This is a genomic window from Achromobacter xylosoxidans (assembly GCF_002192695.1).
Taxonomy (GTDB): domain Bacteria; phylum Pseudomonadota; class Gammaproteobacteria; order Burkholderiales; family Burkholderiaceae_B; genus Achromobacter; species Achromobacter xylosoxidans_C.
This window is the reverse complement of sequence record NZ_MTLG01000067.1, coordinates 1-212,602: the sequence shown is the minus strand read 5'-3', so window position 1 is coordinate 212,602 and position 212,602 is coordinate 1. Positions and strand designations below refer to the sequence as shown.

At 66.8% G+C, this 212,602-nt stretch carries 186 protein-coding genes, 2 tRNA genes, 3 pseudogenes and 1 riboswitch; of the genes and pseudogenes, 87 read left to right on the top strand and 104 right to left on the bottom strand.

The genetic code is table 11. The features are described 5' to 3' along the window. The 8 genes and pseudogenes from BRO63_RS12475 to flhD all read right to left on the bottom strand — a co-directional run. Positions 1-1,191 (bottom strand): Tar ligand binding domain-containing protein (locus BRO63_RS12475; RefSeq protein WP_088140094.1); only part of this gene is annotated, 1,191 nt, incomplete at its 3' end. A gap of 91 nt (positions 1,192-1,282) precedes the next feature. Beyond that, a complete protein-coding gene (gene cheW, locus BRO63_RS12470; protein ID WP_013393375.1) occupies positions 1,283-1,783 on the bottom strand; it encodes a chemotaxis protein CheW in 501 nt (166 codons plus the stop codon). A 16-nt stretch (positions 1,784-1,799) separates the two neighbouring features. Continuing rightward, a pseudogene (gene cheA / locus BRO63_RS12465) lies at positions 1,800-3,911 on the bottom strand (chemotaxis protein CheA). A gap of 29 nt (positions 3,912-3,940) precedes the next feature. Continuing rightward, positions 3,941-4,321, bottom strand: a complete 381-nt coding sequence (locus BRO63_RS12460; RefSeq protein ID WP_088140093.1) for a response regulator — start codon at positions 4,319-4,321, stop codon at positions 3,941-3,943. Between the two features lie 2 nt (positions 4,322-4,323). Beyond that, positions 4,324-5,316, bottom strand: coding sequence for a flagellar motor protein MotB (gene motB / locus BRO63_RS12455; protein WP_088140092.1), 993 nt, complete (start codon positions 5,314-5,316; stop codon positions 4,324-4,326). 11 nt (positions 5,317-5,327) lie between these two features. After that, a complete protein-coding gene (gene motA, locus BRO63_RS12450; RefSeq protein WP_088140091.1) occupies positions 5,328-6,203 on the bottom strand; it encodes a flagellar motor stator protein MotA in 876 nt (291 codons plus the stop codon). Between the two features lie 118 nt (positions 6,204-6,321). Further along, positions 6,322-6,903, bottom strand: a complete 582-nt coding sequence (flhC, locus tag BRO63_RS12445; RefSeq protein ID WP_088140090.1) for a flagellar transcriptional regulator FlhC — start codon at positions 6,901-6,903, stop codon at positions 6,322-6,324. A gap of 32 nt (positions 6,904-6,935) precedes the next feature. Further along, positions 6,936-7,259, bottom strand: a complete 324-nt coding sequence (gene flhD, locus BRO63_RS12440; RefSeq protein WP_013393369.1) for a flagellar transcriptional regulator FlhD — start codon at positions 7,257-7,259, stop codon at positions 6,936-6,938. 431 nt (positions 7,260-7,690) lie between these two features. On the opposite strand from flhD, the gene BRO63_RS12435 reads away from it, so the two are divergent. Then, positions 7,691-8,446 (top strand): RNA polymerase sigma factor FliA, encoded by a 756-nt coding sequence (locus BRO63_RS12435; protein ID WP_088140089.1) that lies wholly within the window; start codon positions 7,691-7,693, stop codon positions 8,444-8,446. A 423-nt stretch (positions 8,447-8,869) separates the two neighbouring features. Further along, entirely contained in the window at positions 8,870-10,084 is a 1,215-nt protein-coding gene (locus BRO63_RS12430; RefSeq protein ID WP_088140088.1) for a FliC/FljB family flagellin, read from the top strand. Between the two features lie 153 nt (positions 10,085-10,237). Here the strand turns inward: BRO63_RS12430 and BRO63_RS12425 are convergent, their stop codons facing one another. Further along, positions 10,238-11,848 (bottom strand): methyltransferase regulatory domain-containing protein, encoded by a 1,611-nt coding sequence (locus BRO63_RS12425; RefSeq protein WP_179215084.1) that lies wholly within the window; start codon positions 11,846-11,848, stop codon positions 10,238-10,240. A 373-nt stretch (positions 11,849-12,221) separates the two neighbouring features. On the opposite strand from BRO63_RS12425, the gene BRO63_RS12420 reads away from it, so the two are divergent. The 4 genes and pseudogenes from BRO63_RS12420 (at position 12,222) to BRO63_RS12405 (ending at position 14,356) form a co-directional block, all read left to right on the top strand. Continuing rightward, complete coding sequence (locus tag BRO63_RS12420; protein ID WP_256943291.1) at positions 12,222-13,013, top strand: hypothetical protein; 792 nt, start codon at positions 12,222-12,224, stop codon at positions 13,011-13,013. Positions 13,014-13,395: 382 nt separating this feature from the next. Further along, positions 13,396-13,743 (top strand): annotated as a pseudogene (locus BRO63_RS12415) (type II toxin-antitoxin system RelE/ParE family toxin). Further along, a complete protein-coding gene (locus tag BRO63_RS12410) occupies positions 13,740-14,060 on the top strand; it encodes a helix-turn-helix domain-containing protein (protein ID WP_088140085.1) in 321 nt (106 codons plus the stop codon). Before BRO63_RS12415 ends, BRO63_RS12410 begins: the two are co-directional and overlap by 4 nt. Before the next feature lie 101 nt (positions 14,061-14,161). Beyond that, positions 14,162-14,356 carry a YjfB family protein gene (locus BRO63_RS12405; protein ID WP_088140084.1) on the top strand — a complete coding sequence of 65 codons (195 nt, stop codon included), beginning with the start codon at positions 14,162-14,164 and terminating at the stop codon, positions 14,354-14,356. 200 nt (positions 14,357-14,556) lie between these two features. Here BRO63_RS12405 and lpdA (BRO63_RS12400) read toward each other — a convergent pair whose 3' ends face one another. From lpdA (BRO63_RS12400) to aceE, 3 genes are read right to left on the bottom strand one after another with little or no spacing between them, the layout of a single operon-like run. After that, positions 14,557-16,332: a dihydrolipoyl dehydrogenase gene (gene lpdA, locus BRO63_RS12400; RefSeq protein WP_088140083.1), complete on the bottom strand. Its 1,776-nt coding sequence runs from the start codon at positions 16,330-16,332 to the stop codon at positions 14,557-14,559. 12 nt (positions 16,333-16,344) lie between these two features. Further along, on the bottom strand, positions 16,345-18,012 hold the full coding sequence (gene aceF / locus BRO63_RS12395) for a dihydrolipoyllysine-residue acetyltransferase (RefSeq protein WP_088140082.1): 1,668 nt from the start codon (positions 18,010-18,012) through the stop codon (positions 16,345-16,347). A 12-nt stretch (positions 18,013-18,024) separates the two neighbouring features. Next, positions 18,025-20,733: a pyruvate dehydrogenase (acetyl-transferring), homodimeric type gene (gene aceE / locus BRO63_RS12390; RefSeq protein WP_088140081.1), complete on the bottom strand. Its 2,709-nt coding sequence runs from the start codon at positions 20,731-20,733 to the stop codon at positions 18,025-18,027. A 350-nt stretch (positions 20,734-21,083) separates the two neighbouring features. Here aceE and BRO63_RS12385 point away from each other — a divergent pair, with 350 nt between their 5' ends. From BRO63_RS12385 to BRO63_RS12370, 4 genes are all read left to right on the top strand, one after another. After that, positions 21,084-22,838, top strand: a complete 1,755-nt coding sequence (locus BRO63_RS12385; RefSeq protein WP_013393358.1) for a PAS domain-containing sensor histidine kinase — start codon at positions 21,084-21,086, stop codon at positions 22,836-22,838. Beyond that, on the top strand, positions 22,835-23,461 hold the full coding sequence (locus tag BRO63_RS12380) for a response regulator transcription factor (protein ID WP_088140080.1): 627 nt from the start codon (positions 22,835-22,837) through the stop codon (positions 23,459-23,461). The genes BRO63_RS12385 and BRO63_RS12380 overlap by 4 nt, the downstream gene beginning before the upstream one ends. Then, the gene (folD, locus tag BRO63_RS12375) at positions 23,458-24,309 is read left to right on the top strand and encodes a bifunctional methylenetetrahydrofolate dehydrogenase/methenyltetrahydrofolate cyclohydrolase FolD (RefSeq protein WP_088140079.1); all 852 of its coding nucleotides are present in this window, start codon (positions 23,458-23,460) and stop codon (positions 24,307-24,309) included. Before BRO63_RS12380 ends, folD begins: the two co-directional genes overlap by 4 nt. 140 nt (positions 24,310-24,449) lie before the next feature. Beyond that, a complete protein-coding gene (locus BRO63_RS12370; protein WP_088140078.1) occupies positions 24,450-26,516 on the top strand; it encodes a M3 family metallopeptidase in 2,067 nt (688 codons plus the stop codon). A gap of 50 nt (positions 26,517-26,566) precedes the next feature. On the opposite strand, the gene BRO63_RS12365 is transcribed toward BRO63_RS12370, so the two are convergent. Next, entirely contained in the window at positions 26,567-27,313 is a 747-nt protein-coding gene (locus BRO63_RS12365) for a class I SAM-dependent methyltransferase (RefSeq protein WP_179215083.1), read from the bottom strand. Positions 27,314-27,560: 247 nt separating this feature from the next. Here BRO63_RS12365 and BRO63_RS12360 point away from each other — a divergent pair, with 247 nt between their 5' ends. Beyond that, positions 27,561-28,175, top strand: a complete 615-nt coding sequence (locus tag BRO63_RS12360) for an SCO family protein (RefSeq protein WP_088140077.1) — start codon at positions 27,561-27,563, stop codon at positions 28,173-28,175. A gap of 129 nt (positions 28,176-28,304) precedes the next feature. Beyond that, positions 28,305-28,556, top strand: coding sequence for a GlsB/YeaQ/YmgE family stress response membrane protein (locus BRO63_RS12355; protein ID WP_088140076.1), 252 nt, complete (start codon positions 28,305-28,307; stop codon positions 28,554-28,556). A gap of 63 nt (positions 28,557-28,619) precedes the next feature. Here BRO63_RS12355 and adeC read toward each other — a convergent pair whose 3' ends face one another. Genes adeC through BRO63_RS12340 form a run of 3 tightly spaced genes read right to left on the bottom strand, consistent with a single transcriptional unit; the run spans position 28,620 to position 34,481 of the window. Then, positions 28,620-30,089: an AdeC/AdeK/OprM family multidrug efflux complex outer membrane factor gene (gene adeC / locus BRO63_RS12350; RefSeq protein WP_088140075.1), complete on the bottom strand. Its 1,470-nt coding sequence runs from the start codon at positions 30,087-30,089 to the stop codon at positions 28,620-28,622. Next, positions 30,086-33,268 (bottom strand): efflux RND transporter permease subunit, encoded by a 3,183-nt coding sequence (locus tag BRO63_RS12345; RefSeq protein ID WP_088140074.1) that lies wholly within the window; start codon positions 33,266-33,268, stop codon positions 30,086-30,088. Before BRO63_RS12345 ends, adeC begins: the two co-directional genes overlap by 4 nt. 16 nt (positions 33,269-33,284) lie before the next feature. Then, on the bottom strand, positions 33,285-34,481 hold the full coding sequence (locus BRO63_RS12340) for an efflux RND transporter periplasmic adaptor subunit (protein ID WP_373557774.1): 1,197 nt from the start codon (positions 34,479-34,481) through the stop codon (positions 33,285-33,287). 254 nt (positions 34,482-34,735) lie between these two features. On the opposite strand from BRO63_RS12340, the gene BRO63_RS12335 reads away from it, so the two are divergent. Then, entirely contained in the window at positions 34,736-35,641 is a 906-nt protein-coding gene (locus tag BRO63_RS12335) for a LysR family transcriptional regulator (protein ID WP_088140108.1), read from the top strand. 67 nt (positions 35,642-35,708) lie between these two features. Here BRO63_RS12335 and BRO63_RS12330 read toward each other — a convergent pair whose 3' ends face one another. The 9 genes from BRO63_RS12330 to BRO63_RS12290 form a co-directional block, all read right to left on the bottom strand. Then, complete coding sequence (locus tag BRO63_RS12330) at positions 35,709-36,440, bottom strand: pseudouridine synthase (protein WP_088140072.1); 732 nt, start codon at positions 36,438-36,440, stop codon at positions 35,709-35,711. Positions 36,441-36,477: 37 nt separating this feature from the next. Then, positions 36,478-37,977, bottom strand: a complete 1,500-nt coding sequence (locus tag BRO63_RS12325; RefSeq protein ID WP_088140071.1) for a M81 family metallopeptidase — start codon at positions 37,975-37,977, stop codon at positions 36,478-36,480. Between the two features lie 33 nt (positions 37,978-38,010). Then, entirely contained in the window at positions 38,011-38,646 is a 636-nt protein-coding gene (locus BRO63_RS12320) for an ANTAR domain-containing response regulator (protein WP_088140070.1), read from the bottom strand. Positions 38,647-38,648: 2 nt separating this feature from the next. Next, entirely contained in the window at positions 38,649-39,812 is a 1,164-nt protein-coding gene (locus BRO63_RS12315) for a transporter substrate-binding domain-containing protein (RefSeq protein ID WP_088140069.1), read from the bottom strand. A 61-nt stretch (positions 39,813-39,873) separates the two neighbouring features. Beyond that, positions 39,874-40,590: an ABC transporter ATP-binding protein gene (locus tag BRO63_RS12310; protein WP_088140068.1), complete on the bottom strand. Its 717-nt coding sequence runs from the start codon at positions 40,588-40,590 to the stop codon at positions 39,874-39,876. After that, a complete protein-coding gene (locus tag BRO63_RS12305) occupies positions 40,587-42,413 on the bottom strand; it encodes a branched-chain amino acid ABC transporter ATP-binding protein/permease (protein WP_088140067.1) in 1,827 nt (608 codons plus the stop codon). The genes BRO63_RS12310 and BRO63_RS12305 overlap by 4 nt, the downstream gene beginning before the upstream one ends. Further along, positions 42,406-43,239, bottom strand: a complete 834-nt coding sequence (locus BRO63_RS12300; RefSeq protein WP_059374371.1) for a branched-chain amino acid ABC transporter permease — start codon at positions 43,237-43,239, stop codon at positions 42,406-42,408. Before BRO63_RS12300 ends, BRO63_RS12305 begins: the two co-directional genes overlap by 8 nt. Before the next feature lie 53 nt (positions 43,240-43,292). Further along, positions 43,293-44,459: a substrate-binding protein gene (locus BRO63_RS12295; RefSeq protein WP_088140066.1), complete on the bottom strand. Its 1,167-nt coding sequence runs from the start codon at positions 44,457-44,459 to the stop codon at positions 43,293-43,295. Positions 44,460-44,490: 31 nt separating this feature from the next. Beyond that, positions 44,491-45,378, bottom strand: a complete 888-nt coding sequence (locus tag BRO63_RS12290; protein ID WP_088140065.1) for a nitrilase family protein — start codon at positions 45,376-45,378, stop codon at positions 44,491-44,493. Positions 45,379-45,666: 288 nt separating this feature from the next. On the opposite strand from BRO63_RS12290, the gene BRO63_RS12285 reads away from it, so the two are divergent. Next, positions 45,667-46,287 carry a chorismate--pyruvate lyase family protein gene (locus tag BRO63_RS12285; protein ID WP_088140064.1) on the top strand — a complete coding sequence of 207 codons (621 nt, stop codon included), beginning with the start codon at positions 45,667-45,669 and terminating at the stop codon, positions 46,285-46,287. 10 nt (positions 46,288-46,297) lie between these two features. On the opposite strand, the gene BRO63_RS12280 is transcribed toward BRO63_RS12285, so the two are convergent. The 14 genes from BRO63_RS12280 to BRO63_RS12215 all read right to left on the bottom strand — a co-directional run bounded on the left by BRO63_RS12280 (position 46,298) and on the right by BRO63_RS12215 (position 61,774). After that, positions 46,298-47,161 carry an isocitrate lyase/PEP mutase family protein gene (locus BRO63_RS12280; RefSeq protein ID WP_088140063.1) on the bottom strand — a complete coding sequence of 288 codons (864 nt, stop codon included), beginning with the start codon at positions 47,159-47,161 and terminating at the stop codon, positions 46,298-46,300. 13 nt (positions 47,162-47,174) lie between these two features. Next, positions 47,175-48,572, bottom strand: coding sequence for an FAD-dependent oxidoreductase (locus BRO63_RS12275; protein WP_088140062.1), 1,398 nt, complete (start codon positions 48,570-48,572; stop codon positions 47,175-47,177). Further along, positions 48,569-49,177, bottom strand: a complete 609-nt coding sequence (locus BRO63_RS12270) for a cysteine hydrolase family protein (RefSeq protein ID WP_088140061.1) — start codon at positions 49,175-49,177, stop codon at positions 48,569-48,571. The genes BRO63_RS12275 and BRO63_RS12270 overlap by 4 nt, the downstream gene beginning before the upstream one ends. Before the next feature lie 9 nt (positions 49,178-49,186). Next, entirely contained in the window at positions 49,187-51,235 is a 2,049-nt protein-coding gene (locus tag BRO63_RS12265) for a hydantoinase/oxoprolinase family protein (protein WP_088140060.1), read from the bottom strand. Further along, positions 51,232-52,902, bottom strand: a complete 1,671-nt coding sequence (locus tag BRO63_RS12260) for a hydantoinase B/oxoprolinase family protein (RefSeq protein WP_088140059.1) — start codon at positions 52,900-52,902, stop codon at positions 51,232-51,234. The genes BRO63_RS12265 and BRO63_RS12260 overlap by 4 nt, the downstream gene beginning before the upstream one ends. Positions 52,903-52,912: 10 nt before the next feature. Further along, positions 52,913-53,413, bottom strand: coding sequence for a LeuD/DmdB family oxidoreductase small subunit (locus BRO63_RS12255; RefSeq protein WP_088140058.1), 501 nt, complete (start codon positions 53,411-53,413; stop codon positions 52,913-52,915). Next, positions 53,410-54,678, bottom strand: a complete 1,269-nt coding sequence (locus BRO63_RS12250; RefSeq protein WP_088140057.1) for a 3-isopropylmalate dehydratase large subunit — start codon at positions 54,676-54,678, stop codon at positions 53,410-53,412. The genes BRO63_RS12255 and BRO63_RS12250 overlap by 4 nt, the downstream gene beginning before the upstream one ends. 2 nt (positions 54,679-54,680) lie before the next feature. Continuing rightward, positions 54,681-55,391, bottom strand: a complete 711-nt coding sequence (locus tag BRO63_RS12245; RefSeq protein ID WP_088140056.1) for an ABC transporter ATP-binding protein — start codon at positions 55,389-55,391, stop codon at positions 54,681-54,683. Beyond that, a complete protein-coding gene (locus BRO63_RS12240; protein ID WP_088140055.1) occupies positions 55,388-56,143 on the bottom strand; it encodes an ABC transporter ATP-binding protein in 756 nt (251 codons plus the stop codon). Before BRO63_RS12240 ends, BRO63_RS12245 begins: the two co-directional genes overlap by 4 nt. Beyond that, entirely contained in the window at positions 56,136-57,107 is a 972-nt protein-coding gene (locus tag BRO63_RS12235) for a branched-chain amino acid ABC transporter permease (protein ID WP_088140054.1), read from the bottom strand. The genes BRO63_RS12240 and BRO63_RS12235 overlap by 8 nt, the downstream gene beginning before the upstream one ends. 2 nt (positions 57,108-57,109) lie before the next feature. Continuing rightward, a complete protein-coding gene (locus BRO63_RS12230; RefSeq protein ID WP_088140053.1) occupies positions 57,110-57,982 on the bottom strand; it encodes a branched-chain amino acid ABC transporter permease in 873 nt (290 codons plus the stop codon). Between the two features lie 2 nt (positions 57,983-57,984). After that, entirely contained in the window at positions 57,985-59,190 is a 1,206-nt protein-coding gene (locus BRO63_RS12225; protein ID WP_088140052.1) for an ABC transporter substrate-binding protein, read from the bottom strand. 17 nt (positions 59,191-59,207) lie between these two features. Continuing rightward, positions 59,208-60,005 carry a GntR family transcriptional regulator gene (locus tag BRO63_RS12220; RefSeq protein ID WP_088140051.1) on the bottom strand — a complete coding sequence of 266 codons (798 nt, stop codon included), beginning with the start codon at positions 60,003-60,005 and terminating at the stop codon, positions 59,208-59,210. Between the two features lie 62 nt (positions 60,006-60,067). Next, the gene (locus tag BRO63_RS12215) at positions 60,068-61,774 is read right to left on the bottom strand and encodes a diguanylate cyclase (RefSeq protein ID WP_088140050.1); all 1,707 of its coding nucleotides are present in this window, start codon (positions 61,772-61,774) and stop codon (positions 60,068-60,070) included. A 117-nt stretch (positions 61,775-61,891) separates the two neighbouring features. Here BRO63_RS12215 and BRO63_RS12210 point away from each other — a divergent pair, with 117 nt between their 5' ends. Further along, entirely contained in the window at positions 61,892-62,533 is a 642-nt protein-coding gene (locus BRO63_RS12210; protein WP_088140049.1) for a hypothetical protein, read from the top strand. Further along, positions 62,526-63,629, top strand: a complete 1,104-nt coding sequence (locus BRO63_RS12205) for a hypothetical protein (protein ID WP_088140048.1) — start codon at positions 62,526-62,528, stop codon at positions 63,627-63,629. The genes BRO63_RS12210 and BRO63_RS12205 overlap by 8 nt, the downstream gene beginning before the upstream one ends. Before the next feature lie 13 nt (positions 63,630-63,642). Here the strand turns inward: BRO63_RS12205 and BRO63_RS12200 are convergent, their stop codons facing one another. Beyond that, complete coding sequence (locus BRO63_RS12200; RefSeq protein WP_088140047.1) at positions 63,643-64,179, bottom strand: YaeQ family protein; 537 nt, start codon at positions 64,177-64,179, stop codon at positions 63,643-63,645. A gap of 143 nt (positions 64,180-64,322) precedes the next feature. Between BRO63_RS12200 and BRO63_RS12195 the strand changes: the two genes are divergently transcribed. Further along, the gene (locus tag BRO63_RS12195) at positions 64,323-64,964 is read left to right on the top strand and encodes a LysE family translocator (RefSeq protein ID WP_088140046.1); all 642 of its coding nucleotides are present in this window, start codon (positions 64,323-64,325) and stop codon (positions 64,962-64,964) included. A gap of 69 nt (positions 64,965-65,033) precedes the next feature. Here the strand turns inward: BRO63_RS12195 and BRO63_RS12190 are convergent, their stop codons facing one another. The 5 genes from BRO63_RS12190 to ggt form a co-directional block, all read right to left on the bottom strand. Further along, entirely contained in the window at positions 65,034-66,893 is a 1,860-nt protein-coding gene (locus tag BRO63_RS12190; protein WP_088140045.1) for a dipeptide ABC transporter ATP-binding protein, read from the bottom strand. Positions 66,894-66,909: 16 nt separating this feature from the next. After that, complete coding sequence (locus BRO63_RS12185) at positions 66,910-67,788, bottom strand: ABC transporter permease (protein ID WP_088140044.1); 879 nt, start codon at positions 67,786-67,788, stop codon at positions 66,910-66,912. Continuing rightward, positions 67,785-68,729: an ABC transporter permease gene (locus BRO63_RS12180; protein ID WP_088140043.1), complete on the bottom strand. Its 945-nt coding sequence runs from the start codon at positions 68,727-68,729 to the stop codon at positions 67,785-67,787. The genes BRO63_RS12185 and BRO63_RS12180 overlap by 4 nt, the downstream gene beginning before the upstream one ends. A gap of 129 nt (positions 68,730-68,858) precedes the next feature. Then, positions 68,859-70,370 (bottom strand): ABC transporter substrate-binding protein, encoded by a 1,512-nt coding sequence (locus tag BRO63_RS12175; protein WP_088140042.1) that lies wholly within the window; start codon positions 70,368-70,370, stop codon positions 68,859-68,861. A 35-nt stretch (positions 70,371-70,405) separates the two neighbouring features. Continuing rightward, positions 70,406-72,034: a gamma-glutamyltransferase gene (gene ggt, locus BRO63_RS12170; protein ID WP_054456605.1), complete on the bottom strand. Its 1,629-nt coding sequence runs from the start codon at positions 72,032-72,034 to the stop codon at positions 70,406-70,408. A 93-nt stretch (positions 72,035-72,127) separates the two neighbouring features. Here ggt and BRO63_RS12165 point away from each other — a divergent pair, with 93 nt between their 5' ends. Beyond that, positions 72,128-73,030 (top strand): LysR family transcriptional regulator, encoded by a 903-nt coding sequence (locus BRO63_RS12165; protein WP_088140041.1) that lies wholly within the window; start codon positions 72,128-72,130, stop codon positions 73,028-73,030. Positions 73,031-73,033: 3 nt separating this feature from the next. On the opposite strand, the gene BRO63_RS12160 is transcribed toward BRO63_RS12165, so the two are convergent. From BRO63_RS12160 to BRO63_RS12145, 4 genes are all read right to left on the bottom strand, one after another. Then, on the bottom strand, positions 73,034-75,205 hold the full coding sequence (locus tag BRO63_RS12160) for a phosphocholine-specific phospholipase C (RefSeq protein ID WP_088140040.1): 2,172 nt from the start codon (positions 75,203-75,205) through the stop codon (positions 73,034-73,036). Between the two features lie 35 nt (positions 75,206-75,240). Continuing rightward, positions 75,241-75,423: a hypothetical protein gene (locus BRO63_RS12155; RefSeq protein WP_088140039.1), complete on the bottom strand. Its 183-nt coding sequence runs from the start codon at positions 75,421-75,423 to the stop codon at positions 75,241-75,243. A gap of 18 nt (positions 75,424-75,441) precedes the next feature. Then, positions 75,442-77,448, bottom strand: a complete 2,007-nt coding sequence (locus tag BRO63_RS12150; RefSeq protein WP_088140038.1) for an alkaline phosphatase family protein — start codon at positions 77,446-77,448, stop codon at positions 75,442-75,444. 186 nt (positions 77,449-77,634) lie between these two features. After that, positions 77,635-79,581, bottom strand: coding sequence for a PhoX family protein (locus tag BRO63_RS12145; protein ID WP_088140037.1), 1,947 nt, complete (start codon positions 79,579-79,581; stop codon positions 77,635-77,637). Between the two features lie 199 nt (positions 79,582-79,780). Between BRO63_RS12145 and BRO63_RS12140 the strand changes: the two genes are divergently transcribed. The 11 genes from BRO63_RS12140 to BRO63_RS12090 all read left to right on the top strand — a co-directional run bounded on the left by BRO63_RS12140 (position 79,781) and on the right by BRO63_RS12090 (position 86,266). Continuing rightward, the gene (locus BRO63_RS12140; protein WP_088140107.1) at positions 79,781-80,215 is read left to right on the top strand and encodes a general secretion pathway protein GspC; all 435 of its coding nucleotides are present in this window, start codon (positions 79,781-79,783) and stop codon (positions 80,213-80,215) included. A 130-nt stretch (positions 80,216-80,345) separates the two neighbouring features. Beyond that, the gene (gene gspG / locus BRO63_RS12135) at positions 80,346-80,774 is read left to right on the top strand and encodes a type II secretion system major pseudopilin GspG (protein ID WP_054456600.1); all 429 of its coding nucleotides are present in this window, start codon (positions 80,346-80,348) and stop codon (positions 80,772-80,774) included. Continuing rightward, positions 80,746-81,234, top strand: a complete 489-nt coding sequence (gene gspH, locus BRO63_RS12130; protein WP_088140036.1) for a type II secretion system minor pseudopilin GspH — start codon at positions 80,746-80,748, stop codon at positions 81,232-81,234. Before gspG ends, gspH begins: the two co-directional genes overlap by 29 nt. Beyond that, positions 81,221-81,622 (top strand): type II secretion system minor pseudopilin GspI, encoded by a 402-nt coding sequence (gene gspI, locus BRO63_RS12125; RefSeq protein WP_088140035.1) that lies wholly within the window; start codon positions 81,221-81,223, stop codon positions 81,620-81,622. Before gspH ends, gspI begins: the two co-directional genes overlap by 14 nt. Before the next feature lie 2 nt (positions 81,623-81,624). Further along, positions 81,625-82,230, top strand: a complete 606-nt coding sequence (locus BRO63_RS12120) for a prepilin-type N-terminal cleavage/methylation domain-containing protein (protein WP_088140034.1) — start codon at positions 81,625-81,627, stop codon at positions 82,228-82,230. After that, on the top strand, positions 82,227-83,171 hold the full coding sequence (gene gspK, locus BRO63_RS12115; protein ID WP_088140033.1) for a type II secretion system minor pseudopilin GspK: 945 nt from the start codon (positions 82,227-82,229) through the stop codon (positions 83,169-83,171). Before BRO63_RS12120 ends, gspK begins: the two co-directional genes overlap by 4 nt. Beyond that, complete coding sequence (gspL, locus tag BRO63_RS12110; protein ID WP_088140032.1) at positions 83,168-84,160, top strand: type II secretion system protein GspL; 993 nt, start codon at positions 83,168-83,170, stop codon at positions 84,158-84,160. Before gspK ends, gspL begins: the two co-directional genes overlap by 4 nt. Next, a complete protein-coding gene (gene gspM, locus BRO63_RS12105) occupies positions 84,157-84,744 on the top strand; it encodes a type II secretion system protein GspM (protein ID WP_088140031.1) in 588 nt (195 codons plus the stop codon). The genes gspL and gspM overlap by 4 nt, the downstream gene beginning before the upstream one ends. Before the next feature lies 1 nt (position 84,745). After that, positions 84,746-85,498, top strand: a complete 753-nt coding sequence (gene gspN / locus BRO63_RS12100) for a type II secretion system protein N (protein WP_088140030.1) — start codon at positions 84,746-84,748, stop codon at positions 85,496-85,498. Positions 85,499-85,568: 70 nt separating this feature from the next. Further along, a complete protein-coding gene (locus tag BRO63_RS12095) occupies positions 85,569-85,871 on the top strand; it encodes a type II toxin-antitoxin system Phd/YefM family antitoxin (RefSeq protein ID WP_088140029.1) in 303 nt (100 codons plus the stop codon). Positions 85,872-85,879: 8 nt separating this feature from the next. Beyond that, positions 85,880-86,266: a type II toxin-antitoxin system RelE/ParE family toxin gene (locus tag BRO63_RS12090; protein ID WP_088140028.1), complete on the top strand. Its 387-nt coding sequence runs from the start codon at positions 85,880-85,882 to the stop codon at positions 86,264-86,266. A gap of 3 nt (positions 86,267-86,269) precedes the next feature. Here BRO63_RS12090 and gspE read toward each other — a convergent pair whose 3' ends face one another. Both gspE and gspD read right to left on the bottom strand, forming a co-directional pair. After that, positions 86,270-87,697 carry a type II secretion system ATPase GspE gene (gene gspE / locus BRO63_RS12085; protein ID WP_088140027.1) on the bottom strand — a complete coding sequence of 476 codons (1,428 nt, stop codon included), beginning with the start codon at positions 87,695-87,697 and terminating at the stop codon, positions 86,270-86,272. Beyond that, positions 87,694-90,066, bottom strand: coding sequence for a type II secretion system secretin GspD (gene gspD, locus BRO63_RS12080; RefSeq protein WP_088140026.1), 2,373 nt, complete (start codon positions 90,064-90,066; stop codon positions 87,694-87,696). Before gspD ends, gspE begins: the two co-directional genes overlap by 4 nt. A 176-nt stretch (positions 90,067-90,242) precedes the next feature. Here gspD and gspF point away from each other — a divergent pair, with 176 nt between their 5' ends. After that, positions 90,243-91,448, top strand: a complete 1,206-nt coding sequence (gene gspF, locus BRO63_RS12075; protein ID WP_088140106.1) for a type II secretion system inner membrane protein GspF — start codon at positions 90,243-90,245, stop codon at positions 91,446-91,448. A 114-nt stretch (positions 91,449-91,562) separates the two neighbouring features. Here gspF and BRO63_RS12070 read toward each other — a convergent pair whose 3' ends face one another. The 3 genes from BRO63_RS12070 to BRO63_RS12060 all read right to left on the bottom strand — a co-directional run bounded on the left by BRO63_RS12070 (position 91,563) and on the right by BRO63_RS12060 (position 95,528). Continuing rightward, entirely contained in the window at positions 91,563-91,901 is a 339-nt protein-coding gene (locus tag BRO63_RS12070; protein WP_013393295.1) for a P-II family nitrogen regulator, read from the bottom strand. A 129-nt stretch (positions 91,902-92,030) separates the two neighbouring features. Continuing rightward, positions 92,031-94,088 (bottom strand): NAD(+) synthase, encoded by a 2,058-nt coding sequence (locus BRO63_RS12065; protein WP_088140025.1) that lies wholly within the window; start codon positions 94,086-94,088, stop codon positions 92,031-92,033. Between the two features lie 90 nt (positions 94,089-94,178). Then, positions 94,179-95,528, bottom strand: a complete 1,350-nt coding sequence (locus BRO63_RS12060) for a mechanosensitive ion channel family protein (protein WP_088140024.1) — start codon at positions 95,526-95,528, stop codon at positions 94,179-94,181. 137 nt (positions 95,529-95,665) lie between these two features. Between BRO63_RS12060 and argH the strand changes: the two genes are divergently transcribed. Next, positions 95,666-97,084 (top strand): argininosuccinate lyase, encoded by a 1,419-nt coding sequence (gene argH, locus BRO63_RS12055; RefSeq protein WP_088140023.1) that lies wholly within the window; start codon positions 95,666-95,668, stop codon positions 97,082-97,084. A gap of 95 nt (positions 97,085-97,179) precedes the next feature. On the opposite strand, the gene BRO63_RS12050 is transcribed toward argH, so the two are convergent. Further along, positions 97,180-98,088: a LysR family transcriptional regulator gene (locus BRO63_RS12050; RefSeq protein ID WP_088140022.1), complete on the bottom strand. Its 909-nt coding sequence runs from the start codon at positions 98,086-98,088 to the stop codon at positions 97,180-97,182. A gap of 108 nt (positions 98,089-98,196) precedes the next feature. Between BRO63_RS12050 and BRO63_RS12045 the strand changes: the two genes are divergently transcribed. Then, entirely contained in the window at positions 98,197-99,390 is a 1,194-nt protein-coding gene (locus BRO63_RS12045) for an MFS transporter (protein ID WP_088140021.1), read from the top strand. 98 nt (positions 99,391-99,488) lie between these two features. Here BRO63_RS12045 and BRO63_RS12040 read toward each other — a convergent pair whose 3' ends face one another. Next, positions 99,489-100,298: a helix-turn-helix transcriptional regulator gene (locus BRO63_RS12040; RefSeq protein WP_088140020.1), complete on the bottom strand. Its 810-nt coding sequence runs from the start codon at positions 100,296-100,298 to the stop codon at positions 99,489-99,491. Between the two features lie 148 nt (positions 100,299-100,446). Between BRO63_RS12040 and BRO63_RS12035 the strand changes: the two genes are divergently transcribed. Genes BRO63_RS12035 through BRO63_RS12000 form a run of 8 tightly spaced genes read left to right on the top strand, consistent with a single transcriptional unit; the run spans position 100,447 to position 108,723 of the window. Further along, positions 100,447-102,162: an FAD-dependent oxidoreductase gene (locus BRO63_RS12035; RefSeq protein ID WP_088140019.1), complete on the top strand. Its 1,716-nt coding sequence runs from the start codon at positions 100,447-100,449 to the stop codon at positions 102,160-102,162. Then, positions 102,137-102,343, top strand: a complete 207-nt coding sequence (locus BRO63_RS12030; RefSeq protein ID WP_088140018.1) for a DUF2783 domain-containing protein — start codon at positions 102,137-102,139, stop codon at positions 102,341-102,343. Before BRO63_RS12035 ends, BRO63_RS12030 begins: the two co-directional genes overlap by 26 nt. A 17-nt stretch (positions 102,344-102,360) precedes the next feature. Then, positions 102,361-102,957 carry a VOC family protein gene (locus tag BRO63_RS12025; RefSeq protein ID WP_088140105.1) on the top strand — a complete coding sequence of 199 codons (597 nt, stop codon included), beginning with the start codon at positions 102,361-102,363 and terminating at the stop codon, positions 102,955-102,957. Positions 102,958-102,990: 33 nt separating this feature from the next. Next, entirely contained in the window at positions 102,991-103,950 is a 960-nt protein-coding gene (locus BRO63_RS12020) for an MBL fold metallo-hydrolase (protein ID WP_088140017.1), read from the top strand. A gap of 59 nt (positions 103,951-104,009) precedes the next feature. Next, on the top strand, positions 104,010-105,044 hold the full coding sequence (locus BRO63_RS12015) for a fumarylacetoacetate hydrolase family protein (protein ID WP_088140016.1): 1,035 nt from the start codon (positions 104,010-104,012) through the stop codon (positions 105,042-105,044). A 12-nt stretch (positions 105,045-105,056) separates the two neighbouring features. After that, positions 105,057-105,725, top strand: a complete 669-nt coding sequence (gene maiA / locus BRO63_RS12010; RefSeq protein WP_088140015.1) for a maleylacetoacetate isomerase — start codon at positions 105,057-105,059, stop codon at positions 105,723-105,725. 53 nt (positions 105,726-105,778) lie between these two features. Beyond that, positions 105,779-107,131, top strand: coding sequence for an MFS transporter (locus tag BRO63_RS12005; protein ID WP_179215081.1), 1,353 nt, complete (start codon positions 105,779-105,781; stop codon positions 107,129-107,131). Between the two features lie 38 nt (positions 107,132-107,169). After that, positions 107,170-108,723, top strand: coding sequence for a fumarate hydratase (locus tag BRO63_RS12000; RefSeq protein ID WP_088140014.1), 1,554 nt, complete (start codon positions 107,170-107,172; stop codon positions 108,721-108,723). 64 nt (positions 108,724-108,787) lie between these two features. On the opposite strand, the gene BRO63_RS11995 is transcribed toward BRO63_RS12000, so the two are convergent. The 4 genes from BRO63_RS11995 to BRO63_RS11980 form a co-directional block, all read right to left on the bottom strand. Continuing rightward, positions 108,788-109,606, bottom strand: a complete 819-nt coding sequence (locus BRO63_RS11995) for a tRNA U-34 5-methylaminomethyl-2-thiouridine biosynthesis protein (protein ID WP_088140013.1) — start codon at positions 109,604-109,606, stop codon at positions 108,788-108,790. A gap of 16 nt (positions 109,607-109,622) precedes the next feature. Then, positions 109,623-110,549, bottom strand: coding sequence for a tRNA U-34 5-methylaminomethyl-2-thiouridine biosynthesis protein (locus BRO63_RS11990; protein WP_088140012.1), 927 nt, complete (start codon positions 110,547-110,549; stop codon positions 109,623-109,625). Positions 110,550-110,738: 189 nt separating this feature from the next. Continuing rightward, positions 110,739-111,203: a MaoC family dehydratase gene (locus tag BRO63_RS11985; RefSeq protein ID WP_088140011.1), complete on the bottom strand. Its 465-nt coding sequence runs from the start codon at positions 111,201-111,203 to the stop codon at positions 110,739-110,741. A gap of 27 nt (positions 111,204-111,230) precedes the next feature. Then, a complete protein-coding gene (locus BRO63_RS11980) occupies positions 111,231-112,214 on the bottom strand; it encodes a tripartite tricarboxylate transporter substrate binding protein (RefSeq protein ID WP_088140010.1) in 984 nt (327 codons plus the stop codon). 144 nt (positions 112,215-112,358) lie between these two features. Here BRO63_RS11980 and BRO63_RS11975 point away from each other — a divergent pair, with 144 nt between their 5' ends. The 3 genes from BRO63_RS11975 to BRO63_RS11965 all read left to right on the top strand — a co-directional run bounded on the left by BRO63_RS11975 (position 112,359) and on the right by BRO63_RS11965 (position 116,837). Continuing rightward, on the top strand, positions 112,359-113,261 hold the full coding sequence (locus BRO63_RS11975; protein ID WP_088140009.1) for a LysR family transcriptional regulator: 903 nt from the start codon (positions 112,359-112,361) through the stop codon (positions 113,259-113,261). A gap of 120 nt (positions 113,262-113,381) precedes the next feature. Beyond that, positions 113,382-114,545, top strand: coding sequence for a CaiB/BaiF CoA transferase family protein (locus BRO63_RS11970; RefSeq protein WP_088140008.1), 1,164 nt, complete (start codon positions 113,382-113,384; stop codon positions 114,543-114,545). A gap of 297 nt (positions 114,546-114,842) precedes the next feature. Then, positions 114,843-116,837, top strand: coding sequence for a PEP/pyruvate-binding domain-containing protein (locus BRO63_RS11965; protein WP_088140007.1), 1,995 nt, complete (start codon positions 114,843-114,845; stop codon positions 116,835-116,837). A 60-nt stretch (positions 116,838-116,897) separates the two neighbouring features. Here BRO63_RS11965 and lpdA (BRO63_RS11960) read toward each other — a convergent pair whose 3' ends face one another. The 4 genes from lpdA (BRO63_RS11960) to BRO63_RS11945 are packed head-to-tail and all read right to left on the bottom strand — an operon-like array spanning position 116,898 to position 121,911. Then, complete coding sequence (lpdA, locus tag BRO63_RS11960; protein ID WP_088140006.1) at positions 116,898-118,301, bottom strand: dihydrolipoyl dehydrogenase; 1,404 nt, start codon at positions 118,299-118,301, stop codon at positions 116,898-116,900. 2 nt (positions 118,302-118,303) lie between these two features. Then, positions 118,304-119,629: a dihydrolipoamide acetyltransferase family protein gene (locus BRO63_RS11955; RefSeq protein WP_088140005.1), complete on the bottom strand. Its 1,326-nt coding sequence runs from the start codon at positions 119,627-119,629 to the stop codon at positions 118,304-118,306. 3 nt (positions 119,630-119,632) lie between these two features. Continuing rightward, positions 119,633-120,676 carry an alpha-ketoacid dehydrogenase subunit beta gene (locus BRO63_RS11950; RefSeq protein ID WP_088140004.1) on the bottom strand — a complete coding sequence of 348 codons (1,044 nt, stop codon included), beginning with the start codon at positions 120,674-120,676 and terminating at the stop codon, positions 119,633-119,635. 2 nt (positions 120,677-120,678) lie between these two features. Continuing rightward, on the bottom strand, positions 120,679-121,911 hold the full coding sequence (locus tag BRO63_RS11945) for a 3-methyl-2-oxobutanoate dehydrogenase (2-methylpropanoyl-transferring) subunit alpha (RefSeq protein WP_088140003.1): 1,233 nt from the start codon (positions 121,909-121,911) through the stop codon (positions 120,679-120,681). 273 nt (positions 121,912-122,184) lie between these two features. Between BRO63_RS11945 and BRO63_RS11940 the strand changes: the two genes are divergently transcribed. Next, positions 122,185-122,511 (top strand): hypothetical protein, encoded by a 327-nt coding sequence (locus BRO63_RS11940; RefSeq protein WP_088140002.1) that lies wholly within the window; start codon positions 122,185-122,187, stop codon positions 122,509-122,511. Between the two features lie 60 nt (positions 122,512-122,571). On the opposite strand, the gene BRO63_RS11935 is transcribed toward BRO63_RS11940, so the two are convergent. The 6 genes from BRO63_RS11935 to cadR all read right to left on the bottom strand — a co-directional run bounded on the left by BRO63_RS11935 (position 122,572) and on the right by cadR (position 127,857). Beyond that, positions 122,572-123,165, bottom strand: a complete 594-nt coding sequence (locus tag BRO63_RS11935) for a nitroreductase family protein (RefSeq protein WP_088140001.1) — start codon at positions 123,163-123,165, stop codon at positions 122,572-122,574. Positions 123,166-123,251: 86 nt separating this feature from the next. Next, positions 123,252-124,235 carry a Bug family tripartite tricarboxylate transporter substrate binding protein gene (locus BRO63_RS11930; protein WP_088140000.1) on the bottom strand — a complete coding sequence of 328 codons (984 nt, stop codon included), beginning with the start codon at positions 124,233-124,235 and terminating at the stop codon, positions 123,252-123,254. Between the two features lie 176 nt (positions 124,236-124,411). Beyond that, positions 124,412-125,227, bottom strand: coding sequence for an enoyl-CoA hydratase (locus BRO63_RS11925; RefSeq protein ID WP_088139999.1), 816 nt, complete (start codon positions 125,225-125,227; stop codon positions 124,412-124,414). After that, positions 125,224-125,970: a FadR/GntR family transcriptional regulator gene (locus BRO63_RS11920; RefSeq protein WP_088139998.1), complete on the bottom strand. Its 747-nt coding sequence runs from the start codon at positions 125,968-125,970 to the stop codon at positions 125,224-125,226. The genes BRO63_RS11925 and BRO63_RS11920 overlap by 4 nt, the downstream gene beginning before the upstream one ends. Before the next feature lie 82 nt (positions 125,971-126,052). After that, positions 126,053-127,234: a CaiB/BaiF CoA transferase family protein gene (locus BRO63_RS11915; protein WP_088139997.1), complete on the bottom strand. Its 1,182-nt coding sequence runs from the start codon at positions 127,232-127,234 to the stop codon at positions 126,053-126,055. Between the two features lie 188 nt (positions 127,235-127,422). Next, positions 127,423-127,857 carry a Cd(II)/Pb(II)-responsive transcriptional regulator gene (gene cadR / locus BRO63_RS11910; protein WP_054456564.1) on the bottom strand — a complete coding sequence of 145 codons (435 nt, stop codon included), beginning with the start codon at positions 127,855-127,857 and terminating at the stop codon, positions 127,423-127,425. Between the two features lie 133 nt (positions 127,858-127,990). On the opposite strand from cadR, the gene BRO63_RS11905 reads away from it, so the two are divergent. Further along, complete coding sequence (locus BRO63_RS11905; RefSeq protein ID WP_256943289.1) at positions 127,991-130,399, top strand: heavy metal translocating P-type ATPase; 2,409 nt, start codon at positions 127,991-127,993, stop codon at positions 130,397-130,399. Positions 130,400-130,460: 61 nt separating this feature from the next. Here the strand turns inward: BRO63_RS11905 and speG are convergent, their stop codons facing one another. Continuing rightward, the gene (gene speG / locus BRO63_RS11900) at positions 130,461-131,045 is read right to left on the bottom strand and encodes a spermidine N1-acetyltransferase (protein ID WP_013393257.1); all 585 of its coding nucleotides are present in this window, start codon (positions 131,043-131,045) and stop codon (positions 130,461-130,463) included. 57 nt (positions 131,046-131,102) lie between these two features. Further along, positions 131,103-132,017, bottom strand: a complete 915-nt coding sequence (locus BRO63_RS11895) for a LysR family transcriptional regulator (RefSeq protein ID WP_088139995.1) — start codon at positions 132,015-132,017, stop codon at positions 131,103-131,105. A gap of 195 nt (positions 132,018-132,212) precedes the next feature. On the opposite strand from BRO63_RS11895, the gene BRO63_RS11890 reads away from it, so the two are divergent. The 3 genes from BRO63_RS11890 to BRO63_RS11880 all read left to right on the top strand — a co-directional run bounded on the left by BRO63_RS11890 (position 132,213) and on the right by BRO63_RS11880 (position 135,615). After that, positions 132,213-133,514, top strand: coding sequence for an MFS transporter (locus BRO63_RS11890; RefSeq protein ID WP_088139994.1), 1,302 nt, complete (start codon positions 132,213-132,215; stop codon positions 133,512-133,514). 23 nt (positions 133,515-133,537) lie between these two features. Continuing rightward, positions 133,538-135,031, top strand: coding sequence for a M81 family metallopeptidase (locus BRO63_RS11885; protein ID WP_088139993.1), 1,494 nt, complete (start codon positions 133,538-133,540; stop codon positions 135,029-135,031). Between the two features lie 62 nt (positions 135,032-135,093). Further along, the gene (locus tag BRO63_RS11880) at positions 135,094-135,615 is read left to right on the top strand and encodes a 2'-5' RNA ligase family protein (protein WP_088139992.1); all 522 of its coding nucleotides are present in this window, start codon (positions 135,094-135,096) and stop codon (positions 135,613-135,615) included. A gap of 18 nt (positions 135,616-135,633) precedes the next feature. Here BRO63_RS11880 and BRO63_RS11875 read toward each other — a convergent pair whose 3' ends face one another. The 3 genes from BRO63_RS11875 to BRO63_RS34175 form a co-directional block, all read right to left on the bottom strand. Then, the gene (locus BRO63_RS11875; RefSeq protein ID WP_088139991.1) at positions 135,634-136,338 is read right to left on the bottom strand and encodes a riboflavin synthase subunit alpha; all 705 of its coding nucleotides are present in this window, start codon (positions 136,336-136,338) and stop codon (positions 135,634-135,636) included. 90 nt (positions 136,339-136,428) lie between these two features. Beyond that, positions 136,429-137,271, bottom strand: coding sequence for an aldehyde dehydrogenase family protein (locus BRO63_RS34180; protein WP_179215080.1), 843 nt, complete (start codon positions 137,269-137,271; stop codon positions 136,429-136,431). Positions 137,272-137,277: 6 nt separating this feature from the next. Next, positions 137,278-137,361: transfer RNA gene (locus BRO63_RS34175), tRNA-OTHER, on the bottom strand. A gap of 141 nt (positions 137,362-137,502) precedes the next feature. Between BRO63_RS34175 and BRO63_RS34170 the strand changes: the two genes are divergently transcribed. The 3 genes from BRO63_RS34170 to BRO63_RS11860 all read left to right on the top strand — a co-directional run bounded on the left by BRO63_RS34170 (position 137,503) and on the right by BRO63_RS11860 (position 139,765). After that, complete coding sequence (locus BRO63_RS34170; RefSeq protein ID WP_179215079.1) at positions 137,503-138,075, top strand: hypothetical protein; 573 nt, start codon at positions 137,503-137,505, stop codon at positions 138,073-138,075. 82 nt (positions 138,076-138,157) lie between these two features. Beyond that, complete coding sequence (locus tag BRO63_RS11865) at positions 138,158-138,961, top strand: FadR/GntR family transcriptional regulator (RefSeq protein ID WP_088139990.1); 804 nt, start codon at positions 138,158-138,160, stop codon at positions 138,959-138,961. 18 nt (positions 138,962-138,979) lie between these two features. Continuing rightward, positions 138,980-139,765 (top strand): 3-oxoacyl-ACP reductase, encoded by a 786-nt coding sequence (locus BRO63_RS11860; RefSeq protein ID WP_088139989.1) that lies wholly within the window; start codon positions 138,980-138,982, stop codon positions 139,763-139,765. A gap of 41 nt (positions 139,766-139,806) precedes the next feature. On the opposite strand, the gene BRO63_RS11855 is transcribed toward BRO63_RS11860, so the two are convergent. Both BRO63_RS11855 and BRO63_RS11850 read right to left on the bottom strand, forming a co-directional pair. Continuing rightward, positions 139,807-140,025, bottom strand: coding sequence for a hypothetical protein (locus tag BRO63_RS11855; protein WP_143219467.1), 219 nt, complete (start codon positions 140,023-140,025; stop codon positions 139,807-139,809). A gap of 17 nt (positions 140,026-140,042) precedes the next feature. Further along, on the bottom strand, positions 140,043-140,291 hold the full coding sequence (locus BRO63_RS11850; protein ID WP_088139987.1) for a hypothetical protein: 249 nt from the start codon (positions 140,289-140,291) through the stop codon (positions 140,043-140,045). Between the two features lie 350 nt (positions 140,292-140,641). On the opposite strand from BRO63_RS11850, the gene xth reads away from it, so the two are divergent. Then, complete coding sequence (xth, locus tag BRO63_RS11845; RefSeq protein ID WP_088139986.1) at positions 140,642-141,424, top strand: exodeoxyribonuclease III; 783 nt, start codon at positions 140,642-140,644, stop codon at positions 141,422-141,424. 66 nt (positions 141,425-141,490) lie between these two features. Then, positions 141,491-141,566 (top strand) — tRNA-Ala (locus BRO63_RS11840). 69 nt (positions 141,567-141,635) lie between these two features. On the opposite strand, the gene BRO63_RS11835 is transcribed toward BRO63_RS11840, so the two are convergent. Next, positions 141,636-142,349 carry an autoinducer binding domain-containing protein gene (locus BRO63_RS11835; protein WP_088140102.1) on the bottom strand — a complete coding sequence of 238 codons (714 nt, stop codon included), beginning with the start codon at positions 142,347-142,349 and terminating at the stop codon, positions 141,636-141,638. Positions 142,350-142,709: 360 nt separating this feature from the next. Next, positions 142,710-143,666 (bottom strand): LysR substrate-binding domain-containing protein, encoded by a 957-nt coding sequence (locus tag BRO63_RS11830; RefSeq protein ID WP_088139985.1) that lies wholly within the window; start codon positions 143,664-143,666, stop codon positions 142,710-142,712. A 122-nt stretch (positions 143,667-143,788) separates the two neighbouring features. On the opposite strand from BRO63_RS11830, the gene BRO63_RS11825 reads away from it, so the two are divergent. From BRO63_RS11825 to BRO63_RS11815, 3 genes are read left to right on the top strand one after another with little or no spacing between them, the layout of a single operon-like run. Then, complete coding sequence (locus BRO63_RS11825; protein ID WP_088139984.1) at positions 143,789-144,922, top strand: ABC transporter substrate-binding protein; 1,134 nt, start codon at positions 143,789-143,791, stop codon at positions 144,920-144,922. Positions 144,923-144,950: 28 nt separating this feature from the next. Then, the gene (locus tag BRO63_RS11820; RefSeq protein WP_088139983.1) at positions 144,951-146,165 is read left to right on the top strand and encodes a thiolase family protein; all 1,215 of its coding nucleotides are present in this window, start codon (positions 144,951-144,953) and stop codon (positions 146,163-146,165) included. Then, positions 146,162-147,673: an AMP-binding protein gene (locus tag BRO63_RS11815; protein WP_088139982.1), complete on the top strand. Its 1,512-nt coding sequence runs from the start codon at positions 146,162-146,164 to the stop codon at positions 147,671-147,673. The genes BRO63_RS11820 and BRO63_RS11815 overlap by 4 nt, the downstream gene beginning before the upstream one ends. Positions 147,674-147,722: 49 nt before the next feature. Here the strand turns inward: BRO63_RS11815 and BRO63_RS11810 are convergent, their stop codons facing one another. Further along, positions 147,723-149,174 carry a sodium:solute symporter family protein gene (locus BRO63_RS11810; protein ID WP_088139981.1) on the bottom strand — a complete coding sequence of 484 codons (1,452 nt, stop codon included), beginning with the start codon at positions 149,172-149,174 and terminating at the stop codon, positions 147,723-147,725. A 107-nt stretch (positions 149,175-149,281) separates the two neighbouring features. Continuing rightward, positions 149,282-149,388: riboswitch (TPP riboswitch) on the bottom strand. 174 nt (positions 149,389-149,562) lie between these two features. Here BRO63_RS11810 and BRO63_RS11805 point away from each other — a divergent pair. After that, complete coding sequence (locus tag BRO63_RS11805) at positions 149,563-150,843, top strand: LLM class flavin-dependent oxidoreductase (RefSeq protein WP_179215078.1); 1,281 nt, start codon at positions 149,563-149,565, stop codon at positions 150,841-150,843. Between the two features lie 48 nt (positions 150,844-150,891). Here the strand turns inward: BRO63_RS11805 and BRO63_RS11800 are convergent, their stop codons facing one another. The 4 genes from BRO63_RS11800 to BRO63_RS11785 are packed head-to-tail and all read right to left on the bottom strand — an operon-like array spanning position 150,892 to position 154,712. After that, positions 150,892-151,107, bottom strand: a complete 216-nt coding sequence (locus BRO63_RS11800) for a hypothetical protein (protein WP_088139979.1) — start codon at positions 151,105-151,107, stop codon at positions 150,892-150,894. Next, entirely contained in the window at positions 151,107-153,011 is a 1,905-nt protein-coding gene (locus tag BRO63_RS11795) for an esterase/lipase family protein (RefSeq protein WP_088139978.1), read from the bottom strand. Before BRO63_RS11795 ends, BRO63_RS11800 begins: the two co-directional genes overlap by 1 nt. Continuing rightward, a complete protein-coding gene (locus BRO63_RS11790; protein ID WP_088139977.1) occupies positions 153,008-154,042 on the bottom strand; it encodes an Lnb N-terminal periplasmic domain-containing protein in 1,035 nt (344 codons plus the stop codon). Before BRO63_RS11790 ends, BRO63_RS11795 begins: the two co-directional genes overlap by 4 nt. Continuing rightward, a complete protein-coding gene (locus BRO63_RS11785) occupies positions 154,029-154,712 on the bottom strand; it encodes a MarC family NAAT transporter (protein ID WP_088140101.1) in 684 nt (227 codons plus the stop codon). The genes BRO63_RS11790 and BRO63_RS11785 overlap by 14 nt, the downstream gene beginning before the upstream one ends. A gap of 153 nt (positions 154,713-154,865) precedes the next feature. Here BRO63_RS11785 and BRO63_RS11780 point away from each other — a divergent pair, with 153 nt between their 5' ends. Beyond that, the gene (locus BRO63_RS11780; RefSeq protein ID WP_088140100.1) at positions 154,866-155,504 is read left to right on the top strand and encodes a TetR/AcrR family transcriptional regulator; all 639 of its coding nucleotides are present in this window, start codon (positions 154,866-154,868) and stop codon (positions 155,502-155,504) included. Here the strand turns inward: BRO63_RS11780 and BRO63_RS11775 are convergent. After that, entirely contained in the window at positions 155,465-156,730 is a 1,266-nt protein-coding gene (locus BRO63_RS11775) for an MFS transporter (RefSeq protein ID WP_088139976.1), read from the bottom strand. The genes BRO63_RS11780 and BRO63_RS11775 overlap by 40 nt on opposite strands. Before the next feature lie 105 nt (positions 156,731-156,835). Here BRO63_RS11775 and BRO63_RS11770 point away from each other — a divergent pair, with 105 nt between their 5' ends. From BRO63_RS11770 to BRO63_RS11725, 10 genes are all read left to right on the top strand, one after another. Next, a complete protein-coding gene (locus BRO63_RS11770) occupies positions 156,836-157,789 on the top strand; it encodes a LysR family transcriptional regulator (RefSeq protein ID WP_088139975.1) in 954 nt (317 codons plus the stop codon). 118 nt (positions 157,790-157,907) lie between these two features. Continuing rightward, a complete protein-coding gene (gene hutG / locus BRO63_RS11765) occupies positions 157,908-158,711 on the top strand; it encodes an N-formylglutamate deformylase (protein WP_088139974.1) in 804 nt (267 codons plus the stop codon). 176 nt (positions 158,712-158,887) lie between these two features. Then, positions 158,888-160,069, top strand: coding sequence for an ABC transporter substrate-binding protein (locus BRO63_RS11760; RefSeq protein ID WP_088139973.1), 1,182 nt, complete (start codon positions 158,888-158,890; stop codon positions 160,067-160,069). An 85-nt stretch (positions 160,070-160,154) separates the two neighbouring features. After that, positions 160,155-161,012 carry a branched-chain amino acid ABC transporter permease gene (locus tag BRO63_RS11755; protein WP_054456535.1) on the top strand — a complete coding sequence of 286 codons (858 nt, stop codon included), beginning with the start codon at positions 160,155-160,157 and terminating at the stop codon, positions 161,010-161,012. Beyond that, complete coding sequence (locus BRO63_RS11750; RefSeq protein ID WP_088139972.1) at positions 161,009-162,025, top strand: branched-chain amino acid ABC transporter permease; 1,017 nt, start codon at positions 161,009-161,011, stop codon at positions 162,023-162,025. Before BRO63_RS11755 ends, BRO63_RS11750 begins: the two co-directional genes overlap by 4 nt. Beyond that, a complete protein-coding gene (locus tag BRO63_RS11745) occupies positions 162,022-162,777 on the top strand; it encodes an ABC transporter ATP-binding protein (protein ID WP_088139971.1) in 756 nt (251 codons plus the stop codon). The genes BRO63_RS11750 and BRO63_RS11745 overlap by 4 nt, the downstream gene beginning before the upstream one ends. Continuing rightward, positions 162,774-163,481, top strand: coding sequence for an ABC transporter ATP-binding protein (locus BRO63_RS11740; protein ID WP_088139970.1), 708 nt, complete (start codon positions 162,774-162,776; stop codon positions 163,479-163,481). Before BRO63_RS11745 ends, BRO63_RS11740 begins: the two co-directional genes overlap by 4 nt. Then, on the top strand, positions 163,478-164,716 hold the full coding sequence (locus BRO63_RS11735; RefSeq protein ID WP_088139969.1) for a thiolase family protein: 1,239 nt from the start codon (positions 163,478-163,480) through the stop codon (positions 164,714-164,716). The genes BRO63_RS11740 and BRO63_RS11735 overlap by 4 nt, the downstream gene beginning before the upstream one ends. A gap of 30 nt (positions 164,717-164,746) precedes the next feature. Further along, a complete protein-coding gene (locus BRO63_RS11730) occupies positions 164,747-166,276 on the top strand; it encodes an AMP-binding protein (protein ID WP_088139968.1) in 1,530 nt (509 codons plus the stop codon). Then, entirely contained in the window at positions 166,273-167,001 is a 729-nt protein-coding gene (locus BRO63_RS11725) for a GntR family transcriptional regulator (protein WP_088139967.1), read from the top strand. Before BRO63_RS11730 ends, BRO63_RS11725 begins: the two co-directional genes overlap by 4 nt. Positions 167,002-167,016: 15 nt before the next feature. On the opposite strand, the gene BRO63_RS11720 is transcribed toward BRO63_RS11725, so the two are convergent. After that, positions 167,017-167,985 (bottom strand): LysR substrate-binding domain-containing protein, encoded by a 969-nt coding sequence (locus tag BRO63_RS11720; RefSeq protein WP_088139966.1) that lies wholly within the window; start codon positions 167,983-167,985, stop codon positions 167,017-167,019. A 92-nt stretch (positions 167,986-168,077) separates the two neighbouring features. On the opposite strand from BRO63_RS11720, the gene BRO63_RS11715 reads away from it, so the two are divergent. Then, positions 168,078-171,689 carry an ABC transporter ATP-binding protein/permease gene (locus tag BRO63_RS11715; protein ID WP_088139965.1) on the top strand — a complete coding sequence of 1,204 codons (3,612 nt, stop codon included), beginning with the start codon at positions 168,078-168,080 and terminating at the stop codon, positions 171,687-171,689. On the opposite strand, the gene BRO63_RS11710 is transcribed toward BRO63_RS11715, so the two are convergent. Beyond that, on the bottom strand, positions 171,661-174,243 hold the full coding sequence (locus tag BRO63_RS11710; RefSeq protein ID WP_088139964.1) for a penicillin G acylase: 2,583 nt from the start codon (positions 174,241-174,243) through the stop codon (positions 171,661-171,663). The two genes, BRO63_RS11715 and BRO63_RS11710, sit on opposite strands and share 29 nt — an antisense overlap. Positions 174,244-174,396: 153 nt before the next feature. Here BRO63_RS11710 and BRO63_RS11705 point away from each other — a divergent pair, with 153 nt between their 5' ends. Then, positions 174,397-175,326 (top strand): LysR family transcriptional regulator, encoded by a 930-nt coding sequence (locus BRO63_RS11705; RefSeq protein WP_088139963.1) that lies wholly within the window; start codon positions 174,397-174,399, stop codon positions 175,324-175,326. Here BRO63_RS11705 and BRO63_RS11700 read toward each other — a convergent pair. Then, a complete protein-coding gene (locus tag BRO63_RS11700) occupies positions 175,304-176,731 on the bottom strand; it encodes an MFS transporter (protein ID WP_088139962.1) in 1,428 nt (475 codons plus the stop codon). The two genes, BRO63_RS11705 and BRO63_RS11700, sit on opposite strands and share 23 nt — an antisense overlap. Positions 176,732-176,746: 15 nt before the next feature. Here BRO63_RS11700 and BRO63_RS11695 point away from each other — a divergent pair. Next, a pseudogene (locus BRO63_RS11695) lies at positions 176,747-177,438 on the top strand (TetR/AcrR family transcriptional regulator). 31 nt (positions 177,439-177,469) lie between these two features. Here the strand turns inward: BRO63_RS11695 and BRO63_RS11690 are convergent. Then, positions 177,470-178,378 (bottom strand): LysR substrate-binding domain-containing protein, encoded by a 909-nt coding sequence (locus BRO63_RS11690; RefSeq protein ID WP_088140099.1) that lies wholly within the window; start codon positions 178,376-178,378, stop codon positions 177,470-177,472. A 139-nt stretch (positions 178,379-178,517) separates the two neighbouring features. On the opposite strand from BRO63_RS11690, the gene BRO63_RS11685 reads away from it, so the two are divergent. The 16 genes from BRO63_RS11685 to BRO63_RS11610 all read left to right on the top strand — a co-directional run bounded on the left by BRO63_RS11685 (position 178,518) and on the right by BRO63_RS11610 (position 197,986). Then, entirely contained in the window at positions 178,518-178,913 is a 396-nt protein-coding gene (locus tag BRO63_RS11685) for a RidA family protein (protein ID WP_088139961.1), read from the top strand. A gap of 1 nt (position 178,914) precedes the next feature. Then, on the top strand, positions 178,915-180,063 hold the full coding sequence (locus tag BRO63_RS11680) for an NADH:flavin oxidoreductase (protein WP_088139960.1): 1,149 nt from the start codon (positions 178,915-178,917) through the stop codon (positions 180,061-180,063). A gap of 181 nt (positions 180,064-180,244) precedes the next feature. Beyond that, positions 180,245-182,260, top strand: coding sequence for a hypothetical protein (locus tag BRO63_RS11675; protein ID WP_088139959.1), 2,016 nt, complete (start codon positions 180,245-180,247; stop codon positions 182,258-182,260). 5 nt (positions 182,261-182,265) lie between these two features. Next, positions 182,266-183,489, top strand: a complete 1,224-nt coding sequence (locus BRO63_RS11670) for a hypothetical protein (RefSeq protein WP_143219466.1) — start codon at positions 182,266-182,268, stop codon at positions 183,487-183,489. A gap of 8 nt (positions 183,490-183,497) precedes the next feature. Then, a complete protein-coding gene (locus BRO63_RS11665) occupies positions 183,498-183,872 on the top strand; it encodes a hypothetical protein (protein WP_088139957.1) in 375 nt (124 codons plus the stop codon). Between the two features lies 1 nt (position 183,873). Further along, positions 183,874-185,634 carry an AAA domain-containing protein gene (locus BRO63_RS11660; RefSeq protein WP_088139956.1) on the top strand — a complete coding sequence of 587 codons (1,761 nt, stop codon included), beginning with the start codon at positions 183,874-183,876 and terminating at the stop codon, positions 185,632-185,634. Next, the gene (locus tag BRO63_RS11655) at positions 185,627-186,517 is read left to right on the top strand and encodes a LysR family transcriptional regulator (protein WP_088140098.1); all 891 of its coding nucleotides are present in this window, start codon (positions 185,627-185,629) and stop codon (positions 186,515-186,517) included. Before BRO63_RS11660 ends, BRO63_RS11655 begins: the two co-directional genes overlap by 8 nt. A gap of 241 nt (positions 186,518-186,758) precedes the next feature. Next, a complete protein-coding gene (locus BRO63_RS11650; protein ID WP_088139955.1) occupies positions 186,759-187,742 on the top strand; it encodes a DUF1852 domain-containing protein in 984 nt (327 codons plus the stop codon). Positions 187,743-187,769: 27 nt separating this feature from the next. Then, positions 187,770-188,798: a methionine synthase gene (locus BRO63_RS11645; RefSeq protein ID WP_179215077.1), complete on the top strand. Its 1,029-nt coding sequence runs from the start codon at positions 187,770-187,772 to the stop codon at positions 188,796-188,798. A gap of 13 nt (positions 188,799-188,811) precedes the next feature. Next, on the top strand, positions 188,812-189,381 hold the full coding sequence (locus BRO63_RS11640) for a flavin reductase family protein (protein WP_256943288.1): 570 nt from the start codon (positions 188,812-188,814) through the stop codon (positions 189,379-189,381). A gap of 248 nt (positions 189,382-189,629) precedes the next feature. Beyond that, positions 189,630-190,142: a sigma-70 family RNA polymerase sigma factor gene (locus tag BRO63_RS11635; RefSeq protein ID WP_088139953.1), complete on the top strand. Its 513-nt coding sequence runs from the start codon at positions 189,630-189,632 to the stop codon at positions 190,140-190,142. Beyond that, on the top strand, positions 190,139-191,107 hold the full coding sequence (locus BRO63_RS11630) for a FecR domain-containing protein (protein WP_088139952.1): 969 nt from the start codon (positions 190,139-190,141) through the stop codon (positions 191,105-191,107). Before BRO63_RS11635 ends, BRO63_RS11630 begins: the two co-directional genes overlap by 4 nt. A gap of 148 nt (positions 191,108-191,255) precedes the next feature. After that, complete coding sequence (locus BRO63_RS11625) at positions 191,256-193,733, top strand: TonB-dependent siderophore receptor (RefSeq protein ID WP_088139951.1); 2,478 nt, start codon at positions 191,256-191,258, stop codon at positions 193,731-193,733. Positions 193,734-193,896: 163 nt separating this feature from the next. Further along, entirely contained in the window at positions 193,897-194,403 is a 507-nt protein-coding gene (locus BRO63_RS11620; RefSeq protein ID WP_088139950.1) for a sigma-70 family RNA polymerase sigma factor, read from the top strand. A gap of 37 nt (positions 194,404-194,440) precedes the next feature. Further along, entirely contained in the window at positions 194,441-195,466 is a 1,026-nt protein-coding gene (locus BRO63_RS11615) for a FecR domain-containing protein (RefSeq protein WP_088139949.1), read from the top strand. A gap of 117 nt (positions 195,467-195,583) precedes the next feature. Then, a complete protein-coding gene (locus tag BRO63_RS11610; protein WP_088139948.1) occupies positions 195,584-197,986 on the top strand; it encodes a TonB-dependent siderophore receptor in 2,403 nt (800 codons plus the stop codon). A 48-nt stretch (positions 197,987-198,034) separates the two neighbouring features. Here the strand turns inward: BRO63_RS11610 and BRO63_RS11605 are convergent, their stop codons facing one another. The 15 genes from BRO63_RS11605 to BRO63_RS11535 form a co-directional block, all read right to left on the bottom strand. After that, positions 198,035-200,788, bottom strand: a complete 2,754-nt coding sequence (locus tag BRO63_RS11605) for a hypothetical protein (RefSeq protein WP_143219465.1) — start codon at positions 200,786-200,788, stop codon at positions 198,035-198,037. Positions 200,789-200,947: 159 nt separating this feature from the next. Continuing rightward, the gene (locus tag BRO63_RS11600; RefSeq protein WP_088139946.1) at positions 200,948-201,988 is read right to left on the bottom strand and encodes a zinc-dependent alcohol dehydrogenase family protein; all 1,041 of its coding nucleotides are present in this window, start codon (positions 201,986-201,988) and stop codon (positions 200,948-200,950) included. Positions 201,989-202,050: 62 nt separating this feature from the next. Continuing rightward, complete coding sequence (locus BRO63_RS11595; RefSeq protein ID WP_088139945.1) at positions 202,051-202,353, bottom strand: ArsR/SmtB family transcription factor; 303 nt, start codon at positions 202,351-202,353, stop codon at positions 202,051-202,053. Positions 202,354-202,404: 51 nt separating this feature from the next. After that, the gene (locus BRO63_RS11590; protein WP_256943287.1) at positions 202,405-203,073 is read right to left on the bottom strand and encodes a hypothetical protein; all 669 of its coding nucleotides are present in this window, start codon (positions 203,071-203,073) and stop codon (positions 202,405-202,407) included. 3 nt (positions 203,074-203,076) lie between these two features. After that, positions 203,077-203,328: a hypothetical protein gene (locus BRO63_RS11585; RefSeq protein ID WP_088139944.1), complete on the bottom strand. Its 252-nt coding sequence runs from the start codon at positions 203,326-203,328 to the stop codon at positions 203,077-203,079. A gap of 98 nt (positions 203,329-203,426) precedes the next feature. Then, positions 203,427-203,870 (bottom strand): aminoglycoside 6'-N-acetyltransferase, encoded by a 444-nt coding sequence (aac(6'), locus tag BRO63_RS11580; RefSeq protein ID WP_088139943.1) that lies wholly within the window; start codon positions 203,868-203,870, stop codon positions 203,427-203,429. A 90-nt stretch (positions 203,871-203,960) separates the two neighbouring features. Continuing rightward, a complete protein-coding gene (locus BRO63_RS11575) occupies positions 203,961-204,731 on the bottom strand; it encodes an SDR family NAD(P)-dependent oxidoreductase (protein WP_088139942.1) in 771 nt (256 codons plus the stop codon). Position 204,732: 1 nt separating this feature from the next. Continuing rightward, positions 204,733-205,431, bottom strand: coding sequence for an ABC transporter ATP-binding protein (locus BRO63_RS11570; RefSeq protein ID WP_088139941.1), 699 nt, complete (start codon positions 205,429-205,431; stop codon positions 204,733-204,735). Between the two features lie 9 nt (positions 205,432-205,440). Beyond that, complete coding sequence (locus tag BRO63_RS11565; protein WP_088139940.1) at positions 205,441-206,214, bottom strand: ABC transporter ATP-binding protein; 774 nt, start codon at positions 206,212-206,214, stop codon at positions 205,441-205,443. Then, the gene (locus BRO63_RS11560; protein ID WP_088139939.1) at positions 206,211-207,242 is read right to left on the bottom strand and encodes a branched-chain amino acid ABC transporter permease; all 1,032 of its coding nucleotides are present in this window, start codon (positions 207,240-207,242) and stop codon (positions 206,211-206,213) included. The genes BRO63_RS11565 and BRO63_RS11560 overlap by 4 nt, the downstream gene beginning before the upstream one ends. Before the next feature lie 28 nt (positions 207,243-207,270). Further along, positions 207,271-208,191 carry a branched-chain amino acid ABC transporter permease gene (locus BRO63_RS11555; RefSeq protein WP_042793142.1) on the bottom strand — a complete coding sequence of 307 codons (921 nt, stop codon included), beginning with the start codon at positions 208,189-208,191 and terminating at the stop codon, positions 207,271-207,273. Between the two features lie 19 nt (positions 208,192-208,210). Further along, positions 208,211-209,386 carry an ABC transporter substrate-binding protein gene (locus BRO63_RS11550; RefSeq protein ID WP_088139938.1) on the bottom strand — a complete coding sequence of 392 codons (1,176 nt, stop codon included), beginning with the start codon at positions 209,384-209,386 and terminating at the stop codon, positions 208,211-208,213. Positions 209,387-209,460: 74 nt separating this feature from the next. Next, on the bottom strand, positions 209,461-210,915 hold the full coding sequence (locus BRO63_RS11545) for a 2-hydroxymuconic semialdehyde dehydrogenase (RefSeq protein ID WP_088139937.1): 1,455 nt from the start codon (positions 210,913-210,915) through the stop codon (positions 209,461-209,463). After that, positions 210,912-211,637 (bottom strand): class II aldolase/adducin family protein, encoded by a 726-nt coding sequence (locus BRO63_RS11540; RefSeq protein WP_256943286.1) that lies wholly within the window; start codon positions 211,635-211,637, stop codon positions 210,912-210,914. Before BRO63_RS11540 ends, BRO63_RS11545 begins: the two co-directional genes overlap by 4 nt. Further along, positions 211,634-212,497: a VOC family protein gene (locus BRO63_RS11535; protein ID WP_088139936.1), complete on the bottom strand. Its 864-nt coding sequence runs from the start codon at positions 212,495-212,497 to the stop codon at positions 211,634-211,636. Before BRO63_RS11535 ends, BRO63_RS11540 begins: the two co-directional genes overlap by 4 nt. Positions 212,498-212,602: the final 105 nt, after the last annotated feature.

The window sequence follows — 212,602 nt, the reverse complement described above, 5'->3', positions numbered from 1 at the left end:
CGCGTTCAGCGCCAGGATGTTGGTCTGGAACGCGATGCCGTCGATCACCGAGACGATTTCAGAAATCTTGCGCGAGCTGGCGGAAATTTCCTGCATGGTATTGACCACTTCCGACACTGCCGAACCGCCACGCTCGGCCACGTCGGACGCGCTGGCCGCCAATTGGTTGGCCTGGCGCGCGTTGTCCGCGTTCTGCTTCACGGTCGAGGCCAGCTCTTCCATCGAGGCTGCGGTTTCCTCCAGCGAGGCCGCCTGCTGTTCCGTACGGCTGGACAGATCCGTGTTGCCCGCCGCGATCTCGTGCGAACCCACGTTGATCTCATCCACGCCGCGGCGCACCGACGCCACCGTGCGCGTCAAACTTTCCTGCATGCGCTTCAGGGCGGCAAACAGCTGGCCGATTTCGTTGGTGTTGCGCACGTCCACGCGCGCCGTAAGATCGCCGCCGGCGATGCGGTCGAAATGATGGCCTGCCTCCTTCAGCGGCAGCAGCACGCGGCGGCGCAGGAACACATAGGTTGCGAACACCAACAGCGCGGCGATCACCCCGCCGGCGGCGACCGCCATCAAGACGAACCGGTAACGCACCTGCGCCACCTCATGGGCGTCCAGCATCTTGCTGGCGCGCCAGAAATCAAAGCCTTCGATCGCGCGCGCGTAACGTCCCTCCAGGGCGTCCTGCACCGTCTGAACCTGCTTCTGGTAGGCCGGCATGTCCGCCTTTTCCAGAGCGGCGACCAGCGGCGCCAGCCCTTGCCGGACCAGCGCATCGTAGGACTCGTCGATTTCCTTGAGCGCGTCGGTCGCTTCGGCGGGCCGGGCCAGGCTCTTGTAATACTCGTACTCGGCCTGCCCCTTGTTCATGGAGGCCTTGGCGCGTTCCAGCAGGCCGGCCGCCTCGGACGACAAACCCTGGGTCAGCAAAGTGGGCTGCCCCACGTTCTTCACGATGTCCGCGTAGTTGGCCGCGGCCGCGCGACCCAGCCCGGTCATGCTGTCCTTGTAGCTGGAGACGACGCGGCCGACCGCATCGTCCAGCTCCTGCGATTGCTTGATCTCCGCCAGGGTGCCATTGCTGATGCGCAGGGACAGCACGCCCAGCGCGGCCCCGATCACCAACATGAATGAGAAAAACGCCAGCACCCACAACAGGCTGCTGCGTATCGTCATGTTCGCGAGAAACTTGCGCATCACAAGAACCACTCCCAGATTGAAGTCGTTAAAGGAAAGCGCCACATTGGGTTCAATATGGCGCTTCTACCTCCCAAGCAGGCCGTTCCGATCAGGAAGCGACCTTCTCCACCAGCGCCATTTCGTCGCTGGTCATCATTTTCTCGATATCCACCAGGATCAACATGCGCTCGTCCACCGTACCCAAGCCCGTCAGGTACTCCGTGGACAAGGTGGCGCCGAATTCCGGCGCCGGGCGGATCTGGCCCGAATTGAGCATCAGCACATCGGACACGCCATCCACCACGATGCCGACCACGCGGCGGTCGAGGTTCAGGATGATGACCACGGTCTGCTCGTTGTATTCGACGCGGCCCAGGTTGAACTTGATGCGCAGGTCGACGATGGGCACGATGATGCCGCGCAGATTCGTCACGCCCTTGATGAACGGCGGAACATTCGCGATGCGGGTGACCGTGTCGGCGTCATAGCCGCGGATCTCCTGCACCTTCAGGATGTCGATGCCGTACTCTTCGTCGCCCAGCGTGAAAACCAGGAACTCGCTGCCGACATCTTCGTTGCGCGCGGATTGCGCTTGCGGTTTGGCTGCCATGAGGTTTATTTCTCCATCAATTCAGAATGGCTTCGGGCTGCGACCAACGCTCGCGGTTGGCGCGCGCAAGCGCAAATACGTCGACGATCAGGGCCACGCTGCCATCGCCCAGGATGGTGGCGGCGGAAATGCCCGGCACCTTGCGGTAATTCGATTCCAGGTTCTTCACCACGACCTGGTGCTGTCCGATCAGGTGATCCACCAGCAGCGCGAAACGGCGGTCCTCGGCCTGCATGATGACCGCGATGGCCTGCGTGGGATCGGTCTGGGCGTCGCTCACCGAGAACACCCGGTGCATCTCGACCAGCGGCAGGTATTCGCCGCGCACCTGCATCACGCGCTCGTTGCCGGCAACGGAATAGATCTGGTCGTTGGTGGGTTGCAGCGATTCGGTGACGTGGTTCAGCGGCAGGATGAAGGTTTCCTCGCCGACGCGCACCGACATGCCGTCCAGGATCGCCAGCGTCAGCGGCAGCACGATGCGCGTCGTGGTGCCGTTGCCCGGCTCGCACGACAGCTGCACATGACCACCCATGTCCTGGATGTTCCGGCGCACCACGTCCATGCCCACGCCGCGGCCCGAAATATCGGTGACCTTTTCGGCGGTGGAAAAACCGGGCGCGAAGATCAGTTGCCAGATTTCGTCGTCCGGCGAATTCTCGTTTACCGGCAAGCCCTGCGCGATCGCCTTCTTCAGGATCTTTTCGCGGCTCAAGCCGCCGCCGTCGTCGCTGACCTCGATGACGATATTGCCACCGTTATGCTGCGCCGACAGCACCAGCTGGCCAACAGGATCCTTGCCGGCAGCGACGCGCTTTTCGGGCGTCTCGATGCCGTGGTCCAGGCTGTTGCGCACCAGGTGGGTCAGCGGATCGATGATGCGTTCGATCAGGCTCTTGTCCAGTTCCGTCGCGCGGCCATAGGTCTGCAGTTCTATCTGCTTGCCCATTTTGCCGGCGATGTCGCGCACCAGGCGCGGGAAGCGGCTGAACACGTAGTCCATCGGCATCATCCGGATGGACATGACCGCTTCCTGCAGGTCGCGGGCATTGCGTTCCAGCTGTTCCATGCCGTTGAGCAGGCGGTCGTGCAGCACCGGATCCAACGTGGAAGCCGTCTGCGCCAGCATGGCTTGCGTAATTACCAGTTCGCCCACCAGGTTGATCACCTGGTCGACCTTCTCGACGCCGACGCGGATCGAGGTGGATTCCTTGTCGGCATGCGCCGCGGCAGACGCGGCAGGCCGCGCCGCGCGGGTCGCCTGCGTGGCCGCCTCGGCGGAAGCTGTCGACTCGATTACCGCAGGCGCCTCGGGAGTCGGGGCCGCGGCCACTGCTGGCGCCGGTGCCGGCGCCGCGACAGCAGGCTGAGGGGTACCCGCAGGCGCCGCTTCACGGCTGATTTCCAGCTGATCGCCGTCGATGATGAAGCAACACACGGCCTCGATATCGTCGGGCGTGCAGGTGCTTTCCATCCATACGGTCAGCGTGCCGCCGGCGTGTTCGCTGGCCTTCACAGTGCCGAGATTGCCCATCTCTTCGAGCAGGGAGGCCGCATCCTTATCCGAGACCTTGGTAATCCGCACGCGTAGCGGCAGGCTGCCGGCTTCCGCGGCCAGGGCTTGCGGCGCAGGCGCCGCAGCCACCGGCGCGGGGACTGGCGCTGGCACCGGCGCCGGGGCCGGAACCGCCGCCGCTGCCGGGGCCTCAGCCGCTGCGGCGGGATCCTTATGCTCCAGCGCAAGCTGCCTCAAGACGGCGCAGATACGCTCAAACACGGCTTCATCGGGCTCTTCGGAGGCCCGATAGGCATCCAGTTGGCTTTTGAGCACGTCTTTCGTTTCCAAGAAAATATCGATCATGTCCGTGCGCAGCGCCATTTCGCCGCGACGGATCGCATCCAGGAGGTTTTCCAGCAAATGGGTCGTGCCCGCCAGCTGCGTGAAGCAGCCGAACGTCGCCGCTCCACCCTTGATCGAGTGGGCCGCGCGAAAAATCGCGTTGAGCTGTTCGATGTCGGGCGCGCCCACATCGAGCTCGAGCAGCAACTACTCCATCTGCGCGAGCAGCTCATCCGCCTCGTCGAAAAAGGTCTCGTAAAACTGACTGAGGTCCAAACCAGAACTCATGGCCCGTACGCCTTCAAAAATGAACCTGCTTACGCGCCGGCCTGCTCGTCGAGCAGTTCAGACGCCAATTCCACCAGCACATCGGGGTCAACCGGCTTGGAAAGCCAGCCACAGACCCCCAGATCCCGGGCGGCCATCTTGCTGTCCACATCGTCCTCGGTGGTCAAGACCAACACTGGGACGTCCAGGTACTCGTCTTCCTGGCGCAAGCCCTGAATCAGCTCCAGGCCGCCCATGACCGGCATGTTCCAGTCGCTGACCACCAGGTCCACCTGATGGCGCCTGGCCATTTCGAGCGCTTCCTGGCCGTTGCCGGCCGTCAGGACTTTCCATCCCGCGCCCGTCAACGTCGCCTGGACGATCATCCGCATCGTCGCCGAGTCGTCCGCCACCAGAATCGTTGCCGCCATTGCTATCGAACCCCTTCCGCGGGCGGGGTGTTCTCCGCCTCGCCTGGTTTGCTTGCCGTCGTGGCCTGGGCCGCGGCTTGCGCCGCTTCCACCGCCGTTCCCACCTCGCGGGCATCCTTGGCGCTCACGTCCGCAGCCGCGGCGTTCTCGTTCTCGATGCGCCGCTGGGTGCTCTGGTTGAGCACCACTAGGCTGATGCGTCTATTAACGGCCGCATACGGGTCATCTTTAACCAGGCTCATGCTGGACGACAGCCCCTGGATGCGCAGGACCTTGCTTTCGTTCATGCCGCCCGCCACCAGTTCCTGGCGCGATGCGTTGGCACGGTCGGCCGACAGCTCCCAGTTGCTGTAGGCGCGCTCCCCGCGGGCGTACTGCGACGCGTCGGTGTGGCCGGATATGCTGACCTTGTTGGGCAATTCGTTCAGGACCGGCCCCAGCTCCCGCAGAATGTCGCGCATGTAGGGCTGCACTTCCGCGCGGCCGGTGGCGAACATCGGACGGTTCTGGTTATCGATGATCTGGATGCGCAAGCCTTCGGTGGTCAGGTCGATCAGCAGTTGCGGCCTGAAGCTCTTCAGTACCGGGCTGGTCTCGATGACGTTCTCAAGCCGCTTTTTCAGGTTTTCCAAGCGATGCTGTTCGCGGCGCTCGGCGTCGCCCATGGGCTGCGCCTCGACGCGGTTGCCCTGCGCGCGGCGCACGTCGCCTTCGCTGCGCAAGGGGTCCTTGCCGCCCCCCGGCACCGCGCTGGTCTCGGCCGAACTGCTGGGGCCGCCCGTGATGGCGACGCGCAACGGCATGCGGAAGTACTCCGCGATGCCCTTGAGCTCTTCTCGGGGCACGATGCTGATCAGCCACATCACCAGGAAGAACGCCATCATGGCCGTGATGAAGTCGGCGTAGGCGATCTTCCAGCTGCCGCCGTGGTGGCCCCCGCCATGCCCGCCCTTCTTGCGGCGGATCACCACGCGGTGATTGTTTACCGTGCTCATGGCCCGCTCCGTCAGGCCTTGCCGGTGGCGGTGGACTTGGCTTGCCGGACGTGCTCTTCCAGCTCACCAAAAGTCGGACGCACGGCGGAGAACAGCACCTTGCGGCCAAATTCCACGGCCAACTGGGGCGGATAGCCATTCATGCTGGCCAACAGCGTGGTCTTGATGCATTCCAGCACCTTGGTGGCTTCGTCGCTGCGGCGATCGACTCGCGAAGCCAGCGGACCGACGAAGCCGTAGGCCAGCAGAATCCCCAGGAACGTGCCCACCATGGCCTTGGAAATCAAGTCGCCCAGGATCGCCGGGGGCTGATCCACGGCGGCCAGCGCCTTGATCACGCCCAGCACCGCGGCCACGATGCCAAAGGCCGGCAGGCCGTCGGCCATCTGCTGCAAGGCGCGCACGGGAACCTCGCGCTCATGGCGGTAGGTTTCGATTTCCTCGTCCATGAGCGTCTCGATTTCGAACGAGCTCATGTTGCCGCTGATCATGATGCGCAGGTAGTCCGTGATGAACTCCATGAGCTTGGCGTCTTTGGCGATGCGGGGATACTCGCTGAAGATCGGACTGGATTCCGGGTCTTCGATATGCGATTCGATGGCCATGAGGCCCTCGCGGCGCGCCTTGTTCAGCAGCACATACAGGAGCGCCATCAGCTCCATGTACACGTCCTTGCCGTAGCGTGAGCTTTTCAGCGCGTCGGGCAGCGCGGCCTTGACCAGCATCAGCGACTTCTTGCTGTTGCTGGCGATGAAAGCGCCAAAAGCCGCCCCGAAGATCAGCGTGAGTTCGAACGGCTGGTACAGCGCGCCCAAATGGCCGCCCAGCGCTATGAAGCTGCCGACGACCGACACGCCCACCACGAGAAAACCGATAACAATCAACACATCAGGCCCCTGCCAACGAAGTCTAAAACCGGCGTCAATGATCCCCTGTTCCCCTCGACCCAAAAAGGCGGGTTACGGGGGGTTTTCCAGGGCTTTTGATGTATTTGGATACCGCCGGTCAAAGCCGGGCGGTACTCGCAGCGGGCGCAGGGCGAGTTCCGGCGCGGGCCTTGGCCGCAGCGCGCGTCTTGCCGGCGCGGGGTGGCGGCCGGCAGATCGCGCACACGAAATCCGATTGGGGATCGTGGGCATGGGCGATGAAATGCCCTCCGCATTGGCGGCAAGCGGACATTTGCAGCATGCCGCTATCGAAAAAACGCACCAGCATCCAGGCGCGCGTGAAGCTCAGGACGGGCTCTGCGCCTTCAGCGGCATCGGTGCCGGCATTTTCGAGATAGAGGCGATAGGCGTCGATGGTGGCGCGTATGCCCTTGCTGCTGGTACGCGTATTCAGGAACGAATACACGTTATAGAAGAGCGAGGAATGGATGTTGGGCAGCCAGGTCATGAACCAGTCGACCGAGAAAGGCAGCATGCCCTTGGGTGGCGAGCAGCCGCGGATTTCGCGGTACAGGCGCGCCAGGCGGTCATGGCTGAGGCTGGTTTCAGCCTCCAGCACCTGCAGCCGAGCTCCCAAAGTGATCATGGAGCTGGCAAGCAGAATGTCATCCGCTTCCTGCGAAACGCTCTTGGTGGCCATTACACGTGCTTCCGGATGGAATGATCAGGCCGTCAGGCCAATTCTTCGACAGGCTGCTTGGCCAGCAGGATGGTTGCATGCGCTTGCTGCAGCGCACCACCCAGAACGTCGTGGGTCAGCGCGGACAGCAGGCTGTAGTCGTCGAAACGGAAACGGCACAGCAGCGAGCTGGAGCTTGCGAGCTTGACCAATTGCGCCGGCGATAGGCGCATGAGGATGTCAGCGACCTCATTGCTGAATCCCAAGCGGAACATCGACGCCGCATAGTCGTCGCGCAACATGCGTTGCGCCAGTAACAAATAGGACAGATTCACTTCACGAATGTCTGTCAGCAATGAATTTTCGACTTGTTGCACGCCCGACTCCCTATTCCCTATCCCGCCGATGGGGGCTTGTGTAAGCAAAAGCACCGGAATTCCGGCGCTTTTACGTTCGATACATTCTGCTTTAATGCGAAATGTATCATTTGTTCGCAATTTAAGTAAAATTTACCACAGCTGATGTCATTTTCTATGACTTATATGACAAAACTTTGTTGATGTTGCGCAACTTACCGCTTTCGATACACCTTGACATATAAATTTCAGACGAATTTACGTCAATTTGGCAAATAAGCATTCAAAACATTGCGTACTTTGAGGAATGAAACGGTGTTGTTTGCCGACAATGGCACCTTGCAGATCACTAAATCCACCCAGCTTTAGCGCAGCCGCGCGTTTGTCGACAATGTCGCAAATTGACAACAACAGACCACGCGCAACGATGGACACCGCCCGACATTCCCGCAATGCCTCACGCAGATGACAGCCTGGTCGAATATGCCCCGCTAGTGCGGAAGCTGGCCCTGCAATTGCTCGCCCGGCTTCCCGCCAGCGTAGAACTCGACGACCTGATACAGGCCGGCATGATCGGCCTGCTCGACGCCGTGCGCCGCTATCAGGAAACCGCCGACGCCCAGTTCGAGACCTACGCCACCACCCGCATCCGCGGCGCGATGCTGGACGAATTGCGCGGCCAGGATTGGCTGCCCCGGAGCGTGCGCGCCAAGGCGCGCAAGATCGAGCAGGCCATCCAGCAGCTGGAACAGCGTTTGATGCGCGCCCCGAGCGAAGCCGAAATCGCGCAGCAGCTCGACATGCCGCTGGGCGACTACCAATCACTGTTGCACGATGCCCAGGGCGTACAGATCGTGCACTACGAGGACTTCACCACCGAACCCGACTCGGCCAGCGGCCAATCCGACTGGGCCGCCACGCTGAACCATGGCGCCGCCGGCGGCAATCCGCTGGATTCGCTGCTGGCCGGCGATTTCCGCCAGGCGCTGATCCACGCCATTGACGCCCTCCCCGAGCGTGAAAAGCTGCTGTTGTCGCTTTGTTACGAACAGGGGCTGAACCTGAAGGAAATCGGCGCGATCCTGAATGTGACCGAGGCGCGGGTGTGCCAACTGAGGTCGCAGGCGACGGCGCGGATACGGGCGAAGCTGAAGGAACAGGCGTGGCAGGAATTGCCCCAGGACGGGCAGATTGCGCAGGTGATATAGATAGGCGCAAGCTCGGCACGCGCCGGAACGCCTTTGCCGCGACAGCCCTGGCCGCCAAGGCCCCTGAACATGACGGACGCGCCTCGCGTCCGTTTTACATTGCGCGCCGACCACACATGAAAGACCGCGGACACGCGCTCTCTACATCCGTCCGACTGTAGGAACGATGAAGACTTGCGTCCTTGCACTATATAAGCGCAGCGGCTTGAGCAGCCTGGCCTCAGGCCAGGCAACGGCCCCATCCCTTCGGACAGAAGAAAAATGTCGACTTTCGCGAAATAGCGCTAAAGATTGATTTTGGACTGCCGTAATCCTGGCAACGGAGAGATTCCTAGACACAAAGTCGACGAACTTTCCCGTTAACACCAGTGGGCGGCCTTGCTGCCCAGTTTGAAGAAGCCTTTCTCTCTTGGGAGCCTGAACATGGCTGCAGTCATCAATACCAACTATCTCTCGCTGGTTGCTCAAAACAACCTGAACAAGTCGCAATCGGCTCTGGGCAGCGCCATCGAGCGTCTGTCGTCGGGTCTGCGCATCAACAGCGCCAAGGACGACGCCGCCGGCCAGGCCATCGCCAACCGCTTCACCGCGAACGTCAAGGGCCTGACCCAAGCCGCCCGCAACGCCAACGACGGCATCTCGATCGCTCAGACGACCGAAGGCGCGCTGAACGAAATCAACAACAACCTGCAGCGCATCCGCCAACTGTCCGTGCAAGCCACCAACGGCACGAACTCCGGCACCGACCTGAACTCGATCCAGGACGAAATCAAGCAGCGCCTGGAAGAAATCGACCGCGTGTCGGCCCAGACCCAGTTCAACGGCGTGAAGGTCCTGGCCAAGGACAGCACCCTGAAGATTCAAGTCGGCGCCAACGACGGCGAAACCATCGACATCGATCTGAAGGAAATCACCGCTTCCACGCTGGGCCTGCAAGGCTTCAACGTCAACGGCGTGAAGGGCACCGCCACCAAGGTCGACGGTACGACCGCCGCGCAGAAGGCTCAAATCAAGGCCAACTACGGCGACAGCACCGCAGTCACCAAGCTCGGCGTCGCTGGCGGCACTTTTGCAGCCGACCTGAGCGCCCGCCTGGGCGTGGCGGCCGGTAGCGTCGCTCTGGAAGCGGACGCCTATCAGGACGATTCGGGCAACTGGTTCGCCAAGGTGAACATCACTGCAAACGGCGCTGCTGAATCGGCTGCATTGAAGGCCTCCGGCTTCAACATCGACGACACCAAGACGGGCTCGTACTACATCGCCCTGGATCCGGCCAAGGCTGATTTCACCGCAGTAGCGGGCACCGCCACGTTCACCCCCGACGGCAAGACGGTCAGTTTCGGTTCGCTGGTGCAAGGCTCGACCACCAACGCGCTGGCCACCATGGACAAGGCACTGGCGAGCGTTGATTCGCTGCGTAGCACGCTGGGCGCCCTGCAGAACCGCTTCGAATCGACCGTTGCCAACCTGAACAACACGATCACGAACCTGTCCGCAGCCCGTTCGCGCATCGAAGATTCGGACTACGCGACCGAAGTGTCGAACATGACCAAGAACCAGATCCTGCAACAGGCCGGCACCTCGGTCCTGGCCCAGGCCAACCAGGTTCCGCAGAACGTGCTGTCGCTGCTGCGCTAAGCACCAATAGCCAAATGCCGGATGGGCGCATGCCCTGCCGGCTCATGGCAACGAAACGCCCGCCGCCTCACCGCGCGGGCGTTTTTTTGTTTACATCATTCATAAAAAAAGGCGCCTCATAGAGGCGCCGGATTGATCTGGCGGTAGGCGCGCTCAGGAAAGCCGCAACGCGTGATGGCGCAAGATTTCCAATAGCGTCCTGATGAAACGCTGTGCCAAGGCGTCAAGATTGCGTTGGCCCTTCAAGCTTTCCCCATTGGGCCCCGACACAATCCCTTGTTGCCATGCATCGCGCAGCAGCTTGCTCAACGCGGCGTCGTTGCGCTGGCCGTCCATCTGACGCATGGTCCAGAATTGCACGGCATCGGGCGTCCAGTAGACGGGGCAATGCCAGAGGTTCGAAGGCGCCACTTGGTTATCATCCCCAGCCTTTGCATCAAGCAACGCCACGATACCGGGTATCAAGCTGGGCGCCATGTCTTGCGGCATGGCATCGTAGGGAGTCTGGTCCTGCGCAAGCAATACCCGCCCGACGGAGACCAGATGCAACCAAGCCCGTTCGATGTCGGCAGCGGGCAAGTCGATACGGTCAACAATCTCTGCCACCGTCAACGAACGAGGCCATGTCTGCGACAGCAGGTCCGTGACAGCCAACGTTGCCGCATTGTCGGCACACAGCATGACTCCATTCTGATCGCGCAACCATTGCTCACCAGGCTGGGAGGAAACATCGGCGGGTGCATCCACCTTGTCAAAGTGCGCAGCCAGGCGGAGCGCGCTGGCTCGAGCCGGGTCGGGCTGATGCAGCATTTCGGCTTGGCGCGAGAGCTGCACCAGCAGGCTCTTGCGGAAGTTCTGTCCGACGAGAAAATCCAGGTATTGCTGACGGACCAACCTGGGCTGACCAATTGCGGTGAGGCTCAGATTCAATTGCACGTTCTGCCCATAATTTGCCGAAATTTCCAGCTGGGGTTGGGCATCTCCCATGTGGTCCAACCCACTGCGCATGGCGAGGTCGGCAAATTCGACCAGGTAGCACGGTGAATTGAAGGTCTCAAGGTATTCGTGTTCGAGGTAATAGTCCGGCAAGCGATCCAGGGCATGAGTGATCTTGCCGAGCGCCGCACCCAGCGTATTGCTGCCTGCCGTCCCCTGCTTGAACATGTTGATCACCGCCCGGGCCGACTCCACACGCTCCTTGCCTGAGGTCAGTCCATGCGCATGCAAAGTCATGGCATCCCGAATGATGTCTCCCGCCTTCCAGCCTGGGTACGTGTTGTAGCTGATGTAGGCCACGCCTTCTTCAGTTAGGTTGGTATGGCTCAGCTTCATCAGCGCTTCGCGCACAGCTGGAGGGATCCAGCTGAAAACGCCGTGCGCAATGATGTAATCAAACTTGCCGAACTCCGGCCCGATATCGGTCAGGCTCATGGCATGCAGCGTCAGGTTCTTCACGCCTGTGCGCGCCAGTACCCGCCGGCCCGCCTCGATCTGCACCGGCGAGAGGTCGACCCCTACCACCTCCGCATCAGGATAGGCCAACGCGAATGGCAGGAGGTTCCCGCCTGCCGCGCAGCCGATTTCCAGCACTCTCGCGCGATGGGGCGCAGGCGCGGTCACGCCGTACAGGTGTGCAACTGCCTGGATATGTGCGGGGGAGGAATAGTAAAACGCCTCCGAGGCATACGGCCGCTCGTCGTACTGGCGAGCGATTTCCTGGTTGGCGCTGTCGTCGTCGGACGAAACGGGGATGGTGGCGTCCACGGGAACTCCTGAAAGCATGGGCGGAAAAATGGAGGAGCCACGTTAACAGCCCTATCGTCAAGAAAATCCCGCGAATAGCGGCCAAATCGACGGGTATTAGCGAGGACTCGCAGTAGCGCCGAACCGCTGGCCGTCCGCCCGAGCCGCAGCACGGCACGACGGAACACTCGGGGTGTGTTACAGCCCCAGGGGCGCCCGAGTCCCAATCTAGGCCCATTTTTTCAGACTATTCCCCTTTTTCACTTGCGCCGATTGCCTCATACTCGCGACTGCACGATTTTGTATCTATAGTTTTCACAACATGACCGCGACGCCCCCCGATCCACTCGCTACGCAGCACGGCAGCATCCCGGATCCAGATACCCAGGCGCCGATGGACGAGCAGACCCTGCGTCTGCGCGAAGAGAACCGCGCCTTGCGCGAATTGCTGGTTGCGCAGGCACAGGGCGCGCCCGCTCCACAGGAGCCCGGTCCGCTGCGACGGATGTTCTGGTGGTTGATTTCGGCGCCTGGCGCCGCGCTGGTTGGCTGGCGCGCCCTGGTGGGACGCGAAGACGCGCGGCCAATCACGGGTAAGCGGGTGGGTTATGCCACGTTGACCGTGCTGTATACGCTGGCGATCTACGGTGCGCTGGTGCTGTTGGTGGTGTCTTGGAGTTCGCCGAATACGGCGGTTTCCGGCGCCACGGCTGCCGGCCCGGTACGGGTGCCTTTGACGCCCGCACCAAGCTCGAACGCAGGGCCTGTATTCGGTCAGCCCGAACCGACATCGGTGGCGCCGGCAACACAAGCAGCCGGTTCGGATTCGGATTCGCGTTCGAATCCAGGTCCCGCAGAACTCCAACCTGAGTCCAGTCCCGCTTCTGAGCCGGCGCCTGCCGATCCACAGCCCGCCTCGCCTGCACAGCATGAGCATGCGGCAGCGCCGCGCGCGGCACCGGACACGACGAACACTGTCAGCGCCGCGCCCAGGTCCACCTTGCGCGTGACCGAAATCCCCGCCGAAGATCCTACGGCCTGGGTAGGCGAGCTGAGAAACGAGTTGGCGCGTTGCGCAACGCTGGGCTTTTTTGATCGCCCCGACTGCGCCTGGGCCGCCCGCAATCAGTTCTGTGAGCCTAATCGCGCGTGGGGCACCATCAAGGAATGCCCGAACCGGCCATGAAGCTGCGGGCCTTCCTTCAAGGCTGCCGCATGCGCCTGCGCCACCGCGCCGCAGCCATTGCCTGAATTGCACCGGGCCTGAGCCTGGCTCGGCCGGTGCCGGCCGGCCGGTATCCCAAGCACGCCGCAACGCACGACAGCCCCGCCGATCCCGCGGCCAGTGCTGAAACCGTCCCTGTCCGCCACAACGTTGAACTGCGTACGCCTATCCTGCCTGCTGCGCGGCTATCGCAGCCCGCAGCCATGGCAAGACTGGCCTACGCATCTGTCCTGCACGCATCCCCGCTCACCAGATCGTTCGGCCTGGCTTTTCAGTACTTGGCGGGCTGCGGTTGGAGGGGCTTGTTGTTTATATCTGAACGGATATAATCGTGGATAGAAAGATGCTGTACTAGGAGGGCGCCAGCAAGAAGGACTTCAAGAAGTTTCCCCTCGAAGTCCAGAAAGACCTGGGCGTGGCGCTGTTCGTCGTTCAGTTGGGCGGCATGCCAGTCACCGCCAAGCCTTGGAAAGGGTTGGGGCCGCGCGTGTACGAGCTGGTGGATGACTATCTCGGCGATACGTTTCGGGCTGTCTATACCGTGCGCGTGGCTGACGCGGTCCATGTGTTGCATGCTTTCCAGAAGAAGTCCAAGTCCGGCATCGCTACGCCGCAGCCGGATATCGCGCTCATCGAGAAGCGCGTGAAGGCGGTTTTGGCTCGGCATGAGTCCGGCAGGAGTTCGCAATGACACGTAAAGGACATTCCACGGGCACCGACAACGTCTTGTTGGATCTTGGTTTCGAAGATGCCGCGGAACTGTCGGCCAAGGCGGCGTTGGCGCTCAAGCTCAATGAGTTGATCGATCAGCGGGGGCTCAGCCAGATCGAAGCCGCAGCGCTTACGGGCATGACCCAGCCCAAGGTTTCGCAGATTCGACGCTACAAGCTGCAGAACATCTCGCTGGAGCGTTTGATGCGGGCCTTGGTGTCGCTGGATCAGCATGTGGAGATCGTGGTCGAACCCGCGCGGCGCACGCATGCGCCGGGGATTACCGTCGCTGCGTGAGCACCGGTGTTTTCGGTCACGAAACTCGTGCATTGCGGCGCAGTCCACGCGATAATCCGGTGTCGGTTTGAGCCTCCTTCCACACACTAGGACACCCGAGCATGGACGCATCGATCAGCAGTACCGTCAATACCGCCCTGGCTTTGCAGGACGCGAACCTCATGCAGGAAGTGCAGGCCCGCGTGCTGAAGAAGGCCCTCAATGCGCAAGCGGATACCGCCTTGACGCTGATGCAGTCGCTGCCGGTGCTGGCCGTGGATGCCACGCTGGGCTCGCGCATCAATACGCACGCCTGAAGCGCACGCGCGGCAAGACTGGCTTTTCCGCTCTAATTTTTCGCTCCCGCTTTTCCGCTTCCTTTACGCAATTTGCCATCCAGATAGCGACGGCTGTTGCGTAGTCCGCGAACCAGCAATAAAAAGCGCCGGCTCCCATACAGGGCCGGCGCTTTTTATTGCGTGGATGGAGAACCGCCCGCTTAGGGGCGGCCCATGCCTTACTTCTTCTTCATCGGCGGCAAGTCGGTGCAGACGCCTTCGGCGACTTCGGCAGCCATGCCCACCGATTCACCCAGGGTCGGGTGCGGGTGGATGGTCTTGGCGATGTCGACGACGTCGGCGCCCATCTCCACGGCCAGGGCCAGTTCGCTGATCAGGTCGCCGGCGTGGGTGCCGACGATGCTGCCGCCCAGGATGCGATGCGTTTCCGCGTCGAAGATGAGCTTGGTGAAGCCTTCGTCGCGGCCATTGGCGATGGCGCGGCCGGAGGCGGCCCAGGGGAACACGCCCTTCTCGATCTTGATGCCCTGCTTCTTGGCTTCGTCTTCCGTCAGACCCACCCAGGCCACTTCCGGATCGGTGTAGGCCACCGACGGAATGACGCGGGCGTCGAAGAAGGACTTCTGGCCTGCGGCGGCTTCGGCGGCGACGTGGCCTTCATGCACGGCCTTGTGCGCCAGCATGGGCTGGCCGACGATGTCGCCGATGGCGTAGATGTGCGGCACGTTGGTGCGCATCTGACGGTCGACCTCGATGAAACCGCGGTCGGTCACGGCGATGCCGGCGCGGTCGGCGCCGATCTTCTTGCCGTTGGGGCTGCGGCCCACGGCTTGCAGCACCAGGTCGTAGCGTTGCGGCTCCTTGGGAGCGCCCTCGCCTTCGAAGCTGACGTAAATGCCGTCCTTCTTGGCTTCCGCGCCCACGGTCTTGGTCTTCAACATGATGTTGTCGAAGCGGTAGGCGTTCTTCTTCTGCCATACCTTGACCAGGTCGCGGTCGGCGCCCTGCATCAGGCCGTCCAGCATTTCCACCACGTCCAGGCGCGCGCCCAGCGTGGAGTACACCGTGCCCATTTCCAGGCCGATGATGCCGCCGCCGATGATGAGCATCTTCTTGGGGACTTCACGCAGCAGCAAGGCGCCGGTGGAGTCGACGATGCGGTCGTCCTGGGGCAGGAACGGCAGCTTCACCGACTGGCTGCCGGCGGCGATGATGGCTTGCTTGAAGCGCAGGGTCTGGGTCTTGCCGTCGGCGGCCTTGACGGTCAGGTGGTTGGGGTCGGCGAATTCGCCCACGCCATGCACCACGGTGACCTTGCGCGCCTTTGCCATGCCGACCAGGCCGCCGGTCAGCTTGGCGACCACGCTGTCCTTGTAGCCGCGCAGCTTGTCCAGGTCGATCTTGGGCTCGCCGAAGCTGATGCCGTGGGCGGCCAGCTCGCGGGCTTCGTCGATGATGGCGGCGTTGTGCAGCAGCGCCTTGGACGGAATGCAGCCCACGTTCAGGCAGACGCCGCCCAGGGTGTCGTAGCGTTCCACCAGGACCACGGACAGGCCCAGGTCGGCGGCGCGGAAGGCGGCGGAGTAGCCGCCGGGGCCGGCGCCCAGCACCAGCATGTCGTACTCGCCGTCGGCCGAGCCCTTGAAGCTGGCCGCGGCGGGCGCGGCTGCCGCAGCCGGAACTGCCTGCTTGGGCGCCTCGGCGGCCTTGGGGGCTTCCTTGGCGGCGGGCGCGGCGGCTGCGGCGGCGCCCGCTGCAGCTTCCACTTCCAGCACGACCGTGCCTTCGGCGACCTTGTCGCCGACCTTCACGTTGATGGACTTCACCACGCCGCCCTGCGACGCGGGGATTTCCATCGAGGCCTTGTCGGACTCGACGGTGATCAGGCTCTGCTCGGGCTTGATCGTGTCGCCCACGGCGACCAGCACTTCGATGACTTCCACTTCCTTGAAGTCGCCGATGTCCGGCACTTTGATTTGAACGGTATTGCTCATGAGGCTCCCCGTTTACAGCGCGATGCGGCGGAAGTCGGCCAGCAAGGCGCCCAGATAGGCGTTGAAGCGCGCGGCGGAGGCGCCGTCGATGACGCGGTGGTCGTACGACAGCGACAGCGGCACGATCAGGCGCGGCACGAACTGCTTGCCGTCCCAGACGGGCTTGTGCGCGGAGCGCGACACGCCCAGGATGGCCACTTCAGGGGCGTTGATGATGGGGGTGAACGAGGTGCCGCCGATGCCGCCCAGGGACGAGATCGAGAAGCAGCCGCCCTGCATTTCAGCGGGCGAGATCTTGCCGTCGCGCGCCTTCTTGGACAGGTCGGTCATTTCCTGGGCGATCTGCAGAATGCCCTTCTTGTCGGCATCGCGGATCACCGGCACCACCAGCCCGTTGGGCGTATCGGCGGCGAAGCCGATGTGGTAGTACTGCTTGAGCACCAGGTTGTCGCCGTCCAGCGAGGCGTTGAACTCGGGGAACTTCTTCAGGGCCGCGACCACGGCCTTGATCAGGAAGGCCAGCATCGTGACCTTGATGCCCGACTTCTCGTTTTCCTTGTTCAGCGTGACGCGCAGCGCTTCCAGGTCGGTGATGTCCGCTTCGTCGTTGTTGGTGACGTGCGGGATCATGACCCAGTTGCGGTGCAGGTTCGCGCCGGAGATCTTCTTGATGCGCGACAGCGGCTTGGCTTCGATCGGACCGAACTTGGTGAAGTCGACCTTGGGCCACGGCAACAGGCCCAGCGCGGCGCCATCGGCCGAACCGCCCGAAGCCGAAGCTGCGGGGCCGGCGGCCAGCGCCTGCTTGACGAAACCGCGCACGTCGTCGGCGGTGATGCGGTCCTTGGGACCGGAGCCCTTGACCTTGCTCAGGTTGACGCCCAGTTCGCGCGCGAACTTGCGCACCGAGGGCGAAGCGTGCGGCAGCTGGCCCGGCTTGAGGTCGGCGTCTTCGAGCGCGGCGGCAGGAGCCGGACGCTGCGCGGCAGGCGCCGGCGCTTCGGCCTTGGCGGCGGGAGCGGCAGCGGCTTCAGCCTTCGCGGCCGGAGCCGGGGCTGCGGCGGCAGCGGCGGCGGGCGCGGCGCCCTCCACCACGACCACGACCGAACCCTTGGCGACCTTGTCGCCGACCTTGACCTTCACTTCCTTGACCACGCCGCCTTGCGAGGCGGGGATTTCCATCGAGGCCTTGTCGGACTCGACGGTGATCAGGCTTTGTTCGGCCTTGATCGTGTCGCCCACCGCGACCATGATTTCGATGACTTCGACTTCCTTGAAGTCGCCGATGTCGGGCACTTCGATGTTCACGGGGCCGCTGGCAGCAGCCGGCGCTGCCGGAGCAGCAGCCGCGGCGGCCGGTTGCGCGGCAGCCTTGGCTTCAGCCTTGGGAGCCTCAGCCTTGGCCGGCGCAGCCGCGGGGGCCGCAGCCTCGCCCGCGCCCGCCGCTTCCACTTCCAGCACGACCGTGCCTTCGGCAACCTTGTCGCCCACCTTCACGCTGATCGACTTCACCACGCCGCCTTGCGACGCGGGGATTTCCATCGAGGCCTTGTCGGATTCGACGGTGATCAGGCTTTGTTCAGCCTTGATCGTGTCGCCCACCGCCACCAGCACTTCGATGACTTCCACTTCCTTGAAGTCGCCGATGTCGGGAACCTTGATTTGCACGATGTTGCTCATGTCTCTTTACCCTCAGGCGTATTGCGGGTTGGCTTTGTTCGGATTGATGCCGTACTTCTTGATGGCTTCGGCCACCTTGACGACCGGCACCTTGCCTTCGTCGGCCAGCGCGCGCAGCGCGGCGACCACGACGAAGTGACGGTCCACTTCGAAGTGCTCGCGCAGCTTCGAGCGGAAATCCGAGCGGCCGAAGCCGTCGGTGCCCAGCACCTTGTATTCGCGGCCCTTGGGCACGAACGGACGGATCTGGTCGGCGAAGAGCTTCATGTAGTCGGTCGACGCGATGATCGGGCCGTCCGTCTTGGCCAGCTGTTCCGTGACGTAAGCCACCTGCGGCTTCTTCTCGTCGGGGTGCAGCATGTTGTGGCGCTCGGCGTCCAGGCCGTTGCGGCGCAGTTCCGTGAAGCTGGTGACGCTCCAGAGGTCCGAGGCCACGCCCCAGTCGGCTTCCAGCAGCTCTTGCGCGGCCATGACTTCGCGCAGGATGGTGCCCGAACCCATCAGCTGCACGCGGTTCTTGCCCTTGCCGTGCGACTTGAGCTTGTACATGCCCTTGATGATGCCTTCCTCGTCGCCCTGGGTCAGACCGGGCTGCGGGTAGTTTTCGTTCATCACCGTCAGGTAGTAGTAGACGTTTTCCTGGTCTTCCACCATGCGCTTCAAGCCATGCTGGATGATCACGGCCAGTTCATGGCCGAAGGTCGGGTCGTACGAGACGCAGTTCGGGATGGTGGAGGCCAGGATGTGGCTGTGGCCGTCCTCGTGCTGCAGGCCTTCGCCGTTGAGCGTGGTGCGCCCGGCGGTGCCGCCCAAGAGGAAGCCGCGCGCCTGCATGTCGCCGGCGGCCCAGGCCAGGTCGCCGATGCGCTGGAACCCGAACATCGAGTAGTAGATGAAGAACGGGATCATGATGCGGTTGTTCGAGGAGTACGACGTGGCCGCCGCAATCCAGGAGCTCATCGCGCCCGCTTCGTTGATGCCTTCCTGCAGGAGCTGGCCGTCGGCCGCTTCCTTGTAGTACATGACCTGGTCCTTGTCGACCGGGGTGTACTTCTGGCCTTCCGGCGCGTAGATGCCGATCTGGCGGAACAGGCCTTCCATGCCGAAGGTACGCGATTCGTCGGCCAGGATCGGCACGACGCGCGGACCCAGTTCCTTGTCGCGCAGCACCTGGTTCAGGATGCGCACGAAGGCTTGGGTGGTGGAGATTTCACGGCCTTCGGCGGTGGGTTCCAGCACGGCCTTGAAGGCGTCCAGCGCCGGGGCCTTGAGATGTTCGTCGGCCTTGGCGCGGCGGCGCGGCAGGTAGCCGCCCAGCGCGGCGCGGCGCTCGTGCAGGTACTTCATTTCGGGCGAGTCTTCGGCCGGCTTGAAGTACGGCAGGTCGGCCAGCTGGTCGTCCGGGATCGGGATGCCGAAACGGTCGCGGAATTCGCGGATCGAGTCCAGCTCCAGCTTCTTCTGCTGGTGGGTCGGGTTCTTGGCCTGGCCGACGTGGCCCATGCCGTAGCCCTTGATGGTCTTGGCCAGGATGACGGTGGGCTGGCCCTCGTGGGTGGCGGCGGCGTTGAACGCGGCGTACACCTTGTGCGGGTCATGGCCGCCGCGGTTCAGGCGCCAGATGTCTTCGTCGCTCATGCGCGACACGGCTTCCAGCAGCTTCGGGTGCTTGCCGAAGAAGTGTTCGCGCACGAACTTGCCGTCGTTGGCCTTGTACGCCTGGTACTCGCCGTCGACGGTGTCTTCCATGATCTTGCGCAGGATGCCTTCCTTGTCGTGCGCCAGCAGCGGATCCCAGTAGCCGCCCCAGATCAGCTTGATCACGTTCCAGCCCGAACCGCGGAAGTCGCCTTCGAGTTCCTGGATGATCTTGCCGTTGCCACGCACCGGGCCGTCCAGGCGCTGCAGGTTGCAGTTGATGACGAAGATCAGGTTGTCCAGCTTTTCGCGGGCGGCCAGGGCGATGGCGCCCAGCGATTCGGGTTCGTCCATTTCGCCGTCGCCGCAGAACACCCAGACCTTGCGCTTGCTGGTGTCGGCGATGCCGCGGGCGTGCAGGTACTTCAGGAAGCGGGCCTGGTAGATGGCCATCAGCGGGCCCAGGCCCATCGACACCGTCGGGAACTGCCAGAAGTCCGGCATCAGCTTCGGATGCGGGTAGGACGACAGGCCCTTGCCGTCCACTTCCTGGCGGAAGTGGTTCAGCTGGTCTTCGGTCAGGCGGCCTTCGAGGTAGGCGCGGCCATACATGCCGGGCGAGGTGTGGCCCTGGAAATAGACCAGGTCACCGCCGTGGTTTTCGTCTTCGGCGTGCCAGAAGTGGTTCTGGCCGCAGCCGATCATGGTGGCCAGCGAGGCGAAGGAGGCAATGTGGCCGCCCAGGTCGCCGCCGTCCGGCGGGTTGTGCTTGTTGGCCTTGACCACCATGGCCATGGCGTTCCAGCGCACGTACGAGCGGATGCGCGATTCCAGCTCCAGGTTGCCCGGGTGGGCCGGCTCCAGGCCGGGGGGAATCGTGTTGACGTAGGCGGTGTTGGGCGAGAACGGGATATGCGCGCCGGAACGGCGGGCTTCGTCGATCAGGCGTTCGAGCAGATAGTGGGCGCGCTGCGGTCCTTCACGATCAAGGACAGCCGCCAGGGCTTCGAGCCACTCCTGGGTTTCAAGGGTGTCTTCGTCGTTGGCAGCCTGTACGGCGCCAGCCTGGGCGTAAGAGGACATCGTGTGTCTCCTGTTGGATTGTTCGTGACCGCACCCGCTTACTTGTCTACTCGCGGACATTGCATGGTAGCCGGGATCATCCGGGCTACCATGCAATGCATGGGGTCGGGTTGTTCTAGAGACCTGCTACTGGGTCGGTTCCCTATCAGCGGGCATTCTAAGAAAGAAGGTTAACCGGTCGCAAGAAAAATTTCATGTTGCGGTACGGCATTTCATAATGCGAAAAATTTAAAGCCAGCTGAACGCTTTGGCGTCATACTTTTACTTAGGTACTCCAAAAGGACGAGTCGATTCCCGGCAAATCCCTGCCAACACGCACTAAAATGCGCGGTCTATCCGGCCCGAATTCCATGTCCAGCGCGCCCAAGTCCAATATTCCTACGCCGTTCCACGATCACGCCCGCACTCGCCGACGCGGGGTGTACTGGGTCACGCCAGCGATGGTGCTGATCCTCTATATCTGTGTGATGGCGGTGTTTTTCTGGCTGCAGCGCATCCATGACGACAGTGTCATGTTTGTCACCATCGACCAGGAAATGCGCCAGCAGCGTCTGATCTGGGTGGTGCTGGCCCTGTCCTGTGTGATCGTCATCAGCCTGCTGATGCTGTGGCGCTATACCCGTTTCCGTTCGGCGGCCGAAGCCGCCCTGATCGCCGAGACCGGCTTCCGGCGCGCCATGGAGAACTCCATGTCCACCGGCATGCGCGTGCTGGACATGGAGGGCCGCATCGCCTACGTGAACCCGGCCTTCTGCCGCATGATCGGCTGGAACGAGGCGGACCTGATCGGCCGCAGCCCGCCCTTCCCTTATTGGGTGCCGGGCCGCCATGAACAGCACCAGCACACCCTGGACGTGCTGATGTCCGGCAAGACGCCCAGCAGCGGCCTGGAGGTCGAGGCGCAGCGCCGCGACGGCTCGCGCTTCACGGCGCGCATGTATGTGTCCCCGCTGCTGGACCCCAACGGCAACCAGATCGGCTGGATGACCTCCATGACCGACATCACCGAACCTAAGCGCATCCGCGAGGCCCTGACGGCCGCGCACGAGCGCTTCATGACAGTGCTGGAAGGCCTGGACGACGCCATCTCGGTCACCGCTGACACCCACGACGGCCTGGAGCTGCTGTTCGCCAACCGCACCTACCGCCGCGTGTTCGGCGCCCAGACCGGCGGCCACGACGAGCTGCTGGCCGGCCGCCGCGGCCGCTTCACCGACGAGTCCGTGGAAGTGTTCGCGCCCTCGGTGCAGCGCTGGTTCGAAGTGCACCACCGCATGCTGGCCTGGACCGACGGCCGCCGCGTGCGCATGCAGGTGGCGCGCGACATCACCGAGCGCCGCGTGCACGAAGAGGCCTCGCGCGTGCAGCAGGAAAAGATCCAGCTCACCAGCCGCCTGACCACCATGGGCGAAATGGCTTCGTCGCTGGCGCACGAACTGAACCAGCCGCTGACCGCCATCGCCAACTACAGCATGGGCGCCGTCGCCCTGGTCAAGGCCGGCCACACCAGCCCCAACATGCTGCTGCCTGCCCTGGAAAAAGCCGCCTCGCAGGCCGAGCGCGCCGGCAAGATCATCAGCCGCATCCGCGAGTTCGTGAAGCGCAGCGAGCCCCGCCGCCAGCGCGTGGCCATCAGCCGGATCGTGGACAATGCCATCGGCTTCGCCGAGATCGACGCCCGCAAGCGCCGCATCCGCATCGACCGTTTCGTGCCGTCGAATGCGCCGGACGTGCTGGCCGACCCCATCCTGATCGAGCAGGTGCTGCTGAACCTGCTGAAGAACGGGCTGGAGGCCATGGAAAAGAGCGAATCCGACGAACTCAAGGTCGCCGTGATCCTGCATGAACAGCACATCGAGGTCGCGGTGGTCGATCGCGGCCACGGCCTGGCCGAACCCGAGCGCCTGTTCGAACCCTTCTTCAGCACCAAGACCCAGGGCCTGGGCATGGGGCTGAATATCTGCCGTACCATTATTGAATCGCACCATGGCCGCTTGTGGGCAGACCCCAACCCCGCCGGCGGCACCATTTTCCGCTTTACCCTGCCCTGCGCTGCACCCCAGTCGCAGGCCCAGAACGATCAGTCCGAGGAGTTGCACGCATGAACACGCCCCACCTGTCGAGCACGGTTTTCATTGTTGACGACGACGAAGCGGTCCGCGATTCGCTGCGCTGGCTGTTGGAGGCCAATGGCTATCGCGTCCGCGCCTACGCCAGCGGCGAATCCTTCCTGGAAGACTACGACGCCGGCCAGATCGGGGTGCTGATCGCCGACGTGCGCATGCCCGGCATGAGCGGCCTGGAGCTGCAGGAACAGTTGATCGCCCGCAATGCCCCGCTGCCCATCGTGTTCATCACCGGCCACGGCGACGTGCCGATGGCCGTGTCCACCATGAAGAAAGGCGCGGTCGACTTCCTGGAAAAGCCCTTCAATGAATCCGATTTGCGCGAGATCGTGGCGCGCATGCTGGAGCAGGCCACGCAGCGCGTGAGCAAGCACCAGGCCCAGAAAGACCACGAAGCCATGCTGGCGCGCCTGACCGCGCGCGAGCAGCAGGTGCTGGAGCGCATCGTCGCCGGCCGCTTGAACAAGCAGATCGCCGACGACCTGGGCATCAGCATCAAGACCGTAGAGGCGCACCGCGCCAACATCATGGAAAAACTTGAAGTGACCACCGTAGCTGATTTGATGAAAGTGGCCTTGGCCAAACCCGAGGCAACGGCATGACCGCTAGAATTATCGACGGCGCGGCCCTGTCGGCGCGCATTCGCGAAGAAGCTGCCCAACGCGTTGCAGCCCTGGCCGCCAAGGGCACCCGCCCCGGCCTGGCCGTGGTGCTGGTGGGTGAAGACCCCGCCTCCCAGGTGTATGTCCGCAACAAGGTTGCCGCCTGCGAAAAGGCCGGCCTGCACTCCGTCAAGGAACAGTACCCCGCGGACATGAGCGAGGCCGAACTGCTGGCCCGCATCGCCATCCTGAACCAGGACCCGACCATCCACGGCATCCTGGTGCAGTTGCCGCTGCCCAAGCACATGGACTCGCACAAGGTCATTGAAGCCATCGCGGCCGAGAAGGACGTGGACGGCTTCCATGTCAGCAACGCCGGCCTGCTCATGACCGGCCAGCCCCTGTTCCGCCCCTGCACGCCCTATGGCGTGATGAAGATGCTGGAATCGGAAGGCGTGACGCTGCGCGGCGCCGAAGCCGTGATCGTGGGCGCCAGCAACATCGTCGGCAAGCCCATGGCGATGCTGCTGCTGCAGGCCGGCGCCACCATCACCATCTGCAATTCCAAGACGCGCGACCTGGCGGCTCAGACCCGCCGCGCCGACGTGCTGGTGGTCGCCACCGGCAAGCCCGGCATGATCGACGGTTCGATGATCAAGCCTGGCGCCGTCGTCATCGACGTCGGCATCAACCGCGGCACCGACGGCAAGCTGTGCGGCGACGTGGACTTCGCCTCGGCCAAGGAAGTGGCCGGCGCCATCACGCCCGTTCCGGGCGGCGTGGGCCCCATGACCATCGCCATGCTGCTGGTCAACACCATCGAAGCGGCCGAACGCGCCGCAGCCTGACGGCCGATGCGCCCGCGGCCTGCCTGGCCGCGGGACGGGTAGCGCGATCCGCCCTTGCTTTCGGGCAGATCGCCCTCACCTGATTCCCATGCCCTTGCCGGCGCCGTGGCGCCGCCCACCTCTTCCCAGCCTGTAACACCATGACCCAGAATCCCCTGCTCGCCCCTGTTTCCGACCTCGTCGACTATGCGGCCGTCAAGCCCGGACACATCGTGCCCGCGGTCGAGGAATTGCTGGGCATCGCCCGCCAGGCGGTGGATCGCGCCGCCGATGCCGCGCTGGCGCCCACCTGGGAAGCCGTGGTCGAGCCGCTGGATACCGCCTCGGAGCGCCTGTGGCGCGCCTGGTCGGTGGCTGGCCACCTGAATGCCGTGGTCAACACGCCGGAGCTGCGCGAAGCCTATAACGCCGCCCTGCCCCTGGTGACGGAATTCTCCACCTGGGTCGGCTTGCACGAAGGCTTGTACAAGCAGTATCAGCGCCTGGCCGCCGCCCCCGATTTCGCGTCCTGGACGCCGGTGCGCCGCCGCATCGTGGAAATGGCGCTGCGCGACTTCCGCCTGAGCGGCGTGGAGCTGCAAGGCGCGGACCGCGAACGCTACGCCGCCATTTCCGATCGCGAAGCGCAGGCTTCACAGAAGTTCTCCGAAAACGTGCTGGATTCGATCGACGCCTGGTCGCTGCTGGTCGAGGACGAAGCCCGCCTGGCCGGCATTCCGGCCGACGTACAGGCCGCCGCCCGCGCCGCCGCCGAGGAAGACGGCAAGCCGGGCTGGAAGCTGACGCTGAAGATGCCGTGCTACCTGCCGGTGATGCAGTACGCCCAGGACCGCTCGCTGCGCGAGGCGCTGTACCGCGGCTATGGCACGGTGGCGTCGGAACACGGCGAAGGCAAGTTCGACAACTCTCCCCTCATCGAAGAGCTGCTGTCCCTGCGCGCCGAGGAAGCCGGCCTGCTCGGCCTGGGCACCTTCGCCGCGCTGCGCCTGCAGACCCGCATGGCGCGCGACGCCCAGGAAGTCACCGTGTTCCTGCGCGACCTGGCCGCGCGCGCCAAGCCCTACGCCCAGCGCGACCTGGCGGAATTGAAGGCCTACGCCACCGGCGAGCTGGGCCTGGACGACCTGCAGCCCTGGGACGTGGCCTACGCTTCCGAGCGTCTGCGCGAATCGCGCTACGCCTATTCCGAAGACGAGGTGAAGCAGTACTTCACCGAGCCGCGCGTGCTGTCGGGCCTGTTCGAGGTCATCGAAACCCTGTTCGACGTGCGCCTGGCGCAAACGCCGGTGTCGTCCTGGCACGGCGACGTGCGCGGCGTGCGCGTGGAAAGCCCCAAGGGCGAACTCATCGGCTACCTGTACCTGGACCTGTACGCCCGCGCCGGCAAGCAGAGCGGCGCCTGGGTCGACAGCGAGCGCACGCGCCGCGTCGTGGACGGCAAGCTGCAGACGCCCATCGCCTACCTGACCTGCAACTTCTCGCGCCCCAACGGCGACAAGCCCGCGGTCCTGACGCATGACGACGTCATCACGCTGTTCCATGAAACCGGCCATGCGCTGCACGCCCTGCTGTCCGAAGTGGACGAGCCCGGCGCGGCGGCCTTCGCCAGCGTGGAATGGGACGCCATCGAACTGCCCTCGCAGTTCATGGAGAACTTCTGCTGGGAATGGGCAGTGGTGCAGAAGCTGTCCGCCCACGTCGACACGGGCGAGCCCCTGCCGCGCGCGCTCTACGACCGCCTGGTCGCCGCCCGCAACTACCAGAGCGGCATGCAGACCGTGCGCCAGATCGAGTTTGCGCTGTTCGACATGCTGATGCATGACCGCGCCCAGGGCATCTCCATTGCCGAAGTGCTGGCCCTGCTGCAGGAAGTGCGCCAGGAAGTGGCCGTGCTGTTCCCGCCGGCCTGGCACCGCCTGCCGCATGCCTTCTCGCACCTGTTCGCGGGCGGCTACGGCGCGGGCTACTACAGCTACAAGTGGGCGGAAGTGCTGTCGGCCGACGCCTACGAAGCCTTCGAGGAAGCCGCGGCGCGCCAGGCCGGCAACGCGCTGGGCACGCTGGACCCGGAAACCGGCGCGCGCTTCCGGCGTGAAGTGCTGGCCGTGGGCGGCTCGCGCCCGGCGGCCGAGTCCTTCGCGGCCTTTCGCGGACGCGCGCCGCGCATCGATGCCCTGCTGCGCCATAGCGGCATGACACCCGCCTGAGCGTCCGCTGCCAAGTCGCGACCCGACGGCCCGCCCTGGCGGGCCGTTTTCTATGCGGCGTCGACTGGACGGCGCGCCGACATCACCAGCCAGCGCCCGTGCACGGACTGGTCTGAACCGGCCTGCTTCCAGTAGCGGCGGCTTTCCTCGTCCTGCGCCTGCCTGAGCCGGCGGCCGTAGTACAGCCGCGACGGCACGGCCAGCACATGCTCCATCATGCGTTTGGGCTTGTTCTCGTCCACGTCGTGCAAGCTGATGTCCGTGAAACCATAGTGCTTGAACAGCAGGTGCAGCTGCGGAAAGCTCCAGGGAAAGTACGTGACGTAATCCTCGCCGCGCTGCCGTCCCACCATGGGCCGGAAGCCCGAATGGAAGCCGCGCAGCAGGAACTGCAGGCGCGAACGGAAATACCAGGTGTTGGGCGTGGTGATGATCAGGGTGCCGCCCGGGCGCAGCGCGCGGTAAAGGCTCTGTACCAGCACGCCGGGGTTGGTCAGCAAATGGATCGCCTCGCAGCAGACCACGGCGTCATAGGGTTCGGCAACCGTCAACGGCGTTTCCAGGTCGTGCTCCGTCACGCGGCGGTAGCCGCCGTCCGCCGGGGGAAACTCCCACAGGCCCACGCCGTCGATATCGACCCGCCGGCCGCTGGCGGCGGGCAGCATGTCGCCCAGCCAGCCTAGTCCGCAAGGCGCGTCCAATACCGAATCCGCCAGGCGGCTGCGCAGGATGTCGAGCACGACGGGGTAATAGGGATAGTAGGGATAGCCCAAGGAATTCCTGACTGGCATGTCCATATGTGGCGCCTCTGGATTCTGAAATCTGACACGGTCCTGAATGTAGCGGCAGCCACGGCAACGGGTCAGGCGAATTCGCCACTTCCAAACAATAAACAGACAAAGCTTTACAAGTGGGCGAGCCAGTCCCGCCCCCCTTGGCTTGCGCCAGGACAAGCCGCCCCGAGTCGGCGCCCCTCCCCGCTCTGCCCTGCCCGCGCCTTGCGGGTAGAATCAAAAGGTTTACCCCCTACCGGCCCTTGGACTCATGCGACACCTCATTTCCGGCCGCGCCCTGCGCAGCCTGCTGCTGACCCTGTGCGTGTTTCTCGCTGCCTGCGGCGACAGGAACGTCGACTGGACCCTGTACAACGTGAAGGGGCACCTGCCCGACCTGAAGTTCTCGCTGCCCGGCGCGGGCGGCAAGATGGTCAGCAGCGACGACCTGAAGGGCAAGACGGTGCTGCTGTTCTTCGGCTATGCCAGTTGCCCCGACATCTGCCCGACCACCATGGCGCAGTTGACCGCCGTGCTGCAGAACCTGGGCGACAAGGCCCAGGATGTACGCATCCTGTTCGTCAGCGTGGACCCGCACCGCGATACGCCGGACATCCTGCAGGCCTACGTCAACGCCTTCAACAACAACGCCATCGGCGTGACCGGCGACGAGAAGCAGATCGCGGACCTGGCGCGCCGCTATCGCGTGGCCTACCAGATCGAGAAGCCGCGCCCGGGCGACGACGCCGACATGTACGAAGTCACGCACAGCCGCGGCGTGTATGTATTCGACAAGGACGGCAAGGCGCGCTTGCTGGCTTCCGACACCGACAGCATCGAAGCCATGACCAAGGACGTGCGCCAGTTGATCGACCTGACGTCCTGAGCGCCAGCCTGCGCGGGACGCATATGTTGCCTGCCCGCGCCATACACCAGTTGTTACAACCGCTGCGCGCGGCGCGTGGGTATCATCTAGCCACACTGCCCCCTTTTACTTCCAGCAAGGAGTACGCGCATGAGCATCATCATCATGATCATCGTCGGGTTCGTCGTGGGCCTGATCGCCCGCGCCATCATGCCCGGAGACCAGAACATGGGGATCATCATGACCACCATCCTGGGTATCGTCGGTTCGGTCGTCGCCGGCTTCCTGGGCCAATCGCTGGGCTGGTACGCACCGGGCGAACCCGCCGGCTGGATCGGATCGGTCGTAGGCGCGATCGTCGTGCTGTTCGTGGTGGGCCTGATCGCCAAGAAACGCACCTGAGGTCCTGCTGGATCTGAAATGAAAAAGGGCCGATCTTTCGATCGGCCCTTTTTTTGCCTGCCCTTATTGCTGCTGGGCCTGCGCGGTTACCGTGCGTTCGGTCCAGCCGCCGCCCAGCACCTTGTACAAGGTGACCAGGTTGGACAGCCTGGCCCGGCGCGTGTCCACCAGGGCCTGCTGCGCGGTGTACAGCGAACGCTGCGAGTCCAGCACGCTCAGGTAGTCGTCGATGCCTTGGCGGAAACGCTGGTCCGACGCGTCATAGGCGCGCTGGTTGGCAGCCACCAGGAGGCGCTGCGCCTGGATCTGCTCGTCCAGGGTGCCGCGCCCGGCCAGGGCGTCCGCCACTTCGCGGAAACCCGTCTGGATCGATTTCTCGTATTGCGCAACCTGGATGTTCTTCTGCACCTTGGCCAGGTCCAGGCCGGCAAGCAGCGAGCCGCCCGCGAAGATCGGCACGGTGATCTGGGGCACGAAGCTCCAGGCGCCCGAGCCGCCTTCGAACAGGCCGCCCAGGCTGGCGCTGGCGGTGCCGGCCGAGCCGGTCAGGCTGATGGTCGGGAAGAACGCCGCGCGCGCCGCGCCGATATTGGCGTTGGCGCCCTTCAACTGGTGCTCGGCCGAGCGGATGTCCGGACGGCGGGCCAGCAGGTCCGACGGCAGGCCGGCGGGCAAGGTGGTCGGCAACATGGAATCGTCGAGCTTGACCGCGTTGTCCAGCGCCGCCGTCATCTCGGGCGACAGCGGCTGGCCCACCAGCAGGACCAGCGCATTGCGGTCCTGCGCGGCCTGGCGCGTGTACTGCGACAGGTTGCGCTCGGCGGTGCGCAGCGACACTTCCGCCTGGCTCAGGTCCAGCGCCGTGGACAGGCCCTGGTCATAGCTCTGCTGCGTAAGCTTGAAGGAATCCTGCTGGCTCTTGAGCGTGTCGCGCGTCAGGCTCAGGAGTTCCTGGTCGGCGCGCAGGGTCAGGTAGGCGTTGGCCACTTCGGCGATCAGCGTCAGCTGGGTCGCCGTGCGGGTTTCGTCCAGCGCCAGATAGGATTCCAGCGCCTTGTCGCTCAGGCTGCGGATGCGTCCGAACAGGTCCAGTTCCCAGGCCGACATGGCGGCGCCGACCTGGTAGCTGTGGCTGGTGGTGGCGCGGCCGCTGGCCGACATGTCGGCCGGCGAACGCTGGGCCGTTTCCTGGCCGGCGATGCCGATGCTGGGCATCAGGTCGGCGCGCTGGATGCGGTACTGGGCGCGCGCCGCCTCGACGTTCAAGGCCGCCACGCGCAGGTCGCGGTTGTTCGCCAGCGACTGCTCGATCAGCTGTTGCAGCAGCGGATCCGTGCCGAAGAAATCGCGCCAGCCGATGTCGGCGGTCAAGAGGCCGCCCGCGTCGGCGGGCTGGGCCGCCTGGTAGGACGGACCCGTGGGATAGGCCGCATCGACCGGCGCGTCCGGCCGTTCGTAGGTGGGGGCCAGCGAGCAGCCCGCCAGGGCCGCCGCCAGGGAAACAGACAGCAAGGTTCTCATCGGAAATGTCATTGCGGTTGGCCCTCGGTCGAGACGCCCTGCGTACCGTTGACGCTGGTATCGTGCACGTCGACGTTTTCGCTCATGCGCTTGACCTTGAAGACGCGCAGCATGATCACGAAGAAGGCCGGAACGAAGAAGATGGCCAGGAAGGTACCGGTCAGCATGCCGCCGATCACGCCCGTGCCGATGGCGTTCTGGCTGCCCGAACCGGCGCCCGACGAGATCGCCAGCGGCGTCACGCCCAGGATGAACGCCAGCGACGTCATCAGGATGGGACGCAGGCGCTGGCGCGCGGCGTGGATGGCCGATTCCGTCAGGCTGGCGCCCTGCTCGTAGTGTTCCTTGGCGAACTCCACGATCAGGATGGCGTTCTTGGCCGCCAGGCCGATGGTTGTGAGCAGGCCCACCTGGAAGTACACGTCGTTGGACAGGCCCCGCAGCATGGTGGCGAGCAAGGCCCCGATGATGCCCAGCGGCACCACCAGCATCACCGCGGACGGGATCGTCCAGCTTTCGTACAAGGCCGCCAGGCACAGGAACACCACGATCAGCGAGATCGCGTACAGCGCGGGCGCCTGGGCGCCGGACAGGCGTTCTTCGAACGACAGGCCGGTCCATTCAAAGCCCACGCCCACCGGCAGCTTGCCTGCAATGCGCTCCATTTCTTCCATGGCCGCGCCCGAGCTGTAGCCCGGCGCCGCCTGGCCCTGGATGTTGTACGACGGCACGCCGTTGTAGCGGTTCAGCTTTTGCGGACCGTAGCTCCAGGTGGCCTTGGCGAACGCCGAGAACGGGACCATGTCGCCCTCTTTGTTGCGCACGTACCATTTGTCCAGGTCTTCCGGCAGCATGCGCGACGACGCCTCGCCCTGCGCGAACACCTTCTTCACGCGGCCGCGGTCGATGAAGTCGTTGACGTACGACGAACCCCAGGCCGTGGCCAGCGTGCTGTTGATGTCCGAGACGGCCACGCCCAGGGCTCGCGCCTTCTCGCGGTCGATGTCCAGCTGGTACTGCGGCGCGTCTTCGATGCCGTTGGGGCGCACGCCCTGCAGGACCGGACTCTTGGCGGCTTCGCCCAGCAGCTGGTTGCGCGCGGCAAGCAGCTTCTCGTGGCCCACGCCGGCGCGGTCCATCAGCTGGAAGTCGAAGCCGGTGACGTTGCCCAGCTCCATCACGGATGGCGGCGGCACCACGAACAATTGCCCGCGGCGCTCCGTCTTGCGGAAGTGCGCGTTGGCGCGCTGCGCCACGGCGCCGGCCTTGAGGCGGGCGTCGCCGCGTTCTTCCCAATCGCGCAGCTTGATGAACAGGATGGACGCGTTCTGGCCGCGGCCGCCGAAGTTGAAGCCGTTGACCGCGAACACCGAGGTGACGGCGTCCTTTTCCTCGGTCAGCAAGTACTTGGTGGCGTCGTCGATGACGGCCTTGGTGGCTTCCGCCGTGGCGCCGGCGGGCGTCTGGATCTGGGCGAACAGAATGCCCTGGTCCTCATCCGGCAGGAAGGCGGTCGGGATGCGGGTGAACATCCAGCCCATGGCAAGAACCAGCGCCAGGTAGATCACCATCAGGCGCTTGCTGCGGTTCAGGCCGCGCGCGACGGTATTGGCGTAGCCGTTGCTGCTGCGCTCGAAGCTCCGGTTGAACCAGCCGAAAAAGCCCTTCTTGGCGCCGTGATGGCCCTTGGGGATGGGCTTGAGCAGGGTCGCGCACAGGGCCGGCGTGAACACGATGGCCACGATCACGGACAGCACCATGGAGGACACGATGGTGATGGAGAACTGGCGGTAGATCACGCCCGTGGACCCGCCGAAGAAGGCCATGGGAATGAACACGGCCGCCAGCACCATGGCGATGCCGATCAGGGCGCCGGTGATCTGGGACATGGACTTGCGGGTGGCCTGCTTGGGCGACAGGCCCTCTTCAGCCATCACGCGCTCGACGTTTTCCACCACCACGATGGCGTCGTCGACCAAGAGGCCGATGGCCAGCACCATGCCGAACATGGTCAGGGTATTGATGGAATAGCCGAACGCCGCCAGCACGCCGAACGTGCCCAGCAGCACCACCGGCACCGCCAGCGTCGGGATGATGGTGGCGCGGAAGTTCTGCAGGAACAGGTACATCACCAGGAAGACCAGGATGATGGCCTCGATCAGCGTCTTGAACACCTCATGGATCGACAGGCTGACGAACGGCGTGGTGTCGTACGGATAGACGACGTCCATGCCCGGCGGGAAGTAAGGCTTCAGGTTGTTGATGGTGTCGCGCACCGCCTGGGCCGTATCCAGCGCGTTGGCGCCCGGCGCCAGCTTGACCGCCAGGCCCGAGGCCGGCTTGCCGTTGTAGAAGCTGTCGATAGCGTAGGTCTGGCCGCCCAGCTCGATGGTGGACACATCGCCCAGGCGCACTTGCGAACCGTCCGGGTTGACCTTGAGCAGGATGCGGCCGAAGTCTTCCGCCTTCTCCAGGCGCGACGGCCCGATGATGGTGGCGTTCAGTTGCTGGCCGCGCACGGACGGCAGGCCGCCGAGCTGGCCGGACGACACCTGCACGTTCTGTTCCTTGATCGCCGTCACGACGTCGACCGTGGTCAGGCCGTAGTTGACGAGCTTGGCCGGATCCAGCCAGATGCGCATCGCGTACTGCGAGCCGAACAGCTGGAAGTCGCCCACGCCCTGCGTGCGGCTGATGGGATCCTGGACGTAGGAGGCGACGTAGTCGGCCAGGTCGTCCTTGGTCATCGAGCCGTCGGTGGACACGAAGCCCGCCACGATCAGGAAGTTCTTGGTGGCCTTGGTGACGCGGATGCCCTGCTGCTGCACTTCCTGCGGCAGGAGCGGCTGCGCCAGCGACAGCTTGTTCTGCACCTGGACCTGCGCGGTGTCAGGGTTGGTGCCCTGCGTGAAGGTCAGGGTGATGGACATGCTGCCGTCGGAGTTGCTTTCCGAGGAGATGTACTGCAAGCCGTCCAGGCCGTTCATCTGCTGCTCGATGACCTGCACCACGGTGTCCTGCACGGTCTGCGCGGACGCGCCCGGGTAGGTCACCGCGATGCCGATGGCCGGCGGCGCGATGTTGGGGTATTGGGAGACCGGCAGCTTCAGGATGGACAGCGCGCCGGCCATCATCAGCACGATCGCGATCACCCATGCGAATACGGGTCTATCGATAAAAAACTTTGCCATGCAAGGCTCCTGACTACTACTGCTTGGCCGCCGCGGCGGCTGCTTGCGGCTGCTGCGCCGGCTGCGCGGCGCTGGCTTCGGTGGCAACCACTTCAGCCCCCGGGCGCACCATCTGCAAGCCTTCCACGATGACCTTGTCGCCAGCGGCCAGGCCGTCGGTGACCAGCCACTTGTCGCCGATGGCGCGGTCGGTCTTCAGTTCACGCAGTTCAACCTGGTTCTTGGCGTTGACCACCAGCGCCGTCGGGACGCCGCGCTGATTGCGCGTCACGCCGCGCTGCGGCACCAGCAGGCCGTCGGCGGCCACGCCGTCGGCCAGGCGGGCGCGCACGAACATGCCCGGCAGCAGGCGGCGGTCCGGATTGGGGAACACCGCGCGCAAGGTGACCGAGCCCGTGCCCTGGTCCACCGTGACTTCGGAGAACTGCAGCTTGCCCGGCTGGCTGTACTGCGAGCCGTCTTCCAGCGTCAGCGTCACCAGCGCGGCCTGCTCGCCGTCGGCCTTCTTCAGCAGGCCGCTGGCCAGCGCGTTCTGCAGGCGCAGCAGCTGGACGCTGGATTGGGTCACGTCGACATAGATGGGATCGATCTGCTGCACCGCGGCCAGGGCCGTGGTCTGGTTGGCCGTGACCAGCGCGCCTTCGGTCACCGCCGAACGGCCGATGATGCCGTCGATGGGCGACAGCACCTTGGTGTAGACCAGGTTGATGCGCGCCGTGTCCAGCGCCGCCTTGGCCGACAGCACGTCGGCCCCCGCCTGGTCGCGCGAGGCGACGGCGTTGTCATAGGTCTGCTGGCTGACCGCGCGGGTGGCGACCAGCGGCTTGTAGCGCTCGGCCAGCAGCGCGGCGGTCTTCTGCTGCGCCTGGGCCCGCGCCAAGGCGGCCTTCTGGCTGTCCAGGCTGGCCTGGTAGAGGGCGGGATCGATCTGGTAGAGCTGCTGGCCCGCCTTGACCTCGCCGCCTTCGGTAAAGAGGCGTTTCTGGACGATGCCATTGACCTGGGGCCGCACTTCGGCCACGCGGAATGGCGAGGTGCGGCCAGGCAGTTCGGTGGTCAGCGAAACGGGCTGCGTGGCGAGCGTCACGACCGTTACCTGGGGCTTGCCCGCCTGGGGAGCGTCTTGCTTCTTGCCGCAAGCGGCCAGCGTGAGAGCCGATGCCGTCAGCGTGACGACCGCCGCGCTGCGCCACATAGCGCTTTTCTTATCCATAGATTGCATTCCCGATTTCAACAAAAAAAAAGCCCGCCCCGGATCGCGTATGAGCGTTCCGTGCGCATCGATTGGGTGGATTTGCCTCGAACACGCAGGCTGGGCTTTGTCGCATTGCTGCATTGCAGAACTCGCATTCTGCGTTATCCCGCCCGAGAAACAAAGGGGCATGTTGAGAAAACATCATTCCATTTATGGGACAATGGCTGCACCATTGAATATGACAGAATTCCGCCATGAAACGCTTGCAAGGCATGGAACTCTTCGTCGAGGTCGCCAAGACACGCAGCTTCAGCCGCGCTGCCGCGATGCTCGGCGTGCCGAAATCGACACTGTCCCGCCAGGTCGCCGAACTGGAGCGCTCCGTCGGCTTGCGGCTGCTCAGCCGCACCACCCGCAAGGTCGAACTGACCGACGCCGGCCGGCTGTACTTCGACCGCTGCCAGCGCATCGTGGCCGAGGCGCAGATCGCCCATGAGGAACTGCAGAAGCTGGTCGATACGCCGGCCGGGCCGCTGCGGGTGAACATGCCCGCGGATTTTGGCACGGACTTCCTGGCTGAATCGTTCATGGAATTCTCGCGCCGCTACCCCGACGTAACGTTTTTCCTTGATCTGGCCAATCCGGACCACGCGCAGCGCGTGTTCCAGACCTGCGATATTTCGATCGAAATCGGCGAACTGCCCGACTCGTCACAGATTGCGAGGCTCTTGGGCATGCTGCCGGCCCATCTGTACGCCTCGCGCGAGTACGTGGAAAAGCACGGCGAACCGCGGCACCCCAGCGACTTGACCCGCCACGAGTGCATAGAGTTCCGCGCCAAGGGCGCCGGACAAGTGACCCGCTGGCCCCTGACCGACGGCCAGCAGCACATCGAATTCACACCCGGCAACCGCTTTTCGGTCAATGGCGTTGCCATGGCCCGGCGGCTGGCGCTGCTGGGCGCGGGCATCGTGGTGCTGCTGGGCGACCAGTCGGCCGAACAGCAAGCCGGCCAATTGCAGCGCGTGCTGCCAGATTGGCAGCTGGGTCCGTTCCCGGTCTACGCCGTGACGGAGACGCGGCTGCTGCCCGCCAAGACCCGGATCTTCATCGAATTCCTGATGGAGCGCCTGGGCGACGTCGGGCAGGCGAAGAATACTCCCGCTTTCATGAAATAAGCGGGAGTCGGAAACAGACTGAAAAATCTAGGACTGGCCGACAACACTTGTCGGCCAGTTCGGCCAATCAGAAGCGCTCGTCCTCGCGCAGATAGCGCCATTGGCCTAGCGGCAGGTCGCCCAGCGACACCCGGCCGATGCGCACGCGCTTCAGACCGATCACCTTCAGGCCGACCAGTTCGCACATGCGGCGGATCTGCCGCTTCTTGCCCTCGCGCAACACGAACCGCAACTGGTCGCTGTTCTGCCAGCGCACCTGCGCCGGCTTGAGCGCCTTGCCGTCCAGGGACAGGCCGTGGTTCAGCAACGCCAGGCCGTTCTCGGACAGGCTGCCCTGCACCCGCACCAGGTATTCCTTGTCCACGCTGGAATCTTCGCCGATCAGGTGCTTGGCGATGCGGCCGTCCTGGGTCAGCACCAGCAGGCCCTGCGAATCGATGTCCAGGCGGCCGGCCACGGCCAGCCCGTCCAGGTGCGAGCGTTCGAAACGCTGCGGCGCGCGGTCGCCGGCGTAGCGGGAACGGGAGTCGATCAGGGCCACGGCGGGCGTATAGCCTTTTTCGGCCTGGCCCGACACGTAGCCCACGGGCTTGTTGATCAGGATGGTGACGCGCGCGGTCTGGCGCGCCTGAGCGGCGCGCTCCAGGGTGATGACCTGGTCAGGGTAGGCCCGGGCGCCCAGTTCGGACACCACGGCGCCGTCCACGCGGACCCAGCCGCGCTCGATATAGGTGTCGGCCTCGCGGCGCGAACACAGGCCACGCTCGGACATGAGCTTGGAGATACGTACTTTTTCCATGGCCGGTATTGTATGCGGACGCCGTCCGGCCCTCGCCTCAGGCCGCGGGATCGTAGTCCGAAGGCGCCATGGGATCCAGCGGATGGAGCGGCCGGCTGCGCCGCTGATAGGGAAACAGCGCGAAATCCGAACTGGTGACGCCCTCGCTGGCGCATTCCACCAGCGCCCGGGAAACAGGCTCGAACACCGGGCGGCAATACATGCGGGACTTCACCAGCACGAAGCGGGCCCGGCGCGGATCCAGCCCCATGCTCTCGAACACGCCCAGGTCCCAGGGCTCGTGGGTTCTCTCGGTGATCACCAATTGCGCGGCGCCTGTGTCCAGCACCGCGCTGCGGCCCATGCACGCCGTCTGCCCGGTGTAGGTCGGGCCGGTGATGACATATTCGCCGTCGGTCACGGCCCGGACCACGCCGCGCAGCAGCACCGGCGCCGCCGGACGGCCGATGGCTGGAATCGGCCGCTTGTTGCCCACCGGCAGCTCGACCTGGGCGCCCTCTCCCGCCGCGGCCAGCGCCGCGACGGCCTCCGGGTCGCAGTACAGCCCCGCGATGATGCCGGTCAGGCCGGCGTCGACCGCCGCCATCAGCACCTCCATGGTGTCGCAGGTGCCGCCGGACATGCAGTTGTCGCCATGGTCGAGCAAGAGCACGGGCTGGTCCGCGCCGCGGGCCAGTTCCGCCGCGCGGGCCAGCGATTCGCCCAGGGGCTCGCTGTCGTAGAAGTAGCCGTCGCGCTCGGCCCAGATGGCCGATGCCAGCTCGCTCGCGACCCGTTCCGCCTGCTCCTGCGGACCCGAGCCCACCACGACCACGCTCAGGCACGGGTCGGGGATGTCAGCCAGCGCGAAGCCCGCCAGCACGGAAACGCCCTGGATGCCGTCCTTTTCCGCGCCGCGCGCCGCCTGCACGGCGCGGCGCATGGCGCCCTGGGCCGTGGCGCTGCGCAGCGTGTGCGTCATCAGCGGCAAGCGGCGCCAGGCCATGACCGGGCGCGGACCGCCGTTGAGCCAGTCGTACAGGATGCGCCCCGCGTGCTCGCCGGTCTCGTACATGTCCACGTGCGGATAGGTCTTGAAGCTGACGATCACGTCGGCATTGGCCACCATCTTGGGCGTGACGTTGCCGTGCAGGTCCAGCGCCACGGCGATGGGCACGTCCGGCGTGCGCCGCCGCAGGCGCTCCAGCAGGTCGCCCTCGCCATCGTCGGAGGTCTCGGCCACCATCGCGCCATGCAGATCGAGCAGGATGGCGCCGCAGCCCTGCGCGCCGGCCACGATCGCGTCGCACAGCCGGCTATAGGCGTCCGCCGACACCGGGCCGCTGGGGTAGGCCGTGGCGGAAACCGGCGTGACCACGGTCGCGCCGTTGGCCTCGGCAATATCGATGAAGGCCGACATGGCCGTGCGCTTGCCCTTGTTCTCGGCATAAGCCTGGGCGCCGAAGGCGGGGCCGTCATTGCCGAACGCGGACAGCGGCGTGGGCACCGGCGAGAACGTATTGGTCTCGTGGTTCAGGCGGGCGATCATGACCTTCATGGTCCGGCTCCTCGGCATGCGCATTCAGTGCGTTCAATTGTTATGGGACGGCCCCGGGCGCAAGGCGCCCAGGCCAAGTTTTTCCATGGCTTCGCTGGCTTCGATGATCATCGCGGCCACTTCCGCCACGCTCACGCGCAGGCCCGTGGCCCGGGTCCGCATGTGCTCATAGGCGGCGCGCTCGTCCAGGCGCTGGTGGTCCATCAGCACGCGGATGGCCTTTTCGATGACGCGCCGCGCCTTGATCGTGCTTTCCAGCTTGTTGATCTTGGACTGCTGGCGGCTCTGGAACTGCTTGGCCGAACGCGCCAGCACCAGCGTGCTGAGCACCCCCGCCGAGCGGAACGGCCGCGTCAGCACGCCGTGCGCGTTGGTCTTGAGCAGCTGTTTCAGCGTGGTCGGGGTTTCATACTCGGACAAGGCGATCAGGGTGGCCTCGACCTCGCTGGCCGACCAGGCGGCGCTGTTGCGGCCGCATTGCGACACCTGGAAGAAGATGACGTCCACGCCTGCGGGCGGGCCGTCCGGAAACGGCCAATGCAGATGGATGCGGCAACCGATGCGCTTGAGCTGTTCGACCAGCAGGTCGCGGTCCTCGCCGGGCGGATACACCACGGCGACGGCCACACTGCGCAGGTCCTCGTAGAGGCGGCGTAGGCTATGGTCCATGGCTATTTCAACCAGAACTCGTCCAGGCCGAACCCGGTGAGGTACGGATCCGGCTTCACGGGTTCATCGCTTTCCCAGACGATGTCGAAGCGCCCGTCCTCGCGGCAAACGCCGATGCGCGGCGTCAGCACGCTGTGGTTGTTTTCCGCCAGCACGGACATCTGCCCGTCCGGCGCGTCGAACTGCACCTGGTGCACCGCCTGCACCAGCTTGCGGGTGTCCATGCTGCCCACGCGCTGCAAGGCGCGCGCGAACAGGTGCATCTGGCTGTAGCAGGTCTCGGCATAGACGCTGGCGGGATGGTCGCCGAAGCGCGCCCGCCAGCGTTCCAGGAAGTGCGCATTGGCCGGCGTGTCCACCGTGTTGAAGTAGGTGGCCGCGGTGATATGCCCCACGCAGCGCCGCGGCCCGATCTCGGCCACCTCCGACTCCGCCATCGTCAGGCTGGCGATGGGAATATGCGCGGTGGCCGCGCCCTCGGCCTGGCAGGCCTCGTGGTAGCGCTGGTAGAAGCGCTGCGCATCGGAGCCGATCAGCGTGGAGAACACCACGTCGGGCTGGATGCGGCGGATGTCCGCAACCACGTCGTTGATCTCGCTGTCGTCGCAGCCCAGCGGCAGATAGGTTTCATCCAGGATCTCGCCGCCATGCTCCTCGACGGTCTCGCGCATGATGCGGTTGGTCTCGCGCGGGTAGATATAGTCCGCGCCCACCAGGAAGATGCGCGAGCCGCAGTTCTGGATCAGGTAGGCCGCCAGCTGCATGCTGCCCTGGTTGGGCGCCGCGCCGGTGTAGATGACATTGGGCGAATACTCGAAGCCTTCGTAGACCGATCCGTACCACAGCAGCGAATTGCTGCGCTCCACCACCGGCAGCATGGCCTTGCGGCAGTGCGAGGTGCAGCCGCCGAAGATGACGCTGACCTCGTCGTCCAGCAGCAGCCGGGCCGCCAGCCGGCGGTATTCCTCGGCATCGCTGCGCGGGTCGTACACCACGGGCGCCAGCGGCCGTCCCAGGACGCCGCCCAGTTCATTGATCTCTTCCACCGCCAGCACCGTGCCGAAGAAATGCTGCGACTCCGTCGTGCCGGTGACGCCGCTGCGCGAATAGAGCACGCCGATGCGCCAGCCGGGCCGCTGCGCCTCCTGGTCCTGAAGCGTGGTCATGATGGAATCCTCGAGCGGGTAGTGCGTGTGTGCGTCATGGCGAATTCGGGCCGGATGGCGTTCAGACTTTCAGATGAGCAATGATATTGCCCGCCGCCTCGGACGCGCCAGCCTCGCCTGCGTCGACGATGCTGCCCTGCTTGAGCACCAGATAGCGGTCGGCCACGTCCAGCGCGAACGCCACGTTCTGCTCGACGATGAACATCGTGGTGCCGTGCCGCTCGCGCTCCCAGTTCAGCGCCCGGCCCAGCCGCTCGATCACCGAGGGCTGCAGCCCTTCGGTGATCTCGTCCAGCAGCAAGAGCGCGGGCCGCTGCATCAGCCCGCGCGCCACCAGCAGCATTTTCTGTTCTCCGCCCGACAAGGTGCCCGCATGCTGCCGCAAGCGGCTCGTGAACACCGGGAACAGCTCGGCGATCTCGGCGAAGCGCTCGTCGAACAGCTGCTCGCGCGGCAGCCCCAGGCGCAGGTTGTCGCGGATGCTCAGGTCGGGAAACAGCGGTTGCTCCTGGGCCGCGTAGGCGACGCCGCAGCGCGCCACTTCGTGCGGCCGCAGCCGGGTCGCGTCCACCCCGCCCACGCTGACGCGGCCGCGCTGCTTGGGCAGATAGCCCATGACCGTCTTGAGCAAGGTGCTCTTGCCCATGCCGTTCTTGCCCAGCAAGGCCACGCACGACCCCCGCTCCACCGAGAGCGACACGTCGTGCAGCACCATGGCCCGCTTGTAGCCGCTGGACACTTCTTCCAAGCGCAACGCCGGCGCGGCGATACTCGTCATTGCCCTGCTCCTTGCGCGGCGGGCGCGCTACCCGCATAGATGGTGCGCACCAGTTCGGATTCCACTACTTCGCGGAATCCCCCGTCCATGACGATGCGGCCCTGGTGCAGGACCACGATGCGCGTCGCGATTTCCTTGACGAAATCCAGGTCGTGTTCCACCAGCAGGCAACACAGGCCGTAACGGTGCGCCAGCGACGACAGCACATGGCCGATCTGCTGGCGTTCGGCCTTGCTCAGCCCGGCCGTCGGCTCGTCCAGCAGCACGATGCCCGGCTCCAGCGCCAGCACCATCGCCAGTTCCAGCGCCTGCTGCTGTCCGTGCGAGAGGTCGCGCGCGACGCTGTCCAGGCACTGGTCCAGGCCCGTCACCCGCAGCGTCTCCAATGCATAGGGCGGCAGATCCAGCGTGGGCGACCGGCGCCACCACGACGGCCGCTCGCGCAGCGTGGTCGCGATGCGCAGGCTTTCGGCCACGGTCAGCGTGTCGAACACGTTGGCGTTCTGGAATTTACGGCCCAGTCCGTGGCGCACGCATTGTTCCGGACCGTCGCGCCGCACCTCGTGGCCATAGAGTTCCAGCCTGCCCTGGGAACGTTCGGCGCCGTCCGCGATGCAGCGCATCAGCGTAGTCTTGCCGGCGCCATTGGGGCCGATCAGCCCCAGCAGTTCGCCGCCGCGGGCCTGCAGGTCTATGCCTTCCAGCACCTTCAGGCTGCCAAAGTGCTTGGACACGCCCGCCAGGCTCAAGGCCTGGGCCGCGCCGCCGTCCTGGCGCGCAGGGACGGCGCGCTCGCCCAGCACGGGCGCGGCCGCCTTGCCGGCCCTTGCCCGCCAGGGCGCGGTCAGCAGGGGCAGGAGCCCGCGCGGCAGCAACAGGATCACCAGCACGAAGGTCACGCCCAGCAGCAGCTGCCAGACGAACGGCATGTTGCCGCTGAGATAGGAGCCCGCGACGTTGATGAGGATGGCTCCCAGCACCGGTCCCCAGATGGTGCCGCGTCCGCCCAGCGCCACCCAGATGATCAGTTCCGTGCCGAAGACGAAGCCCGTCAGCTCCGGCGCCACCACGCCGCTGAAGGCGCCATAGCCGAAGCCGGCCAGGCCCGCCACGGCGCCGCAGACCACCAGCAGCGCGATGCGCCAGTGGGCGGTGTTCAGGCCGAGGTAGCTGCAACGCGCCTCGTTGTCGCGCAGCGCCACCAGGATGCGGCCGCCGTCGCTGCGCACCGCCGCCCAGGCCATCAGCGCCACCACCGACAGGCCGCCGGCCGCGATCACGTACCAGGCCTCCAGCGACAGGTCGAAGGTCTCGTAGCCCGTCAGGCCGGAGGACGAACCCGTATAGGTGCCGCCGGACAGCATCAGCTGCATCAGGACGATGGGCAGCACCAGCGAGATCACGGTAGCGAAGAACGGCGAAGCGCCCCGGTAGAACGACAGCCATCCCGTCACCAGCGCCAGCAGCGCCGCGGCGCCCACCGCCGCCAGCGCGGCCAGGGCGGCGATGGCGGGCGAGAAGCCGTAGTGGGTGAAGGCCAGGCCGGCGGCATAGGCGCCCACGCCGAAAAACGCGGACTGGCCGAATGTCAGGTAGCCGGTGTAGCCCCACAGCACGTCCACGGTGACCGCCGCCACGGCGAAGAACAGCGCCTTGATCAGCACGTTCAGCAGATAGGTGTCGAACAGCCAGGGACCCGCCGCGGTCAGGACCAGGCAGAGCCCGGCCAGGCCCAGCAGGCTGCGGCTGCGCGCGGCCTTTTGCACCGAGGCGTCGTCAGCGGCGCCGGCCAGCGTTTGAGGGATCAATGCGCGGTCAGTCATGGGCGAATCCTTGAGGACGCAAGCGCAGCGTCAGCGCGGCCAGGACGGCGATGGTGACGCCGCCCAGGATCGGGCTGACGTAGACGCTTACCAGCACCTGGCAGGCGCCGTAGACCAGGCAGGTCAGCAGCAGCGCGGTAATCGAATGGCCCGACACCATGACCAGCATGAAGGCGCTGACCAGCCACGGCAGTCCCATGTTCGGATCGACGCTGGACAAGGGCGTGATCAGCGCGCCGGCCAGCGCGCCCAGTCCCGCGCCCAGGCCAAAGGTGGTGAAGCGGATGCGCTCGGCGTTGATGCCCAGGCCGCGCGCCAGGTCCTCGTTCATGATCACCGCCCGGGTCCGCACGCCAAAGCGCGTGCCGCTGAGCAGCAGCGTCATGGCGGCATACATCAGCAAGGCCGCCGGCACCAGGAACAGCCGGTACGCCGAATACTCCGTGCCCAGGAAGGACACGGCGCCATGAATGGGCGAATCCGCGAACTTCACCTCGCGCCCGAAGGCCATGGTGATGAGCTGGCCGATCACGATACCCAGCCCCCAGGTGGCCAGGATGGCGTCCAGCGGCCGCTTGTAGAGCGGCTGCACGATGAGCCGTTCCACGCCCATGCCCACCAGCACGCCGACCGCCAGCGCGAAGGGCAGCGCCAGCCAGGGGTTCAGCCCCAGCTGCGTCACCACCAGGCTGGCATAGCTGCCCAGCGTAAGAATCGCGCCGTGCGCGAAGTTGACGATCTTCATCACGCCAAAGATGATCATCAGCCCGGCCGTCACGATGAACAGCATGGCGGCCGTGCTCAGGATGTCCAGCAGCAAACCCATATCGCTCTCCGGCGCCGCCGGCAGGACCGGCGGCGCTTGTCATGGCATGGCCGTCACTTCAGGTCCGGACACTGGGCGCCCGGGTCGACTTTGTCGAAGGTCTGCAGGATCTTGATGGAACCGTCCTGCTGCACCTGCCCCAGGCGCATGGTCAGCGCCGCGTGCCGCTGGCGGTCCATGGTCACCGGGCCGCGCGGGCCGTCGAACGTGACCGCGCTCAACGCCTGCACCACCTTGGGCGCATCGGTGCCGCCGGCCTTTTCGACGGCTGCCTTGTACAGGTAGAAGGCTTCATACTGCGGCGCGGAGAATTCGTTGGCGGTCTTGGCGTCGTTGCCGAACTTCGCCTTCAGGCCGTCCAGGAATTTGCGGTTCTGCGGCGTGTCGATGCTGGTCAGGTAGGACGCCGACATGTACATGCCCACCGCCGTGTCGCCCATGGTCTTGGCGGTGCCCTCGTCGATCGCCAGATTGCCGTAGGGCATGGACAGGCCCGCCGCCTTGACCTGCTTGGCCAGACTGACATTGGGTCCGCCGCCCGCCGTCGAGCTGATCAGCGCGTCCGGGTTGGCCGAGCGTATCTTCGAGACCACCGGCGTCCAGTCGGATCCGTCGATCGGCAGGTATTCCTCGCCCACCACGCGTCCGCCCTGCTTTTCGATGTACTCCCGCGTGAACTTGAGCATGCCGCGGCCAAAGGCGTAGTCGCTGCCGACCAGGAAGAAGGTCTTGGCCTTGCGATCCTGCATGAAGTGGTCCACCACCGGCGCGACCTGCTGCTCCGGCACCCAGCCGTTCACGTGCAGCCAGCGGTTGCAGGAACGGCCTTCATAGAATGACGTGTAGATATAAGGCACCTTGCCGCGCGTCACGATGGGCAGCGCGGCATTGCGCGCCGCGCTGGTTTCCATGGCAATGATGGCGTCCACCTTTTTCTGGAACACCAGGGTGTCATACGCCTTCTGCGCCCCGACCGCGCCCGAGGCGTCATCGGCGATCTCCAGCACGATCTGGCGGCCCAGGATGCCGCCGGCCGCATTGATTTCATCGGCCGCCAGTTGCGAGGCCTGCACCACGCCCGGCGCGACCACGCTGTTGGCGCCGGACAGGCCGACCGGCACGCCGATGCGCAGCGGTTCGGCGGCATGCGCGCTGGCGGCGCCAGCCAGCAATGCGACAAACGACAGGCGGATCCGGCAGCTATTGAATAGGCTCTTCATGGGTTTTCTCCTTGGAGGGAACGACTGTCGTTCAGCGTTGCGGCAGGCCTGCCGCGCCCAACTGCTCGTCATAGATATCGCGGCGCCTGTCGCGCAGCACATGGTTGAAATCATTCAATTGGCGCGCGCGGCGCGAGGCCTTCAGGTCTATGGGCGCCAGCAGCACCTCCTCCTGGTCGATGCTGGCCGGCCCCGCGGCGGTCCAACCCTGGGAGCCCACGATCAGGCTGCGGCCCACGAAGGGCTGGCCGCGCTCGGTGCCGACGCGGTCGGCGCACACCACCGTCAGGCCGTTGCTATGGGCGCCGCCCATGGTCAGCGCGTGCGCCATGACCGGTCCGTCGCGCGTCTGTCCCGGCATCGGCACCCAGTTGGTGGGCACCGCCACGATGTCCGCGCCGCGCACCGCCAGCAGCCGGTAGACCTCGGGAAACCAGCCGTCGTAGCAGATCGCCACGCCGATGCGGCCCAGCTCGGTATCGAACACCGGCAGGCCCAGGTCGCCAGCCTCGAAGTACAGGTTCTCGTCGCCCCACAGGTGCAGCTTGCGATAAGTCCCCACATACCCCTCGGGGCCGGCGACCAGCGCGGAGTTGTAGAGGCGGCCGCCGGCGCGTTCGGCGATGCCCGCCACCAGGTAGATCCCAAGCCGCTGGGCCAATGCGATCCATGCCTGCGAGCTGGGGCCTTGCGGCACCGGCTCGGCCAGGGCATGGGCTTCCTCGCGGCTCTCGAACATGTAGCCGGTGTTGGCCAGTTCGGGCAGCACCACCAGCCGCGCCCCCTGGGCCGCGGCCTGCTCCACCAGTTCGATCGAACGAGCGATGTTGGCGGCGACTTCGCCGATGACGGGCTCCATCTGCACGCTGGCCACCCAGGTCACGGAGGCGGGAGAACGTTGCGGATCCGACGCTTGCATGCGAGCTCCATATTCAGAAATTGAAAACGAAAAAGCCCCCGACCACGCATTGCGTGCACGTCGGGGGCTTTCATAGCCAAACTGTATGTTCAAGCAGCAATCATTGCTGCGGGGTACTGCAAGCCGTTCAGGTCAATGTTGACCGTGTGCGAATAATAGGGAGGCACGGGTTCCTGGGACAATAAGTGCTTTCCCGGACGGTGGAGCGGCCCGCCCATGCGCGCCCGCGGCCGCTGCGTCATTGCGACGCATTGGGCCGTCCCGTCCGGCTTGGCATAATACGCAGCCATGAGCAAACCCGCAGCACATCACCCTCCTCTTGCCGCAGGCTGGCTGGCCAGCGCGCCGCCCATCCTGCCCCCCGCCCCGCGCCATTGGCTGTTCCGCCCCGGCGCGCTGACCGCCGGCCTGCGCCAGGTCGGCCAGGTGCGCCTGCGCGTGCTGGCCGAGTATGCCGATGGCGCGCCGCCGGACGAGGCCCGGGCGATGGGCATCGCGCCCGGCACGCCGGTGTGGATCCGCGAAGTGCTGATGTCGGTGAACGGCGTGGACAGCGTGCCCGCGCGCAGCCTGACGCCGCTGCGAGCGTCCCACGGCGCCTGGCAAGGCATGCGCCGCCTGCTGACCCGCCCTCTGGCCGACATGCTCTACCACGACAGCACGGTGGTGCGATCGCCGTTCGCCTGCCGCCGGCTGGCCTCGCCGGTGCCGTTCCATGCCACCGCCCTGGGCGTATTGCCCAGCGCGCAGCGCGACCGCGACGCGGACCGCATCTGGGCGCGCCGCTCCGTCTTCTGGCGCCAAGGCCAGCCGCTGCTGGTGGCCGAGTGTTTCCTGCCGGCATTCTGGGAACTGGTCGCCGACCAGCCCGTGCCGCCGCTGGTGCCGCACCAGCGCACGCCGCGCTGAAGCGCCGGCCTCAGCCTTCGTAGCGGCGACCGCGCTCCAGCAGCTCGGGCGTGCCGATCACGGCGTTCAGGCCGTCGAAGTCCAGCATGCCTTCGCGCCATGGCGCGGTCGTGCCGTGCTGGCGCAGGCTGGCGTAATAGCCCTGCAAGGTGTGGGCCACCGCGCGCGCCGTGCCGCCCGGAAAAATCACGATGCGAAAGCCCAGCGCGGTCAGGGCCTCGGCGCTTTGCACCGGCGTCTTGCCCCCTTCGACCATGTTCGCCAGCAGCGGCACGCGCCGCGCAAAGCGGCTGCAAGCCGCCTGCATCTGCTCGGGCGTGCGCAAGGCTTCGATGAACAGCCCATCCGCGCCCGCTTCCAGATACGACTCGGCGCGGTCCAGCGCGGCGTCCAGGCCTTCCACCGCCAGGGCATCGGTGCGCGCCAGGATCAAGGTCGAGGCATGAACGCGCGCATCCGCCGCGGCGCGCAGCTTGCCGCGCATTTCGGCGGCGGGGATCACGGTCTTGCCGTCCAGGTGGCCGCAGCGCTTGGGAAAGGTCTGGTCCTCCAGCTGGATCATGGCGGCGCCGGCCCGCTCCAGGCCGCGCACGGTGCGCTGCGTGTTCAAGGCATTGCCGAAGCCGGTGTCGGCGTCCACGATGACGGGCGTGGCCACCCGCTCGGTGATGCGGGCCAGCGTGTCCTCGACCTCGCTGTACGTGGTGAGGCCGATGTCCGAGCGGCCCAGCCGCGTGTACGCGATGGACGCGCCCGACAGGTACAAGGCGCCGAACCCCGCCTGTTCGGCGATCAGGGCGGACAAGGCGTCGTAGACGCCCGGAGCCAGCACGGCGCCGCCGGCCAGCTGTGCTTGCAGATTCTGTTTTTGCATGGTTTGGATAATCCTAGGAAAGCTCGCGGCCCAGCAAGGATGCGGCGGTCGCCGCGGCGATATGACCGCCCGCCACCGCGCTGAGCAGGCCGTTGCCGGACAGGTAGCCGGACACGTCGTTGCCCGACACGCCGCGCGCCGCACCGCCGGCGGCCAGCAGATTGGGCAAGGCACGGCCCGCCTGGTCCAGCACGCGGCAATGCGCGTCGATATCCAGGCCGCCTTGCGTATGGAACAGCGCGCCTGTCACCTTGATGGCGTGGTATGGCGCTTGCAGCACGCGCTCGAAGCGCCGGCCGTGCGCATCGGCGGCGTCGGGGGCCACGCCCGCCAGCGTCCCGCGCAGCGTCGCTTCGTCGCAACCGATCAGGGCCGCCAGCGCCGTGGCGTCCGCACAGGTCTTCAGCGCCTGGCCCGCTTCCGCCTGGACAAAGTCCGGGAAGCCGCGCGCCAGCGCCAGCGTGCGGCCGTCGAATACGTTCCAGGCCTCGCCGCCGGGTTGCGCCAGCACGTGGACCGCGGCCTCGGAATAGCCCTGGGTCTCGTCGTGGAAGCGCCGCCCCGCCGCGTTGATCTGCACGCCTCCGTCCATCATCACGGCCCAGGAAATCAGCGCGCCCTGGGGCGTGGCCCAGGAACCGTGGCCTTGGTAGCCGCCCAGGTCGGCCAGGCGCGCGCCCAGCTGGGCGCCCCATTCGATCGCGCTGCCGTCATTGCCGGCATGGCCGCCATAGACGGCCCCGCGCATGGCCGGCAAATACTCGCCCACCATCGCCGCATTGCCGCCAAAACCGTTGCAGGCCAGGATCAGCACGTCGCAGCCGATCACGTCGATGGAGCCGTCCGGCCGCTCGCAGCCCACCGCCGTGATGCGGCCGGCTTCGTCCGTCCAGATCTGCCGCGCCAGGGCGCGGGTCAGCAAGTAGGCGCCGGCGCCCGTGGCGGCGCGCTCCAGCGCGGCGACCAGGGCCGCGCCCGTGCGCTCCGGCAAGGTGTGCATGCGGCGGGCGGTGTGGCCCGGATACAGGAAGCCGTCCAGCACCTGGAAGTCCAGGCCATGGCGCGCCAGGTTGTCGATGGCGGCGGCCGCCGCGCCCGTGTAGGCGTCGACCAGGTGCGGCGCGGCCGTGCCGTGGGCCTTGGCCTGGATGTCGGCGGCAAAGCGCTGCGCGTCGTCGTCGATGCCTGCGGCCCGCTGCGCCGCCGAGCCCGCCGCCGGAATGAAACCGGACGACAAGGCGGTGGAGCCGCAGGGCGCGGCATCGCGCTCGATCAGCACGGTCTCGATGCCAGCCTCGGCCAGGCGCAGCGCGGCGGTCAGGCCGCAAGCGCCGGCGCCGATGATGGCCACCGGCACATGCATCGCGTCCGCGCCGGGCGCGGCGCCCCGCAGGACCCGCGGCGCGCTCACGAGGCCAGCCTGTCCAGGAAATCCTGGCAGGACAGCACATCCGCCACGGTGCGCAGGTCCGCCAGCGCGGCATCGTGCATGGCCGGCGTGGGCGCGGCGCAACCGTCGGCCAGCACCGCCACGTGATAGTCCCGCATATGGGCGTCGCGCGCCGTGCTGGCCACGCCGCCGTTGGTGACGATGCCGGCGATCACCACGTTGGATATGCCCGCGCGCCGCAGCACCCAGTCCAGCTGGGTATTGAAGAAGGCGGAGTACGCCACCTTCCAGACCGACACATCCACCAGTCCGTCCAGTTCGGCAACGTTGGCCTGCCCCCTGGAGCCAGCGACGAAATCGCCCTTGCGCAGGAACGGGCGCAACTGCCGCAGATGCGGCGAGATCATGGGTTCGCCGTGCGCGTCCGGCCACAGCGTGAACTGGCTGGCCGCCACGAAGCCGCCTCGCTCCTTGAGCTTGCGGGCCACGGGCGCCACGCGGGCGGGCAAGGCGCGCGCCTGCGGGCTGGCCGCGCCGCCGCGGTCATAGGCGCCGCCTGGCGCCAGGAAGTCGTTCTGCAAGTCGATGATGACCAGCGCGGTGCTGCGGGGATCGAAGGCAGACATGGGCTGCTCCTAGGAAGCTTGGCGGGCGATCAGCAGATTGCCCAGGGAATCGACCTGGCCGGCAAAGCCCGGTTCGATCCAGATTGTGGTGTCCGGCTGCTCCAGGATGGCGGGGCCCGCCACCTCCGCGCCCACCGGCAGGTCCAGGCGCGCGTAGCGCACGGCGTCATGCCATTGCCCGCCATGGAAGACCGCCTGCGTGCCCAGCGCATCCGGCATCTCGGTGCTGGTCGGCGCCAGCAGCGCCAGGTCGAACTTGGGCCGCTGGCCGATACGCGCATAGCGCAGGTTCAGGATGCGTACGGCGATGCCTTCCAGGCTGCGGCCGAAGGCGGCGCGGTAGGCGCGTTCGAAGGCGGCGCCTATGCCCGCGCGGTCCAGCTCGGCGCGGCTGATTTCGACCCGCACGGTATGGCTCTGCCCCACGTACAGCATGTCCAGCTCGATGCTTTCGCGTATGCCCTGAAAGCCCACGCCGGCGGAATCCAGCCGCTCCTGGCAGGCCTGCGCCAGGCCGTCGATGCGGGCCAGCAGGTCGTCGGCGTCCAGGGCGGCCAGCGCCACGTTCAGCGTCTGCACGCCGTCATGCCGCATGTCGGCCATGACGCAGCCCAGGGCCGAGGTCACGCCGGGGTAACGCGGCACGATGCCGCGAACGGCGTCGACTTCGTTCATCATGGCGCAGACGTGCAGCGCGCCGCCGCCGCCAAACGGCATGTAGGCGAATTTGCGCGGATCGTGGCCGCGCTCGATGGAGACGACGCGGATCGCGCCCGCCATCTTGGCATTGGCCACGGTCAGGATGGCCTCGGCCGCGGCGTGCACGTCCAGGCCCAGCGGCTTGGCCACGTGTTCTTCGATGGCGGCGCGCGCCAGCGCCACGTCCATGGTGGCGAGCAGGCCGCCGCCCAGCGGACGCTCGGCCGCGATGCGGCCCAGCAGCACGTTGGCGTCGGTCACGGTGGGGCGGGTATTGCCGCGGCCATAGCAGGCCGGCCCCGGCACGCTGCCGGCGGATTCGGGGCCCACCTGCAGCAGGCCGCCCGCGTCCACGCTGGCGATCGAGCCGCCGCCCGCGCCTATGGTTTCGATCTGGATCATGGGCGCGCGCACCACCATGCCGAAATCGATGGAGGTCTGCGCTGACAGCGAGGCCTCGCCGCCCGCCACCAGCGACACGTCGAAGGACGTGCCGCCCATATCGCCGCTGACCACGTTGGGAAAACCCGCGGCGCGCGCGATGGCGGCGCAGGCGATGACGCCCGCGGCCGGGCCGGACAGCGCGGTGCGCACCGGCACGTCGCAAGCCGTCTGGCGCGACATCACGCCGCCGTTGCTCTGCACTACCAGCAGTTCACCGCCGAAGCCATTGGCCTGCAGGTCCGATTCCAGCCGCGTCAGATAGCCGCCGACCACCGGCTGCAGCGCGGCGTTGAGCACGGCCGTGGAGCAGCGCTCGAATTCGCGGATCTCGGGCAACACCTCGGTGGCGGCGGTGACATTGCCGTTGGGCCACAGCGCGCGCACGCAGGCCGCGGCCTGCGCCTCGTTGGCTGGATTGGCATAGGCGTTGACGAAGAACAGGCAGACCGCCTCGCAGCCCTGCTCCAGCAGTTGCCGGGCGGCGGCTTCGACCTGGGCCAGGTTCACGGGCGTATGCACCGTGCCGTCCGCCAGCACACGCTCTTCCACTTCCAGGCGCAGGTCGCGCGGCACCACGGGCTCGTAATTGCCGCGCAGGCCCCAGGTCTGGGGCCGGTCGCGCCGGCGCATTTCCAGCACGTCGCGGAAACCCGCGGTGGTGATGATGCCGGTGCGCGCCACCTTGCGCTCCAGCAGCGCGTTGGTGCCCACCGTGGTGCCATGCACGATGGTGGCGATGGCGCCCGCACCGTCGGCCACGCGGGCGATGCCGTTCATGAAGCCGCGCGCTTCCTCGCCGCGGGTGGAAGGCACCTTGACCACGCGGGCGCTGCCGCCCGCCTCATCCAGCACGAATATGTCGGTGAACGTGCCGCCCACGTCCACGCCTACGACCAAACCTTGTGCCGCGCTCATGCCGACTGCTCCTTCAGATTTCCACTTACGTAACCCATCTTGCGGTCGTGCCCGCGCGCCGCCTCGGAACGCGCGGCGGGCTCGCCATAGCCGCCTCCACCGGGCGTTTCCAGGCGCACCCGGTCGCCGCGCTTGAGCTGGATGCCCAGCATCTTCGAACGCATGGGCGGGGTCTGCCAGTCGCCATCCTGCTGATAGCGGAAGACGTTCAGCGCCGCCTCCCCGCCGCCGGCGATGCCCTTGGGCGCGCTCTTGCCGCGCTCGCCGAAGATGAAGGCCTCGGCGCTATCCTCCAGCAATTCGATCTCATAGATGGCGCCCAGGCCGCCGCGGTGCGCGCCGTCGCCCGCCGAATCGGGACGCAGCGCCCATTGCGTGAAGCGCACGGGATAGGCCGCCTCCAGGATTTCCAGCGGCGGAATGGTGGCGGTGGAGATGGGCGCGTTGCCGTGGCTGAGCCCGTCGCCGTCCGAATGGCCGCCGTGGCCGCCGCCGAAGAAGCTGAACATCACCCAGCGCTGGCCGCGCCGGGCGGGATCGCTGCGGTAGCCGGCGATCGACAAGGCATTGATGGTCCCATAGGCCTGCGCCAGCGCGCGCGCCGGCTCGGCCTGGGCCATGGCGCAGAAGATCACGTCGATCATGCGCAGAATGGTTTCGGTATAGCCGCCGACCGGACGCGGGCGGTCCGCCGAGATCACCAGGCCGTCCGGCAGCACCACGTCCACCGCATCCAGCACGCCGGCGTTGGCCGGCACGTCCGGGAACAGGTGCTTCAGGGCCACGTAGCAGGCCGCGATCGCCGTGGCGCGGGATATGTTCACCGGACCGGCGCAGGCAGGCGAGGTGCCGGTGAAGTCCAGCGTCAGGCGCTCGCCCTGGACCTTGAGCTTGAGCGCAATGCGCAGCGGCTGGTCGCGCACGCCGTCGTTGTCCAGCATGTCCTCGAAGGCATATTCACCGTCGGGCAGGCGCGAGATATGGTCGCGCATCAAGCGCCGCGCCCGTTCGCGCAGCGTGTCCAGCGATTCCAGCACGGTGGCGTCGCCGTATTCGTCGAGCAGGCCGTCCAGCCGGCCCGCGCCCAGCTCCAGCGCCGCCAGCTGCCCGTTCAGGTCGCCCCACAGGCTGTCGGGCAAGCGGGTGTTGGCCTTCAGGATGGCCAGCACGTCCAGGTCCAGCACACCCGCGCGCACGATGCGCACCGGCGGAATCTGCACGGCTTCCTGCCAGCACTCGGTGGCGGCGGGGTTGTAGTTGCCCGGCACCGCCCCGCCCACGTCGTGCCAGTGGGCCGCCGACGCCAGGAAGCAGAACAGCTTGCCGCCGCGGAACACCGGACGCACCAGCTTGAAGTCGTTGGCGTGGGTGCCGCCTTCGTAGGGATCGTTGAACAGCCAGACGTCGCCGTCGACCATGCCGCCGCGCTCGGCGGCCGCCTTGGCCGCGGCCTTGACGGCAAAGGCCATCGCGCCCACGAACACCGGCAGGCCGGACTTGCCCTGCACCAGCGTGGCGCCGGTGGCCGCGTCGTACATGCCGTGGCAGGCGTCGTGGGCCTCGGCGATGATGGGATTGAACGCGCTGCGGTACAGCGTGGCGTCCATCTCGTCGGCGATCTGTTCCAGGCGGCCCTTCAGGACCGCGAGTGTGACGGGATCAAGCATGATGTGGTTCCTAATGAGTCTTGCGCTGTTTCAGCAGATTCAGCAGTCCGCCGGCCTGCACCATTTCCAGCAGGAAGGCGGGCACCGTGTCGCAATGCAGTTCCGCGGGTTCCCCCGCGGCGCGGCGGATGCGGCCGGCGGCCGGGTCCAGGGCGATGCGCTCGCCCTCTTGCAAGGTTTCGGCCCGCTCGCAGGTCAGCAGCAGCAGGCCCACGTTGAAGGCGTTGCGGAAATACAGGCCGTTGAAGGATGGCGCGACCACCGCGGCGATGCCCAGGCGCACCAGCGCCGCCGCGGCCTGTTCGCGCGAGGAACCGATGCCGAAGTTCGGACCCGCGACCAGCACGTCGCCCGGCCGCGCGTTGGCGGCGAAATCCGGCCGCACCCGTTGCAGGCAGTGGCGCGCGATCTCATCGATGCCGAATTTCATGTACGCGCCCGGCGCCAGCGCGTCGGTATCGATATCCGCGCCCACGCGCCAGACGCGGTGCCTCAGAGATGCTGCGGTCATGCCATGAACTCCCTGGGGTCGGCGATGCGGCCGGCGACGGCCGATGCCGCCACCGTATAGGGCGAGGCCAGATAGACCAGGGCCGTCTCCGAGCCCATGCGCCCCTTGAAATTGCGCGCCGTGGTGGCGATGACGCTGGCGCCGTCGGGGATGGACCCGCCGTAGCCCGCACAGGCGCCGCAGGACGTGGCCAGCACCTCCGCACCGGCATCGCGCAGCACCTGCATCACCCCTTCCTGTTCGGCCTGGCGCTGGTCCTGCTGGCTGGCCGGCGCCACCATCAAGCGCATGCCGGCGGCCAGCCTGCGGTCGCGCAACACGCTGGCGGCTGCGCGCAGGTCTTCCAGCTTGGCGCCCGTGCAGGCGCCGATATAGGCCACCTGCACCGGCACGCCAGCGTATTGATCCACGTCGCGCGTATTGGCGGGGCTGTGCGGCGCGGCAACCTGGGGCGCCAGCGCAGCCGCGTCGAAATCGTGCCACTCGGCCTGCGCGCCCGCGTCGCTGCGCCAGCGTGTCAGATCGATATCGTCCGTCACGCCCGCCTCCCGCAGATAGGCCACGGTGGTTTCATCGGGCGCGATCAGGCCGACCTGCGAGCCCAGCTCGGCGCTCATGTTGGACAGGGTCATGCGCTCCTGCATCGACAAGGCGCGCACCGCTTCGCCGCAGAATTCCACCGCCTGGTAGCGGCCGCCGTTCATGCCGTAGCGGCCTATCATGCGCAGCATCATGTCCTTGGCGGTCACGCCTGCCGACAGGCGCCCGCTCCAGCGCATCATCAGGGTCTGCGGCACCTTCACCCAGATCTGCCCGGTGACGGCCACGCCCAGCATCTCGGTGCTGCCGATGCCGAACATATAGGCGCCGAATGCGCCGCCCGTGGGCGAATGCGAGTCGCCGCCCACGCAGAACATGCCCGGCCGGATATGGCCGTGCTGCGGCACCACCACGTGGCAGATTCCGAGCGAGTCATAGACGTTGGGCAGTTGCTGTTCGGCCGCCCAATCGCGCGCGATGCGCACGATGCGGCGCGACTCGTCGTCGGATTCGGGCACGTAGTGGTCGATGACCAGCACCACTTTCGAAGGATCCCAGAGCGAGGCGCCCAGTTCCTGCAGCATCGGCTGCAGGCGGCGCGGGCCACTGGAGTCGTGAAACATGGCCAGGTCGACCGCACAGGTGACGATTTCGCCCTCGGCGACAGTCGAACGGCCACAGGCCGCCGCGATCAGCTTCTGGGCCAGCGTTTGAGGCTCGGCCATGGCTACATCCCGAGATAGGCCCGGCGCACGTCGTCGCTGGCCATCAGTTCCGGACAGGCGCCGCTATAGCGCACCGCCCCGTTTTCCAGCACGTAGGCGCGCTGCCCCATTTCCAGCGACTGGCCCACGTTCTGCTCCACCAGCAGGATCGCCAGCCCTTCGCCGTGCAGGCGCGCGATCAAGCCGAACAGTTCCTCGACCATCAGCGGCGACAGGCCCAGCGAGGGCTCGTCCAGGATCAGCAGGCGCGGCTCGGCCATCAGGCCGCGGCCAATGGCCAGCATCTGCTGCTCGCCGCCAGACATGGTGCCGGCCAGCTGCGCCAAGCGCTCGCGCAGGCGCGGGAAGATGTGCAGCACCTTCTCCAGGTTGGCGGCGCGGCGCTCGCGCGCCCGCGTGAACGATCCCAGCTCCAGGTTTTCGCGCACGCTCAGGTTGGGGAACACGCGCCGGCCTTCCGGCACCTGGATCAGCCCGGCCTTGACCACGTCGCGATAGTGGCGGCCGGTCAGGTCCTGCCCCTCGAAGCGCACCGTGCCGCCCCAAGGCCGGCACAGGCCGCAGACCGTGTTGTTCAGCGTGGACTTGCCGGCGCCGTTGCTGCCCAGCAGCACCACGATCTCGCCCTGGTCCACCCGCAGGTCGACCCCGCGCAGCACTTCCATGCGGCCGTAGCCGGCGCGCAGTCCCTGGACTTCCAACAGCGCGCTCATGCCGGCGCTCCCTGGGCGGCAAGGCGCGCCGCGGCGCCCTGGCCCAGATAGGCCTCGACCACGGCCGGATCGCGCGTGACCTCGCCCGGCGTACCCGAAGCGATCAGGCGGCCCTGCGCCAGCACCCAGACGTGCTCGGCCAGGCTCATCACGGCGCGCATCACGTGTTCGATCATCAGCACGGTCACGCCGTCTTCGGCCAGCTTCTTCACCACCGGTATCATCTCGTCGATCTCGCTGGGGTTGAGCCCCGCCAATACTTCGTCGAGCAGCAGCAGGCGCGGCCGCGTGGCCAGCGCGCGCGCCAGCTCCAGGCGCTTGCGTCCCGCCACCGTCAGGTCGGCCGCCGGCCGGTCCAGCAAGGCTTGCAGGTTCACGCGGGCAGCCACCTCTTCCGCCGCTTCCAGCGCTTCGCGGCGGTTGCCCAGGCGCAGGTGGGCGCCCACGGCGATGTTCTGGCGCACCGTCTGCGCGCCGAAGGGCTGCACGATCTGGAAGGTGCGCGTCAGTCCCAGCCGCGCCGATTCGTGCGGCGGACGGCCGGTGATGTCGGCGCCGCCAAAATGCACCGAACCGGAGCCGGGCTTGAGGAAGCCGGACAACAGGCCGAACAGCGTGGTCTTGCCCGCGCCGTTGGGACCGACCAGGGCCGTCAGCGAACCCTGGCGCACGTCCAGACTCACGTCCTGGACCGCTTTCAGGCCGCCGAAGGTGATGGAAAGATTGCGCGCTTGCAGCAGGATCTCAGACACGGGCGCGCTCCTTGGCACTGAACAGCCGGCCCAGCGCCTGGCCGCTGCCGGTGATGCCGCGGGGCAGGAACATCACGATCACGATGAGCACCACGCCGTAGATGACCATGCTGATGCCCGGCAATTCGCCGAACAGGTTGCGCGTCAGGTCGCTCAGGGCATGCAGGGTCACCGCCCCCAGCACCGGTCCCCACAAGGTGCCCAGGCCGCCGACGATGGCGCCGACCAGCGCCTCCACCGACACGGCCGAACCGAAGGCGATGCCTGGATCGATGTACTGGAACACCTGCACGTAGAAGGCGCCCGCCGCGCTCATGAAGGCGGCCGACAGCGCGATGCCGCCGAGCTTGACCCGCAGCGGATTCACGCCGATGGCGCGCGCCGCGTCCTCGTTGTCGCGCACGGCCTGCAGATAGGCGCCGAAGCGCGAATGGCGCAACCATGCGGTGACGACCAGCGCCAGCAGCACGAAACCCAGCAAAAGATAGATGTAGCCGCGGCGCGAACCGAACTGCATGTTGGCCGCGCCCTCCTGCAGCGGCACCATCAGCCCCACCCCGCCCCCGGTGAACGACACCGACAGCGCCAGGATGCGGAACACCTCCGCAAACGCCAGCGTCACCAGGGCGAAGTAGGAACCCTTCAGGCCATAGCGGAACGTCAGCCCGCCCACCGCCAGCCCGACCAGCGCGCCCAGCGCAATGGCCATGGGCAAGGCCAGCCAGGGATTGATGCCCAGGTTGAGCTGCCCCAGCGCCTGGGCATAGGCGCCCACGCCGAAGAACAGCGCGTGGCCGAACGACAGCTGGCCGCCGTAGCCGCCCAGGATGTTCCAGGCCTGCGACAGCAGGGCCGCGTACAGCGACATCATGACGAACGTCAGCGCCACGCCCGATTCGGTCAGCGTGGCGGCGGCCGCCAGCGCCGCGCCGAACAGCGCGATAGTCAGAAGATCCTTGCCCATGCTCAGCCCCTCGCCCCGAACAGCCCCTGCGGGCGAAACAGCAGCACCGCGATGAAGATCGCGAATATGCCCATCTGGCCCAGCGAGTCGCCCAGGAACAGGCCCCCGATGGACTCCACCACGCCGATCAGCAGGCCGCCCACCAGCGCGCCCACGAAGCTGCCCATGCCGCCCAGCACCACGATGGTGAAGGCCACCAGCACGAAACCGCCGCCGACCTGCGGATTGACGTAGTAGGCCGGCAGCAGGAAGCAGGCCGCCGCGCCCAGGCAGGCCATGCCGATGCCGAACGACAGCGCATAGACCTTTTCCACGTCGATGCCCATGAGCTTGGCGCCCTGCTTTTCCTTGGCCACGGCGCGGATCGCCCGGCCCAGGTCGGTGCTGCGGATGATCCAGAACAGCACCGCCGCCACCGCCAGCGCGCCGCAGAAGGCGATGACCTTGGGCAAGGCGATCATGGCCGGCCCGATCTCCACCGTGGACAGCGTGTAGGCGGTGTCGATGGTGCGCGTGTCCGACTTGAACCACACCAGCGCCAGGTTCTCCAGCACGATGGCCAGGCCCAGCGTCACCAGCAGGATGTTCTCGTCCTTGCCGTGGCTGGCGCGGTTGATCACGTAGCGCTGCAGGGCGTAGCCCAGCACGAACATGCCGGCCACGACCAGCGGCAAGGCGGCGTAGGGATCGATGCCCAGGCGGTCCTTCAGCAGGTACACGGCGTACAGCGCCACCATCAGCGCCGCGCCATGGGCGAAGTTGATGATGTGCAGCACGCCGTAGATCAAGGTCAGGCCCAGGGCGATCAACGCGTACACCGCGCCCGTGGTCAGGCCGTTGAGCACCGAGGAAAAAAGGATGGCGGGATCGAGCACGCTCAGGCCTTCAGCGGGAAGACGGCGTCGGCCTGGCGATAGTCGGCCGGGATGACGACCTTGATGTCGCCGCCGATCACCTGCGTCAGCAAGGGCTGCGCGCCGGTGTTCTGGCCGTCCACGAACTTGGTCGGACCGTAGGGCATGATGTGGTTGGAGAAGGTGCTGGAGGCCAGCGCGTCGATGATGGCGGCGCGCTCAGCCGACTTGGCGCGCTCCAGCGCATCGGCCAGCAGCAGCACCGAGGTGTAGGTCATGAAGACCTCGTAGCTGAAGTAAGCGCCCTTTTCCTCGACGCGCGCCTTCAGCGGCGCCACGCGCGCATCCTTGGGATTGAACCAGTGGTTGCAATCGAGGATGCCGTTGGCGATGTCGGGGAATTCCTTCAGGAACTTGTAGCTGGAGGCCGCGCCGCCCAGCACCGAGTAGATCGCCTTGGGCTGCACCTTCTGCTGCTTCATGGCGCGCAGCAGCAAGGCGTATTCGTTGTAGTAGTTGGCCGGGATCACGATGTCCGGATTGAGGGACTTCATGCGCAGCACGATGTTGTTGAAGTCGCGAGTCGGGTTCGGGTGCTTGACCACGTCCTTGACCTCGAAGCCATGCTGCGGCAGGGCCTTGGACAAAAGCGCCGCGGTGCCGGTGCCGAACAGCGAATCCTCGTGCACGATCATCACGGTCTTGGCGGGCTTGCCCGCCGCGTCGTTGAGCGCGGCCAGGTCGGTGATGGCGCGTTCGCTACAGGCGCGGTAGCCCGGGCCGAAGCGGAAGGTGTTCTTCAGGCCGCGTTCGACGATCTGGTCGGCCACGCCCACGTCCACCACGTGCGGCAGGTTGTACTTGGCGGCGGTCTGGGTCGTGGCCAGGCAGATCGCCGAGGCGTAGGCGCCGACGATGGCCGACACGCCCGCCTCGTTCATTTTCTCGACCTCGGCCGAACCCGCCTCGGGCCGCGACTGCGCATCGCCCAGCACGGCCTCAAGCGGCGCGCCGCCCAGCGACTTGATGCCGCCGGCCTTGTTGATGTCCTCGATCGCCAGCAAGGCGCCCAGGCGGCATTGCTGGCCCGAATAGGCCAGCGCCCCGGTCACCGGATGCAGGATCCCGACCTTCACGGGCTTGGCGCCCTGGGCGCGGGCCACCCACGGCGCCGATACCAGGGCGGCCGCGGCGGCGGATTGATAGAGGAAAGTGCGGCGCGAATTCATGGGCGATCTCCGGGGGTTCAATGGAATTGGGCGGACAGCTCTTCGCTGACCCAGACCTTGGCGTCGATGCTGCCGACGCGTGACAGCTGCAACTGGTACTGATAGCGATCGGGGCGGTACAGACCTTGCAGCAACTGCACCGGCCGCTCATTCACGTCGCGCACGATGCGCGTCACGGCCAGCAACGCCGAGCCCACGGCCACGTCCAGGTGGCGCGCCACCTGCGCATCGGCCAGCCGCGCCGAAATGGTCTGGGTGGCGCCGCCGAACTCCACGCCGGCCGCTTCCAGCAGCATCAGCAGGGGTTCGCGCTCCAGGTCTTCACGTGTGAAGTCGGCCACTGCCTGCGGCACGTAGGTGGTGATGTGGGACAGCGGCCCGGCCTCGGTGCTGCGCACCCGCAGGCTCTTGTGCACGGGCGCGCCGGGCGCGAGGTCCAGCGCTTCGGCCACCACGGGCGGCGCCGACACCAGGGCGCTGTCCAGCACCCGCACCGAGGTGCGCAGGCCCATGTTGACGATGTTTTCCAGCAGGCCGGTCAGATGCGCCTTCTGCGGCGGATTGGCCCTGGGCGCGCTGGCCGGATTCGCCGGCGCGCGCAGCGGCCAGGTGCCCAGGCCGGGCCGGCGCGACACCAGCCCGTCGGCCACCAGCATCTCCATGGCCTTGCGGATGGTGATGCGGGCCACGTCGAACTGGTCGGCCAGCGCGTGCTCCCCGGGTACGCCGTCCTGATCGAAACGCCCCTCCTGCACCTGCTCGCGCAGGACGAGGTAGATCTGGTGGTACTTCGGCAGCGGTAGTGAGGTTCCCATGAAGGGAACTCTATGGGTGTCCTAATGTACCGTCAATGGAACAAATGCCTATGCCGGTTGTTCTATCGGGAAAACACTGAGGGCGCTGACTCGATGCGGTTACGCCCGCGCTGCTTGGCGTGGTAGAGCGCGCGGTCGCTGCGGCTGAGCGCCAGCTCGGCGTCGGCGTCCAGCGTGTGCATGGTGGAGATGCCGATGCTGACCGTCAGCGGAATGTGCCGGTCGTCGCCCAGCGAAAACGGCGCGGCCGCGATGCGCTGCTGCACCCGCGTGGCGAAGGCGTGCGCGCGCTCGATGTCGGTGTCCGGCAGCACCACGGCGAATTCCTCGCCGCCGATGCGCCCCACCAGGTCGACCGCCCGCAGCTGCGCCCGCAGCGTATTGGCGAAATGCTGCAGCACGCCATCGCCAATCGCATGGCCCCAAGTGTCGTTGATGCGCTTGAAGTGGTCCAGGTCGCACATCAGCACGGCGGCGCAGTCGCTGCCCTGCCGCTTGATGCGGGCCAGCTCCGCCGCGATGCGCGACATGAAATGGCGGCGGTTCGGCAAGGTGGTCAGGGCGTCGGTGGCGGCAAGTTCGCGCAGTTCGAAGTCGGCGCGCTTGCGATCGGTGATGTCGGTCACGAAGCCATGCCAGACCACCGAGCCGTCCGGCCCCTTGCGCGGGCTGGCGTCGCCCTGGCGCCAGCGCAGGCCCTGCTGCGGCAGGCACACGCGGAACTCCAGGTGCCAGGGCGTCTGGGCCGCGGCCGCGGCCTGCAGCGAGGCGTGATAGGTGGCCAGGTCCTCGGGATGGACGCGCTGCTCGATCGCCGACGGACTCGTGCGGACGTCGTATGGAGTGAGTTCAAACATGTCCCAGATGCCGGCGCTGACGTACAGGAAGCGCGACCCGCCCTCGGGCCGCTGGCCGCACTGGAACACCATGCCGGGCACGGCGTCGGTCAGGTTGACCAGCAGGTCCGCCGTGCGCCGCAGGCGCTCGGACATGGCGCGCATGGCGCTGATGTCGGTGGTGGTGCCCATCATGCGCAAGGCCCGGCCCTGCGGGTCGCGGCTGACCACCTTGCCGCGGCTGCAGATCCACTTGTAGCTGCCGTCCTTGCAGAGGATGCGGTGCTCGACCTCGTAGCTTTCGGTCCTGCCTTCGAAATGCGCCTGCATGGCGGCGCGCACATAGTCGGCGTCGTCCGGATGCAGGCGTTTGTAGGAATCCTCGATGCGGTTGGTGACTTCGGCTTCGGTGTAGCCCAGCAAGGCCTTCCAGCCCGGGGAATACGTGATCTCGCCGGTCACGACATTGCGGTCCCAGATGCCCGTGCCGCTGCCGGCGATCGCCATGCCCAGATTGCGCGCCTCGGTGCGCCAGCCGTCTTCCGCCGCCCGTTCCGCCGCCAGGGCCTGGCGCTTTTCCACGGCCGCGACGGCCAGTTCGGCGAAATCATGCAGCGCGTCCAGGTCCTCGTCGCCGAAATCCCGGGGCTGGGCGTGCAGCAACCGGAACGCGCCCAGCCGCCGGCCATCGGAGGCGCGCAGCGGGCAATCCACGGAAAAAGGAAGCGTGCCGGCGCTGGCTGCGGGCAAGGCGCCCGCCTGGGCCTGCCAGACGCCGTCTGCGTCGCTGCAGGCCACCAGCGCCATGTCCACGCCGAAATGCCGCCTGGCCAAGCGGGCGAGCCGGTCCAGGGGACCGTCGAGCCCGGTTTGCACATTTTCCGCGCCGCCGGCGGGCGCGCATGCAGGGGGAACGTCACCTGTTGCTGGCATTTCTGGACCTGATTCAACACTGGGTTCATAGACATGGCCATGCCGGTGGCCATGTCTGACATTTTGTCACGCTCTGCACCAAAATAGCATCATTTTGAACGATATGATCACCGGCCTATGGAACACCCTATCCGCGTGCCCTCGGGCTGGCTGCAACGTGCCTGGCTCCTGCTGCTGGCCTTCCTGATCACCCTCCCTGGCGGCGTGGCCCAGGCCCAGGCATTCGACCGCCAGGCGGAGAACGCCCGCTACCGGCAATGGCTGGAGGACTTCCGCGCCGACCTGCAGCGCCTGCGGCAGTCGCCCGATCCGGCCAAGGCCGATATCGACAGCCTGTTCGCGAAGACCATCGTCCCGGGATCCCGCGCCACCCAGTTGGTCAAGACGCTGATCGAGGCGCCCGGCGACTCCACCAGCGGCGAGATCCACTACGCCGGCTTCCAGCGCATCTTCCTGGCCGCCCTGGCCGACGCCGTGGTGGCGGGCGACGGCGGCGATTACCCGGAAACGCAGGCCAAGTATCAGAAACAAGTACTACGCGTGCGTTACATGCATGTGGACGGCGGCGGCCGGTTGGAGCCTTTCTTCAACAACCCGGACGTCTTCAAGCCCTACCGCCTGCCCGCTCCCGGCACCCTGGAGCGCGACGCCTACCCCTTCCTGCTGTTCGAGGACAATGACGGCAAGCTGCGGCTGGGCGGCGTGTCCAAGGAGTTCTGGGATCTGCTGAAGTTCATGGACATGCTGCAATATGCATAAGCGACTGGTCTTGCTGCTGGCGGCCATCGCGCATGCCGGCCCCGCGCTGGCGGCCTGCGGGCCGGCTGCCGTTGATTTCACCGCGCCCGTGGCGCTGGCGGCGGTGCCCGTCTCGGTCGGCCTGGGCGGCGACCGCGTCCTGCTCGGCCGCCAGGGCGAGCGCATTGCCGCCCGCAACACGCCGGCATGGGTCGAGGAAACCGGCGATCCGCTGCCCCGCACCTGGATGGACAGGGTCGATTGGTCCGCTTATCGGCTGGACGACGCCTCACAGGCGCCCGCGAGGCTGTATTTCGACGGCGACGGCCGGCTGTGCCGCGCGGAACACTATGAGATCCCCCGCCGCGGCGGCACGCCCTTCCTGGCCGGCGGTTACACGCTGGAGTACGACGGCGCCGGCGCCCTGACGCGGGTGGTCGAGTACGAGCAGACCTCGGTCCGCCGGCCCGCCGCCTACGAGGCGACCCGCCAGACCTGCCTGAAACGCGACGCCCGCGGCGCGCTGACCGCCTTCATCAACGAGGCTTGCGACGACAAGCAGGAACCGGCCGGCGGCCGGTTCTACGCGCGCGACGCCGCGGGCCGCCTGCTGCGCGCCATCGATACCATCTCGCAGGGCGGCGCCTTCCAGGTCCAGACCTATGATGCCCAGGGCCAGCCGCAGCAGCGCTATCTGCGCCGCCACTCCCCCGGGGATGGCGCCAGGTCCTATGCCGATGTCGCGCACGCCTCCGCCGACTCCCGCCCTTATCCGGTGCGCCGGGAAGAATTGGGCACGCTGTCCACCGAGGTGCCGGGCAATGACTGGCGCATCGTGAGCATCGCCGACGAGGTGCCGCTGGACGATACGGACATGCAGTCCTGGAGTCCGGACACGCAAACCATCCTGGTCCAAGGCGTAACCGACGCGCAAGGCCGCGCGCGGCTCGCGACGGACGCGCAAGAGCGGGTCTGGCAGGCCATGCGCGACAAGCCTGGCAGGATCTTCTGGTATTCGGACTTGATGAGCCGGGTGCTGCTGCTGCCTGCGATGGACGAGGCCCGCTGGCGCGCCTGCGCCGATCCCGCGAATCAGGCCGCCGACGCCTGCGGTTGAGGCGGCCTCGGGCCTAGCGCCAGGCTTCCGGCTCGACGCTGACCTCGCCCTTGTCGGCCGAGAAATACACCACGCCATCGGAGATATTGGCGTTCAGCCGCATGGTGCGCTCGGCCAGCTGGGCCAGGGCCCGGGTCTGGTCCGAGGGCAGGTTCACGACCTTGAGGTTGCGCGTGCGCTCGAGCTTGTTCTTGACGCCGTCCCACCAGATCTTGCTGGCGGAACCGCCGTAGCAATAGACAATGACTTCGTCGGCGCGGCCGCAGGCGCGCAGGATGCGGCGTTCTTCCGGCTGGCCGACTTCGATCCAGAGCTTGACGGCGCCGGTCAGGTCCTTGACCCACAGGTCGGGCTCGTCGGTGTCGCTCAGGCCCTTGGTGAAGGCCAGTTCCTCCTGCGCATGCAGGGCGTAGGCGACCAGCCGCACCATCATGCGCTCGTCGGTTTCCGAGGGATGGCGGGCGACCGTCAGCGAGTGGCTGCCGTAGTAGTGGCGGTCGGTGTCGGCGACGTTGAGCTCGGCCTTGTAGATGGTGGCGCGCAGGGCCATGGCGTAAATCCGGTGAATGTAGCGAATTGCTGAAGGCCGCCATGATAACGCCTGCGGCACGGCGACAGGCGGCTGCGGGCGCCGGGCCGGCGGCGCTACACTGGCCGACTCCGCTTAGCCATGCCCGCCACCGGACCCCGCCCATGACCGCCACCGCCGCCCTGCTCGCCTTTACCCTGGCCGCCGCCATCCTGACCATCACGCCCGGCATGGACACCGCCCTGGTGCTGCGCACCGCCGCCGTCGAAGGTGGCCGCCGCGCGCTCATGGCTGGCCTGGGCATCGCCGCCGGATGCCTGGCCTGGGGTGTGGTGGCGGCATTCGGCCTGGGATCGCTGCTGCTGGTATCGACCCTGGCCTACGACGCGCTGCGCCTCTGCGCGGCGCTGTACCTGTTCTATCTGGGCGTGAAACTGCTGTGGGGCGCCCGGCCCGGCAGGCAGGCCGCGCCCGACGCGTCCCGACCTGCGCCGGCTGCGACGGCCAGCGCTGGCGGCTGGTTCATGCGCGGCTGCCTGACCAATGTCCTCAATCCCAAGATCGGGATCTTCTACATCACCTTCCTGCCGCAGTTCATTCCCGCGGGCGCCGACGTGCTGCGCTTCAGCCTGCTGCTGGCAGGTATCCACGCAGTGCTGGGGATACTGTGGTTTGGCGTGCTGGTGGCGGCGACCCGCCCGCTGGCGCGCTGGCTGTCGCGCCCGGCCGTGATGCGCGGCCTGGACCGCATGACGGGCGCGGTGTTCATCGCCTTCGGGCTGAAGCTGGCGCTGGAAAAGCGCTAGTTTCGGCTCCCCCCGCGCGCAGCGGGGGGATGCTACCGGCCACCGGCTGCCAGCCGGCGGCCTACTGCCTCAATAGACCCCGATCGAATGGCGGGCCACGAAATGGCCTTCGCCCACGGCGACCAGCGGCTCGACCAGCGGATCGTCGCCCAGCTTGCGCATCGGGCTGGGGATCTCGTCGACCAGCAGCGAGCGCTCGCGGTGGCGGCGCTGCGGATCGGCGATGGGCACCGCCGCCATCAGCTTCTTGGTGTAGGGATGCTGCGGGTTCTCGAAAATGGCCCGGCGCGGGCCGATTTCGACGATCTGGCCCAGGTACATCACCGCCACCCGGTGGCTGACGCGTTCGACCACGGCCATGTCGTGCGAGATGAACAGGAACGACACGCCCAGCTCGCGCTGCAGGTCCAGCAGCAGGTTGACGATCTGCGCCTGGATCGAGACGTCCAGCGCCGACACGGATTCGTCGGCGATCACCACCTTGGGATTCAGCGCCAGGGCGCGCGCAATGCAGATGCGCTGGCGCTGGCCGCCCGAGAACTCGTGCGGATAGCGGTCGATCATTTCCGGCAGCAGGCCACACTTGTCCATCAGCCAGCGCACCCGCTCCTCGGCCGCCTTGCCGCGCGCCACGCCGTGGATCAGCAGCGGCTCCATGATGGAATAGCCCACCGTCATGCGCGGATCCAGCGAGGCGAACGGATCCTGGAAGATGAACTGGATGTGCTGGCGCAGGGTCTGCATGGCGCTGCCGCGCAGCGCGCCGATGTTCTTGCCGTCGAATTCGATGCTGCCGGCCTTGCTCTTGACCAGCTGCAGCAGCGAACGGCCGGTGGTGGTCTTGCCGCAGCCGGACTCGCCCACCAGCGACAGCGTCTCGCCCGGATACAGGTCGAAGCTGACCTTCTCCACGGCGTGCACGCGCTTCTGCACCCGGCCCAGGATGCCGCCGGTGATGTCGAAGCTGGTGGTCAGGTCGCGCACCTTCAGCACCGGGCCGTTTTCGCGGCGCACGGTGGACGCGGCCGCGACCGGCGCGGCGGCGGCTTGCGGTCGCGCCGTGGCGTCGTCCACCCGCAGCAGCGGGAACGGCGCGGGCTCGTCCGTGCCCTGCATGGCGCCCAGGCGCGGCACCGCCGACAGCAGCGCGCGCGTGTAGGCGTGCTGCGGCCGGGCGAAGACCTCGTCCGAGCTGCCCTCTTCGACCTTGTCGCCGCGGTACATGACCAGCACGCGGTCGGCGACTTCGGCCACCACGCCCATGTCGTGCGTGATGAAGATCACGCCCATGTCCATTTCTTCCTGCAGCTGGCGGATCAGTTGCAGGATCTGGGCCTGGATGGTCACGTCCAGGGCCGTGGTCGGCTCGTCGGCGATCAGCAGCTGGGGCTTGCACGACAGCGCCATGGCGATCATGACGCGCTGGCGCATGCCACCCGACAGCTGGTGCGGATAACGGTCCAAGATGGCGCGGGCCTCGGGGATGCGCACGCGCTCCAGCATGCGCAGCGTCTCGGCGCGGGCCGCGGCCGCGTCCAGCCCCTGGTGCAGCTGCAGGGCTTCGGCAATCTGGTTGCCGGCCGTGAAGCTGGGGTTCAGGGACGTCATGGGCTCCTGGAAGATCATGGCCACGTCCGCGCCGCGCACGCGCTGCAGCGTGCTGTCGGGCGCGTTGAGCAGGTCCAGCACTTCGCCGCTGCGCCGGCGCAGCAGCATGCCGCCATTGACGATCCGGCCGCCGCCGTACTCGACCAGGCGCATCAGCGCCAGCGAGGTCACGGACTTGCCGGAGCCGGATTCGCCCACGATGGCCAGGGTTTCGCCGCGGTCGACGTGGAAGGAGACCTTGCGCACCGCTTCCACGGTGCGCTCGGGGGTCTTGAAGCGCACGGTCAGGTCGTTGACCTGGACGACGCGCTTGGGGTCCATTGTTGTTGCCATGTGATTACTTTTCCTGACGCGGATCGAGCGCGTCGCGCAGCCCGTCGCCCAGCAGATTGAAGCCCAGCACCACCAGGAAAATGGCCGATCCGGGGAAGATGGACATCCAGGGCGCCTGGGTCATGAAGTTCTTGGCGGTGTTCAGCATCGAGCCCCAGGACGGGTTCGGCGGCTGCAGCCCCAGGCCCAGGAACGACAGGCTGGCCTCGGCGATGATGGCGGTGGCGATGGTGATGGTGGCCTGCACGATCAAGGGCGGCATCACGTTGGGAAACACATGGCGGCCGATGATGCGCAGGTCGGACGCGCCCAGGGCGCGCGCGCTCTGCACGTAGTCCTCGTTCTTGACCGCCAGCACCTGCCCGCGCGTGAGGCGGATGAACTTGGGCGCGGCCGAGACGCCGATGGCGATCATGGCGTTCATCAGGCTGGGGCCGAGGAAGGCGGCCAGCGCGATGGCCAGGATCAGGAAGGGAATCGCCAGCAGCGCTTCGGTGGCGCGGGAGATGATGCTGTCGGTCCAGCCGCCGAAGTAGCCGGCGGCCAGGCCGAAGGGCACGCCCACCGCCAGCGCGATCAGGACCGACACCAGGCCCGCCATCAGCGAGGCGCGCGCGCCGTAGACCATGCGGCTGAAGATGTCGCGGCCCAGTTCGTCGGTGCCCAGCCAGTAGGACGCCGAAGGCGCCTTGCGGATGGTGGTGAAGCTGGTCTGGAAGGGATCGTGGCTGGCGATCAGCGGCGCCAGGATGGCCAGCAGCACGAAGAACAGCACGATGACCAGGCCCAGCATGGCGATGTGGTTGCGCTTGAATTTGCCCCAGGCGCGGTTGCGGCTGCGGGGCGGCGTGACGGCTGCGGCCGTTGCAGGAATTGCGCTCATGAGTGCCTCAGGCGGGGATTGACCAGGATGTACAGGATGTCGGCCAGCAGGTTCATGATGATGAAACCCACCGCCACGCAGAGCACCACGCCCTGCACCACCGCGTAGTCGCGCGTGAAGACCGCGTCGACCACCAGCTTGCCGAAGCCCGGAATCGTGAAGACCTGCTCGGTCAGCACGGCGCCGGCCAGCAGTTCGCCGAACAGCAGCGTCACCAGCGTGACGATGGGCATGAGCGCATTGCGCAAGGCGTGGCGCAGCACCACGCTGCGCGGCGACACGCCCTTGGCGCGCGCGGTGCGCACGTAGTCGGCCGACAAGGCCTCCAGCATGGCCGAGCGGGTATGGCGCATCAGATACGCGGCGATGGCCGTGGACAGCACCAGGGACGGCATCAGCATGGTCTTGATCGACAGCCAGAAGTCCTCGGACGGCGATACGTAGCCCGAGGCCGGCAGCAGCTTCCATTGCACCGACACCACCATGATGAGGATGATGCCGAGCCAGAAGTTGGGAATGGACATGCCGGACAGCGCGGCGATGTTGGCGCCCATTTCGATGGGCTTGCCCTTGCGCACCGCGGCGATGATGCCCATGGGGATACCTATCAGCAGCGCGAAGAACATGGCCATGGCGGCCAGCTGCAGCGTGACCGGCAGCTTCTGGCCGATCAGCGTGGTGACGGGGACGTCGGTGCGCAGCGATTTGCCCAGGTCGCCTTGCAGGACCTGTCCGGCCCAGGCGGCGTACTGCACGGGCAGCGGATCGTTCAAGCGGTACTTGTCCCGCAAGTAGTCCAGGACGGCCGGATCGCGTTCTTCACCGGCCAGTGTCAGCACCGGATCGCCGGGCAGGATTTTCTGCAGCATGAAGACGATCATCGACACCAGTATCAGTGTCGGTATCGCGACGAGCACGCGGCGCAAGATGAGTTTAAGCATATGAGAAACCGTAAGACAGGAACGGCGGACGGGGCGCGCAGGATGATCCGCTACGCCCTGCCGCCGCAAACGACAACCGGACGCGCAAGGCGCGTCCGGCTGGCGCGGCGCTTGACTGCCGCGCCGCGATCACTTCTGCGCGAACGTCACGCCTTTCAGGCGGATCATGCCGTCAGGATAGGGCGTGAAGCCCTTGACCTTCTTGGCCATGGCGAAGGGCCAGGGCTGGTAGTAGTTATACACCCCGGGCAATTCGTCCTGGATGATGGTCTGCGCCTGGTCGTAGATCGCCTTGCGCTTGGTTTCGTCCGGCACGGTGCGGGCTTCGTTCAGCAGCTTGTCCACTTCCGGGTTGCAATAGTGGCCGTCGTTCAGCGCGCCCTTGCAGGTGACGAAAGCGTGGATGTTGCCGTCCGGATCGACCCGGCCCGACCAGCCCAGCATCACGACCTGGAAATTGCCGCCGGCCGATTCCTTCTGCAGGGCCGCGTACTCGGTCGGGCGCAGCGACAGGTCGAAGCCCGCCTCGGACGCCATGGCCTGCACGATCTCGGCGATCGACGACGTCGTGGTGTTGTTGCCGAACATGACCTCGGCCTTCACGCGGTCGAAACCCGCCTGCTTGAGCAGCGCCTTCGCCTTGGCAACGTCGCGCTGGGTCGGCGGGAACTTGTCGCTGTGGTAGGGGCTGGCGGGCGGGAACGGCTGCTGCGCCGGATCGAAGATGCCGCCGCCGGCCACTTCGCTGATGGCGTTGCGGTCGATGGCGTACTGGAACGCCTGGCGCACCAGCTTGTTCTTGAACGGATTGTCCTCGGCGCGCTTGCCGTTGGCGACGTTGAACATGAACTGCTGGAAGCCCAGGCCGGCCACCGGCGCAAAGGTCAGGCTGGCGTCGCTCTTGACCTGCGGCACGTCGGAGGGATTCAGGCGCTCCAGCAGGTCCAGGTCGCCCGCGCGCAGGTTGGACAGGCGCACGGTGGTGTCCGGGATCGGCAGGAAGGTCACGCGCTTGAAGGCGAAGTCCTTGGCGTCGTAGTACTGGTCGAATTTCTCCAGCACGATGCGGTCATTCTGGATGCGTTCGACGAACTTGTAGGGACCGGAGCACACGGGCTTGCGGCCCACGGCGGCGACGTCGTCGCTGAAGGTCTTGGGCGACAGCATCATGCCGGCGCGGTCGGACAGCTGGGCCAGCAAGGTGGCGTCGGGCTTTTTCAGCGTCAGCACCAGCGTCGTGGCGTCAGGCGCGTCGACCTTTTCCACCGAGGCCAGTTCGCCCTTGCGCAGGCTGTCCGGCAAGGACATGGCGCGTTCCAGATTGGACTTGGCCGCGGCGGCGTCGAACTTGGAGCCGTCATGGAACAGCGCGTCCTCGCGCAGCTTGAAGGTCAGCACCTTGTTGTCGGGGCTGAACGACCACGAGGTGGCCAGTTGCGGCACGAAGTGCAGCTTGGGATCGATGTCGATCAGCTTGTCGCACAGCGAGGTGAAGACGATGCGGCCCACATACGTGCGCGCCCGGTGCGGGTCCAGCACGTCCGGATCCTCCTGCAGGCCGATCCGGATGTTCTGGGCGGAAGCCGCGCCCGCGGCCAGCGCCAGCAGGCTGGCGCCGAAGGTCAAGGTCAAGCGTTTCATTATTTAAATTCCCCTTGTGGCTGCGCTATTGCGTATTAGAAGCCGACCGCCTGACCATCGCGCCGGCTGTCGCTGGCGGCGACGTAGCCAAGCTCGTTGTCGTTTTCGGACATGCGCCAGATGAACTGGCCCGCGCCGAAATCCATGTACGGATCGTCGACCGACTTCAAAGCATGCCCGAGGTCTTTCAGGCCCGCAATGGTGGAAGCCTTCATATTGGTCTCGATGTCCAGCGTGAAATCGCGGTTGACCTTCCAGCGCGGCGCGCAGCAGGCGGCCTGCGGATTCTGGTGATAGTCCAGCATGCGCACCACGGTCTGCATGTGGCCTTGCGGCTGCATGTCGCCGCCCATCACGCCAAAGCTCATGACCGGCTTACCGCCGCGCGTCAGGAAGCCCGGGATGATGGTATGGAACGGACGCTTGCCGCCTTCGACCACGTTGGCCGACTTCGGATCCATCGAGAAGCCCACGCCGCGGTTCTGCATGCTGATGCCGGTGCCCGGCACCACCACGCCCGAACCGAAGCCCATATAGTTGGACTGGATGAACGAGATCATCATGCCGTTCTCATCGGCGGCGGTCAGGTAGATGGTGCCGCCGGCGTGCGGACGGCCCGCCTCGAAGTGGGTGGCGCGATCCAGGCGGATCAGCTTGGCGCGGCTGTCCAGGTAGGCGTCGGACAGCATCTGCTCCGGCGTCACCTGCATGGAACGCGGATCCGCCACGTACTTGTACAGGTCGGCGAAGGCCAGCTTCATGGCTTCGATCTGGATGTGCTGCGACTGCACCGAGTCCACCGGGATGTCGGCCATGTCGAAGCGTTCGACGATGCCCAGCGCGATCAGGGCGGCAATGCCCTGCCCGTTCGGCGGAATCTCGTGCAATTCGTAGCCGCGGTAGGACTTGGAGATGGGCTTGACCCATTCCGGGCGGTAGTTGCGCAGGTCTTCCAGGGTCATGGCGCCGCCGCATTCCTGGCTGAAGGCGGCGATGCGTTCGGCGAGTTCGCCTTCATAGAAGTCGCGGCCCTTGGAGGCGGCGATGCGGCGCAGGGTATTGGCGGCGTCGGGGAAGCGGAAGTGTTCGCCGACCTTGGGCGCGCGGCCTTCGGGCAGGAAGGCCTGGGCGTAGCCCGGCTGCGACTTCAGTTCCTCGGCGGCGGCGGCCCATTTGTGCGCCACCACCGGCGGCACGGCATAGCCGCGCTCGGCGATCTCGATGGCGGGCTCGAACAGTTGCTCGAACGGCAGCTTGCCCAGTTTTTCGTGCAGCGCGGCCCAGCCGGCCACCACGCCCGGCACCGTCACGGCGTCCCAGCCGCGCTTGGGCTGGATCGCCAGGCCGTCGGCGCCCACGCCGTGCTTGCGCTTGAAGTACTCGGTGCTCCAGGCCGCCGGGGCCACGCCCGAGGAGTTCAGGCCATGCAGTTCCTTGCCGTCCCAGACGATGGCGAAACAGTCGCCGCCCAGGCCGCAGGACACGGGTTCGACCAGGACGATGGTGGCTGCCGCGGCGATGGCGGCGTCCACGGCATTGCCGCCCTTGAGCAACATGCGCAACCCCGCCTGCGCCGCCAGCGGATGCGACGTGGACACCACATTGCGGGCGAACAGCGGAATGCGGACGGAAGGATACGGGTTGCCCCAGTCGAAGGATTTCATGTGGCTAGTCTCATAACGGGTAAGCGGCCGAAGTTACTCCCGTGGTCTAATTAAATCAATTTGAAATTTTGTTCCGTCATAAAAGAGATTTTTATGAGTACCATCCGTTTTCTGCGCACTTTCCTGGCGGTCGCGCACCACGGTTCCTTCTCCGAAGCGGCCGAACAGGTGGCGCTGACGCAGGCCGCGGTCAGCTTCCAGATGCGCTCCCTGGAAACGGAATTGGGACGCGAACTCTTCGACCGTAGCGGCCGCCTTGCCATCCTGAACGCCGCCGGCCGGGAATTGCTGCCGGAAATCAAGCACTTGCTGGATCTCTACGATCGCATGCGGCTGCCGCGCACCGTGCCCGGCGAACTGGCCGGGTCGGTCGCCGTGGGCAGCATCGTGTCCTGCATGGGCACCCTATCCAAGGTCGTGTCCGGCATGAAAAAACAGCACCCCAAGCTGGACGTGCGCATCCTGTCGGGCAAGGCCAGCGAACTGGCGGGCAAGGTCGAGGACGGCGAGCTGGACGCGGCCTTCCTGGTGGAGGCCGGGCGCAAGATGGCCAGCACGCGCTGGACCGCGCTATATGAAGAACAGCTGGTGGTGATCGCGCCGCGCTCGGCGCCCGGGGCGGACGCGCGCCAGGTGCTGGCGCAGAACCCCTTCCTGCGCTTTGACCGCACCCAGCGCACCGGCCTGCAGATAGACCGGCTGCTGCGGCGCCTGGGCGCGCCCCTGAACGAATTCCTGGAACTCAACGCGATCGAGACGCTGGTCGAACTGGTGCGCCAGGAGGTCGGCGTGACGCTGCTGCCGCTGATCAACGGCTCCAACTGGCAGCACAGCCCGGAACTGCGGATTCTCACCCTGCCGCAGGACCTGGGGCCGATGTCCCGCGCCATCGGCATGCTGGAGCGGCGCGAGCATGCGCGCCAGGGCATCACGGCGGCGATCTGCGAGGCCTGCGCCCAGGCTTTCCAGGCGCGCGAACCGCAGACCGCCGCCTGAGGCCTACAGCCCCATCGCCGGGTCCGTCACCGAGGCACGGCCGGTTTCGACGCGGCCGGCAAAGCGCCGCAGATAGGCCGGGTCTTCGGCCAGGCGCACGGTGAAGTCGTACCAGCCCTGGCTGCCTTCCAGCGCCCAGTGCTGTTCGACCTGGCCGCCCGCGGGCACCGTGAACTTCCAGCGCTCGTGGTTGGCGTAGTAGGCGTTGGGCGCGACTTCGAAGGTGCAGGGAGCCTTGCCGCCATTGATGAAGCTGACGTAGACGTCGCCCTTGGAGATTTCGTAGCAGACGCGGATCTCCGGCGCCAGCGCCGACGTGCGGGCCAGGGCCAGGTCGCCGGCGAAATGGCGGTGGTAGCCGTTGGGACCCAGCACCCACAGGTCGTACTTGCCGCCGTCGGCCGCGGTGTCCCAGCTGCCTTCGAGCTGCTTGTCCGGTTCCACCGTGTAGCGGCGCGGCAGGCGGTCCAGGTGCAGGCGGTCATACACATGGAATACCGCCGCCTGCTTGCCCGTATTGGAGAACACCAGGCGCATGGCGCCCGTATCGGGCTGGGCGCGGCCGCTGGTGTGCAGCTCGTAGGGCAAGGCGCGCGAATAGCGCACGCCCTGCTCCTGCACCGGCTTGGCCTGGGTGCTGGGATCGGGCAGCGGCACGGCCTTCAGGGCTTCCTGCGCGCTGCGCTCGCTGTCCGAACCCGCGCGGGTCAGCAGGTTCAGGTCGGGCAGCTTTTCATTGTTGGGCGTGGCGAAGTTGAAGGCCGAGGTCATGTCGCCCAGCACCGCGCGGCGCCAGGGACTGATGTTGTCCTCGGCCACGCCGAAGCGGGCTTCCAGGAAGCGCAGCACCGAGGTGTGGTCGAAGGCCTGGGAATTGACCCAGCCGCCGCGGCTCCACGGCGAGACCACGTACATGGGCACGCGCGGGCCGGGGCCGTAGACGCGGTCGTCGGCGGCGTCCTGGGCGGAGGCGTGGGTGTGGCGCTCCAGGTCGGTGTTGACGGTGGAGGCGCCGGCCATCGAGCCGTCCGGGTTCAGCGAGGGCGCGGCGGGCGGCGGCAGATGGTCGAAGTAGCCGTCGTTCTCATCGAAGTTGATGAGCAGCACGGTCTTGCTCCAGACCTCGGGGTTGGCCGTCAGCGCGTCCAGCGTTTCCTGGATGTACCAGGCGCCCTGGATCGGGCTGGACGGGCCGGGGTGCTCGGAATACGTGGCCGGCGCCACGATCCACGACACCTGCGGCAGCGTGCCGTTGACCGCGTCCTCGCGCAGCGCCTTCAGGAAGCCGCCGTCGGGCATGGTGTTGGCCGTGCCCTTGTAGAGCGGGTTGGCGGCGTCCATGGAGGGCGTCCAGGCCGGATACGGCGCGCCGTTGGCGCCGTTGCCGGCCAGTTCGTTGGCGCGGCGGTACTGCTTGAAGCCGGCCAGCGGGTTGTCGCCGAAGTTCTCGGGCAGGTTCTGATAGACCTTCCAGCTGACGCCGGCTTCCTGCAGGCGCTCGGGATAGGTCTTCCAGGTCCAGCCGGTGGACGAGGCGCCCAGGCTGTCCCACTGGTTGCGGGTCGAGGGGCCGTTGCCCAGGGCCAGCGGATCGTTGGTGCCGGTCCAGTGGAACAGGCGGTTGGTGTTGGTGCCGCCGTGCGTGGAACAGTGGTAGGCGTCGCACAGCGTGAAGGCTTCGGCCAGCGCGAACTGGAACTCCACCTCTTTCTTCTTGTAGTAGCCCATGGACTGGTTCTGCTTGTAGCGCGGCCAGTGGTCCATGCGGCCGCCGTCCCAGGCCATCTGCGCGTCCACGTAGTCGTGGGGCGTGCCTGCCACGCGCTGGGCGTTGCCCTGGGTGCTGTCCAGGTGATACGGCATCACCACGCGGGTGCCGTTGCTCTGCTCCCAGACCGAACGCTTTTCGGGCAGCGGGATGGTGATGCGGTCGCCGAAGCCGCGCACGCCCTTGAACGTGCCGAAGTACATGTCGAAGGAGCGGTTTTCCTGCATCAGGATGACCACGTGCTCGACGTCGTTGATGGTGCCGGTGCGGTTGTTGGCGGGGATGGCCAGCGCGCGGCGAATGGCCGGCGGGAACATCGACAGCGCGGTCAGGCCGGCGGTCGAGGCGGCTGCGTTGCGCAAGAAGCGGCGCTTGCCGGCGTGGACCTGGTCTTTATCGAACGTCACGGATTCTATTCCTATGGATCGGGTGGGCGCGCGGCTCAGGGCGCGCAACGCAATTCGGGTTTGGTCGGCTCGGGCTTCGGCGTTTCGGGCTGGCCGGTGCCGGGGTCTTTGCCGCCGTCGCTGTCGCCGTCATCGCCGCCGCAGGCGGCCAGCGTGGCGCTCAGCATCAGCACCGCGCCCAGGCGCAGGAAACCGCGCAGGATCATGGACATATTCATTTTTCTATCCTCGGTACATCAGGGAAACAGTTCGGAAACGGACTTGCCAGACAGGGCGAGCGACTTCACTTCAGCTTCGGTGAGCGCGCGCGACCAGTAGGCCAGGTCGTCGAAATACATCGTGTAGGGACCCTTGGTGCCGGCGCAGCAGACGCCATAGGTGCCGCGTCCGTCTTCATTCAGGCCGATGTGCGGCCCGTAGACGCCGGCGATCTTGGTCAGGTCGACCGAGCCGGTGCCGATGGTGCGTTGCGAGAAGCCCAGCTCGCTGTCGTAGACGGAAGCCGTCAGGGTCTTGGCCGTCTTGTTCACGGTCATCGCGACATACACGGGCTTGTTCGGCGTGAACTTGACGTTGTTAATGTCGACCCGCGAGCCGCCGCCGGCCAGGTTGAAGTACAGCACCGGGCCCGCCCATTGCGCGATGGTGATGCCGGGGTTGCCACCCGAGTTGTAGTCCTTGTTGCCCAGGATGGAACGGTCGTTGGCGGTGCCGTCGGACTGGTACCAGAAGCCGATGGTGAAGGCCTGGGCCGCGTCCAGCATGCCTGCCGGGTAGTCCAGCTTGAAGCCGCCCAGGGCTGCCGCGCTGCGGTCGTTCTTGAACATCTTGCCGAACACGCCCGCATCGGCGTAGGCCGGCGCCTGCGTGCCGTCGAACGGCGTGATGGCCCCGCCGCCCGCGGCAACGTCGGTCATATTGCCTTCGAACGGGAACAGCATCGTCAGGCCGGTGCGCAGCGAAGCCAGCAGCGGCAGCGGCTTGGTGTAGGCCACGGTGGTGCGCGCCGCGCTGACCGCGTTGCCGACGGCGACGCTGTAGTTCAGCGTGTGCACGCCTTCGGTCTCGAACTTGAAGCCCTTGTCGACGTACTCGGCGGCCGTGCCGGGCACGCGCGCAATCTCCGCGCCGTCGCGGCTGATCACGATGTCGCCGGCGGGTTCGCCCACGCGCACCCAGCTCAAGGTCACGCTCTTGTTATCGGTCGAGGTGCGAGCGGCGGTGTGGCGCAGCGCCAGCTTGCCGGCCAGCGAGGTGCCCGCCATGTCGTACTTGGCGGCGGCCGGCAGCGCTTTCAGATGATCCAGCACCGTCGGCGCCACGTCGGCCGCGCTGGGCAGCGCGTACCAGTTGTTGTCCCACAGACCGTCGAACGAAGCGTCGTCGGCGCTGCCGCCCAGCAGCGCGGGCTGGTTCGCGGCCAGCAGGATGGTCTTGTTCGAGGACATGGGACGACCGTCGCTGGCGCCGGTCTTGCCCAGGCCGTGGCTGGAAGCCACGATCACCAGCCACTTTTCGCCCGGGTGCTCCGCCTTGCGGTCGGCGATCTGCTTGGCCAGCGCGCCGATGGCCGTGTCGGCCTGGCGGATCGCGCCGTCATAGGCCGAGCCGAAGCCGTTCTCCGAGGCCACGCGTTCCGGCGCGCCGAACTGCGCCACCACCACGTCATAGCCTTCGGTAATGCGGTCGCGCGCCTGGGCGGCGACGCAATCGTCCGCGCCGGCACAGTCGGTCAGCGATTGCAGATAGCCTGCGTCGCGCTGGCCCGCGATGAGCCCGGCCAGCACCGTCGAATTGAAGGCGGCAGCGCTGCGCGCCTCGGGACGCGCCTGCTTGACGCGCTGGAACAGGGTCGGCGTTTGCAGCGTCTCGCCCTGCACGCTGTAGCGCACGCCGTGCTGGTCGGCCCATTGGCCGGTCAACAAGGTCGCCCAGCCCGGCGCCAGCAACGTCGGCTGCTGCGTGGGCGCGTCCGTCACGCCGCCGGTCCAGGCGCGCGTGGCGTTGAGTTGCGCCATGTTCGGCAGGGACTTGTCGGCAACACCCCGACGCATGGCGTCGTAGGTCAGGCCGTCGACGCCGATGAACAGCACCTTGTCGGCGGGCGTCGGATCCGGCTGGGTTACCGGCGGCTGGGTCGGCGGGGCTTCGGTGTCGTCGTCATCGTCGCTGCCGCCGCAGCCCGCGAGGGCGCTGGTCGCCAGCAAGGCCGCGCACCATCTTCTCCAATTCAATGCTTGCATGCTTCTCTTCTCTTGTCATGAACAGGGTTTTACGCTGGGGCACATGATGGCCAGCAAAGGTGAAAGCCCCGTGAAGCGAAGAGAAGAAAGCCTGATCGACGGATCAGGATTCTTTTGCGCGGAATGCGCAAAAAAATAGCGGCTGCCCGAAGGAAGCCGCCCCGCAGCCAGAGGCAGGCCGCGAACCTAGGCGCCGATCTTGACACCGGTCAGATAGCCCACCGACGCGCCGAAGCCGTCCTTGTAGTTGGCCTTGACCAAGGGCTCCAGCGTCGGCCGCACCACCGAGTGCACGCTTTGCCAGTCGGCCGCGTGCTGGAAGTTGCTGGTGATGTAGGTCCAGCCGTTGATCTCGTCCACCGCCTGCAGACCGGTCGATTCCGCAGCCACCGGGCAAGACAGCAGGCGCGACAACTGTTTGGTGTCGACGTTGTAGGCCCACAGGAAGTTGTTGACGTGGCCGCCACTGTCCTCGCCCACGAACAGCGTGCGCAGCTTCTCCGAGAACTTGAGGTTGTCGGGGTTGGAGATCTTGCCGGCGGCGTGGGTGTTGCCCAGCGCGTCGCGCGCGGCCAGCACTTCGCCCACCAGTTCCGGCACCGCCGCCATGTCCACCGGCACCCAGGCGCTGTCGATGGCCTTGCCGTCGGTATCGACCTGGCCTTCCTTCATGTGCAGCTGGTAGACCGCGCCGGCCGCCGGGCCTTCGACCTTGAAACCAGGCGACAGGCCGTCGGTCATCGAGCTGTCCACGCGCGACATCGCGCTGTAGGCGATCTTGTCCTTGGCATTGACGGTGGTGCCTTCCATCTTGGAGAAGGCCAGCGTGCCACCCGCCATGGCAGCGTAGCGGTGGGTTTCCAGGAAGGCCGCGGCCACGTTGCGGCCGGGCTGCAGCTTGACCCAGTTGTCCTTGCCGGAATAGCGGATCTTGGTGAAGGCGGCATCCAGCGGATCGGCGGTGCGCACGTCCATGATGTCGGCGGCGCTCAACTGGTCGGCCAGCGCCTGCACTTCGGCGCTGGTCGCGTGGCCCAGCTTGATCCAGCTCAGCGTGCCGGCGCCAGGGCCGGTGCCCGAAGTCTGGTTCCATTTGGCCACGTACAGCGTGCCGGCGGAAAGATCGGCCTTGCGGTCGGCCACGAACATGAACAGGCCGCCGTTGGTGGCATCGTCGCCCATCAGCGCGGTGCGCTGGTCCGGCATGACCTGGACCAGTTCATGCGAGATACGGCCCATGCAATAGTGCTTCTTGATGGTGCCGGTGCCATCCGGATTGACGGTGACTTCGGGCATGTGGCCGTAGTGGTAGGGATTGGCCTTGGCGGGATCGCCGTAGAGATTCTGGCTGTAGGCCTGGAACGAGGACGACGCCTTGGCCGTGGTGGCGTCGGGCTCGTACTCTTCGCTGGACAGGTGGGTGTTCCAGGGCGAGAGGCTCGCGCCGCAGGTGATCCACAGGCCATGCACCGACGAGGTATCCACGGTGTGGTACTTCACCAGGCTGAGCTTGCCCGTGTTGGGGTCCTGCGACAGCGTCAGCACCGCGATCTGCGACGGCAGCAGGCCATACATGTCCTTGCCGGCCTGGTCCATGGACTGGTACTCGAACTGCACCACCGCGTACAGCGCGTTGCCGGCCACGCCCGCCACCTTGGTCGGTTCCGACAAGGACAGCAGCGACATGCCGTCCGGACAGTTCGAGAAGAACTGCCGCGCCTTCGCGGGCACCGAGTTATCGACGATGGGCGCGCCGGCCAGGTTGTAGTAGCCGCCGGCGATCACGCTGCCGCCCTTGCCGTCCGGCACGGCGTCGCCTGTCATGAAGAAGGGCTCGTAGCCCAGTTCGACGCTGCGCTTGGAGCCGTCGCTGAAGGTCAGCTCCAGCGCCGAGGCCACGGTGGTGCGCGCCATCAGCTCAGGCTGGGACAGCGAGGGCGCAGCCATGGACGTGAAGGAAGCGGACTTGAAAGTGACCGGCGTGACGGGCGGCGCGCCATCGTCGTCATCGTCGTCGCTGGAATTACAGCCGGCCAGCAGCGCGGCCAGGCTGACGCCGCCCAGCGGCAGCATCGGCGCGCCTCCCAGCATTTTCAGGAGTCGGCGGCGATTGGCTTGGTTCAGGTCTTGCATGCGGGTGTTCCCTGTTGGAGAGGAGGTGCGCCCGGCTTAGTCATCCGGACTTGAGCGCATGCTAGACATGAGGCATGTACGAACGATGACAGCATGCCCCGCGCGATGAGCGCTGCGGAAAATGCCGCTGGCCATCGCAAGCCTGTCATGTGGCAACGCTATAGTCGGCCCGTCGCAACCCGCCCTGCCCGCCCGTTCCATGTTCTTGACCCTGCGCCCGAACCTGCCCGCCGCGTTCCGCGTTCTTGCCGTGCTGGCCCTGGCCGCAGGCCTGGGCGTATGGGGCTCGATCCTGCTTGCGCCCAAGGCAGGCGCCCTGCCTCCCGCGGTATCGGCAGCCGCGCCGCGCGCCGCCGACAACACGCCCGTGGCGCTGTGGTTCGGCAAGGACGAGGCCATGCGCACGCAGATCACCGTGCTGGGCGTGATCGCCGCCGGCGCCGACGGCGCCGCCGTGCTCAGCGTCGACGGCGGCCCGCCGCTGGCCTGGCGCGCGGGCGGCGAAGTGGCCCCCGGCATCGTGCTGCGCGAAGTCGCCGTGGACGCGGTGACGGTGGAACAGGCCGGGCGCGCCAGCCGCCTGCCGGCCCCGGCCGCCCTGCCCGCGCCCGCCGGCATATCGCGCGAAAAGTAGGCCGCGCCGCGGGCGCCACAATGCGCACGCTGCGCGCAGGTCCGGCCTGGACGCATGTGGCGGCGTCAGTATTGCTGTCATATTTCATGTCCACAATCTCCCGCTTCTACTGAAAGACCGGAGTCATCAAGTGCGTCAGTTACCGCGCGGGCTTGCCCGCCAGCAAGGTTTCACCCTCATCGAGATCATGGTGGTGATAGTGATCATGGGGATACTTGCGGCGCTGATCGTCCCCCGCGTGCTGGACCGTCCCGACCAGGCCCGCCAGGTCGCCGCGCGCCAGGACATCGCCGGCATCATGCAGGCGCTGAAGCTGTACCGCCTGGACAACGGCCGCTACCCCAGCACCGCGCAGGGCTTGCGCGCGCTGGTGCAGAAGCCCGAGGGCGTGAACAACTGGCGCGGCTACCTGGACAAGCTGCCCAATGATCCCTGGGGCCACCCCTACCAATACCTGAGCCCCGGCGTCAAAGGCGATATCGACGTGTTCTCGTTCGGCGCCGACAACAAGCCCGGCGGAGAAAGCGGCGATGCCGACATCGGCTCCTGGGAACTCTGAGCGCGGCTTCACGCTGGTCGAAGTCCTGGTGGTGCTGGTGATCGTGGCGATCGCGGCCAGCATGGTGAGTCTGTCCGTGGGCCGCGGCGAGAACCGCCTGCGCGGCGACGCCCAGCGCCTGGCCGACGCCTTCACCGTGGCCCAGAGCGAAGCCCGCAGCGACGGCCGTCCCATCCGCTGGCTCGCCAACGGCCAGGGCTGGTCGTTCGAACGCCAGGGGCGGCTGCCGGGCCCGAACGCCGAGGAAGACAGGCCGCTGCCGCCGGACCGGCTGGAGCGCGACGAAGTGCTGCGGCCGCAATCCTGGTCGGCCGCGCCGGTGGCGCTGCGGCTCGATCCGGACCGGCCGCTGGTGTTCAACACGGAATGGGTCGCCGCGCCGGTCACGCTGACGCTGAGCGCGGGCGATGCCCGCGTCACCCTGCTGCGCGACGCCGCGGGCCGCTATGAAATTCAATGAACCGCCCCGCCCGCCCGACCGGCAGCGCGGGTTCACGCTGATCGAGGTGCTGGTGGCCCTGGCCATCATCGCCGTCGCCATGGGCGCCGCCCTGCGCGCGACCGGCGTCATGGCCGAGAACAACCGCGCCCTGCAGGACAAGACGCTGGCGCTGCTGGCCGCGCAGAACGCGCTGGCGCAGCTGCGGCTGGAACAGGCCCTGCCGCGAGCCGGCACGCGCAGCGCGCCCTGTCCGCAAGGCGGCCGCGCCCTGCAATGCGAAATGGAGTTTACGAATTCGATGAACCGCAGCTTCCGCCAGGTATCGGTCAAGGTGCGCGACGCCGGCGCGGCGCAGCCCGGCACAGTCCTGCTGCAACTGGACGGCCTGCTGTCCAGCCTGCGATAGCCATGCGCCGCTCTCCCCGATCCCAAGCCGGCTTCACGCTGATCGAAGTGCTGGTGGCCCTGGCGCTGATGGCGCTGGTCAGCCTGATGGCCTGGCGCGGCCTGGCCAACGTGTCGAGCGCCCGCGAACGGATCGAGGAACAGGCCGAGGACATCGACGCCATCGTCCGCACGCTGGGCCAGATGGCGCGCGACGTCGAACTCTCGTACACCGGCCCCGGCTTCGAACCGGCGGGCCTGGACGCGCAAGCCTATACCAGCGGCCTGCGCCTGCTGCGCCGCGCAAGCGGCGGCCCCGTGTTCGAGGTCCTGCGCCCCGACCCCGACGGCAACGGCCTGTGGCAGCGCGTGCAATGGCAGGTGCGCAAGGACGGCCTGTGGCGCGCCAGCGGGCCGTCGGCGGCGCGCAGCCCCTTGCCGGCCGCCGGCGACGGCATCCTGCTGCTGCCCGGGACGCGCGCCCTGAAGCTGCGCGCCTGGGCGCCCGGGACCGGCTGGGTGGATGGCGACGCCAGCCTGGCCGCCGCCCCCGCCGGCCTGGAGATCGCGCTGGAACGCGGCTCCCCTGGCGCCCCCGAACGCTACACCCGCGTGCTGGAGCTGCCATGAAAGCGCCGCACAATGCCGCGGAGAGCGGCGCGGCCGTCATCAGCGCGCTCATCATCGTCGCCATCGTGGCGGCCTTGACCACCGGCCTGTTCCAGCGCCAGACCGCCAGCACGCGGCGCGTGGAAAACGAGATGGCGCGGGTGCAGGCGCGCGCCATGCTGGCGGGCGGCATAGACTGGGCCCGCCTGATCGTGCGCGACCACAGCCGGCGCGAGCCCACCACCCGCGGCGACCAGATCTGGGCCACGCCGGTGCTGGACACGCGCATCGAACGGCCCGGCGACGAACGCGTCGCCGTGTTCTCCGGCCGCGTGCAGGACGAGCAAGGCAAGTACAACCTGTACAACCTGGCGAACCATGGCGTGCCGCAGCCCGAGCAGGAGCTGGTGCTGCGCCGGCTGCTGAACGCGCTGCAGTTGCCGGACACGCTGGCCGCGCGCATGGTGGAAGTGATGTCGGCCGCGCAGCCCCCGGCGCTGCCTGCCGACGCGCCCTCCGCGCCGGGACGGCCCGCGCCTGAAGCCCGCGCGCCCCTGCCGCGCGGCGTGGACGAAGTGGCCGCCCTGCTCTCGCTGGATCCGGCAGCGCGCAATGAGCTGCGCCGAACCATGACGGTGCTGCCCGCGACCACCACCGTCAACGTCAATACCGCGCCGGCCGAGGTGCTTGCGGCCCTGGTGCCCGGCCTGTCGCTCAGCCAGGCCCGCTCCATGGCGGGCGAGCGCGACCGCGGCAATTGGTTCAACAACGCCGGCGACTTCGCCAACCGCCTGGCCGGCGCGGGCGTGAAGACGCCCGCGCCCGCCGTGGCCACCACCAGCGGCTGGTTCCTGGCCAGCGGCACCGTGGCCTATGAGCGGGCGCGCATCTCCATGCAGGCGCTGCTGCGCAGTTCGCCGCCCGCGGCCCCCGACACCTTGTGGACTAGAGAAATTCCTTGAAGAACATCTTGCGCATCGCGCTGCCGCCGCTGGACGAGTTCGGCGCCGGCTCTCTCCTGCCCTATGCCTGGTTCGACCGGCGCGGGCGCTGCGCCCGCCAGGGCGAGCTGACGCTTGAAGCCATGGGCCATGCCTTTCCCCACGCCGCTTGCGAAGCCGTGCTGCACCCCGCGGACGTGATCGCCGCCAACGTGCAGATCCCGGCGGTGGCGCGCGCCCGCTTTGCAGCCGCGGTGCACAGCGCCCTGGAGCCACTGGTGCTCAGCGACCTGGACGCGCTGGCCATCGGCCACGGCCCGCGCTCGGCCGACGGCACGGTCCCGCTGGCCTGGGCCGCACGCGAACCCGTGCGCCGCGCCTGGGGCCTGCTGAACGCGCAAGGATTGCGCGCGCACGCGCTCATCGCGCCGCAGACCCTGGGACCCGATACGGCAGCGCCGCTGCGCGATCCCGCCGACCCGCGCTGGCTGGCGCCCACGCCTTCGTGGTCGCTGGCCATGCCCCAGCTGGCCCCGGCCCGTGTCTCGGCCTGGCGCCCCGTCTGGCGCTGGGGCGCGGCCGCCGCGGTCGTCTGGATCGGCGGCCTGAATCTGTACGCATCGCAGCTGCAGGCCGAAGCCGACGCGCTGCGCAACGGCATGCGCGCGCAGGTGTTGGCCGCCTTTCCCGACCTGCCGGTGGTGCTGGACCCGCCGCGCCAGGCGCAGCAGGGCCTGGACGCGCTGCAAGCGAACCGAGGCGCGGCCAATGCCGCCGACTTCCTGCCGCTGGCGCGCGCCGCGGCCCAGGCCCTGCCCTTCGCCGCCGACAAAGTGGCCCGCCTGGGCTATGCCGAACAGGCGCTGACGCTGCAGCTGGCCGACGCCGGCGAGCAGTCGCAACGCGTCGCGGAAACCCCCGCGCTGATCCAGCAAGCCGCCGCGCTGGGCCTGAAGCTCGAACGCGGCGATAACGACAACACCTGGCGCATCGTGCGCGCGCAACCATGAAACTCCCGCAAGCCCTGCATGCGGCCAGGCAGTCGCTGGCCAAGACCCTCACGCCCGCGCTGACGCGCGCCGGGCAGCGCTACCGGGCGCTGGCGCCGCGCGAGCGCCGGTTGGTGAGCGCCGCCGGCCTGCTGCTGGGCGCGGCGCTGGTCTTCGTCACGCTGATCGAACCGCCCTTGAACACGCTGCGCAAGCTGCAAGCGGAATTGCCCGCGCTGCGCGGCCAGGCGGCCACGGTCGCCGACCTGACCGCGCAGGCCACGGCTTTGCGGCACAAGTCGGCCCCGCCTACCGGCGCCATGCCCAGCGCCGCGGAGCTGCGCGCCTCGCTGGAACGCGCCGGACTCGGCGCGGAGCTATGGACGCTAGGCGAGCCCGAGCAAGGATCCGGCGTGCTGCTGACGCTGAAGCAGGCGCCCTCTTCGGCCTTGCTGCGCTGGCTCGACGGCGCGGCGCGCGACTGGGGCCTGGCCGTCAAGGAGGTGCAGCTCACCCGTGCCGCCAATGTCAACGGGCGGCCGCTGCCCGGCCTGGTCAATGGCAAGGTGAGCTTGATGGCGCCGCAGCCATCGGAGCGTGGCTGAGATGTCTGGCTTCCGGCTTTCCAAACGCTCCGCCGCACTGCTCCTGGCCGGCAGCGTCTGTGCCGCCGCGGCCGCCGTCACGGTGCTGCCCGCGCGCTGGCTGCTGATCCTGCTGCCGGACAAAGCGCCGATCACGCTGGCCGACGCCAGCGGCACCTTGTGGCGCGGCAGCGCCTGGATCGCACTGGGTCCGCAAGGCGCACGCCGCATGTTGCCACAGCCGGTGCAGTGGCAATGGCGCTGGGACGCGTTGGCCCTGGAGATCTCGCATCCCTGGCTGCAAGGCCCCCTGCGCGCGACGCCCGGCTGGAACGGCGTTGCGGTGCCGGCCCAGTCGCTGCGTGCGCCCGCCTCCATCCTGTCCGCGCTGGGCGCGCCATGGAACACCATCGCGCCCCAGGGCACGCTGGAAATCCGCTGGCAGCCGCTGCGGCTGGGCGCCGCCCTGCCCGCCGGCCCCGTGGCCGAACTGCGCTGGCGCAACGCCAGCACCGCGCTGACGCCAGTGGCGCCCGTCGGTTCGTATCTGTTGCGGGTGCAAGGCGGCAAATCGGGCGCCACGCTGGCTCTGAGCACGGAAAGCGGCCTGCTCGACGTCAGCGGCCAGGGCAGCGCCGGCGGGCGCGGCGGCCTGAAATTCCAGGGCCAGGCGACCTACGCCGGCGCCGCGCGCGAGGCGGACCGGGCGGCGCTGGATGGGCTGTTGTCGGCGCTGGGGCGGCGGTCGGGGGATGTGGCGTCGTTCGGGACGTGAATCAGAGGCAGCATGCCCGGCATTAAAATGTACGTTATTATGTACAAATATTTAGCCCAGGGAGCCCGCCATGAGCATCTCGTCCGCCGATGTGATTCCGTTGTCCCAAGCTAGGGCCAATTTGTCCGAGCTGGCCGATCAGGTCAAGTCCGGGGCTGAGAAAATCATCACCAAGAATGGCGAAAGCTATGTCGCGCTGATCGATGCCGAGCGGCTGGACTATTACCATCGGCTGGAGCAGGAGCGCATCCACCTGCTGTTAATCGACGACGCGAGCCGGGGCTTGTCCGATGTCGCGGCCGGAAAAACCAAGGACGCGCTAGGCGCAGTGTCGGCCCTCAAGCGCTACCGCGCGGCCAAGCCCCCCCGCTGACCGACATCGTGGCCGCCAAACTTGCCGTCAAGCTCACCGCCCACTTCGAGCGGCAGCTTGAAGAAATCGACGCCTTCCTGACCGAGGCCGGGGTTCCCCGCGCTTTCGACGCTCTGCTCGACGAATTGGTCGAGGTAATCATCCCAAACCTGGCGGCCTTCCCCGACATGGGACGTCTGTTCCTGGAGCGGTCTGCGCGCTCCGTGGAGGTCGCCAACGGCGTCACTCGCCTGGCCAAACAACTCCGGGCGCTCGCCAAGGATGCGGAACTGCGCGAGTACGTCTCTGCGCACTATCTGATGCTGTACGCCCGGATCAAGGATCAGGTCTACCTGCTCTCGATCCGGCATCACCGCCAGCTTTCCTTCGACTTTCCGGACCGCTGGCGGGGATAGACACTAGGCGTCCCGCGTCACCCGCAGGATTTCCTCGGGCGAAGTCTGCCCGCTATCGACCCAGCGCTGCCCGTCCTCGCGCATGGTGCGCATGCCTGACGCGGCCGCCGCGCGCCGCAGTTCGCGTTCGTCCCGCCCTTCGTGGATCAGCCGGCGCGCCTCGTCGTCCACCGTGAAGAGTTCGTGGATGCCGGAACGCCCGCTGTAGCCGGTATGGTTGCAGGCGTCGCAGCCCACCGGATGGAACACGCGTGCACCGTCCTGCATGGCGGGCTGCTTGCAGGCCGGGCACAGCTTGCGCACCAGGCGCTGCGCAAGCACGCCCAACAGCGATGACGCCAGCAGGAAGGGTTCCACGCCCATGTCCGTGAGCCGGGTCACGGCGGACACCGAATCGTTGGTGTGCAGCGTGGCCAGCACCAGGTGACCGGTGAGCGAGGCCTGCACCGCGATCTGCGCGGTCTCCAGGTCGCGGATTTCGCCGATCATGATGACGTCGGGGTCCTGCCGCAGGATGGCGCGCAGGGCCAGCGCGAAGCTCATGTCGATCTTGGCGTTGACCTGCGTCTGGCTGATGCCGGCCAGGTCGTATTCGATCGGGTCCTCGACCGTGAGGATATTGCTGGTGGACGCGTCCAGGCGGCTCAGCGCCGCGTACAGCGTGGTGGTCTTGCCGCTGCCGGTGGGCCCCGTCACCAGCACGATGCCGTGCGGCTGGCGGATCAGGCGGTCCAGCTGGCCCAGCACGCCTGCGTCCATGCCCAACTTCTCCAGCTGCAGGCGCCCGGCCTCCTTGTCCAGCAAGCGCAGCACAGCCCGTTCGCCATGCCCGGTGGGCAAGGTGGACACGCGCACGTCGATGGGCCGTCCGCCTACGCGCAGCGCGATGCGGCCGTCCTGCGGCAAGCGCTTTTCGGCGATGTCGAGGTGCGCCATGATCTTGATGCGCGAGATCAGCGCGGCGTGCAGCGCCTTGCGCGGCGACACCACGTCGCGCAGGGTGCCGTCGACGCGGTAGCGCACCACGGAGTGGGTCTCGAAAGGTTCGATGTGGATGTCGCTGGCGCCGTCGCGCGCCGCCTGGGCGAACAGCGCGTTGATCATGCGGATCACGGGCGCGTCGTCCTGGGCCTCCAGCAGGTCCGCCACTTCGGGCATGTCCTGCATCAGGCGGTCCAGGTCGATCTCGTTCTCGGCCACGCCCATGACCGAGGCGGCGTCTTCCGAGTGGCTGTAGGCCGCGGTCAGCAGGGTTTCCAGCGCCTGGTCGTCGACCTGCGCCAGTTCGATGTCGCCGTGGCAGCGGCGTATCTCGCGCACCGCCCATTCCGGCGTGCGCGGGCTGACGGTCAGCCGGGCCTGGCCGCCGCGCAGCGACAGCACCGCGCGCTGCGCCCGCGCCCAGGCATAAGGCAAGGGGTGCGCGCTCATAGCAGCGTATCGGGATCCACGGCCACGCTGTGCATCAGCGTGCGCGACACGCGGATGGCCTCCGAAGCGTCGCGCGCCGCCTCCGTGCCGGGATACTGGCGCACCGCAAAGGACTGCGCCGTGACCGGCGCCGGCCGGCGCAGCGTTTCGGCCTGGTGTTCCGGGCGCAGGTCATAGGCGTTGTTGGACACCGAAGGCGCGGAGCCCGGCGGCGGCAGCATCGGCGCCTGCATGTCGGGCAGCGCCCAGTGCTGGCCAGGCTGCACCGCCGCCTGCGCGCGGCGCATGTAGTCGTAGCGGTCCATGGTGACGCCGGCCGTGCGGTTGGCATCGCGCACCACATAGGGGCGCAGGAACACCATCAGGTTGGTCTTGGTGCGCTTGCGCGAATCGTAGCGGAACAGCGAGCCGATCACGGGCAAGGATCCCAGGAGCGGCACGCTGTTGGTGGAGAGCGTGACGTTGTCTTCCAGCAGGCCGCCCAGCACGATGATCTGGCCGTCATCGATCAGCACGCTGGTGTCGATGGCGCGCTTGTTGGTCACGATGCCGGTGGTGGCGTTGGAGCGGCTTTCGTCGATGCTGCTAACTTCCTGGTAGATGTCCAGCTTGACCGCGCCGCCCTCGGAAATCTGCGGCCGGATGTTCAGCTTCAGGCCCACGTCCTCGCGTTCGATGGTCTGGAACGGATTGGTGCTGCCGTTGCTGCCCGAAGTCACGTACTGCCCGGTCACGAACGGCACGGTCTTGCCCACCAGGATGCTGGCCGACTGGTTGTCCAGCGTCAGCAGGTTCGGCGTGGACAGGATGTTGGCTTCGCCGCTGTTCTCCATCGCGCGCGCCAGCACGCCCAGGTTGATCACCTTGTTGCCCAGCACGTCGACGGTGCCCTTGACCACGCCCAGGCTCAAGCCGCTGCCGAGGCCGTCGATGGTGGTCGGGCCCTTGCCGGTAATGCCGCTGCCGCCCAGGTTGGTGCCGCCGATGAAGCTGGTGCCGTCGCTGTTGATGTTGCCGGCGCCCGTCATCCACTGGATGCCGAACTCCGCCGCCTTGGCCTCGCTGACTTCGACGATCAGGCTTTCCACCAGCACCTGCGCGCGGCGCTGGTCGAGCTGGTCGATGACTTCGCGCAGGCTGCGGTACAGCGGCTCGGGCGCGGAAATGATGAGCGAGTTGGTGGCCGGATCGGCCTGGATGGTGGCGCCGCCGGCAGAATACGACACGGCCTGCGTGCTGTTGTCTTCGCGCGAGATGCGTTCCTGCTCGCCCGACAATCCGCCCTTGTTCGAACCGGACATGCCGGCCATGCCCGCCGTTGCCTGGGCAGCCATGCCCGCCGCGGCGTTCTGCGTGCGCGCCCCGCCCTGCGCGCCCGCGCCGCCGCTGGCGCCGCCGGTGGCGCCGGGCGCGGAGTTCGCCTGTCCCGTCAGCAACCCGCCCAGGACCTCGGCGATGCGCGTGGCCTGCGCATTGCGCATGTAGACCACGTGCAGGTTGCCGGCGCGGTTCTGCTGCGCGTCCAGCTTCATGATGAGGTCGCGCGCCAGCCGCGTGCGCGCCGGGCTGCCGGAACGCACCAGCACGCTGTTGCTGCGCGGATCGGCCACCACGGCGATGCGCTGGGTCGGGTCGCTGCTTTGCGTATCCAGCAGCTGCGAAGCCAGGATGGCGAGGTCGGTGGCGACGGCCGAACGCACCGGCACCACGTCGGTGTCGATCGAGCTGGGCACGTCGATGCGCGCGATGACCTGCGCGATCCGTTCCAGGTTGTCGGCGTAGTCCGTGACCACCAGCGTGTTGTTGCCGGGATAGGCGTTGATCGGGTTGTTGGGCGGCACCATGGGGCGCAGCACGGGCACCAGGTTGGCCGCGTTCTCGTACTTCAGCGGGAACACGCGGGTCAGCATTTCGCCGCTGCTGCCCTTGGCGAACGCGGACACGGGCACCGGTCCGCGGCCCGCGCCGCTGGCCGGCGCGCCCCCCACGGCTTGGGCGGGGCGCGCGCTGCCCGCCACCACGCTGCCTTGCAGCTTGCCGTCGGCCTCGGGCACCACGCGCGTCACGCCGTCGACCTCGACGATGGCAAAGCCCTGCATGCGCAGCGCGCCCGTCAGCATCGACAGGGCCTGCGCGCTGTCCACGGGACGGTCCGACACCAGCGTGAGCTTGCCCTTGACGCGCGGATCCACCAGGAAGTTGCGCTGCGTGAACAGCGACAGCGCGCGCAGCACGGCGGGGATGTCGGTGTCGACGAAATTCAGACTGACGCGATTGTCGGTCTGTTGGGCATGGGCCTTGCTGGACGCGGGTCCGAGCTGGCTTGCGGCTAGCAGTACCGCAAGGCTGAATTGCGCGATATGACGCATGACGTGATAGGTGCCTGAAACGTGAAATCGTGTGAAAAAACGTGAAAGCGCGTCGGAGTATACGGGGTGACAGTGCAACACTACGGTCATAATCCGCAGGCATCGTAGCGGCCTTGAAACCCTTTAAATTCGGGGCTTTGCGCGTTTTTTGAATGCGCGTGGCCGATGCTTTCCAGATGCCTTCCTTCCGTTACGAAGCCACCGACGCGCTGGGCAAGATCGTGCGTGGCACGATCGACGCCGACAGCGAGCGCGGCGCCCGCAACCAGCTGCGCGGCCGCGGCCTGCTGCCGCTGTCCACGTCCCTGGCAGCGCGCACCGAAGGGCTCGGGGCCGCGCTGCGCACGCGCCTGTCGGATGCCGACCTGGCCTGGCTGACGCGCCAGCTCGCCAGCCTGCTGGCCGCGAGCCTGCCGCTGGACGCGGCCCTGAGCGCCACGCTGGAACAGGCCGAGAAAAAACACATCGCCGCCACCCTGGGCGGCGTGCGCGACGACGTGCGCGCGGGCCATAGGCTGTCCACGGCCCTGGCCGCGCGGCCGCGCGACTTCCCGGAGATCTACCGCGCGCTGATCGGCGCCGGCGAGGAATCGGGCGATCTCGCCCAAGTGATGGAGAAGCTGGCGGACTACATCGAAGAGCGCAACGCGCTACGCAGCAAGGTGCTGACCGCCTTCATCTATCCGGCGGTGGTGGCCTGCGTGTCGGTAATCATCGTGATCTTCCTGCTGGGCTATGTGGTGCCGCAGGTGGTGTCGGCGTTCAGCCAGGCCAAGCAGGAGCTGCCGCTGTTGACGCGCATCATGCTGGCGTTGTCGGACTATGTGCGCGAATGGGGCGTGGCGACCGGCGCGGCGCTGGCGGCCGCGGTCGCGCTGTGGCGCTACGCGTTGCGCGCGCCCGCTGCGCGGCGCGCCTGGCATGCGCGCGTGCTCAAGCTGCCCTTGGCGGGGCGTTTTGTGCTGGGCGTGAATGCCGCGCGCTTCGCCTCCACGCTGGCGATACTTTCGGGCAGCGGCGTCGCCTTGCTGACGGCGCTGGAGGCGGCGCGCCGCACCCTGGGCAACGACGTGCTGCGCCAGGCGGTGGACGAAGCCTCGGCGCGCGTGCGCGAAGGCGCCTCGCTATCGGCCTCGCTGGGCGCGCAGAAGGTGTTTCCGTCGCTGCTGGTGCATCTGATCGCCAGCGGCGAGAAGACCGGCCGCCTGCCCGAACTGCTGGACCGCGGCGCGCAGAACCTGTCGCGCGACCTGGAACGGCGCGCCATGGCCATGACCGCGCTGCTGGAGCCGGCGCTGATACTGCTGATGGGGGGATTCGTGCTGCTGATCGTGCTGGCGGTGATGAGCCCGATCCTGGAGATGAACCAGCTCATCCGCTAGGCCGGAAAATGCGTTGCGGGCTTGCTGCGGCAGGATCCCCGCCGCGCCAAGCCCGCAACATCCCGCCGCGGTCTTGCGGCTGCCGGATCCGGCCAGCCGCAAGTCACATGGAACTTATAGCGCCTCTTCGTCGCTCTCGCCGGTGCGGATGCGGATCGCCTGCTCGACCGGCGTCACGAAGATCTTGCCGTCGCCGATCTTGCCGGTGCGGGCGGCCTTGACGACGGCTTCGATGGCGGCTTCGACCTGGCTGTCGGGCAGCACCACTTCAACGCGGATCTTGGGCAGGAAGTCCACCACGTACTCGGCGCCGCGGTAGAGCTCGGTATGGCCTTTCTGGCGGCCGAAACCCTTCACTTCGGTGACGGTCAGGCCGCTGACGCCGACTTCGGCCAGCGCTTCGCGGACTTCGTCGAGCTTGAAGGGTTTGATGATGGCGGTGACTTGTTTCACGTTGGTCGTCCTGGGTTTTTGATCTGTTGCGGCGCCCTGACACGGCATGGCTGCAGGGCGCATCGAATAAGAGAATACCACCCGCCAGGGGGCCCGGGCGCCGGGCCTCCCTTGGGCGGGAAATCCCGGTCAGGCTTCGTCGGGAATGCGCTCGGCGTCGCGCATCCACACGGCCGACTCGGAATCGCTGGGCGCGCGCCAATCGCCGCGCGGCGACAGCGAACCGCCGGAACCGACCTTGGGCGCGTTGGGCACGCAGGTGCGCTTGAACTGGCTGAGGCGGAAGAAACGGTCCAGGAAGATCTTCAGGTTGCGCTTGATGGCCGCCAGGTCGTACTGGTTGCGGGCCACGTGGCCGCCCTCGGGCCAGGCGCCGGCCTCGCGGTCACGCCAGGCCGCCAGCGCCAGGAAGGCCACCTTGGTCGGCGCAAAGCCGTAGCGCAGCGTGTAGTACAGGTTGAAGTCCTGCAGCTCGTAGGGGCCGATGGAGTCTTCGCTTTTCTGCACCGGCTTGTCGTCCGCGCCACCCGGCACCAGTTCGGGGCTGACGTCGGTGCCCAGCACGTCCAGCAGCACCTGCGCGCCTTCGTCGCCCAGGCGGCCGGATTCGGCCACCCAGCGCACCAGGTGGGTGATGAGCGTCTTGGGCACGCTGGCATTGACGCTGTAGTGCGACATGTGGTCGCCCACGCCATAGGTGCACCAGCCCAGCGCCAGCTCGCTCAGGTCGCCGGTGCCGATGACGATGGCGTTGTTGAAGTTGGCGATGCGGAACAGGTGGTTGGTGCGTTCGCCGGCCTGCACGTTCTCGAAGGTGATGTCATAGACCGGCTTGCCGTCGGCATAGGGATGGCCCAGGTCCTTGAGCATCTGCAGGCAGCTGGGCCGGATGTCGATCTCGGAGGCCGTGCACCCCACCACCTCCATCAGCTTGCGCGCCTGCTGCAGCGTGCGCGAACTGGTGGCGAAGCCCGGCATGGTGACGGCCAGGATGTTGGAGCGCGGCAGGTCCAGCGCGTCCATGGCCTTGGCGCAGACCAGCAGCGCATGGGTGGAATCCAGCCCGCCGGAAATGCCGATGACGACCTTGGACATGCCGCTGGCCGACAGGCGTTGGACCAGCGCCTGCACCTGGATGCTGTAGACCTCCTTGCAGCGGGCATCGCGGCGCTGCGGGTCGGCCGGCACATAGGGAAAGCGCGCCACGCGCCGCTCCAGCGGCAGTTCGGCGTCTTCCAGCGGCGGATTCACCGGCACCGCCACGCTGCGGAACTTGCGGACTTCGTCCTGGTGGCGGCGCACGGACTGGCCGAAGGTGGTCTGGCGCATGCGCTCGCGCGACAGGCGCTCAAGGTCCACGTCGGAAAAAAGCAGGTGGGAATGGCCGAGGAAGCGTTCGGATTCGCCCAGCAGTTCACCGTTTTCGTAGATCAGCGCCTGCCCGTCCCAGGCCATGTCGGTGGAGGACTCGCCCCGGCCGGCGGAGGTGTACATATAGGCCGAGAGGCAGCGCGCCGACTGCTGCGCCACCAGCTGGTGGCGGTATTCGGACTTGCCGACCACGATATTGGAGGCCGACAGGTTCACCAGCACCGTGGCGCCCGCCAGCGCGGCGTAGGAAGACGGCGGGATCGGCACCCAGACGTCCTCGCAGATTTCGACGTGGAACTGGAACAGCGGCAGCTTTTCCATCTGGAAGATCAGCTCGGATCCGAACGGCACGGTCTGGCCCAGCAGGCGGATCTCGGAGGCGGTGGCGCAATCCCCGGCGCTGAACTGGCGCGCCTCGTAGAATTCGCCGTAATTGGGCAGGTAGCTCTTGGGCACCACGCCCAGCACGCGGCCGCCGGCGGCGACCACGGCGCAATTGAACAGCTGGTGGGACACGCGCAGCGGCGCGCCGACGATCACGGCGATGTCCATGTCGGCCGTCGCCGCCACCACCTGGGCCAGCGCCGCCTCGCACTCGTCCAGCAAGGCCTTCTGGTGGAACAGGTCGTCGCAGGTGTAGGCGGACAGGCCCAGCTCGGGAAACGCCGCCAGCACCGCGCCGCCCTGGGCGGCCTGCTGCGCCAGGGCTATGGTCTGGGCGGCGTTGAACGCGGGGTCCGCGACCTTGCATTCGGGCACGCCGACGGCCACCCGGGCAAAGCCGTGGGAATACAGGTTGAAGAACGGGTTCGACATCGGGTCTATCGCCTGGGATTTCAACGCCTGGATTATCTCACGGGGCCACCCGCCGGCCCCGCCCCGGCGCCCTGCCGCGCCCGCCGTCCGCTAGCGCGGCATCTTCGCGTCGGTCAGCCCGTGCTCAGACGGCGCGGCCAGGCCCGGCCGGGCACCCTCCGCGGCCAGCGCGGCCTGCAGCGCGCCTTCGCGCAGATGGATACCCATCGCGCCGATGTCGGCGCCGGACGGCTGCTGGTACAGGCGCAGGCCCAGTTCGGGCAGGATGGCCAGCAGATGGTCGAAGATGTCGCCCTGGATGCGCTCGTACTCGACCCAGGCGGTGACGGCGGTAAAGCAATAGACCTCGACCGGGATGCCTTCGGAGGTGGGCTCCATCATGCGCACCATCATCGCCATGTCCTGGCGGACCTCGGGATTCTGTTTCAGGTAGGCCAGCGCATAGGCCCGCAAGGTGCCGATATTGGTCAGGCGGCGGCGGTTGGCCGGCACGCTGGCCAGCTCGCCCATGGTCTGGTTGGCCTGGGCGATGTCGTGGGTCTTGGCCTGCAGGTAATCGTGCAGCAGACGAAAACGCATCAGCCGCTGCGCCTCGTCTTCGGTCAGGAAGCGCACGCTGGCCGAGTCGATGCGGATGGTGCGCTTGATGCGCCGTCCGCCCGACTCGAACATGTGGCGGTAGTTGCGGTAGCTTTCCGAGAACAGCTTGTAGGTGGGCACCGTGGTGACGGTGTTGTCCCAGTTCTGCACCTTGACCGTGTGCAGCGCGATGTCCTTGACGAAGCCGTCGGCGTTGGACTGCGGCATCTCGATCCAGTCGCCGATGCGCAGCATGTCGTTGCTGGTCAGCTGGGTGCTGGCCACCAGCGACAGCAGCGTGTCCTTGAACACCAGCAGCAGGACGGCGGACAGCGCCCCCAGGCCGGAGATCATCCAGAGCGGCGAACGGTCGATCAGGATAGAAAGCACCAAAACAGTGCATACCGCCATCAGGATCAGCTTGCCGATCTGGATATAGCCCTTGATCGAGCGGGTCTGCGCCCGGGTGGTGGCGGAATAGGTGTCCTGCCAGGCGCTCAGCACCCCGGAAAACGCCACGAACACGCAGATCCAGGCGCCGGCGTGCGCCAGCCGCCCGACGATGGTCACCGCCCGCTCGACGTGCGGCACCAGGTCTATGCCCAGCGACACCACCGCGAACGGCACGGCGTACCAGAGGTTCTGGTAGGCCCGGCGGCGTTGCAGGGCCTGGTCCCAGTCGCCGTGGCCGCTCAGCACCAGCACGCGGTGCGCCAGCAGCAGCACGACCCGGGCCACCACCCACTGCACGAACAGCGCGACCAGGATCAACGCGCCGATCCCGATCAAGGTCTGCGCCCAGGCTTCGCGCGGCAGATGGGTATCCAATTGGGTGACCAGCTCTTCCCATTCCAGGGGCATAGGCTCTCTTCCTGCTCTAAGGTCTTGAAACTAATCCAGGATTATCCGACAAAGGCCAGGCCGGAGGGTTCGTCCCCTCCGGAATCCGCGCCCGGCGCCGCCGGCCTTGCGCGCCAGGCCCTATAATTCCGCCCATCATGGCAAACACTCCCTCCCCCGATCAAAACCAGTTCGCCAACAAGGCGCAGGCCTGGTCCGCCCGGTTCTCGGAACCGGTTTCCGAACTCGTCAAGCGCTATACGGCGTCCGTGGATTTCGACAAGCGCCTGGCGCGCCACGACATCCAGGGCTCGCTCGCGCATGCGGACATGCTGGCCGCCCAGGGCATCATCGGCGCCCAGGACCTGGCCGACATCCAGCGCGGCATGACGCAGATCCTGTCCGAAATCGACGCCGGCAGCTTCCAATGGCTGCTCGACCTCGAAGACGTGCACCTGAACATCGAAAAGCGCCTGGTGGAACTGGTGGGCGACGCGGGCAAGCGCCTGCACACCGGCCGTTCGCGCAACGACCAGGTCGCCACCGACATCCGCCTGTGGCTGCGCGCCGAAATCGACAACCTGCTGGACCTGCTGCGCCAGCTGCGCCACGCCCTGGCCACGGTGGCCCTGGAAAACGCCGGCACCATCATGCCCGGCTTCACCCACCTGCAAGTCGCCCAGCCCGTCACCTTCGGCCATCACCTGCTGGCCTACGCCGAAATGTTCGGCCGCGACGCCGATCGCCTGGCCGACTGCCGCCGCCGCGTGAACCGCCTGCCGCTGGGCGCCGCCGCCCTGGCCGGCACGTCCTACCCGATCGACCGCGAGCGCGTCGCCAAGACCCTGGGCTTTGACGGCGTCTGCCGCAATTCGCTGGACGCCGTGTCCGACCGCGACTTCGCGATCGAATTCTGCGCCGCCGGCGCGCTGATCATGACGCACGTCTCGCGCCTGTCCGAAGAGCTGGTGCTCTGGATGAGCCCGCGCGTGGGCTTCATCGACCTGGCCGACCGCTTCTGCACCGGCAGCTCGATCATGCCGCAGAAAAAGAACCCCGACGTGCCCGAGCTGGCCCGCGGCAAGACCGGCCGCGTCAACGGCCACCTGGTCGCCCTGCTGACCCTGATGAAGGGCCAGCCCCTGGCCTACAACAAGGACAACCAGGAAGACAAGGAAGGCCTGTTCGACACCGTCGACACCGTGCGCGACACGCTGACGATCTTCGCGGACATGGCCGGCGGCATCAAGGTCAAGGCCGACAACATGCGTGCCGCCGCCCTGCAGGGCTTCGCCACCGCCACCGACCTGGCCGACTACCTGGTCAAGCGCGGCGTGCCCTTCCGCGACGCCCACGAAGTGGTGGCCCACGCCGTGCGCGACTGCGAACAGCGCGGCTGCGACCTGGCCGACCTATCGCTGGACGAGCTCAAGGCCTACCACGCCAGCATCGGCGACGACGTGCACCAGGTCCTGACCCTGGAAGGCTCCGTCGCGGCCCGCAAGCACGTGGGCGGCACCGCCCCCGAGCGCGTGGCCGAGGAAGCGAAGCGCGTGCTGCAGGAAACGGCGGAATAAGCCTGGTTTTCCGATGCAAGATGATCGGCCCCGTTAGCGGGGCCGATTTTCATTGGAGCGCCAGATACCTATGCGTGCGGTCTATCGGCCGCCCCCTACACGATGCTGAGCGACTCCCCCAGCATCTCCAGCACCGCGTCCACCTTGGGCAGCAACTGCTTGCCCAGCGGCCACGCCAGGTACAGCGGCAGGCCGTCAGTGGCCAATTGCGGCAGCACCTCGACCACCCGGCCGTCGCGCAAGGCGTCGGCCGCGAGCCAGGTTGCCAGTTGCGCGATGCCGAAGCCGGCCGCGACGGCGTCGACCTGGGCTTCGGCGCTGTCCAGCAACATCACGCCGTCGATCGGCCGCAAGCTGGCGGGCCCGGCGCCTTGCGCGATGCGCCACACCGGGGGCTCCCCGTCCGCGCGGCCGTAGGCCACCGCGTCATGCTGCGCCAGGTCGTCGGCGGTGAACGGCGTGCCGCGTTGCGCCAGGTATTGCGGCGAAGCGCAGAAAATCACGCGCTCCGAGCCCAGGTAGCGGTGGCCCAGGCCGGGCGCCCACTGCTGCGGCCCGCCGATGCGCACCGCCACGTCTATGCCTTCGGCAGCCAGATCGACGTGGCGATCGGTGAAGGACACTTGCGGGCGCAACAGCGGATGACGCCTGGCGAACTGCAACAGCAGCGGCAGCGCGACCCGGCGGCCGAAGGTGGCGGGCAGGTCCACGCGCAGACGGCCAGCCGGCTCCTGGCGCTGCGCCGCCAGCACCGCCTCGGCGTCCTGCAATTCGGCCAGCACGCGCACGCAGGTGCGGTAGTAGGCGCTGCCTGCGTCCGTCAGCGCCAGGCGCCGCGTGCTGCGTTCGAACAAGCGGGTGCGCAGGCGGGCTTCCAGCCGGGCGACGCTCTTGCCCACGGCCGAGGCGGTGAGGTTGAGCCGATCGGCGGCGGCGGTGAAGCTGCCTGCGTCGGCAGTGGCGACGAAGGCTTCGATGCCTTTCAGGCGTTCGGATGGGATCATGATCGCGGTTATTAATGAATTAAATTCCCTAATTGATGGAATAAATACCTGAGATAAGAAATTCTATCTCCAATATCGTTCAAGGCCGTATTGCTCTTGAACCCATCCATGCTCGAATCTTCCCTCGCCTCGCCATCCGTCCCCGCCCGCTCCGGCGCGCTTTCGATAGGCATTCTTGCCGTCGCGGCCTTTGTCATCGTTTCCACGGAATTCCTGATCGTGGGTCTGCTGCCCGAACTGGCCCGCGACCTGTCCATCTCCGTATCGGCCGCCGGCCAGTTGGTGACGCTGTTCGCGTTCACGGTGATGCTGTCCGGACCGCTGCTGACGGCGGCCGTGTCGCACCTGGAGCGCAAACGCCTGTTCGTGGCGATCCTGCTGGTCTTCGCCGCCTCCAATGCCCTGGCCGCGGCCGCGCCCAATATCTGGGTGCTGGCGCTGGCGCGTTTCATTCCGGCGCTGGCCTTGCCGGTGTTCTGGGGCACGGCCAGCGAAGCCGCGGCGCAACTGGCCGGCCCGCGCCGCGCCGGGCAGGCGGTGGCACGCGTCTACCTGGGCATCTCCGCCGCCCTGCTGTTCGGCATTCCGCTGGGCACGCTGGCGGCCACTTCCGTGGGCTGGCGCGGCAGCTTCTGGGCGCTTGCCGCGCTGTCCCTGGCGCTGGCCGCGCTGATGTGGACCTGCATGCCGGCCCTGCCGCGCCCGCCGCGCGCGGGCTTGCGCCAGCAGGCGCGGATTCTGCGGGATCCGCGCCTGCTGGCCCACATCGGGCTGTCCGTCGCGGTGTTCACAGCCATGTTCGCGGCCTACACCTATCTGGCCGACGTGCTGGAGCGCATCGCCGGCGTGCCGCCGGCGCAGGTGGGATGGTGGCTGATGGGCTTTGGCGCGGCGGGCCTGGCGGGCAACTGGCTGGGCGGATTGGCGGCCGACCGCCATCCGCTGGCCGCGACCCTGGCGTTCACCCTGCTGCTGGGCCTGGGCATGATGGCCGCCGTGCCGCTGGCGGCGACGCCAGCCGGGCTGCTGCCCGCGCTGGCCGCCTGGAGCGTCGCCAACACCGCGCTGTACCCGGTATGCCAGGTGCGCGTGATGCAGGTGGCGCCGCAAGCCCAGGCCATGGCCGGGACGTTGAACGTGTCGGCGGCCAATGCCGGCATCGGCGCGGGCGCCATGCTGGGCGGATGGGCGATCGCGCAATGGGGGCTGGGCAGCGTGGGCTATGTCGCCGGGGCCGTGGCGCTGCTGGCAGCGCTGGCGGTGCCAGCCGTTGCCCGCCTGCGGCCATCCGTCACGGCCTGATCCCGAATCTCACGAACGATACCCGGCGCCCGGGAACTGGCGACTCAGCAGCAGCAGCAGCAGCAGCAGCAGCAGCCCCCGGGGCGCAGGCGCGGTTCTCAGCGCCTGCCCGCCTCCTGAATACAGGCCGGCATGGCGCTCGCGGCCGGCGCCTTGATCAGGAACTCCTTCAGGCTGGCCACGTTGTTCTTCTTGAAAATGCGGTTCTTGTAGGTGACCACGGTGGTGGGCGACAGGCCCAGCTCGCGTCCCACCTCCTTGGCGGTATGGCCCTGGCGCAGCAGGTCCGCCACCTGGATCTCGCGCAAGGACAAGCCGCTGCACCAGGACGGCACGCGCGGCGCGTCCGCTTGCACGCGACACAACTGGTGATGGCGCCGCGCCAACGCGATCAGCAATGGCGCGCGCCCGCGCATCAGCTCGGCCACGTTCGGCGAATGAGCGTGCGAGAAATACAGGTTCAGGTAGCTGGTGCCCTCGTCGCGGCAGCCGATGAGCGAAATCTTGCTGGCGAAGCCCGGACGTTCGAACAGCACGCGGCGGTACTCGTCATCCGCGATGTGTTCAGGGGACGCGGTCTGCACGACCAGGTCGGGATGATGGCCGGGCCGGCAGGCCATGTCGCGCAGCAGGCCGTAATTGGGATCGCGCCGGTAGAACTCGTTATCCACGAATACGTTGGTGGTCCATTCGATCAGGGACTGGTTCAGCAGGCTGGCCGCGGACGAATACTGCACCGAGCCTTCCTGGCCGTAGAACACGTGCGACACGTGGTCGGCGGCCACGGTTTCGCGCAGCGCCAGCAACAGCGCGGCATGGAACATCGGACCGCCCAGGTCCATGACGGCGGACTCGGCCCAACGGTCCGGCCCCCCGCCCGCGGGCATAGGGTTGTTTGTCTCTTCCATGGTGTCGTTTTCCCCGCTTGCGCGTGTTTTCCCGATTCTAAGGTCATCCTCCGCCGCCGCGGTGTCCTCTTCCGTGAGGACATGACGGGCCGGCTTGGCGCTCCTAGAGTGGTGCCTGCATCGAAACCACATCGAACTAGGGAAAACGATGAAAGAGCTTCCCATCTATCCATACGTCAGGCCCGAGGAAATGGACCGCCCCCGCCGCGATCCGCATCCGGTGGCCGTCGTGGGGGCCGGATTGACCGGGCTGACGCTGGCCCTGGATCTGGTGCGCCGCGGCATCCCCGTGGTCGTGCTGGACGACGACAACACCGTCGGCGTGCGCGGCCTGGCCTCGCGCGGCATGGTCTGGGCGCAGCGCACGCTGGACATCTTCGACCGGCTCGGCATGGCCGGCGACGTGGTCGGCAAGGGCGTGCGCTGGAACGTGGGCCGGGTGCTGTGCCGCGACATGGCGGTGGCGTCCTTCACGTTGCAGGACCAGCCCGACATGCGGCACAACGGCTTCGTCAACCTGCAGCAGTACTACCTGGAAGCCTTCCTGGTGGATGCGCTGATGCGCGAGCCGCTGGCCGAGCTGCGCTGGCTGAACCGCGTCGCCGGCATCGCGCCGCGCGCGGACGGCCCGACGACGCTACGCGTGGAAACGCCCGACGGCGGCTATTCCTGCCGCGCGCAATGGGTGGTCGCCTGCGACGGCGCCAAGAGCGCGGTGCGCGGCATGCTGGGCCTGAGCCCGCGGGTCTACGACCAGACCGAGGACCGCTGGATCATCATCGACATCGTGCTGCGCGACACCGCCTGGCCGGAAGAACGCTGGACCTGGCTGGACGCGCGCAGCAACCACGGCCGCGCGGTCTGGCGCCACAAGATGGCCGACGACACCTGGCGCCTGGATTTCCAATTGCGGCCCGACGAGGACTGCGCCGAGGCGGCGACCGACGCCGCCATGCGCCAGCGCGTCTGGGACCTGCTGGGCGAACGCGTGGCGTTCGACATCGCCTGGCACGGCGTCTGGGCCTACCGCCATGAGTGCCTGGACAGCCTGCGCCACGGCCACGTGCTGTTCGCGGGCGACTCGGCCCACCTGGTCGCGCCCTTCGGCGCGCGCGGCGGCAACGGCGGCATCCAGGACGCCGACAACCTGGGCTGGAAGCTGGCCCTGCTGCTGCAAGGCCGCGCGGGAGATTCCCTGCTGGACAGCTACAGCGTGGAGCGCAAGCACGCGGCGATGGAGAACATCCGCCAGGCGCGCCGCTCCTCGCGCTTCGTCTACCCGGGCGCGGCCCGCTCGGCCGCGCTGTGGCGCGACGCCATCATCGACCTGGCGCCGCGCCACGCCACCGCCGCCCGCATGATCAATACCGGCCGCCTGTGCATGCCGGCCGTCTATCCCGCGTCGGCGCTGGCGCGGGGCGCGCACGCCCTGGCCGGGCGCGCGCTGCCGAACGTGGTGCTGCGGCAAAGCGACGGCCTGACCTTGCACGGGCTGCTCGGCCCCTGGTTCACCGTGCTGGTGTTCGGCAATGCCCTGCCCGCCGCCGCCGCAAAGGACGACGACGGCCTGCTGCGCTGGGTCGCCGTCGGCCCGCTGTGCGACGAACGCGGACGCGCCGCCCTGGCGCACCAGCTCGGCCAGACGCTGGATGGCCAGGCCTGGCTGCTGCGCCCCGACCAGCACGTCATGGCGGCCGCCCAGCCCGAGACCGGCGATCCCGAGTCCGTGCGGGCCTGGATCACCGAAGCGCTGGACCCGGCCTGCGCCTGTCCCGCACCCCTGCCCGCATCCCAACCCGAAACCCGCGGCATCTACCGCTCAACCGGAGGCGCCAGCCATGCCGCTATCCCAGCAACAACTTGACGACCTGCTGGAGCGCCTCATCGCGCTCACCAACGTGCCCGACCCCGCAGCCCAGCGCGACAGCCTGGCCCGGCTGTCGCTGCTGCTCATCGAAGCCGTGGACGACGCGGCCCGGGTGCAGGCGGCCGTGGACGAAATGCTGGCGGCCCAGCCCGGCTCGCCCGCCCTGAACATTCCATGAACCACGGAGACGGCGCCATGACGCTCACCCCATCCCATGCCTCCCCGGCGGACGCCCGCCCCGCCATCCAGGGCCTGCACCACTTTGCCTGGCGCTGCCGCGACGCGGAGGAAACCCGGCATTTCTACGAAGACATCCTGGGCCTGCCGCTGGTGCATGTGGTCAAGGAAGAACGCGTGCCCTCCACCGGCGAGCACTGCCCCTTCGTGCATCTGTTCTTCGAATTCGCCGACGGTTCGCACATCGCCTTCTTCGACCTGGGCGACAACGGCCAGAGCCAGCCCGACCCGGCCACGCCGCGCTGGGTCAACCACTTCGCCATGGAAATCCGCGGCGAGGCCGAACTGGAGCGGATGCGCCAGCGGCTGCTTTCCCACGGCGTCGAGGTGGTGGGGCCGACCGACCACCACTTCATCCGCTCGATCTATTTCTTCGATCCCAACGGCGTCCGGCTCGAACTGACCTTGCGCCTGCCGGTGGACGACTACGTTGCGCGCAAGCGCCGCAGCGCCCATGACGAACTGGCCGCCTGGACCCGCGACAAGGCCGCCGGCCTGATGCCCGGCGCCAGCGGCACCAGCAGCCAGCAGCGCCGCGCGGCGCACGCCAGCTGAGCCGCCCCACTTTCCCTCCATTAAAGGAACACCATGAGCAAACCCTTCGCCTCCCAGGCCGACCTGGCGGAAAAGAAGATCTCCTTCGAACGCCTGTCCGACAATGCCTACGCCTACGTGGCCGACGGCGACCCCAACTCGGGCGTGATCATCGGCGACGACAGCGTGATGGTGGTCGACGCGACCGCGACGCCGGCCATGGCCCAGGCGCTGATCCGCGCCATCCGCGGCGTCACCGACAAGCCCATCCGCCACGTGGCGCTGACCCACTACCACGCGGTGCGCGTGCTGGGCGCGTCCGCCTTCGCCGCCGAGGGCGCGGCCAACGTGTACGCCAGCCGCGGCACGCACGAGCTCATCGTCGAGCGCGGCCAGGCCGACATGGATTCGGAGATCGGCCGCTTCCCGCGGCTGTTCCAGTCCGCCGAGTCCATCCCGGGGCTGACCTGGCCCACCGTGGTGTTCGAGCACGAACTGACCGTGTTCCTGGGCAGCCTCGAAGTGCGCATGCTGCACCTGGGCGCCGGCCACACCCGGGGCGACTCCATCGTCTGGATTCCGTCGCAGGGCATCTGTTTCTCCGGCGACCTGGTCGAGTTCAACGCGGGCGTCTACACGGGCGACGCCTACCTGTCCGACTGGCCCGCCACGCTGGACGCGCTGCAGCAGTTGGAACCGCGCCAGATGGTGCCAGGGCGCGGCCCCGCGTTGACCACGCCCGCCGCCTGCCGCGAAGCCATCGGCTACACGCGCAGCTGGGTCGAAACGCTGTACGGCTGCGCCCGCCAGGGCGTGGAGCAAGGCAAGAGCCTGAAGCAGGTCTACGAAGACACGCGCCGCGTGATGGACCCCGAGTTCGGCCACGTCGTCATCTACGAACACGCCATTCCCTTCGACGTCTCGCGCGCCTATGACGAGGCCAGCGGCATCACCGATCCGCGCGTCTGGACCGCCCAGCGCGACCGCGACATGTGGGCCGAACTCACCGCCTGATCGCGGCACGCCATGAGGCCCCGCCGCGGGTCTCTCTTTCCGATACGGAGCACCTGAACATGAAACTCGCCACCCTTGCCAACGGCGCCCGCGACGGCGCCCTGGCCGTCGTCAACCGCGACCTGACCCGCACGCGCGCCGTGCCCCACATCGCCGCCACCTTGCAGCAGGCGCTGGACGACTGGGCCCGCGCCGCGCCGCTGCTACAGGCCGAATACGAGGCGCTGAACGCCGGCGACGGCGCCAGCCACCCCTTCGACCCCGCCCGCTGCGCCGCGCCCCTGCCGCGCGCCTACCAATGGCTGGACGCCTCGGCCTATCTCAACCACGTGGAGCTGACGCGCCGCGCCCGCGGCGGCGAGATGCCGCCTTCGTTCCTGACCGATCCGCTGATGTACCAGGGCGCCTCGGACGACTTCATGGGCCCCTGCGAAGACATCACCGCCGCCAGCGAGGAACTGGGCGTGGACCTGGAGGCGGAGATCGTGGTGGTGACCGACGACGTGCCGCTGGGGGTGGACGCGGACGCGGCGCTCGAACACGTCGTGCTGCTGGGCCTGGTCAACGACGTGACCCTGCGCAACGTGGTGCTGCCCGAACTGTCCAAGGGCTTCGGTTTCCTGCAGGGCAAGCCCGCCTCGGCGCTGTCGCCGGTACTGGTCACGCCCGATGAGCTGGCGCCCTACTGGCGCGGCGGCAAGCTGCATCGCGCCATGCAGGTGTGGCTCAACGGCCGGCAGATCGGCCAGCCCCAGGCGGGCGAGGAAATGCAGTTCCATTTCGGCGAACTGATCGCGCACGCGGCCCGCACCCGCCGCCTGGGCGCCGGCACCCTGGTGGGCAGCGGCACCATTTCGAACGCCAGCGACGCCGCCGGCGTGTGCTGCCTGGTCGAGGCGCGCGTGCGGGAAAAGCTGCGCGACGGCGCAATGCGCACGCCCTTCCTCAAGCACGGCGACCGCGTGCGCATCGGCATGCGCGACGACGCGGGCGCGAGCCTGTTCGGCGACATCGACCAGCAGGTGCGCATTCCCGGCACGCGCCCCATGCCCGGCGCCGTATCGGCCGGCGTTTCCGAGCCCGCCGCCGCCTGACCGGAGACCGCCATGGCCGACACGCCCGCCCTCACCCTGCACAGCTACTGGCGCAGTTCCGCGGCCTACCGGGTCCGCATCGCCCTGGCCTTGAAGGGACTGCCTTACCGCCAGGTCACCTGGCACATGGTCAAGGGCGAACACCAGCAACCCGCCTACCGCGCGCTGGCGCCCTTCGGCCTGGTGCCCATGCTGGAAATCGACGGCCTGCGCCTGCAGCAGTCGCTGGCCATCATCGAGTACCTGGACGAGCGCCATCCCGGCACGCCGCTGCTGCCAGCCGATCCGGCGCTGCGTGCGCAGGCCCGCGCATTGGCGCAGCTGATCGCCTGTGAAATGCATCCGCTCAACAACCTGCGTGCGCTCAAGCGCCTGCGCGCCCAGTTCGGCGCGGATGACGAACAGATCCAGGACTGGTACCGCCACTGGTGCGCGGAAGGCTTCCAGGCCTTCGAGGCGGCGTTGCCCGCGGCGCAGGACGGCGGCTACGCGCTGGGCGCCGCGCCCACGCTGGTCGAGTGCTATCTGATCCCGCAGGTCTACAACGCCTTGCGCTACGGCGCGGACCTGGCGCCCTTCGAGCGGGTCCGCGGCATCGTCCAGGCCTGCGCCGGCCAGCCGGCCTTCGAAGCGGCCCGTCCCGAAAACCAGCCCGACGCGCCGCAGAGCGCGGCGGCCTAGGCGACACCCCCCAATAAGAAGCTGAACCGCCGCATTCCCCCACGGAGACAACCATGCAGACAGAAATCCCCGCCGACGGCGCCGCCGTCGCATCCGCCCGCCGGGCCGCGTCCGGCCCGCTGGTCAGCGCCGACGACCGCAAGGTGCTGGCCGCCACGCTGGTAGGCTCGGCCATCGAGTGGTACGACTACTTCATCTACGTCCAGGCGGCCGGCCTGGTGCTGGGCTCGCTGTTCTTCGCGCCTTTCGCCAAGGAGAACCCGGAACTGTCGCTGATCCTGTCGTTTGCGACCGTGGGCGTGGCCTTCCTGTTCCGGCCGCTGGGCGCCATCGTCTGCGGCCACCTGGGCGACCGCTACGGCCGCAAGCGGGTGCTGGCGGCCACCCTGATCCTGATGGGCGTATCCACGGCGCTGATCGGCGTGCTGCCCACCTATGCGCAGATCGGCGTCTGGGCGCCGGTGATGCTGGTGACGCTGCGCGTGCTGCAAGGCTTTTCCGCCGGCGGCGAATGGGGCGGCGCGGCGCTCATGGCGGTCGAGCATGCGCCCCGCGAGCGGCGCTCGCTGTTCGGCGCCTTCCCGCAGATCGGCGTGCCGCTGGGCATGATCGTCGCCACCGGCGTGCTGTGGTGCATTACCTCCCTGGTCGGCCCCGACCACTTCATGGCCTGGGGCTGGCGCGTGTCCTTCCTGCTATCCATCGCGCTCATCGTGGTCGGCGTCTTCATCCGCCGCGCGGTCGAGGAATCGCCCGTGTTCCTGGAGATGCAGTCGCGCCGCAGCCATTCCTCGGCGCCGCTGGGCACGCTGCTGCGCAAGCATCCGCGCCAGATCCTGCTGACCACGCTGATATTCGTGGGCAACAGCACGGCGGGCTACCTGCTGGTCGGCTTCTTCATCAGCTACGGCAGCCGGGCGCTGCGCATGCCGCCGCAGCAGGTGCTGATGATCTGCACGCTGGCCGCGGCCTGCTGGCTGGGCACCACGCTGCTGGGCGGCTGGCTGGGCGACCGCATCGGCCGCGTGCGCACCTTCCAGCTCGGCTACGTGCTGCTGGCGCTGTGGGCCATACCGATGTGGTCCTTCGTCGACTCCGGCGACGTCATGCAGTTCGCCTTCGCCCTGGCCGTGCTGTCGGTGCCGCTGGGCCTGACCTACGGCCCGCAGGCCGCACTGTACGCCGAGATGTTCCCGGCCGACGTGCGCTACTCGGGCGTGTCGGCGGGCTACGCGCTGGGCTCCATCCTGGGCGGCGCCTTCGCCGCGATGATCGCGCAGTCCATCATCACGGCCACGGGCCAGTCCTGGCATGTGGGCGTCTACGTGATCGCCATGGCGGTGGTGTCCTTCGTCGCCGTCAGCCTGGTCAAGGACCGGCCCGGCGTCACGCTGCACGCCGATTGAACTTGAACCTCTGCCCAAGCCACCTACCCACGCACGCCATGAGCACCTTCATCCGCCAGGACCACCTGATCGAGTCCATCGCCAGCGCGCTGCAGTACATCAGCCACTACCATCCGGCCGACTACATCGCGCACCTGGCCCGCGCCTACGAACGCGAGGCTAGCGCGCCCGCGCGCGACGCCATGGCGCAGATCCTGGCCAGCTCGCGCATGGCGGCCATCGGCCGGCGGCCGATCTGCCAGGACACCGGCATCGTCAACGTGTTCCTGGAAGTCGGCATGGACGTGCGCTGGGAAGGCTTTACCGGCGGCCTGGAAGATGCCGTCAACGCCGGCGTGCGGCGCGCCTACCTGGACCCGGACAATCCGCTGCGGGCCTCGGTGGTGGCGGACCCGCTGTTCGGCCGCGGCAACACCCGCGACAACACGCCCGCCGTCATCAGCATGCGGATCGTGCCGGGCGCCAGCGTCGCGGTCACGGTGGCGGCCAAGGGCGGCGGCTCGGAAAACAAGGCGCGATTGGCCATGCTGAACCCGGCCGACAGCGTCGTCGACTGGGTGCTGGCGCAGATACCCGCCATGGGCGCCGGCTGGTGTCCGCCCGGCATGCTGGGCATAGGCGTGGGCGGCACCGCCGAGAAAGCGGTGCTGCTGGCCAAGGAAAGCCTGATGCAGCCCCTGGACATGCATGAACTGCAGGCGCGGGCGCAGCGCGGCGGAACACTGGAGCCCGAAGACGCGCTGCGGCTCGAACTGTACGACCGCGTCAACGCGCTGGGCGTGGGCGCGCAGGGCCTGGGCGGCCTTACCACCGTGCTGGACGTGAAGATCAAGACCTACCCCACGCACGCGGCCGCCAAGCCCATCGCGCTGATTCCCAATTGCGCGGCCACGCGCCATGCAAGCTTCGTGCTGGACGGATCCGGCCCCGTGCACCTGGCCCCGCCCTCGCTGGACCTCTGGCCCGACCTGGGGCCGGAACGCGGCTCCGCCACAGGCCGGCGCGTGAACCTGGACACCCTTACCCGCGAGGAAGTCGCGTCCTGGCGCGCCGGCGAAACCCTGCTGCTCAATGGCCGCATGCTGACCGGACGCGACGCCGCGCACCAGCGCATCCGCGAAATGCTGGCCCGCGGCGAGCCCCTGCCCGCCGACTTCCGCGGCCGCGCGATCTACTACGTGGGCCCGGTGGACGCCGTGCGCGACGAGGCCGTCGGCCCGGCCGGCCCCACCACCTCGACCCGCATGGACGGCTACACCGACATGATGCTGGAACGCACCGGCCTGCTGGCGATGATAGGCAAGGCCGAACGCGGCCCGCAGGCGGTCGACGCGATCCAGCGCCACCGGGCGGCCTACCTGATCGCGGTGGGCGGCGCGGCCTATTTGGTGTCCCGCGCCATCCGCGGCGCCCGTGTCATCGCCTTCGCGGACCTGGGCATGGAAGCGATCCACGAATTCGAAGTCACGGACATGCCCGTGACCGTGGCGGTGGATGCGCAGGGCGGCAACCTGCATGTGTCGGGGCCGGCGCAATGGCGCCGCGCCGTGGGAAGCAGGGAGATACCGGTGGCGCTGGCCGGGGCGGCTTGACTACGGAAATCAGCGCCGCCCTCGAAGGCGCTGCGCGGCATGCGTCACGGCTCGGCGCGTCTCTTCAATCCAGCTTGAATTCCACCACCGCCCCGCCGCTGCCATACAGCGGCGCATACTCCAGCACCTTGGCGCCGCGGAACCGTTCGCCCAGCGCGCCCAGCAGCCAGGACATGTGCTTGAAGCCCATTTCCGCCTTGGCCTGCCCGGCGTACTCAGGCATCGCCGCGCGCAACTGCGCGGCGTCGCCGCTTTCCAGCAGCGCCAGCATGCGGCGGTTCCAGTCGTCGTCGGCCTGGGAGATCAGGCGGTCCGATTCGGGCGCCACGGGCTCGCGAAACATGGTGTTGGACAACCCGCCTATGCCGATGACCGCCGCCCGCTTGCCCTGGGCCGCGGCCGCCTGCAAGGCGATGCGGCTGAGCTGCTCCGTCTGCGCGTTGTCGTGGTACAGGTTGTTGGCCGCCAGCGTCACGGGCAGCTGGTCCGTGCCGAAGCCCATCAGCGTGCTGACCGTAATGGTGCCGGTATCGATGGGGAACTGGTCGTAGTCCACGCCGCGCGCATGGATGCCGGCGTCGCGGCAACCCTGCACGCAGGCTTGCGCGAGGCCCGCATCGCTGGCGATGTCGAAGGGCAGCTCGCCGTACTCGTGCCAGTTCTCGTCCACGTGCACGCCGGTGCTGCGCGCGCGCGTGATCCACAGCTGGTCCAGCACCGCCATCCACTGCGTCGAATACACCAGCACCACATCGGGCCGGGAAGCCGCCAGCGTCTTGCCGGCCGCGCGCAGCGCCTGGTTCAACCGTCCCCAAGGCGCCACGTCGCTGCGCAGCTGCGGCAGCGGGCTGCCGGGAACGAGAAAAGCGGAAACGAGGGTCATGGCAGGTCTCCAGAGGCTAGGCCGCCGCGCCGGCGGGGGCTGCGAGGCGGGACAGCCCCGCCTCCTGCAGATTCCATTCCATCACCGCATTGCCGGTGCCGATCACGGTGCCATAGCCGTGGAACTTGCCGGCCAATTGCGGATAGCCCATGGCCGCGTGCATCCAGGTGAAGGCGCCCGATTTCACTTCGGCGAAGGCTTCGTCGATGAACTGGGGCAGCAGCTCGAACACCTCGCCCATCCTGCCCTTGCGCATCAGCTCAATCATGCGGATGTCCCACAGATAGCCGTCGTAGCGCGCCGGGTGCTCCTTGGACATGTCCTCCGGCACCTCGGGCTGCTCGTGGAAATGCCAGTGCGACAGCGTATTGCTGGCCAGCAGGACCGCCCGCCGCCCGCTCTTGCGTATGGCTTCGCGCGTGGCCCGGCCCAGCAGGTCCATTTCCTTCTGCCCTTCCTGGGTGTTGAGGTAGTACGGCGTGTTGTTCGCCGACAGCCCCACCACCGGGATGTCCCATTGCGGCCGCACCATGTGCAGCGTGGTGATGGTGCCGTAGTCCACCCTGAACTTGGGGTTGCGCATCATCTTGGTGACCAGGCCCAGCCTGCGGCCTTCCTCGCAGCAGGCCTCGGCCAGTTCCACGTCCACGTCCATGCCGAAGTCGTAGCGGAACAGGTCGGGAAAGATCGGATCGACCGAGCGGCCCGCCAGGCGCGGCACGCCCAGGAAATGGTGGCCGACCTGGGTGATCCAGTGCGGCGAATGCACCAGCAGCACGTCGGGCTGCAGGCGTTCGATGCTCTCGCGCACGTGGTCGTAGGCCCATCGCAGGCTTTCCCAGCCGCCGCGCGAACGCGGCTCGTTCTGCGGCGGGTTCTCGCCGTACACCAGGTGCGGCGGATGGGGAGCCAGGAATCCGGAAAGAATTTCACCGTCCTTCATTGCTTACTCCTTTGCGAGAGCATTAGGAACCGGGTTCGACCGATGCTGCTTGGGCGCGCCATTTTGTACGTATACGTACTGGATTCAAGTATCGATTCGCCGCAGTCCGCTGTCAACGGGCGGCACGCCTTTGGAAGATAGGGAGTTTCCCGAGCAGGCGTTGCGATCCGCCCTCCCGGGAGTTGCCGGCTATTGCGCCTGGCCCTTGCGCAACAAGTACTTCTGCACGCCGTCCATCACCACCTCGTCGCGCTGGTTGCGCACCAGGCTGTGCATGACCAGCACGCCCGTGGTACGCCCGGGCAGCAGTTCCGCCACCGTCAGCGACGAATAAAGCGTGTCACCCACGAACACGGGCTTCAGGAAACGGCTGCTCTGTTCCAGGAATCCCTTGAGCGAATCCTCCACCATGTGGGGGAACAGTCCGGCGCCCGCGGCCGTCTGGATGGCGACCTGGAAGCCGTGAGCCAGCATGTGGGGCATGCCGTGGGCGCGGCAGTATTCGACGTCGTAATGCACGGGATGATTGTCGCCACTGGCGAGCTGAAACGCGGCGAACAGGGCATCGGTCATGGTGCGGGACGGCAGCACGAAGACCTCGCCGACTTCGAAGTCCTCGAAGTAGCGCTGAACGCAGAGCTGGTGCTTGATCATGCAGGGTTCCTTTTGTCTCGACGGGATTCAGTTCGCGGTCATGTGCGCGGCGCGGGCGACCTCGCCCCACTTCTTCAGTTCGCCCTGCAGGAAAGCGCTCAGCGCGGCGGGCGTCGTGTCCGGTTGCAGCACCAGCCCCATGTCGTAGGCGCGGCGCCGCAGCTCGGGATCGGCCAGCGCGGCCCGCAACGTGGCGTTGAGCTTGTCGACGACCGGCGCCGGGGTGCCCGCCGGGGCCAGGACGGCGTTCCAGGTATAGGCCTCGTAGCCCGGCACCGCTTGCGCGATGGGCGGGGTGCCGGGCGTCTGCGGCAGGGGCTGCGCCATCGACGTCGCCAGCAGCCTGACCGTGCCGGCCTGGACCTGCGCCAAACCCGTGGGCGCGCTATCGATCATGAAGTCCAGGTGTCCGCCGATAACGTCCGCCATCGCCGGCGCGCTGCCGCGGTACGGCACGTGCATGGCGCGCACCCCGGCCAGATGGTTCAGCAGTTCGCCGGCCAGGTGCGGCGCGCTGCCGATGCCGGCCGAGCCGTAGTTGACCTTGCCTGGCCTGGCCTTGAGATAGGCCATGAATTCCGGCAGGGTCGCTGCGGGCACGTTCTTGTTGACCACCAGCACCAGCGGCGCCTTGGCCGCCAGGCCTACCGGGGCGAAGTCCTCCACCGTGCGGTACGGCAGGTTGGAATGGATGCTGGGATTGACCGCGTGCGCCACCGTGGTCAGCAGCAAGGTATAGCCGTCGGCCGTGGCGCGCGCCACGGTTTCCGTGCCGACCAGGGTGCCGGCGCCGGTCCGGTTCTCGACCACCAGCGCCGCGCCCAGCTTGCGGCTCCAGGTCTCCGCCAAGGCCCGCGCGAAGGTGTCGGTGGGCCCGCCCGCCGCATACGGCACCACCAGGCGTACCGGCTTGGCCGGATAGTCCTGCGCCGCTACTGCGCCCCCCGCCAGCGCGCCCGCGGCGATCACGGCGGCGCCCGCCAGGGCGCGCCAGGGAAATCCATGTCTCATGCTTGTCTCCGTTGGTCTTTTGTGTGCGGCACAATATAGAGACGAGGCCGGAGGCAGGAATAGTCGAAAGTTTCTTATCCGGCTTAGAGCCCTTCTAACAGCGGCCCGCCACGGCGCTGCGCCGCCCGAATCCAGGTGCCCTCCTTGCGCTACGAACTGACCGACCTGCGCGTCTTTGTCGCCATTGCCGAAGCCAAGAGCCTCACAGCTGGAGCGTCCGACCTGCACCTGACCGCGCCGTCGGCCAGCTACCGCCTGAAGAACCTGGAACAGGCCATGGGCGTGCCGCTGTTCGTGCGCACCCAGAAAGGCATGTCGCTCACCGCCGCCGGCATGACCGTGCTGCGCTATGCGCAGACCATACTGGGCAACGTCGAGCGCCTGCAGGCGGAAATGCGCCGCCACACCGACGGCGTCGAAGGCCATATCCGCGTCTACGCCAACAGCAGCACGCTGAGCAGCCTGCCCAGCGCACTGAGCCGGTTCCTGGCCGCCTACCCGAACGTCAACGTGGATCTCGAGGAGCATCTCAGCGAAGAAACCGTCAAGGCGGTGCTGGACGGCCGCGCCGACATCGGGCTGGTCGCGGGCGCCATTGAAATGCGAGGGTTGGAATTCATCAGCTACGGCCAGGACGAACTGATCTTCATCATCCCCCCGCGCCACCCGCTCAGCCTGCACCCGCGCGTTTCGCTCGAAACCGCGCTGTCGCACGATCTGGTCGCCATCGGCCGCAAGAGCAGCAACTTCCTGTACCTGCAGCAAATGGCCGAGCAGATGGGCCTCAAGCCGCGCGTACGCGTGCACGCGCCCAACTTCGACGCCGTGCTGCGTTGCGTCCAGGAAGGCGCCGGCATTTCGCTGGTGCCGCGTTCGGTGGCGGCCCCCGCGCTGGCGCAGGGCAAGGTCGAATGCGTGCAGATCGAGGAGTCCTGGGCCGTGCGCGAGCAGCGCGCGGTGATGCGCAAGCAGGACGCCCTGCCCGGGTATGCGCGCGCCTTCGTCAGCTTCGTCACCGAGCCGCGGCCGGCCCTGGGCGACGATTAGAAAACCTCGAATCCCGCTTAAAGAATATCGACTGGCCGCGCGCGGACCCCGCATTCCATAATGCTTCGCCGCCGCCGGGTCCGGCACGCGCCCCGGCCCACCTCCCGCTTCCAGGACGATATGACCGCAGCTACCCGCCCCCTAGACGGCATCACCGTCATCGCGCTCGAACACGCCGTCGCCGCCCCGTTCGCCAGCCGCCAATTGGCGGACCTGGGCGCGCGCGTCATCAAGATCGAACGGCCGGATGCCGGGGACTTCGCGCGGGGCTACGACGACACCGTGCGCGGCCTGTCGTCGTTCTTCGTATGGGCCAACCGGGGCAAGGAAAGCCTGGCGCTGGACACCAAGGCGCCGGGGGCCGCGCAAGTGCTGCGGCAACTGCTGGGCCAGGCCGATGTCTTCATCCAGAATCTGGCCCCCGGCGCCGCGCGCCGCATGGGCCTGGACTACGAGACCCTGCGCGCGGACTTCCCCAACCTGATCGTGTGCGACATTTCCGGCTACGGCGACGACGGCCCCTATCGCGACAAGAAGGCCTACGACCTGCTGATCCAGGCGGCTTCCGGCCTGATCTCCCTGACCGGCACGCCTGAATCCCCCGCGCGCACGGGCATCTCCATCGCCGATATCGCCGCCGGCATGTATGCGTACTCCGGCATCCTGTCGGCGCTCATACAGCGCGGACGTACCGGCGCCGGCTTGCGCGTCGAGGTGACCATGCTGGAGGCGCTGACGGAATGGACCTCTTATGCCTTGAACTTCGCGCATTACGGCGGCACCCCGCCCGCACGCAACGGCGTGGCGCATCCCGCGATCGCGCCCTATGGGCAATACCTCGCGGGCGACGGCAAGCCCGTGATATTCGGCCTGCAGAACGACCGCGAATGGCGCAGCTTCTGCACCCACGTGCTGGAGGACCCGGCGCTGGCCGACGACGAACGCTATGCCACCAACGTCCAGCGCGTGCGGCACCGCGAGGCGCTGGACGAGCGCATCGCGCAGTGTTTCGCTACCCTGTCGCGCGTACAAGTGCTGGCCAGGCTGGATCGGGGCAGTATCGCCAACTCCGCCTTGAACAACATGCACGAGGTCTGGGAGCACCCGCAGTTTGCCGCGCGCGGCCGCTGGCGCGACGTGGCGACGCCAGGCGGTCCCATCCAGGCGTTGCTGCCGCCCGCGACCCTGTCTGACGCAAGCGCGGCCATGGGCGCCGTGCCCGCCTTGGGGCAGCACACCGCCGCCATCCTGGCGGAATTGGGACTGGGCGCCAACATGGCCTGATGGCGCGCGGCGCATGGGCATGCCGAAAAAAAGGAGCAGCGATAGCTGCTCCTTCAAAAGGCCCTACAAAGAAACCGTCTCCATCACCGCGTGCAGAGATGGCCGGTTTCCCGCGGCGCCGGCGGGCGCGATTAAGCCTGGGCGGAATTAGACAACATCCCGGGCCGCAAGCACATCACTGAAATTGGGTATTTTGCGCCGCCATGGCAACTTCAACGCATAGTTGGACGCATCTGGAAACAAAGGCCGGCACGGCTCCGATATCATCGCCACTCCCTGCGCCCCGCCTGCCCGTTCATGAGTCCATTGCCTGTCCCCCGCCGCCCGACCCGCCTGATCGCCCTGGCTGCACTGACCGTGCTGGCCGCCAGCCTCGGCCCGTCCGCCCAGGCCCAGACCGCGCGCAAGCCTTCCCCGTACGAGAACGTCCGCCCGCTGACCCCCGACGAGCGCGCGGCGCAGCAGGCGGCGGACGCCAAAACAGCCGGCCCGGCCTTCCTGGGCCAGATCCGGACCCAGGCCGAATTCCAGCAGCTTGCCCGGGTCTACAACCCCGGCACGCCGCTGGAGATCCCGCACGTGCTGTTCGTGATCGACCGGAAACAGGGCGGCAAGATCTACTACGTCAACACGCCGCGCTACACGCTGCACGAGAACTTCGCGCGCGAGCGGCGCCTCTTGCCCGCCGACGACAAGGCCACGCTGATCGCGCAGTACAAGGACCCGCAGCGGCGCCTGCTGTTCGGCACCCTCAGTTGGCAACGCGGCCTGCCCGGCTACACCTATGAATTCTGGGAAGGCGACCGGATCAACCCCGAATTGTTGAAACTGACCGAGGAGAAACTGCAGGCCAGCTTCCACGAACCGGTGCGCTTCAAGGCCAATTCGACGCTGCATGAACAGGTCGCGCAAAACGCCGGCCTGAACGCCGTGACGCAGGAATCCCTGCTGCGCGAGCAGACCTTCCTGCCGCTGAACACCGGCGTCGCCCAGGGCCGGCTGCGCATCGTGGCCTCGGTGGACGACACGCCGGACCTGTCGCCGACCGATATCGTGGTGCTGGACGAGGTGCCCGTGGCGCTGCCGCCGGTGGCCGGCCTGGTGACGCAGCGGCCCTCCACCCTGCTGTCCCACGTCAATCTGCTGGCCAAGGGCTGGCGCATTCCCAACGCCTACGTGCGCGATGCCGTGGCGGCGCTGCGCGAGCATGACGGCCAGTGGGTCGAACTGACCGTCACCAGCAACGGCTATCAGCTGCAGCGCATCGCCAAGCCTGAAACCACGCCGCCGCCCAAGACCGCCCTGCCCCTGCCCAAGCCCGACCTGACAGTCAAGGCGATCAAGCCGCTCTCCGGCATGGCCACGCGCGACAGCCGCCATTGCGGCGTGAAGGCCGCCAACCTGGGCGCGCTGAAGTCCGCGCTGCCGCCCGCGGCCACCGTGCCGGACGGCTTTTGCATCCCCTTCGCGCAGTACGCCGCCTTCATGGCGCGGCTGGGCGTGCCGCAGCGCATTGCCGCGCTGGAGCAGCGGGCGGACTTCGCCAGCGACGCCAACGTGCGCCGCGCCGAACTGGCCGCGCTGCGCCGGGATATCGTCCAGGCGCAACCGGATGCGGCGCTGGCCGCTGCCTGGCGCGAACGCTGGCAGCAGCAATTGCAGGGCCGCGGCGTATTCGTGCGCAGCTCGTCCAATTCCGAGGACCTGCCGGGATTCAGCGGCGCGGGGCTCTACACCACCGTGCCCAACGTGACGCAGGCCGACGCGCTGGCGCAAGCCGTGCAGACGGTGTGGGCCTCGGTCTACAACTACGAAGCCTACGAAGCCCGGCGCGCGGCCGGCATCGGCCAGGACGGCGTGGTGATGGCGGTGCTGGTGCAACAGGCCGCGGCGTCGGAAAGTTCAGGCGTCATGATCACGCGCGATCCCTTCGACGCCTCGCGCCGCTACGTCACCTACCTCTCGGCCAAGCGCGGTCTGGGCATCAAGGTGGTGGAAGGCCAGCGGCAGGCCGAGCAGCTGATGTACTCCAGCTGGTCCAAGGCGGTGCAGGTGCTGAGCCGTTCCGCCGAGGACACCCAGCTGGTGCCGGATGCGGCGGGCGGCGTGCGCGAAGTGCCGATCGAAGGCGCGCGCCAGGTGTTGAACGATGCGCTGGTGGCGCGCCTGGCTGCCGTCGGCAGCCAGGTCAAGCAGCGCCTGGGCGGCGCGGACCAGGACATCGAATGGGCCGTGCAGGGTGAGAACATCCTGATCCTGCAGGCCAGGCCGTATATCGACGGCAGCCGGTAAAGGCCCGCCGCGGGGCAAAGCGGGCAAGGACGCCGCGCGCGGCGCCTTGCCCACAATCGCCTAGATATGCAGCGCGTGGCCCAGCGCCTTGAGCGCCGCTTCCTGCACGGCTTCGCCCAGGGTCGGATGCGCATGGATGGTGCCCGCCACGTCTTCCAGCGTGGCGCCCATTTCCAGCGACTGGCCGAAGGCCGTCGACAGTTCCGACACGCCCCGCCCCACCGCCTGCCAGCCCACGATCAGGTGGTTGTCGCGGCGCGCGACCACGCGCACGAAGCCGTCGGTGGATTCCAGCGTCATCGAGCGCCCGTTGGCCGCGAACGGGAAGACCGCCGTCAGGCAGTCCAGTCCCGCGCTTTCCGCCTCGGCGGGCGACAGGCCCGCCACCACGACCTCGGGATCGGTGAAGCAGACCGCCGGGATGGAGGCAGGCTGGAAATGGCGGCGCTTGCCCGCCACCAGTTCGGCCACCATCTCGCCCTGCGCCATGGCGCGATGCGCCAGCATGGGTTCGCCGGCGATATCGCCGATGGCCCAGACGTCGCGCATGGAAGTACGGCACTGGTCGTCGATGCGCAGCGCGTTGCCCTTGCGGTCCAGCTGCAGGCTTTCCAGCCCCCAGTCCTGCGTGCGCGGGCGCCGGCCCACCGCGATCAGCACGCGGTCCGCCGGCAGCAGGGTTTCGACGCCCGCCGCGTCCTGCACCCGCACCGCGTTGCCGGCGCCGTTCAGGCCCAGCACCTTGCGGCCCAGGTGCAGGTCCACGCCCATTTTTGCCAAGGCCGCAGCCACCGGCTTGGTGAGTTCGGCGTCGTAGGTCGGCAGGATGCGGTCCTGCGCTTCCACCACCGCCACTTCCGCGCCCAGCTTGCGGTACACGGTGCCGAGCTCCAGGCCGATGTAGCCGCCGCCCACCACCACCAGCTGCTTGGGGATGCTGGAAGGCGACAGCGCCTCGGTGGACGACACCACCATGCCGCCGAACGGCATGGATGCCAGCGGCGTGGGCTCGGAGCCCGCCGCCAGCAGCAGGTGCTCGCACTGGATGCGGATGGCGCCGGACTCGCCGCCGTCCACTTCGACGGTCTTGCCGTCCAGCAGCCGGGCCCAGCCGCGCACCACTTCCACGCCGTTCTTCTTCAGCAGCGCGGCCACGCCGCCAGTCAGCTTGCCGACGATGCCCTCCTTCCAGGCCACGGTCTGGGCCAGGTCGATGGCAGGCGCCGACACGGAAATGCCCAGCGCCGACTTGCCCGCATAGTGGCGCGCCTTGTCGAATTCCTCGGCCGCGTGGATCAGCGCCTTGGACGGGATGCAGCCGATGTTCAGGCAGGTGCCGCCCAGTTGGGCGCCTTCGACCAGGATGGTCGGCACGCCCAGCTGGCCGGCGCGGATGGCGGCGACGTAGCCGCCGGGGCCGCCGCCGATCACCAGCAAAGTCGTAGTCTTAGTGATCTGGCTCATGCTTACTCCACGAAAAGCAGCGCGGGTTGTTCCAGCAGCGCGCGCACCGCCTGGATGAAGCGCGCCGCGTCCATGCCGTCCACCACGCGGTGGTCGAAGGACGAAGACAGGTTCATCAGCTTGCGCGCCACCACGGCGCCATTGCGGATGGCGGGCCGCTCGACGATGCGGTTCACGCCCACGATGCCGACCTCGGGATGATTGATCACCGGCGTGGTGACGATGCCGCCCAAGGGCCCCAGGCTGGTGATGGTGATGGTCGACCCCGACAGTTCGTCGCGGCTGGCGCTGCCCGTGCGCACCGCCTCGGCCAGGCGGACGATCTCGGCCGCCATGGACCAGAGATCGCGCGCCTCGGCGTGGCGCATGACCGGCACCATCAGGCCGCCGTCGCTTTGCGTGGCGATGCCGATGTGGACCGCGCCGTAGCGCGTGACCACGCCGCCCTCGTCGTCGTAGCGCGCGTTGATCTGCGGGAAATCGCGCAGCGCCACCACCATCGCGCGCGCCAGCAGCGGCAGCAGCGTGAGCTTGCCGCGCGTCGCGCCCCACTTCTGGTTGAGGCTGGCGCGCAGCTCTTCCAGTTCGGTCACATCGATTTCCTCGACGTAGCTGAAGTGCGGGATGCGGCGCTTGGACTCGGCCATCTTCTGCGCGATCTTGCGGCGCAGGCCGATGACCGGCACGTTTTCCTCGTCGTTGCGCTCGGCGTAGGCCACGCCGCCGCGGGCCTGGCCTGCCGCGCCCTGCCCTTGCAGGTAGGCGTCCAGGTCCTCATGCAGGATCCGGCCGGCCGGGCCGCTGCCGTGCACGTAGCGCAGTTCGACGCCCAGGTCCCAGGCGCGCTTGCGCACGGCCGGCGAAGCCAGCGGCTTGTCGCTGGGCTGGCGCGCGACGGCGGCGGGCGCCAGGCGCGCGGGCTTGGCTGGCGCGGCAGCCGGCTTGGCGGGCGCGGCGACTTCGGCGGCAGCCTTCGGCGCGGGCGCGGCCTGCGGCGCAGGCGCCGAAGCCGCGGGCTGCGCGGCGGCAGGAGCCGCGGCCGCCTTGGCTGGCGGCGCATCCGCGCCCGGCTTGAGATTGCCCTCGCCTTCGACTTCCAGGCGGATCAGTTCGCCGCCCACGGCCATGACCTGGCCCACGTCCCCGCCCAGCGCGACCACGCGGCCGACCACCGGCGCGGGAATCTCGACCGTGGCCTTGTCCGTCATGACGTCGGCCAGCGGCTGGTCCTCGGCCACCATGTCGCCGATCTTCACGTGCCAGGCGACCAGTTCCACTTCCGCGATGCCTTCGCCGATGTCGGGCATCTTGATGACATGAATACCCATCTCTCAACCCTCCATCGCGCGCTTGAACGCTTCGCCGACCCGGCGCGGGCCGGGGAAGTACGCCCATTCCTGCGCGTGAGGATACGGCGTATCCCAGCCGGTCACGCGCTCCACGGGCGCCTCCAGGTGATGGAAGCAGTGTTCCTGTACCAGCGAAATCAGCTCGGCGCCGAAGCCGCAGGTGCGCGTGGCCTCGTGCACCACCACGCAGCGGCCGGTCTTCTTGACCGAATTGACGATGGCGTCCAGGTCCAGCGGCCACAGGCTGCGCAGGTCGATGACCTCCGCATCGATGCCGGTTTCCTCGGCCGCGGTCAGCGACACGTGCACGGTGGTGCCGTAGGTCAGGACGGTCAGCGCATTGCCCGGCCGCACGATCGCGGCCGTGTCCAGCGGCACGGTGTAGTAGCCGGTGGGCACCACGCTGCCCGGCCGCCCGGTCCAGGGCGTGACGGGCCGGTCGTGGTGGCCGTCGAACGGGCCGTTGTAGAGCCGCTTGGGCTCCAGGAAGATGACCGGGTCGTCGTTCTCGATGGCCGCGATCAGCAGGCCCTTGGCGTCATAGGGATTGGACGGCATCACCGTGCGCAGCCCGCAGACCTGGGTGAACATGGCCTCGGGGCTCTGGCTATGCGTCTGTCCGCCGTAGATGCCGCCGCCGCAAGGCATGCGGATGGTCATGGGCGCGACGAACTCGTTGACCGACCGGTAGCGCAGGCGCGCGGCCTCGGACACGATCTGGTCCGAAGCGGGATAGAAGTAGTCGGCGAACTGGATCTCGCAGACCGGACGCAGGCCGTAGGCGCCCATGCCCACCGCCACGCCGACGATGCCGCCTTCGGAGATGGGCGTGTCGAACACGCGCGAGCTGCCGTACTTGGTCTGCAGGCCTTCGGTGCAGCGGAACACGCCGCCGAAATAGCCGACGTCCTGCCCGAACACCACCACGTTGTTGTCGCGCTCCAGCATCACATCCATGGCCGAGCGCAAAGCCTGGATCATGGTCATCGGCGCGGAGGCCGGACCAGCGTTGTTATCGATAGCCATGATCAGACTCCGAGCTGCTGACGCTGCCGGCGCAGATGCTCCGGCATGTCCTTGTACACGTCTTCAAAGATGCTGGCGGCGCTGGGGACGTGGCCGTCCACCAGGGTGCCGTAGCTTTCCGCTTCCTTTTGCGCCGCCAGGATCTCGGCGTCGAGCTCGGCCTTGACGGCTTCGTGCTCTTCGTCGGACCAGATGCCCAGCAGGATCAGGTGCTTCTTGAAGCGCGCTATCGGGTCGCCCAGCGGGAAATGGCTCCAGTCGTCGCCGGGGCGGTACTTGGAGGGATCGTCGGACGTGGAGTGCGGACCGGCGCGGTAGGTCACCCATTCGATCAGGGTCGGGCCCAGATTGCTGCGGGCGCGTTCGGCGGCCCAGCGCGAGGCGGAATAGACCGCCAGGAAATCGTTGCCGTCCACCCGCAGCGACGCGATGCCGCAACCCACGCCGCGGCCCGCGAAGGTCGCGCCCTCGCCGCCGGCGATGGCCTGGAAGGTGGAGATGGCCCACTGGTTGTTGACCACGTTCAGGATGACCGGCGCACGGTAGACGTGGGCGAAGGTCAGCGCGGTGTGGAAATCGGCCTCGGCCGTGGCGCCGTCGCCGATCCAGCCGGAGGCGATGCGGGTATCCCCCTTGATGGCCGAGGCCATGCCCCAGCCCACCGCCTGGATGAACTGGGTCGCCAGGTTGCCCGAAATGCTGAAGAAGCCCCGTTCGCGGTCGGAATACATGACCGGCAACTGGCGGCCCTTGAGCGGATCGCGTTCGTTGGACATCAGCTGGCACATCATGGTGACCAGCGAGACGTCGCGCGCCAGCAGGATGCTCTGCTGGCGGTAGGTCGGGAAGCACATGTCGCCCTGCTCCAGCGCCATGGCGTGGGCCGTGCCGATGGCCTCTTCGCCCAGGCTCTGCATATAGAACGAGATCTTCTTCTTGCGCTGGGCGGTCAGCATGCGGGCATCGAACAGACGCGTCTTCAGCATGTTGCGCATGCCGGCGCGCAGTTGCTCATGGCTGAGTTCCGGCGCCCAGGGTCCGACGGCGCTGCCGTCGTCGGCGATCACCCGGACCAGGCTGTAGGCCAGTCCACCGGTATCGACCGCGGCAACATCAATGGGGGGCTTGGGCACATCGCCGGGCGGCGACAGGTGCAGGTAGGAAAAATCGGTCTTGCAACCCGGGCGCCCTGTAGGCTCCGGGACGTGCAACTTCAACGGCCCATATTGGCTCATGTATTGTCTCCACGCTTGATCGTGTCATGCGCATTCTTCTTACCAAGACACTGCCCAAGGGGGTGACCTCGGACATTGCCATCGTCGGCCGGTGCAAAGGGATGAACATGCACGGCCGGCAGCCAGAGTAGCACAGGGCGCAGCCCCGAGACAGGGGCCGCGCCAGGCCTCGCTCCCAGCGCCGGTCGCGGGTCGCGCGACGCTTGCGCGGATCGCGGCGGCGGCAGCCGGCGGCGTCATATACTGCCTGTCCCTGATACGCTGGAAGCCGATGTGCCTAGATTGACCGCCTCGAAATGGTTCAGCTGGACCGGCATCGTGTTCGCCGCGCTGTACCTCTCCATCGTCATCCTCTGCATTGCCGGCGCGCTCTCGGCCGACGGCGACGACAAGGGGCGCTTCGTGCTGCTGCAGTTGCCGCTGGCGCTGCAACTGGCGCTGCTGCATGAATTGAACGTGGACCGCCTGCTGGGAAACCTGTCCTGGATCGGCGGCTATCTGCTGATCGGGTTGCCCACGCTGGCCCTCTTCTACTTCGCGGGCTGGGGCCTGGAGAAGCTCGTGCGCGGCGCTTTCCGGCCGATCGCGGGCCGGCGCTAAGCCGGAGACTCCATAAAAAAACCGGCCATGGGCCGGTTTACTTCATCCTGGACGGCGGTCTCAGACGGGACCGGTCCACTCCGTGACGAATTCGCGGTAGTCCGGACGGTTGGCCGGCGGCACGGCGCAAGCCGGCGTGCCGATGGCCAGAAAGCCCAGGAAGCGGTAGTCCAGCGCGTCCAGGCCCAGCGCGTTCTGCACGTCTTCGACGTAGGTGCCGATGCCGGTGCTCCAGAACGCGCCATAGCCCAGCATGTGCACGGCGTTCAGCAGGTTCATGGTGGCGGCGCCGGTGGCCAGCAGCTGTTCCTGTTCCGGGATCTTGGTATTGTCGTGCGCGATCTTCTGCGCCACCGCGATGAAAAGCGGCACGCCGGCCATCCACTCGCGCACGGACTTTTCCTTTTCCGGCGTCATGCGCGGATCGCCGCTGCGCTTGACCGCGTCCAGCGCCAGATCGGCCAGCTTGCCGATGGCCTCGCCCTGGATCACCACGTAGCGCCACGGGCGCAAGGCGCCATGGTCGGGCGCCGACATCGCCGCCTGCAGGATCTGTTCGAGTTCGGCCGGCTTGGGCGCCGGGGCGCGGAGGAACTTGAAGGAACGGCGGGTATTCAGGGCGTGCAGCGGGGTGGCGGTCGGGGTCGTGGTCATCGGATCTGGCGTCAATGAGAAAGAAACACAATTCATATTACGCCACTCCGCCGCTGCGGGCCGTCATCCCCCCGGACCGCCAGAGGTCATTCGATCTGGATGCCGACCTCTTTGATGACGCCCGCCCAGCGCGCCAGCTCCGCGTTGACGAACTGGCCCAGCTCGGCCGGGCTGCTGGCGCCGGGCGTGGCGCCCTCGCCCTTGAAGCGGGTCTGCAGGGCCGGCACGGCCAGCGAGCGCGCCACCGCCTGGTTCAGCACCGCCACCACCGCGTCGGACGTGCCCTTGGGCGCCATCAGCGCATTCCAGGTGTTGATCTCGTAGCCCTTGAACATCGGGTCCTCGGCCACCGTGGGCACGTCGGGCAGTTCCGCCGACCGGTCGCGGGTGGTCACGGCCAGGGCGCGCAAGGCGCCCGCGCGAACCTGCGGCAAGGCCGCCGGCAAGGTGGCGAAGCTGAACTGGGTTTCGCCGCTCATGACCGAGGAATTGGCCAGCGACCCGCCGCGGTACGGCACGTGCTGGATCTGCACCTTGGCCTCCGAGGCGAACATGGCGCCGGCCACGTGCACCGGCGAGCCATTGCCGCTGGAGGAATAGTTCAGGTCGCCCGGCTTCTCACGCGCCAGCTTGACCAGGTCGGCCACCGACGCCACCGGCAGCTTGGGATTGGCCACCAGCACCAGCGGGATGGACGCGATCATGCTGACCGGCGTGAAGCCGCCCACCGGGTCGTAGCCCAGCGACTTCTTGTACACGACGGGATTGATGCCGTGGCTGGACACGGTGGCCATGAACAGCGTGTAGCCGTCGGGCGCGGCCTGCTGCACGGAGGCCGCGGCGATGTTGCCGGCGGCGCCGGCCTTGTTCTCGATGATGACGGGCTGCTTGAGCTCCTTGCTCAACTGCTCGCCCAACGCCCGCGCCAGGATGTCCGTGGTGCCGCCGGCGGCGTAGCCCACCACGATGCGCACCGGCTGGCTGGGATAGGCCCCCTGCGCGTGCAGCGGCGCCGCGCACAGCCATACCGCCAAGCCCGCCAGGCCTGCCCTCAGATGAACCGCTTTCATGTCTGTCTCCTCGTCGCCGCGCTTGTTGCACGGTCTGTGGCCTGGCCGTCCCCGGTGGGATCGGTGGCCGGGTTGATCCGTTCCGCGCGCGGATTCAGGACGCAAGCCTCCCCCGGCCGCGCCGGCGACGGCGCGGACCTGCAAGCCGCGTAGGGAATCCGGCCCGCGGCCGGAAATCAGGTGCCGGTGAACACCGGCGCTCTCTTTTCCGCGAACTCCTTGCGGCCCTCGCGGTAGTCATTGCTTTCGAAACACTCCAGCACCAGGCGGCGCATGCCTTCCACATCGACCTCCGGTCCCAGCTGCTGCAGTTGGCGGATCATCTTCTTGCCCGCGCGCAGCGTGAGCGGCGCGTTGGCCTGGATCTGCGCCAGCATGGCGTCCAGCACCTGCGGCAGTTCTTCCACCGGCGCCACCCTGCGGATCAGGCCCAGCTCCTTGGCCTGATGGGCGTCGTAACGCGCCGCCGTCAGGAAGATTTCCAGCGCGTTGGCCGAACCGACCGCGGTCACCAGGTTGCGGATCGCGGTCAGGCGGTAGCCCAGGCCCAGCTTGCCGGCGGGAATCGCGAAACTGCTGTTGTCCGAGGCGATGCGGATGTCGCAGCACAGGGCGATGTTCAAGCCTCCGCCGATGCAATAGCCCTGGATGTACGCGATCGTGGGCTTGTCGTAGTCATACAGCGCCAGCTGCGCGGTTTCGGCGACGCGCTCGTATTCGACCACCGCGTCTTCGCCGCTGCGCAGCGTGTCGAACTGCGAGATGTTCGCGCCGCTGACGAAGGCCTTGCCGCCCGCGCCCTGCAGCACCACCGCCCGGATCTCCGGATCCTGGCGGAAGGCTTCCAGCACCACCGGCACCGCCTCCCACATGGCGAACGACACGGCGTTGTGCCGCTGCGGATCGTTGAACGTCAGCCAGCCTATCGCGCCGCGCTTCTCGGCCACGATGTTGTCGGTGATGTCGCCCTGCAGGATGCGGTGGATGGTCACGGTTGCTTTCCTTGTATGACTGTCTGGTGGCGTTGGATGCCATTGGTCAGGTGGGCGCGCATGGCAAGGCGCGCGGCCTCGCTGTCGCCGGCCACGATGGCATCGAAGATGCGGTGGTGTTCACGCTCGATTTCCGGCACGCGCTCGGTGCCGGCGCTGGTGTAGCGCAGCGTGCGCACAGCGCCGCGGAACACGTGGCGCAGGTGCGCCAACAGGCGCACGAAATAAGGGTTGTTGGTGGCCTCGCCCACGGCCATGTGGAAGTCCAGCGCGTGGTCGGCGCCGGCCTGCCAGTCATTGCCCGCGGCGTCGACCCGTTGCAAGGCCTGGCGCAGGGTTTCGATCTGTTCGGGGGTGCGATGCAAGGCCGCCTGCGCCGCCGCGCCGGATTCCAGTTCGACGCGCAGCTGGAAGATGTGCGCCAGCGGTTCGGGCTGCAGCAGGTCTTCGGGCGCGATCTCGAAATTGCGCGTGCCCACGTCCAGCGCCACGAAGGAACCCACGCCGCGCCGCGTATCCACATATCCCGACAGCTTCAGCCGCGCGATCGCCTCGCGCACCACGTTGCGGCTGACGGCGAACATCTGCGCCAGCTCGAATTCCGTGGGCAGGCGCTGGCCCGGCTCGAATTCGCGCGCCACGATCTTCTGGCGGATCTGCGAGGCGATCTCGTCCGGCAGGTTGTCGGGGCGTCCCAGGCTGGAAAAGACCTGGTCGGCGGCGGCGGTGGATGGTGCGTTCATGTCTGGGCTGTCTCCGTCTGGACCGCCGGATACGCGGGCGGCCTTAGTCGGCGATTTTATGCGCGGTGCCTGGACGGAGCCCTTAAATGACGCCTTCGCGGGCCAGTTGCTGCAGGTCGGCGGGCGCCAAGCCCAGCATGCCTCCGTAGACGTCGCCGTTGTGCTGGCCGCGTTCGGGCGCGGGCGCCATTTCCCCGGCAGTAGAACGGCTCAGGATCATGGGCTGCCCCACCACCGAGATCGGCCCCAACGAGGGATGGCGGATTTCGCGGCTGAGTCCCAGGTGGCGCACCTGCGGATCCTCGAAAGTCTGGTCCATGCCCAGGATCGGGCCGCAGGGCACGCCTTCCTTGTTCATCAGCGCGATCCATTCGGCGGTGGTCCGGGTGGCGGTGCGCGCGCCGATCGCCGCGTTCAGCGCGGGACGGTTGCGCGCCCGCAGCGGCACGGTCAGGAAGCGCTCGTCTTCGATCAGTTGCGGCAGTTCCAGCACGCGGCACAGGCGCGCATAGATGTCGTTGCCCATGGCCGCGATGTTCATATAGCCGTCGCGGGTGGGGAACACGCCGGTCGGGCTGCTGGTGGGATGGTCGTTGCCGCTCTGGCCGGGCACCTCGCCGTTCATCAGCCAGCGCATCGCCTGGAAATCCATCATCCAGACCTGCGATTGCAGCAGCGAGGTCTGCACCCACTGCCCCTGCCCCGACACCTCGCGCTCCAGCAGCGCGATGAAGATGCCGATGGCGCAGAACAGGCCGGAGGTCAGGTCCGCCACCGGAATCCCCGCCCGCATGGGGCCGCGGCCGGGCTCGCCCGTCACCGACATCAATCCGCCTATGCCCTGGGCGATCTGGTCCAGCCCCGGACGTCCGGCGTAGGGGCCGTCCTGCCCGAAGCCGGACACGCTGGCGTAGACGATGCGCGGGTTCACCTGGCGCAGCGTCTCGTAGTCGATGCCCAGCTTGAACTTGACGTTGGGCCGGTAGTTTTCCACCACCACGTCGGCCTGGCGCACCAGGTCCAGGAACAGCGCCCGGCCCTGCGGATGCTTCAGGTTCAGCGTGACGCTGCGCTTGTTGCGGTGGGTATTCTGGTAGTCCGCGAACTGGGCGGAACCGCCCGGCTTGTCGTCCTGCTCGTCGCCCGGCTCTTCGATCTTGATGACGGTGGCGCCCCAGTCCGCGAACTGGCGCACGGCGGCGGGACCCGAGCGCACCCGCGTCAGGTCCAGGACGGTGAATCGGCCCAAGGGCTTGGAATCCATGCTTGTCTGCCTCTCTGTACGGCGCCGCTGGTCGTCGACCGTGGCTGCCTTGTCATTATTTGTTGGATGTTGGACATCTTACATGTTGATTTTGGACGCAACAAGACGCCGCCACGCTTTTTGCGCAGCGGGTTTTCCCTAGGCCATCAGGCCTGTACTCCGTGATGCCGCCCTTGCCAGAGCCGTAGTCAGCCCAGGTGCGTGTGGCGTTCCTGGCGCTCTTCGACCTGCATTTCGCTCAGGCCATGCAGGATGCCGCAGTCTTCCGTGTCGGGCCGGGCCGACAGGCAGCGCTGGCGCAGTTCGGTCAGCTGGGTCTTGAGCTGGGTCAGTTCGGCGATGCGCTCGTCCACATGGGAGATGTGCTCGTCGAACAGCTCGTTGATGGGGCCGCAACCGCTCTGATGGTTGTCCGCCAGCGACAGGATGGCGCGGATCTCGTCCTGCGTCATGTCCAGCGCCCGGCAATTGCGGATCAGGCGCAGCCGCTCCAGATGGGGCTGGCCGTAGCTGCGGTAATTGTTCAGTCCCCGCTCCGGGGCCGGCAACAGCCCTTCTTTCTCGTAATACCTGACGGTCTCGACCGTGGTTCCGGCCGCCGTGGCCAATTCGCCGATACGCATCGCTGCCTCCCGGATCGCATCCGATTGATATAGGGGGTTGACCCTATAGTAACTCCAAGGTGTGGAATAGCGTCACCAGCTTATTTCAAGGCAGAGGACGATGTCTTTACCTCCGGTCAAAAAACACGAACATATGCCCGCCGGGCAAGGCGGCGCCTGCTGCGCGCACGATGAGAGCGATGCCCCCGCCAACAACCGCCAGGCCCATGCCGGACACGGTCATGCAGCCCATGATCACGCGGGTCACAGCCACGCGGGCCACGATCACGGCCACGACCACGCCGGCCATGATCACGCCCACGATCACAAGCACGACCACAGCCACAAGCACGACCACGGCGGCGACGCCTGCTGCGGCCGCGGCGACGGCCAGCCCTTCAGCGTCTCGGGCGCCGGCGCGGCCGCGCTTACCGCCGGGCCGGGACAGTCGCTGGCGCGCCTGCGCATCGGCCAGATGGACTGCCCCACCGAGGAAACGCTGATCCGCAAGAAGCTCGACAACATGGCCGACGTGCATGCGCTGGACTTCAACCTGATGCAGCGCGTCCTGACGGTAGTGCACGCCGAAGGCGCGCTGGACCGCGTCATGGCCGCCATCAAATCGCTGGACATGACGCCCGAGCCCCTGGCCGACAACGCCCCCGGCACGCCCGCCCCCGCGGCCAAGCCGGTGAACTGGTGGCTGATCGGCGGCTCCGGCGTCCTGGCGGCGCTGTCGGAACTGTCGCATTTCGCCGGCTGGCCGCTGGGCGTCACCGCGGCCCTGGCCGTGGCCGCCATCCTGGCCTGCGGCGTCAGCACCTACCGCAAGGGCTGGATCGCCGTGCGCAACGGCAACCTCAACATCAACGCCCTGATGAGCATCGCCGTCACCGGCGCCGTGCTGATCGGCCAATGGCCCGAAGCGGCCATGGTGATGTTCCTGTTCAACGTGGCCGAACTGATCGAAGCCCGCTCACTGGACCGGGCGCGCAACGCCATCCGCGGCCTGCTCGACCTGGCGCCGGAAACCGCCACCGTGCGCCAGGCCAATGGCGACTGGCTGGAAGTGCCTGCCGCCCGACTGCAGGTGGGCGACATCGTGCGCGTGCGTCCGGGCGAACGCATCGCGGCCGACGGCATCATCGTCAGCGGCAACTCGGCCGTGGACCAGTCCCCCATCACCGGCGAAAGCCTGCCCGTGGAAAAGACGCAGGACGATCCGGTCTACGCCGCCACCGTCAACGCCGCCGGCTCCTTCGAATACCGCGTCACCGCGGCGGCCGGCAACACCACGCTGGCGCGCATCATCCACGCCGTCGAACAGGCGCAAGGCGCGCGCGCGCCGACCCAGCGCTTCATCGACCGCTTCTCGCGCATCTATACGCCGACGGTGGTAGGCATCGCGGTGCTGGTGGCGGTGCTGCCGCCGCTGTTTTGGAGCCAGCCCTGGTTCGACGCGATCTACCGCGCCCTGGCGCTGCTGATCATCGCCTGCCCCTGCGCGCTGGTCATCTCGACGCCTGTCAGCATCGTCAGCGGCCTGACCGCAGCCTCGCGCCGCGGCATCCTGGTCAAGGGCGGCGTGTACCTCGAAGAAGGCCGCAACCTGAAATGGCTGGCGCTGGACAAGACCGGCACGCTGACCCACGGCAAGCCGGTACAGACCGACATCCAGGATTGGGACGTGTCCGACCAGAGCCGCCAGCCGGCCACGCTGGTCGCCGCCAGCCTGGCTGCCCGCTCCGACCACCCGGTGTCGCTGGCCGTGGCCAATGCCGCGCGCGAAGCCGGCACGGCCTTGCTGGATGTGCAGGACTTCACCGCCCTGCCCGGCCGCGGTGTCAGCGCCACGCTGGACGGCGTGACCTTCCAGCTGGGCAACCGCCGCCTGATGCGCGAACTGGGCGTCTCCAGCCCCAAGCTGGAAGCGCGCCTGGATGAACTGGAACGCCAGGGCAAGAGCGCCATCGCGCTGACCGACGGCAGCCGCGTGCTGGCCGTGGCCGCCGTGGCCGACACGGTCAAGCCGACCAGCGCCGCCGCCATCGCGGACCTGCATGCCCTGGGCGTGCGCACCCTGATGCTGACAGGCGACAACACGCCCACGGCGCAAGCCATCGCGCAACAGGTCGGCATCGACGAAGCCCGCGGCGACCAATTGCCCGAAGACAAGCTGGGCGCCATCGAAAGCAAGCTGGCGTCGGGCGGCCGCGTGGGCATGGTGGGCGACGGCATCAACGACGCCCCCGCCCTGGCCCGCGCCGACATCGGCTTCGCCATGGGCGCGGCCGGCACCGGCACCGCCATCGAAACGGCCGACGTGGCCCTGATGGACGACGACCTGCGCAAGATCGGCACCTTCCTGCGCCTGTCGCACGCCACGCATCGCGTGCTGGTGCAGAACATTGCGCTGGCGCTGGGCATCAAGGCCGTGTTCCTGGCCCTGGCCATGACCGGCAACGCCACGCTGTGGATGGCGGTGTTCGCCGACGTGGGCGCCAGCCTGCTGGTGGTGGCCAATGGCCTGCGGCTGTTGCGGGCGGCGCCCGCCGCCCACTGACGCAGGGCAATCCAAGTCACCGGCGGCGCATGCAATGCATGGCCGCCGGTAAAAGCGGTTTTCAGCCCGCCTGCTCTTCCTGCGGCCAGTCGCGCAGCACCGGCGCATCCGGCGCCCCAGGCCCCACATCGCGCAGATGGTCGTGCTGCAGCAGCGCCATGCGGTAGGCGTCGCGGTAGCCGCCGTTGGAAAAGAACTCTTCCTTTAGCAGCCCTTCGATCTGGAAGCCGCAGCGCTCGTAGATGTGCACGGCCGCGGTGTTGTCCTTGTCCACCACCAGATAGACCTTGTGCAGGTTCAGCACGCGGAAGGCGTAGCCCACCGCGATGCGCGTCGCCGCCTTGGCGTAGCCCCGGCCCTGATAGCTGGGCGCGATGATGATCTGGAATTCGGCGCGGCGATGGATGTAGTCGATTTCCACCAGCTCGACCAGGCCGGCGGGCTGCCCGGTGTCGTGCTCGATGATGAAGCGCCGCTCGTTCTGGTCGTGCAAGTGGCGGTCATACAGGGCGACCAGTTCGTCGTAGGCCTCGTAGGGCTCTTCGAACCAATAACGCATGATGACGTCGTTATTGTTGATCTTGTGCACGAAGTGCAGGTCGCCACGCTCCAGGGGGCGTATTTTGATATCGGTTGTGACCGACATGGTGATACCTCCGAAAGTGCGCCCATTGTAAGCGGACGCAGCCCGACGCGCTGGCGCTCAACTGCCCGCGAACGCCGGCAGGCGTTGTTCTATGCGGCGCATGACCTCGTTGGCGGCGGACGACAGCGGCCGCCCCAGGCGCAGCAGCGCCTGGCATTCGGGCGCGCTCAGGATAGGATGGGCGATGGGTATCGCGACCAGTTCGCCGCTGGCCAGTTCATGGTGCACGCCCAGGTTGGGCATCAAGGTCACGCCCGCCCCCGTCATGGCGTACTGCTTCAGTACGCGCAGCGAATTGGTGGTGAGGCTGGGCGTCAGGTGGATGCGCTCGGTGAATTCCAGCAGGTCCACCGCCTGGCGCAGCCCGTAGGGCGCGGACATCAGCGCAAAGGGATACGGCAGGATGTCGGCGATGGTCAACGGTCCGCGCCTTGCGGCCAGCGCGTGGCCGCGGCCCGCCAGCAGGCAGACCGGATGCTTGCGGCTGGCGCGGCAGCGCAGCCGCGGATCCACGGGCGGGTTGTAGGCCAGCCCGATGTGGGCGGCATCGGAGGCCACGGCCTCGACCACTTCATTCACGGACCCCACGTTGACGCTGATGTTGATCTGCGGATACTCGATGCAGAACGGCCCGACCACATGCTCCATCAGTCCGTCGATGAAGCCTTCGCTGATCATCAGCTGCACGTTGCCGCGCTGCATGCCGCGCAATTCCTGCAGGCGCGCGTTCAGGTGTTCCTGCTGGGCGCGGCAGCCACGGTGGTACTCCAACAGCATGTCGGCGGCCTCGGTGGGCGTCAGCCCGCGCGAACGCCGCTCGAACAGCTGCACGCCCAGCTCCTTTTCCAGCAGCTGGATCTGGCGGCTGATGACGGAGGCCGCCGTATCCAGCTTGTCGGCCGCGCCTCGTATCGAGCCGCAGGCCATGACCTCGTTGAAGTACTTCAGGCGGACCTGGCTGATTTCCTGCATATCCCGCGTTCCTGGGGCGCCAGGCGGCGCCGGTTGAGGGTGATTCAAGTGTTGCCTACAGGGCAACGATAATTTATCACTCCGGTCATTGTTCGGAACACCGCAGTCTTCCAATAATGGCGGCCCCGGAAGCCACAGGGTTTCCGGCGCAACCCCAGCCACCGCGGGCGCCAGACCCGCGCGAGGAGACATGCAATGCCAAATCCGACCACGCCGGGCGCGGACCCGCGCCTGGCCCCGCTATACCGCAAGATCACGTGGCGCCTGCTGCCCTTCTTGCTGCTCTGTTACGTCTTTGCCTACCTGGACCGCATCAACATCGGCTTCGCCAAGCTGCAGATGCAGCAGGACATCGGCATCTCCGACGCCGTCTACGGCCTGGGCGCCGGCATCTTCTTTCTGGGCTATGTCATCTTCGAAGTGCCCAGCAATCTGCTGCTGACCCGTATCGGCGCGCGCCGCACGATCAGCCGCATCATGGTGCTGTGGGGCCTGACCTCGGCTTCGATGCTGTTCGTGCAGGGCGAATGGAGCTTCTACGTCCTGCGGTTCATGCTGGGCGTGTTCGAAGCCGGCTTCGCGCCCGGCATGATCTTCTACCTGACCTACTGGTACTCGCAGTCGCGCATGGCCGGCGTCATGGCGGTGGTGATGCTGGCCGGCCCCATCGGCGGCATCGTCGGCGGTCCGGTATCCGCCTGGATCATGACCGCGTTCTCGGGCGCGCACGGCCTGGACGGCTGGCAATGGATGTTCCTGCTGGAAGGCCTGCCCTGCGTGCTGCTGGGCGTGATCGCCTACCGCTACCTGGACGACAAGCCCGCCGAGGCCAAGTGGCTCAGCGCCGAGGAAAAAGCGCTGCTGGCCGCCGACCTGGAGACCCGCGGCGCGCAGCAGAAGCACGCCTTCAGGCAGGTGCTGCGCGACCCCGCCATCTACCGCATGGCGTTGACGTACTTCTGCCTGATCTGCGGCATCTATGCCGTCAGCTTCTGGCTGCCCACGCTGCTCAAGCTGGCCGGCGTGCAGGACACCATGGAAATCGGCCTGTATTCCGCCGTCCCGTACATCGCGGCGGCCGCCTTCATGCTGTGGTTCGCGCGCAGTTCGGACCGCATGCAGGAACGGCGCTGGCACACTCTGATTCCCGCGCTGCTGGCCGGCGTGTCGCTGTGCATCGCCACCGCCGCGCCGACGCAATTCGCGCTCTCCCTGAGCGCCATCACCCTGGCCACGGGCTTCATGTGGGCCTCCTACACGGTATTCTGGGCGATTCCGTCGCAGTACCTCAAAGGAGAGGCAGCGGCCGGCGGCATCGCCCTCATCAACAGCATCGGCCTGCTCGGCGGATTCCTCAGCCCGTCCATCATCGGCTGGTCCAAGGAAGCCACCGGCACGCTGGCTGGCGGACTGTACGTGATCTCCGCCTTGCTGGTGGCAGGTGCCCTGCTGCTGCTGGTGAACCGTCCGCCCCGCCCCGCGCCCGCCCGCGCCTGAAGTCCCACCCACAGGAAACGATCATGCATATTCTGGTTGCTGGCTTCCAGCACGAAACCAACACCTTCGCGCCGTCGCTCGCCGCCTACGACAACTTCGTGCGCGGCGAAGGATTCCCGGCCATGGTGCGCGGCAAGGACATGCTGGCGCTGCGCGAGGTCAACATCCCCGCCGGCGGCTTCATCAACGCGGCGCTGGCCCAGGGCCACACCGTCGAAACCGTGATCTGGGCGGGCGCCAGCCCCTCGGCCCACGTGACCCGCGACGCCTACGAACGGATCGCCGGCGAAATCCTGGACGCGGCCCGCAACGGCGGCTACGACGCCATCTACCTCGACCTGCACGGCGCCATGGTCGCCGAGCACCTGGACGACGGCGAAGGCGAACTGCTGGCGCGCATGCGCCAGATCGTCGGCCCCGGCGTGCCGGTGATCGCCAGCCTGGACCTGCATGCCAACGTCACCGCGCAGATGCTGCAGGAAGCCGACGGCCTGGCCGCGTTCCGCACCTACCCGCACGTGGACATGGCCGACACCGGCGAACACGCGGCGCGCCTGCTGCAAGCCCGCCTCGCGGCCGGCGACAACTGGAGCCGCAGCCAGCGCCGCCTGCCCTTCCTGATTCCGATCAATGGCATGTGCACCATGCTGCAGCCGTCCAAGGGCGTGTACGAACTGCTGGAAAGCCTGGAGCAGACTCCGGGCGTGGCCTCCATCTCGTTCGCGCCCGGCTTTCCGGCGGCGGACTTCCCCGAGTGCGGCCCGGTGGTCTGGGCCTACGGCACCGACGCGGCGGCAGTCGAACGCGTGACCGAAACCCTGTACCAGCGCGTGCTGGAACTGGAGCCGCAATGGTCGCCCGACTTCCTCGAACCGTCCGAGGCCGTGCGCCGCGCGCAGGCGCTGGCCGCGGGCGCGTCGCGCCCGGTGGTCATCGCCGACACGCAGGACAATCCGGGCGCGGGCGGCGACGCCAACACCACCGGCATGCTGCGCGCGCTGGTGCAGGCCGACGCCCAGAACGCCGCGCTGGGGCTGTTCTACGACCCCGAGGCGGTACGCCAGGCCACGGCGGCCGGCGTCGGCGGCAAGGTCCGGCTGAGTCTGGGCGGCCAATCCGGCGTGGCCGGCGATTCGGCCTTCGAAGGCGAATTCGTGGTCGAAACCCTGTCGCCCGGCAAGCTGCGCTTTGACGGGCCGATGATGAACGGCATGGACGTGGACCTGGAAGCCGTGGCCGGCCTGCGCATCGGCGGCGTGCGGGTGGTGGTCAGCGCCACCAAGACGCAGATGCTGGACCGCAACCTGTTCCGCGTCGGCGGCGTGCAGCCCGAGGAAATGGCGATACTGGTGGTGAAGAGTTCCGTGCATTTCCGCGCGGACTTCCAGCCCATCGCCCACGAAGTGCTGGTGGCCAAGGCGCCCGGCCCGATGCAGGCCGACCCGGCCGACCTGCCCTGGACCCGGCTGCAACCCGGCATCCGCGTGCGCCCGCAAGGCAAGGCGTTCTCTTACTGAGCGCCACCCCGCCGCGCGCCGGCGGGGTTTGCTTTCGCGCATGGCAGTGGCAGACTGGCGGCATGAAGAAACTCCACACGCTCGCTTACCCGCGCCTCGATGCGCAGGACGCCGGGTTCATCGACGAGTTCCGGCGCCAGCATGACGGCCAGCATCCGTTGGTGCAGGCGCACTTCACCATGGCATTCGGTTGCGCGGGCATCGACGAACAGGCCTACCAGCTGCACCTCGAAGCAGTCGCCCGCCAGCACGGCCCGATAGACTTCGTCTGCCGCTACGCCATGCTGGGGGCCGACCCCGCGCACGCTTATGCGTACCTGGTTCCCGATGAAGGCCACAGCCAGCTGTCGCACCTGCATGACGCCCTGTACCGCCAGGTACTGGCGCCGACCTTGCGCCTGGACATTCCTTATGTGCCGCACATCACCATGGGGTCGTCCACCAACCGCGCGCTGATGAAATCGCTATGCGATGAACTCAACCGCAACGGACTCGAAATCCGCGGCACGGTCGACAGGTTGACGATGGCCGTCCTGGAAAATGGCGCGCTGACGGACCTGACTTCCGCGCGGCTTTCCGGCTAAGGGGCCGGACGCCGCCCGCTACTTCAGCTTGCCCTGCGGACTGACGAAGTCCTCCAGCGTCAGGCCCTTTTCCTTCAGGATGGCTTCCAGCAGCGGCTGCAGCCTGCCCAGGCTTTCCTGCACGGTTTCGCGCACCGTATCGACCACCACCTGGGTGCTGCGTTCGATTTCGATATTGACGAAATCGCCCACCTGCTTATCCTCGAACACCGTCATGCGGCGGGTTTCCGGAATCAGCCAGACCTCGAACCAGCCCTCGGCGCGATTGACTTCCGATACGGTCAGGCTGGCGCCGTTGATGGCGATATAGCCCTTGGCGAAGACGTACTTGCGGAAGGCCTCGGGGATGCTGAAGCGCATCAGGCGGTTGGTGTCGGACGACTTCACCATCACCACTTCAGAGGTGAAATCCACGTGTCCGGACAAGGGATGGCCGCCGATCTCGGCGCCATCCTTGGCGGCCCGCTCGACGTTGGCGCGGCCGCCTTCCTGGTAGCTGCCCAGGGTGGTGATGGCCAGGCTTTGCAGCATGACGTCGAAGGTTGCCTGGTTCTCGGACAGGATTTCCGTGACGGTCAGGCAGACGCCATCGGTGGACACGCTGGCGCCGATGGCCAGGTCCACGCAAAAACCAGGGGGGAAATCCAGCGTGAAAGTGCGCAGGCCTTCGCGATCCGCGATCTTGGCGATCTTCGCGGTGCCTTGAACAATACCGGTGAACATACGGATCCTGAATGCGGGGCGGCGCCCCTGAAGCAAAACATCAACGTTAACCGATATTTTGCCAGGGGCCGGGCCGCCCGCAAGCCGGGATCAGTGGCGGATGGCGATCGTCTTCAGGGTGGTGAAGCCATACAGCGCTTCAAAGCCCTTCTCGCGGCCATAGCCCGATTGGCGCGAACCGCCGAAGGGCAGCTCCACGCCGCCGCCGGCGCCGTAGTTGTTGATGAAGACCTGACCTGCGCGCAGCTTGCGCGCCAGACGCAGCTGGCGGCCGCCGTCGCGGGTCCAGACGCCTGCCACCAGACCGTACAGCGTGCCGTTGGCGATGGCCAGCGCCTCTTCCTCGGTGTCGAACACCATGGCGGCCAGCACCGGGCCGAAGACTTCTTCCTGCGCCAGGCGGCTGTTGGGCGGCACGTCGCGGAACAGCACCGGCGGCTGGTAGAAGCCGGCCTCGGGCGTGCCTTCCTTCAACTTGCCGCGGGCCGCGACCTTCATGCCTTCGGCCTCGGCTTCAGCCAGGAAGCCGCGCACGCGGTCCTGCTGGCGCGCGTTGATCAGGGGCCCCACGTCCAGGTCGGCCGCGGCCGGACCGGTGACGGTGGCCGAAAACGCGTCCGACAGGCGCTTGAGCACGGTCTCGTACACGCCGCGCTGGATCAGCACGCGGCTGCCGGCCGAGCAGGTCTGGCCCGCGTTCTGGATGATGGCGGCCAGCAGCACCGGCATGGCGGCATCCAGGTCGGCGTCGTCGAACACGATCTGGGGCGACTTGCCGCCCAGTTCCAGCGTGACCGGTACGTGGTTCTCGGCGGCGGCATGCGCCACCATCTTGCCCGTCTGCGGCGAACCGGTGAACGAAATGTGGTCGATGCCCGGGTGGGCAGACAGCGCCGCGCCGGCTTCATGGCCATAACCCGTGCAGATGTTCAAGGCGCCTGCCGGCAGGCCGACTTCGGCGGCGATCTCCGCCAGCTTCAAGAGCGACAGGCAGGCGTCTTCCGCCGGCTTGACCACGCAGGCGTTGCCCGCGGCCAAGGCCGCGCCCACGCTGCGGCCGAAGATCTGCAGCGGATAGTTCCAGGGCACGATGTGGCCGGTAACGCCGTGCGCTTCGCGCACCGTCAGCACGGTGAAGCCCGGGGTGTAGGGAATGGTCTCGCCGTGCAGCTTGTCGACCGCGCCGGCATAGAACTCGAAGTAGCGGGCCACTGCGGCGGCATCGGCGCGCGCCTGCTTGATGGGTTTGCCGGTATCGGCCGACTCCAGCTGCGCCAGCTCTTCCTGGCGGTCCAGCAGCGCGAAGGCGATGCGCATCAAGAGGCGGCTGCGCGCGGCGGGCGCCATCTGGCCCCACTCGCCGTCATAAGCCTCGCGCGCAGCGGTCACGGCGCGGTCTACGTCCTCGGCGGTCGAACGCGCGATTGCCTCGAAAGGCGCGCCATCGGACGGGTTCAGGACGGGAATGGTTGCGCCGGTGGCGGCTTCCACCCATTGGTTGGCGATAAAGTTCTTCTGAGTCACGATGTGCGGAGTAAAGTAGCGGCCGGACGGCCGGTTGCAGGATGGTTTCGTCTCCAGGCGCGGACCGGCGGACACCGCAGCGCGCCGCTCGCGGCGTCGCGCGCGAGTTGCGTTTTGGTTTCGGGTCAAGGTACGGGAGCCGCCCGCAACTTGTCAATTGAATTGACAGCTTTTGTCCCAAGAGTCAGGATATTTTCTGACCACTCGGGGTAATCCCTAATAATTCAGCGGCTTAACGCCACCCTGGATTTGTCATGGCGACTGACAATCCCGGCAATACAGATTAGGAGCGCCGATGAGCAATGTGCGTGACCCGCAGCTTGAATCGCTGTTGGTGGCGATGGATCGCCCCCGTCCCGAACTGGACGTGCTGGCGGAAGTGGCCTCGGGCCTGGGCTACGTCCGCGCCGAACGCTTTGCCGAACGCGTCTACGAAAGCCTGTTCTATGCCATCGCCACCGGCAAGATCGCGCCTGGCAACAAGCTGCCCACGGAAATGGAACTGGCCACGTTGTTCGAGGTCTCGCGGCCGGTGGTGCGGCAGGCGCTGGACCGGCTGCGCGAAGACCAGTTGGTGGAGTCCATCCGCGGCTCGGGCACCTATGTGCGCGCCAAGCCAGACCTGATGGGCGGCATGCCCGCGGTCGACCCGGCGCGGCGCGTCGGCCACATCCTCGAAGGCCTGGAGTTGCGCATGGTGATCGAACCCGAATGCGCCTACCTGGCCGCCCTGCGCCGCACCGACGAAGACCTGCGCGAAATGGACCGCATGCTGACCGGCTACGAAGAAGCCGACGCCTCCGGCGCCATCGCCCATCACCACGACTACGGATTCCACCGCGCCATCGCCGCGGCCACCAGCAACCAGCGCTTCGTGCAGGTGCTGAAATCGCTGGAGTACGACGTCAGCCACGCCGTCAACGTCATGCGCCACCTGGTCCACAGCGAACCCTGGAAGCGCACCCGCGCCGCCATCGAGGAACACCGCCACATCTACCGGCTGATCCAGGAACAGGACGCCGAAGGCGCGCGTAACGTCATGCGCGCCCATATCGAAAAAGCCCGCAGCCGCATGCTGAACAGCGGCTCGGAACACTAAGCAGGAAGCCTTAACCACATGTCATCGCAGCAACGCCCCTCCCCGGACCTGAGCCAGCAGCTCGTCATCGTCACCGGCGCCAGCCGCGGCCTGGGCGCCGCCATCGCCCGCGCCTTCCTGCGTGAAGGCGCCAAGGTCGTCGTCAACTACCTGAACAGCGCCGAACGCGCGCAGGCCCTGGCCGCCAGCGCGCCGGACCGCGCCATCGCGCTGCAGGCCGACGTGCGCGACCCGGCCGCCGTCGCCGCCATGTTCGCGCAAGCCAGCGTACATTTCGGCCAGCCCGTGGGCACGGTCGTCAACAACGCCCTGCCCGCCTTCCAGTTCAACGGCGACGCCCGGCCGCAAGCCGGCGCGCTGGACTGGGCGCAGATGAACGCGCAGCTGGAAGGCAGCGTGCGCGCCGCGCTCAACACCACGCAAGCCGCCCTGCCCGGCATGCGGACTGCAGGCGGCGGGCGCATCATCAATGTGGGCACCAACCTGGTCCAGAACCCGGTGGTGCCGTACCACGACTACACCGCGGCCAAGGCCGCGCTGCTGGCCTTCACCCGCACCTTGTCGCATGAATTGGGCGCCGACGGCATCACCGTCAATATGGTGTCGGGCGGCTTGCTGCGCACCACCGACGCCTCCGCGGCCACGCCGGACGCGGTCTTCGACATGATTGCCGCGGGCACGCCGCTACGCGAGGTGACCACGCCCGAGCAATTCGCCGACGCCGTGCTGTTCTTCGCCAGCCCCTGGTCGCGCGCGGTGACCGGGCAGAACCTGATCGTCGACGGCGGACTGGTGAAGGGCTGATTGAAGGCGCGCCAACCTGGCGCGTCATGGGCTTGCGAGCCCTAGGCCTGCAGCCGTCTCGCGCTGATCTCGACAGCCGCGTACTTGATGCCCTTGAGCGCGGCATCCTCGCTCACGAAGGCGGAATCGCCCACGCCTATCCGCGTCCATTCGCGGCCTGGCGCGGTGCGCACCCAGGCCTCGTAGCCCTGCTGCGCCGCAAGCGGCCGGAGTTCGTATTCGAGCTGGTGGCCGTTGAGCCTGATCACACCGGTTCTCATGGCATTCTCCCCGCGCGTCAGCGCTGGCCCGCGATGGGGCAGGCGCGCATCATGTCGCATCCTAGCCCCAATCTGGGCGTTCCCCGATGGTAGTCCTGCACCCGCACCACTTCCGAAACGCGCTGCCCGTCCGCCATCCATTGACGGGCGACGCTGACGACATCGGTGAACTCGGGTTGCGGCCCGTCCAGCAGCCAACCGACGATGGGGACTCCGGGAACCCCGGCCACACCAGGAGAAACCTGATCCAAATCAAGGGGCTTCATACTCCTCTCCGTTCAGGGGACTGTAGGGAGCGTAGACGCCACGTCAATTCCCAGGCATTAGAAAACCGCAAGAAATAGAACATTTTGTATGCCGTGCGCTGTTGTCAGTCGGCCTGATATCTCCGGTGGGGGGGCCTGGGTGGCCAGACATAGACACTCACATATCAACGATTTTTTTTGCGGTGCTCGTCCAGGGCCTCCTCGCCCCAAAACCAACCGGTTGCAGCACGCGAAGAGCTCATGGCGACGCGGTATCATCCGATGTTCGAATGAGCGCGGCCTTGCCCGCCCGACTGCCGCCCCTCCGCTGATAGCCTGAGCGCCGCATAAATTAACGGTCTACGCGAAACATGAAATTAGCCACCTGGAACGTGAACTCCCTGAATGTGCGCCTGCCGCAAGTGCTGGACTGGCTGGCCGCCAATCCGGTCGACGTCCTGTGCATCCAGGAACTCAAGCTCACGGACGACAAGTTCCCCGAGGCCGCCTTCACCGAAGCCGGCTACCATGCCGTCTGGGCCGGTCAGAAAACCTATAACGGCGTTGCCATCGTGTCGCGCGTGCCCGGCACGTCCATGGTGCGCAACATTCCCGGCTATGAGGATCCGCAGCAGCGCGTGTTGGCGCTGACCTTTCCCAGCCCCGAAGGCGATGTGCGTGTCGTCTGCGCCTACTGTCCCAACGGCCAGTCGGTGGGCTCGGACAAGTACGCCTACAAGCTGGAATGGTTCGAAGCCATGCGCGCCTGGCTGGCCGACGAAATCAAGCAGTATCCGCGCTTGGCGGTGCTGGGCGACTACAACGTCGCGCCGGCCGACGAAGACGTGCACAACCCTGAAAAATGGGAAGGCCAGGTGCTGGTGTCCGAGCCGGAACGCAAGGCGCTCGGCGCCCTGCTCGACCTGGGGCTGGCGGATTCCTTCCGCCTTTTCGAGCAGCCGGAGAAGTCCTTCAGTTGGTGGGACTACCGCCAGTTCGCGTTCCGCCGCAACGCCGGACTGCGCATCGATCATGTCCTCTTGTCCGCCCCGTTGGTCAAGCGCTGCACGGCCTGCGTCATCGACAAGGAGCCGCGCCGCAACGAGCAGCCGTCCGATCACGCCCCGGTCGTCGCGACCTTGGAATTCGCTTGAATTTTTGTTCGGCGGCATGTTGCGCAGGCTAGGAATGTTCCTGTATAGTTTTGGTCTTGCTTCATTGGGGCGGTAGCTCAGCTGGGAGAGCGTCGCGTTCGCAATGCGAAGGTCGGGAGTTCGATCCTCCTCCGCTCCACCAAAATTCCCGCCAAGACAGGGCACTACATTTAGCGATGTAGCGCCCTGTTTTGCTTTATGCGCCGATCGCTTACCGCAGGAGTCCGAGCAATGCGGCGCGAGCGACGGCTGCGGTCCGATTTCGGGCGCCGAGCTTGGAAATGGCGTTTTTCGTATGAAATCTGACCGTCGACTCCGCGATCGCCAGTATTTCGGACACATCACTGCTGGTCTTTCCGTCCGCCGCCCATTTTAAAATTTCGGTCTCGCGACGCGTCAGCGGAATGTCCGGCGCCAATTTGAATCGCGGCAACACGAGCCTGCTCAATGCCAGGTGCGCGGCGGTCACCAGCCAGCGCATACGCAATTCCTTGCTGAGCAGCTCCGTATCGGAAAGTTGCCCATTCTGCCTGGCCAGCGTCAGCATCCCCCCGGTTCCGTACGCATCCAGGTTCGACTGAGCCCAGCCCACACAAAGCCCCACCGCCTGCGCCTCGTCCCAAAGCTCGGGGGTTTCGGCAAACACCCTGTCCGACCAGACGATAGGTATCGCGGACTGGCTGCAGTGCTTTACGGTGGGATCAACCTCGACATAACGCGCCTGTACGTAACGTTCCTGCCACACGGCCGGATAATTGTTGATCATTACGACCTGAGGGTTGGTAAACGGCAAGGCTGCCCGCAGAGCATACCCGCAATAAGAAAACCCAAGCTCTTGCGCGGCGGCCGCCACCTCCGTGAAAACGGCTTGCTCAGTGGTCGCGCTATTAGTCGCAAATAGAAGGTCTTGTACCCACGGCTTCATTCCGAATTCCATCCCGCGCATTTGCATCGCCATCACTTGAAAATCGCACGGCTGAAAATCAAAAATGCCGCTGTCACAATATAGTTAAACTCCTGAAATATTTCAAAATATAAAAAAATATGATTGCTTGTTTATTTTTTATTTATTGACTACCAGCAATCGAGAAAATAAAGACTATGCTCTTTTTGAGTATCTTTTCCGCCTGTCGCCTGCTTCTTGATAACCATATCGATTTGGCGACTGTCGCACCGACGAAGCGACGCGCGATGCCTGTCGCAGGACTCGGAGCGCGATCGCTCTCCCGTCAGAACCTGACCGGCCTGCGCTTTTTGCCTAGGCAGTTTTACGGCTTACCGGTATTCAACCGTTTGCGTCGGTGCGCACCGCCGTCGCGGCATTCCGCAGCGCATCCAGGAATAGCGACGCCGCAGCCGCGGCGCGCGCATCCCGCCGCGTCATGATGCCCACGGGGTGCAGCCGCGCCTGCAAGCCCAGCGGCAGGATGGCCAACTGCCCGTTTACGGCCAGGGCGCGCGCCACGCGCAGCGGAATGGCCGACAGCAGCGAGGTCCGCTGCAGCAGCGAGACGATGGTCAGGATGGCGCTGGATTCGATGGCAACCTGCGGAAAGCCCGCGCCGCGCGCCGAGACGGCGGCGGCGACCATGCTGTAGAGCGCCGCATTGCGCGACGGCAGCACCCAGCGGCACTTGTCCAGCGCCGCGCCGCTCAGGCGGCTGCGCGAAGCCAGCGGATGGGCCGGGCCGCAGACCACGGCGGTGGCCTCGTCGTAAAGGATCTCGCATTGAAGATCCGCGTCCGCGCTCTCCACCCCCAGCCGCCCCACGACACAGTCCAGTTCGCCTGCGCGCAAGGCCGGCAGCAGCTGCTTTTCCAGGCCTTCGGACAACTCGATGCGCAGGGCTGGATGCGTCTCTTGCAGGCGTTGCGCCGCCAGGGGCACCAGCAGATGCGCCACCACCGGGAAAATACCCGCCCGCACCGTGCCGCTCGCGCCGTTGGCGGCGGCCGCGAGTTCGGCGTGCGTCGCGTCCAGTTCATTGAGCAACAGGCGTGCGCGGTCGATCATCAGCAGGCCCAGCGCGGTCGGCGCGACGCCGTGATGCGAACGCTCGAACAAGGGCTGGCCGGCCAGCGCCTCGGCCTCGCCCAGGAGCTTGCTCAGCGCGGGCTGGCTGAGGTGCATCGCTTCGGCCGCCCGGTGCAGGTTGCCGACCCGCCCCAGCTCATCCAGCAAGACCAGATGGCGGATGCGCAGGCGCGACCGCAACTGCTGCAAAGTGGGGATGTCCGGCATGGAATGCGCCCGGAAAGTTGGTTATCGATCGATAAGGAATCGCAATTATCCAGTTATCGGCAATATGCTCATACTGGGGTCATCCCGCTAGCCGGGCCATATCCAGAAAAAGGGGAATAGCCATGTATCGTCGTCTTGCCGCGCTGGCGCTGGCCTGCGCCCTGGCGCCTGCCGCCGCGTCCGCCGACATCCGCATCGGCGTGATCGCCAGCAGTACCGGGCCCGGGGCTTCCATGGGTTCGCTGTACCGCAGCACCGTGCCGCTGCTGCCCAAGACATTGGGCGGCCAGCCCGTGGAGTACATCGCGCTGGACGACGCCACCGATCCCTCGTCGGCGGTCAAGACGGCGCGCAAGCTGGTCACCGAGAACAAGGTGGACGCCATCATCGGCCCGAGCAATGTGCCGACCTCGATGGCGGTCACGGAAGTCGCCCGCGAAGCCCGCACGCCGCAGTTGTCGCTGGCGCCCATCGTGGTCAGCCCCGACCGCGCCGAATGGATCTTCGTGGTGGCCCACGGCATAGACCTGATGGTGGACTCGCTGACCGCCGACATGGTCAAGCGCGGCGTGAAGTCCGTGGCGTACATCGGCTTCTCGGATGCATGGGGCGACGCCGTCTACCGCGCGTTGCAGGAATCGGCCGCCAAGCGCGGCATCAAGGTGCTCAGCAACGAACGCTATGCGCGCACCGACAACTCGGTCACGGCGCAGGTGTTGAAGATCGTCGCCCTCAATCCGGGCGCCGTGCTGGTCGGCGGTTCGGGCACGCCGGGCGCCCTGCCTCACCTGTCGCTGCGCGAGCGCGGCTACCAGGGCGTCCAATACAACACCCACGGCGTCATCAACAAGGATTTCCTGAAGCTGGGCGGCAAGGGCGTGGATGGCGTGATCGTGCCCAGCGGCCCGGTGCAAGTGGTGGAACAGCTGCCCGCGGACAGCCCGATCAAGCCGGTCGCCACGCGTTACGCCCAACAGTATGAATCGACCTACGGCGCCGACTCGCGCAACGCCTTCGCGCCTTATACCTACGACGCCTATCTGTTGCTGGACGCCGCCGTGGCCAAGATTCCCGCAGGCACCCAGCCCGGCACCCCGGCCTTTCGCCAGGCGCTGCGCGATGCCTTGGAAAGCCTGCAGGGCACCGTCGGCACCCAGGGCATCTACATGATGTCGCCAACCAACCACAACGGCCTGGACGAGCGCGGCGTCGTGCTGATGCAGGCCCGTTCTGGCGCCTGGCAGTTCCTGCCGTAGGCCGCCTTTTTTTGCAGCAGGAGTCCGCATGACCAGCGTACACATTCCTTATGGCGTGTATTGGAGCACCCCTTTCTCGCGCTGGCAGGGCAGCCTGTCGCGCCTGCACAGCCTGCGCTTCGCGGCCTGGACCGCGCGCCGCGAACTGGAGCGCCGCGGCATCGCGCCCGCGGCGCTGCAAAGCGCGGTGCTGGGCTGCTCGGTGCCGCAGCAAGGCTCGTTCTACGGCCTGCCCTGGGTGGCCGGCATGCTCGGCGCGCCCCATCTGGCCGGGCCGGTGGTCTCGCAGGCCTGCGCCACCTCGGTGCGCGGCCTGGCGACGGCCGCGGCCGAGCTGATGCTGGGCAACGCCGAGACCTCGCTGGTCCTCATGGCCGACCGCGTGTCCAACGGCCCGCAGCTCTACCACCCCGATCCCGCGGGGCCAGGGGGTTCCGGCGCGCACGAGAACTGGGTGCTGGACAATTTTTCGCATGATCCCTGGAGCGGCCTGTCCATGCTGCAAACCGGGGAGCGCGTGGCCGAGCGCCACGGCATCTCCACGGACGAACAGAATGCGGTCACGCTGCGCCGCTACGAGCAATACGCGCAGGCCTGCGCCGAGGGACATCGGTTCCAGCAGCGCTACATGACGCTGCCCTTCGAGGTGCCCGACGCGCGCTACGCCAAGATCGCATCGGTCCTGGAAGGCGACGAAGGCATCCACGCCACCACTGAAGCGGGTCTGGCGCGCCTTGCGCCCGTGCTGCCCGGCGGCACCATCACGTATGGCGGCCAGACGCATCCGGCCGATGGCAACGCAGGCATGATCCTGGCGACCGCCGAGCGTGCGCGTGAACTGTCGCGCAACCCCGAAATCGGCATCGAGATCCTGGCCTTTGGCCAGTCGCGCACGGAAAAGGGCTATATGCCGCAAGCGCCCATCGAAGCCGCGAGCCAGGCGCTGCAACGCGCCGGCGTGGCCGTGGCCGACCTGCATGCGGTGAAGACGCACAATCCCTTCGTGGTCTCCGACATCGCGCTGGCGCGCGCCACGGGATTCGACGTCATGGCCATGAACAACTACGGCTGTTCGCTGGTGTGGGGCCATCCCCAGAGCCCGACCGGGCTGCGGTCCGTCATAGAGCTCATCGAGGAGCTGGCCGGGCGCGGCGGCGGATTGGGCCTGTTCACGGGCTGCGCGGCCGGCGACAGCGCCATGGCGGTGGTCTTGCGCGTGGACGCTGGCGGAGCCGCCCGATGAGCCACGCCAGCCTTGAAGACGTGCTGCGCATCCCCGCCCTGCTGGCCCGCGCGGCGCGCGACTGGCCCGAACGCACGGCCCTGGTATGCGGCGCGCGCCGCGTCGACTACCGGCGCTACGCCGCCGAAATCTGGGCGACGGCCCGCCATCTGCGCGTCCACGCGCCGTCGGGCGCGCGCGTCGCCACCCTGCTGGGCAATTCGGACCTGGCCAGCGTCGCGACGCTGGCGCTGCAGTGTTCCGGCAACCAGCATGTGCCGCTCAATCCGCTCTATACGGCGCGCGAACTGGAATTCATCCTGCGCGACGCGCAGCCCGCGCTGCTGATCGCCGACACGGCATCGGCCGCCGTCGCGGCGCCGCTGGCTGCGGCGCTGGCCATCCGGCTGGTCGCGGAAAACGAGGCCCGCGCATGGATGGAGCCCGAGCCAGGCATGGACGACTCGCCGCTGGACGACGCCGATGCCCAGGCGCCGGCCCTGTTGCAGTACACCGGCGGCACGACTGGACAGCCCAAGGGCGTGATCCTTGGACGCGACGCCATTGCCACCAATGTGCTGCAGCGGGAACTGGCCTTGCCGACCCGCTACGGCGCCGACAGCGTGCTTTGCGCGATGCCGCTGTTCCATTCCTACGGCATGGCCATGGGTCTGTTCCTGGCCGCCAGCGCCGCGGCCACGCTGGTGGTGCTGCCGCGCTACCGGCCCGACGACGTCTGCGACGCCGTGGAGCGTGAGCGCATCACCTTGTTTCCCGGCAGCCCCACCATCTACACCGGCTTGCTGTCGCATCCGCGCTTCGCGATCACCGACTGGTCCAGCGTGCGCGCCTGCTATTCCGGATCCGCCCCGCTGGCCGAAGAAGTGCACCGGCGCTGGGAAGCCGCCGTAGGCGCGCCGATCTACGAAGGCTACGGTCAGACTGAAGCGGGCCCCATCCTCACCTATAACGGCCCGGCCGGTACCCGCCACGGCTCGGTCGGCACGCCCGTTGCCAAGACCGAGGTGCAGGTGGTCGACCTGGAATCAGGCACGGTCGTGCTGCCGCCCGGCCAGCGCGGCGAAATCCGCGCGCGCGGGCCGCAGATCATGCAAGGCTATCTGGCCAGGCCCGACGCCACCGCCGAAACCCTGCGCGACGGCTGGCTGTACACGGGCGACATCGGCGAGTTCGCGCAGGACGGCTTCCTGTACATCCGCGACCGCAAGAAGGATCTGGTGATTTCCGGCGGCTACAACGTCTACCCACGCGAAGTGGATGAAGTGCTGTACTTGCATCCGGACGTGGCCGAAGCCGCGGCGGTAGGCTGGCCGGACAGCTACCGCGGCGAGGTCATCCGCGCCTTCGTCGTCCTGCGGCCGGGCGCGGCCGTCGACGAGGCCGGGCTGATCGCGCACTGCCAGTCGAACCTGGCGCGCTACAAGGTGCCGGCGGTCATCCAGATCCTGGATGCCCTGCCCTATACCGGCGCCAACAAGGTCGACAAGAAGGCGCTGCGCGCGGCGTAGCGCCTTCCCCGGCGGGCGCCGTCCAGGCGCCGCGCCGCAGCCCCAGGTCTCAGGCCGGATCCTGGTCCAGTCTGCGCACCGCCGCGCTCAGGGTCGAGAAATCGAATTCCTTGCGGCCGCGCAGCAGGCAGCGCATCAGCACCGTCGTCACCACGGGCACCACCGCCGCCAGCAGGAAGGACTCCAGCAGGAATGAGGGCTTGTCGCCCGGCGCCGGGAAGTAGAACAGGCCGGCCGCGAGACCGGAGATGGTGGCGACGGTTGCGGTGAGGCCGTCGTGCTTGCGGCTGAACAGGCCGTAGAAGACCGGGAAGGCGGCAGCGGAGCACAACAGGTCGGCCAGCAGGAACAGGTACAGCACGCTGTAGCCCTGCGAGGCCACGATCATGACGGGGATGGCCATCAGCAGCACCAGCCAGCGCGCCAGGCGCTTCATGGTCATGGAACTGGCGTTGGGCATCAGGCGGCGCATATCGACCGCGATGATGCTGGAGACGGCGCTGATGGCCGTGTCGGCGGTGCTCATGACCAGCGACAGTCCCAACGGAATCAACGCGATCACGAACCACGCGGGCGCATGCGGCATGATGACGCTGAAGAGCGCGATGGAACTGTCGCCCTGGGGCGCCAGGCCGACGAAGGCCAGGCCGAACAGTCCCATCAGGAAAATGAACGGCGCAACCAGCAAGCCGCCCAGCAGGAAACCGTTGCGCATGGAGCGGACGTCGCGCGCGGCGTAGATGCGCTGCCAGTTGCCTTGGTGGAAGATACCGGTCAGCAGGATGGCGACGAAAAAGGTCAGCCCGGCCTTGACGCCCACCGGATCGGTCAGGTCCAGCAGCTGCGGCGCCTTGGCCTGCAGCGCTTCGATGGTGGGCATGGCGCCGCCCGCGGCCTGCCAGCCGACCAGGCACAGGATCACCAGCAGCGGCACGATCACCATCATCTGCACCTGGTCCGTGAAGATGGAGGAACGCAGCCCGCCGTAGGTGGTGTAGAGCAAGGTGGTTCCCATCACGATGGCGGCGGTGACCCAGAGCGGCACGGGCGCCAGCATGGTGACCAGCTTGGCGATCGCCGTGACTTCGGCCGACAGGGCAATGAAGAGATAGAACAGCATGATGAACAGCGCCAGGCCGTACATGGGCCTGCCGTAGCGGGCCATCAGGAATTCCGTCAGGGTGTGGCCGTGGGGGATGAGTTCGCGCATGCGCCGTCCCAGCGGAATCATGACCAGGCGCGGCGACATCGATCCCAGCGCGTAGCCGATGACTGCCGCCAAACCGCCCCAGGTCGCCGCCTGCGCGGGCGAGAACAGGATCCAGGCGCCCAGGGTCGAGGCCATCAGCGTCAGGATGGTGCCGAAGGCGCCCTGGCTGTTGCGGGCGACGATGTAGTCCTCCAGGGTGCCGCGCTTGCGCCGCGTGTACAGCACGCTGGCCAGGGCGAAGCCTCCTGAAAACAGCAGCAGCCACATCAGGGCGGTGGATTGGGTCAACATGGATATCGGTCCTCCCGCTGCCGGCTGGCCGCCGGACGCGCAACGCGGCGGCCCCGCCACGCGAGTGCGCAGGCCGCAAGATGAATGAAAGTCTAGGGAGGGCGCGCGGACTGCGCGATGTCCTTCCCTTCGCCGGCATTACCCGGATCAGGTTCAAAGGGTTACCGCGATGACGCGGAATCTCAGCCCTTGCAGGGCTCCCCCAGGAATTGCCGCAAGATTAGGAGAGCGGCACGGCAATGTCAACGCGCCTGGCGGGGAGGCCCGTCCGCGGCTTTTGTGCTAAGTTCGCCCGCGTGCGGCGGCCGTTTGCCTGTCCGCCGCTGCAATCGTAGAGCCTGACCATGCCTATCGCGCCTTTTACCGCCCCCGTCCGGGCCGGATCGCCATGCTGCATCTGAACCTGTTCATCTTCGGCTGCGGCCACCATCGCGCCGCCTGGCGCCACCCGGATTCCGCCGCCGAGCGGCTGGGCGACATCGCCTACTACGAGGAACTGGCGCGCACCGCCGAACGCGGCAAGCTGGACGCCATCTTCTTTGCCGACGGGCAATCGGTGGACAATATCGGCGACGGCCCGCGCTGGTACCTGGAGCCGCTGACCGCCATGGCCGCGATTGCGCGCGCCACCTCCCGCATCGGCCTGATCAGCACGGTTTCCAGCACCTTCTTCACGCCCTTTCACGCGGCCCGCATGGTGGCCTCGCTGGATCATATTTCGGGCGGGCGCATGGGCTGGAACGTGGTCACGTCCATGTTCGACGCGGAAGCGCGCAACCACGGCTACGAGTCCATGCCGGGGCACGACTGGCGCTATGCGCGCGCCGAGGAGTTCGTCGACGTCGCCTTGAAGCTGTTCGACTCCTGGGACCAGGACGCGCTGGCCATCGACCGCGCGGGCGATTACGGCGTGCCCGCAAGCGTGCGCAAGATCAACCACCACGGCGAGCATTTCCTGGTCGACGGCCCCCTGACGGTGCCGCGTCCGCCGCAAGGCCGCCCGGTGCTGTTTCAGGCCGGCGCCTCGGACCAGGGCCGCGACCTGGCCGCCAGGCGCGCCGAGGCGATCTACGCCGTCGCCTACGACCTGCCTGCGGCGCAGGCCTATTACCGCGACATCAAGCGGCGCGTGCTGGCCGCCGGCCGCCAGGATTTCGTGCCCATCATGCCGGGCCTGGTCACCTACGTGGGCTCGACCGAGGCCGAGGCTCGCGCCAAGCAGCGCGAGCTGGACGTGCTGTTGCCCAGCGACGCTTCGCTGCGCCAGCTGGGCACGTTCGTGCTGCAGGACTGCTCCGCCTGGGAGCTGGATGCGCCCGTGCCCGCCCTGCCGCCCCTGGCCGAATTCACCGGCCCCAAGGGCCGCTACGCGACCATCCTGCGCATCATCGAAACCGAAAAACCCACCGTGCGCCAATTGCTCGGCCGGCTGGCGGCCGGCGGCGGCCATTGCACCATGGTGGGCACGCCCGAGCAGATCGCCGACAAGATGGAGCATTGGTACCGCAATGAAGGCGCCGACGGCTTCAACCTGATGCCGCCGTCCCTGCCGGGAGGCATCGACGATTTCGTCGAACACGTGATTCCGGTGCTGCAGCGCCGGGGGCTGTTCCGCACGGAGTATCAGCACGGCACGCTGCGCGGGCATCTGGGGCTGGAATCCCGGTAAGCCCGCGCGGACGATCCCTGGCCCGCCCTTTCGGCGCTGCGCTCAGGGTTATCCGGCTTGCGTGACAGGGCGGCTGCGCGCGGGTTCCACGGCATCGGGCGCAGCCGCCTCGGCTATCAGGGCCTGGCTTTGGCGCAGAGCGGCCTGCCGCCTGATCGCGCGCGTCGCGCTCCAGTCATAGAGCCATACACCCGGCTGGCGCAACAGTGCCGCAATCACGGTACAGGCGGCAACGCCCAGAAGGCCGAACAATAGCCAGTGCATCAGCGCGCCCCCTGTTCCAGCTGCAGCCGCAGAATGCGCCTGAGCTCCAGGATCGCCTGCGGCGTCTCTTGCACGCTGTGCGAGAACGGAATGATCTTCTCGGATTCGGCGCCCTCCAGATGCGCGCTACGGTACGGCACCAGGCCGTCGTCCGAATCCGCCAGCGGGACGCCGGGCGTGTTGTTCGCAATGATGCTGTGGTAACGCACCGCCGGCGAAATCGGCATGGACGCGGTCAATCTCACGAATCTGTCCTTTTCGCTCAGGTTGTCCACGCCATTGGGCACCCGGATCGAGGTTTCTGGCCGGGGCGGCCCATCGGCGTCGGCCAGCCGGTTGAGCTTGGCGAACTGCCTGACTACCGTCACAGGCAGGGTGATCAGGTTGGACAGCCAACGCGACAAAGTGTTCTCGGCAAAAGGCGTGCCGCGGTGCGGCGCCGCGATGAACACCGCGCGCGAGATGCCGGGAAACGCCTCGAAGCTCAGCACCGGATCGAATTCGGCGCGCGCCTCGGCCAGGCGCGTCTCGTCCAGCTTGGCGTGGTCGCGCAGCGCGTCCCACAGCACGGTGCCGGACGAGGACACCAGCAGCCGGCTCAGCACGCCGCCCATGCTGTGCCCGATGATGACGGTGTCGCGCGAAGCCTGCGCCGCGCCCATGGGATCGAAATGCTCGATCGTCTGGCGCAGCGCGTCGCGGATGGCGCGGTTGTTCAGCGCCAGCGGCGCGTTGGTCGGGTAATAGACCTGCCAGATCTGGTAATTCTGACGCAGGGTTTCGTCGCCCAGCACCTCGTTGGCGACGTTGATCCAGGCCTCGGGGCTGCTGGCCAGGCCGTGCAGCATGATGACGGTGCGCCGGTCCGGGTCGTAGGGCTGCAGCAGGTAGACGTGCGGCGCGTCGATGCCCTCTTCCTTGCCCAGGACGTTGCGCAGCGCCTGGGTGGCGAAGCCCGAGCGCGCCAGCCACAAGCCGTAGCCGGACGTGAAATTGGCGGCCAGCGGCACCTTCGTGCCGGCCAGCTCCACGGTATCCCGCTTGTAGGGATCGTAGGCCGCCAGGGTCGCCTTCTGCGCGGCCATGACCTGCTCCAGCGTATCGCCGGGGAAGGCAATGATGACGGTCACGGCGGGAAACGGCGTTTCGCTGTATGGCGTCTTGAAGGTGTCGGCATCGTTCACGCGGCGCGCCGTGACGGCCACCAGCTCGGCGCCGAAGCCGTCGCGCCGATACATGCTGCGCAGCCCGCGGAACGTCAGGGTCGACGCGGGCACCAGTTCGTGCGGAAACTGCTTGCCGCCGGGCAGCTTGACGTCGGACATCTCGCCCAGCACCTGCCAGGCGCCAGCCGCCATCGCCGTTCCGGGTTCCGGCGGACGGCCGCGATGCTGCTCGAACAGGCGCGTGACCGCCTGCTGCACGGCGTAGTTGTAGTAGTCGCGCACCTGCGTCTGGCGGTCCTCGAAGGCGCGATCGCTGGGCGAACGCGACGTGTGGAACAGGTAGGCGTAGGCGGCCCGCGCCGTCTGCAGATAGGCGTCCAGCAGCTCGTCCTGGTCCGCCTGGCTGGCGGGGCGCTGCTTTTCGGTGGCCAGCGCCTCCATCAGCCAGACCTCGGACAGCGTAGCCAGGCGCCTTTCGCTGTCCAGCCCTTCCATGGTGGCCAGCGCATGGGTGCAGGCGTCGCGGTCCTTGCGGCATTCCTGCGCGTTCAGGCCCAGCACGGCCATGGATTCGCGAGCGGACGCGCTCAACTGGCCGGTGGTGAGCACGTCGCCGCGGCGCTGGGCGATGTAATCCTGGGTACTGACGGAAGACACCTTGACGCCCGCGCAGCCGGCGCACACCAGCAGGCCCAGGATCGCGCAACCCTTCGCGCCGGCCGTCCAGATGGCGCTCATTGCGCGGTCTCCGCCGATGCCGGTTGGCGAATGGCGCGCGAAAACTCGACCGGGTCCGGGCCGGGCAAGGCAGGCTTGCCGAGGTAGCCCTGTTCGCGCAGCCCGGCCAAGGGTTTGCCGGTGTCCAGCCCGCCCTGCTCGTAGAGATATTCCGGCAGATAGCCGGACAGGAGAATGCGGTAGTCCATGGGCAGGCCCGGCACGATCGCCCGCACCATGCGGTAGACCAGCGTGGTGCAGTTGGCCGTCACGGTGTGATAGAAGCGCGGCGCATCGGCCAGTTCATTCGCGGTGCGCACATAGGACAGGAACAGTTCGCGCATGGCGGGCACGGGCATGTCGACGGAATACCGGTACACGCGTTCGGCGCGCGGCCCGGCGCGCACGTAGAGGATGTCGCGCTCCTTCGCCGCGATCACGCTCAGTTCGAACTGCTTGAAGAAGCCGCCGATTTCCGAGAACTGCTCGCCGCGCTCCTTGCGGATCTCGACCGAGAACACGACGTGGCGGCCGTCGGTGAAACCGAAGGAGACCAGCGTGTGGGCGATGGCCGGACTGCCCCAGTACGACAGGACCATGTCCACCGAGACCAGGTCGTTCAGGTTGTACTGCTGGCTTTCCCAACGCGCGGTGTAGCGCGTGTCGGTATCGGCCTGCCAATCGAAATTGCGCACGCTGTCCAGCGTCACGATGGATCCGGAAACGCTGCCGCGCAGCGTGCGCGCCACGTCGTCCGCCCAGATGCGGTCGTTGGACGGCGCCAGCGTCTGCCACCACAGGCACAGCGCGGCCATGCCGATCAGCCAGGTCCAGGCGGCGCGCCGGGCGCGTCCGCGCCACAGCGCGATGGCCGCGTACAGGCACAGCCCGGCCCAGGCCAGCGCCGCCGCGCCCTGCGCCACCGCCCCGCCCGGCATGCGATAGTCCAGCGCCAGGCCGCCCCACAGCGCGGAAAGGATGAGAACAAGGCTGAAGATGACGCGCCCGGCCATGGCCAGGCAGCCGCGCCGGGCTCGATTACATGCTGCCATGCTGTTGCACGATTTCCAGGACGCCGTTGATCACGAACTGCACCGCCATGCACACCAGCAGGAAGCCCATGATCCGGGAGATGGCTTCCACTCCGCCCTGGCCGATCACGGCCACGATGCGCCCGGCCGAGCGCAGGCAGATCCAGAACAGCAGGCCCAGCAGCGAGAATACGAGGATGGGCGTCACCGCCAGCACCCAGGCCGGGTAGGTCTGCGTCACCGACGCATCGAGGGTCGCCGCGCCGCTGATGATCATGGCGATGGTGCCCGGACCCGCCGTGCCGGGCATCGCCAGCGGCACGAAGGCGATATTGGGGGTTTGCCGGTTGGCCTGGGCGTCGGCCACGTCGGCCTCGGACGCGGTCGACGGCGCGGAAGGGAACACCATGCTGAAACCGATGCTGGCCACGATCAGGCCGCCGGCGATGCGCAGCCCCGGGATCGAAATGCCGAAGGTATGCATGATCCAGGCGCCGGCATAGTAGGTCACCACCATGATGCCGACCACGTAGAAAGCCGCCTGCTTGACCTGGCGTTCGCGCTCTTTATAGGGGATCTGCTGGCCCAGGGACAGCAGCAGCGTCATGGAGGTCAGGGGGTTGGCCAGGGGCAGCATCAAGGCCAGCCCCAGGCTGACCAGTTTTCCCAGTTGAATCAGGTCGTCGATCATGGCGATGTGCGCTGCGGGCGGCACCGTTGCGGCGGGTCACAGCTGCTTGGATGATGTTGCAAGCGCGTAATGTACTATACATTACACATTTTCAGCCAGGCATTCCGCCCGGCGCAAGAGCATCCGCGACCGATACGCGGCCATGGGAATGAAGTGAACACGATTCCAGACGATACGGCGCCGCGCGCGCTGACCAGCCGGGGCGAGGCGCGTCGCGTGCGCCTGCTCGAAGCCGCCACGCAATCGTTGCTGGAGCACGGCTATGCGCAAACGTCCATCCAGCGCATCGTGCGGCAGGCGGGCGGCTCGGCGGCCACCGCCTATCAGCTGTTCGGCAACAAGGAAGGCCTGCTGGTCGCGGTGCTGGAGCATGAATTGCACGGCATGCGCGCCGCCGTGTTCGCCGACGTCATGCAGGACCAGCCCGTGGGCCCCGCCCTGCACGAGCTGTCGCGACGTCTGCTGAGCTACACCCTGCTGCCCAAATCGGCCGCGCTCTACCGCCTGATCGTCTCGGAATCGCATCGCCTGCCGCATCTGGCCGAAGCCTTGCGGCTGGCGGTGGAAATGCAGCTGTACGCGCCCCTGGAGCAATGCCTGAAACGGGCCTGCGAGCGTGGCGAATTGCGTATCGACGACCCGCGTTTGGCGGCGCGCACCCTGGGCAACCTGATCAACGGCATCGCCTCGCACGCGCGGCTGACCGGCGGCCGCGCCGAAGGCCCGGACGAGGACCATCTGGCGACCTGCCGTTACGGCGTGGACACCCTGTTGCGCGCCTTCCGCGCGTAGCCGCCGCGCCACTCCCCCCACCCGGCCCGCGCCAGCATCAGCGCCGGCCACAGCATGCAGGCCGCGGCCAGCCACAGATTGGCCCGCAGCCCCAGCGCGTCCACGCTGGGCACGCCCAGCAGCGAACCTGCCGCGATGCCCAGGTTGAACACCGCCACGAACAGCGAGGTGGCGGCCTCCACGGCGTCCGGCGCCGCCGTCATCATCCAGGTTTGCAGCGACACCGACACCGCGCCATAGGCCAGGCCCCACAGCAGCAGCAAGACCGCCGCGGCCGGACGCAACTGGCCCAGCATGCCCAACAGCAGCAGAACCATCAGCAGGCTGAGCGCGATCGTGAGCAAGGTGGCGGCCGGACGCGTGGCGGCCGCAGCCCCGCCCAGGAAATTTCCCGCCACGCCCGCCACGCCATAGGCGAAAAGCAGCGGCCCGATCCAGTTCTCGCCGAACGCCGCATGGATCTGCAGCAGCGGACGGACAAAGGTATAGGCCATGAAATGGCCCGCGACCAGGAACAGCGTGATCCAGAGGCCCCGCCGCAAACCAGGATTGGCCAGCTGCGACGCCAGCTGGCGCGGGCGCAGCGAGCGCGCCGCAGGCAGCGGCGGCAGGCTCAGCAAGGCCATGAGCAGCACACCGGCGCATAGCGCCGCCATGGCGGCAAAGGCCGCCCGCCAGCCGGCCAGCCCGCCGATGAAAGCGCCCAGCGGCACGCCCAGCACGGACGCCACCGCGACGCCGCCGAAGATGATGGAGGTGGCCAGTCCCACGGCGCCCGGCCCGACCAGCCTGCCCGCCAGTCCGCCCGCGATCGCCCAGACCCCGCCGATGCAGAAGCCCACCAGCACCCGCGCCGCCAGGAACCACGGCATGCTGGGCGCCCAGGCGCTGGCCGCGTTGGCGCAAACCAGCAGCGCCAGCAGGCCGCACAGGATCGCGCGGCGGTCCGCGCCCTTTGCGCCGAGGACGACCAGCGGCGCGCACAGCGCCGCCAGGATGGCGGGCACGAACAGCATGAAACCGCCCATGCCCACTGAAACGTCGAGCGCCGCGGTGATGGGCACGAACAGCCCCACCGGCAGCATTTCGCTCGTCACCACGCAGAAGGTCGCCAGGCCCACGGCGGTCACGCCCAGCCAAGCGCGCCAACCGGCGCGCCCCGCCATGGGTTCAGTCAACGAAGCGCCGGCGATGGCGGGGTCTTCAAGGGAAATGCCGCGGGTCATGATCTGTGGTTCCAGGTAAGGCCCTTGCCGGGCCGACCCCTAGGCAGTCTACTGTTTCCATTTCGCTGATAAAGTAGGAAAACCAATAAACACAAGGGACGAATCGTGCGCAATTCACCCTACCCGGCCGCTCGGTTGGATCACATCGGCGACCTGCTCGCGTTCGTACGCGTGGCCGACACGCAAAGCTTTACCGCCGCGGCCGAAAAGCTGGGCCTGTCGCGTTCGGCCATCGGCAAGTGCATCGCGCGCCTGGAACTGGGCCTGGGCGCCCGGCTGCTCCACCGCAGCACGCGCAGCGTCAGCCTCAGCGACGAGGGCCGCGTCTTCTACGAACACGCGCAGCGCATCCTGTCCGAGGTCGACAACGCCACCGACGCCATGGCCAGCCGCAAGCAGGCGCCGCGCGGCCGCCTGCGCATCGACCTGCCGGTATCGCTGGGGCGGCTGCACATCATGCCGCTGCTGCGCGGCTACCTGCGGGATTGGCCCGAGGTCGAGGCGGACGTCAGCTTTTCCGACGACTACATCGACCTGGTGCGCGACGGCGTGGACGTCGCCATCCGCATCGGCGGCGAAACCGACAGCCGGCTGGTGCGTCGGGTGCTGGCGCCGCACCGCCTGATCACCTGCGCCTCGCCGCGCTATCTGGATCGGCACGGAGTCCCCGCCGTCCCGGATGACCTGGCCGGCCATCACACCCTGGCCTACACCCATGCCGGCGCGCTGGTGCCCTGGCGCTTTGCCGTCAACGGCCAGGAACGCAGCGTCCATGTCGCCGGACGCCTGCGGCTGGGCAACACGGAAGCGCTGCGCGACGCCGCGCTGGCGGACGAAGGCATCGTCCAGCTGGGCGCCTTCCTGGTCGGCGAGGACCTGCGCGCCGGCCGGCTGGCGCCAGTGCTGGAAGCCGTGGCGCCCGCCGGCGCCCCCGTGTGCGCGGTCTATCCGCACCGCCGCCACCTGGCGCCCAAGGTGCGCGTCCTGATCGACGCCATCGCCAATGGATGGAGCGGCGGCGCGCCCTGGGCCTGCGACGCCGCGCCGCCACAGCCATAGGCATGCGCCCGATCCACTATGATTGCCGGCATTGCCCCGCCGGGCGCAATACCGGATACCCAGGGACGCTGCCAGCCATGCCCTAGCCTGCGCCCCGCCATTTCCCCCGGAGTTTTACTTGAGCGACATCTACCAATTCAGCCGCGGCACGGCGCCGCTGCTGATCTCCATTCCCCACCTGGGCAGCATGATTCCCGACGCGCAACGCGCGCAGATGACGCCGCTGGGCCTGCAGTCGGGCGATACCGACTGGCACCTGGACACGCTGTACCAATTCGCCGAAGCGCTGGGCGCGTCCGTCATCGGCGCGCGCTATTCGCGCTATGTGGTGGACCTGAACCGCCCGCCCAACGATGAAAGCCTGTATCCCGGCCAGACCAAGACCGGCCTGTGCCCGGCCCAGACCTTCCGCGGCGACGCCCTCTACCGCAACGAAGCCGTCCTGACCGAGGCCGAACGCGAACACCGGCTGCAGGCCTACTGGAAGCCCTACCACGCCAAGCTGTGCGAGGAAATCGACCGCATCAAGGCCGAACACGGCACCGTGCTGCTGTGGGAAGCGCACTCGATCGCCAGCGTGCTGCCGCGCCTGTTCGAGGGCAAGCTGCCCGACCTGAACATCGGCACCGCCGACGGCGCAGCCTGCGCGCCCGACATCCTGGCGACGGTCGAAGCGCGGCTGCGCGAAAACACCGCCTACACCTGGGCGGTGAACGGCCGCTTCAAGGGCGGCTACATCACGCGCCACTACGGCAAGCCGGCGGACAACATCCACGCCATCCAGCTGGAAATGTGCCAGTCCACCTACATGGACGAAACGCATCCCTACGCCTATCGCCCCGAACTGGCGGACAAGGTCATTCCGCTGGTCGAAGGCATGGTGCAGTCGGCGCTGCGGCAAACCGAGACGCGCCAGCGCTGATCGCAAGCCGGCCCCCGCCCCGAACCGCTCCAGGCGTTTGCCGCCTTGGGGCGGTTTTTTTTCGCCTCGACGCCCGGGTATTCCCCAAGTTTTCACATCACAATCCAAAACGTAGTATCTCAACCGAGCTACGTAAAACATTACGAGCCATAATGAAAAATACGTGGAGACAAAAAATGAAGACATGGAGTCACGCCGCCTGCGGCGCGCTGGCGCTGTGCGCCCTGTATGCGACAGGGGCGCGCGCCGCCGATCCCGACACGTTCAAGATCGGCGGCGTGGTGTCGCTGTCGGGCACCTACGGCATCTTTGGCGAAGACATGCGCAAGGGCGTCACCATCGCCATCGAGCAGCGCGGCGGCAAGGTGCTGGGCAAGCCGATCCAGGTCACCTGGGAAGACGATGAAACCAAGCCGCAGCCCGCGGTGCAGAAAACCACCCGCCTGATCTCCGATGGATCGCAGATGATCTTCGGCGCGGTCAGCTCGGCCAGCACGCTGGCCATCATGAACATCGCCAAGCAGCGCAAGATTCCTCACTTGGTCACCATGTCGGCCGACGACAAGATCACGGTGCCGGGCGGCTCGCGCTATACCTTCCGCACCTCCAACACGCTGGGCATGGAGCAGCGCATGGCGCTGGCCTACTCCAAGGAACAGAAGCTCAAGCGGGTCTACGGCGTGACGGCCGACTACCAGGCCACGCGCGACAGCTGGGACTGGTACCGGCGCGAGGCCGAGAAGGCCGGCATCGAGATCGTGGGCGCCGACTTCCCGCCGCTGGGCAACCGCGACTATTCGTCCATCGCCGACAAGATCGCGCGCTCCAACGCCGACGGCGTGGCGCTGTTCATGACGGGCTCGGACGCCGTCACCATGGTCAAGCAGGCCGGCCAGATCGAACTGGGCAAGACGCGCAAGATCTTCGGGCCGGTGATCGCCGACGAGACCATGGCGGCCGGCGTCGGCCCCACCGCGGTCGGCGTGCAATCGGGCGTGAGATATCACTTCACCGTCGAGAACGACGCCAACAAGGCCTTCGTCGAGGCTTTCCGCAAGAAATACAACGAGTTCCCCTCGGCCGCCGCGGGCGAAGCCTACGACGGCATGAGCTGGTGGCTGGACGTGGTCGACAAGACCGGCACCTGGGACAAGGAAAAATGGGTCGAGGCGTTTGCCGCCAGCGAGCGCACCAACTCCGTGGAAGGCAAGAAGACCATGCGCGCCTGCGACCACCAAGCCATGCAGAACGGCCTGTGGGGCGTGGTGGACACGGGCAAGCCGCCGCAGCCGGCCTACGTCATGGACATCGTCAAGGTGTTCCCGCCGGATCAGGTTTTCGAACCCTGCGCGGGCTGAAGCCGCCGCGTCATGCACCCGCCGGTCCCCGTGGACCGGTTTTCCCCCCGGCGCGCCCTCGCGCGCCGCCTGACGGATTTTTGCCATGTCCACCGTGATCATCGGCCTGAGCCTGGGAATGCTGCTGTTCCTGCTGGCGTCCGGCCTTACGCTTATCTTCGGCATGCTGGGCGTCATCAACTTCGCCCATGGCGCGCTGTACATGCTGGGCGCCTATCTGGCCTTCGACATCCAGCTGCGCACCGGTTCCTTCATCGCCGGGCTGGTCGTGGCGACGGTGGGCGTCGGCCTGGTCGGCGTGGCGATGGAACGGCTGGCCCTGCGGCCGCTGTACAACCGCCCGCACTTCTATCAGCTGATCCTGACCTTCGGCTTCATCCTCGTCATCAGCGAGGCCGTGAAGTTCGTCTGGGGCCTGGGCTACCAGGAAACGCCGATGCCGGCGCTGCTGGCGGGCACGGTCGAGCTGGCCGGCAGCACCATCCCCGTCTATCGCCTGTTCGTCATCGTCTTCGGCCTGCTGGTGTCGGCCGCGCTGTTCTTCGTGCTGGAAAAAAGCACCTTCGGCATGCTGGTGCGCGCGGCTAGCAGCGATGGCGAAATGGTGCGCATCCTGGGCCTGCCGGCCGCCACCATCCGCAGCGCGGTGTTCGGCGTGGGCGCGGCGCTGGCCGGGCTGGCCGGCGCCATCTCCGCGCCGCTGTTTCCGATAGAGCTGGGCATGGCCACCAACACCATCATCGACTGCTTCATCGTGGTGATCCTGGGCGGGCTGGGCAACATCCGCGGCGTGGTCGCGGCGTCGCTGCTGATCGGCATGGTGCGCGCGGTGGGCTACACCTTCATGCCCAGCTGGGTCGACATCCTGACGTTCGCCATGCTGATCGCCACGCTGCTCACCCGTCCGCAAGGACTGTTCTCCCGCCAAGCGAGGCTGGCATGACGACTTCCCGGCAAGACGCCGCCATCGCGGCAGGCGTGGCCGCCGCGGTGATCGCGGTGCCCTTCTGCACGCAAAACGATTTCCTGTTGAACCTGACCATCCTGATCATGGTGTGGTCCATCTTCGCCGTGGGCTTCGACCTGGTGTTCGGCCTGCTGGGCATGGTGTCCTTCGGCCACGCCGCCTTCCTGGGCACCGGCGGCTACGCGCTGGCGCTGGCGACCCAGCGCTACGGCCTGCCGTTCGAGGCCGGCCTGGCGCTGGCCATCGTGGCGGGCGCCGCCTGCGCCTGGATCTTCAGCGTGTTCGCGCTGCGGGTCTCGGGGATCTTCTTCGCGCTGGTCACGCTGGCGCTGTCGCAGCTCATGTACATCCTGGCCGACAGCAAGCTGCGCGAATGGACCGGCGGCGCCGACGGCCTGCCCGGCATCGGCCGGCCGGAACTCGCGGGCATCGACTTCTTCGATACCGTGAACTTCTATTGGTACGTCGCCGCCGTGTTCGCCCTGGTGATGGCCTTGATGGCGATGCTGCGCGCCTCGCCCTTCGGCCGCGCGGTCTCGGGCGTGCGGCAGAACGAGATCCGCGCCGCGCAACTGGGCTACAACGTGCAGCGCCTGAAGCAGATCACCTTCCTCGTGTCCGGCGCGGTCGGCGGCCTGGCGGGCGGACTGCTGACCGCGGTGCTGATGTACATGAACCCGCAGATGCTGCACTGGACCACCTCTGGCGACGTCATCATCATGACCCTGCTGGGCGGCGCCGGCACGCTGTGGGGACCGGTGGCCGGCGTGCTGCTGTTCGAAGCGCTGAAGGAATGGCTCAGCGGCTGGACGCCCTACTGGTACGGCATCCTGGGCCTGGTCTTCATCCTGGCCACGCTGTATTTCCCGCAAGGGGTGCTGGGCGCGCTGCAGGCCCGCTGGAGCCGCAGGCGCCCCGCGGCCCCGGCCCCCGCCAGTCCATCCGCGTCCGCCGTGCCGCTGGCCCCGCGCGAAGGGAGCCCGTCATGAGCGATATCGCCCTGCAATGCGAACAGGTCAGCGTCACCTTCGGCGCGCTGCGCGCCATCGAGGACTTCAGCTACGCCTTCGAAACCGGCCGCGTCTACGGCCTGATCGGCCCCAACGGCGCCGGCAAGACCACCCTGCTCAACGTGCTATCAGGCAACCTGCCCGGACATGGCGGGCGCATCCTGTGCCACGGCGCGGACATCTCGCGCCTGCGGGCCCATGAACGCGCCCGGCACGGCATCGGCCGCAGCTTCCAGATCACCAAGATCTTTCCTGAAATGACGGTGCTGGAGAACCTGCGCATCGCCGCGCAGATCAGCCATTCGCATCTGCTGCCGTTCTGGCTGGCGCCGCGCTACGACCGCCGCCTGGCGTCCACCATCGACGCCATGCTGGAACTGACCGACCTGACGGCCTGGCGCGACACCGTGGCGGGCACTTTGTCCTACGGCTTGCAGCGCGCGCTGGAGCTGGGCCTGACCCTGCTGCCCGACCCGCGCATCCTGCTGCTGGACGAACCGCTGGCGGGCGTGGGCCACCACGAAATCGCGGCCGCCACCCGCCTGATCCGCCATGCGGCCGCCGGCCGCACGGTGCTGCTGATCGAACACAACATGGACGTGATCATGACGCTGTCCGAACACATCGTGGTGCTGTCCAACGGCCGCAAGGTCGCCGAGGGACCGCCGGCCGCCATCCGCGACGACGCCACCGTGCGCGCCGTCTACCTAGGCGAGGAGGTGGCGGCATGATCGAACTGCAACACGCCAGCGTGCATTACGGCCAGGCGCTGGCGCTCAAGAACATCGCCTTGCGCGCCGCCCAGGACGAGATCGTCGCCATCGTGGGGCGCAACGGCGCCGGCAAGTCCACCGTGCTCAAGACGCTGATCGGGCTGCTGCCGCTGTCCGCCGGCAACCGCCTGATCGCCGGCCAGGACGCCACGTGCCGCGCCGTCGAACAGATCAGCCGCGACGGAATCGCGCTGGTGCCCGACACGCGCCGCATCTTCCCCAACCTGACGGTGCGGGAGAACCTGCGCATGGGCGCGCTGGCACACCAGCCCGGCTACTGGACGCAGGACCGGGTGCTGCAGGCCTTTCCGCGGCTGGGCGAACGCATAGGCTTCCATGGCGACCAGCTGTCCGGCGGCGAACAGCAGATGCTGTCGATCGCGCGCGCCCTGCTGGGCAATCCGCGCGTCCTGCTGCTGGACGAGCCGACCGAGGGACTGGCGCCGCGCATCGTCAACGAACTGATCGAGGTCTTCGCCGAAGTCCACCGCCAGGGCACGGGCATCGTGCTGGTCGAACAGAACCTGAAGGTCCCAGCCCGCCTGGCGCACCGCCAGTACGTGCTGGACCACGGCGAAATCGCCTGGAGCGGATCGGCCGCGCAAGTCCAGGCCGACCGCCACATCATCGAATCCATCCTCACCACGGGCATCCAAGCATGAGCAACGACACCACCTACATCGCGGGCGTGGGCATCACCCGCTTCGACAAGCAGCCTGCCAGAAGCGTCAAGGACCTGGTGCGCGACGCGGTCACGCAGGCGCTGGCCGACGCGGGCTGCGACGCCGCCGACCTGCAGGCAGCCTACTTCGCCACCGCCGGCCAGGGTTCCATCGAAGGCCAGTACATGGTGGCGGGCCAGGTCGCGCTGAAGGCCATGGGCATCGCCGGCATCCCCGTCACCAACGTCGAGAACGCCTGCGCCAGCTCCAGCACCGCGCTGAACGCGGCGCACTTGTACGTGGCGTCGGGCGCGGGTGACATCTGTCTGGCCGTGGGCGTGGACAAGCTGTTTTCCGAGGACAAGGCCAAGAGCTTCGCCGTGTTCGACGGCGCCTGGGACGTGCACGACGCGCCGGCGCAGATGGCCCGGCTGATGGTGCTGGCGCCCGACGTGACGCCTCCGCCCGGCTTCGAGGAACCGGGCAAGCGCAGCGTGTTCATGGACATCTATGCCAGCCTGGCGCGGCTGCACATGAAGACCTTCGGCACCACCCAGCGCCAGCTTGCCGCCGTGGCCGCCAAGAACCACATGCATTCCACCCGCAATCCGCTGGCCCAGTTCCAGTACCCCATGACGATAGACGAGGCCCTGGCCGCGCGGCCCGTGTCCTGGCCGCTGACCCTGCCCATGTGCGCCCCCATCAGCGACGGCGCGGCCGCCGCCATCGTCTGCAACGCCCAGGGCTTGAAGCGCCTGCAACGCGCCCGCGCCGTGCGCCTGTACGCCAGCGTGCTGCGCACCGCGACTGACCGCCCGGCCGATCACTACGACCAGCACCTGTGCCATCTGGCCGCGCTGGAAGCCTATGAGCGCGCCGGTGTCGGCCCGCGGGACATGTCGCTGGCGGAAGTCCATGACGCCACCGCATTCGCCGAGATCCAGCAGACCGAGGCGCTGGGCTTCTGCGCCTTCGGCGAAGGCGGACCGATGGCCGAATCCGGCGCCACCAGCCTGGGCGGCCGCATCCCCATCAACGTGTCCGGCGGCCTGTTGTCGCGCGGCCACCCCATAGGCGCGACCGGACTGGCTCAGGTCCACGAAATGGTGATCCAGCTGCGCGGCGAAGCCGGCGCCCGCCAGGTCGAAGGCGCGCGCTTCGCCATCGCCGAGAACGGCGGCGGCTTCAACGGCGTGGAAGAGGCGGTGACCTGCATCACCCTGCTCGGCCGCTGATCCGCGCGCCCCATCAACCCAGAGACCGCCATGCATCTCAGCTCTCTCTTTCACCGCAGCGCCACGATTTACGCCGATCAGCCCGCGCTGGCCGCCGGCACCCGCGATCCCCTCAGCTACGCCCAGCTCCAGGCGCGGGTGCAGGCGCTGGCCGGCTGGCTGCGTGGCCCGCTGGGCCTTTTGCCCGGCCAGCGCGTCATGCTGGCGCTGCGCAACCACCCCAGCTACATCGAATCGATGCTCGCCATCTGGCATGCTGGCCTTTGCGCCGTGCCGGTCAACGCTAAGCTGCATCCCAACGAACTCGAATACATCCTGCGCGACAGCGATGCGCGCCTGTGCCTGTCGCAGGGCGAATTGCTGCAGGCGCTGGCGCCCGTCGCCCGCAGCCTGCCAGCGACGCGCGTGGTGGACGTGGAATCGGCCGACTACGCGGCCGGCGCGCGGGGACTGCCCTTGGCCCTGGAAGCGCGTCCGCCGCAGGACCTGGCCTGGCTGTTCTATACCAGCGGCACCACCGGCAAGCCCAAGGGCGTCATGCTCAGCCACGCCAACCTGGTCGGCATGTGCCTGAACTTCTATGCCGACGTGCAGTCGGTGCAGCCCGGCGACGCCATGGTCCACGTGGCGCCGCTGTCGCACGGCGGCGGCCTCTACAGCATTCCGTACTGGCTGCACGGCGCCTTGCAGATCGTGCCCGACAGCGGCGGCCTGGACGAAGAAGAACTGTCCGGGCTGCTGACGCACTACCGCAACGTCAGCCTGTTCGCCTCGCCCACCATCGTGCAGCGCATGGTGCGCCACGCCCGCCAGGCGGGCGGCCCGCCGCCCGGCCTGCGCACGCTGGTCGTGGGCGGCGCGCCGTTCTACATCGAAGACATCAAGGACGCAGTGGCCTGCTACGGCGCGCGCGTGGCGCAGATCTATGGACAGGGTGAAAGCCCCATGTCGATCTCGGCCCTGTCCGCGGCCCAGATCGCCGACGCCGTGGCCCGCGACGATGACGCGCTGCTGGGTTCGGTGGGCTACATCCAGTCGGCCATGGACGTCGAAATCCGCGAGGCCTCCGGCCAGCGGGCAGCCCCTGGCGAATTGGGCGAAGTCGTCGTCAGCGGACCGACGGTGATGCAAGGCTACTGGAACAATCCGCGCGCCACCGCCGACACGCTGGCCGGCGGCTGGCTCCATACGGGCGATATCGGCATCCTGGACGAGCGCGGCCTGCTGCACCTGAAGGACCGATCCAAGGACGTCATCATCAGCGGCGGCACCAACATCTATCCGCGCGAAGTGGAAGAGGCGCTGATGCGCCACGACGCCGTGCAGGAAGTCTCGGTGGTCGGCAGCCCCGACCCCGAATGGGGCGAATCTGTGCTGGCCTTCGTGGTGCTCAAGCCCGGCGCCCGGGCCTCGGAACAGGACCTGGACCGGCTCTGCCTGGCATCCATCGCGCGCTTCAAGCGCCCCAAGCGCTACGTCTTTCTGGAGGAGCTGCCCAAGAACAGCACCGGCAAAGTGTTAAAACGCGAACTCCAACAACGCGCGCTTCCGACTCCATGACCCAGTCCTCCCCCCTCTTTGGCCGCACGGCTGTCAGCCAGACCGAAAAGGCCTATTGCGCCCTGGAGGAAATGATCGTCACGGGCGAACTGCCGCCCGGCAGCCAGTGGTCGGAAACCACCCTGAGCGAACGCGTCGGCATCGGCCGCTCGCCGGTGCGCGACGCGCTGCAGAAACTGGCGTTCCAGCGCCTGGTGGAAATCGCCCCGCGCCAGGGCATCTTCATCTCCGAGATCGACTACCAGGGCCAGTTGAAGATCATCCAGGCGCGGCGCGAAATCGAACGGCTGATCGTGGCGCAGGCGGCGCAGTGGGCCGACGACGGCGAGCGCGCCGAACTGGCGCGCCTGGCCCGCGAACTCGAAGACCTGAAGGCCGTCAACGACATGCGCATGTACATGCGCCTGCATTTCAGCCTGACCAGCCAGATCGGCGCCGCCTCGCGCAACAGCTACGCGGCCGAGTTCCACGCCATGCTGCAGACGCTGGCGCGGCGCTTCCTGTACTTCCACCAGAAGCGCCATCCGGACCTGGTGCAGATCTGCGAGCTGCACATCCAGCAGATCAACGCCATCGTCGAAGGCTCGGTGGAGCGCGCCATCGCCACGGCCGAGGCGCGCAACGACTACGCCGAGAACCTGGCGCGCAATATCCTGATGGAGCTGATCGTCACGTCGGCGGTCACCATCAGCTCCCCGCCGCGCGGCAGAAGCGGCGCGGACTGAAGCGCGGGCGCGGCCTCAACGGCCCGTGTCCGCCAGGTTCTGCCAGGCGCCGGTGCTGCGTCCCTCTTCGGCCAGGAACTCCACCAGCGTCGGCAAGGCCGCATCCATGGGCCGGTTGGGCTGCATCCGCATCACGTAGCCCCAGGAGCCCGGCATGCGCAGATGCGGCACCAGGGGCACCAGCCGGCCGCTGGCGAGTTCCTCGTCGATCAGCGGCGCGCGTCCCAGGGCGATACCAACCCCGGCGGCCGCGGCGGCCGCGACCGTGCTCAGGCCGCTCAGCACCATGGGCTCCTGCCAGTCGGATTCGGCCAGGCCCAGGCGCGGGCTCCAGGTGCGCCAGTCGGTCTCGGGGCTGTCCACGTGCTTTTCCTCCAGCCAGCGGTGGCGCAGGAAGACGCCAGGATCGCCGCGCTCGGCCGGATCGACCAGCGACGGGCTGCAAACCGGCACCACGGTCTCGGTCATGAGCGGGATGTCGCCAGGTTCCGCGATATGCGGCCCCATGGCGCGCACATGCAGGAACGCCAGGTCGATGTCCTGGCTTTTCCACGCCGGGTCCTGGCTGGCGTGCAGGTACACCTGGATGTCGATGCCGGGATGCAGCTCGATGAAGCGCCCGATGCGCGGGGCCAGCCACATGGCGGCCAGCGACGGATTGGCGGAAACGTTCAGCGTATCGCGCCGTTTGCCGCGGGCCGAGGCCCGCACGTTGCGGCAGGCGGTCTCCAGCAGGGTCAAGGCCTGTTGCACCGACGCCAGCAGGTCCGCGCCCGCCGCGGTGGTTTCGGCGCGCCGCACCGTGCCGCCGCGGCGCAGCAGCGCCACGCCCAAGTCGGCCTCCAGCGCCCGCAACTGATGGCTGACGGCGCTCTTGGTGACATGGAGTTCGGCGGCGGCGCGGCTCAGGCTGCCCAGGCGGGCGACGGCCTCGAAGGCGCGCAAGGCCGCCAGAGGCGGCGTGTGGTTGGGTAGATCGGCCATGGGTCAAGTCTAGCTCAACCCAAGATTGAAAAACTATCGCTTTCGCCGGGACGCGCGATCAGTGACCATGCAAGCACTGAAAGGAGTTTGCTATGTATTTCGATTCGCGCCTATGGCAGTTGACGGCGGGCCTTCGCGCCGGCATGGCGGGCGGCATATTCCTGGGCCTGCTGGCCCTGGCCGCCGGCATCGCCCGCTACGTGTTCCTGGGCCAGCTGCTGGCCCGCGTGTTCGACGGCGCGCCGCCTCAGGACTGGCTTGCGCCCGCGCTGTGCGCCGCCGCCATGGTGCTGCTGCGCGCCTTCCTCGACCACTGGCGCACCGTGCAGGCCAACCGCTGCGCCGCCACCGTGCAGCACGCGCTGCGCGCCCGGCTCTATGACCGCATCGTGACCCTGGGCCCGGCCTGGTTCGCCAACCAGCGCACGGGCGGCGTGATGCTGACCGTGGTGGACGGGGTCGAGCAGCTGCAGGCTTTCTTCGGCCAGTACCTGCCGCAAGTCGCGATCGCCGCCGCCGCGCCCTTCGCCATCTTCGCCGTGATCGCGTTCTGGGACGTGCCCACCGCGCTGGTGTTCCTGGCGGCCGCGCTGTTCGCGCTGTTCGGCCCCATGGCGGTGCACATGCTGGACCGCCGCGCCAGCCTGGCCCGCAGCAAGTCCCTGAACGATTTCGGCGAGGACTTCCTGGATGCCGTGCAGGGCCTGCCCACGCTGAAGTCCTATGGCCAGGGCAAGGCCTGGGGCCAGCGGCTGGCCGCCCGCGCCCGCAGCCTGTCTGACAACACCTTCTGGGTGCTGTCGGTCAGCCTCTTGACGCGCGGCATCAGCGACCTGGGCGTGGCCCTGGGCGCGGCGCTGGCGCTCACGCTGGGCGCCTGGCGCGTGGCCCACGGCGACATGAGCGTGGAAGCCCTGCTGATCGTGCTGATGGCCGGCACCGAGATCTTCCGTCCGCTGCGCGACCTGCGTTCGGTGCTGCACCGGGGCATGCTCGGCCAGTCGGCCGCCGCCAGCATCCATGCGCTGACGGACGCCCAGCCGCTGACGCCTGCCCCCGCGGCGGGCGGCAAGGCGCCCGGCCGGCTCGCGCCGACCATCGAATTCGACAACGTGGCGTTTTCCTACACGCCCGAGCGCCGCGCCCACCAGGGCTTGAGCTTCCGGATCGCGGCGGGCGAACGCGTCGGCGTGGTCGGCCCCAGCGGCGCCGGCAAGTCCACCATCGTGCGCCTGCTGCTGCGCGAATGCGTGCCCCAGTCCGGCCGCATCCGCATCGGCGGCCATGACGTGAACGAACTGGACACCGAGGCGCTGCTGTCGCACATCGCGCTGGTCAGCCAGGACATCACGCTGTTCCACGGCACTATCGACGACAACCTGCGGCTGGGCCGCCCCGACGCCACCCACGAACAGGTGCGCGCCGCCGCCCGCGCCGCCAATATCGACGACTTCATCATGGCGCTGCCCGAGGGCTACGCCACCCGCATCGGCGAGCGCGGCCTGCAGCTGTCCGGCGGCCAGCGCCAGCGCGTGGCGATCGCCCGCGCCCTGCTGCGCGACGCGCCCATCCTGATCCTGGACGAGGCGCTGTCGTCGGTGGACACCGAAAACGAAGCGCTGATCCAGCAGGCGCTGGACCGCCTGATGGCCGGCCGCACAACCTTGATCCTGGCGCATCGCCTGGCCAGCGTCATCGGCGCCGACCGCTGCCTGGTGCTGGACCAGGGCCGCGTCGCGGAGGAAGGGCCGCATGCCGAACTGATGCGGCAAGGCGGCCTGTACTACCGCCTGATGCACGAACAGGCGGCCGCGCACCGCAATCCATCGGCGGGATCCGCCGCCCCGGCCACCGCCGCCCCTGCGCAGACCACCGACCGCGAGGCCTCCGGCCAGGAATCCGGCGGACAAGGCCCTGCCCTGCGCTCGCTGGATGCGGATGCGGTCCAGGTCGGCTGGCGCGCCACGCTCGGCACCCTGCTTTCGGTGGTGCGGCCGTGGCGCGGCACGCTGACCGCCACGATCCTGCTGGGCGTGGCGCGGGTCGCGGCCTACATCGGCGTGGGCGTGTTCAGCGCGCTGATCGTCGCCGCCATCCGCGACGGCCGCGACTACTCGGCCCTGATCGCCGGCCTGCTGGTCGCTGCGCCGCTGGCCGCGCTGTTCCACTGGCTGGAATCCTGGCTGGCCCACGCCATGGCGTACCAGCTGCTGGCCGACATGCGGGTCAAGCTCTACGACAAGCTGGAGCGCCTGGCCCCGGCCTACCTGTTGCAGCGCCGCTCCGGCGACCTGGTGGCCCTGGCCACCCAGGACGTGGAAATGGTGGAGTACTTCTACGCCCACACCATCGCCCCCGCCATCGTCTCGGTGCTGGTGCCGCTATCCGTGCTGGGTTTCCTGGGCATCTACAGCTGGCCGGTGGCGCTGGCGCTGCTGCCCTTCCTGGCCTACGCGCTGGTGTCGCCGGTGCGCGGGCGCCGCAAGGTCGACGCGCTGGGCGACAAGGCGCGCGAGGCGCTGGGCGAGATGAGCGCCCACACCACCGACACCATCCAGGGCCTGGCCGACCTGACCGCCTTCCAGGCCACCGGCCGCCGGCGCGATGAATTCCTGCGCGTGGCCGACCATTACCGGACCCGCCGACTGGACATCATGGATGACCTGTCCCGGCAGACCGCGGGCTTTGAAATCGCGATGGGCCTGGGCGGCGTGGCCGTGGCGGTCGTGGGCGCGCTGCAGGTATCGGCCGGCGCGCTGTCGGCCGGCATGCTGCCCCTGCTGGTGCTGATCGCCCTGGCCACTTTCCTGCCCGTGTCCGAGATCTCGCAGGTCAGCCGGCAACTGGCCGACACCATCGCCGCCACCCGCCGCCTGCACGTGGTCTCCAACGAACCCGAGCCCGTGACCGACGGGCCGCTGGCGGCGCCCGTCTCCGCCCACGGTCTGTCGCTGGCCTTCGACCACGTCAGCTTCGCCTATCCCGGCAAAAGCACGGACACCTTGCGCGACCTGAGCTTCAAGGTGCCGGCCGGCGCCACCGTGGCCGTGGTGGGCGCGTCCGGCGCGGGCAAGAGCACGGTCGCCAGTCTGCTGCTGCGCTTCTGGGATCCACGCGCGGGACAGGTCAAGCTCGATGGCGTGGACCTGCGCCAACTGCAGCTGGACGGCCTGCGCGAACGGGTGGCGCTGGTGACGCAGGACACCTACCTGTTCAACGACACGCTGGAAGGCAATATCCGGCTGGCCCGGCCCGAGGCCAGCCCCGCGGACCTGGCGCGCGCGCTGGAGCAAGCCGCGCTGGCGGACTTCGTGCACGCGCTGCCAGAGGGCCTGGCGACGCGCGTGGGCGAACGCGGCATGCAGCTGTCGGGCGGCCAGCGCCAGCGCATCTCGATCGCCCGCGCCTTCCTGAAGAACGCGCCAGTCCTGATCCTGGACGAAGCCACCTCGCACCTGGACACGCTGTCGGAAATGCAGGTGCGCGGCGCGCTGGACGTGCTGATGCGCCATCGCACCACCCTGGTCATCGCGCACCGCCTGTCGACGATACGCGATGCCGACCTGATCCTGGTGCTGGAGCGCGGCACGCTGGCGGAGGCCGGCACGCACGACCAATTGCTCAAGCGGCAAGGGGTCTATGCGCGCCTGGCCAGCCACCAGGGCGGCTACGCCGTCAATAGCGCAACGTCTCTACCGACTTAGCGTTGGCGCGCACTTCCGCATCCGTGAACCAGACCCGCTTGCTGCCGAAGCCGGTGTACAGGTCGAACTGGTCGCGGGTGTGGGCCGATGGCGTGCCATCCGGGGCGACAAAGCCGCTCTGCCCCGGCGCCACCACGTCCACCGCGCGCACGCCGCGGCCGTCGAACACCGTCATATTGTTCTCGGTGCCGCGGTTCTGCGTGGCTGGGAAGCTCAGCACCGCCTTGTCGTCCGCCTGGGGCACGCCCAGGAAGTTCTTGGGCGCGAACACCATGGGCGGCGCGGGGATGCGCCAGCCCGCGGGATCCTGGCCGTAGGCCTTCTGCAAGACTGCCAGCGCATCGTCCAGCGCGGCCAGGCTCACGTCCTGCGGCCGCTGGCCGTTGAAGAAGTCGTACTTCTGCGGCACGCCTGAATCGCGGCCGGCCAGCGCGTTGAACAACGCCTTCACCCCCACCGTCAGGTTGACCGAACCCGTGGCCGGCGCCGCCTGCGTCGGATAGCCGGTGGCGCTGTACCACTTGAAGAAGTCCGCGGGCATCTCATCGGCCAGCGTGCGCTTGAGCATGGCCCGCAGCCAGGCGTCCATCACCGCAGGCCCCGCGTTGTCGTAATAGCCCGCCTGCTTGTCGCTCGTACCCATGCCGTCCCAGGACGCCAGCCCCGCGACCAGCTGCGCGCGCGCATCGCCGGCCGGCAGCCCCTGCACCGCCTGCTGCAGGAACGGCAGGAAGTGGCGGCGGTTCACGTCGGCATAGCTGGTGGTGCGGATCAGGTCCCACATCTGCTGCGCGCTGACCTTGCCGCCATTGGCCGTCATCGCCTTCAGGCGGGTCTCGATCTCGGCATAGCGGTCCGCCTGGCCCCACACGATGGCGAACAGGTCGGTGGACGGATAGCCGCGCATGGGCTGGTTGTTCCAGTTGGCGATGAAGCCCTGGCGCGGGTTGTAGACCTGCGGGTTGGACGAGAACGGCAGCATGCCGTCCCAGTCCATCTCGCCCGTGCCCGGCACGGGCAGGCGCGGATCGTGGCCCGGACGGCGCTTGGGATAGAAGCCCGTATGCGCGTAGCCGATGTTGCCCTTGTCGTCGGCGTAATACCAGTTGATGGTCAGCGCGTGGCGCGCCGCCTGCTGCTTCCACTGGTCCCAGTTGCGCGACTGCGCCTTGTGGGTCCAGGCCATCAGCGATTGCAGTTCAAAGCCTTCCCAGGCCCGCGCCTTGGCATAGGCCACGTGCTGCTTGTCGTCGAACTTGGTGACGATGCCGTGCACCGTGCGGTACACGTCCATCACCACCGGCTGCCCATTCTTGACCTCGATGAGCTCGGTGCGCTTTTCCATCGTCTTCCAGACGCCGTCGTGGAAATAGCGGGTGCGGTCGTTCGGGTCGAGCTTTTCGGCGTAGATGTCCACGTCGTCGCCAAAGCCCGCGGTCGAGCCCCAGGTCACGTGCGCATTGTGTCCGAACAGGATGCTGGGATAGGCGAACGGCGTGTTGCCCACCACGTCGAAGCCCGCGCCGTGCAGGCCGATGCCGTAGGTGTAGGCAGGATTCCACCAGCCGAACTGCGGTCCGTTCAACAGGATGGAACGGGCGTCCTTGGCGTGGTCGCGGCCCACGATCCACATATTGCTGGTGGTCGGAAAACCGGCGATGCCCGGTTGCCCCGATTCCGCGAACTGCGCCAGCAGCCGCGCCGGCACGGCAGCGGGCGCCTCGTCCAGCACGCCGCGCGTCTGCGGATCCCGCGCCACGCGCTCAAGCATGGGCGGCGTGCCGTCGTAGCGCGGCAGCGCATAGGACAGCTTGGCGGGCGGCCGGGCGCCATCGGGCCGGTACACGCCTTCTTCCTCGGGTACCGTGGTGGGCGCGCGGCTGTCGGTCATCCAGCGCAATTGGTTGAAGATCTGCATGGCGCGCTCGTCGCCGTGCCGGTCCTTCAGCGCCGTCAGCAGCGCCAAGTTGTCGATCTCGCTATTGGCATCGGAAAAACGGTTGGCCATGGTGCCCACGAACACCATCGCCACGTCATAGGCTGTCCAGTCTGCTGGCTGGAAGCGCAGGTCGTTGAATTCCTTGGGCATCAGGCTGCCGGGCTCGGCGCGTACCCGCGCGATCCAGGCGTTCATGCCGGCCGCGTAGCCGTCCAGGATTTGGCGCTCGGATGCCGGCAGCGCGGCCAGCTGGCGCTGGATGCGCTCGGGCGAAAAATTGCCGCGGATGGATTTGTCGAACGCCACCATGGGCTGGCCCAGCACCTCGGCCACCCGGCCCTGGGTACTGCGCCGCGCCATCTCCATCTGGAACAATCGGTCCTGCGCCACCGCGTAGCCGTAGCCGTAGAAAATGCCGTACACGGTGTTGGCGTACACATGCGGCATGCCATAGCCGTCGCGCCGTATCGTGACCTGGCCGCTGGCCGCGCCCGCCGGGCGCATCGCGGCCTCCGGCTGCTTCTGGGCGTTCTGCTGGACTTCCTGGGCCTGGGCTTGCGCGCCCATGGCCGCGCAGGCCGCCAGGATGGCGGCCGACAACAAGTGCTGCTTCATTCGAATCTGTCTCCGTATTTGACGAGCCGCGCCGCGGTGCGAGTCCCGGACACGGTGTGCGGCGCCTCTGCGGGCGCCGTCTGCGGACCATGATACGAACAGCCTATCTATAATTCCAATGCATTTATTTCATAGTATTTATGCGGCCTGAACATGGATTTTCAGAAACTCAAGCATTTGCTGGCGGTGGTCGAACACGGCACTTACTCCCGCGCCGCAGAGGCGGTCAACCTGTCGCAACCGGCGCTCAGCCGCAGCATCCAGGCGCTCGAAGCCGAACTGGGCCTGCCCCTGCTGGACCGCGGCACCCGCCGCGTGCGCCTCACGCCCTACGGCGCCTGCGTGGCCGAACGCGCGCGCCGCATGCGCTTCGAGGAAACCGAGCTGCAGCGCGAACTGAAAACGCTGCACAGCGGCGAATCGGGCGCGCTGTCCATCGGGCTGAGCCCGGCGCCCGCATCCCTGCTGCTGTCGCCCTTCCTGGCCCACATGGCCGAGCGCCATCCCCAGGTGCGCGTGGGCGTCGAACTGGGCGCCACCGCCGCCTTGCTGGAAATGCTGCGCGACGAACGCATCGACGCCATGGTCTGCGACGCCCGCATGCTGTATGACGCGGCCGACCTGGAAACCCGCGCCCTGCCCCCGCTGCGCGCGGGCCTGATGTGCCGCAAGGGCCATCCCATCCTCGCCCACAAACGGCCAGGCATCGAACAGGTCCGCCAGTACCCCGTGGCGTCCAGCACCCTCAGTCCGGAGGTCTCGCTGCGGCTCGCGGAAACCTTGGGGCCGGGCGGCGCGCCGGAACAGATGGTCACGCACCGCTGCGAGAATCTGGACGCGCTGGTGGAATTGGCGCTGCGCACGGACGCCTTGCTGCTGGGCGTGATCTGCGTCACGCGCATACAGCAGGAAGCCGGGCTGCTGGTCGAAGTACCGATCCCGTCCGACCCGCAGCGCCAGGGGCACTATGCGCTGGCCCGGCTGGCGGGGCGCACGCCGTTGACGGCACAGGATGCGTTGTATGAATTCACCCGGGAATGTTGGGACGGATTTGTGGCGCCTATCGGCGCGTCGCCAGCCTGAAAAAGACGAGGCTGAGCAGCGCGGCGGCAATGTTGTAGAGCATGGCCGTCGCCAACGCCTGCCCATAGATCGACGCGCCATCGCTGGCGGACAAGCTCCCCGCGCCCTCGAGCATCGTGAAGATGACGCCGCCCACCACCGCCACGCCCGCGGAAGTCCCGACGACTTGCAAGGTGCTGAGCATGCCGGAAGCCATGCCGGCCTGTTCCTCCCGCACCGAACCAAGAATGGCGTTGAATGCCAGCGGGATCACCAGCCCTTGCCCCGCGCCATTCAGCACCAGCGATACCACCAGCAGCGCCAGGTTCTGGGGCTGCGTCGCGGCGGTAACCGCGGACAGCGCCAGGCCCGCAATGAAGACCAGCACACCGGACAGCAGCGCCCCGCGTCCGTAGCGGGCGGCCAGTTTCGGACCGGCAAGCGACGCACCAAAGAATGCCAGCGCCGAGGGCGTGAACACGGCGCCCGCCGCCAATGGCGCGAATCCGAGCCCGAACTGCAACAGCAGCGTCAACGCGAAGAAGAACGAACTGATGGCCGAAAAAAAGAAAAACACCGCGCCTATGCCGGCCACGAATGGCCGGTTGGCAAACAGCGCCATATCCAGCACAGGCACGCCGCCGCGCCGGGCCAGCGTTTTCTCATAACGGACGAAGTACGCCAGCACGCCCAATGCCAACACAGGCCCGGCAAGCGACCACCAGGGCCAGCCATGCTCTCGTCCCTCCATCACAGGCACCAGGATCAGGGCCAGCCCGGCAGCGCCCGCAAGCGCGCCGCGCAGGTCCACCCGCGTCGGAACCGGCGCGCGCCATTCGGGAAGCGCCTGCCGCCCCGCGAGCAATGCGGCAATGCCTATCGGCACGTTGATGAGAAACACCAGCCGCCACCCCAAGTCCAGCGGATTCAGCGTGATGAGCATGCCGCCCAGCAGCTGCGAGATGCTTGCGGCCACGCCCTGCACCGCGCCCATGATGCCGAACGCGCGCCTGCGCGCCTCGCCCTCGAACACCACTCTTATCGAAGCCAGCACCTGCGGCATCAGCACGCCCGCCCCCACGCCTTGCAGGGCGCGCGCCAGGATGAGCTGCCACGGCGTGACCGCCAGCCCGCATAGCGCCGAAGCCACGGTGAACAGCCCCATGCCGGCCAGGAACAAGCGCCGCCGCCCGAACAGATCGCCCAACCGCGCGCCATTGATCAGACATAAGCCATAAGCCAATGCGTAAGCCACCACGATCAGCTGCAAATCGGTATCGGACGCCGACAAGCCGCTCTGGATGCTGGGCAAGGCGACATTGACGATGAAGAGATCCAGGATCGTCACGAAGTTGCCCGTCAACAGCACAGCGAGGGCGCGCCAGGGGCGGTTCTTTTCAGCTTGCAGCGCAAATTCAGGGTTCATTCTTTACATTTATATATATACGATCGTATTTATAGTATCGTGAAAGAATGAAACCCGTGCAAGCAGAAAAGCAAGGTCCGATGAACCCGTTGCCCCCCTCTCCCCCAACCGATGGCCGCCGCTTGCGCGGCGAGCGCGCGCGCGCCCGCGTGCTGGACGAAGCCGTAAAGCTGCTCTCGGTCGAAGGATTGGGCGGCCTGACCTTCGGCCAGGTGGCCGATATGGCTGAAGTGGGGAAAAGCAATCTCCAGGTCCTGTTCGGTGACAAGGAAAACCTGCAATTGGCAGCCTTGGCCCATGCGATCGCCCTGTACCAAACCCAGGTCGTTGAACCCGCCATGCGCAAGCGCACGCCGCTGCCGCGGCTACGCGCCCTGATGACCGGCTGGTTCGACTTCGTGGAGACCCGCCAGCTTCCGGGCGGCTGCGTCATCACTGCGGTAAGCAGCGAGTATCGTGCGCGTCCCGGCCCCTTGCGCGACGCCATCCAGCAATACCGCGAAGCAGGACGCGCACGCCTCTACGAATTGATCCGCGAGGCTCGGGCGCAGGGACAAATCGCAGCCGACGCCGACGAGGCGAAACTGGTCATGGAGCTGCTGGCCTACCAGGCATACGCCAACGTTGCCGCGTCGATGGACGACCATGCGGAGTTCGGCCGCGCCAAGGCGGCCGCCATGGAAGTGCTTGCAAAAGCGGCTGGCTGACGACCGCGAACCAGGCTCCCGATCAGCCCGCCTACGCTTTCTTGCGACCCGGCTCGTGCGCCGCCGCCTGCATGCTCAACCATTGCGCCACGGCCTGGACAGGCGCCGAGGGCGGCCGGTCAGCGGGCATGGCCAGATGGTAGGTATGCCCGGCGATCACCGGGCCGAAGGGCTGTACCAGATGGCCCGCTTCCAGCTCTTCGGCGATCAAGGCCAGGCTGACCAGCGCCACGCCATGGCCGGCGACGGCCGCCTGTATGGCATGGCCTTCATCGGAAAAGCGCAGCTGCCCCGCCTGCCGCGGCAAGGAACGCTGCGCGACCGCGAACCAACGCTCCCAGGTCGGATTGTCCGGATGGGACCACTTCCAGTTGAAACGGATCAAGGGCACGCCGGCCAGATCGTCCGGTGATGCCACGCCCAACCGCGGATTCGCCACGGGCGCGAAGCGGTCGGTGAACAGCGGCTGCGCGACCAGGCCCGGATACGGCCCGCGGCCATAGCGGATCGCGATGTCCACCGCGGCCGATCGCAGGTCGACCACGTCGTCGCTGGCCTGCAGCTGCAGATCGATGCCGGGATGCTGGCTGCGGAAATCCGCCATGCGCGGCACCAGCCATTTCACCGTGAACGCGTTGGTCGCGGAGATGGTCACCTGCATCCGCGTGCGCTGCTGCGTCAGGCGCGCCAGCGCCGCCTCGAAGGCATCGAAGCCATCCCGCAGTACGGGATAGAGCTGCGCGCCCGCCTCGGTCAGCGACACCCTGCGCACATGGCGATCAAACAACACCAAGCCGGTCTGCGCTTCCAGCGCGCGGATCTGGTGGCTGACGGCGGTCGGCGTGACGGCCAGTTCCTGGGCGGCGGCCTTGAAACTGCCCAGGCGCGCGGCGGCTTCGAATACGCGCAGTCCGGAAAGCGGAAGAGATCGACGTTGCATGGTCATGAATGAGTTTTTCTCATCTTATAGCTGACAAATGAACCTTTGTCATCATCAGCGCATATTCCTATATTTACGGCATGGATCAGCAATTTTCACGCTGATTCACCCTCTCGCCATAAATGAAGGAAATCGCATCATGCTACAGCGCGTCATCACCCAGCCCGACAACTACGGACCCTTCCTGCTGTCGCAGGGCATCCAGTTCGGCAACCTGCTGTTCATCTCCGGCCAGGCAGGCGCCGGCGATGACGGCAAGATCGTGGCCGGCGGTTTTCTGGCCCAGGGCGAACAAGCCTTCCTGAACTTGCGCCGCGCGCTCGAAGCCGGCGGCTCCAGCCTGCAGGACGTCATCAAGGTCACCATCTTCGTCACCGACATGGGACATTTCGAAGACGTGGTGACGCTGCGCCGCCGCTTCTTCTCGGCCCCCTACCCGGCCGACACGATCGCGGAGATCAAGGCGCTCTACGACCCGGCCGCCATGATCGAGATCGAGGCCATCGCCGCCGTGCGTCCACAGGAGGGCCGCTGACATGAACGCGCTCGACTACCGCCCCAACGGCGTTGCCCAGGCCGGACTGTTCACGCCACTGCGCCTGGACAGGGGCCTGACCCTGGCCAATCGTCTCGCCGTCGCGCCCATGACCCGCGTCAGCGCCACGGAAGATGGCCGCGCCACGCCGCAATTGGCCGATTACTACGCAGCCTTCGCGGCCGGCGGCTTCGGCCTGGTGATCACCGAGGGCATCTACACCGACCGGGCGCATGCGCAGGGCTACCTGTTCCAACCCGGCCTGACCGACGAGGCCCAGCGCGACGCCTGGCGCACCGTGGTCGACCGCGTGCATGCGCACGGCGGCCGCATCATCGCGCAGCTCATGCACGCGGGCGCGCTGTCGCAGGGCAATCCCCATCGCGACACGACGCAGGGGCCATCGGCCGTACAGCCCAAGGGGCAGCAGATGGCGTTCTATCGAGGGAACGGGCCATACCGGATGCCAGAAGCCATGTCGGACGAGGACATCGCACAGGCCATCGACGGCTTTGCGCAGGCGGCGCGCAGGGCGCAGGAAGCCGGCTTCGACGACGTCGAGATCCACGGCGCCAACGGCTACCTGCTGGACCAGTTCCTCACGAGCTACACCAATCTGCGCGCAGACCGCTATGGCGGCAGCCTGGAAAACCGGCTGCGCCTGACCTTGGAGGTCATAGCCGCCGTGCGTCGCGCGACGGGCCAGCGCTATGTCGTGGGCGTGCGCAGTTCGCAGGGCAAGGTGAATGACTTCAGCCACAAGTGGGAAGGCGGCGAAACGGATGCGGCGCGGATCTACCAGACGCTGGGCGCGCAGGCCATCGATTACCTGCATACGACCGAGTTCGAGGCCTGGCGTCCGGCTTTTGGAGACCAGGGGCTGAGCCTCGCGGCATTGGCGCGGCAGCACGTTCCGGTCCCGGTGCTGGCCAACGGATCGCTGCATGAGCCGATGGCGGCCGACGCGATGATGGCGCGGCAGGAGGCAGACTTCGTTTCGCTCGGGCGTGGCGCGCTGACGCATTCCGATTGGCCCGCAAGATTGCAAGCCGGCGCGGCGCTTGAGAGCTTCGATCGGGAATTGCTGGCGCCAATTGCAGACCTTGCCAATGCGGCGCGGCATCGCGAGGAGACGCTCCGAAATCTGTGAAGTTGAATCCGCTCCGCTGCTGCCAGCCAGGAACGCTCTCCGTTTCGTGTAAATACTCGAAATGGCACGAAAATCGATGGTTATTAAAACCACCGCACGCGAACCATTTACGTATTATTTCGAGGATATACCCCCCCAATCTACGTCACTCTTTCAAAAGAAATAAGTTTTCCAACGATTTATGGCAACTCAAAAAAAAGATGATTCCAGGCACAAATCGGAAAGCGTAGATTTCGGTGTTTCATTTGCGGTAGGCGGATTCAACCAGCTCCAGGGCGATGCACTGACCAGTGCGCTCTCAGATTACAAAACCAAGATCATGGATTCAATCACCACCAAAAGTGGTGATTTGTCCAAGCAATCGATTGATGTCCAGCAAGGCTTCACCGCAGAGGCCCACCACGCAGGCTCATTCAACATCGAAGCCGCCGCAAAGGGGCAACTGAACCACACGGCCACGCTCGATGTCGGGCAGGTCAATGACCCGGTGGCGGATATCCGTGTGCACACCCCTGATGGCAGCCACGACTATCAGGTGAAGTTCTACAAGGACGGGGATTCAACGGCAGCCGCGCTTTCGCCCAAAAGATATGACGCCGTCGGCAAGGTGGTCCCCGACGATCAAGTCCCGGGTGTCAAGAGTGCGGCCAGCAGGCGCGCGGCCAAGGCTGAGGGCAATCGCCCGGAGGTCGCTGAAAGCTACAAGGACACGGCCGACAAGGCCACGGGCAGGATCTCATCAAACGATGGCAAGAACATCCAAAGCACAGGCCTGAACCGTAAGGGCAAAGGCAGCGCCGAAGGGCTGGCCAAAGAGGCAAGGAAAAAGGGCGAGGGCCCGGACTACAAGGACCAGGCACGGGTCCGCGCGGAATTCAATCGCATGCAGTATCGCAACGCCGCGCAGTCAGGTGCCTTGACCGGCGCATCATCCGCCGCTGCCGGCGAACTGTACAGCTTCATGACCAGCAGCGAGCCCATGACCAAAGAGCGCTGCATGGAAGCTGCTCAGAACATAGTGTTCAGCGCTCTGAAAGGCTCAGCCCGCGCTGTTGCCGTCACCAGCGTCCAGCATCTCGGGCAACTGATGGCCGATGCCGCAGCGGAAGCGGCGGCAAGAACGGCGGCGAAAGCTGCGGGCGGAGCCGCCGCCAAGGCCGGCGCATCGTCAATGGGCGGCACCATAGGCCAGCAGCTGACAAAGGGCAACGTAGCGGCAGCAACCGTGGCTATCGCCATTTCCCTTGGCGAAAACCTCTACAAGTTCTCCCAGGGTGAAATTGACAGCATCGAATTCGCCTCGTCATCCATCGGCAGCACCATCCAGATCGTTGGCGTCACCTGCGCCACCAGCCTGGCCGCGCCGGCGTCGGCCTTCCTGGGGCAGTTCATCGCCTCCAACGTGGCTTCGGTGACGGTATTTGGGACAACCCTGGGAGCGCTCGGCCCCATCGCCCTCGGCGCAGTCTTCGCCATCGGGTTCTCGCTGGCGATTGGCTCGTTTGTCGGACACTTCCAAGGCGTAGGCTCTAAGATCGCGATCAAAGATATCACTGATGCAGCGGCGAAGCTTGAGATTGGCCACATCACGCTTGCTCAGTACGCGACATCGGTCGGAACCATGTCCGAAAACACATTTGTCTGGACAGATTGCATTCCATTCAGCGGCGCAATCTCTGTCCTGTCTGAGTACCGCACGCGCAAGAGCCAACTCAAGTCACTGCAGGCGGAACTGTATCGCCGCTTCGACCAGATTGACGCCGCGGAGCGCAGGCAGATGCAAGAACTGATGGAGCAGTTCGAGTACCAGATCCACGCCATGGACCTTCAGTACGAACAGGCCAGGCGCGAAGTCATACAGCAGGCCGGCGACAAATTCGGTGAGATGCGCGCCAGCCTCGATAAGCACCTGGAGTTGCAATATCTGATGTTCCATCCCGTGATCAAGCGCTACCAGGACGAGACGAACATGGTTTCGTCGCAAAAACTCAAAGAATACGAGGCCCAGCTGCGCATTGACGCTTACAGGGACGAGATTGCGCATCTGAACCAGCTTGTGGAGCAGGGCCTCTCCGATAGTCCGGAGGACCGCCAGCTCAAGTATCAGCTGGACGGGGCGCTGAAGGATCGCGTAGATCTGATCCTGCCCGCCACCACTGGATTCGACCAGGCATATGAGTTCCTGCTTCAGGCGTGATATCCATGATTTTGAAAAAAATAATGCACTTTTTCTGTGGAAGATCACTGGAAAAAGAAACTGCAGCGGCAAACGCACTTATCCATCAACTCGAACAGCGCGAAAAGGCAGCGCGGGACCGTCTACACGCCAAAGCTGACGAGTACCGGGCCGAGGTCGCTGCTTTCAAGGAAAAGCGCGATGCTGAACTCAAGGAGCTCATCAAGTTCCTGAATGAGCAAGTTGGCAGCGCGCAAGCCTATGTCTCACATCTTGGCGACTTCCAGGACAAGATGTTCGTTTGCTTTGACTCATGGATGAACACGTCCATGACGGACCAACAGATTGAGTTGCTTGCCGAGCGCATCGACACCAAGTTAAAGATCCTGGAGTTCATCGCAGCGCTTCAGGTGGAGCTGAACAGGCTTACCCAGCGTAATGAGCGAGCCGAGTGGAACAACATGATCAGGCAGCGTCCCATCCAGGTCAGCTCCACGTATATCGAGCGTACGGCGCGCCACGTGAGGACCAGCCAAAAAAACAACAGCGATTCGATCAGACACGACCTCAGCCGCTTGAAAAGCCATTCCATGCGTCTTCAAACCGAGCTCAAGGAGCTGCGCCATGAACGCGATAAGCGGATCGCGGCGTCCAGGGAGCTCATGGAGGAGCACAAGGCAAACAAGGCCGACCTCAGCGAACAGTACAGAAAGTGCAGTGAAATTTTTGGCAAGATCAAAGACAAGCTCAGTGACCGATTTGGTTCCGCATTGACCGAAAACGACCTGGCCAACAGCTGGATCGCCGAGATCGAGGGCGACGTCACATTACCCAAGTTGATCTCCGTACACCGCGGAACAGCCGGCCTCCAGCTTGAGGCCAATGAGGAGTTCAATGGCATCCAGGAAGAGTTCAACGCCATCAGGGCCAAGATCGAGACAAATCACAAGCTCAAGAACTTCGACACGCTTGACCAGGACAAGGTCATGCGCGAAAGACTCTTCAGGGCCAGGCAAGTGGCCGGCGACAAGCGCCGAGAAATCTCCACGGCACGCCAAGTGGTCTACTCCCGCGGCAACGAACTCAGGGAACGGCTGGGCAAGTTCGAATCACTGCAGCCTGACGAGAGCATTCGTCGCATCATGCAGGTCTTCAGCATGGGCAAGGACTTCGATGTGCACCGGGCGATCGGCGTGAGCACACGAGAAGACCGACGCAAGCACTACCAGTCCAGGAACCCGAACCAATAGACCCATAAATGAAGTCTGAAATTACTTTCCAATGGCGCAAGCCGAACCTGAAAGAGTCGATTCTGGCCATCTGCTACGCAGTGCGCCTGGGCTACACCTCTCGCGACAGGCTGCTGGCCGCGCTGCCGCAATTCTCAAAATCGCGAATCCTTCTATCCCTTGATGCGTTGCTTTCCGCAAACATGGCCGAGGTGAATATGGGCGTGCTGTCCATCGACCCTGACATGGCGATCGTCGAGGAGATTGTTGGCAGGCCCATCGTGTTGCCTTTGACTACCGTAGGCGATGAGGCCAAGCCTCGACTGATCCGCAAGGTCGTCACGAACCTTGGCATGAACAATCCAGCCGGCGTTGAAACGCTGCTGAGAGCCACGGTCAACTGACATGGAACTCGCCACCAATGACAAACAGCCTCAGTCCATGCCGCAGGGGCCCGTGTTCGACTTCATCGACCACCTCGACGACTGGTTGGAGTACCTGACAAAGGTCCTGGAACTCTCCGTCGACGATCGGCTGACTTGCGTCAAGTACGAGCGCCAAATCAAGTTCCTGATTCGCTTTCGCCAGGGCGCCAACTGCAACATCAATCACAACCGGCTGCTGCACCACTACTACAGCAGCAAAAGCTCCCAACAAGACGACCGCGTGGGCCTCGACGGCTCGGCCGGCAGTCGCCAGCGACGCCCGCTGGACAAGGAGGCAGAACAGAAGGTCAAGGCGATCATGGACGAGGCATCCCAAGTGATGGCTCTGAACAACATGAGCCTGATCATCGACAAGCCCATCCAGCCAGGCTACGACGATCCCGACGACCACGCCTTCAAGCTCATCAAGAACGCAATGGCGGCCGAGGATTTGTGTTTCTTGCAGGGTCCACCGGGCACGGGCAAGACGACCGCAATCGTGGAAATCATCCTGCAAACGCTGAAAGCGAAGCCGAATGCCCGCATCCTGGTCACCTCGGAAACGCACGTGGCGGTCGATAACGCACTGGATCGCTTATGCAAGATCGGAGACGACCAGATGCGCTCGAAGACCATGCGCTACCCGCGCTACGCCATCACCGAGTATGAATCGGAACACACACAGGGAACGGCCGCAGCGATCCGCGCAAACGAGGTGTGGAACAAGGCACTGAACTTCGCCCCCCGGCTCACCAACGTGCTCTATAACGTCCTGGAACAAGGGGACGTGGAAAACGGGCAGGTGCAGGTACCGCGATGGCAGTTCCAGAACCTGGCAGACAATCACCAGATCATTGGCGTCACCTGCAACCAGATCGATCACCTGCTGGACGCGGATAGCGAAGATTTCGATCTGGCCATCGTTGATGAATGCTCCAAAGCCACCCTGCCCGAATGGATCATGGCCATGTGCGTCGCCCGCAAGTGCATCCTGGTCGGCGACCACAAGCAGCTGCCGCCGACGTTCTGTGAAGAAGAGAACGACGCACTGGATACCCTGACCGTATCCAGGGCCCGTCTTATCAAAGACGGCGTGATCGACAGGATTTTCGAGAATCTTCCAGCTACCATGAAGGGACAGCTAGGCAAACAGTACCGCATGCTGCCTCACATCGGCTCATTCATCTCCGAGAACTTCTACAGCGGCTCGCTAGACCATCACCGCGAGGAAAGCGATCATGAGTTCACCCATTTCGGATGGTTTACTTATGAATCGCGCGGCTTCCGTGTACCGGCGCGGCAAGGCGGAGTGCTTGAGAATCCACGAGAAATCGAGATCATCACGCACAAGCTGCTTGAGATGTGCCGGCGCCGCAAAGAAAAAGCCGCAATTTCCCATGACAGAAAGCTCAGCGTGGCTGTGATTACGCCTTACCGCGCTCAGTGCAGGGCGCTGAAAGAGGCTATCAAGACGCTCGACATCAAGGACCACCTGGCGGTCGAAGTGGATACCGTCGACGCATTCCAAGGACGCCAAGCCGACATCGTTTTCTTTTCATTTGTGCGCACGACCGGACCTGCAACCTTCTACGGGGATGCGCGTCGAATGAACGTAGCAATCTCCCGCGCTCGTGATGCGGTCTACCTTGTCGGCGATTTGAAGTACGTCAAAAGCAAGAATATCGAGGTCCTGAGTAAACTGGCGAGACTTCAACAAATCACGAATTTTGATGATGCTTGATCGTGTCCATCTATCCATCGTGCAGGAGGTGGAAAAACAAGGTTCGCTGACCGCCGCCGCAGGCGTCCTGCACGTGACGCAGTCGGCCCTGAGCCACAGCATGAAGAAGCTGGAGCAGCAACTGGGCACCGACATCTGGCTGCGTGAAGGCCGCAGCCTGAGACTCACGCAAGCGGGTCAATACCTGCTGGCGGTGGCCAACCGGGTGTTGCCGCAGCTGGCCTTGGCCGAAGAACGCCTGCGCCAGTTCGCCCAAGGAGAGCGCGGGTCATTGCGCATCGGCATGGAGTGCCATCCCTGCTACCAATGGCTGCTGAAAATCGTCTCCCCGTATCTGGCGGCCTGGCCGGATGTGGACGTGGATGTGAAGCAGAAATTCCAGTTCGGGGGCATCGGGGCGCTGTTCGGCTACGAAATCGACCTGCTGGTCACACCCGATCCGCTGAACAAGCCCGGACTCGTGTTCGAGCCTGTATTCGACTACGAACAGGTGCTGGTCGTCGCCGGCAATCACCCGCTTGCCAAGGAGCAGTACGTCACCCCCAAACAGCTTGCCAATGAAGTGCTGGTGGCCTATCCGGTGCCGGTCGACAGGCTCGATATCTACAACATGTTCCTGACGCCAGCCGGCATCACGCCCAAGCGCCACAAGGCGATCGAAACCACGGACATCATGCTGCAGATGGTCGCCAGCGGCCGCGGGGTGGCGGCGTTGCCGCGGTGGCTGGTGCTGGAGTACGCCGGCACGATGAACGTGGTGCCCGTCCGGCTGGGCAAGAAAGGCATAGCCAAGCACATTTTCCTGGGTGCCCGCGAGGCGGACGTGGGTATCGACTACCTGCGCGCCTTCATCGAACAAGCGAAAAGGCCCGCCGCGGCCTGATTCTTCGCGGCAGCGTTGCTTGCCAGGCGGTCAGATCCCCAGGTAGATCGGCCGTGCGCTCATCCATGAGTGAATCTAATGATTTTATGAAATCAATTCACTTTTTTTCATGGATACCCCGACATAAACTACGTCCCCCATATCGCCGATATCAAGACTGCTGAATAAAAAAAGAGCAGCGCTGAAAACAAGCACGAAATGGACGCGGGTTTTATCTCAGGATTCAGGGCAGCAGAGCACAATGAGTACAGAGTTTGCATTTGCCATCAAGAGCATTCGTTTCGATGAGGACTATCGTCCTTCAGACAATACGCGGATCACAACCAACTTTGCCAATCTCGCCAGGGGAACGAGTCGCCAGGAGAACCTGCGCAACACCCTCAGGATGATAGACAATCGTTTCAATGCCTTGGCGCATTGGGACAATCCCAAAGGCGACCGCTATACCCTCAATCTCGAAATCATTTCCGTCGAGATGAGCATAGCCGGCGCCAGCGGCGGCAATGCCCTTCCTCTGATCGAAATACTGAAGACGAGCATTCTCGATCGAAAGACCAACGATCGCATTGAAGGCATCGTAGGGAATAACTTTTCCTCGTACGTGCGGGATTATGACTTCAGCGTGCTGCTGCTGGAACATACCAAGAATCAGCCCGGGTTCAGCACGCCGGAAAATTTTGGTGACCTGCACGGGAAGCTGTTCAAGTGCTTCGTGAATTCAAGCACTTACAAGGATCACTTCAGCAAGCCGCCCGTCATATGCCTGAGCGTATCGAGCAGCAAGACCTATCATCGGACTGAAAACCAGCACCCCGTATTGGGCGTTGAATACCAGCAGGATGAATACTCCCTGACTGACGAATACTTCAAGAAAATGGGCATGAAGGTTCGCTACTTCATGCCGCCGAACAGTGCTGCGCCGTTGGCCTTCTACCATTCCGGCGATTTGCTGGACGACTACACCAATCTGGAGCTCATCAGCACCATCAGCACGATGGACACCTTCCAGAAGATTTACCGGCCAGAGATCTACAACGCGAATTCCGCGGCAGGAAAATCCTATCAGCCCAGCTTGAAGCACCAGGATTATTCGCTGACCCGGATTGTCTACGATCGAGAGGAACGTAGCCAGCTGGCTATCGAGCAGGGACGGTTTGTCGAGGAACACTTCATCAAACCCTATCAGGCGATTCTTGAGCAGTGGTCCGCAAACTACCCTCTTTGACCAATCAAAAGCACCAAGGCATCTATTGTGAAAAAATTGCTCCCCACCTCGACCGCCGGCAGCTTGCCCAAACCCTCCTGGCTCGCAGAACCCGAAAAACTCTGGTCACCCTGGAAATTGCAGGATGAGGGCCTGGCCGAGGGCAAGCACGATGCGCTGCGCTTGGCTCTGCAGGAACAGCAGCACGCAGGCATCGATATCGTCAGCGATGGCGAACAAACGCGTCAGCATTTCGTGACGACGTTCATCGAGCACCTGGAAGGCGTGGACTTCGAGAACCGCAAGACCGTCAGGATTCGCGATCGCTACGATGCAAGCGTGCCGACGGTCGTAGGCGCCGTGGCTCGCCGCAAGCCGGTGTTTGTCGAAGATGCCAAGTTCCTGCGCCAGCAGACCAAGCAACCGATCAAATGGGCCTTGCCGGGTCCCATGACGATGATCGATACGCTTTACGACGGCCACTATCAAAGCCGCGAAAAACTGGCGTGGGAATTCGCCAAGATTCTCAATCAGGAAGCCAAAGAATTGGAGGCCGCGGGCGTCGATATCATTCAGTTTGACGAGCCCGCATTCAACGTGTTCTTTGACGAAGTCAATGAGTGGGGCGTTGCCACGCTGGAAAGAGCCATCGAAGGGCTCAAGTGCGAGACCGCCGTCCACATCTGCTATGGCTATGGCATCAAGGCCAATACGGATTGGAAGAAGACGCTGGGATCGGAGTGGCGGCAATACGAAGAGGCTTTTCCCAAGCTGCAAAAATCCAGCATCGACATCGTCTCGCTGGAATGCCACAACTCGCGCGTTCCCATGGATCTGATCGAACTCATCCGGGGCAAGAAAGTGATGGTAGGCGCCATTGACGTGGCAACCGACACCATTGAAACCCCCGAGGAAGTCGCCAACACGCTGCGAAAGGCGCTGCAGTTCGTGGATGCCGACAAGCTCTATCCTTGCACCAACTGCGGCATGGCTCCCTTGTCCCGCGCAATCGCAAGAGGCAAGCTGAGCGCCTTGAGCGCCGGCGCGGAAATCGTCCGCAAGGAACTCTCGAACTGATCCCAGGGCGGGAATGGTCGTCGCGAACTGCTCGCGACGACCCCGCACGGGCCGCACCCAGTATCCCCTCACCATGTCATTTTCCAGTACTGCGATCGAGCCCAGGCGCTTTCGCGAAGCGCTCGGACACTACGCGTCCGGCATCACGGTAATCACATCGCAGATCGAAGGCGAGCCGATAGGCTTCACCTGCCAGTCGTTCCATAGCGTTTCGATGAATCCGCCGCTGGTGTCGTTCAATGTGATGTGCAGTTCGGTCAGCTATCCAAAAATCCGCCGGGCGGGTCGATTCGTGGTCAATATCCTGTCCGATGAGCAGGTCAGGATTTCCAACCAATTCGCCCAGCGAGGCACGGACAAGTGGCACCAAGTCGAGTGGCAGGAATCGCCGCTGGGCAATCCGATCATTGCCGGCAGCCTGCATTGGCTTGATTGCGAGATCCATGCCGAACACGCCGCGGGCGACCATCTGATCGTGATTGGCGAAGTGAAGGCGTTGGACCTGCAAGAAGCTGGTTCTACGCAGCCATTGCTGTATTTCAAGGGACAGTATCGCAACATCGCCGCGCATGGCGCGGTTTAAGGGTTGACCTCCGCTGCCCTCTTTGCCGCTTCGCTAGATCAGGCACACGGCCGACCGGCGGCCGTCGCTCCGCCGCCACACACCCTCTGACGCATTCGCGGCGCGGCCGACCCTCCTGCTCGGCCGCGTCACGCTCCAGCCTGTGGCTCGCCACGCAACCCCATGGCCGCCAACGCAGGCCATGACGCAAGGAACGACGATCCTATACAATTAAAAATCATTCCTATTAGCATTTGGATGGAAGCCCCTTGCCCCCCGCCGACTTTGCATCCTCCGACGATTTCGTCAGCCTGTATCGAGAGCATCATGGCTGGCTGGTGCAGATGCTGCGCCGCCGGCTCAGCGGCAACACCGAAAACGCCGCGGATCTGGCGCACGACACCTTTGAACGCGTCATGCGCAGCGAGTCGCGCGCGGCCTTCGCCGAGCCGCGCGGCTTCCTCACCACCGTCGCCAAGCGCCTGCTGATCGACCAGTCGCGCCGCCGCGCCGTGGAACAGGCCTATCTGGAAACGCTGGCCTCGCGCAGCGACGCCGTGGAGCCCAGCCCCGAAACGCACGCGCTGGTGGTGGAGGCGCTGAACGCCGTATGCCGCATGCTGGAGCAGTTGCCGCCGCGCGCGCGCCGGGTCTTCGTGCTGGCGCAGGTGGAAGGCATGCCCTATCGGGACATCGCCAAGCAGCTCGACATTTCGGTGGCGGCCGTGCAGCGGGACATCGTCAAGGCCTGGGAACATTGCTACGCGGTGCTCTACGCATGAACGCCACCCAGGGCGAACGGCTGCATCCGGACATCATCAAACAGGCTGCGCGATGGATGATGCGGACCGGAGATGCGCCCGACGCGGCCACTCAGGCCGCCTGTGCGGCATGGCGCCAGGCCGATGCGCGCCATGAGCTGGCGTGGCAACGTCTGCGGGGCATCGGACGCGACGTCGACGCCGTCAACGCGGGCAACGCGCCCGAGGCTGCCGCCAGCCAGACCATCCTGCGCTACTGCGAGCAGCGTTCGCGCCGCAGCGTCATGAAATGGGCAGCGGGCGGCATCTGCCTGGGTACGCTGGCATGGGCAGGCGCACGCGAAGGCTGGTGGGACGGCAGCACCGTCTATCGCACCGCCACTGGCGAACAGCGGACCATGACCCTGCCCGACGGCACCGTCCTGACGCTGAACACCGATACCGCGGTGGCGCTGCGCTACGACACGCAGCAGCGCCGCATCAAGCTGCGCAGCGGAGAGATCCTGATCGCGACGGCGGCGGATGCCGCCGGACGCCCCTTCAGCGTGCAGACCCGGCACGGTGTCCTCACGCCGCTCGGAACGCGTTTTGCCGTGCGCCAGCTGGACGACGGCCTCGGCTCCGCGCAGCTCGCCGTCTTTGAAGGCGCCGTGCGCGTGGATCCCGCCGGGCGGGTGGTCCGTGCCGGCGAACAGGCAGAGTTCAACGACCGCGCGCTGTCGCCCTCGTCCCGGGTCGACGGCAAGGAGCCGGCGTGGGCTGCCGGCATGCTGGTCGCAAACCGCATGCGGCTGGATCGCTTCCTGGCGGAACTGGGCCGCTACCGCGTCGGCATCCTGCGCTGCGATCCCAGCGTGGCAAACCTGGAAGTCACCGGGGCCTTCCGCATCGACGACACCGACAAGGCGCTGGAGGTGGCGGCCGGCGTACTGGACCTCAGGCTGCGATACCGCACGCGTTACTGGGTCAGCGTCGATCGCGCCTGACGCCACGTGGCCGCGGACCCCGGTCCGCGCGGCCGCGCGGGAAATTTGTAACGACGGCGAAGATTTTCGGATGTGGTTCGTTAGACATAGAGACAGACCCGAGGCGCCCGCGGTCTGGTCCTATCCATCGACGAACCAGGAAGCTTTCATGGCAGCACGCCATACACCCTCTACTCTTGCCGCGCCCCAGACGCCCGGGGCAGGTCCGGCGCGCTTGCGCCTTGCCGTCCACCTTGCATTGGCCGTCGTGGCCCCGCTGGCCGCGCCTGCGGCGTCCTGGGCTCAGCCCGCCGCCGCGCAAGGGATCGCCTTCCCCATCGCGCCCACGACGCTGGACGAGGCCCTGGGCCAGTTCGGCGTCGCCGCCAACGTCACCGTGGCCGCCTCGCCGACGCTGACCCGCGGCGTGACGACGCAGGGGCTTAGCGGCCGCTACACCGCCGAACAGGGCCTCACGCGCCTGCTGGCCGGCACCGGCCTACAGGCCGTGACCAACGCCAACGGCGAGGGTTATCACCTGCGCCGCATTCCTCAGGGCGATGCGACCACCCTTGCGCCCGTCACGGTGACCGGCATGGCCGACCCGGCCGTCACCGAAGGCACCGGCAGCTATACCAGCGGATTCGTGACCATAGGCAAGGGCGAGCAGAGCCTGAAGGAGATTCCGCAGTCGGTCACGGTGGTGACGCGCCAGCGCATGGACGACCAGAACGCCAACACCCTGGACGACGTGCTGGCCAACAGCACCGGCATGACGCTCTACAAGAGCCCGATGGGCGGCAACTACGTGTTCTCGCGCGGATTCCGCGTCGACAGCTACCAGTTCGACGGCGTCAACCGCGCCTTCTATTACCCCCAGGCCAACAGTTTCACCAGCAGCACGGTGATCCTGGACCGCGTGGAAATCATCCGCGGCGCCACCGGCCTGTTGCAAGGCGCCGGCTCGCCCAGCGCCGCGGTCAACCTGGTGCGCAAGCGCCCGCTGGCCGAAAACCAGGTGCAGCTGATGGCCAGCGGCGGCTCCTGGAACAACTACCGGGCCGACATCGATGCGACCGGTCCCTTGAATGCATCGGGCTCCCTGCGCGGCCGCGCCGTGGCCAGCTACAACGACCGGGACTATTTCTACGACAACGCCGACAGCCGCACCGGCGTGCTGTACGGCGTGCTGAGCTACGACCTGGGCCCCGCCACCACCTTGACCGGCGGCGTCAGCTACGAGGAACTGCGGTCCACGCCGTTCTTCCATGGCCTGCCCCACTACACCAACGGCGACGACATCGGGCTGAAACGCTCGACCTCGCTCTCGCAAGACTGGAACCGCTGGAACGGCAAGCAGACCACCGTGTTCGCCGAACTCGCGCACCGCTTCAACCAGGATTGGTCGCTGAAGCTCACCGGGACCTCCACCCAGGAGTCCAACGATTCCAAGTACGCCTTCACCGAAGGCGCGGTCAATCCGGCCACCGGGCTCGGACCGACGATGTACGCCGGCATCTTCGATTTCTCCACGCACAACAAGGCGCTCAACCTGGACGTGGACGGCGCCTTCGAGGCGCTGGGCCGCAAGCATTCCATCAGCGTGGGCGCCAGCATCAACGAACTGACCAGCAAGAACGATTTCGCGACCGCGCGCCTGAACCGCGCCGTGAACGTCTGGGATCCGGATCACCACGTGCCCGAGCCCACCGATGATTGGCTGCGCGAAAACGCCTACCGCGGCGCGGCGACCATCATCAAGATGAAGCAGACCGGCGTTTATGGCGTCGGCCGCTTCAAGCTGGCCGAGCCGTTGACGCTGGTGGCGGGCGCCCGCGTCAGCTGGTACGAGAACACCGGCAACTACCGCGACGGCGGCAAGCAGTACACCGACCCCTACAAGGAAAATGGCGTCGTCACGCCCTACGGCGGCCTGATCTACGCCTTCAATCCCCAGTGGTCCGGCTATGTCAGCTTTGCGGAGATCTTCGAACCACAGAACGCCGTGGACGCGTCGGGCCAGATACTGGACCCCATCCTGGGCAAGAACTACGAAGCGGGCATTAAGGGCGAGCTGCTCGACGGCCGGGTCAACGCCTCGGTCGCCCTCTTCCGCGTCGACCAGAAAAACCGCGCCCAGCAAGACCTGGTCAGCGCCTGCACCGTGGGCGACATCTGCTATCTGTCCAGCGGCAAGGTGCGCAGCCAGGGCGTGGACGCCGAAATCAGCGGCGAGGTGGCCCCGGGCTGGCAGCTGTTTGCCGGCTACACCTTCAACACCCTGAAGTTCCTGGACGACACCGAGGTATCGAGCACCAACTTCGGACGCACGGTAACGCCCAAGCACATCCTGCGCCTGTGGTCCGACTACCGCCTGCCAGGCGCATGGTCGGCCTGGACCTTGGGCGGCGGCGTGAACTACCAGACCGGCAGCTACACCGAAACCCGCTCGGTGCGGGTGTCGCAGGCGCCCTACGCCGTCTGGAATGCGCGCATCGGCTACAAGATCAACAAGAACTGGTCGGCGGCGCTGAACGTGAACAATCTGTTCGACAAGTCCTACTACCAGACGATAGGCGCGCCGGGCTGGGGCAGCTTCTACGGCGAACCCCGCAACGCGACGCTGACGGTGCGCGGGACGTTCTGAGACCGCGGCATGCCTGGCAGGCCGGATCGCAGGGAACCGATGACACCGGTTTCTTGCGGTCCGGCCTCTTGTCGCCGCGCCGCCACTCAATTTAGAATGCGGATGATTCTCATTTTTCACGGGCGCCGGTTTCCTTCTGGCCCGCGACGAGCCGGAGGGCCGCATGTCCGCGACCGAGTTTGCAGTGCCGCCGCAGGGCATCGATGTCCTGTACGCGAATCACCACGGCTGGCTGAAGGGGTGGCTGCGGCGGCGGCTGGGCAATTCCTCGGATGCGGCCGATCTCGCGCACGACACGTTCATGCGTCTGCTGGTCCGGGGCGAAACCGTCGCAGTGCGCGAACCTCGCGCGCTGCTGACCACGGTGGCGCAGGGCGTGGTGTCCAATTTCATGCGGCGCCGCAGGATCGAAGAGGCCTATCTGGCCAGCCTGGCCGACCTGCCGGAGCGGGAAGCGCCTGGCCCGGAGACGCGCGCCATCCTGCTTGAGACGCTGATCGAACTGGACCGCCGCCTGGATACCCTGGCCGCCCCGGTGCGCCAGGCATTCCTGCTCTCGCAGCTTGAAGGCATGAAGCAGGCGGACATCGCTGCAACACTGAACCTCTCCCTCGCCACCGTGCAGCGCCATATCGCGAAAGCGGCGCACCTGTGCTTTTTCGGCGCCTGAGCATCGGCCTCCCCTTGCGGCCGCGACCGACACCGCCATGCCCCTCTCGTCCACGGATCCGAGCCCGACCGCGTTCCCGCAGCTGGACGGCCCGCCGCTGCCCGCCAGCGTCAGCCTGCGCGCCGTGGAATGGCTGGTCGCGCTGCAAGCGGCCGATGCCAGCGCCGCCACGCGCGAGGCCTGCCAGCGCTGGCGCCAGGCGCATCCCGACCATGAGCGCGCCTGGCGGCACATCGAGACGTTCGGCCAGCAACTGCGAGAGTTGAACACGCCGCTCGTGCGCGGCACGCTGGCGCATGAAGACCGCGGCGGCCGGTCGCGCCGCCGGGCCGTCAAGACGCTGGCCCTGGCCCTGTTGGCCGGCGGCGGCGCCTGGCTGGCGCGCGACGGCCTGAGGCGCGGCTGGCAGGACTGGCAGTCCGACCATCACACGCATGCCGGCGAACGCCGGGGCATCACGCTGGCCGATTCCAGCCGCATCGACCTGGACACCGGAAGCGCCATCGATGTGCGCTTCGACGGCGCGCAGCGCCTGGTCCGGCTGCTGCACGGCCAGATACTCGTCACCACCGCCCCCGATCCGGCCTCCCCGGTCGGACGCCCCTTCGTGGTGGAAACGGCCCAGGGCCGCGTGCGCGCCCTGGGCACCCGCTACAGCGTGCGCCAATTCCCCGATCGCAGCCACGTCGTGGTGTTCGAAGGCGCCGTGGAGATCCGCACCGATCTCCAGGCGGACGCACCGAGGCTTGTCCAGGCAGGCGCACAGGCCTCGTTCACCCGCGGCACCGTCAGTCCCGTCGGGCCGGCAGGCCCGCGCGATGCATCGTGGTCCGTGGGCATGCTGGTCGCCCAGGACATGCCGCTGGCCGAGTTCATCGCGGAACTTGCGCGGTACGTGCCCGGCCGGCTGGCCTGCGATACCGATGCCGGCCGCCTGAAGGTTTCCGGCATCTATCCGCTGGACGACACCGACCGGGTGCTCGACATGCTGCGCCGCACGCTGCCGATTGAAGTCGACCGATTGACGCGGTATTGGATCACCGTGCGCCTGCGCGCAGCCTAGCGCCGCAGCGCGCAAAACCAACTGTCTGGATTTTTTTCGGGCAAACGTGAGGGGTTTCCGATTTTCAAGTGGCAAACCTAATAGAAGCCACTCTTTTCACCGGAAACCAGACCTCTCATGGACTACCGCCTGCACCAGCGCGCCGCGCGCCTCATCACACGCAACACCCTGGCGCTGGCCGCAAGCCGCGCCTTCTGGCTCACGGCGACGGGCATGGCCTTGAGCGCCGGCGCGCACCCCGTCCAGGCCCAGGCCAGCGCCAGGACCTACGCGATCCCCGCCGGCACGCTGGAAAGCGCGCTGACCCGCTATGCGCTCGAAAGCGGATTGATGCTGTCCTACTCGGCAAGCGATATCGCGGACAAGCGCAGTGCCGGCCTGCAAGGCAGCTTCGAGGCGTCCGCGGGCCTGGCCAGGCTGCTGGCGGGCACGGGACTGGCGGCCCGGCTGCAGCCGAATGGCGGCTACGTACTGCGCCCGCTGCCCGGCGGGCAGGCGGGCCAGGAGTCCGCGCAAACCTTGCCCGCGGTCACGGTCACGGGCGTCCATGAGTCCGCCTCCGGCCCGGTGCAAGGATTCGTCGCCCATCGCAGCGCGACCGCCACCAAGACCGACACGCCGCTGCACGAAACGCCCCAGTCCGTATCGGTGATTCCGCGCGACCAGGTCGTCGCGCAGGCGGCGGACTCGCTGGACCAGGCGCTGGGCTACACCGCCAGCGTCATGTCGCTGGAAGGCGGAGCGCTCAGGCACATAGGCACCCGCTTCACGGTCCGCGGCTTCAACATCACGGGCGCGGCCCCGCTGTATCTGAATGGCACCAAGTTCCCGATCAACTCGCTCAGCGGCGCGATCGAGCCCTACAACTTCGAACGCATCGAACTGCTCAAGGGGCCTGCCTCGATCCTGTACGGCCAGGCCGCGCCGGGCGGCATCATCAACCTGGTCAGCAAGCGCCCCACGGCCGAACCCCTGCGCGAGTTCGAACTGCAGACAGGCAGCTGGAACAAGAAACAGATCGCCATAGACCTGGGCGGCCCGGTGACGGAGGACGGAAATGTGCGCTACCGCCTCACCGGCCTGGCGCGCGACAGCGACACCATGATCGACTACATCAACAATGACCGTACCTCGCTGGCCGGCGCGCTGGAGTGGCAGATCAGCGACGCCACCTTGATCACGCTCCTGGCCAGCTACAGCCGGACCGACAGCCCCTACGATTCGGGCAAGCCGCTGGAAGGCACGCTGCTATCCAATCCCAACGGCCCCATATCGCGCTCACGCTTCGTCGGCGAGCCCGGCTTCGACCGTTATGTCGTGAAGGGCACGACCCTGGGCTACCTGTTGGAACACAGGCTGAACGACGACTGGCAGGTGAAGCAGAATCTGCTGGCCTACGAACACAAGGCCGACAACCAGTACGCCGCAGTAAGCGCGCGCGTGAACCCGGCTACCCCAGCCTTGGGCAATCGCTATGCGATTACCCGGTATGACACCGACAAGGGACTCGCCGTGGACAACCAGCTGCTGGGCAAGCTGCGCCACGGCGACGTCGAACACACGCTGCTGTTCGGCATCGACTGGAGCAAGAGCGAGTTCACGCGTTCCCAGGAATTCGGCAGCATCGCGCCGATCGATCTGTACAACCCCGTCTATGGCGCCCGACCGACGCTCGGCGCCCCCAACTATTCCGAAAACAGCATGCGCCAGCTAGGGTTCTATGCGCAAGACCAGATCAAGTTCCAGGACCGCTGGATCGTGCTGCTGGGCGGCCGCTACGACTCGGTCCGCACGGACACCAGGCCGGGTACGGGTGAACAGAGCTCGCATGCCTTCACGCCGCGCGCCGGCCTGATGTATCTGTTCGACAACGGCCTGGCCCCTTACTACAGCTACAGCAAGTCCTTCCAGCCCACGCCGGGCCTGGACTTCAACGCCAATCCCTTCAAGCCCACCACGGGCGTACAGCACGAGATCGGCCTGAAGTACGAACCCAAGGGCGTGGACGCGTCCATCACCGTGGCGCTCTACGAAATCACGCAACGCAATGTCCTGACCAGCGATCCCGCCCACGCGGGCTTCCTGGTCCAGACCGGCGAAGTGCGCTCGAAAGGCGCCGAGATCGAGGCCCGGGCCAGCCTGAACCGCCAGCTGGACCTGGTGGCCGCGCTGGCAACGACGGATGCGCGCGTCACCAAGAGCAATCTGGGCAATGAAGGCTCGCGGCCCGCTTCGGTCCCGCGCAACATGGCCTCGCTCTGGATGGACTACCGGTTTGCTTCCGTGCCGGGCCTGAGCGCGGGCGTCGGCGTGCGCTACGTGGGCCGCCAGGAGATCTATGACCTGCCGGTGCCGTCGTACACCACCTACGATGCCGCGCTGCGCTATCAATGGGACAAGTGGCAGTTTGCCCTGAACGTGAAGAACCTGGCCAACAAGACCTATGTGGCCGCCTGCCCGGGCACCTGCTTCTATGGCGATGAACGCAACATCACGCTGACGGCGCGCGTCAACTGGTAGGCGACACGCGACGCCAATGCGCTTGACGCATCGACCTCGGCATCTCCCCTAGTTCGGCGCTCCGTAGTGCTCGATGTAACGACCTTCCACAGGCTTGCCGTCATCATCGCAATCAACGACCAGGATCACAGCGCCTTCAGCGATCAAATCCGCCAATGGCTCGCGCAGGACCATACCGAACTCTCTGCTCTTTCCCTCCCTGGCATCACGGAACAGGATCCTGTCGCCATGGGAGAATTTGACCGAATCCACACAGCGCCAGCAGAAGAGAGGATCATTCTTGAACCACATGACCTCGCCCCGGTCGCTGACTACGAATTCCAATCGCTTCTTGCGGTTGGTTGCGTAGGTGGGTTGACCACCGAGCTGATCGTCCAGACGCTTGAGCGTCAACCGAATGCGCTCGCGAACCGACGCGGACATCATCGCCATCGCGGGATGGTCGACGGCTAGCGCTGCGCCGACGTAGCCCTCGCAGAATCCCTGCAGACCATGGGTTGCTTCAATGGCGTCGGCCAATTTTCGCCAGGTTTCCGTCTCTATGCTTGTGTATGCCGAGGTAGGCGGCAGTTCATTGGACTTCTCCGCAAAATCTGCAAGCATGCGATTGATTCTTGGAAAGTCGAGGATCCCCAAGGCTGAAACCTTGTCGCCGCAACGGAGGTACGACTCCACCAGTCCCAGAATGACCTGATGATATGGCGACCAGAACTTGCTTGCGAGAATCTGTTCGCTGAGAGCCTGCTGCCCTGACGCCCCCATCCCGGTTTCGGCGGCCAAGATACTTAAGGCAGGCGCCCCGAGAAGATTGAATGAATCCACTATGCGGGCGAGATACGCCGACCATGACCAATCTCTCTCTTGGGACGCCAGTTCCCTGCACAAGGTCGAGCATGCATCCCTGTCGCTCGCTACAGCGATGGCACGAAGAACAACGAATAGTTCGTCTTGAATGATGGGCTTCGTCTGCTCAACGAGCCAACTTTTGGTGAAATGCATTGCACTGCCGACATCGTCTCGCAGAAGCGCTTCTTCGATTTCGAGGCATGGCCACCAAGCCGATTCTCTTGCAGAGGGATGTGCGCAGACAATTTGTAGCAGCCTGGGCGGAACAGCTGAAGGATTGGCGCGTATCAGGTTGAAAGCCGAATTTCGGAGATCCTGTAGAAGCTCAGCGCCGGCGGGTTCCTCGGGCACCATGTCAACGACGCCTTGAAGCAGGTTGATGCCGTCCGCGGACCAGGGATCCGAGCGCAATCTCAGGTGAGCAAGCTTCGCGGCATGTCCTAGCGAGTCCGAGTCGACCGCGCCTATCAACTCGAATGCCTGCTCCAGGAGACCGCGGCGTAGATTTGAGCCCGAGCCTCTGGCGTTGAAGCGTTCCAGGCACCATTGGACAAATTTTCTCGGCGAGGCCAGGCGCACCTGCATCGCGGCCTCTGCGAGGCATTCATCCCGCGACTTCAGCGACAGGCTGAGATCCGGCACATGCGCCCCCTCTCTTTTGGCCGCATCCGCGGACGACGCCCTGTCGTAAAAGTCGAACACCGCCAGACGCGCGCTATCGAGATGAGATTGATCCCTTGCTTCGAGATCCGCAATGAGATGATCGCGAACCTTTTCGTGCATGTCGTACACGTCAGGCGATGCCTGCCGGAATATGACTTCCTGAAATACGTCGCTTGCCAGGTAACCGGCAAATGCAGGCATCCTCTGCGAGATGAGGAACTCCCAGAGCTCCCTTCTGATGTGTGTTGGCACCGCAAGCGTGCGCAACACGTTTCGCATCCCTGGCTCCAGGTGATCGAAGAACCGGTCCAGGATCTCGCGGTGAGTGCGTGGAACATCCGGCGCCGTGACGGCCGCGCCCGCCAGCTGACGCATCTGGCAGTACCGGATTCCGACGGCAAGCGACAGAGGATGGCCCTCTGCCGCGTCTTTCAATGCCTTCCGGACATCGGAAGCATCGATCCGTCCTGCATCCAGCATGGCATCAACTGCGCCCCGACCCAGGGCATCCAGGGGCAGGCTGACGATCCATGGCGCCCATGTAGGATCAATATCCTTCCATGCAATCCGTCGCCTGCCTGCAATGACAAAGAGACAGCCCTTCGCTTCCTCTGCAAGGCGGCGCAGCCAGTTGTCTCCACCCAGATCGGAGATGGCGCCGCCCGCCGGACGATCGCGCCACAATGCCTCGTAGGTGTCAAAAATGAGCACTGGCCTGCGCTGCGGGTGATCACGCAAGAAGGCGGCAATGTCATAGCCCAGGAACATCGGCAAGGAATCCGCCACTTTCTGCGCGCCGATCTCATTGAGCTGCTCCAGGACGTCCACGCCCCGGGTTCGGTACCAAGCTGATACCTTGTTCGACAGCCGAGCGAGCAGTGACACCGCCAACCCTGCGCCTGGCATGTAATCGGCTGCTTCCACCCCGATGTCGACCAGCTCACCGAAGATACTGTCTTCCTTGAAGCGGAATAGCTCTGGGTAGTCCTTGGTCGGATCCCGGCCCGGCCGGGTCAACGCGAAGTGGCGAGCAAACGCCATGTCGAAGGCGTGCGTTGCCACCTTCGCTGCACGCAACTGGTTTCGAACCGTGAACAGTCCCTCAACAGCGTCGCGATGGCTCGTGATCGCCATGTCCAGGCGCACCAGCGGACGTGTAGAACAATCCGGGTCCGAAAGCCGCCGCGCAAAACGGTCCAGCAACGTGGTCTTGCCCTGCCCCCCGACACCGTACATGGATAGAACCTGGTAATCCATGTTTGGCATGGCGGGCCAGAGCAGGTTCTCGAACACCTGCAACTCGCCCTCCCGCCCCACAAACGGCAAGTTCCTTAAGCGGCTTGGCAGGGTATGTGAAGGCGCTGGACACATTTGGACGACGCGTCAAGGTTGACTTAGGGCGAGCTTCACAAACCTGGCTGCACGCTGTCAAGTCACCGCGGATTCCGCCTGCTACCTTTTTCCTCCCCCAAAAGGATGAAGCATTGCCTGGCTGGGGTGGAAACCAGGCGTTGACGATTTCACTTCGGCCAATGGCCCGACCGCAATCGCGATCTTTCCCCGCACCCCGTGGTTGGGACTCTCCAGCCGCGCATGGGCGAGCGGAATGTCGGCAAGCGCGTAGACGGCGCCCACGTGCGGCCGCAACTGGCCACGCGCCACCAATGCGCTCAATTCGTCGAGCTTGCCGCGGTTCTGCCGCGTGAACACGAAGTGGTAACTCGCGTTCTTGCCCCAGGCCTGGATCAGGTTTTGCGGCTGGGCGATGTCCACGATCGAGACGACCCGCCCCAATTGCGCGAGCGCATCGGCGCTGCGCGCCAGCGTGTTGCCGCCGATGGTGTCGAACACGACGTCGACGCCGCGCCCGCCCGTCTCCCGCATGACGGCGTCGACGTAGTCTTCCTGTTCGTAGTCGATGACCACGTCGGCGCCCATGCTGCGCGCGAACTCGGCGTTGGCGGCGCGCACGGTCGTGTACACCTGTGCTCCGATGGCCTTGGCCAGCTGGATCGCCACATGGCCGACGCCGCCCGCGCCGCCGTGCACCAGGACGCTTTCCCCGACTCTCAGCCCCGCACGCACGACCAGCGCTTCCCAAGCCGTGCCGCCCACCAGGCTCAGGCTGGCCGCCTCAAGATGGCTGAGCGCGGGCGGCTTCTTCCCGACGATGCCCTGCGCGGCGACGTGGTATTCGGCATAGCTGCCCGGCCCGTCGAAGATCTGCGGGGTGTACCAGACTTCGTCGCCAGGAACGAAAGTCGTCACGCCCGGCCCGACGGCTTCTACCACGCCCGAGACGTCGTGCCCGGTAACGGCCGGCAGCGGCACCAGGTCGGAATAATCGCCGCGCCGGACCTGATAATCCAGGGGATTGATCGAGGTTGCGTGTACCCGGACCAGGACTTGTCCCGCCTGCGGCACAGGCTTGGGCAGGTCGCGAAGTTCGAACGATTCCGGGCCGCCGAATGATTGGAGTGTCATCGCTTGCATGCTTTTTCCTTAATTCTAGAAATAGGGATATCGGGAAATACCGATATATGCCGGCAAAAAAACTACAGCTCTTTCCCGATGATCGAGGCCAGAGCGCTGATGGTTGCTTCGTTCCGTTTGTAATAGGTCCACTGCCCGATGCGCCTGGCTTCCACCAGGCCCGCGCGTTGCAGCGTCGCCAGATAGTCGGACACCGTGGACTGCGACAGCCCCACGCCTTCCTGGATGCTGCTGACGCAGACGCCCACCGTATGAACGTCGCCTTCGTCCTGCGGCGGGAAGTTCTTTGCGGGGTCCTTCAGTCCTTTGAGGATCTCAAGGCGGGTACGGTTGGAGAGGGCTTTGAATATTTCGAGCAGATCCATGCCGCCATAATATCGGGATTTCCCGATATGTCAATAAACTGGATTCGCGCCCTACTTGTCGACCGACCGCATGTCGCAGGTCGTCTCCGATGACGAGCAGATGCCGCGAAACCACGCCCGCCCCCGCGTGCGGTCCTTGGGCGCCAGCGGCTCGAACGTGTCGCTATTGCGCATTTCGTAGTCCAGCAACAGCCATTCACCCTCGCAGGCGGCGATGCCGCGCAGCGTGGCCCGCTCGGTCAGCCAGTCGCCGCCCAGATCCAGCAGCCGCTCGCTGCCGGCATCCGGACGGGCGTAGCCCCGCGCAGACTGGATGCCGACCTGGGCGTCCCCGGCTTCGATCCAGCCCCCGCCCCGATACACGGGTCGCGGCTTGCTCTGTTCGTCGCCGGTCTTGTCATCGCTGGCGTTCCTGATCTTGAGCCAGCCGTCGCGCGCCTCGGTCACGTCGAAGGTCACGCTGTAGTAGTCGATGTTGGGATCGGCGCCGTCGCCGCGAGTCGTCGGCAGGGTGCCCACCACTGCTGCCTGGGCGGCCGCAGCCGCGCGCACCTGGATGACGGGTTTCTGGTCGGTGGTCCATCCAGCGAAGCTGCATGCGGTCGGACCCGGCGGGGTCCAGGCGACAGGCTTGGAAGATGCCTGGGCGTTGATGGCGGGCGACACGGCGAGCGTGGCAAGCGCCAGGAAAATCCGTCGCATGGTCATGGGCTTGGTCATGTGTCAGTTGCTGTTGATCCAGTCCTGCGTATCTCGGACGAACCAGGGCAGGTTCAAGCGCTCCCCTTCGCCGGATTGTATGGTCAAGCGTTGATCCGAGGAGCCAGGGGTATCGCTCTTGCCCTGCCCCGTGGAAGGCGCGCGGCTGCGATAGTCCAGCTCGGTTTGCTGGGGAGGTTTATCCGCGCAGGCGGCGATCAAGGTGCATGCGATCGCTGCAAGGACGGTCCGCAGCGCCGGACGAAATATCTTCATGGTGTTTGGGTTCCCGTTGGAGGGCACAGGCCAACGTGCCAGAAAATCAGGGCCTCCAGCCCATACCTTACTCGCAATGCGAAGCCGGCGTTGGCGTCTCAGATCGACATGTTGAAATAGACGACCCGTTCCGTCTCATTGAATCCCAGACGCGAATGCGCAGCCTGGCTCACGACGTTGTCCAGCGCCGTATCCGAGGCCAGCTCTTTGCAGCCCCTGTCCCGCGCCCATGCCCGGACGGCGTCGATCAAGGCCCTGGCCGCGCCCCGCCGCCTGGCTTCGGGCATGACATACAGACCTTCCAGGAACGCCACGGGACTGGAGTCGGTGCCATTGACGTAGTCCGTCCTGATGGAAGCTTCGGCCAGGCCAATCGCCAGCCCGTCGTCGGCGCGCACCAGGAACTGGGCGTACCGGTCCGGCTCGCAAACCTGATCCTCCATGTCTTCCTGATGCTCGGCCGCTGACGCGTCAGGCCAGAGCGCCATGCGCAGTTGCAGCCAGGCTGCGTCCCGAGAGGAGGTAATTGCGGCGGTTTTCATGGGCAGGGTTTATGTTCCAGGTGACGCCCGAAAATTTATCACCCTGCCCTGCCTGCTGTCGAAACGCATCTGGCGGCGGCCTGCTCCGCCCTACTCCTGCACCGGCACCGTATAGTTCAGCGCCAACCTCCCGCCATCCGCGTACACCGTCTGCCCGGTCACGTAGCTGGCGTCTTCGCTGGCCAGGAATACCGCCACCTTGGCGACTTCGTCGGTCGATCCCAGGCGCTGCATGGGTATGCGCGACAGCACGGTCCTGCGGGCTTCCGGATTGCTGGTGATCGTGGCCAGGATTTCGGTGTCGATGCTGCCGGGGCCGATGGCGTTGACGCGGATGCCATGCGGCGCCAGGGATAGCGCCATCGACTTGGTCATCTGGCGCACCGCGCCCTTGCTGGCGCCGTAGGCCAACTGATCCGGCATCGCCAGTTCCGCCGTCATCGAAGACAGCGTCACGATGGCGCCGTTGCCGCGCCCGCCCGCCACCATGGCGCGCGCGGCGGCCTGGGCGACCAGGAAGGTGCCGCGCACGTTGACGTTCATGACCGCGTCCAGGTCTTCGAGCTTCAGGTCCAGGAAGTCCGCCGCGCGGATCACGCCGGCGTTGCAGACGCAGATGTCCAGGCCGCCCCAGCGCCGCACGCACTCGTCGGCCAGCTTCTGGGCGTCGGCCGGATCGGTCACGTCGGCCACCAATGCGGCAGCGCGTTCCCCCAGCGCGCGGGCCGCGGCCATCAGTTCGGCCTCCTTGCGGTCCGCCAGCAGCACGCAGGCACCCTCGGCCACGAAGCGCCGCGCGATCGCCAGTCCGATGCCCCCGGCCGCGCCGGTGACCAGCGCCACTTTGTCCTGCAATCTCATCTCAGACTCCTACGTAGGCGGCCACCAGGTCGGGCCGCTGGGACAATTCCGCCGAGCTGCCGCGCCACACCGTCACGCCCTTGTCGAGGATGACGTTGCGGTCCGACAGGCGCAGCAAGGCCGTGGTGTTCTTGTCCACCACGATCATCGACAAACCTTCGGCTTTCAATTGGGCCAGCACGCGCCAGATTTCGGCGCGCACCACCGGCGCCAGGCCTTCGGTGGCTTCGTCCAACACCAGCAGGCTGGGGTTGGTCATCAGCGCCCGGCCCAGCGCCAGCATCTGCTGCTCGCCGCCAGATAGCTGCGTGCCCAGGTTGGCGCGGCGTTCGCGCAGGCGCGGAAACAGTTCATACACGCGCTCCAGCGTCCAGGCGCGAGAGCCGCCGCGGCCCATGGCCGTGGCGATCAGGTTCTCTTCCACCGTCAGGGTCGGAAAGATCTGGCGCCCCTCGGGCACCAGCGACAGCCCCATCCGGCCGATACGGTACGGCGCCAGCCCGCGCAGGGAACGCTCGCCATACCGGATGCTGCCCTGGCTGGCCGGCAGCAGGCCGAACAGGCACTTGATGACGGTGCTGCGGCCCATGCCATTGCGGCCGATCAGGCCGACGACCTCGCCCTGGCCCACGTCCAGGTCTACGCCGAACAAGGCCTGGCAATGCCCGTAGGCCGCCGTCAATCCGCTGATGCTCAACATGGCGGCTCCTTATGCGTCGGCGTCGTCGCCCAGATAGGCGCGGCGCACGTCGGGATGGTTGCGTATCTGGTCGGCGCTGCCGGTGGCGATGATCTTGCCGTAGACCAGCACGCTGATGCGATCGGCCAACGCGAACACGGCATTCATGTCGTGTTCGACCAGCACGATGGTGTAGCGGCCCTTCAGGCTTTGCAGCAAGGCGATCACGCCGGCGCTTTCCGCCGCGCTCATGCCGGCCATGGGCTCGTCCAGCAGCAGCACCGACGGCTCGCCCGCCAAGGCCATGGCGATCTCCAGCTGGCGGCGCTGGCCGTAGGCCAGGCTGTCCACCTGTGCCTCGGCCACGTCTTCCAGCTGGCAGGCCCGCAGCGCCTCGGTCGCGGCGTCGACCACGTCGGCGCAATCGCGCAAGGCGGTCCAGCCCGACAGGCGCCGGCGGCGCTTGCGCAAGGCGGCGAGGCAGGCGTTGTCCAGCACCGTGTAGCTGTCGAACACCGAGGTCACCTGGTAGGAGCGCAGCATGCCCAGCGCCACGCGCTCCTGCACCGTGGCGCGGGAAACGTCGGCGGCGCCCAGGCGCACGGCGCCGCCATCGGGACGCAGCTCGCCCGACAGCAGGTTGATCAGGGTGGTCTTGCCCGCGCCGTTGGGGCCGATCAGCGCGTGCAGTTCGCCGGGGGCCACGTCCAGCGACACCCCATCGGTGGCCTTGAGGCCGCCGAAGCGGCGCACCAGGTCCTGCGTGGTCAATCCCGCGGGCGCGGCGGTGGTTCGCATGTTCATGCCGAAGCCTCCTTGCGCAGCGCGTCCGGCGGCCGGCGGTCCTGTTGCCCGTCGCCGGCAGGCGGCAGGCTTGCGGGCGCGACCGCAGGCGGACGCCGCAGCCAGGACAGGGAATTGGCATAGCCGCCCTTGGCCACCATGGCGATGATCACCACCGCCGGCCCCATCAGCAGCATCCAGTGCTGCGTCATGCTCTTGAAGGCCTCTTCCATCAGCAGGTAGGCCACCGCGCCAAAGATCGGACCCAGCACATTGCCCAGCCCGCCTATCACCACCATGACGATGAGCTCGCCCGACACCGGCCAGGACATGTAGCTGGGCGAAGCGAAGGCCGTCAGGTTGGCCAACAGCAGTCCGGCCACGCCGGTCAGCACGCCGGAGGCCACGTAGGCCGTCAGGCGCACGCCGAACACCGAATAGCCCAGCGCGTCCACGCGGCGCGGGTTGGCATGGGTGGCGCGCAGGATCATGCCGAAGGGCGAGCGGCGCAGGCGCAGCATCGCCAGGCTGGACACCAGCAGCACCGCCCAGGCCGCCCAGTACACGGGCTGGCTGCCGCCCAGGTCGAACAGGCCGAAGGAACTGGCTTCGTAGATGTTCAGGCCGTCGTCGCCGCCGTACTCGCGCAGGCTGACCGCCAGAAAATAGAACATCTGCGCAAACGCCAGCGTGATCATGATGAAGCCGATGCCCGAGGTGCGCAGGCAGACCGTGCCGACGATCAGCGCCACCAGCGCGCACACCGCGATGCAGACGGCCAGCTGCAGCCAGCCGTTGCCAAAGCCGTAATAGCTGAGAATGCCCACGGCATAACAGCCCAGGCCCAGGAACATGGCGTGGCCGAAGCTCACCAGTCCGGCAAAGCCCAGCACCAGGTTCAGCGCCAGCGCGGCCAGCGCATAGATCAGGATGCGCGCGCCCAGCGTCACGTAGAAAGGTTCGCCCAGCCATTGCGCCGCGAAGGGCACGGCGGCCAGGACCAGGAACAGCAAGGGCAGCGCCCAGCGCCGGTGTTTGTGTTCTTGCATGATGATCGAATCCCAGGATAGGTGCGCGTCAACGCCGCGCCGAGAAGACCAGGCCTTGCGGCCGGAACGCCAGCACCACGGCCATCAGCACGTAGATCAGCATGGAGGCAAGCGCCGGCCCGACCGCGTTCGCGACGGACGCGTCGAACACGGCGCGCAGCATGTCGGGCAGGAAGGCCCGGCCCAGCGTATCTATCATGGCGATCAGCAAGGCCGCCACCAGCGTGCCGCGCACCGAGCCTATGCCGCCCACCACGATCACCACCAGCGCCAGGATCAGCACGGGCTCGCCCATGCCGGACTGTACCGACAGGATCGGCCCCGCCAGCGCGCCCGCCACGCCGGCCAGCACCGCGCCCAGCAGGAACAGCAACGTCTTTTGCAGGTCCACGTTGGCGCCCAGCACGCTGGCCATGGGCGCGTTGCTGGCGCCGGCGCGGATCAGCATGCCGAAGCGCGTGCGCTGGATCAGGAACCAGGCGCCCACCGCCACCAGCGCGCCCACGCCGATGATCATCAGGCGATACACCGGATAATCGTTGCCGAACAGGCTGACGGCGCCTTCCAGCCCCTGCGGCACGGCGGCGTAATACGGCCGGCTGCCCCAGATGACCGAGGCCAGCTCATTGAAGAACATCATCAGCCCGAAGGTGGCCAGCACCTGGTAGAGGTGATCGTGCTTGTACAGCGGCCGCGCGATCAGGCGTTCCAGCGCCACGCCCACCAGGCCGCTGCCCGTCACCGCCGCCAGGATGGCGAAGGCGAACGAGCCGCTGGCGTTGTAGGCGGTGGCGCCCAGGAAAGCGCCGATCATGTACAGCGACCCGTGCGCCAGGTTGATGAAGTTCATGATGCCGAAGATCAGGGTCAGCCCCGAGGACAGCAGGAACAGCAAGGCGCCGAGCTGCAGGCCATTGAGCATCTGCGACAACAGCAAGGATCCGTTCATGGGGCGTCTCCCGGGACGATTACTTCAGCGGGCAGTCCGCCACGTAGGCGTCCTGGTGGTCGGTGAACACCTTGGCCAGCTGCTTCAGGCCGACGCTGTCGCCTTCCTTCACGACCTGGTAGGCATACAGGTCCTGCACCGGCATGTTGTTGCTGTTGAAGCGGAACTTGCCGCGCACCGTGGGGAAGTTGGCGCCGGCGGCCTTCACCGCCGCGGCCAGCGCCTTGCTGTCGCCGACCTTGCCGCCCTGCTGCTTGATGGCGGTATCGAGCAGGAAGGCCGCGTCGTAGCCGCCCACCGCGTACTCCGACGGCAGGCGCCCGTACTTGGCCTTGAAGGCCTCGACGAACTTGCGGTTCTGCGGGTTGTCCAGCGTGGTGGCCCAGGGCGTGCCGTAGATCGCGCCCACGGCCTGCTCCTTCAGCGCGGTCAGCGTGTTGGAATCGATCAGGCTTTCGGAGAAGAACGGCAGCTTCTCCATCAGGCCGGCCTGGCGCAGCTGGCGCACGAAGTTCACGCCCACCCCGCCGGTGTAGAACACGAACAGCGCGTCGGGCGAGGCCGACTGCATGCGCGAGATCTCCGCCGAATAATCCAGCTGCCCCAGCTGGGTATAGATCTCGTCGGCCGGCGCGGCGCCATAGAAGCGCTTGAAGCCCGCCAGCTTGTCCTTGCCGGCCTGGTAGTTGGACGACATCAGGTAGGCGCGCTTGTAGCCCTGGTCCTTGACGTACTTGCCCATGGCCTCGGACATGCTGTCGTTCTGCCAGCCCAGCACGAACAGGTTGGGCAGGCACATGCGGCCGGCGATGGGCGCGGGTCCGGCGTTGGTGGACAGCGCCACCACGCCCGATTCCTTGATGCGCCGCAGCTCGGCCATGAGCACGTTGGAGAAGCCCAGGCCGACGATCACGTCGACCTTGTCCTTCTCGATGAACTTCTGCACGATCTGCGCGCCCACGTCGGGCTTGAGCTGGTCGTCGTCGCGGATCACCACGGCCTTCTGGCCGCCCAGGCTGCCGCCCAACTGCTCGATGCCCAGCATCAGGCCGTCGTACTGGTCCTGGCCCAATGCCGCCTGGGGTCCGGACAGCACGCCGGTAAAGCCGATGCGGACGTCCGCCATGGCGGCATTGGCCGCGGTCAGGGCCGCAATGGCGGCCAGCGCGGACAGGCCGCGTGCGTATGCTTGCATGCTAAGTCTCCTTGGGGGATGGACGGCGGCGCCGTTCTGCGCGGCGCCTGCCGGTACTGGGGCCTGCTTACAGGTCAGAGCTTCACGCAGACATTGCGCAGCTCCGTATAGAACTCGAGCGAATGCACGCCGCCTTCGCGGCCGATGCCGGACTGCTTGGATCCGCCGAAGGCCGTGCGCAGGTCGCGCAGGAACCAGGAATTGATCCAGCATATGCCCACTTCCAGGGCCTGCCCCATGCGATGGGCGGTGCCCACGTTGCTGGTCCAGACCGAGGCCGCCAGGCCGTAGGGCGTGGCGTTGGCCAGGGCGACGGCTTCTTCTTCCGTGTCGAAGGGCGCGATATGGCAGCAGGGGCCGAAGATCTCCTGCTGGATCACGGCCGAGCTTTCCGGCAGGCCGGTCCACACGGTGGGCTGGATCCATGCGCCGCCGGCCAGCTCATCGGGCATGTCCGGCACGCCGCCGCCCGCCACCACCGTGGCGCCCTCTTCGCGGGCGCGGGCGTAGTAGCCCAGCACCTTGTCACGGTGGCGCTGTGAGATCAGCGGCCCCAGGTTGACGCCCGGATCCTTCGGACGGCCCAGCTTGAAGCCGCGGGCGCGTTCGCCCAGCGCCGCCACGAAGCGGTCGAAGATCGGCCGCTGCACATAGACGCGTTCGGTGCCCAGGCAGACCTGCCCGGTGTTGTCGAAGGCGGCGCGGGCGATGCCGGCCACCGCCTTGTCGAAATCCGCATCGGCGAACACGATGCCCGCGTTCTTGCCGCCCAGTTCAAAAGACACGGGCCGCACGCCCACCGCCGCCGCCTGCATGATGGCTTCGCCGGTACGGGTCTCGCCAGTGAAGGTGATGCCGTCGACCAGCGGATGGCGCGTGAGCTTTTCGCCCGCCGAACCGGGGCCGCGGCCATGCACCACGTTGTAGACGCCGGGCGGCACGCCGACCTCGTTCATGACCTCGCCCAGCAGCGTGGCCGTGGCCGGGGTGTCTTCGGACGGCTTGACCACCACGGTATTGCCGCAAGCCAGGGCCGGCCCCACCTTCCAGGTCATCAGCAGCAGCGGCAGGTTCCAGGGGCAGATCACGCCGATCACGCCGCGCGGCACGCGCACGCCGTAGTTCAGGGCATGGCCGCCGTCCGGCGTTTCCAGGTCGAAGGTCTCGTTGGGGATATTGCGCACCAGGTCGGCGAAGATCTTGAAGTTCGCCGCGCCGCGCGGAATATCCAGATGGCTGGCCAGATCGTAGGGCTTGCCGGTGTCGGCGATCTCGGCGTCGACGAAGTCGTCGAAGCGGCGGATGATGCCGTCGGCCACCGCGTGCAGCAGTTCCACGCGCTGCTGCGTCTTGAGTTTGCCCCAGGGGCCGCGCAGCGCCGCCTTGGCGGCCCGCACCGCGGCGTCGACCTCGGCGTCGCCGGCCTCGTGGATGCGCCCGATCAGGCGGTTGTCGACCGGATCGCGGTTGTCGAACGTCTTGTCCGTGGCGACCCATGCGCCGTTGATGAAATTGCGGAAATCGGTCATTGCGTCCTCGGTTGTGACAGGTCTGCCAGCGCCGCTTCAGGGTCGCCGGCGGTCAGGTATTCCCACATGCGCTCGTAGATGCGGCCCGTGCCCACGGCGCGGGTAGCCGCCTCTTCGGGCGACAGCTTGGGCGCGCCGTCGGCCAGGCCGGCCGAGCGCAATTGCCATTCGATGCGCGCGGCGTCCTCCAGATACCAGGTCAGCACCACGGCATGCATCAGGGACTCGGCCGCCACCACCGCGCCGTTGCCGCGCATGGCCACCGCGCGCGCCGCGCCCAGGGCCTGGGCCACGCCGCGCGCCTGGGCATCGCTGCGCACCAGCTGCGGGTCATCCCAGAGCGCGACGGCGGGAGAAAAATACGAGCCCATGCCGTGACGCGGCTGCGGCGTCACGCGGGCCGAGGACAGCGTCATGACCGTGGGCGGCATGGAACGCACCACGCCGCCCACTTCGGGGCGCATGCGATAGATGTGCTGGTGGATGCGGACCTCGCCCAGCACGCCCTCGGGCAGCTCGCCGTGCACCGGCACCACCGTGCCCGCCTCGCCCGGCTCGATCAGGCCCATGGGCCGCGCGGCGCACACCAGGAAGTGGTCGGCATCGAGCCGGCTGCTGCAATGGCCGTAGGCGTGGACCAGGCCGGCGCGGGCCAGGCCGCGCGCCGCCGTCCGCACCAGGGCTTCCTGGCCGGCGTCGGCTTTCATCGGCGCGGCGCTCACGTCTTGAACTCCGGGATGTCGGGTTTGGCGCCCCACATGCAGAACGAGGACGGCACGGCGGGAAAGCTGCGCGGCCGGTAGGTCTTCTCGTCTTCGGCGGTGATCAGCCGCACGCCGGTGGAGTATTCGTAGATCATGCCGTCGGGGCCGTCGAAGTACAGGAACATCGCCCCCGAGGTCGGATGGCGCCCGGGGCCGAAGCGGATCGGCACCTGCCATTCCTTCAGCTGATACCAGGCGCGCATGATGTCGTCGATGCTCTCGACCTGGTGGTTGATGTGCTGCACGCCCGGATAGCTGGACGGAAACAGCGCGATCTTGTGGTGCACTTCGTCGATGCGCAGCAGCGGCGCTTCGCCGATGCGGTCGCTGACCCGTGCCGACAGCAGCCCGGTCCAGAAGGCCTCGTCGCGCCGCGCGTCCAGGGTGCGCAGGCCGATATGCGAAAAGCCCGTCACGCCGGCATCGCGGCTGGGGAAGTAGCGGCGCCCGCTGTGATGCGGCGCGTGCACGAGTTCGATGCGGTTGCCGGACGGGTCGATGAAGCTGAGGAAATCGCGCACGTAGCGCTGCTCGGCGTCCTCGCGCTTGCCCGCAGCGACCTGATAGCCGCTACGCTCCAGCACCGCGCCGGCATGCTCCAGTTCCTCGGGCGTGTCCACTTCGAACGCCGTGGTGTGGTCGCGCGGATCGCCTTCGAAATAGCACAGGGTGTGGTCGCGCGAGTCGGACTTGAAATAGACCGCGCCGTGCTCCTTGCGCGCCACTTCCAGGCCCAGCACCGCGGTCGCGTAGCGGACCGCGGATTCCAGGTCGCGGGTACCCAGCCGGACGTACCGGATGTCGTGTAGCCGTATCACTGCTTGTCTCCAGGTTGCGCCTGCCGCCGGCTGCATGCCGGTCGTGGCCTTGGCGCTTTTTTTCTACGATAAGCAGCATAAATCTCGGCGTCAATAATTTTTATC

What these genes read in the sequence shown, in the direction of transcription:
- BRO63_RS11895 (WP_088139995.1), bottom strand. Translation starts at nt 132,017, where the DNA reads ATGCAGGAAATCAGCCAGGTCCGCCTGAAGTACTTCAACGAGGTCATG.
- BRO63_RS11575 (WP_088139942.1), bottom strand. Translation starts at nt 204,731, where the DNA reads ATGAGATTGCAGGACAAAGTGGCGCTGGTCACCGGCGCGGCCGGGGGC.
- BRO63_RS11930 (WP_088140000.1), bottom strand. Translation starts at nt 124,235, where the DNA reads ATGAAAGCGGTTCATCTGAGGGCAGGCCTGGCGGGCTTGGCGGTATGG.
- BRO63_RS11545 (WP_088139937.1), bottom strand. Translation starts at nt 210,915, where the DNA reads ATGACCGATTTCCGCAATTTCATCAACGGCGCATGGGTCGCCACGGAC.
- motB (WP_088140092.1), bottom strand. Translation starts at nt 5,316, where the DNA reads ATGAGCACGGTAAACAATCACCGCGTGGTGATCCGCCGCAAGAAGGGC.
- BRO63_RS11865 (WP_088139990.1), top strand. Translation starts at nt 138,158, where the DNA reads ATGAGCAATGTGCGTGACCCGCAGCTTGAATCGCTGTTGGTGGCGATG.
- BRO63_RS12020 (WP_088140017.1), top strand. Translation starts at nt 102,991, where the DNA reads ATGAGCAAACCCTTCGCCTCCCAGGCCGACCTGGCGGAAAAGAAGATC.
- BRO63_RS12235 (WP_088140054.1), bottom strand. Translation starts at nt 57,107, where the DNA reads ATGGGCAAGGATCTTCTGACTATCGCGCTGTTCGGCGCGGCGCTGGCG.
- BRO63_RS11705 (WP_088139963.1), top strand. Translation starts at nt 174,397, where the DNA reads ATGGATTTTCAGAAACTCAAGCATTTGCTGGCGGTGGTCGAACACGGC.
- BRO63_RS11880 (WP_088139992.1), top strand. Translation starts at nt 135,094, where the DNA reads ATGAAGAAACTCCACACGCTCGCTTACCCGCGCCTCGATGCGCAGGAC.
- BRO63_RS12360 (WP_088140077.1), top strand. Translation starts at nt 27,561, where the DNA reads ATGCGACACCTCATTTCCGGCCGCGCCCTGCGCAGCCTGCTGCTGACC.
- BRO63_RS11950 (WP_088140004.1), bottom strand. Translation starts at nt 120,676, where the DNA reads ATGGCTATCGATAACAACGCTGGTCCGGCCTCCGCGCCGATGACCATG.
- BRO63_RS11905 (WP_256943289.1), top strand. Translation starts at nt 127,991, where the DNA reads ATGCCCGCCGGGCAAGGCGGCGCCTGCTGCGCGCACGATGAGAGCGAT.
- BRO63_RS12095 (WP_088140029.1), top strand. Translation starts at nt 85,569, where the DNA reads ATGAGCATCTCGTCCGCCGATGTGATTCCGTTGTCCCAAGCTAGGGCC.
- BRO63_RS11660 (WP_088139956.1), top strand. Translation starts at nt 183,874, where the DNA reads ATGGAACTCGCCACCAATGACAAACAGCCTCAGTCCATGCCGCAGGGG.
- BRO63_RS12310 (WP_088140068.1), bottom strand. Translation starts at nt 40,590, where the DNA reads ATGACGAGTATCGCCGCGCCGGCGTTGCGCTTGGAAGAAGTGTCCAGC.
- BRO63_RS11715 (WP_088139965.1), top strand. Translation starts at nt 168,078, where the DNA reads ATGTATTTCGATTCGCGCCTATGGCAGTTGACGGCGGGCCTTCGCGCC.
- BRO63_RS11630 (WP_088139952.1), top strand. Translation starts at nt 190,139, where the DNA reads ATGAACGCCACCCAGGGCGAACGGCTGCATCCGGACATCATCAAACAG.
- BRO63_RS12250 (WP_088140057.1), bottom strand. Translation starts at nt 54,678, where the DNA reads ATGGCCGAGCCTCAAACGCTGGCCCAGAAGCTGATCGCGGCGGCCTGT.
- BRO63_RS11995 (WP_088140013.1), bottom strand. Translation starts at nt 109,606, where the DNA reads ATGACCCTCGTTTCCGCTTTTCTCGTTCCCGGCAGCCCGCTGCCGCAG.
- BRO63_RS11720 (WP_088139966.1), bottom strand. Translation starts at nt 167,985, where the DNA reads ATGGCCGATCTACCCAACCACACGCCGCCTCTGGCGGCCTTGCGCGCC.
- BRO63_RS12405 (WP_088140084.1), top strand. Translation starts at nt 14,162, where the DNA reads ATGGACGCATCGATCAGCAGTACCGTCAATACCGCCCTGGCTTTGCAG.
- flhC (WP_088140090.1), bottom strand. Translation starts at nt 6,903, where the DNA reads ATGGCCACCAAGAGCGTTTCGCAGGAAGCGGATGACATTCTGCTTGCC.
- BRO63_RS12435 (WP_088140089.1), top strand. Translation starts at nt 7,691, where the DNA reads ATGCCTCACGCAGATGACAGCCTGGTCGAATATGCCCCGCTAGTGCGG.
- BRO63_RS11850 (WP_088139987.1), bottom strand. Translation starts at nt 140,291, where the DNA reads ATGAAGCCCCTTGATTTGGATCAGGTTTCTCCTGGTGTGGCCGGGGTT.
- BRO63_RS11790 (WP_088139977.1), bottom strand. Translation starts at nt 154,042, where the DNA reads ATGGCAGCATGTAATCGAGCCCGGCGCGGCTGCCTGGCCATGGCCGGG.
- BRO63_RS11955 (WP_088140005.1), bottom strand. Translation starts at nt 119,629, where the DNA reads ATGGGTATTCATGTCATCAAGATGCCCGACATCGGCGAAGGCATCGCG.
- BRO63_RS11815 (WP_088139982.1), top strand. Translation starts at nt 146,162, where the DNA reads ATGAGCCACGCCAGCCTTGAAGACGTGCTGCGCATCCCCGCCCTGCTG.
- BRO63_RS12150 (WP_088140038.1), bottom strand. Translation starts at nt 77,448, where the DNA reads ATGCAAGCATTGAATTGGAGAAGATGGTGCGCGGCCTTGCTGGCGACC.
- gspD (WP_088140026.1), bottom strand. Translation starts at nt 90,066, where the DNA reads ATGCGTCATATCGCGCAATTCAGCCTTGCGGTACTGCTAGCCGCAAGC.
- BRO63_RS11655 (WP_088140098.1), top strand. Translation starts at nt 185,627, where the DNA reads ATGCTTGATCGTGTCCATCTATCCATCGTGCAGGAGGTGGAAAAACAA.
- BRO63_RS12180 (WP_088140043.1), bottom strand. Translation starts at nt 68,729, where the DNA reads ATGCTTAAACTCATCTTGCGCCGCGTGCTCGTCGCGATACCGACACTG.
- BRO63_RS11690 (WP_088140099.1), bottom strand. Translation starts at nt 178,378, where the DNA reads ATGCAACGTCGATCTCTTCCGCTTTCCGGACTGCGCGTATTCGAAGCC.
- BRO63_RS12280 (WP_088140063.1), bottom strand. Translation starts at nt 47,161, where the DNA reads ATGCAAAAACAGAATCTGCAAGCACAGCTGGCCGGCGGCGCCGTGCTG.
- BRO63_RS12410 (WP_088140085.1), top strand. Translation starts at nt 13,740, where the DNA reads ATGACACGTAAAGGACATTCCACGGGCACCGACAACGTCTTGTTGGAT.
- BRO63_RS11670 (WP_143219466.1), top strand. Translation starts at nt 182,266, where the DNA reads ATGATTTTGAAAAAAATAATGCACTTTTTCTGTGGAAGATCACTGGAA.
- BRO63_RS11750 (WP_088139972.1), top strand. Translation starts at nt 161,009, where the DNA reads ATGACGACTTCCCGGCAAGACGCCGCCATCGCGGCAGGCGTGGCCGCC.
- BRO63_RS11965 (WP_088140007.1), top strand. Translation starts at nt 114,843, where the DNA reads ATGAGTCCATTGCCTGTCCCCCGCCGCCCGACCCGCCTGATCGCCCTG.
- BRO63_RS11935 (WP_088140001.1), bottom strand. Translation starts at nt 123,165, where the DNA reads ATGACCACGACCCCGACCGCCACCCCGCTGCACGCCCTGAATACCCGC.
- BRO63_RS12245 (WP_088140056.1), bottom strand. Translation starts at nt 55,391, where the DNA reads ATGAGCGCGCTGTTGGAAGTCCAGGGACTGCGCGCCGGCTACGGCCGC.
- BRO63_RS11990 (WP_088140012.1), bottom strand. Translation starts at nt 110,549, where the DNA reads ATGAAGGACGGTGAAATTCTTTCCGGATTCCTGGCTCCCCATCCGCCG.
- gspE (WP_088140027.1), bottom strand. Translation starts at nt 87,697, where the DNA reads ATGAGCGCGCACCCCTTGCCTTATGCCTGGGCGCGGGCGCAGCGCGCG.
- BRO63_RS11980 (WP_088140010.1), bottom strand. Translation starts at nt 112,214, where the DNA reads ATGAGACATGGATTTCCCTGGCGCGCCCTGGCGGGCGCCGCCGTGATC.
- BRO63_RS11735 (WP_088139969.1), top strand. Translation starts at nt 163,478, where the DNA reads ATGAGCAACGACACCACCTACATCGCGGGCGTGGGCATCACCCGCTTC.
- BRO63_RS12185 (WP_088140044.1), bottom strand. Translation starts at nt 67,788, where the DNA reads ATGAGCGCAATTCCTGCAACGGCCGCAGCCGTCACGCCGCCCCGCAGC.
- BRO63_RS11810 (WP_088139981.1), bottom strand. Translation starts at nt 149,174, where the DNA reads ATGTTGACCCAATCCACCGCCCTGATGTGGCTGCTGCTGTTTTCAGGA.
- BRO63_RS11725 (WP_088139967.1), top strand. Translation starts at nt 166,273, where the DNA reads ATGACCCAGTCCTCCCCCCTCTTTGGCCGCACGGCTGTCAGCCAGACC.
- BRO63_RS12215 (WP_088140050.1), bottom strand. Translation starts at nt 61,774, where the DNA reads ATGCCAGCAACAGGTGACGTTCCCCCTGCATGCGCGCCCGCCGGCGGC.
- BRO63_RS12265 (WP_088140060.1), bottom strand. Translation starts at nt 51,235, where the DNA reads ATGAGCGCGGCACAAGGTTTGGTCGTAGGCGTGGACGTGGGCGGCACG.
- BRO63_RS11795 (WP_088139978.1), bottom strand. Translation starts at nt 153,011, where the DNA reads ATGAGCGCCATCTGGACGGCCGGCGCGAAGGGTTGCGCGATCCTGGGC.
- BRO63_RS12385 (WP_013393358.1), top strand. Translation starts at nt 21,084, where the DNA reads ATGTCCAGCGCGCCCAAGTCCAATATTCCTACGCCGTTCCACGATCAC.
- ggt (WP_054456605.1), bottom strand. Translation starts at nt 72,034, where the DNA reads ATGAAATCCTTCGACTGGGGCAACCCGTATCCTTCCGTCCGCATTCCG.
- BRO63_RS12290 (WP_088140065.1), bottom strand. Translation starts at nt 45,378, where the DNA reads ATGCAAGCGTCGGATCCGCAACGTTCTCCCGCCTCCGTGACCTGGGTG.
- BRO63_RS11665 (WP_088139957.1), top strand. Translation starts at nt 183,498, where the DNA reads ATGAAGTCTGAAATTACTTTCCAATGGCGCAAGCCGAACCTGAAAGAG.
- gspK (WP_088140033.1), top strand. Translation starts at nt 82,227, where the DNA reads ATGAAAGCGCCGCACAATGCCGCGGAGAGCGGCGCGGCCGTCATCAGC.
- BRO63_RS12045 (WP_088140021.1), top strand. Translation starts at nt 98,197, where the DNA reads ATGCTCGAATCTTCCCTCGCCTCGCCATCCGTCCCCGCCCGCTCCGGC.
- aceE (WP_088140081.1), bottom strand. Translation starts at nt 20,733, where the DNA reads ATGTCCTCTTACGCCCAGGCTGGCGCCGTACAGGCTGCCAACGACGAA.
- BRO63_RS12060 (WP_088140024.1), bottom strand. Translation starts at nt 95,528, where the DNA reads ATGCCCCTGGAATGGGAAGAGCTGGTCACCCAATTGGATACCCATCTG.
- lpdA (WP_088140006.1), bottom strand. Translation starts at nt 118,301, where the DNA reads ATGAGCCAGATCACTAAGACTACGACTTTGCTGGTGATCGGCGGCGGC.
- BRO63_RS12370 (WP_088140078.1), top strand. Translation starts at nt 24,450, where the DNA reads ATGACCCAGAATCCCCTGCTCGCCCCTGTTTCCGACCTCGTCGACTAT.
- BRO63_RS11685 (WP_088139961.1), top strand. Translation starts at nt 178,518, where the DNA reads ATGCTACAGCGCGTCATCACCCAGCCCGACAACTACGGACCCTTCCTG.
- BRO63_RS11595 (WP_088139945.1), bottom strand. Translation starts at nt 202,353, where the DNA reads ATGGATCTGCTCGAAATATTCAAAGCCCTCTCCAACCGTACCCGCCTT.
- BRO63_RS11820 (WP_088139983.1), top strand. Translation starts at nt 144,951, where the DNA reads ATGACCAGCGTACACATTCCTTATGGCGTGTATTGGAGCACCCCTTTC.
- BRO63_RS12335 (WP_088140108.1), top strand. Translation starts at nt 34,736, where the DNA reads ATGGAACTCTTCGTCGAGGTCGCCAAGACACGCAGCTTCAGCCGCGCT.
- BRO63_RS11560 (WP_088139939.1), bottom strand. Translation starts at nt 207,242, where the DNA reads ATGCAAGAACACAAACACCGGCGCTGGGCGCTGCCCTTGCTGTTCCTG.
- BRO63_RS11745 (WP_088139971.1), top strand. Translation starts at nt 162,022, where the DNA reads ATGAGCGATATCGCCCTGCAATGCGAACAGGTCAGCGTCACCTTCGGC.
- BRO63_RS11740 (WP_088139970.1), top strand. Translation starts at nt 162,774, where the DNA reads ATGATCGAACTGCAACACGCCAGCGTGCATTACGGCCAGGCGCTGGCG.
- BRO63_RS12355 (WP_088140076.1), top strand. Translation starts at nt 28,305, where the DNA reads ATGAGCATCATCATCATGATCATCGTCGGGTTCGTCGTGGGCCTGATC.
- gspM (WP_088140031.1), top strand. Translation starts at nt 84,157, where the DNA reads ATGAAACTCCCGCAAGCCCTGCATGCGGCCAGGCAGTCGCTGGCCAAG.
- BRO63_RS12155 (WP_088140039.1), bottom strand. Translation starts at nt 75,423, where the DNA reads ATGAATATGTCCATGATCCTGCGCGGTTTCCTGCGCCTGGGCGCGGTG.
- BRO63_RS12295 (WP_088140066.1), bottom strand. Translation starts at nt 44,459, where the DNA reads ATGAAGAGCCTATTCAATAGCTGCCGGATCCGCCTGTCGTTTGTCGCA.
- BRO63_RS12260 (WP_088140059.1), bottom strand. Translation starts at nt 52,902, where the DNA reads ATGCTTGATCCCGTCACACTCGCGGTCCTGAAGGGCCGCCTGGAACAG.
- BRO63_RS12165 (WP_088140041.1), top strand. Translation starts at nt 72,128, where the DNA reads ATGAGTACCATCCGTTTTCTGCGCACTTTCCTGGCGGTCGCGCACCAC.
- BRO63_RS12430 (WP_088140088.1), top strand. Translation starts at nt 8,870, where the DNA reads ATGGCTGCAGTCATCAATACCAACTATCTCTCGCTGGTTGCTCAAAAC.
- BRO63_RS11920 (WP_088139998.1), bottom strand. Translation starts at nt 125,970, where the DNA reads ATGAACGCACCATCCACCGCCGCCGCCGACCAGGTCTTTTCCAGCCTG.
- BRO63_RS11890 (WP_088139994.1), top strand. Translation starts at nt 132,213, where the DNA reads ATGCCAAATCCGACCACGCCGGGCGCGGACCCGCGCCTGGCCCCGCTA.
- BRO63_RS11680 (WP_088139960.1), top strand. Translation starts at nt 178,915, where the DNA reads ATGAACGCGCTCGACTACCGCCCCAACGGCGTTGCCCAGGCCGGACTG.
- BRO63_RS11675 (WP_088139959.1), top strand. Translation starts at nt 180,245, where the DNA reads ATGGCAACTCAAAAAAAAGATGATTCCAGGCACAAATCGGAAAGCGTA.
- BRO63_RS12305 (WP_088140067.1), bottom strand. Translation starts at nt 42,413, where the DNA reads ATGACTGACCGCGCATTGATCCCTCAAACGCTGGCCGGCGCCGCTGAC.
- BRO63_RS11945 (WP_088140003.1), bottom strand. Translation starts at nt 121,911, where the DNA reads ATGAGCCAATATGGGCCGTTGAAGTTGCACGTCCCGGAGCCTACAGGG.
- speG (WP_013393257.1), bottom strand. Translation starts at nt 131,045, where the DNA reads ATGTCGGTCACAACCGATATCAAAATACGCCCCCTGGAGCGTGGCGAC.
- BRO63_RS11610 (WP_088139948.1), top strand. Translation starts at nt 195,584, where the DNA reads ATGGACTACCGCCTGCACCAGCGCGCCGCGCGCCTCATCACACGCAAC.
- adeC (WP_088140075.1), bottom strand. Translation starts at nt 30,089, where the DNA reads ATGACATTTCCGATGAGAACCTTGCTGTCTGTTTCCCTGGCGGCGGCC.
- gspN (WP_088140030.1), top strand. Translation starts at nt 84,746, where the DNA reads ATGTCTGGCTTCCGGCTTTCCAAACGCTCCGCCGCACTGCTCCTGGCC.
- maiA (WP_088140015.1), top strand. Translation starts at nt 105,057, where the DNA reads ATGGCCGACACGCCCGCCCTCACCCTGCACAGCTACTGGCGCAGTTCC.
- BRO63_RS11620 (WP_088139950.1), top strand. Translation starts at nt 193,897, where the DNA reads ATGTCCGCGACCGAGTTTGCAGTGCCGCCGCAGGGCATCGATGTCCTG.
- BRO63_RS11700 (WP_088139962.1), bottom strand. Translation starts at nt 176,731, where the DNA reads ATGAACCCTGAATTTGCGCTGCAAGCTGAAAAGAACCGCCCCTGGCGC.
- gspH (WP_088140036.1), top strand. Translation starts at nt 80,746, where the DNA reads ATGCCGACATCGGCTCCTGGGAACTCTGAGCGCGGCTTCACGCTGGTC.
- BRO63_RS12320 (WP_088140070.1), bottom strand. Translation starts at nt 38,646, where the DNA reads ATGGACCATAGCCTACGCCGCCTCTACGAGGACCTGCGCAGTGTGGCC.
- BRO63_RS11985 (WP_088140011.1), bottom strand. Translation starts at nt 111,203, where the DNA reads ATGATCAAGCACCAGCTCTGCGTTCAGCGCTACTTCGAGGACTTCGAA.
- BRO63_RS12380 (WP_088140080.1), top strand. Translation starts at nt 22,835, where the DNA reads ATGAACACGCCCCACCTGTCGAGCACGGTTTTCATTGTTGACGACGAC.
- BRO63_RS12065 (WP_088140025.1), bottom strand. Translation starts at nt 94,088, where the DNA reads ATGTCGAACCCGTTCTTCAACCTGTATTCCCACGGCTTTGCCCGGGTG.
- BRO63_RS12285 (WP_088140064.1), top strand. Translation starts at nt 45,667, where the DNA reads ATGAGCAAACCCGCAGCACATCACCCTCCTCTTGCCGCAGGCTGGCTG.
- BRO63_RS12365 (WP_179215083.1), bottom strand. Translation starts at nt 27,313, where the DNA reads ATGGACATGCCAGTCAGGAATTCCTTGGGCTATCCCTACTATCCCTAT.
- BRO63_RS11855 (WP_143219467.1), bottom strand. Translation starts at nt 140,025, where the DNA reads ATGAGAACCGGTGTGATCAGGCTCAACGGCCACCAGCTCGAATACGAA.
- BRO63_RS12330 (WP_088140072.1), bottom strand. Translation starts at nt 36,440, where the DNA reads ATGGAAAAAGTACGTATCTCCAAGCTCATGTCCGAGCGTGGCCTGTGT.
- argH (WP_088140023.1), top strand. Translation starts at nt 95,666, where the DNA reads ATGGCAAACACTCCCTCCCCCGATCAAAACCAGTTCGCCAACAAGGCG.
- BRO63_RS12140 (WP_088140107.1), top strand. Translation starts at nt 79,781, where the DNA reads ATGTTCTTGACCCTGCGCCCGAACCTGCCCGCCGCGTTCCGCGTTCTT.
- BRO63_RS11710 (WP_088139964.1), bottom strand. Translation starts at nt 174,243, where the DNA reads ATGAAGCAGCACTTGTTGTCGGCCGCCATCCTGGCGGCCTGCGCGGCC.
- aceF (WP_088140082.1), bottom strand. Translation starts at nt 18,012, where the DNA reads ATGAGCAACATCGTGCAAATCAAGGTTCCCGACATCGGCGACTTCAAG.
- BRO63_RS12300 (WP_059374371.1), bottom strand. Translation starts at nt 43,239, where the DNA reads ATGGGTTTGCTGCTGGACATCCTGAGCACGGCCGCCATGCTGTTCATC.
- gspF (WP_088140106.1), top strand. Translation starts at nt 90,243, where the DNA reads ATGCCTTCCTTCCGTTACGAAGCCACCGACGCGCTGGGCAAGATCGTG.
- BRO63_RS11600 (WP_088139946.1), bottom strand. Translation starts at nt 201,988, where the DNA reads ATGCAAGCGATGACACTCCAATCATTCGGCGGCCCGGAATCGTTCGAA.
- BRO63_RS12175 (WP_088140042.1), bottom strand. Translation starts at nt 70,370, where the DNA reads ATGAAACGCTTGACCTTGACCTTCGGCGCCAGCCTGCTGGCGCTGGCC.
- BRO63_RS12015 (WP_088140016.1), top strand. Translation starts at nt 104,010, where the DNA reads ATGAAACTCGCCACCCTTGCCAACGGCGCCCGCGACGGCGCCCTGGCC.
- BRO63_RS11755 (WP_054456535.1), top strand. Translation starts at nt 160,155, where the DNA reads ATGTCCACCGTGATCATCGGCCTGAGCCTGGGAATGCTGCTGTTCCTG.
- BRO63_RS11555 (WP_042793142.1), bottom strand. Translation starts at nt 208,191, where the DNA reads ATGAACGGATCCTTGCTGTTGTCGCAGATGCTCAATGGCCTGCAGCTC.
- gspI (WP_088140035.1), top strand. Translation starts at nt 81,221, where the DNA reads ATGAAATTCAATGAACCGCCCCGCCCGCCCGACCGGCAGCGCGGGTTC.
- BRO63_RS11730 (WP_088139968.1), top strand. Translation starts at nt 164,747, where the DNA reads ATGCATCTCAGCTCTCTCTTTCACCGCAGCGCCACGATTTACGCCGAT.
- BRO63_RS11550 (WP_088139938.1), bottom strand. Translation starts at nt 209,386, where the DNA reads ATGCAAGCATACGCACGCGGCCTGTCCGCGCTGGCCGCCATTGCGGCC.
- BRO63_RS11860 (WP_088139989.1), top strand. Translation starts at nt 138,980, where the DNA reads ATGTCATCGCAGCAACGCCCCTCCCCGGACCTGAGCCAGCAGCTCGTC.
- BRO63_RS11615 (WP_088139949.1), top strand. Translation starts at nt 194,441, where the DNA reads ATGCCCCTCTCGTCCACGGATCCGAGCCCGACCGCGTTCCCGCAGCTG.
- BRO63_RS12255 (WP_088140058.1), bottom strand. Translation starts at nt 53,413, where the DNA reads ATGACCGCAGCATCTCTGAGGCACCGCGTCTGGCGCGTGGGCGCGGAT.
- cadR (WP_054456564.1), bottom strand. Translation starts at nt 127,857, where the DNA reads ATGCGTATCGGCGAATTGGCCACGGCGGCCGGAACCACGGTCGAGACC.
- BRO63_RS12200 (WP_088140047.1), bottom strand. Translation starts at nt 64,179, where the DNA reads ATGGCCCTGCGCGCCACCATCTACAAGGCCGAGCTCAACGTCGCCGAC.
- lpdA (WP_088140083.1), bottom strand. Translation starts at nt 16,332, where the DNA reads ATGAGCAATACCGTTCAAATCAAAGTGCCGGACATCGGCGACTTCAAG.
- BRO63_RS11760 (WP_088139973.1), top strand. Translation starts at nt 158,888, where the DNA reads ATGAAGACATGGAGTCACGCCGCCTGCGGCGCGCTGGCGCTGTGCGCC.
- BRO63_RS11805 (WP_179215078.1), top strand. Translation starts at nt 149,563, where the DNA reads ATGCTGCATCTGAACCTGTTCATCTTCGGCTGCGGCCACCATCGCGCC.
- BRO63_RS11970 (WP_088140008.1), top strand. Translation starts at nt 113,382, where the DNA reads ATGACCGCAGCTACCCGCCCCCTAGACGGCATCACCGTCATCGCGCTC.
- BRO63_RS11835 (WP_088140102.1), bottom strand. Translation starts at nt 142,349, where the DNA reads ATGAAGCCGTGGGTACAAGACCTTCTATTTGCGACTAATAGCGCGACC.
- BRO63_RS11885 (WP_088139993.1), top strand. Translation starts at nt 133,538, where the DNA reads ATGCATATTCTGGTTGCTGGCTTCCAGCACGAAACCAACACCTTCGCG.
- BRO63_RS11800 (WP_088139979.1), bottom strand. Translation starts at nt 151,107, where the DNA reads ATGCACTGGCTATTGTTCGGCCTTCTGGGCGTTGCCGCCTGTACCGTG.
- BRO63_RS12270 (WP_088140061.1), bottom strand. Translation starts at nt 49,177, where the DNA reads ATGTCTGCCTTCGATCCCCGCAGCACCGCGCTGGTCATCATCGACTTG.
- BRO63_RS12145 (WP_088140037.1), bottom strand. Translation starts at nt 79,581, where the DNA reads ATGCAAGACCTGAACCAAGCCAATCGCCGCCGACTCCTGAAAATGCTG.
- BRO63_RS11785 (WP_088140101.1), bottom strand. Translation starts at nt 154,712, where the DNA reads ATGATCGACGACCTGATTCAACTGGGAAAACTGGTCAGCCTGGGGCTG.
- BRO63_RS12340 (WP_373557774.1), bottom strand. Translation starts at nt 34,481, where the DNA reads ATGGATAAGAAAAGCGCTATGTGGCGCAGCGCGGCGGTCGTCACGCTG.
- BRO63_RS11625 (WP_088139951.1), top strand. Translation starts at nt 191,256, where the DNA reads ATGGCAGCACGCCATACACCCTCTACTCTTGCCGCGCCCCAGACGCCC.
- BRO63_RS11650 (WP_088139955.1), top strand. Translation starts at nt 186,759, where the DNA reads ATGAGTACAGAGTTTGCATTTGCCATCAAGAGCATTCGTTTCGATGAG.
- BRO63_RS12050 (WP_088140022.1), bottom strand. Translation starts at nt 98,088, where the DNA reads ATGATCCCATCCGAACGCCTGAAAGGCATCGAAGCCTTCGTCGCCACT.
- BRO63_RS11565 (WP_088139940.1), bottom strand. Translation starts at nt 206,214, where the DNA reads ATGAACATGCGAACCACCGCCGCGCCCGCGGGATTGACCACGCAGGAC.
- BRO63_RS12035 (WP_088140019.1), top strand. Translation starts at nt 100,447, where the DNA reads ATGAAAGAGCTTCCCATCTATCCATACGTCAGGCCCGAGGAAATGGAC.
- BRO63_RS11825 (WP_088139984.1), top strand. Translation starts at nt 143,789, where the DNA reads ATGTATCGTCGTCTTGCCGCGCTGGCGCTGGCCTGCGCCCTGGCGCCT.
- BRO63_RS11585 (WP_088139944.1), bottom strand. Translation starts at nt 203,328, where the DNA reads ATGAAGATATTTCGTCCGGCGCTGCGGACCGTCCTTGCAGCGATCGCA.
- BRO63_RS11570 (WP_088139941.1), bottom strand. Translation starts at nt 205,431, where the DNA reads ATGTTGAGCATCAGCGGATTGACGGCGGCCTACGGGCATTGCCAGGCC.
- BRO63_RS11875 (WP_088139991.1), bottom strand. Translation starts at nt 136,338, where the DNA reads ATGTTCACCGGTATTGTTCAAGGCACCGCGAAGATCGCCAAGATCGCG.
- xth (WP_088139986.1), top strand. Translation starts at nt 140,642, where the DNA reads ATGAAATTAGCCACCTGGAACGTGAACTCCCTGAATGTGCGCCTGCCG.
- folD (WP_088140079.1), top strand. Translation starts at nt 23,458, where the DNA reads ATGACCGCTAGAATTATCGACGGCGCGGCCCTGTCGGCGCGCATTCGC.
- BRO63_RS11775 (WP_088139976.1), bottom strand. Translation starts at nt 156,730, where the DNA reads ATGACCCGCGGCATTTCCCTTGAAGACCCCGCCATCGCCGGCGCTTCG.
- BRO63_RS12040 (WP_088140020.1), bottom strand. Translation starts at nt 100,298, where the DNA reads ATGGAAGAGACAAACAACCCTATGCCCGCGGGCGGGGGGCCGGACCGT.
- BRO63_RS11640 (WP_256943288.1), top strand. Translation starts at nt 188,812, where the DNA reads ATGGTCGTCGCGAACTGCTCGCGACGACCCCGCACGGGCCGCACCCAG.
- BRO63_RS12025 (WP_088140105.1), top strand. Translation starts at nt 102,361, where the DNA reads ATGACGCTCACCCCATCCCATGCCTCCCCGGCGGACGCCCGCCCCGCC.
- BRO63_RS12195 (WP_088140046.1), top strand. Translation starts at nt 64,323, where the DNA reads ATGACCGCCACCGCCGCCCTGCTCGCCTTTACCCTGGCCGCCGCCATC.
- BRO63_RS12225 (WP_088140052.1), bottom strand. Translation starts at nt 59,190, where the DNA reads ATGAATTCGCGCCGCACTTTCCTCTATCAATCCGCCGCCGCGGCCGCC.
- BRO63_RS12345 (WP_088140074.1), bottom strand. Translation starts at nt 33,268, where the DNA reads ATGGCAAAGTTTTTTATCGATAGACCCGTATTCGCATGGGTGATCGCG.
- BRO63_RS12000 (WP_088140014.1), top strand. Translation starts at nt 107,170, where the DNA reads ATGAGCACCTTCATCCGCCAGGACCACCTGATCGAGTCCATCGCCAGC.
- BRO63_RS12315 (WP_088140069.1), bottom strand. Translation starts at nt 39,812, where the DNA reads ATGACCACGCTTCAGGACCAGGAGGCGCAGCGGCCCGGCTGGCGCATC.
- BRO63_RS11830 (WP_088139985.1), bottom strand. Translation starts at nt 143,666, where the DNA reads ATGCCGGACATCCCCACTTTGCAGCAGTTGCGGTCGCGCCTGCGCATC.
- BRO63_RS12205 (WP_088140048.1), top strand. Translation starts at nt 62,526, where the DNA reads ATGCATAAGCGACTGGTCTTGCTGCTGGCGGCCATCGCGCATGCCGGC.
- BRO63_RS11915 (WP_088139997.1), bottom strand. Translation starts at nt 127,234, where the DNA reads ATGGATTCCAAGCCCTTGGGCCGATTCACCGTCCTGGACCTGACGCGG.
- BRO63_RS12190 (WP_088140045.1), bottom strand. Translation starts at nt 66,893, where the DNA reads ATGGACCCCAAGCGCGTCGTCCAGGTCAACGACCTGACCGTGCGCTTC.
- BRO63_RS12325 (WP_088140071.1), bottom strand. Translation starts at nt 37,977, where the DNA reads ATGAAGGTCATGATCGCCCGCCTGAACCACGAGACCAATACGTTCTCG.
- cheW (WP_013393375.1), bottom strand. Translation starts at nt 1,783, where the DNA reads ATGGCAGCCAAACCGCAAGCGCAATCCGCGCGCAACGAAGATGTCGGC.
- BRO63_RS12220 (WP_088140051.1), bottom strand. Translation starts at nt 60,005, where the DNA reads ATGGGAACCTCACTACCGCTGCCGAAGTACCACCAGATCTACCTCGTC.
- BRO63_RS12460 (WP_088140093.1), bottom strand. Translation starts at nt 4,321, where the DNA reads ATGGCGGCAACGATTCTGGTGGCGGACGACTCGGCGACGATGCGGATG.
- BRO63_RS12210 (WP_088140049.1), top strand. Translation starts at nt 61,892, where the DNA reads ATGGAACACCCTATCCGCGTGCCCTCGGGCTGGCTGCAACGTGCCTGG.
- BRO63_RS11590 (WP_256943287.1), bottom strand. Translation starts at nt 203,073, where the DNA reads ATGACCAAGCCCATGACCATGCGACGGATTTTCCTGGCGCTTGCCACG.
- BRO63_RS12030 (WP_088140018.1), top strand. Translation starts at nt 102,137, where the DNA reads ATGCCGCTATCCCAGCAACAACTTGACGACCTGCTGGAGCGCCTCATC.
- BRO63_RS12005 (WP_179215081.1), top strand. Translation starts at nt 105,779, where the DNA reads ATGCAGACAGAAATCCCCGCCGACGGCGCCGCCGTCGCATCCGCCCGC.
- BRO63_RS12420 (WP_256943291.1), top strand. Translation starts at nt 12,222, where the DNA reads ATGGACGAGCAGACCCTGCGTCTGCGCGAAGAGAACCGCGCCTTGCGC.
- BRO63_RS12120 (WP_088140034.1), top strand. Translation starts at nt 81,625, where the DNA reads ATGCGCCGCTCTCCCCGATCCCAAGCCGGCTTCACGCTGATCGAAGTG.